The 230686-nt window shown below is 61.7% G+C and carries 174 protein-coding genes, 5 pseudogenes and 2 riboswitches (2 of these 181 running past the window's edge); of the genes and pseudogenes, 65 read left to right on the top strand and 114 right to left on the bottom strand.

The annotated features are described in order from the left end of the window. Positions 1–433, bottom strand: the start of a protein-coding gene (locus C4J83_RS13170; protein WP_106577863.1) for an ATP-binding protein. Its footprint begins 869 nt before the window's first position; 433 of the gene's 1302 nt are visible here — the first part of the coding sequence; it begins with the start codon at positions 431–433; the stop codon falls past the left edge of the window. A gap of 3 nt (positions 434–436) precedes the next feature. Further along, positions 437–1138, bottom strand: coding sequence for a response regulator (locus C4J83_RS13165; RefSeq protein ID WP_106577862.1), 702 nt, complete (start codon positions 1136–1138; stop codon positions 437–439). A gap of 288 nt (positions 1139–1426) precedes the next feature. Here C4J83_RS13165 and C4J83_RS13160 point away from each other — a divergent pair, with 288 nt between their 5' ends. From C4J83_RS13160 to C4J83_RS13150, 3 genes are read left to right on the top strand one after another with little or no spacing between them, the layout of a single operon-like run. Continuing rightward, the gene (locus C4J83_RS13160; protein ID WP_124417244.1) at positions 1427–2584 is read left to right on the top strand and encodes an efflux RND transporter periplasmic adaptor subunit; all 1158 of its coding nucleotides are present in this window, start codon (positions 1427–1429) and stop codon (positions 2582–2584) included. Positions 2585–2602: 18 nt separating this feature from the next. Next, positions 2603–5692 (top strand): multidrug efflux RND transporter permease subunit, encoded by a 3090-nt coding sequence (locus C4J83_RS13155; RefSeq protein ID WP_124417243.1) that lies wholly within the window; start codon positions 2603–2605, stop codon positions 5690–5692. 52 nt (positions 5693–5744) lie between these two features. Beyond that, the gene (locus C4J83_RS13150) at positions 5745–6386 is read left to right on the top strand and encodes a DUF1345 domain-containing protein (RefSeq protein WP_106577860.1); all 642 of its coding nucleotides are present in this window, start codon (positions 5745–5747) and stop codon (positions 6384–6386) included. A gap of 71 nt (positions 6387–6457) precedes the next feature. On the opposite strand, the gene C4J83_RS13145 is transcribed toward C4J83_RS13150, so the two are convergent. The 3 genes from C4J83_RS13145 to C4J83_RS13135 form a co-directional block, all read right to left on the bottom strand. Next, the gene (locus tag C4J83_RS13145) at positions 6458–8740 is read right to left on the bottom strand and encodes an autotransporter outer membrane beta-barrel domain-containing protein (RefSeq protein WP_256660672.1); all 2283 of its coding nucleotides are present in this window, start codon (positions 8738–8740) and stop codon (positions 6458–6460) included. Between the two features lie 251 nt (positions 8741–8991). Next, entirely contained in the window at positions 8992–11067 is a 2076-nt protein-coding gene (locus tag C4J83_RS13140; protein WP_256660671.1) for a hypothetical protein, read from the bottom strand. Positions 11068–11198: 131 nt separating this feature from the next. Further along, positions 11199–13040 (bottom strand): hypothetical protein, encoded by a 1842-nt coding sequence (locus tag C4J83_RS13135; RefSeq protein ID WP_256660669.1) that lies wholly within the window; start codon positions 13038–13040, stop codon positions 11199–11201. A gap of 391 nt (positions 13041–13431) precedes the next feature. Here C4J83_RS13135 and C4J83_RS13130 point away from each other — a divergent pair, with 391 nt between their 5' ends. From C4J83_RS13130 to C4J83_RS13110, 5 genes are all read left to right on the top strand, one after another. Beyond that, the gene (locus C4J83_RS13130) at positions 13432–14490 is read left to right on the top strand and encodes a LacI family DNA-binding transcriptional regulator (protein ID WP_124417242.1); all 1059 of its coding nucleotides are present in this window, start codon (positions 13432–13434) and stop codon (positions 14488–14490) included. 87 nt (positions 14491–14577) lie between these two features. Further along, entirely contained in the window at positions 14578–15360 is a 783-nt protein-coding gene (locus C4J83_RS13125) for a sugar phosphate isomerase/epimerase family protein (RefSeq protein WP_124417241.1), read from the top strand. Next, positions 15353–16294 (top strand): sugar kinase, encoded by a 942-nt coding sequence (locus C4J83_RS13120; RefSeq protein ID WP_124417240.1) that lies wholly within the window; start codon positions 15353–15355, stop codon positions 16292–16294. The genes C4J83_RS13125 and C4J83_RS13120 overlap by 8 nt, the downstream gene beginning before the upstream one ends. A 45-nt stretch (positions 16295–16339) precedes the next feature. Next, positions 16340–17638, top strand: coding sequence for an MFS transporter (locus C4J83_RS13115; RefSeq protein ID WP_124417239.1), 1299 nt, complete (start codon positions 16340–16342; stop codon positions 17636–17638). After that, positions 17635–18612, top strand: a complete 978-nt coding sequence (locus tag C4J83_RS13110; RefSeq protein WP_124417238.1) for an NAD(P)-dependent oxidoreductase — start codon at positions 17635–17637, stop codon at positions 18610–18612. Before C4J83_RS13115 ends, C4J83_RS13110 begins: the two co-directional genes overlap by 4 nt. A gap of 925 nt (positions 18613–19537) precedes the next feature. On the opposite strand, the gene C4J83_RS13105 is transcribed toward C4J83_RS13110, so the two are convergent. The 11 genes from C4J83_RS13105 to C4J83_RS13055 form a co-directional block, all read right to left on the bottom strand. Continuing rightward, positions 19538–21241 (bottom strand): AMP-binding protein, encoded by a 1704-nt coding sequence (locus C4J83_RS13105; RefSeq protein ID WP_124417237.1) that lies wholly within the window; start codon positions 21239–21241, stop codon positions 19538–19540. Between the two features lie 30 nt (positions 21242–21271). Beyond that, positions 21272–22570, bottom strand: a complete 1299-nt coding sequence (locus C4J83_RS13100) for an acetyl-CoA C-acetyltransferase (protein ID WP_124417236.1) — start codon at positions 22568–22570, stop codon at positions 21272–21274. Next, positions 22567–23457, bottom strand: a complete 891-nt coding sequence (locus C4J83_RS13095) for a MaoC family dehydratase (RefSeq protein WP_124417235.1) — start codon at positions 23455–23457, stop codon at positions 22567–22569. The genes C4J83_RS13100 and C4J83_RS13095 overlap by 4 nt, the downstream gene beginning before the upstream one ends. A gap of 3 nt (positions 23458–23460) precedes the next feature. Next, positions 23461–24804, bottom strand: coding sequence for a 3-oxoacyl-ACP reductase (locus tag C4J83_RS13090; protein ID WP_124417234.1), 1344 nt, complete (start codon positions 24802–24804; stop codon positions 23461–23463). Positions 24805–24952: 148 nt separating this feature from the next. Beyond that, complete coding sequence (locus C4J83_RS13085; protein ID WP_124417233.1) at positions 24953–27478, bottom strand: acyl-CoA dehydrogenase; 2526 nt, start codon at positions 27476–27478, stop codon at positions 24953–24955. A gap of 279 nt (positions 27479–27757) precedes the next feature. Then, complete coding sequence (locus tag C4J83_RS13080; protein ID WP_124417232.1) at positions 27758–29212, bottom strand: outer membrane protein transport protein; 1455 nt, start codon at positions 29210–29212, stop codon at positions 27758–27760. A 115-nt stretch (positions 29213–29327) separates the two neighbouring features. Beyond that, on the bottom strand, positions 29328–29786 hold the full coding sequence (locus C4J83_RS31265; RefSeq protein WP_491630699.1) for a PraA/PraB family alkane oxidation protein activator: 459 nt from the start codon (positions 29784–29786) through the stop codon (positions 29328–29330). Between the two features lie 159 nt (positions 29787–29945). Then, positions 29946–30431 (bottom strand): alkane oxidation protein activator PraB, encoded by a 486-nt coding sequence (gene praB / locus C4J83_RS13070; protein WP_106577847.1) that lies wholly within the window; start codon positions 30429–30431, stop codon positions 29946–29948. Positions 30432–30565: 134 nt separating this feature from the next. Continuing rightward, positions 30566–31060 carry an alkane oxidation protein activator PraA gene (praA, locus tag C4J83_RS13065; protein ID WP_124418863.1) on the bottom strand — a complete coding sequence of 165 codons (495 nt, stop codon included), beginning with the start codon at positions 31058–31060 and terminating at the stop codon, positions 30566–30568. 135 nt (positions 31061–31195) lie between these two features. Beyond that, entirely contained in the window at positions 31196–32476 is a 1281-nt protein-coding gene (locus C4J83_RS13060) for an alkane 1-monooxygenase (RefSeq protein ID WP_124417230.1), read from the bottom strand. Positions 32477–32734: 258 nt separating this feature from the next. Then, positions 32735–33733 carry an alpha/beta fold hydrolase gene (locus C4J83_RS13055; RefSeq protein WP_124417229.1) on the bottom strand — a complete coding sequence of 333 codons (999 nt, stop codon included), beginning with the start codon at positions 33731–33733 and terminating at the stop codon, positions 32735–32737. Positions 33734–34008: 275 nt separating this feature from the next. Between C4J83_RS13055 and C4J83_RS13050 the strand changes: the two genes are divergently transcribed. From C4J83_RS13050 to C4J83_RS13040, 3 genes are read left to right on the top strand one after another with little or no spacing between them, the layout of a single operon-like run. Then, complete coding sequence (locus tag C4J83_RS13050; protein WP_124417228.1) at positions 34009–35544, top strand: flavin-containing monooxygenase; 1536 nt, start codon at positions 34009–34011, stop codon at positions 35542–35544. Continuing rightward, positions 35541–36431 carry an SDR family NAD(P)-dependent oxidoreductase gene (locus C4J83_RS13045; protein WP_124417227.1) on the top strand — a complete coding sequence of 297 codons (891 nt, stop codon included), beginning with the start codon at positions 35541–35543 and terminating at the stop codon, positions 36429–36431. Before C4J83_RS13050 ends, C4J83_RS13045 begins: the two co-directional genes overlap by 4 nt. A 15-nt stretch (positions 36432–36446) precedes the next feature. Continuing rightward, a complete protein-coding gene (locus tag C4J83_RS13040; RefSeq protein WP_124418862.1) occupies positions 36447–37295 on the top strand; it encodes a metal-dependent hydrolase in 849 nt (282 codons plus the stop codon). Here C4J83_RS13040 and C4J83_RS13035 read toward each other — a convergent pair. After that, positions 37292–39363 (bottom strand): annotated as a pseudogene (locus tag C4J83_RS13035) (EAL domain-containing protein). The gene C4J83_RS13040 and the pseudogene C4J83_RS13035 overlap by 4 nt on opposite strands. 248 nt (positions 39364–39611) lie before the next feature. On the opposite strand from C4J83_RS13035, the gene C4J83_RS13030 reads away from it, so the two are divergent. From C4J83_RS13030 to C4J83_RS13020, 3 genes are all read left to right on the top strand, one after another. Continuing rightward, complete coding sequence (locus C4J83_RS13030) at positions 39612–40928, top strand: serine hydrolase domain-containing protein (protein ID WP_124417226.1); 1317 nt, start codon at positions 39612–39614, stop codon at positions 40926–40928. A gap of 121 nt (positions 40929–41049) precedes the next feature. Then, on the top strand, positions 41050–41289 hold the full coding sequence (locus C4J83_RS13025) for a hypothetical protein (RefSeq protein WP_119741830.1): 240 nt from the start codon (positions 41050–41052) through the stop codon (positions 41287–41289). Between the two features lie 51 nt (positions 41290–41340). Next, positions 41341–41670, top strand: coding sequence for a DUF6388 family protein (locus C4J83_RS13020; protein WP_106577839.1), 330 nt, complete (start codon positions 41341–41343; stop codon positions 41668–41670). Positions 41671–41678: 8 nt separating this feature from the next. Here C4J83_RS13020 and C4J83_RS13015 read toward each other — a convergent pair whose 3' ends face one another. From C4J83_RS13015 to tssA, 16 genes are all read right to left on the bottom strand, one after another. After that, positions 41679–42521 carry a serine/threonine-protein kinase gene (locus C4J83_RS13015; RefSeq protein WP_124417225.1) on the bottom strand — a complete coding sequence of 281 codons (843 nt, stop codon included), beginning with the start codon at positions 42519–42521 and terminating at the stop codon, positions 41679–41681. Then, positions 42518–43126 (bottom strand): PP2C family protein-serine/threonine phosphatase, encoded by a 609-nt coding sequence (locus C4J83_RS13010; protein WP_256660668.1) that lies wholly within the window; start codon positions 43124–43126, stop codon positions 42518–42520. Before C4J83_RS13010 ends, C4J83_RS13015 begins: the two co-directional genes overlap by 4 nt. Before the next feature lie 119 nt (positions 43127–43245). Next, positions 43246–46614, bottom strand: a complete 3369-nt coding sequence (gene tssM / locus C4J83_RS13005) for a type VI secretion system membrane subunit TssM (RefSeq protein WP_124417223.1) — start codon at positions 46612–46614, stop codon at positions 43246–43248. 16 nt (positions 46615–46630) lie between these two features. Further along, positions 46631–47491, bottom strand: a complete 861-nt coding sequence (icmH, locus tag C4J83_RS13000) for a type IVB secretion system protein IcmH/DotU (protein ID WP_124417222.1) — start codon at positions 47489–47491, stop codon at positions 46631–46633. Between the two features lie 5 nt (positions 47492–47496). Continuing rightward, positions 47497–48825, bottom strand: coding sequence for a type VI secretion system baseplate subunit TssK (tssK, locus tag C4J83_RS12995; RefSeq protein ID WP_124417221.1), 1329 nt, complete (start codon positions 48823–48825; stop codon positions 47497–47499). A 1-nt stretch (position 48826) separates the two neighbouring features. Then, positions 48827–49312, bottom strand: a complete 486-nt coding sequence (gene tssJ / locus C4J83_RS12990) for a type VI secretion system lipoprotein TssJ (RefSeq protein ID WP_106577833.1) — start codon at positions 49310–49312, stop codon at positions 48827–48829. 5 nt (positions 49313–49317) lie between these two features. Then, entirely contained in the window at positions 49318–50508 is a 1191-nt protein-coding gene (gene tagH, locus C4J83_RS12985) for a type VI secretion system-associated FHA domain protein TagH (protein ID WP_124417220.1), read from the bottom strand. 17 nt (positions 50509–50525) lie between these two features. Continuing rightward, positions 50526–50657, bottom strand: a complete 132-nt coding sequence (locus C4J83_RS12980) for a type VI secretion protein (protein ID WP_124417219.1) — start codon at positions 50655–50657, stop codon at positions 50526–50528. 83 nt (positions 50658–50740) lie between these two features. Beyond that, positions 50741–52273 (bottom strand): sigma-54 interaction domain-containing protein, encoded by a 1533-nt coding sequence (locus C4J83_RS12975; protein WP_119741816.1) that lies wholly within the window; start codon positions 52271–52273, stop codon positions 50741–50743. Beyond that, the gene (locus C4J83_RS12970) at positions 52270–54708 is read right to left on the bottom strand and encodes an AAA family ATPase (RefSeq protein ID WP_124417218.1); all 2439 of its coding nucleotides are present in this window, start codon (positions 54706–54708) and stop codon (positions 52270–52272) included. Before C4J83_RS12970 ends, C4J83_RS12975 begins: the two co-directional genes overlap by 4 nt. 12 nt (positions 54709–54720) lie before the next feature. Continuing rightward, the gene (gene tssG, locus C4J83_RS12965; protein WP_124417217.1) at positions 54721–55728 is read right to left on the bottom strand and encodes a type VI secretion system baseplate subunit TssG; all 1008 of its coding nucleotides are present in this window, start codon (positions 55726–55728) and stop codon (positions 54721–54723) included. After that, the gene (gene tssF, locus C4J83_RS12960) at positions 55692–57479 is read right to left on the bottom strand and encodes a type VI secretion system baseplate subunit TssF (protein WP_124417216.1); all 1788 of its coding nucleotides are present in this window, start codon (positions 57477–57479) and stop codon (positions 55692–55694) included. The genes tssG and tssF overlap by 37 nt, the downstream gene beginning before the upstream one ends. Further along, the gene (gene tssE / locus C4J83_RS12955; protein ID WP_124417215.1) at positions 57469–57870 is read right to left on the bottom strand and encodes a type VI secretion system baseplate subunit TssE; all 402 of its coding nucleotides are present in this window, start codon (positions 57868–57870) and stop codon (positions 57469–57471) included. The genes tssF and tssE overlap by 11 nt, the downstream gene beginning before the upstream one ends. Positions 57871–57884: 14 nt before the next feature. Further along, on the bottom strand, positions 57885–59363 hold the full coding sequence (tssC, locus tag C4J83_RS12950) for a type VI secretion system contractile sheath large subunit (RefSeq protein ID WP_106577826.1): 1479 nt from the start codon (positions 59361–59363) through the stop codon (positions 57885–57887). Between the two features lie 27 nt (positions 59364–59390). Beyond that, the gene (tssB, locus tag C4J83_RS12945; protein WP_106577825.1) at positions 59391–59888 is read right to left on the bottom strand and encodes a type VI secretion system contractile sheath small subunit; all 498 of its coding nucleotides are present in this window, start codon (positions 59886–59888) and stop codon (positions 59391–59393) included. A 32-nt stretch (positions 59889–59920) separates the two neighbouring features. Then, positions 59921–61474 (bottom strand): type VI secretion system protein TssA, encoded by a 1554-nt coding sequence (tssA, locus tag C4J83_RS12940; RefSeq protein ID WP_124417214.1) that lies wholly within the window; start codon positions 61472–61474, stop codon positions 59921–59923. Between the two features lie 476 nt (positions 61475–61950). Between tssA and C4J83_RS12935 the strand changes: the two genes are divergently transcribed. Continuing rightward, entirely contained in the window at positions 61951–62466 is a 516-nt protein-coding gene (locus tag C4J83_RS12935; protein ID WP_106577823.1) for an Hcp family type VI secretion system effector, read from the top strand. 54 nt (positions 62467–62520) lie between these two features. On the opposite strand, the gene C4J83_RS12930 is transcribed toward C4J83_RS12935, so the two are convergent. Further along, entirely contained in the window at positions 62521–63342 is an 822-nt protein-coding gene (locus C4J83_RS12930) for an aldo/keto reductase (protein ID WP_106577822.1), read from the bottom strand. Positions 63343–63448: 106 nt separating this feature from the next. Between C4J83_RS12930 and C4J83_RS12925 the strand changes: the two genes are divergently transcribed. Together C4J83_RS12925 and C4J83_RS30690 are read left to right on the top strand one after the other, a co-directional pair. After that, positions 63449–63943: a DUF1543 domain-containing protein gene (locus tag C4J83_RS12925; RefSeq protein WP_124417213.1), complete on the top strand. Its 495-nt coding sequence runs from the start codon at positions 63449–63451 to the stop codon at positions 63941–63943. A gap of 102 nt (positions 63944–64045) precedes the next feature. Further along, positions 64046–64359 (top strand): annotated as a pseudogene (locus tag C4J83_RS30690) (spermidine/putrescine ABC transporter substrate-binding protein PotF); the annotation flags it as partial. A gap of 361 nt (positions 64360–64720) precedes the next feature. On the opposite strand, the gene C4J83_RS12915 reads toward C4J83_RS30690, so the two are convergent. Further along, a complete protein-coding gene (locus C4J83_RS12915) occupies positions 64721–65926 on the bottom strand; it encodes a TPM domain-containing protein (RefSeq protein ID WP_124417212.1) in 1206 nt (401 codons plus the stop codon). 53 nt (positions 65927–65979) lie between these two features. Then, positions 65980–66780 carry a diaminopimelate epimerase gene (dapF, locus tag C4J83_RS12910; RefSeq protein ID WP_124417211.1) on the bottom strand — a complete coding sequence of 267 codons (801 nt, stop codon included), beginning with the start codon at positions 66778–66780 and terminating at the stop codon, positions 65980–65982. 109 nt (positions 66781–66889) lie between these two features. Here dapF and C4J83_RS12905 point away from each other — a divergent pair, with 109 nt between their 5' ends. Both C4J83_RS12905 and C4J83_RS12900 read left to right on the top strand, forming a co-directional pair. Then, positions 66890–67930 (top strand): alginate lyase family protein, encoded by a 1041-nt coding sequence (locus C4J83_RS12905; protein ID WP_124417210.1) that lies wholly within the window; start codon positions 66890–66892, stop codon positions 67928–67930. 42 nt (positions 67931–67972) lie between these two features. Continuing rightward, a complete protein-coding gene (locus tag C4J83_RS12900) occupies positions 67973–68503 on the top strand; it encodes a P-loop nucleotide/nucleoside kinase family protein (protein ID WP_124417209.1) in 531 nt (176 codons plus the stop codon). A gap of 61 nt (positions 68504–68564) precedes the next feature. On the opposite strand, the gene C4J83_RS12895 is transcribed toward C4J83_RS12900, so the two are convergent. Beyond that, positions 68565–70151, bottom strand: coding sequence for a L,D-transpeptidase family protein (locus C4J83_RS12895; protein ID WP_119741794.1), 1587 nt, complete (start codon positions 70149–70151; stop codon positions 68565–68567). 39 nt (positions 70152–70190) lie between these two features. Between C4J83_RS12895 and C4J83_RS12890 the strand changes: the two genes are divergently transcribed. Then, positions 70191–70904, top strand: coding sequence for a murein L,D-transpeptidase catalytic domain family protein (locus tag C4J83_RS12890; RefSeq protein ID WP_106577815.1), 714 nt, complete (start codon positions 70191–70193; stop codon positions 70902–70904). Between the two features lie 28 nt (positions 70905–70932). After that, positions 70933–71679, top strand: coding sequence for a creatininase family protein (locus C4J83_RS12885; RefSeq protein WP_119741790.1), 747 nt, complete (start codon positions 70933–70935; stop codon positions 71677–71679). A gap of 132 nt (positions 71680–71811) precedes the next feature. Here the strand turns inward: C4J83_RS12885 and C4J83_RS12880 are convergent, their stop codons facing one another. Beyond that, positions 71812–72153: a hypothetical protein gene (locus tag C4J83_RS12880; RefSeq protein WP_119741788.1), complete on the bottom strand. Its 342-nt coding sequence runs from the start codon at positions 72151–72153 to the stop codon at positions 71812–71814. 45 nt (positions 72154–72198) lie between these two features. Next, positions 72199–72842, bottom strand: a pseudogene (locus C4J83_RS12875) (ATPase). A 143-nt stretch (positions 72843–72985) separates the two neighbouring features. Here C4J83_RS12875 and C4J83_RS12870 point away from each other — a divergent pair. Next, a complete protein-coding gene (locus tag C4J83_RS12870; protein ID WP_106577811.1) occupies positions 72986–73231 on the top strand; it encodes a hypothetical protein in 246 nt (81 codons plus the stop codon). Positions 73232–73235: 4 nt separating this feature from the next. On the opposite strand, the gene yfcF is transcribed toward C4J83_RS12870, so the two are convergent. Beyond that, positions 73236–73868: a glutathione transferase gene (gene yfcF, locus C4J83_RS12865; RefSeq protein ID WP_124417208.1), complete on the bottom strand. Its 633-nt coding sequence runs from the start codon at positions 73866–73868 to the stop codon at positions 73236–73238. A 174-nt stretch (positions 73869–74042) separates the two neighbouring features. Between yfcF and C4J83_RS12860 the strand changes: the two genes are divergently transcribed. Then, positions 74043–75476 (top strand): alpha/beta hydrolase family protein, encoded by a 1434-nt coding sequence (locus C4J83_RS12860; RefSeq protein ID WP_119741782.1) that lies wholly within the window; start codon positions 74043–74045, stop codon positions 75474–75476. On the opposite strand, the gene C4J83_RS12855 is transcribed toward C4J83_RS12860, so the two are convergent. Further along, entirely contained in the window at positions 75473–76015 is a 543-nt protein-coding gene (locus tag C4J83_RS12855) for a DUF924 family protein (RefSeq protein ID WP_372239302.1), read from the bottom strand. The two genes, C4J83_RS12860 and C4J83_RS12855, sit on opposite strands and share 4 nt — an antisense overlap. 127 nt (positions 76016–76142) lie before the next feature. Here C4J83_RS12855 and C4J83_RS12850 point away from each other — a divergent pair, with 127 nt between their 5' ends. Then, positions 76143–77177, top strand: coding sequence for a HoxN/HupN/NixA family nickel/cobalt transporter (locus C4J83_RS12850; protein WP_124417207.1), 1035 nt, complete (start codon positions 76143–76145; stop codon positions 77175–77177). A gap of 130 nt (positions 77178–77307) precedes the next feature. On the opposite strand, the gene metE is transcribed toward C4J83_RS12850, so the two are convergent. The 3 genes from metE to C4J83_RS12835 form a co-directional block, all read right to left on the bottom strand. Next, on the bottom strand, positions 77308–79596 hold the full coding sequence (gene metE / locus C4J83_RS12845; RefSeq protein WP_124417206.1) for a 5-methyltetrahydropteroyltriglutamate--homocysteine S-methyltransferase: 2289 nt from the start codon (positions 79594–79596) through the stop codon (positions 77308–77310). A gap of 98 nt (positions 79597–79694) precedes the next feature. Then, a complete protein-coding gene (locus C4J83_RS12840; protein WP_124417205.1) occupies positions 79695–80300 on the bottom strand; it encodes a LysE family translocator in 606 nt (201 codons plus the stop codon). A gap of 73 nt (positions 80301–80373) precedes the next feature. Further along, positions 80374–81249 (bottom strand): LysR substrate-binding domain-containing protein, encoded by an 876-nt coding sequence (locus tag C4J83_RS12835; protein WP_124417204.1) that lies wholly within the window; start codon positions 81247–81249, stop codon positions 80374–80376. Positions 81250–81365: 116 nt separating this feature from the next. Between C4J83_RS12835 and C4J83_RS12830 the strand changes: the two genes are divergently transcribed. The 5 genes from C4J83_RS12830 to C4J83_RS12810 all read left to right on the top strand — a co-directional run bounded on the left by C4J83_RS12830 (position 81366) and on the right by C4J83_RS12810 (position 86650). After that, entirely contained in the window at positions 81366–82655 is a 1290-nt protein-coding gene (locus C4J83_RS12830) for an NAD(P)/FAD-dependent oxidoreductase (protein WP_124417203.1), read from the top strand. A 20-nt stretch (positions 82656–82675) separates the two neighbouring features. Next, positions 82676–83764, top strand: a complete 1089-nt coding sequence (locus tag C4J83_RS12825) for a polyamine ABC transporter substrate-binding protein (protein WP_119741770.1) — start codon at positions 82676–82678, stop codon at positions 83762–83764. 73 nt (positions 83765–83837) lie between these two features. After that, on the top strand, positions 83838–85481 hold the full coding sequence (locus C4J83_RS12820) for a sensor domain-containing diguanylate cyclase (RefSeq protein WP_106577802.1): 1644 nt from the start codon (positions 83838–83840) through the stop codon (positions 85479–85481). Positions 85482–85784: 303 nt separating this feature from the next. Next, complete coding sequence (locus tag C4J83_RS12815; protein ID WP_124417202.1) at positions 85785–86171, top strand: GFA family protein; 387 nt, start codon at positions 85785–85787, stop codon at positions 86169–86171. Continuing rightward, positions 86168–86650: a GNAT family N-acetyltransferase gene (locus tag C4J83_RS12810; protein WP_124417201.1), complete on the top strand. Its 483-nt coding sequence runs from the start codon at positions 86168–86170 to the stop codon at positions 86648–86650. Before C4J83_RS12815 ends, C4J83_RS12810 begins: the two co-directional genes overlap by 4 nt. Positions 86651–86669: 19 nt before the next feature. Here C4J83_RS12810 and C4J83_RS12805 read toward each other — a convergent pair whose 3' ends face one another. The 7 genes from C4J83_RS12805 to C4J83_RS12775 all read right to left on the bottom strand — a co-directional run bounded on the left by C4J83_RS12805 (position 86670) and on the right by C4J83_RS12775 (position 93615). Further along, complete coding sequence (locus C4J83_RS12805; protein ID WP_124417200.1) at positions 86670–87989, bottom strand: OprD family porin; 1320 nt, start codon at positions 87987–87989, stop codon at positions 86670–86672. Between the two features lie 137 nt (positions 87990–88126). Beyond that, positions 88127–88960 (bottom strand): phosphodiesterase, encoded by an 834-nt coding sequence (locus tag C4J83_RS12800; protein ID WP_124417199.1) that lies wholly within the window; start codon positions 88958–88960, stop codon positions 88127–88129. A 9-nt stretch (positions 88961–88969) separates the two neighbouring features. After that, positions 88970–90001 (bottom strand): ABC transporter ATP-binding protein, encoded by a 1032-nt coding sequence (locus C4J83_RS12795; RefSeq protein ID WP_106577797.1) that lies wholly within the window; start codon positions 89999–90001, stop codon positions 88970–88972. Next, positions 89998–90792, bottom strand: coding sequence for an ABC transporter permease (locus C4J83_RS12790; protein WP_124417198.1), 795 nt, complete (start codon positions 90790–90792; stop codon positions 89998–90000). The genes C4J83_RS12795 and C4J83_RS12790 overlap by 4 nt, the downstream gene beginning before the upstream one ends. Beyond that, positions 90789–91607, bottom strand: a complete 819-nt coding sequence (locus tag C4J83_RS12785; protein ID WP_124417197.1) for an ABC transporter permease — start codon at positions 91605–91607, stop codon at positions 90789–90791. The genes C4J83_RS12790 and C4J83_RS12785 overlap by 4 nt, the downstream gene beginning before the upstream one ends. Continuing rightward, positions 91608–92612 (bottom strand): ABC transporter substrate-binding protein, encoded by a 1005-nt coding sequence (locus C4J83_RS12780; RefSeq protein WP_119741746.1) that lies wholly within the window; start codon positions 92610–92612, stop codon positions 91608–91610. After that, positions 92596–93615 carry a LacI family DNA-binding transcriptional regulator gene (locus C4J83_RS12775; RefSeq protein WP_106577793.1) on the bottom strand — a complete coding sequence of 340 codons (1020 nt, stop codon included), beginning with the start codon at positions 93613–93615 and terminating at the stop codon, positions 92596–92598. The genes C4J83_RS12780 and C4J83_RS12775 overlap by 17 nt, the downstream gene beginning before the upstream one ends. Before the next feature lie 345 nt (positions 93616–93960). Here C4J83_RS12775 and C4J83_RS12770 point away from each other — a divergent pair, with 345 nt between their 5' ends. Continuing rightward, positions 93961–95058 (top strand): carboxynorspermidine decarboxylase, encoded by a 1098-nt coding sequence (locus C4J83_RS12770; RefSeq protein ID WP_124417196.1) that lies wholly within the window; start codon positions 93961–93963, stop codon positions 95056–95058. 28 nt (positions 95059–95086) lie between these two features. Continuing rightward, complete coding sequence (locus tag C4J83_RS12765; protein WP_106577791.1) at positions 95087–96331, top strand: saccharopine dehydrogenase family protein; 1245 nt, start codon at positions 95087–95089, stop codon at positions 96329–96331. A gap of 418 nt (positions 96332–96749) precedes the next feature. Here the strand turns inward: C4J83_RS12765 and C4J83_RS12760 are convergent, their stop codons facing one another. Further along, positions 96750–97469, bottom strand: a complete 720-nt coding sequence (locus tag C4J83_RS12760; protein WP_250212305.1) for a M24 family metallopeptidase — start codon at positions 97467–97469, stop codon at positions 96750–96752. A 90-nt stretch (positions 97470–97559) separates the two neighbouring features. Between C4J83_RS12760 and C4J83_RS12755 the strand changes: the two genes are divergently transcribed. The 3 genes from C4J83_RS12755 (at position 97560) to C4J83_RS12745 (ending at position 99209) form a co-directional block, all read left to right on the top strand. Then, on the top strand, positions 97560–98387 hold the full coding sequence (locus C4J83_RS12755) for an SDR family oxidoreductase (protein WP_119741740.1): 828 nt from the start codon (positions 97560–97562) through the stop codon (positions 98385–98387). Between the two features lie 101 nt (positions 98388–98488). After that, on the top strand, positions 98489–98635 hold the full coding sequence (locus C4J83_RS31120) for a DUF6124 family protein (RefSeq protein WP_372239301.1): 147 nt from the start codon (positions 98489–98491) through the stop codon (positions 98633–98635). A gap of 70 nt (positions 98636–98705) precedes the next feature. Further along, positions 98706–99209 (top strand): signal peptidase II, encoded by a 504-nt coding sequence (locus C4J83_RS12745; RefSeq protein ID WP_119741738.1) that lies wholly within the window; start codon positions 98706–98708, stop codon positions 99207–99209. Between the two features lie 44 nt (positions 99210–99253). Here the strand turns inward: C4J83_RS12745 and glsB are convergent, their stop codons facing one another. Further along, entirely contained in the window at positions 99254–100162 is a 909-nt protein-coding gene (glsB, locus tag C4J83_RS12740) for a glutaminase B (protein ID WP_119741736.1), read from the bottom strand. A gap of 226 nt (positions 100163–100388) precedes the next feature. Between glsB and C4J83_RS12735 the strand changes: the two genes are divergently transcribed. Then, positions 100389–100736 (top strand): hypothetical protein, encoded by a 348-nt coding sequence (locus C4J83_RS12735; RefSeq protein ID WP_119741734.1) that lies wholly within the window; start codon positions 100389–100391, stop codon positions 100734–100736. Between the two features lie 891 nt (positions 100737–101627). Here C4J83_RS12735 and C4J83_RS12730 read toward each other — a convergent pair. Next, positions 101628–102038 carry a hypothetical protein gene (locus C4J83_RS12730; protein WP_124417195.1) on the bottom strand — a complete coding sequence of 137 codons (411 nt, stop codon included), beginning with the start codon at positions 102036–102038 and terminating at the stop codon, positions 101628–101630. Between the two features lie 109 nt (positions 102039–102147). Between C4J83_RS12730 and C4J83_RS12725 the strand changes: the two genes are divergently transcribed. Further along, positions 102148–102996: an AraC family transcriptional regulator gene (locus C4J83_RS12725; RefSeq protein WP_119741729.1), complete on the top strand. Its 849-nt coding sequence runs from the start codon at positions 102148–102150 to the stop codon at positions 102994–102996. Here the strand turns inward: C4J83_RS12725 and C4J83_RS12720 are convergent, their stop codons facing one another. Continuing rightward, positions 102997–103638 carry a ribonuclease T2 family protein gene (locus tag C4J83_RS12720; RefSeq protein WP_124417194.1) on the bottom strand — a complete coding sequence of 214 codons (642 nt, stop codon included), beginning with the start codon at positions 103636–103638 and terminating at the stop codon, positions 102997–102999. A 44-nt stretch (positions 103639–103682) separates the two neighbouring features. Further along, the gene (locus C4J83_RS12715; protein ID WP_124417193.1) at positions 103683–104663 is read right to left on the bottom strand and encodes a Gfo/Idh/MocA family protein; all 981 of its coding nucleotides are present in this window, start codon (positions 104661–104663) and stop codon (positions 103683–103685) included. Between the two features lie 127 nt (positions 104664–104790). On the opposite strand from C4J83_RS12715, the gene C4J83_RS12710 reads away from it, so the two are divergent. Further along, entirely contained in the window at positions 104791–105153 is a 363-nt protein-coding gene (locus C4J83_RS12710) for an NUDIX hydrolase (RefSeq protein ID WP_119741722.1), read from the top strand. Between the two features lie 487 nt (positions 105154–105640). On the opposite strand, the gene C4J83_RS12700 is transcribed toward C4J83_RS12710, so the two are convergent. Genes C4J83_RS12700 through C4J83_RS12680 form a run of 5 tightly spaced genes read right to left on the bottom strand, consistent with a single transcriptional unit; the run spans position 105641 to position 108103 of the window. Next, positions 105641–106219, bottom strand: coding sequence for a T3SS effector IpaJ family cysteine protease (locus C4J83_RS12700; RefSeq protein WP_124417192.1), 579 nt, complete (start codon positions 106217–106219; stop codon positions 105641–105643). Positions 106220–106256: 37 nt separating this feature from the next. Next, positions 106257–106751 carry a periplasmic heavy metal sensor gene (locus tag C4J83_RS12695; RefSeq protein ID WP_124417191.1) on the bottom strand — a complete coding sequence of 165 codons (495 nt, stop codon included), beginning with the start codon at positions 106749–106751 and terminating at the stop codon, positions 106257–106259. Next, positions 106748–107179, bottom strand: a complete 432-nt coding sequence (locus C4J83_RS12690; protein ID WP_119741718.1) for a hypothetical protein — start codon at positions 107177–107179, stop codon at positions 106748–106750. Before C4J83_RS12690 ends, C4J83_RS12695 begins: the two co-directional genes overlap by 4 nt. Then, positions 107176–107754 carry an RNA polymerase sigma factor gene (locus C4J83_RS12685; RefSeq protein ID WP_124417190.1) on the bottom strand — a complete coding sequence of 193 codons (579 nt, stop codon included), beginning with the start codon at positions 107752–107754 and terminating at the stop codon, positions 107176–107178. The genes C4J83_RS12690 and C4J83_RS12685 overlap by 4 nt, the downstream gene beginning before the upstream one ends. A gap of 37 nt (positions 107755–107791) precedes the next feature. Beyond that, on the bottom strand, positions 107792–108103 hold the full coding sequence (locus C4J83_RS12680) for a YXWGXW repeat-containing protein (RefSeq protein WP_106577779.1): 312 nt from the start codon (positions 108101–108103) through the stop codon (positions 107792–107794). Between the two features lie 225 nt (positions 108104–108328). On the opposite strand from C4J83_RS12680, the gene C4J83_RS30470 reads away from it, so the two are divergent. Beyond that, positions 108329–108469, top strand: coding sequence for a hypothetical protein (locus tag C4J83_RS30470; protein ID WP_164487927.1), 141 nt, complete (start codon positions 108329–108331; stop codon positions 108467–108469). On the opposite strand, the gene C4J83_RS12675 is transcribed toward C4J83_RS30470, so the two are convergent. Continuing rightward, positions 108466–108714 (bottom strand): DUF1652 domain-containing protein, encoded by a 249-nt coding sequence (locus tag C4J83_RS12675; protein ID WP_106577778.1) that lies wholly within the window; start codon positions 108712–108714, stop codon positions 108466–108468. The genes C4J83_RS30470 and C4J83_RS12675 overlap by 4 nt on opposite strands. Positions 108715–108959: 245 nt before the next feature. Between C4J83_RS12675 and C4J83_RS12670 the strand changes: the two genes are divergently transcribed. Beyond that, complete coding sequence (locus tag C4J83_RS12670; RefSeq protein ID WP_124417189.1) at positions 108960–109904, top strand: sensor domain-containing diguanylate cyclase; 945 nt, start codon at positions 108960–108962, stop codon at positions 109902–109904. 265 nt (positions 109905–110169) lie between these two features. On the opposite strand, the gene C4J83_RS12665 is transcribed toward C4J83_RS12670, so the two are convergent. The 6 genes from C4J83_RS12665 to C4J83_RS12640 all read right to left on the bottom strand — a co-directional run bounded on the left by C4J83_RS12665 (position 110170) and on the right by C4J83_RS12640 (position 115665). Continuing rightward, a complete protein-coding gene (locus tag C4J83_RS12665; RefSeq protein ID WP_124417188.1) occupies positions 110170–110430 on the bottom strand; it encodes a hypothetical protein in 261 nt (86 codons plus the stop codon). A gap of 4 nt (positions 110431–110434) precedes the next feature. Then, entirely contained in the window at positions 110435–110881 is a 447-nt protein-coding gene (locus C4J83_RS12660; protein WP_106577775.1) for a GNAT family N-acetyltransferase, read from the bottom strand. 128 nt (positions 110882–111009) lie between these two features. Then, positions 111010–111918, bottom strand: coding sequence for a helix-turn-helix transcriptional regulator (locus C4J83_RS12655; RefSeq protein WP_124417187.1), 909 nt, complete (start codon positions 111916–111918; stop codon positions 111010–111012). A 36-nt stretch (positions 111919–111954) separates the two neighbouring features. After that, positions 111955–112650 carry a fumarylacetoacetate hydrolase family protein gene (locus C4J83_RS12650; RefSeq protein WP_119741708.1) on the bottom strand — a complete coding sequence of 232 codons (696 nt, stop codon included), beginning with the start codon at positions 112648–112650 and terminating at the stop codon, positions 111955–111957. 104 nt (positions 112651–112754) lie between these two features. Continuing rightward, complete coding sequence (locus C4J83_RS12645; protein WP_124417186.1) at positions 112755–113084, bottom strand: hypothetical protein; 330 nt, start codon at positions 113082–113084, stop codon at positions 112755–112757. An 88-nt stretch (positions 113085–113172) separates the two neighbouring features. After that, positions 113173–115665: a TonB-dependent siderophore receptor gene (locus tag C4J83_RS12640; protein WP_124417185.1), complete on the bottom strand. Its 2493-nt coding sequence runs from the start codon at positions 115663–115665 to the stop codon at positions 113173–113175. A 254-nt stretch (positions 115666–115919) separates the two neighbouring features. On the opposite strand from C4J83_RS12640, the pseudogene C4J83_RS12635 reads away from it, so the two are divergent. Next, positions 115920–120462 (top strand): annotated as a pseudogene (locus C4J83_RS12635) (RHS repeat-associated core domain-containing protein). A gap of 1 nt (position 120463) precedes the next feature. Next, the gene (locus tag C4J83_RS12630) at positions 120464–120847 is read left to right on the top strand and encodes a hypothetical protein (protein WP_124417184.1); all 384 of its coding nucleotides are present in this window, start codon (positions 120464–120466) and stop codon (positions 120845–120847) included. Positions 120848–120851: 4 nt separating this feature from the next. Here C4J83_RS12630 and C4J83_RS12625 read toward each other — a convergent pair whose 3' ends face one another. Beyond that, positions 120852–121289 (bottom strand): DUF3995 domain-containing protein, encoded by a 438-nt coding sequence (locus C4J83_RS12625; protein WP_106580271.1) that lies wholly within the window; start codon positions 121287–121289, stop codon positions 120852–120854. 92 nt (positions 121290–121381) lie between these two features. Between C4J83_RS12625 and C4J83_RS12620 the strand changes: the two genes are divergently transcribed. Next, the gene (locus C4J83_RS12620; protein ID WP_124417183.1) at positions 121382–121771 is read left to right on the top strand and encodes a DUF2946 domain-containing protein; all 390 of its coding nucleotides are present in this window, start codon (positions 121382–121384) and stop codon (positions 121769–121771) included. 95 nt (positions 121772–121866) lie between these two features. Next, positions 121867–123993, top strand: a complete 2127-nt coding sequence (locus tag C4J83_RS12615; RefSeq protein ID WP_124417182.1) for a TonB-dependent receptor — start codon at positions 121867–121869, stop codon at positions 123991–123993. A gap of 150 nt (positions 123994–124143) precedes the next feature. Here C4J83_RS12615 and C4J83_RS12605 read toward each other — a convergent pair whose 3' ends face one another. Further along, positions 124144–125160, bottom strand: coding sequence for an ABC transporter substrate-binding protein (locus C4J83_RS12605; RefSeq protein WP_119741691.1), 1017 nt, complete (start codon positions 125158–125160; stop codon positions 124144–124146). Between the two features lie 133 nt (positions 125161–125293). Then, complete coding sequence (locus C4J83_RS12600) at positions 125294–125743, bottom strand: hypothetical protein (RefSeq protein ID WP_177410138.1); 450 nt, start codon at positions 125741–125743, stop codon at positions 125294–125296. A gap of 408 nt (positions 125744–126151) precedes the next feature. Here C4J83_RS12600 and C4J83_RS12595 point away from each other — a divergent pair, with 408 nt between their 5' ends. The 3 genes from C4J83_RS12595 (at position 126152) to C4J83_RS12585 (ending at position 127076) form a co-directional block, all read left to right on the top strand. Further along, a complete protein-coding gene (locus C4J83_RS12595; RefSeq protein ID WP_106580276.1) occupies positions 126152–126427 on the top strand; it encodes a hypothetical protein in 276 nt (91 codons plus the stop codon). Positions 126428–126537: 110 nt separating this feature from the next. Beyond that, the gene (locus C4J83_RS12590) at positions 126538–126768 is read left to right on the top strand and encodes a hypothetical protein (RefSeq protein ID WP_119741687.1); all 231 of its coding nucleotides are present in this window, start codon (positions 126538–126540) and stop codon (positions 126766–126768) included. Positions 126769–126839: 71 nt separating this feature from the next. After that, complete coding sequence (locus C4J83_RS12585) at positions 126840–127076, top strand: DUF2789 domain-containing protein (protein WP_106580278.1); 237 nt, start codon at positions 126840–126842, stop codon at positions 127074–127076. Positions 127077–127082: 6 nt separating this feature from the next. Here the strand turns inward: C4J83_RS12585 and C4J83_RS12580 are convergent, their stop codons facing one another. From C4J83_RS12580 to C4J83_RS12505, 15 genes are all read right to left on the bottom strand, one after another. Continuing rightward, entirely contained in the window at positions 127083–127286 is a 204-nt protein-coding gene (locus C4J83_RS12580; RefSeq protein ID WP_106580279.1) for a hypothetical protein, read from the bottom strand. Between the two features lie 115 nt (positions 127287–127401). Beyond that, positions 127402–128634 carry a methyl-accepting chemotaxis protein gene (locus C4J83_RS12575; protein WP_372239325.1) on the bottom strand — a complete coding sequence of 411 codons (1233 nt, stop codon included), beginning with the start codon at positions 128632–128634 and terminating at the stop codon, positions 127402–127404. 545 nt (positions 128635–129179) lie between these two features. After that, positions 129180–129584: a TraR/DksA family transcriptional regulator gene (locus tag C4J83_RS12570; protein ID WP_010564800.1), complete on the bottom strand. Its 405-nt coding sequence runs from the start codon at positions 129582–129584 to the stop codon at positions 129180–129182. Positions 129585–130007: 423 nt separating this feature from the next. After that, positions 130008–131030 (bottom strand): ABC transporter permease, encoded by a 1023-nt coding sequence (locus C4J83_RS12565; protein WP_026013640.1) that lies wholly within the window; start codon positions 131028–131030, stop codon positions 130008–130010. A 58-nt stretch (positions 131031–131088) separates the two neighbouring features. Continuing rightward, positions 131089–132642 (bottom strand): sugar ABC transporter ATP-binding protein, encoded by a 1554-nt coding sequence (locus C4J83_RS12560; protein ID WP_124417179.1) that lies wholly within the window; start codon positions 132640–132642, stop codon positions 131089–131091. 63 nt (positions 132643–132705) lie between these two features. Further along, a complete protein-coding gene (locus C4J83_RS12555; RefSeq protein ID WP_124417178.1) occupies positions 132706–133641 on the bottom strand; it encodes a sugar ABC transporter substrate-binding protein in 936 nt (311 codons plus the stop codon). A 48-nt stretch (positions 133642–133689) separates the two neighbouring features. Next, positions 133690–133872, bottom strand: a complete 183-nt coding sequence (locus C4J83_RS12550) for a hypothetical protein (RefSeq protein ID WP_119741679.1) — start codon at positions 133870–133872, stop codon at positions 133690–133692. 128 nt (positions 133873–134000) lie between these two features. After that, the gene (locus tag C4J83_RS12545; protein ID WP_124417177.1) at positions 134001–135029 is read right to left on the bottom strand and encodes a Gfo/Idh/MocA family protein; all 1029 of its coding nucleotides are present in this window, start codon (positions 135027–135029) and stop codon (positions 134001–134003) included. Positions 135030–135171: 142 nt separating this feature from the next. After that, positions 135172–136032 (bottom strand): sugar phosphate isomerase/epimerase family protein, encoded by an 861-nt coding sequence (locus C4J83_RS12540; RefSeq protein WP_119741675.1) that lies wholly within the window; start codon positions 136030–136032, stop codon positions 135172–135174. Between the two features lie 145 nt (positions 136033–136177). Continuing rightward, entirely contained in the window at positions 136178–137188 is a 1011-nt protein-coding gene (gene iolG, locus C4J83_RS12530) for a bifunctional inositol 2-dehydrogenase/D-chiro-inositol 1-dehydrogenase (protein ID WP_119741673.1), read from the bottom strand. Between the two features lie 19 nt (positions 137189–137207). Continuing rightward, complete coding sequence (gene iolD, locus C4J83_RS12525; RefSeq protein WP_124417176.1) at positions 137208–139139, bottom strand: 3D-(3,5/4)-trihydroxycyclohexane-1,2-dione acylhydrolase (decyclizing); 1932 nt, start codon at positions 139137–139139, stop codon at positions 137208–137210. Positions 139140–139288: 149 nt separating this feature from the next. Further along, positions 139289–140110, bottom strand: coding sequence for a TIM barrel protein (locus tag C4J83_RS12520; protein ID WP_124417175.1), 822 nt, complete (start codon positions 140108–140110; stop codon positions 139289–139291). A 25-nt stretch (positions 140111–140135) separates the two neighbouring features. Continuing rightward, positions 140136–140924, bottom strand: a complete 789-nt coding sequence (gene iolB, locus C4J83_RS12515) for a 5-deoxy-glucuronate isomerase (RefSeq protein ID WP_124417174.1) — start codon at positions 140922–140924, stop codon at positions 140136–140138. Positions 140925–140927: 3 nt separating this feature from the next. Next, positions 140928–141815: a myo-inosose-2 dehydratase gene (gene iolE, locus C4J83_RS12510; protein WP_124417173.1), complete on the bottom strand. Its 888-nt coding sequence runs from the start codon at positions 141813–141815 to the stop codon at positions 140928–140930. A 143-nt stretch (positions 141816–141958) separates the two neighbouring features. Continuing rightward, complete coding sequence (locus C4J83_RS12505; protein ID WP_124417172.1) at positions 141959–143896, bottom strand: bifunctional 5-dehydro-2-deoxygluconokinase/5-dehydro-2-deoxyphosphogluconate aldolase; 1938 nt, start codon at positions 143894–143896, stop codon at positions 141959–141961. On the opposite strand from C4J83_RS12505, the gene C4J83_RS12500 reads away from it, so the two are divergent. Further along, on the top strand, positions 143895–144098 hold the full coding sequence (locus tag C4J83_RS12500; protein ID WP_124417171.1) for a hypothetical protein: 204 nt from the start codon (positions 143895–143897) through the stop codon (positions 144096–144098). The two genes, C4J83_RS12505 and C4J83_RS12500, sit on opposite strands and share 2 nt — an antisense overlap. Before the next feature lie 83 nt (positions 144099–144181). After that, positions 144182–145090 (top strand): MurR/RpiR family transcriptional regulator, encoded by a 909-nt coding sequence (locus tag C4J83_RS12495; RefSeq protein WP_106580294.1) that lies wholly within the window; start codon positions 144182–144184, stop codon positions 145088–145090. A gap of 148 nt (positions 145091–145238) precedes the next feature. Here the strand turns inward: C4J83_RS12495 and C4J83_RS12490 are convergent, their stop codons facing one another. The 5 genes from C4J83_RS12490 to pdxR form a co-directional block, all read right to left on the bottom strand. Then, positions 145239–148349 (bottom strand): efflux RND transporter permease subunit, encoded by a 3111-nt coding sequence (locus tag C4J83_RS12490; protein WP_124417170.1) that lies wholly within the window; start codon positions 148347–148349, stop codon positions 145239–145241. Further along, on the bottom strand, positions 148346–149572 hold the full coding sequence (locus C4J83_RS12485) for an efflux RND transporter periplasmic adaptor subunit (protein ID WP_124417169.1): 1227 nt from the start codon (positions 149570–149572) through the stop codon (positions 148346–148348). The genes C4J83_RS12490 and C4J83_RS12485 overlap by 4 nt, the downstream gene beginning before the upstream one ends. Then, positions 149565–150803 (bottom strand): TolC family protein, encoded by a 1239-nt coding sequence (locus C4J83_RS12480; protein WP_124417168.1) that lies wholly within the window; start codon positions 150801–150803, stop codon positions 149565–149567. Before C4J83_RS12480 ends, C4J83_RS12485 begins: the two co-directional genes overlap by 8 nt. A gap of 96 nt (positions 150804–150899) precedes the next feature. After that, complete coding sequence (locus tag C4J83_RS12475) at positions 150900–151238, bottom strand: hypothetical protein (protein WP_124417167.1); 339 nt, start codon at positions 151236–151238, stop codon at positions 150900–150902. A 26-nt stretch (positions 151239–151264) separates the two neighbouring features. Then, positions 151265–152686: a MocR-like pyridoxine biosynthesis transcription factor PdxR gene (pdxR, locus tag C4J83_RS12470; RefSeq protein ID WP_124417166.1), complete on the bottom strand. Its 1422-nt coding sequence runs from the start codon at positions 152684–152686 to the stop codon at positions 151265–151267. Between the two features lie 92 nt (positions 152687–152778). Between pdxR and C4J83_RS12465 the strand changes: the two genes are divergently transcribed. Then, on the top strand, positions 152779–153990 hold the full coding sequence (locus tag C4J83_RS12465) for a multidrug effflux MFS transporter (protein WP_124417165.1): 1212 nt from the start codon (positions 152779–152781) through the stop codon (positions 153988–153990). A 102-nt stretch (positions 153991–154092) separates the two neighbouring features. On the opposite strand, the gene C4J83_RS12460 is transcribed toward C4J83_RS12465, so the two are convergent. Further along, positions 154093–154998, bottom strand: coding sequence for a hypothetical protein (locus C4J83_RS12460; RefSeq protein WP_106580301.1), 906 nt, complete (start codon positions 154996–154998; stop codon positions 154093–154095). A 323-nt stretch (positions 154999–155321) separates the two neighbouring features. Here C4J83_RS12460 and C4J83_RS12455 point away from each other — a divergent pair, with 323 nt between their 5' ends. Together C4J83_RS12455 and C4J83_RS12450 are read left to right on the top strand one after the other, a co-directional pair. Then, on the top strand, positions 155322–156005 hold the full coding sequence (locus tag C4J83_RS12455) for a response regulator transcription factor (RefSeq protein WP_010564812.1): 684 nt from the start codon (positions 155322–155324) through the stop codon (positions 156003–156005). Then, on the top strand, positions 155983–157377 hold the full coding sequence (locus tag C4J83_RS12450; RefSeq protein WP_106580302.1) for a sensor histidine kinase: 1395 nt from the start codon (positions 155983–155985) through the stop codon (positions 157375–157377). Before C4J83_RS12455 ends, C4J83_RS12450 begins: the two co-directional genes overlap by 23 nt. 133 nt (positions 157378–157510) lie before the next feature. Here C4J83_RS12450 and C4J83_RS12445 read toward each other — a convergent pair whose 3' ends face one another. Genes C4J83_RS12445 through C4J83_RS12435 form a run of 3 tightly spaced genes read right to left on the bottom strand, consistent with a single transcriptional unit; the run spans position 157511 to position 159774 of the window. Beyond that, positions 157511–157927: an SRPBCC family protein gene (locus C4J83_RS12445; RefSeq protein WP_119741650.1), complete on the bottom strand. Its 417-nt coding sequence runs from the start codon at positions 157925–157927 to the stop codon at positions 157511–157513. A gap of 29 nt (positions 157928–157956) precedes the next feature. Further along, positions 157957–158754: an SDR family NAD(P)-dependent oxidoreductase gene (locus C4J83_RS12440; protein WP_124417164.1), complete on the bottom strand. Its 798-nt coding sequence runs from the start codon at positions 158752–158754 to the stop codon at positions 157957–157959. A 15-nt stretch (positions 158755–158769) separates the two neighbouring features. Beyond that, positions 158770–159774 (bottom strand): aldo/keto reductase, encoded by a 1005-nt coding sequence (locus tag C4J83_RS12435; protein WP_124417163.1) that lies wholly within the window; start codon positions 159772–159774, stop codon positions 158770–158772. Positions 159775–159887: 113 nt separating this feature from the next. Between C4J83_RS12435 and C4J83_RS12430 the strand changes: the two genes are divergently transcribed. Continuing rightward, positions 159888–160781, top strand: a complete 894-nt coding sequence (locus tag C4J83_RS12430) for a LysR substrate-binding domain-containing protein (protein ID WP_106580306.1) — start codon at positions 159888–159890, stop codon at positions 160779–160781. 106 nt (positions 160782–160887) lie between these two features. Here the strand turns inward: C4J83_RS12430 and C4J83_RS12425 are convergent, their stop codons facing one another. The 3 genes and pseudogenes from C4J83_RS12425 to C4J83_RS12415 all read right to left on the bottom strand — a co-directional run bounded on the left by C4J83_RS12425 (position 160888) and on the right by C4J83_RS12415 (position 164650). Beyond that, complete coding sequence (locus tag C4J83_RS12425; RefSeq protein WP_124417162.1) at positions 160888–162183, bottom strand: NAD(P)/FAD-dependent oxidoreductase; 1296 nt, start codon at positions 162181–162183, stop codon at positions 160888–160890. Next, a pseudogene (locus tag C4J83_RS12420) lies at positions 162180–163268 on the bottom strand (polyamine ABC transporter substrate-binding protein). The gene C4J83_RS12425 and the pseudogene C4J83_RS12420 overlap by 4 nt, the downstream one beginning before the upstream one ends. 23 nt (positions 163269–163291) lie before the next feature. Continuing rightward, entirely contained in the window at positions 163292–164650 is a 1359-nt protein-coding gene (locus tag C4J83_RS12415) for a glutamine synthetase family protein (protein ID WP_119741642.1), read from the bottom strand. A 139-nt stretch (positions 164651–164789) separates the two neighbouring features. Here C4J83_RS12415 and C4J83_RS12410 point away from each other — a divergent pair, with 139 nt between their 5' ends. Both C4J83_RS12410 and C4J83_RS12405 read left to right on the top strand, forming a co-directional pair. After that, positions 164790–165686 carry a helix-turn-helix domain-containing protein gene (locus tag C4J83_RS12410; RefSeq protein ID WP_106580310.1) on the top strand — a complete coding sequence of 299 codons (897 nt, stop codon included), beginning with the start codon at positions 164790–164792 and terminating at the stop codon, positions 165684–165686. Between the two features lie 97 nt (positions 165687–165783). Beyond that, positions 165784–167943 (top strand): TonB-dependent siderophore receptor, encoded by a 2160-nt coding sequence (locus tag C4J83_RS12405; RefSeq protein ID WP_124417161.1) that lies wholly within the window; start codon positions 165784–165786, stop codon positions 167941–167943. Here C4J83_RS12405 and C4J83_RS12400 read toward each other — a convergent pair. Then, positions 167933–169063, bottom strand: a complete 1131-nt coding sequence (locus tag C4J83_RS12400; protein WP_124417160.1) for an MFS transporter — start codon at positions 169061–169063, stop codon at positions 167933–167935. The two genes, C4J83_RS12405 and C4J83_RS12400, sit on opposite strands and share 11 nt — an antisense overlap. Before the next feature lie 97 nt (positions 169064–169160). Here C4J83_RS12400 and C4J83_RS12395 point away from each other — a divergent pair, with 97 nt between their 5' ends. Next, on the top strand, positions 169161–169931 hold the full coding sequence (locus C4J83_RS12395; RefSeq protein WP_124417159.1) for an AraC family transcriptional regulator: 771 nt from the start codon (positions 169161–169163) through the stop codon (positions 169929–169931). A gap of 4 nt (positions 169932–169935) precedes the next feature. On the opposite strand, the gene C4J83_RS12390 is transcribed toward C4J83_RS12395, so the two are convergent. Continuing rightward, a complete protein-coding gene (locus tag C4J83_RS12390) occupies positions 169936–170373 on the bottom strand; it encodes a carboxymuconolactone decarboxylase family protein (RefSeq protein ID WP_106580314.1) in 438 nt (145 codons plus the stop codon). Positions 170374–170494: 121 nt separating this feature from the next. After that, positions 170495–170965 (bottom strand): Lrp/AsnC family transcriptional regulator, encoded by a 471-nt coding sequence (locus C4J83_RS12385; RefSeq protein ID WP_106580315.1) that lies wholly within the window; start codon positions 170963–170965, stop codon positions 170495–170497. 123 nt (positions 170966–171088) lie between these two features. On the opposite strand from C4J83_RS12385, the gene C4J83_RS12380 reads away from it, so the two are divergent. Both C4J83_RS12380 and C4J83_RS12375 read left to right on the top strand, forming a co-directional pair. Beyond that, the gene (locus tag C4J83_RS12380; protein ID WP_124417158.1) at positions 171089–172336 is read left to right on the top strand and encodes a methionine gamma-lyase; all 1248 of its coding nucleotides are present in this window, start codon (positions 171089–171091) and stop codon (positions 172334–172336) included. A 232-nt stretch (positions 172337–172568) separates the two neighbouring features. Further along, positions 172569–173246: a response regulator transcription factor gene (locus C4J83_RS12375; RefSeq protein ID WP_119741634.1), complete on the top strand. Its 678-nt coding sequence runs from the start codon at positions 172569–172571 to the stop codon at positions 173244–173246. A gap of 56 nt (positions 173247–173302) precedes the next feature. Here C4J83_RS12375 and C4J83_RS12370 read toward each other — a convergent pair whose 3' ends face one another. The 8 genes from C4J83_RS12370 to cobW all read right to left on the bottom strand — a co-directional run bounded on the left by C4J83_RS12370 (position 173303) and on the right by cobW (position 208159). Then, positions 173303–175261, bottom strand: coding sequence for a MacB family efflux pump subunit (locus C4J83_RS12370; protein WP_106580317.1), 1959 nt, complete (start codon positions 175259–175261; stop codon positions 173303–173305). 3 nt (positions 175262–175264) lie between these two features. Then, on the bottom strand, positions 175265–176416 hold the full coding sequence (gene macA, locus C4J83_RS12365) for a macrolide transporter subunit MacA (protein ID WP_106580318.1): 1152 nt from the start codon (positions 176414–176416) through the stop codon (positions 175265–175267). Positions 176417–176940: 524 nt separating this feature from the next. After that, positions 176941–188265: a non-ribosomal peptide synthetase gene (locus C4J83_RS12360; RefSeq protein ID WP_124417157.1), complete on the bottom strand. Its 11325-nt coding sequence runs from the start codon at positions 188263–188265 to the stop codon at positions 176941–176943. Continuing rightward, complete coding sequence (locus C4J83_RS12355; protein ID WP_124417156.1) at positions 188262–201167, bottom strand: non-ribosomal peptide synthetase; 12906 nt, start codon at positions 201165–201167, stop codon at positions 188262–188264. Before C4J83_RS12355 ends, C4J83_RS12360 begins: the two co-directional genes overlap by 4 nt. A 214-nt stretch (positions 201168–201381) precedes the next feature. Further along, positions 201382–201984 (bottom strand): vWA domain-containing protein, encoded by a 603-nt coding sequence (locus C4J83_RS12350; protein ID WP_106580325.1) that lies wholly within the window; start codon positions 201982–201984, stop codon positions 201382–201384. A gap of 53 nt (positions 201985–202037) precedes the next feature. After that, positions 202038–203036 (bottom strand): magnesium chelatase ATPase subunit I, encoded by a 999-nt coding sequence (locus C4J83_RS12345; RefSeq protein ID WP_124417155.1) that lies wholly within the window; start codon positions 203034–203036, stop codon positions 202038–202040. A gap of 290 nt (positions 203037–203326) precedes the next feature. Further along, positions 203327–207088 (bottom strand): cobaltochelatase subunit CobN, encoded by a 3762-nt coding sequence (gene cobN, locus C4J83_RS12340; RefSeq protein ID WP_124417154.1) that lies wholly within the window; start codon positions 207086–207088, stop codon positions 203327–203329. A gap of 3 nt (positions 207089–207091) precedes the next feature. After that, positions 207092–208159, bottom strand: coding sequence for a cobalamin biosynthesis protein CobW (gene cobW, locus C4J83_RS12335; protein WP_106580323.1), 1068 nt, complete (start codon positions 208157–208159; stop codon positions 207092–207094). Positions 208160–208252: 93 nt separating this feature from the next. After that, positions 208253–208457: riboswitch (cobalamin riboswitch) on the bottom strand. Between the two features lie 1152 nt (positions 208458–209609). Continuing rightward, positions 209610–209816: riboswitch (cobalamin riboswitch) on the top strand. Positions 209817–209914: 98 nt separating this feature from the next. On the opposite strand from cobW, the gene C4J83_RS12320 reads away from it, so the two are divergent. The 4 genes from C4J83_RS12320 to cobM all read left to right on the top strand — a co-directional run bounded on the left by C4J83_RS12320 (position 209915) and on the right by cobM (position 212027). Further along, on the top strand, positions 209915–210103 hold the full coding sequence (locus tag C4J83_RS12320; RefSeq protein WP_032875937.1) for a CbtB domain-containing protein: 189 nt from the start codon (positions 209915–209917) through the stop codon (positions 210101–210103). 11 nt (positions 210104–210114) lie between these two features. Beyond that, positions 210115–210822 carry a CbtA family protein gene (locus C4J83_RS12315; RefSeq protein WP_124417153.1) on the top strand — a complete coding sequence of 236 codons (708 nt, stop codon included), beginning with the start codon at positions 210115–210117 and terminating at the stop codon, positions 210820–210822. Continuing rightward, entirely contained in the window at positions 210819–211211 is a 393-nt protein-coding gene (locus C4J83_RS12310) for a cobalamin biosynthesis protein (protein WP_119741622.1), read from the top strand. Before C4J83_RS12315 ends, C4J83_RS12310 begins: the two co-directional genes overlap by 4 nt. A gap of 69 nt (positions 211212–211280) precedes the next feature. Further along, positions 211281–212027 carry a precorrin-4 C(11)-methyltransferase gene (gene cobM / locus C4J83_RS12305; RefSeq protein ID WP_124417152.1) on the top strand — a complete coding sequence of 249 codons (747 nt, stop codon included), beginning with the start codon at positions 211281–211283 and terminating at the stop codon, positions 212025–212027. A gap of 209 nt (positions 212028–212236) precedes the next feature. Here the strand turns inward: cobM and nfuA are convergent, their stop codons facing one another. The 3 genes from nfuA to C4J83_RS12290 form a co-directional block, all read right to left on the bottom strand. Continuing rightward, positions 212237–212821 carry a Fe-S biogenesis protein NfuA gene (gene nfuA, locus C4J83_RS12300; protein ID WP_017136914.1) on the bottom strand — a complete coding sequence of 195 codons (585 nt, stop codon included), beginning with the start codon at positions 212819–212821 and terminating at the stop codon, positions 212237–212239. A 59-nt stretch (positions 212822–212880) separates the two neighbouring features. Further along, positions 212881–213903 carry an acyltransferase family protein gene (locus C4J83_RS12295; RefSeq protein ID WP_106578732.1) on the bottom strand — a complete coding sequence of 341 codons (1023 nt, stop codon included), beginning with the start codon at positions 213901–213903 and terminating at the stop codon, positions 212881–212883. Positions 213904–213967: 64 nt separating this feature from the next. Then, entirely contained in the window at positions 213968–216274 is a 2307-nt protein-coding gene (locus tag C4J83_RS12290) for a fatty acid cis/trans isomerase (protein ID WP_124417151.1), read from the bottom strand. Between the two features lie 165 nt (positions 216275–216439). Here C4J83_RS12290 and metH point away from each other — a divergent pair, with 165 nt between their 5' ends. Beyond that, positions 216440–220150: a methionine synthase gene (metH, locus tag C4J83_RS12280; RefSeq protein ID WP_119741615.1), complete on the top strand. Its 3711-nt coding sequence runs from the start codon at positions 216440–216442 to the stop codon at positions 220148–220150. Positions 220151–220154: 4 nt separating this feature from the next. Here metH and C4J83_RS12275 read toward each other — a convergent pair whose 3' ends face one another. Beyond that, positions 220155–227141 carry an NEL-type E3 ubiquitin ligase domain-containing protein gene (locus C4J83_RS12275; protein ID WP_124417150.1) on the bottom strand — a complete coding sequence of 2329 codons (6987 nt, stop codon included), beginning with the start codon at positions 227139–227141 and terminating at the stop codon, positions 220155–220157. A gap of 141 nt (positions 227142–227282) precedes the next feature. Between C4J83_RS12275 and C4J83_RS12270 the strand changes: the two genes are divergently transcribed. After that, the gene (locus C4J83_RS12270) at positions 227283–227498 is read left to right on the top strand and encodes a DUF2970 domain-containing protein (RefSeq protein ID WP_106578727.1); all 216 of its coding nucleotides are present in this window, start codon (positions 227283–227285) and stop codon (positions 227496–227498) included. A gap of 6 nt (positions 227499–227504) precedes the next feature. Here the strand turns inward: C4J83_RS12270 and C4J83_RS12265 are convergent, their stop codons facing one another. Then, positions 227505–228584, bottom strand: a complete 1080-nt coding sequence (locus C4J83_RS12265; protein ID WP_124417149.1) for an ABC transporter substrate-binding protein — start codon at positions 228582–228584, stop codon at positions 227505–227507. A gap of 423 nt (positions 228585–229007) precedes the next feature. Between C4J83_RS12265 and C4J83_RS12260 the strand changes: the two genes are divergently transcribed. Then, positions 229008–230666 (top strand): nitrite/sulfite reductase, encoded by a 1659-nt coding sequence (locus tag C4J83_RS12260; RefSeq protein ID WP_017136919.1) that lies wholly within the window; start codon positions 229008–229010, stop codon positions 230664–230666. After that, a protein-coding gene (locus C4J83_RS12255) for a DUF934 domain-containing protein (RefSeq protein WP_106578725.1) crosses the window boundary here: on the top strand, positions 230650–230686 show its start. Its footprint extends 458 nt past the window's final position; only the first 37 of its 495 coding nucleotides appear in the window; it begins with the start codon at positions 230650–230652; its stop codon lies off the right edge, out of view. The genes C4J83_RS12260 and C4J83_RS12255 overlap by 17 nt, the downstream gene beginning before the upstream one ends.

Here is a 230686-nt window from a genome sequence, read left to right as displayed (position 1 = left end):
GCACGTTCATCGACCAGTACAGCAAGTTCATGTCCATCGGGTCGGGGGGAATCGTCAGCTTGACCGCAAACTGCTGGTTGACCGGCGAACTGATTTCTTCCATCCAGCCCCATTCGCCGAGGCGGATCACCGGCTTGCCCTGCTCCAGCAGCTTTTCTTCTGCAGGCGTGTAGCTGGCGTCCTGGCGCAACAGCAGTTTGACTTTCAGCGGCGCGAAGTCGCGGCCCAATTGCTCGGTCACCTGGGACCAGCGCTCGACCGGCGCGCGCAGGTATTGTTTGACGATGAGCGTCTGCAGGCCACGGGTCTGCTCGACGTTGTAGTCCATGTAGCGGTGTTCAAACAGCTGGATCACCAACCGCGGAATCAGAAAGATTGCCGCACTGAAGGTGATGATGGTGATCAGGTAGAGGCGCAGCAGGACACGAAACATGGATCAGCATTCCCACTCGGAACGGCTGAACAGGTAGCCCTTGCCCCACACGGTCTTGATCTTGCGCGCCTCGCCCGCGTGATCGTCGAACTTGCGGCGCAGCTTGGAGATGGCCACGTCCACCGAGCGGTCGGTGCCGTTGAACTCGATACCGCGCAGGCGCTGCAGGATCTGGTCGCGGCTGAGCACTTCACCGGCGTGCCGGGCCAGCACCACCAGCAGGTTGTATTCACCGCTGGACAGTTCGACGGCCTGCTCGCGCCAGGTCACGGTGCGCTCCGACAGGTCGATGCACAGGTTGCCCATGACGATCTGGTCGTTGGCCATCTGAGGTTCGGACAGGCTGCTGCGGCGCAGCAAAGTGCGCACACGGGCGAGCAGCACGCGTGGCTCGCACGGCTTGGTGACATAGTCGTCGGCGCCCATTTCCAGGCCCAGCACCTGGTCGTGACTGTCGTCGCGCGCGGTCAGCATCAGGATCGGCAAGCCCGCCGAGTCTGCGCGCAGCAAGCGGCACACCTGCAGGCCATCGAGGCCGGGCAACATCAGGTCGAGGATCACCAGGTCCGGCGGGTTGAGGCGCGCGCGTTCGCGTACGTGGTCGCCACGGCTGAGCACACTGACATGGTAGCCATTGCGCTCCAGGTAGCTGGCAATCAGCTCGGAGAGTGCGGCGTCGTCTTCCACCAGGAGGATGTTGGGCATGGTGTTTCCAAATAATGCAGTTCATCAGGTGTACAGAAACCCAATGTGGGAGCGGGTTTGCTCGCGAAAGCGGTGGTTCAGTGGCTAGATTGATTGGCTGATCCACCGCCATCGGGGGCAAGCCCCCTCCCACATTTGATCTTTGCTGTTTGCAGGATTGTGCAAGGATATACGCCCTCAGGCGACTATGGGTCGCGCCTTACATTTCTTCACAGACGAGCTACACAGCTTCACAGCACCACGGCGCAGGTGTCTTTAGGATGCGCCAGTCAATATTGGGATATGAGCATGTCGAAGAATTTGTTTGCGCCGTTTTGCCTGCTGGCCCTGGCGCTCGCCCTGAGCGCGTGTGGCCAGTCGGCGGACGAGGCGCCACCAATGCCGCTGGCCAAAGTCCGCATCGAGACCCTGCAAGCCAAGCCTCTCTCGATCAGCAGTGAACTGAGCGGGCGGATCGCCGCGCCGCGTATTGCCGAAGTGCGCGCACGGGTGGCCGGTGTGGTCATGCAGCGCGTGTTCAAGGAAGGTCACGACGTGAAACAGGGCGACGTGCTGTTTCGCATCGACCCCGCCCCGTTCAAAGCCGACCTGGACAGCGCCCAGGCCAACCTGAGCAAGGCGCAGGCCAACGCTTTCCAGGCGCGTCTGCAGGAGCAGCGCTACAGCCAGTTGGTCGAAGGCAACGCCATCAGCGGCCAGGATTACGACAATGCCCGCGCCGCCGTGCGCCAGACCAATGCCGAAGTCGCCGCCAACAAAGCCGCCGTCGAGCGCGCCAAACTCAACCTGGGCTACGCCACCGTGACCGCGCCGATCTCCGGGCGCATCGGCCGCGCGCTGGTCACCGAGGGCGCGCTGGTCGGGCAAAACGAAGCCACGCCGCTGGCGATCATCCAGCAACTGGACCCGATCCACGCCGACCTGACCCAGTCCACCCGCGAGTTGAACGACCTGCGCCGGGCCTTCCGTGCCGGCAGCTTGAGGCAGGTCGGCCAGGACCAGGCCAAGGCCACGCTGATCGAGGACGACGGCAGCCTGTACCCGCTGCCGGGCAAATTGCTGTTTGCCGAAATCAGCGTCGACCCCGGCACCGGGCAGATCATCCTGCGCAGCGAGTTCCCCAACCCGGACCTCGACCTGTTGCCCGGCAGCTTTGTACGCGTGCGCCTGGAACAGGCAGTGGACAAACAGGGCATCAGCGTGCCGCAACGCGCCATTACCCGTGACAGCGCCGGCATCCCGATGGTGCTCTTGCTGGACGCCGAACAGGTCGTCAGCCAGCAACCGGTGGAGCTGGGCGCGGTGATCGGGGATCGCTGGATCGTCAGCAACGGCCTCAAACCCGGTGACCGCATCGTCGTCGAGGGCCTGCAACACGCACGCCCCGGTGAAAAAGTCGAAGTGGACGACAGCCCAGCGCCGAATGCCCAGGCCTCGGTCCGCTAAGCAAAGGAATACCTGACAATGCCGCAGTTCTTCATTGACCGCCCGATCTTCGCCTGGGTGGTCGCCCTGTTTATCCTGCTGGCCGGCGCCCTCGCCATTCCGCAGTTGCCGGTGGCCCAGTACCCCAACGTCGCACCGCCGAAGGTGGAAATCTACGCGGTGTACCCGGGCGCCTCGGCCCAGACCCTGGACGAAAGCGTGGTCAGCCTGATCGAGCAGGAGCTCAACGGTGCCGATCACCTGCTGTATTTCGAATCCCAGAGCAGCCTGGGCTCGGCGACCATCACCGCGACGTTCCAGCCGGGCACCGACCCGGAAATGGCCCAGGTCGATGTGCAAAACCGTCTGAAGGCGGTAGAGCCGCGCCTGCCGCAAGCCGTGACCCAGCAAGGACTGCAGGTGGAGAAAGTGTCTGCCGGTTTCCTGCTGCTGGTGACATTGACCTCCAGCGACGGCAAGCTCGATGACGTCGCGCTCAGCGATTACCTGGCGCGCAACGTGATGAACGAGCTCAAGCGCATCGAGGGCGTGGGCAAGGCGCAGCTGTATGGCGCCGAGCGCGCGATGCGTATCTGGATCGACCCGCAGAAGCTGATTGGCTTCAACCTTACGCCGGCCGACGTCAACGCCGCGATCAGCGCGCAGAACGCGCAGGTCTCGGCGGGCAGCATCGGGGATTTGCCGGGCACCCACACCCAGGAAATCACCGCCGCCATTCTGGTCAAAGGCCAGCTGTCGACGCCGGCGGAGTTTGCCGACATCGTGCTCAAGGCCAACCCGGACGGCTCCACCGTGCGCATCGGCGATGTGGCGCGGGTGGAAATCGGCAGCCAGGAATATCAGTTTTCCACACGCCTGAACGGCAAGCCGTCCACCGCTGTCAGTGTGCAGCTGTCGCCGGGCGCCAATGCGCTGAACACCGCGACGCTGGTGCGGGCGAAGATGGATGAGCTGTCGCGCTACTTCCCGGCCAATGTGGAGTACAAGATTCCGTACGACACCTCGCCCTTCGTCAAAGTCTCGATCACTAAAGTGATTTACACCTTGCTGGAAGCCATGGCGCTGGTGTTTGCGGTGATGTTCCTGTTTCTGCAGAACGTGCGCTACACGCTGATCCCGACGCTGGTGGTGCCGATCGCGCTGATGGGCACTTTCGCGACCATGCTGTTGCTGGGGTTTTCGATCAACGTGCTGACCATGTTCGGCATGGTGTTGGCCATCGGCATTCTGGTGGACGATGCGATTGTGGTGGTCGAAAACGTCGAGCGCATCATGGCCACCGAGGGCCTGTCGCCCAAGGAGGCCACGCGTAAAGCCATGGGACAGATCACCGGAGCCATCGTCGGCATCACTTTGGTGCTGGTCGCGGTGTTCCTGCCGATGGCCTTTATGCCGGGCTCGGTGGGCGTGATTTACCAGCAGTTTTCGCTGTCGATGGCCACCTCGATTCTGTTCTCGGCGTTTCTGGCTTTGACCCTGACCCCCGCCCTGTGCGCCACTTTGCTCAAGCCGATTGCCAAGGGCGAGCACCACGCCAAGGGCGGTTTCTTTGGTTGGTTCAACACGCGTTTTGAACGCCTCACCGACCGTTATGAAGGCTGGGTGGCCTACGCCCTCAAACGCAGTGGTCGTTACCTGCTGATCTATCTGGTGCTGCTGGTGGGCCTGGGCTGGATGTTCAGCCGCCTGCCCTCCTCGTTCCTGCCGGTGGAAGACCAGGGTTACACCATCACCGATATCCAGCTGCCACCGGGCGCTAGCAAGAACCGCACGGTGCAGGTAGCCGAGCAGATCGAGGCGCATAACGCCCAGGAGCCAGGGGTGGGCGATACCACCATGATCATGGGCTTCAGTTTCTCTGGCTCCGGGCAGAACGCGGCGCTGGCATTTACCACGCTCAAGGACTGGTCCAAACGCAGCAGCGACGATTCTGCGGCGGCAATTGCCGACCGCGCCAACGCCGCGTTCAGCGAGCTCAAGGATGCGATTGCCTATGCGATCCTGCCGCCGCCGGTAGACGGCCTGGGCACCTCGAGCGGTTTCGAGTTCCGGTTGCAGGACCGTGGCGGTGTCGGCCATGCCGCCTTGATGGCGGCGCGTACTGAGCTGCTGGCGGCCGCCGAGAAAAACCCGATCCTGGCCAATGTGCGTGAAAGCGCCCTGGCCGAGGCGCCACAAGTGCAGTTGGAAGTAGACCGCAAGCAGGCCAATGCACTGGGGGTTTCCTTTGCTGACGTCGGTAATGTGTTGTCTTCAGCCATCGGCTCGGCCTACATCAACGACTTCCCCAACCAGGGCCGTATGCAACGGGTGGTGGTGCAGGCCGAAGGCGATCAGCGCAGCCAGGTGGCGGATTTGTTGAAGATCAATGTGCGCAACAACGCCGGCAAGATGGTGCCGTTATCGGCATTTGTCGAAGCCAAATGGACCCAGGGCCCTGCGCAGCTGACCCGCTACAACGGCTACCCCGCCATCGCCATCAGCGGCGAAGCGGCGCCAGGGCACAGCACGGGTGAGGCCATGGAAGAAATCCAGCGCCTGGTCAGCCAACTGCCCGCAGGGCTGGGCCAGGAATGGACCGGTTTGTCGCTGCAGGAGCGTCTGTCCGGTTCCCAGGCGCCGTTGCTGTTGGGCCTGTCGCTGCTGATCGTGTTCCTGTGCCTGGCGGCGCTGTATGAAAGTTGGTCGATCCCGACCTCGGTGTTGCTGGTGGTGCCGCTGGGCGTGCTCGGTGCGGTATTGGCGGTGAGTTTTCGCGGCATGCCTAACGATGTGTTTTTCAAGGTCGGCTTGATCACCATCATCGGCTTGTCGGCAAAGAACGCGATCCTGATCATTGAATTTGCCAAGGATTTGTATGAGCAAGGCGAGGACCTGATCGACGCCACCTTGAAAGCCGCGCGCCTGCGCCTGCGGCCGATCATCATGACGTCGCTGGCGTTTATCCTCGGCGTGGTGCCGCTGGCGATTGCCACCGGCGCCAGCTCCGCCAGCCAGCAAGCCATTGGCACCGGGGTGATCGGCGGGATGATCACCGCAACACTGGCAGTGGTGTTTGTGCCGGTGTTCTTTGTGGTCGTCATGAAGTGGGTGCGCAAGCGTCCATAACCCGTCTGAAAATGCGCTATGGTGCTCACAACCTCTCTTGTTGTGAGCACCTATGGCCTTCCTCGCCCGCACCCACCCTCGCCTTTCATCCGCCGCCGTACTCGGTCTTGCCGTGGGCATTCTGGCGCCTGCCGATACGCTGATCAGCAAAATCCTCATCGGCTGGAACGCCGGCGTCTGGACCTACCTGCTGCTGATGCTGTGGCTGGCGACCCGTGCTCGCGCCGACGACGTAAAACGCATCGCCGAGATCGAAGACGAAAACGCCGGGCTGGTGCTGTTCATGGTGTGCATCGCGGCGATTGCCAGCCTTGCGACCATCACGGTGAACCTGGTGGGCAGCAAAGACCTCGACAGCACGGCGCGCCTGCTGCATTACGGCTTTACCGGCATGACAGTGGTCGGCTCATGGTTGCTGACCGGGGTGATTTTCAGCGTGCACTACGCACGCCTTTTCTACACCTGGGAGGGCGAGGAGCCGGCGTTGCGTTTTGCCGAAGGGTTGCGCAACCCCAACTACTGGGACTTCCTGTACTTCTCGTTCACCATCGGCGTGGCGGTGCAAACAGCCGATGTGGGCGTGGCCACGCGCGGTCTGCGCAAAGTGGTGCTGGGCCAGTCGTTGATCGGTTTTCTGTTCAATACGGCGATTCTGGGTTTTTCGATCAACATTGCCGCAGGGTTGTTCAGTTAGGCCCAGCGTGCTGATCAGACGGGCAAAAAAAAGGGGAAGCCGAGGCTTCCCCTATTTCGTGCACATGTACTTTAGAAGGCGTACTGCAAACCTGCCGTTGCGCCCCAAGGCATGTCGTATGCCTTGCCTTTGCTGTGACTGACTTCGGCATGCAGGCTAAGGTTTTTCGACAACGAAACAGCCATGCCGCCCGCTACCTCGACGCTCGCGCCCGAGAGGTTGTTATTAAACCTCTGATCGTTGATGTACACCCGGTTGTCCGGGCTGAAATCACGCGCCGCCGCCGTCCGCAGATACGGCTGCAGAATGCTGCCGCTGTCCAGTTGGACATTTTTGCCCAGGGTGACACCCACCTTGCCGATGGCTGACGTGGCACGATCGCTCTTTGCCTTCAGGCCGTTGTCCATGGTGTAGTTGGCGCCACCAATGGCGGCGACGGACAACTGGGCAAACGGTTCAACATACAGGCCCTCATCGTCGAGCTTGATGTTTTTGCCCACCTCGGCAGATGCGCTTACCGCGTCTTGCGTGTATTTGCCTTTGGCACGTTGGCCGTCGCTCATGTTGACCTGGCTTTGGCCTTTGAGTTTGTTGACCTTGCCCACCAGATCCACGTACACGCCGCTTTCTTCATCCAGCCAGGTTGCATAGGTACCCAGGTAGTAGCTGTTGACCATACCGCTGCTGCCACGGCTCAGGCCCAGGGTTGAGTTGCTGTAACCGCCCATGACACCGAGCGTCCACTGGCCGTCACCCGCATCCAGCGCCGTGTCGGCACCGATGGTCAGGCCGGTCTGGTTCTGTGAGTAGCCCACGCCGTTGCTGTTGGCCGCCACGTCAATCTTGTTGCCGTAGCCGCGCATCCACAGGCCCTGGCTCTTGCCTTGGCCAAAGCGGACTTCGCCCATGCGGGTGCGCAATATGCTCGACTCACCCACCAGTACCGCAGGTGCAGCGTTGGCCAATGCCAGCACCGCCTTGGCGCTGGTACTGGTGCCCTTTTTCTCGGTATCCAGGTACCAATCGGTCCCTTCCTGCTTGAGCCCATATTCGAAAGCGCCGACATCGACGGTATCGCCCACCAGCCCGAACCTCGCGCCGCCGCTTTCGGTGTGTACCACTTTGATGGCCTCACCGGTAGCCAACTCCGAGCCACTGGCGCCAATCAAAAGTTGGTGATTACCTTCGGCGTTGCCATTGACATTCAACAGGTCGGTCTCGCCGGTGTTGAAGTTGGTGTGCATTTTGAACGTGCCGTTACCGGTCAGGTTATGGGTGTTCAGTTGAAAGAATTGGCCCGGGGCGCCAAAGACTACGTTGCCGCCGCCCATTTTCAGGGTATTGACCTGGCTGTCACCCACCAGCACCCATTGGGCGTTGCTGTTGACGTCGAGTTGCTCGACATTGCGCAACTGGCCGGTCAGCGAGGCATTGTTGTTGAGTTGCACCATGCCCGTGCTGCCCGCGCCAATGATCACGTCGCCGATCAACTGGCTGTTGTCGACGAACAGGTTGGCGCTGGAGTTATTGTCCACTTGAAGCAGCACGCCATTACCGCTGAGCAGGTTCGAACCGTTAAGAACCTGGATATCAGCCTTGGTGCTGTTGGTAAGCGGCGGATTGACCAGGATGGCTGAACCGCTTTTGCCCTGGACCACGGAATTATCCAGGATCAAGGAGTTGGTCCGCGTCAGGTCCCCCTCCATGCGCATATTGACCCCGTTCACCCCGCCAGTAATACGGCTGTTATTGCGCGCCACGGCGTCGGCATTAAGCAGTACCAAACCTATACCTGTCGCAGCCGTAGCGTCGACGCGGGCATTGTCCAGGTTCACCGTGCCGTAGCCGGCGGCCGAAATACCGCGGGTAGCACCGATAACACTGCTGTCTTTGACCGTGAGGGATGAGCCATCCGTGCCGCCTGTCGTGCGGGTGACACTCACACCCCAACCCGTGGCGTTGGTGACCGTACTGTTATTGGTGATTAAGGCACTGCTGTTACCCGCGACCGAAATGGCCTGGGTGATCGTGGGGCGCGCCGTCACCTGGGAGTTATCAACGACCACTTTCGATTGCAGTCGGGCTTCAATATCTAACGTTTTGCTGCCCGGCTCCAGGGTCAAACCAGCGTTAACCATTTGAATCTGCCGGGTCGTCGCACCGTGCGCAATCAGGCTTGATCCGCCAGACAGTACATAGTTATCAAGCGGCGTAGCGGCCGATATCGACGTATTGGGCAAAATGACTTGGGTTTGCGCTTGCGCAGTGGGGGCAACCAGGAACATTAACGTGACGGCCGGGGCTGACAGCGCAAGGCTCAAGGGTGTTGGTTTGAAGTTAAATACTGCCGACATATAATGGACCTCTAGTTCCTGCACGAAACGATAGGGCGGGTTCTAAATCTCGTGGGACCCAGCCCATTAAGCGGCGCCATGATTGACTAGCATTCGCTTAAAATCTGTAGGATTTCTCCCAACCAATCAGATAAAAATCAACAGCTGCTGTGGGGTGGTGGCGCCCTCTACGCCTTTAAAAAATTCAATATAAAGCCAGGAATACCAAAGAGGGTTCTGCCCCTCTCTGGTAACTACCTCAATGTTTTAACCTAAGCAGGCACAACGCCGCCGGCGCAATAGTTGGAACTTCCCGTGCCCGGACGGAAACCTCGCACTCGATAATTGGCGGGAAGCGAAGGCACTGTTTGCCCCAGATATTGAGTATCAAAGGTTACTGTTGCCGAGCCTTGGGTCAACAACGACCGGTTGGCGTTGATCGGGTTAAACAGGACCGTGGAACTTACGTCAAATGTAAGGTCCCACCCAATATTGGCAGCCGTGGCATCGGGCACTGTAAACGTTCTAGATTCCGTGACCACGGACGGGGGTGTCTGGGTATTATTCTGGAACCCGACGAACGTCACGTTTATAAGTTGACCCGCGCTCAAATAATCCGAGCCTGGAATATGGATGATGAGTCTGCCGCTGTTAATCGGCCTCAGCGTATCGCAGTTCAGCGTACCGGTATTATTAAGGACTCTCGGTGCTTCCATTCGCAAGATGACAGAGTCGACGATCACCGTTGTATTGACCGACACACTTGGGTTTGCACTGGCCGCCGACGTGATGGTGTAAGACGCCAACTGCGTAGGGCCGCCCAACGCTCTGATATCACTGAAGGGAATGGTGAAATCCACGAACCCACTGGCAGGCAGGGTCACGATATTCTGCGCTTGCAGATGGCCACCATAATTCAAGGTCACCGTGAACGGCAGTGATGCGGCCGGCAATGCAGGCGTCGTCCACAATGGAATTCGAGCCCTTGCCGCCAGATTTACGTCATCAACCTCCAAATGGTTGTCAGGCCCGAATGTGCCCCCGGCGCGCATTGCTTGGACCACCACGGGCAACAGGTTGGGATTCAAGTTGCCAGGCCCGACGATCACCGGCCCCACAGGCCCCACGATAGACAGGTCCAGATCGAACGGTGTTTCCAACGGCGGCGTCGGATGGGTGTTGGCGCCGCGACGCACGACGTACGAAGCCGTCACCGGCACCCGGTTCTTGCCGGGTGTTTGAGGCCCGTACAGCGTATCCATATTGGCCGCAGTGAACAGAGCCGGCACCGGGAATGCAGTGGTGCCCAACGGCACCGTGACCTGGATTGAGGCGAACGTTGAGCTCAGCGCGACGACGATTTCATCCGTGGGGCGCAGCGCATTCGTGTAGCTGGGAACCAGCACTCGTACGCCGCCTCCGGACAATACATCAGCCCGATCAATCAAGCCGTCACCGGGCACTGCCAGTACAACAGTTGGCGCAGAAAATTCGGTGGGCAATGGCGCCTGTGCCAGGTCCGCCAAATCCAGGCTGTACGAGAGCTCGGACGGGTTGCCGGCCACGTCGAACAGGCGATAGCGCAGACTGAAGTTGCCCCGGCGTTCAGCCGCCACAACACTTGCCGGCAACGGAAGAGTCAGGGGCACGGCCGGATCAACCCGGAACTTTGTTTCCGGGTTAGGCGGCGCAAATGCGTAAGGCTTATCCGAAGAGCCGAAAAACATTTCGATGTAATCGCCATCGGACAGGCCGTTTTGCGCGTCGTAGGGAATCGGTAACAGCGCCGTCTGGTTTGGCTGACTCTGAATATAGGCAAGGTCCAGAGGCCCGACCAGGCCCACCGGCAACGAGGGTTCCGGCGGGTTGATGCGGGGACGGTCATAGGGCGACGTCTCATCGACGACCAGCAGCTGCGGGACTGAAAAATTATCGACGCCCGAGTCGGCAATGAGCACCCGATACCTGACCAAATACACACCCGGGGGACGATAGGCTTGCGGTATTGCCACCGGCACTGGATCGGGTTGACTGGTCAGTCGGCGTTGAAACCGGGTGCTGCTGGAGCCGAAATAGGCATCTTCGGCATCGACATCCAAACCACTCAGATCCAGGTACGGAGCAATCTCGACCGTTAATACATCCATCGCCGCGGGGTCGGTACTGGCGCCGTCCCACAGGGGAATATTCAAATTGGTGGACTGTCCTTTTGAAGCCGCACGCGTCAGCAACCCCGTGTATCCGATCACTTGGTCAGCAAACACGCCCAGTTGAAATCTTTCGGGTGTGTAATCGGAGGGCGCCCTGGGTACAAAAGCATCTATGATTTGTCTATTTGTAAGTTCCATTATCTTGCTCCGGACAGTTAAACGGCTAAGACTAACAATGCTCTTCGCCAATTGAATAAATCTTGTTTTTCAACCACGAAGCTTTACTGCAAAACCAAATACCTTGTGTACACCTGACACACACCGATGATTCAACCCGACACAATTCCATTTGCAGAACAATAACGACCTGTACCGTAAGTCAAATCAACTCTGACTCGTCCCGGGAGTGACTCGCCAACTTTCACACCGTCACGCCAGACTTCATAACTGCCGGTTGCCGATCCGTACTTGCGCACCGGCAATAGCGTCGTGTCGAACGAATTCAGAACAATGATTGCGCCGGCCACTGTATGTGCGGGCTCCCATAACAGTGACCGACTGACTACAACGCTTGTATTTATAGTGCTCCAGTTATTCTCATTGAAGCCTTGCCACACGAACTTGAGCATGTCGCCCACCCGTAGCGCGGGGTTGGGTGTTATTAACCAACGCACGCCATCTTTCAACATTGACCACGGCACCCCGTTAACCGGGTTGGTTTGCGAACTGCAGGTCAAGTAACCATTGGTCAGCGTGTGTTGTATAAGCGGTGCAGGCAGTGGGACAAGCTGGGTATTCACATTGGTAACGGGGGAGCGTTGCTCGTTAAAGCCGTTGGTGGTGGTGTAATGCACCGCGTACACCGCGGCAGTGGCGCCGCTGATCACGGACCACGGCACATCGCTGAAAAACACCCAGCTACCGGCACTATCAGCGGCGCCCACAGCATAGGTGGCCACCGGGCCTGCCCCGTTCCAGTACAGGCTCAGCGAGTCGCCCACACGGGGCGTATCAAACAGCCGCACTCGCACGCGAACCGGGTAACCTCGGTCTGCATCAACCAGCGTGTTGATGCCTGTGCGGCCCACAATTTCCACCGGCGCCAACGTCGGGTTCAGCAATGCCGGTGCATTGGGGTGATCCTGGCCGGCGATCGTCAGGTTTACATTGACGGAAAGAGACTTGGACGACGTCGGCACAGGGTTGAGGCCATAAATTTCGTAGCGTACCGGGACGGTCTGCGCCGCCAGCACCGGACTCGGCCCCCGCAGAACCGTCCAGGGGATGTCCACGTCGAACGGCAGTTGCGACACCAACCGGCGCGTGGTGGGTCGGTCATCCCAATACACAATCACTTCATGCCGGGCAGCTGCGGACCATCCCGGGTAGCTGTCTATGCGCACAAACACGCCGCCGCCTTCATCGACGCGAGCGTCATTGCGCTTGATCAACTCGTCGTTGTAGATCGGCGGACGAATGCTCGGGGCTGGCAGCCCCAGGGACAGCACAAAGGGCAGCCCGCTGCTCAACGTGCTGAAATTACCGGCCTCGTCATAGATCCGATAGAACAGGTACCCGGGGCCATTGTTCAGGTCGCGAAACGCATCCGAGTTCAAGGTTGCCGTGGGTGGCGTGGTGCTGAAATTTACCAGCGAGCCGCCGTCCGCCAGCTTCAACGGAGGCGCAGGCGAATTGGATAAAAAGAATTCAATACGGTCGTTGGGCGCCGCGACGTTGTAGACCGGAATGTAAAACGCCGTGGGCTGATGGTCTGTCAGATACTGCGCGTTGATCGCCGGCTCTGGCGGTACGACAAAGCGTGCCATGTCTGTCGGCGCGATCAATTTTGGCGGTTCCAGGTCGATTGTGATCGTCACTGGCAAACTGGTGCTCTGCCCGCCGACATTGCGAACGGTGTAGTAAAGGCGCGCGACTCGACTGCGGCTGCGCAGGTTGAGCATGCTGATTTCACGCTCGAAAAAAGCCGGGATGTCCGGTGGTGGCGGCCCGATCAGAAACCGGTCGAGAAGCCTGATGCCATCATCGCTCTCCCACCAAAGTTCACACGTATGCACCGGGTCAGCCGGGTCACCCGGGATGGCGGGCGTTGGCATCGGCTCCCACGCGGGAATACGCACCTTCAACGGGCTGAGCAACAGTTGCAGTGGCACGACCCCTCTGCCATCGGCGGTCATAACACCTGGGACCGTAGCGGGATCCAAGCCGTCGCCTATGACGGCCTGCCTGGTTAAAAGCCGGGAACGCGTGTAGGGCTTTCGGATAGTCGACATGTTCCGGCCTCAGGAAAAGTTTCAGCATGGCGAGTCACGAGAGCAATGCCTTCGTGCCTGCCATGGAAAAATTAAACGCCTAAAGCCTGCACACGGATACTGTCAGAACTAACAGGTAGGCCCATCCACTCGTCGTTTTTTTCAGCGCTGTGCACGCGCCTATTTCTAAATATTCCTTGACGAAAGGCGCCGCCTGGCATTTTATGAAACCGGTTTCAGAGCTTCTCTCAGGCACTGAAACGGCTAATTCCAATAAGAAAGGCCCGTTATCGTGACTCCATTTTCCGCCGCCCAGCGCAGCCGCGTGACCATGCTTGATGTTGCCGAGCGCGCCGGCGTGTCCAAAGCCAGTGTGTCGCGCTTTATCGGTGATGACCGCGCCCTGCTCTCCGACGCCATTGCGCTGCGTATCGAACAGGCCATCAGCGAGCTTGGCTACCGCCCCAACCAGATGGCCCGAGGCTTGAAACGTGGGCGCACACGCTTGATCGGCATGCTGGTGGCCGATATCCGCAACCCCTATTCCATTGCCGTGATGCATGGCGTCGAAACCGCCTGCCGCAAGCACGGCTACAGCCTGGTGGTGTGCAACACCGACCGCGATGACGAGCAGGAGCGCCAGCACCTGGCCGCCCTGCGCTCGTACAACATCGAAGGGCTGATCGTGAACACCCTCGGCCATCATCTTGACCAACTGCTGGAACTGCAGCAGGAAATGCCGCTGGTGCTGGTGGACCGCAAGGTCGAGCCACTGCACAGCGACCTGGTGGGGCTAAACAACGCCGCAGCGGTACGCATCGCCGTCGAACACTTGCAACAGCAGGGTTATCGCGACGTGTTGCTGGTCAGCGAAGCCGCCGATGGCACCAGCTCACGCCTGGAGCGCCAGGCCAGTTTCAAGGCCGAGATCGCCAGCCGCCCGGGGCTGACCGGCGCGGTGCTGGAGCTGGACGACGCGCTGCAAAGCCGCCTGCAGGCCTTCCTTGCCACGCCCGGCCCGAAAGCGCTGTTCTGCGCCAACGGCATCGCCGCGCTGGCCTGTACCCGTGCGCTCAAGGCCTCAGGCTGCCGGCTGTTTGAGGATGTCGGCCTGATCGCCCTGGATGATCTGGACTGGTACCCGCTGGTGGGCAATGGCATTACCGCCCTCGCCCAGCCTACTGAAGCGATTGGCGCCAGTGCCTTTGACTGCTTGCTCAAGCGCCTGGGGGGCGATGATGCGCCGACGCGCACCCTGGATTTTTTGCCGGAATTAATCATCCGTGGTTCCACACAATCCCTTGTGGGCGCTGGCTTGCCTGCGACGACGGTTTACCAGGCGAAGCCGTAATCGCCTGACACACCGCCATCGCAGGCAAGCCCGCTCCCACATTTGTTTTGCGTATAAAAATGAAACCGGTTTCAGAGGTAAACAACAATGCACAAATACCCCGTCTCCATCAGCCTTTCCAGCTACGGCGCCGAGTGTGTTCGCCAACAGGGCCAACTGAGTTTTGTCGACGTACTGAGCGCTGCCGGCGCCCAACGCATCGAATGGCGTGAAGAACTGCTGACCACCGAGCACCCGGCCACACTCGCCCAGGCTGCCGCCGCGCATGGCCTGGAATCGGTGTACTCCTCGCCGCTGGAACTGTGGGTCGCAGGCCGCGCCCAGCCCAACGCCGAGCTCAATGACACCCTGGACCGCGCCCAGGCATTCGGCGCGCGCTGGCTGAAAGTCTCCCTCGGCTACTTCACCGACACCAACGACCTGCAAAGCCTGCACGCCCTGCTCAACCGACACCCGGTCAAACTGCTGGTGGAAAACGACCAGACCCTGCACGGCGGACGGATCGAGCCGATGCAGCGGTTCTTCACCGAGGTCGAGCGCCTGGGCCTGCCCGTCAAGATGACGTTCGACATCGGCAACTGGCAATGGCAAGACCAGTCCGCCCTCACCGCGGCGCGTTTGCTCGGTCGTCACGTGGATTACCTGCACTGCAAGGCCGTGGCCCGGCGCCAGGACGGCAAGCTGGTGGCCCTGCCGCCCGGCGCCACAGACCTGCATCTGTGGGAACAACTGCTCAAGCATATGACTCAAGGTATTACCCGGGCCGTGGAATTCCCGTTGCAAGGCGATGACCTGACCGAGGTCACCACGCAACAGGTCGCCGCCCTAGCCATCCTTGGCCAACCCCGTGCGGAGAATGCCCATGTCTGAGATCGATATCCTGTCGTTTGGTGAAACCATGGCGATGTTTGTCGCCGAGCAGACCGGCGATCTGGCCCAGGTGGCGCAGTTCCACAAACGCATTGCCGGCGCCGACAGCAATGTCGCCATTGGCCTGTCGCGCCTGGGGTTCAATGTGGCCTGGCTGAGCCGGGTGGGGAATGATTCCCTCGGGCGTTTTGTGGTCGACACCCTGAAAAAGGAAGGCCTGGATTGCCAGCATGTGGCGGTCGATCCCTTGCACCCCACCGGTTTTCAGTTCAAGTCCCGCGAAGAAGCCGGCGCAGACCCTCAAGTGGAGTACTTTCGCAAAGGCTCGGCAGCCAGCCACCTGTCCATCGCCGCCATCAGCCCCACGCTGCTGCAAGCGCGTCACCTGCACGCCACCGGCATTCCGCCGGCGTTGTCCGAGGCCACCCGGGAGCTGTCCCGCGAGCTGATGACGCAGATGCGCAAAGCCGGGCACAGCGTGTCGTTCGACCCGAACCTGCGCCCATCGTTATGGGCCAGCCAGGCGCAGATGATCGCCGAAATCAACGCCCTTGCCGCCATGGCCGATTGGGTCTTGCCGGGTTTGAGCGAAGGTCGCTTGCTCACAGGCTTCGAAGACCCGGCCGACATCGCCGCGTTCTACCTCGACCAGGGCGCCGAGGCCGTGGCCATCAAGCTTGGGCCGGACGGCGCCTATTACCGCACCCAGATGGACCAGGGCTTCGTTGCCGCCGTGCCGGTGGAAAAAGTCGTCGACACCGTCGGCGCCGGCGATGGTTTTGCCGTCGGCATGATCAGCGCACTGCTGGAAAACCTCAGCTTCCCCGAAGCGGTACAGCGCGGTAACTGGATCGGCAGCCGCGCCGTGCAGAGCCGCGGCGACATGGAAGGCTTGCCCACTCGTTCGGAGTTACCCACTCGATCCGTTGCATGACGTACACCCTGTTGCCACAACTACAACAAGCTCAGGAGCAACTCCATGGATACCTTGAAACTCGCCACCCGCCGCTGGTGGTACATCATGCCTATCGTGTTTATCACCTACAGCCTGGCGTACCTGGACCGCGCCAACTACGGCTTCGCCGCCGCCTCCGGGATGGCCGAAGACCTGATGATCACCCCCGGCATGTCCTCGCTGCTGGGCGCGCTGTTCTTCCTCGGCTACTTTTTCTTCCAGGTGCCGGGGGCGATCTACGCGCAAAAGCGCAGCGTTAAAAAGCTGATTTTTGTCAGCCTGATCCTCTGGGGCGGCCTTGCCACCCTGACCGGCGTGGTGTCCAACGCCTACATGCTGATCGCCATTCGCTTCATGCTCGGGGTGGTCGAAGCCGCCGTGATGCCGGCGATGCTGGTGTACCTGTGCCACTGGTTCACGCGTGCCGAACGCTCGCGCGCCAACACCTTTCTGATCCTCGGCAACCCGGTGACCATGCTGTGGATGTCAGTGGTGTCGGGCTACCTGGTGCAGCATTTCAGCTGGCGCTGGATGTTTATCATCGAAGGCATACCGGCGGTGATCTGGGCGTTTATCTGGTGGAAGCTGGCGGATGAAAAACCCGCCGACGCCACGTGGCTGAGTGAGCAGCACAAAAAAGACCTCGAAAGTGCGCTGGCCGCCGAACAAGTCGGGATCAAGGCGGTGAAGAACTACGCCGAGGCCTTCCGCTCGCCCAAAGTGATCATCCTGGCCCTGCAGTTTTTCTGCTGGAGCATCGGCGTTTACGGCTTTGTGCTGTGGCTGCCGTCGATCCTCAAGGCCGGCCTGCAAATGGACATGGTCGAAGCCGGCTGGCTGTCGGCGTTGCCTTACCTGGCGGCGGTGATCGGCATGCTCGCGGTGTCCTGGGGCTCGGACAAACTGCAAAAACGTAAACGTTTTGTGTGGCCACCCCTGCTGATTGCCTCCATTGCGTTCTATGCCTCCTACGCACTGGGCGCCGAACACTTCTGGTGGTCCTACAGCCTGCTGGTCATCGCTGGCGCGTGCATGTATGCGCCTTACGGGCCGTTTTTTGCCATCGTGCCGGAGATCCTGCCGGCCAACGTCGCCGGCGGCGCCATGGCGCTGATCAACAGCATGGGCGCGCTGGGCTCGTTCGGCGGTTCGTACCTGGTGGGTTACCTCAACAGCACCACCGGTTCGCCCGGCGCTTCGTACCTGCTGATGAGCGGTGCGCTGATGCTGTCGGTGGTGCTGACGATTTTCCTCAAGCCCGGCGCCAGCGACCGTGAACGCGCGCCGATGCCGACCCTTGGATTGAAGGTGAAAACCCGATGAAAAAGTCTGTCGTTTTATACAAGAAACTCTCTGCGCCCTTGATGGCCCGCCTGCACGAGCAGGCCGACGTCACGCTGATCGAAGCCCTCGACGAACCTGGCCTGGCCAAGCTGCGCGAGGCCTTGCCCCGCGCCCAGGGGCTGCTGGGTGCGAGCCTGCGCCTGGACGCCAAGCTGCTCGACCTGGCGCCACACCTTGAAGCGGTGGCCAGCGTCTCGGTGGGGGTCGACAACTACGACATCGACTACCTGACCCAGCGCGGCGTCCTGCTCAGCAACACGCCGGACGTGCTCACCGAAACCACCGCCGATACCGGTTTTGCGCTGATCCTGGCCACCGCGCGCCGGGTGGTGGAGCTGGCCGACATGGTGCGTGCCGGCCAATGGAGCAAGAACATCGACCCGTCCCATTTCGGCACCGACGTGCATGGCAAAACCCTCGGCATCATCGGCATGGGCCGCATCGGCGAAGCCCTGGCCCAACGCGGGCATTTTGGGTTTGGCATGCCGGTGATCTACCACAGCCACTCGCCCAAGCCGTTGGTGGAAGAACGCTTCGGCGCGCAGTACCGCAGCCTGATCGATTTGCTCAAGGAAGCTGACTTTGTCTGCCTGACTTTGCCTCTGACCGCCGAAACCGAAAAGCTGATCGGCACTAAAGAGTTCGCGCTGATGGGCCCGGAGACAATCTTTATCAACATCTCGCGCGGCAAAGTAGTGGACGAGGCGGCACTGGTTCAGGCGCTGCAGCAACGCACGATTCAGGCAGCGGGCCTGGACGTGTTCGAGCGTGAGCCGTTGAACCACGATTCGCCCCTGTTGCGTTTGAACAACGTGGTGGCCACGCCGCACATCGGCTCGGCGACCCATGAAACCCGCGAGGCGATGGCCAAGTGTGCGGTGGACAATCTACTGGCGGCGCTGTCGGGCGAACGCCCGAAAAACCTGGTCAATCCAGCGGCCTGGAAACACTGACTCCCTGTGGGAGCGGGCTTGCCCGCGATGGCGGTGGGTCAGTGCCAAAGGTGCAAACTCACAGACTGCATTCGCGGGCAAGCCCGCTCCCACATTGACCGTGTTCATCCAACGCGGCTTGCCGTGTAAACCCAATCCCTGTGGGAGCGGGCTTGCCCGCGATGGCGTTGGGTCAGTGCCACATGTGCAAACTGAAAGACTGCATTCGCGAGCAAGCCCGCTCCCACATTGACCGTGTTCATCCAACATAGCTTGCTGTGTAAACCCAATCCCACATTGGCCGTGTTCATCCAACATAGCTTGCTGTGTAAACCCAATCCCACATTGGCCGTGTTCATCCAACATAGCTTGCTGTGTAAACCCAATCCCTGTGGGAGCGGGCTTGCTCGCGAAAGCGGTGGGTCAGTGCCACCTGTGCAAACTGAAAGACTGCATTCGCGGGCAAGCCCGCTCCCACATTGACCGTGTTCATCCAACGTAGCTTGCTGTGTAAACCCAATCCCTGTGGGAGCGGGCTTGCTCGCGAAAGCGGTGGGTCAGTGCCAAAGGTGCAAACGGACAGACTGCATTCGCGGGCAAGCCCGCTCCCACATTGACCGCGTTCATCCAACGTAGCTTGCTGTGTAAACCCAATCCCTGTGGGAGCGGGCTTGCTCGCGAAAGCGGTGGGTCAGTGCCAAAGGTGCAAACGGACAGACTGCATTCGCGGGCAAGCCCGCTCCCACATTGACCGCGTTCATCCAACGTGGCTTGCCGTGTAAACCCAATCCCTGTGGGAGCGGGCTTGCCCGCGATGGCGGTGGGTCAGTGCCACATGTGCAAACTGACACATTGCATTCACGAGCAAGCCCGCTCCCACATTGACCGTGTTCATCCAACGTAGCTTGTTGTGTAAACCCACATTTGGGCCGTCGTTACCTTCGAATCAGCGCAAGGCGCGGCGTAGCACTTTGCCCACGGTGGTCTTGGGCAACTCGCTGGTGCGGAACTCCACATACCGCGGCACTTTGTAACCCGTCAGGTATTCGCGGCAATGGGCGAGGATCTGCTCTTGCGTGAGGTTAGGGTCCTTGCGCACCACGATGATCTTCACCCTTTCCCCAGTGACGCCATCTTCCACGCCGACCGCCGCCACCTCACCCACGCCCGGGTGCATGGCCACCACGTCTTCGATTTCATTCGGGTACACGTTGAAGCCCGAGACCAGAATCATGTCTTTCTTGCGGTCCACCAGGCGGATATAGCCGCGCTCGTCCATCACACCGATATCACCGGTCGACAGCCAGCCCTCGGCATCCAGCACCTCGGCGGTTTCCTTGGGCCGCTTCCAGTAACCCTGCATCACCTGCGGCCCGCGCACTTGCAGTTCGCCTTGCTCACCGGTGTCGGCCAGCTCACCGTCCTCGCGGATAAAACGCACCCAGGTTGAAGGCAGCGGCACGCCAATGCTGCCGGTGAATTCCATCTCGCGCATGCGGGCGATATTGATCGGGCTGATGCTCACCACCGGCGAGCACTCGGTGAGGCCATAGCCCTCGATAATCGGCAGCCCGGTGACTTCCTTCCAGCGCCTGGCCACCGCCGTGTGCGTGGCCATGCCGCCGGCGATCACCATGCGCAGGGCGGAAAAGTCGCGCGCGCAGAACGCCTTGTTTTCGAGCAAGCCATTAAACAGCGTGTTGACCCCGGCAATGCCGTTGAAGCGCTCCTTGCGCAGGATCATCTGCACGCGTTTCACATCACGCGGGTTGGCGATCAGGATGTTGCGCCCGCCCAGGCACATGAACATCAGGCAGTTCACCGTCAGCGAAAAAATGTGGTACAGCGGCAGCAAGGTGACGTTGGTTTCCTGCTGGTCCTGGTCCAGTTGGTCGCCGACCCAGGCCTTGGCCTGCAACAGGTTGGCGATGATATTGCGGTGGCTGAGCATCACACCCTTGGCGTCCCCGGTGGTGCCGCCGGTGTACTGCAAAAAGGCCAGGTCGTCGAGGTTCATGGCCACCGGAAAGTGATTCAACACCCGCCCCTGTTTCAGCACCCGATTGAAGCGCACCGCCCCTGGCAGGTTAAAAGCGGGCACCTGCTTTTGCACACTGCGCAAAATGAAATTCATCGCCGCGCCCTTGAAGGCGCCCAGCAAGTCGCCAATGGCCGCCACCACCACGCGCTTGACGCTGCTGCCGGCCACGACCTTTTCCAGGGTGTGGGCGAAGTTTTCGAAAATCACCACGGTCTCGGCGCCGCTGTCCTTGAGCAGATGCTTGAGCTCATGGGAGGTGTACAGCGGGTTGACGTTGACCACCACCGCGCCGGCCAGGATGGTACCCAACAGGCAGATCGGGTACTGCAAGCAGTTGGGCATCATCAAGGCCACGCGGTCGCCCTTCTTCACGCCCTGGCCCTGCAGCCACGCGGCAAACGCGATGCCTTGCACCTGCCAGTCGGCATAGGTCATTTCGGTGCCGATGCTGACGTAGGCGACGCGCTCGCGAAATTTCTCCAGGTGCTCAAGGAACACCTCGCGCAGCGACGGGTAGTCCTCGATACCGGCCTCGATGTCCGCCGGCACGCCGGGCAGGTAAGCGTTCAACCAGATCCGTTCGGTACGTTCCAGGCTTACAGCGTTCATGGCAGTCTCCTTGTTGTTGTTTTTATAGCGCTACTTTTCGACGATGGCCGTAACACCCAGCCCGCCCGCCGCGCAGATCGAAATCAAGCCGCGCCCGCCACCGTTGTCATGAATGGTTTTGGCCAACGCCGCCAACTGCCGGCCACCGGTGGCGGCGAACGGGTGGCCGCAGCCAAGCGAACCACCGTTGACGTTGATTTTGCTGCGGTCGATGGCGCCCAGCGGTGCGTCCAGGCCCAGGCGCTCACGGCAGTAATCGGCGTCTTCCCAGGCCTTGAGCGTGCACAGCACCTGGGCGGCAAACGCTTCGTGGATCTCGAAGAAGTCAAAGTCGGCAAAGCTCAGGCCTTCACGCTTGAGCATGCGTGGAACGGCATAGGCCGGGGCCATCAACAGGCCTTCGGTGCCGTCGACAAAATTCACCGCCGCAGTTTCGCCGGTACGCAGGTAAGCCAGCACCGGCAAGCCGTGTTCGGCAGCCCAGGCCTCACTGGCCAACAGCACCACCGAAGCGCCATCGGTCAGCGGCGTGGAGTTGCCCGCCGTGAGCGTGCCGTTGTGGCGGTCGTAGGCTGGGGATAGCCCGGCGAGTTTCGCAAGGCTGGCGTCAGCCCGCAGGTTGTTATCGCGCGCAAGGCCGCGATAAGGGCTGATCAGATCGTCGAAAAAACCACGGGTGTAAGCGGCATCCAGGCGCTGGTGGCTGGTCAGGGTCAACTCATCCTGGGCCAGCCGCTTGATCTGCCAGCGCTTGGCCATTGCTTCACAGTGCTCCCCCATCGACAGGCCAGTGCGTGGCTCGCCATTGCGCGGCAGCAACGGCTTGAACAACATCGAGGGGCGCACCTTCAGCAACGCCTTGAGCTTATCGCCCATGCCCTTGGCGCGGTTGGCGGCGAGCAAGGTGTGGCGCAGGGATTCGTTGATGCCGATGGGCGCGTCCGAGGTGGTGTCGCAACCGCCGGCAATGCCGACATCAATCTGGCCCAGGGCGATTTTATTCGCCACCAGCAACGCCGCCTCAAGGCCCGTGCCGCAGGCTTGTTGCACATCATACGCGGGGGTCTGGGGCGACAATGTGGTCGACAGCAGCGACTCGCGCGCCAGGTTGAAATCGCGCGAATGCTTGATCACCGCGCCCGCGGCAAACTCGCCCAGGCGCTGGCCGTGCAGGTTGTAGCGGTCAACCAGGCCTTGCAGGGCGGCAACCAGCAAGTCCTGATTGCTGTCGTGGGCGTACACGCTGTTGGAGCGGGCAAACGGGATACGGTTGCCGCCGATAATCGCCACGCGTCGAGTCGGGGCCGGGTTGAAGCTGTAGTCACTCATTGACGGTTCTCATTCCAGACAAAAAGCCCACGCATATGCGGTTTATCGCCAGCCGCATTGCGCACTTCGAACTCACGGCGCGGGCCGGTCACGGGGCGATTCCACAGGGTGACCTGGCCGGGCAGGAAGATCGGCAGTTTGAAGTCGCAATGCGCCTGGGCGTGTTCCAGGCCGCCCGGCGGTTGCTGAGCGGCGAGTGCGCGGCCCAGGGTCCACATGCCATGGGCGATAGCGCGGCGAAAGCCAAAGATTCTGGCGCCGATCACCGAGGTGTGAATCGGGTTGAAGTCCCCTGACACCTTGGCAAAACGTCGGCCCAGGTCGGCCGGCACTGCCCAGCGTTGGCTGCGCAACAGCTCGTCTTCCTGCAACGTCAGCGCGTCTTCCCACGGCTCGCCGACCGGGGCTTTCACGTCACGGCGCAGGTACAGGCTGTCGCTCTGCCACACCAGCGCGTCGGCGCTGTAGGCCCGCGTGGCGATACTCAGCGCCTGGCCTTTGGGGTGCGCCACCCACCGCTCGCACCACACTTGCAGGCGCAACGCCTGGCCTTCGTGCAAGCGCTGGTGCTGATGAATGCGATTGGCCAGGTGCACCATGCCGCTGGCCGGATACGGAAAGCTCGGCCGGGTCAGCAGCATCAGGTGCAACGGGAACGCCAGCACGTGCGGATAGGACAGCGGCACACCCTGCTCGCGCCGGAAACCACAGGCGTGGCCATACGCGGCGACAGCGCCGGCCGACAGCGCCACCGCCGAACGCACCAGGCATTCCCTGGGCAGCAACGGCGCACCCTCAAGCTTGGGTTTGCGCAGCGCGCGCACGCCATCGAGCAACAGCTGGGTGCGCGACGGTGGCGGGTCGATGATCTGCGTCACGTAGTCCATGGTTCAGGCTCCCAGCAGGCTTTGGCCGCACACGCGTACGACTTGGCCGTTGACCCCGCCGGACGCCGGGTGCGCCAGCCAGGCAATGGTCTCGGCCACATCAATCGGCTGCCCGCCTTGGGACATCGAGTTCATGCGCCGCCCCGCCTCGCGGATCATCAGTGGAATCCTGGCCGTCATCTGCGTCTCGATAAAACCGGGCGCCACGGCATTGACCGTGACCTGTTGCGCTGCCGCCAACGGCGCCAGGCCGTGCACCAAGCCAATCACACCCGCCTTGGAGGTGGCGTAATTGCTTTGCCCCAGGTTGCCGGCAATGCCGGAGATCGACGACACGCACACAATGCGCCCGCCCGGGTTCAACCCTTGGTGGTGCAGCAACGCACTGCTCAACTGCAACGGCGCTTCCAGGTTGACCGCCAGCACACTGCGCCAGGCCGTCTCGGTCATTTTGGCAATGGTCTTGTCGCGGGTGATCCCGGCGTTGTGCACCACCACATCAAAAGCGCCGTACTGTTCGACGTGCGCCTGCAACAGCGCGGCCGAGTCGGGAGCGGTGATGTCCAGCGGCAAGGCTGAGCCGTTGACACCGGCGGCGGCCTGCTGCAGCGCTGCATGGGCTTGGGGCACATCCACACACACCACGTGGGCGCCGTCGCGGGCCAGCACCTGGGCGATGGCCAAACCAATCCCACGCGAGGCGCCAGTCACCAATGCGCGGCGCCCGGCAAAGGGCTTATCCCAGTTGACGGCAACCTCGCCATCCACCGGTTTTTCCAGGCGCACGACCTGCCCGGACACATAGGCCGAACGGCGCGACAGAAAAAACCGCAGGCTGCTGTCCAGGGCGTCTTCGGCGCCCGGCGCCACATAGACCAATTGCACGGTGATCGCCCGGCGCAGTTCCTTGGCCAGCGAGCGCACCAGGCCTTCGAGGGCGCGTTGGGCGATGGCCTGGGGCAAGTCCCGGCAATGTTCGGGCGCAGTGCCCAGCACCACCACGCGGCCATGCTGACTGAGGCGCTTGGCGTTGGCGTGGAAGAATACATAGAGCTCGTCGAGCTGCTGCAAATCGAGCACCGCCGTGGCATCGAACACCGCGCCCTGTACCTTGACCGTGGACGGCGCCCGGAGCGTCGCCGGCGTGGCCGCGACGGTGTCGGTGGCGGCAAAAATCTGCTGCACCTGCGTGGATAACCGCCCTGCCCCGGCGACGATGACCGGGTTGACCAGGCCCTGCTGGCCGCTGCGATGGCGCTGCAACGGCAACGGCTGCGGCAGGCCGATGGCCCGGGCGAGGCGCCCACCCCACGGGGAGTTGACGAAGGAGAGGTAGCTGTCACTCATAGTAAGCATTCACTCACAACACACACTGACTTTATAAACCCGATGCCGGTGGGCGCTGGCGTGCCTGCGCTGCAGACGACTCGGTCGTTCACAGGCACCGAGGTGATGCCATCGCAGGCACGCCAGCTCCCACCTTGATCGTGTTCCCCTAGTTGACCGAGGCGTTTTCGCTTTGGGGTGTGCGACGTTTGGCGCTCGGCTCCAACGCTTGTTTGCGCTGCTGTAACGCCTCAAGCAAACCAAAGTCCTGCGGGAAGTCATCGACCTGGATGCCGTGGTCGGCGTATTCCACATAGCGGCCGAGCAAGGTGTCTTCCTCGTCGCTGATCAGGTCCAGCGCCCGCGCCTTGACGCGCCAGGCGCTGAACGCGGTGGCGGAAATCGGCATCGGTTCGATCAGGCCTTGCTTGACCGCCGACTTGAAGCGAGCGTCGATCAGCTCCACCTGCGGCAACAGGCGCAAGGCCAATTCGCCGTAGGCCAGCTTGTCGATTTCCGGGCGCGGGATGTAGGAATTGGCCAACAGGCGGTCGCGGGTTTCGCCTGGCGTCTGCACCACCTCAGCCACTTGGGCCAGCAAGCGATCCGACGGTTTGCGCAGGGGAATACCGAACGGAAAACTCAAGCCCCGCACCACTGCCGCAGCGGCGTTCGAGGGGTAGTTATCGAGCACTTCGGCCAGCGCTTCATGCGCACGTAACAGCGCATCCTGAGCGGCCCAGTGCACCAGCGGCAGGTCTGCCTGGGGCCGACCGTCGTCCTCAAAGCGTTTGAGCACGCAGGACAGGATGTACAACTGCGACAGAATATCGCCCAGACGCCCGGTGATACTTTCCTTGCGTTTGAGCGCACCACCGAGCACGCCCATGGACACATCCGAGATCAACGCCAGCACCACCGACAGCCGATTGGCCTGGCGGTAGTAGGACGCCAGCGCAGGCTCGGTCTTGGCCGGTGCAGAAAGCAGCCGCCCGCCGGTCAGCGAATGCACCCCGGCGCGTACGGCATTGGCGACGACAAAGCTCACATGGCCGAACATCGCGCGGTCGAAGGCTTCCAGTGCCTGGCGCTGGTCCGGGTTACGCGCGGCTTCCATTTCGCGGAACACATACGGATGGCAGCGAATCAGCCCCTGACCAAAGATGATCAGGCAGCGGGTCATGATGTTCGCACCCTCCACGGTGATCGCAATCGGGCTTTGCTGGTAGGCACGGGCCAGGAAATTGTTGGGGCCCATGCAGATGCCTTTGCCGGCGACGATGTCCATGCCGTCGTTGACGATGATCCGCGCGCGCTCGGTGACGTGGTACTTGGCAATGGCCGAGATCACCGAGGGTTTTTCGCCGGCATCCAGCGACGCCACCGAGACCTTGCGCACCGCGTCGCAGGCGTACAAATTCCCGGCCATGCGCGCCAGCGGCGCCTGCACGCCTTCGAACTTGCCGATGGGCAGGCCGAACTGCTTGCGCATGGCCGCGTAGGCGCTGGTGCCGCGTACCGCGACTTTGCCCAGGCCGACGTTGGCCGACGGCAGGGAAATCGCCCGCCCGGCTGCCAGGCATTCCATCAGCATGCGCCAGCCGTTGCCGACCTGTGCGCGGCCGCCAATCACCCATTCCAGGGGAATGAACACATCCTTGCCGGTGGTCGGACCGTTCTGGAATACCGCGTTCAAAGGCCAGTGACGACGACCGCTGTTGACGCCTGGGTGAGACGTTGGGATCAACGCGCAGGTGATCCCCAGTGAGCCCGCCTTGCCCAGCAAACCCTCCGGGTCTTCGGCGCGAAACGCCAGGCCCAGCACCGTCGCGATGGGGCCAAGGGTGATGTATCGCTTGTCCCAGGTCACTTTGAAACCCAGCACTTGCTCGCCCTCGTGCAGGCCTTTGCAGACGATGCCCAGGTCTGGAATTGCGCCGGCATCAGAGCCCGCATATGGGCTGGTCAGGGCAAAGCACGGGATGTCTTCGCCTCGCGCCAGGCGCGGCAAGTAGTAATTGCGTTGGGCGTCGGTGCCGTAATGCAGCAGCAGTTCAGCCGGGCCCAGGGAATTGGGGACCATCACCGAAATCGCCGCCGCCGAGCAGCGTGTCGACAGCTTCATCACCACCTGGGAGTGCGCATAGTGGGAGAAACCTTTGCCGCCGTATTGCTTGGGAATGATCATGCCCAGGAACCCGGCGTCCTTGGTGTACTGCCAGCCTTCGGGGGACATGTCCTGCCAGATCTGGGTGGTTTCCCAGTCGTTGGCGATGTCGCAGAGGGTTTCGACCTCGTTGTCGAGGAAGGCTTGTTCTTCGGCGCTGAGGCTGGCTGGCGCAGCTTTGAGCAGGCGATCCCAGTTGGGTTTGCCGCTGAACAGCTCGGCATCCCACCACACCGTGCCGGATTCGATGGCGGCGCGTTCGGTGTCGGACATGGCGGGCATGATCGTACGAAACAGGCCCAAGGCCTTGCTGGTCAACAGCGCGCGCCGCAAGGGCTTGAGCGTCAGCAGCAGCGCGGGCACCACCACCAGCAGCGCCGCAACGCTGGTGCCCAGACCGGCCACCACGTTGAACAGGTAGCCAAGCGCCAGCCAGATCAGGCCAATGCCCAGCCACAGCGCGGCGGCGGCTTGTCGATACGCCAGGGCAATCGCTGCTGCGACACCCACCAATAACCAGATAACCATGGGGATACCTCTACCTAATCAGGGCATGGGCGATGCGCAGGTCGCTCGAAATGAGTGACCGCGTAAAGCCACACTACAAACTTGAAAAGACAAATTCAAATTTTGTTTTGAAATTTTTATTTAATGCCAAGGCTAAAAAAAACCAGGCTGAGCACGTCAGCCTGTTGAATCAAAAAATGCGCTGCTGCACAGGTCGCGAGCGCGCCCCCCGCTTCGAGCCTCTGAACAAGGGCGCCAAGATGCGCTTGCCGCCCCTGTCCTCAACGCTGCGTGACGGCCTTAAAAGGCATAGGTTGCCGAAACAGCCACTACGTCACCGGACGATTCGGCCTTACCGTCCAGGCTCGCGGCGCCCAAGCGGTCCACGTTCTTGGTCTTGAGATTGACCTCCTGCACGAACTGATGGGAATACGCCAGATCCAGCGTCAAGCCTGGAATCGCCTTGACGTCGTAACCCGCACCCAGCGACAGGAAGTACCGGTCACCGTCCGGAATCCGCGGGTCGCGTGTTGAGTTGCGGGTCGGCGTCTGGTCGGACGCCACACCGGCACGCAATGTCAGCTCATCGGTCGCTTTGAAATCGCCACCAATGGAGTACATCCAGGAGTCGCGGTAGTTGTAGGGGATGGAAACGATCGTGTTGCCGTCGGACTTGAGGGTCAGGTCCTTGAAGGATGACCATTGGGTCCACACCGCACTCACACCCATGGTCAGGCGATCATTGAACTGGTGCACCCAGTCCAGGCCCGCAGTTGCCGGGATGTCCAGTTGAGTGCTGGCATTGGCGCCGTCGGGCATCAATTTCAGCCCCGGATAGGCCACTTCCGGGATAGTTCCGGTACCGCCGAATGGGCTTGGGCCCGTCATCAGCTGATACGAGAAGGCGTCGGCGCGAATATTGTACTTGCCCTCCATCTTGTTCTTGATCTTGGCGTGGTAATTGAGGCCGAGGCTGTCTTGCTCGGTGGGTTTCCAGACCACCCCCGTGAACCAACCCACCGACGTATTATCGACTTTGACCCGAATCAGCGACGTGCCCAGGCCTGCCGGGAATGGAATACCGCCCAATTCAGACTTGGAGTTGGCAGCGGCGGCGAGCAAATCGATATTCTGGCTGACGAAGCCTTTACTGTGCTGAACGATCATCCCGGCACCGATGGACAGGTCATCGCGCACCTTGAATGACAAGGACCCGGTCAACCCTACCGTTTCAATCTTGGTGTCCACTGCAAAGTCACGCAACTTTGAGTCTTCGTTCCAGGTGGTGCGCATGCCCTGCGGTACGACTTGGGCCAGACCGAACGAAAACCGATCACCCAGCGGCATCACCATGAACCCGGTTGGGAGCCATGCAGTGAACCCACCCTGGCCGCCGTCGTTGTTGTTCACCGTGGTCAGCGCGGGGTCGAAAGTACCGTCGGGGTTAAACGGTGTATTGGATACCGGGTTGCCCTGGTAATCATTGGCCTGGCCTTTGTACTTGATCTTGATCCGCGCGTAATCGACGGTCATTTGTGCAACGTTATGGTCAACAAAAGCCATTGCCGCCGGGTTGTTGAACGCCGAACTCGGGTCGTTCTTGAACAACGAACCACCACCGAACGCCCGCCCCCAGCCCGGTGCGCCATACGTCGGCGTGGAAAAACCGCCGGCTTGCACAGGCACGGCCACCATCAGCCCGCCCATCAACGCCAACCCCAGTAACGCCTGTACCTGTTGTTTTTTATTATTCATGAGGCACTCCTTATTGTTATCACACTGAGCCGGCCCAGCCGTCTCGTCTTTCTGTTCGTTCATTCAGGGACGCGTTTCACGTTGTGCGCGCCCACGCGCTAACGCGTTGATGTCTTCAAGGGTTAATCGTGAGGGCAGGTGAAGGCTTGAAGTTGAAAGCCGTGACCCTGCAGGTGGCGTTCACCGTGTGTGGGCTGGCAATGCTGAACGTGCCATCGGCGGCACTCCATTGTGTGGTCAGCACGCTTGGCGTCAGGCAGCTGTCATACGGAAACTTTTCGGTAAAGCCAGAAAGCGTTGCGGTGGTGGCATTTGTCGGTACCAGTGTCCACGGCAAGTTCAACGGGCCTGAAATACCACACAGCGCATTACCGGTGAACGTGGCGCCGGTGATCGTTGCGCTTGAGCCGTCCGCCGCGACTTGGCCACTGAGTGTCATCGTGCATGGCACCGGGGTAAACACCAGCAGCTTTACCGCGGTGGCGATTGAGCCCGAGGCGGTAAATGCAGCGCCCGCCGGGGCAAAGGTGGCTGCGCCTGCAATGGACGAGACAGCGCCCAGGGTGAATAACATCGAACCCAGGAGGGCTGTTTTTTTAAGGCTTTGCATTGTCATGTTCCCCAGACAATAAGTACCGTACCCAACCGGCTCCGCCGGTGGTTTTCCCGCAGCCGGCGCCTCACGCGAGGCACCGGCCTTTCAACGGGTGATCAGCCCTTTGGAGTCACGCGCTTACGGGTTAACCGTCAGCGTTGGCGCCACAACACTCAGGGACACCACGGTGCAGTTGCCACTCAGCGATTGATTGCTGGCCGACAGGGTTTTGCTGGCCGCAGTCCACGCCACAGCGATAGGGGTAGGACCGCAGTTGGTGGAAGGCAGCGAGGTGATCTTGTAGCCGACGTTGGTCACGGTGCCGGTGGTGCTGGTTGCAGCGGTCAGCACCCAAGGCAGGTTGGTCAGCGTCGGCAAGGCGCAGAGACCGCCGCCGGTCAGCGAAGCACCGTTGATGGAGGCCACGCCACCGCTGACGTTGCCGCTAAAAGTGATGCCGCAGGTGACGGCTGCACCGAACGACGAGGGCGACTTCACAACGATGGTGCCGGGGTTGGTCGTGAACGGACCATCCGGGGTGATAGACGCCGCACTGGCCATCGAGGCGGCGCCAAAGCACAGAGCAAAAGAAGTTGCACAAACGAGGGTCTTCAAGCTTTTCATTGTTTTTCCTCACATGTTATGGCGAGTCATTTCGCCAGGGGTAATGGCCATGATCGAGAGGTCACGGTGAAACTGCAGAACTTCCCTTTCCAGCCAAATCTCAATTCAATTACCGCTGCATCTTTTTAATCTGTTTATTCGACCACTTTGAAGGTCGGCGGCATCGTGATCGACACCGTTTTTATCGTGCAGTCTTCGCCAATCGGAACATTGGTGGCTTCCAACTTTCGGGTGGCGTTGTCCCACGTGCCATCGGCCGTAGAAGGCCCGCACTTGCCGCCCAGGCCGAAGGCGTGAACATCCACGCTGATCTTCGACATGGAGCCGCTTTTGGTGTCTTTGGCAACTAACACCCAGGGCAAGTTGATTGCCTCGACGCGGCTACATTTAAGCCCGCCGTCGAATTCAACTTTATCGACATTCACCGATGAACCATCGGCCGCGACCTTGCCGGCCACCTTGATAGTGCAATCGGCGCTGATCAGCGCACCCTTGGAAAAGCTGATCGGGCCCTGGGCCGTAAAGGCGCTGCCGGCCGGCTCGATGCGTGCGGCCTGGGCCTGGTGGTAAACGATCAGGCCCAGTGCGGCCAGTATGATATGCGCGGTGAACATGGCAGGGCTGTGCATCATGAACGTCCTTCCCTTGAAGTTATTGTTGTAGGGTCAAACAACTTTCTTGGCATAAAACCGATAAACCCTGGGCGATAAAAACCGGCGCGATGCACAGATCCCGAGTTCACCCACGGCTGTTTTTAACTCACCTCAAAACGGCTTGGCGCTGTTGCTGTACTTCTCCAGGTACTTCAAACGTTGTGACGGTTGAAGATTGGTCAAGGTGATATCGCCGGCGTAATGATTCAACACGCGATGGTCCATGCGACGTCGCCACAAGTACGGTACATAGGCCCAGACAATCATGCTCGCGTAACCATAAGGAAGTTGCGGCGATTCATCAAAGTGGCGCAATGACTGATAACTACGGGTGGGGTTGGCGTGGTGATCGGAATGCCGTTGCAGTTGAAACAAAAAGATATTGGTGACAATACGGTTACTGTTCCACGAGTGCCGCGGCGAGCACCGTTCATAACGACCGTTGGGCAACTTCTGGCGTTTAAGCCCGTAATGCTCGACGTAGTTAACTACTTCCAGCAACGAGAACCCGTAGATGCCCTGAATGATCAGGAAAGGAATCACAGCCGCGCCGAGCCAGGCAATCATCGCGCCCCACAACACCACGCTGTACATCCACGCGCTGAGTACGGCGTTTTTCCAGTGCAGTGCCGGCAGGCCGAGTTTGCGCAGGCGTTCGCGTTCCAGGTTCCAGGCCGACACCGCGCTGAACCACACCGAGCGCGGCAGGAACGCCCAGAAACTCTCACCCAGACGTGAGCTGGCCGGGTCTTCCGGTGTGGCCACGCGTACGTGATGGCCACGGTTGTGTTCGGTGTAGAAGTGCCCGTAGAAGGTCGGCGCCAGGGTGACCTTGGCCAGGAACACCTCCAGTGGCTTGGGCTTGTGCCCCAGCTCATGCGCGGTGTTGATTGCAATGCCGGTGGCGGCGCCGGTAGACAGCGCCATGCCAAGGTAGGTGAACCAGGTGATCTCACCGTGCAACTGGGTGCGCGCGGTAATAAACGCTGCGGTCTTCGCCAGCCAGCTCGACGGATCAAGGCTAGCCGTGGCGTTGAGCAGGCCGCCGTTGATGATCCAGTCGATGCCACCGGCGGCCAGCCAGCCGGTCACCACCACCGAGGTGAGCACGAACACCACGCCGGTGTAGACGATCCAGCGGTAGTAGCTTTGCGATTCAAGGTGGCTGACGGCGGATTCTGGCGGGTTGCTGACGTCTTCACCGAGCAGGCCGTCGATCAATGGGATCAAGCCGAAGATCACCAGCACACCGACCCACCACAATTGCTGCACACCCGTGGTAATCGCCAGGGCGCCGGAGAGCAATGGGGTCGCCAGAGGCATGATGCCCAGCCACCACAAATGACGTTTGCCGTCGGTCCAGACGGTGGAAGTAACCAGAGTCTGATTCATGGCAGCCTCCGGACGAGACGGCTTGGAGATGCGATAAAAGGCGTTTTTTTCATTATTTTATTCGCTCTTAGGCACTTCAAAAATTGTTTCAAATTACACATTGAAATAATTTTTTTAAATAAATAGCGCGGAATCGTTAGGTCGTCAACTAGTTTCTCGAAGGCTTTTTGACGTGACTGACCAGTCTGTTTTTCAGCCGTTTGGTCAGGTGTCTAAAGCAGGCATCGACGCCGTTGTACCGCGAGTCGGGTAACACCATTATTTGCTCGCCAAGGCAAATGGCGGGTGCAGCACGGTGGCGCTTTGCGGTGGGCGAACACGCTTGGCCACCTGCTCCACCAGCGCGGCCACGCGCTCTGTGGCGGTAACTGGCAGCATATGGCCGCGCCCCTCCACCACCTGCATCTTCAGCCCGGGCACTTTGCTGGCCAGGGCCTGGCCGTGCTTCTGGAAGTCCAGCACGTTGTCGCGCGCGCCATAGATCAGGCCGATTGGCAGGGTCAGTTGCGGGTAGCGCTTAACCATGTCCGGCAGGTGGTCGTTAACCGTATTGATCTCGGTGGAGGCCGCGTAGAAGTTGTCTGGACGCATCCCCAGCAGCCCGCCTCCTCGCGTGGCGAAGTCTGACGGCGCAGCGTCGGGGGCGAACACGCCCTTCACCACCGCGCCTCTGGTCAGCAGGCCGACGGGCACGGTCAGGGTGTGGGACATCCACCGTCGCAACCAGGCCGGGCGCACCGCCAGGGACAGGAACACCGGCGGCAACATACGTTGGGGATGCGTCAGCGGCGCCACCAGGATCAGCCCGGACACCGCGTGGGGATGGTCAAGCGCCAGCGCCAGCGAAATCGCCCCGCCGAGGGAATGCCCCAGCACCAGCGGTTTATCCAGGTCCAGCGTTTTGATGAAGGCCGCGATTTGCCGAGCCTGGGCCGGCAGGTCTGCTGGGGTACCGGTTTGCCGGGTCGAATAGCCCGAACCCGGGCGGTCCAGCGTGATCACGCGAAAACACTCACGCAACTGGGCGGACAAGGCATAGGTCAGGTTGCGACTGCTGCCCATCAGCCCGTGAATCATCACCAGCGGCGGGCCTGCACCCTCCTCGACATAATGAAAGCGCTCGCCATCGACCTCGACGAAGCGCCCGTTGATCGGAACAGTGGCTTCTATACGCCGCGTCATCCAGGCACTGAAGCCCCACAACAGCGCGCTCGCCACCCCTAACACACCCGCAGCGACAACCCATTCAACAGCCATAGCTCGGTCCTCTGCTTCCCTGCCGCTGGCGACCTGACCGGTATTGATCAAGGCCTCAGCCATCGTCCACACCCTGGACCTAAACTTCATGCATACCGTGCTCGTCCGTCGGACAAGTCGCACATGCGGAACAAGGTCCTAGCGTAGGCGAAATTTTCAGGTAGATTATTTAAAATCTTTTTTAAAATAATTAATTCAATTTTTCTTTGCAATGGTGTTCTATCTAAAAGACACAACAAAAACAGGAGCACATCGATGCCCATGAGGGACACGCCATGAATGCCCACAGCGATTCAATCGACATCGCCATCATCGGTTCCGGTTTTGCCGGCCTGTGCATGGCGATCAAACTCAAGGAAGCCGGGATCACCGACTTCTTTATCGCCGAGCAGGCCGAGACCCTCGGCGGCACCTGGCGGGACAACCATTACCCAGGCTGCGCCTGCGATGTGCAGTCCCATGTGTACTCGTTTTCGTTTGCGCCCAACCCGGACTGGACGCGGCAGTTCGCACCGCAGGCGGAGATCCGCGCCTACCTTGAACACTGCGCGCAGCGTTTCAAGCTGGCGCCCTACCTGCGCTTCGGCATGGGCCTTGAACGTGCGGTGTTCGATGAACAGCAGCAACGCTGGCAACTGAGCTTCAGCGACGGCCGCAAGGTCAGCGCGCGGGTGCTGGTGTCGGGCATGGGCGGGCTGTCACGCCCGGCGTTGCCGGATATTGCGGGGCTGGACAGCTTCAAGGGCAAGCGCTTCCACTCCCAGCAGTGGGACCACGCGTATTCATTGAAGGGCAAGCGCGTGGCGGTGATCGGCACCGGCGCCAGTGCCATTCAGTTCGTCCCGCAGATCGCGCCGCAGGTGGCGCATCTGGACCTGTTCCAGCGCACGCCGCCGTGGATCATGCCCAAGCCCGACCGCGAAATCTCCCGCATCGAGCGCTGGGCCTTCAAGCACCTGCCCTTCACTCAACGCCTGGTGCGCGGCGCTTTCTACTGGGCGCTGGAAGGCCGTGTGGTGGGGTTTGCCCTGCACCCGAGGTTGATGAAAATGGTGCAGAAAATCGCCCTGCGCCACCTGCGCAAACAAGTGGCGCGCCCTTCCCTGCGCAAGACCCTCACCCCGGACTACACCATCGGCTGTAAGCGCGTGCTGATCTCCAATGACTATTACCCGGCGCTGTCGCGCAGCAATGTCGAGGTGATCAGCGACAAGGTGCTGCGCATCGAAGCGGACGGCGTGGTCACGGCGGACGGCATCAAGCACCCGGCCGATTGCCTGATCTTCGGCACCGGTTTCCAGGCCACCGACCCGCTGCCCCGCGATTGCATCATCGGGCGCGACGGCATCGACCTGATGGATGCCTGGCGCGACGGCGCCCACGCGTACAAGGGCACCACCGTGCCGGGCTACCCCAACCTGTTTTTGATCGTCGGACCGAACACCGGCCTTGGGCATAACTCGATGATTCTGATGATCGAGGCCCAGGTCACTTACATCCTGGATGCCATTACGCAAATGCAGCGCCAGCGCATTGCCACGGTCGAGGTCAAACCCACCGTGGAGCTGGCCTATAACCAGCAGCTGCAAGCCCGGCTCAAGCGCACCATCTGGAACACCGGCGGCTGCCAGAGCTGGTACCTCGACCCGCGCACCGGCAAAAACACCACGTTGTGGCCCGGTTCAACCTGGCGTTTCAAACGGGATACCCGGCACTTCGCGCTCAAGGACTATGTCACCGAGCTGTTGCCCACCTCGACACCCCGCCCGGTTTCGGCGCCCCACTCCACCGCAGAAGGCAGCCTGTCATGAAGTCATTCAACGGCCGCGTGGCGGCAATCACTGGCGCGGCGTCCGGCATGGGTCGCGCATTGGCCCTGGCGCTGGCACGCGAAGGCTGCCACCTGGCGCTCGCGGACAAGAACAGCCAGGGTTTGGAACAGACCCTGGCGCTGATCAAGACCTCGACGCTGTCACCGGTGACGATCACCACCCACGTGCTGGACGTGTCCGATCGCCAGGCCATGCACGACTGGGCCGCACGCTGCGTGGCCGACCACGGCCAGGTCAACCTGATTTTCAACAATGCCGGCGTGGCGCTGTCGAGCACCGTCGAAGGTGTGAACTACGCAGACCTGGAGTGGATCATTGGCATCAACTTCTGGGGCGTGGTGCATGGCACCAAGGCGTTTTTGCCGCACCTCAAGGCCAGCGGCGACGGACACGTGGTCAACACCTCCAGCGTGTTCGGCCTGTTTGCCCAGCCCGGTATGAGCGGCTACAACGCGAGCAAGTTTGCGGTGCGCGGCTTTACCGAATCGCTGCGCCAGGAACTCGATCTGCAACGCTGCGGGGTGTCCGCCACCTGTGTACACCCCGGCGGAATCCGTACGGATATCTGCCGCAGCAGCCGCATCGACGCGAACATGACCGGTTTTCTGATCCACAACGAGCAACAGGCCCGCGCCGACTTCGAAAAGCTCTTCATCACCGACGCCGACCAGGCCGCCAAGGTCATCCTGCAGGGCGTGCGCCACAACAAACGCCGCGTGCTGATCGGCCGCGACGCGTATTTCCTCGACCTGCTCGCCCGTTGCCTGCCCACCGCCTATCAAGCCCTGGTGGTGTTTGCCAGCAAGCGCATGGCGCCCAAACAGCGCACGCCGGTGTTTGAAACCAACGACGAACCTCGTCTCTGAACAGGAGCACCCATGATGCTGCCCATCCGTCGCGATATCCGTTTTGCCTTGCCCGCCGAGCGCATCAAAAACTGGCATGAACAAGGCCCGTTCATCACGCACTTCTTCAACGCACTGTCGCTGTTGTTTCCCCAGGGCGAACTGTTTTTCATGGACAGCGTGCGCCACTACCGCCAGCACATCGACGATCCGGAGTTGAAAAAGGAAATCCAGGGGTTCATCGGCCAGGAAGCCATGCACAGCCGCGAGCACGTGGCCTATAACGACCTGATGCAAGCTGCCGGCCTACCGGCGCACACCCTGGACCGGCGCCTCAAATTCATGCTCGACCTGCAAAAGAAACACCTGCCACCGTCGTTCAACCTGGCGGTGACCATCGCCCTCGAACACTACACGGCAATGCTCGCGGAAATTCTGCTCAGCGACCCCACGCGCTTTGGCGAGTCACTCAAGGGCTACCAACAAATGTGGTACTGGCACGCCCTCGAAGAAACCGAACACAAAGCCGTGGCATTCGATGTGTGGAACACCGTGATCAAACCCGGGCCTGGGCGCTACCTGCTGCGCACCGGCACCATGCTGACCACCACGGTGTTCTTCTGGCTGGTGGTGCTGGATTTCCACCTGCGCCTGCTGATTGCCGACCGCAAGGCCGGAGGGCACGTGAAGGGCTTCTGGCGCATGCTCAAGTTTCTCTACGGGCCCAAGGGCGTGTTCCCGCGCATGCTGCGGCCATGGCTGCACTACTTCAAACCGGGCTTTCACCCCTGGGACCACGACAACCGCGCGCGGCTGGCGCAAATCGACAAGCTGGTCGAAGAAATCGAGCAGACGCAGCGTGAGTTCGCCGCCACGCCAGCTTAAACCCGAGTGGCCGCACGCTCGCGCGCAAAGCGCTCCAGCTGATCGCCGGGCAGCGCCTTGCTGAAATACCAGCCCTGAACAAACAGCTCGGTGCCGGTATTGAGGAAGGCCAGTTGCTCGGCGGTCTCCACGCCTTCGACCACTACCCCCAGGTTCAGCGCCTCGCAAAAACGCAGCATGCCGGTCAGCACACGGGCACCTTGGGGGTCGTGCTGGGCCACCACAAAGCTGCGGTCGATCTTGATGAAGTCCACCGGAAACTGGTGCAGATAGCTCAACGCGGAAAACCCGGTGCCGAAGTCATCGATATAGACCTTGGCGCCCATCGCCTGCAATTTCTGGATCGTCTGGCGCGTGGCCGGAACATCGCGCACCAACGCATCTTCGGTGATCTCTACCGACACTTGCCCATGGGCCTGGGCGAGAATTTCCACCAGGCGCTCGCCATAGGCAGCATTCGTCAGGGTGGCACTGGAAATATTGATGGTCATCGGCAGGGCAAAGCCGACCTCCTTCCAATGCTGGTACTGGCGCACGGCCTGGGAGGCCACCCAGACATCCACGTCCGGCATCAACCGCGCCTGCGCCAGCCACTGCAGAAACTCCCACGGCGAGTGCACCGTGCCCTGGCTGTCGCGGGCGCGCATCAGTGCTTCGCAGCCGGTGCACAACCCGGTGCGGGTGGAGACCTGAGGCTGGAATTCGAGGTAGAACTCATAATCGCTGATCTGCTGGATACGGCTCAGTTCGACGGCCTGGCGTGCCAGCGCCTTGTGGGACGCCAGCACCGGGTCCAGTTCCAGCAGCCGGCCCTTCTCCTCCAGGCCGCGAAAGGTCATGTCCAGCGACTTGAGGTACACCGTGCTGGCGTCGCTGGACTGACGATGAATTGCGCGCACATAAGGCGCATACACCAGCGTGCCGATGCCCAGCAGCGCCACCTGCAGCACCACGGCCGCCATGTCGCCGTGGGTACTGAGGTAGGCGTTGAGCAGCATCGGTGCAGTAAACGGTACGCTGGCCACAGCCGGTGATACCCAGCCCAGGTGTACCGCCGTCAGCGCCAGCATGGCGTTGAATGCCGGCACCAGTAAAAACGGAACGAACAAGCGCGGATTGAGAATGATCGGCAAGCCGAACAGCAGCACTTCGCTGACATTAAATAGCGATAACGGCAGACTGGCCATCGCCAGCAGGCGCATGGACTGGCTCCTGGAAAACAGCAGGATCGCCAGTAACAGGCTCAGTGCACCGCCCGACCCACCAATAAACGCGAAACACCCCAGCAGGCCACTGTTGAGCGCGTATTTGATCGGCTCACCTGCCCCCAGCGCGGCGCCATTGAGCAGCACAGCCTGGTCCAGCACATCGAACAGCGGCTGCAGGGCATACACGCCGTGGATGCCAAAAAACCACAGCAGAGAATTCATCAGGGTCACAAACAAGCCGCTGCCATACGGCGATTGCAGCGCATCGAGCACCTGCGGCCCTTGCAGCTGCGCCACGGAAGGTATCTGCAACAGCAACGACAACACCCCCACCAACGACAGCGCAGTGATAGCCCCCGGCACCACCATGTTGATGGTGCCCCGCAGGTTATGGCCCACCAGGTCTTCGTTGACCAGACGCGTCCAGCGAAAGCGATGCAGCCAGGCCACCGCCGGTACATTCAGCAACGGCGAGGCGATGGCAATAAACAGCACAAACGTCGCCGATGCCCGCGGGTAATCGCGCAAGACGAACGTGGCGACCACCACGTGCGCCAGGCACAGGAACGCCACCGGCAATTGCGGCAGGCGATACTGGATCGCCAGCATGTAACCAATGGAGGCGCCACCAACAACGGGATCACCGAGCTGATCTGGTTGTGCAGCCCAGACAAAAAGGCCACTACCTGCGGATCAAACCCCAGCACCCTGGCGCATTCAGAAAGAATCAGGAAACCGGCCGACACCAGCAAACACGGCAAAATCCACAACAGGCCTTCACGGATGGCCCGTAACGACTCCGTGCTGGCCAAGGCCGCAAGGCGCTGAGTGAGGAAAAGTTTGAACAGCGTTTTCGCCATGACCCGTCCCTCTGCCCATCGCCCTCTGCCCGTGGTCGGCAGCCTCGATATCCCTTGCAACGCTACACGGCCAGAGACCGGGAGCGAAAGGCTTTTGCCGTGACACCAGCAATTATTCAGAATTAATTTAACCTCCCTGATCCTTGTCGGTCAGGGTGATTAGGCTCATCCTTTGCAGCTTAATTCTCGAACGGACTCGAGCCCAGGCCTTGCTCCGTCCGCTTTATACGACATCAAGGTGCCTGCCGATGCGACCTATCCTGCCGCTGACTTTTGTATTGCTGGTTTTTTCAAGCGTCGCCGTCTACGCCAGCGTGACAGATTTTCCTGACGCCCAGGCCAGTGATCCTGCTCGCCTCAAATGGATGGTCGGCGCCCCACCGCCACCGGACCGCACCGTGCGTTTTGACGATGGCAGCTATTTTCGCTTCCCGGCGATGCGCTGGAGCGTGGCGAACTTTCGCCAACTGATGCCCACGCTCAATGTTCCCCGTGGGCTCGGCGCGCCCTTGCCGCTGCCCCGGCAGCTCGACCCACGAATCGATGCGCTGCCCGTCGTGCCTACCGGCGCCAGCCAACCGCTGACGTGGCGCCAGGCACTGGATGCCACCTACACCGATGGCATTGTGGTATTGCACCGTGGGAACGTCGTGTACGAGCGCTACTTCGGCGTGTTGACGGACGATGGGCAACACGCGGCCATGTCCGTCACCAAATCGGTGATAGGCACACTGGACGCGATGCTGGTGGCTGACGGCACCCTCGATGCGCGTAGGAAAATCGCCGACTATGTGCCCGAACTGGGCGAGTCCGCGTTTGGCAGCGCCACACTGCGCCAGGTCCTGGACATGACCACGGCCCTGGATTACAGCGAAGACTATGCCGACCCCAACGCGCACGTCTGGGCCCATGCACAGGCCGGCAATCCACTGCCCAAACCCAAGGACTACACCGGGCCGCGGAGTTATTTCGAGTTTCTGCAAACGGTGCGGCAACGCGGTGAACACGGGCAGGCATTTGGCTACAAGACGGTGAATACCGACGTGCTTGGCTGGGTGATCGCACGCGTCACCGGGCGCAACGTCGCGCAACTGCTCAGCGAGCGCATCTGGAGCCGGCTGGGCAGTGAACAGGACGCCTATTTCACCGTGGACTCCATCGGCACACCGTTCGCCGGTGGCGGCTTGAACGCCGGGCTGCGGGACATGGCCCGTTTCGGTGAAATGCTGCGCAATGGCGGCCGCTTCAATGGCGAGCAGATCGTGCCTGAAAGCGTGGTCAAGGATATTCGCCAGGGCGGCGATAAAGAGGCTTTTGCCAAGGCAGGCTATAGTCAACTCAAAGGATGGAGTTATCGTGCCATGTGGTGGGTCAGTCATAACCCCGATGGCGCCTACATGGCCCGCGGCGTCCACGGCCAGAGTATCTACATCGACCCCGCGGCCGAGATGGTGATTGTGCGCTTTGCTTCCCATCCGGTTGCGGCCAATGCCGCGAACGACGGTGTCACCTTGCCGGCCTATGCGGCCCTGGCACGCTACCTGCTCGAAAACCCGGGCACCTGAGCAACATCCATCATCGGGCACCATGATCTGCGCCAAGTCATGAGCCTCCCTCAAAATGTACTATCGGCGTGTTTTGGCTCCCGTAGGAAAAGGAGCCCGACATCAAGGAGAACAGTTCAAGATGCAATACAAGCTGTCCCACAACCTGCGTCCACTGATGTTCAACGCCCTGCTGTGGGTATTGGGCGTCACCTTGCTGTTCATGGCCAGAAATGTGATCGAGCGCCTCACCGGGCCCGTCGAAGAAACCTGGCTGGACTTGGATCTGGCGGTAATGCTGGGTGCCTACGTGTTATTTTTCCTGCTTGAGCCGATACGAAATCGCCTAAGCCGCCGCTTACGCAAATACCTGCGACGCTGAACACCTCACCACAGGCCCGCTACCGGCGCCCGAGCCCCCAGGAGTTTTACCTTGTCCCAACCCGGCGATAACCACCAGCGCGCCCTGGACAGATTCTTGACCGAACATCCAGAGGTGGCCACGCAGCTGGACACCCTGAACCCGCTGGCTGCTCAAGCCAAGCGCGAAACCCTGGAGCAGTATCGCGCCGAACGCCTGCATGAAGCCTTCGAAGCCGAAGCTGAACGACAGAACCTGTTTGCCTGGGAGCTGACACTCAAGTTGACGGCCGATTCACCCGAGGCCTTCGAAGCCCAGCGCCTTGAAGTGCACAAGGAAGTCGCACAAATGGCCGGGTTGAGCTGGGCCGACTACTGCCAACTGCATGGCCTGGCCCATTGAGTATTGGGTTACAGCCACCCGCGTCGAGGCTGGTTGGCTATCGCTTCGCGTAACTCGGCGACGCTCAGCTCTCGACGTTCAGGGTCAACCGCCAGGGCCGAGCGCAAGGCTGGCCAGCAGCGCTTGGGCAGTTGCCGAGGCCGAACCAAGGTGTGCATTGGCTGACGCCCATCCAGGCGTTGGCCATGGGCCAGCTCGTACACTACGCAGGCCACGCCATACAGGTCGGCGGCGGTGCTCAGCGCCCCGCCGGCGAGTAATTCCGGGGCAACGTACGCGGGTGTCCACGCGTTAAAACGGTCACGATTCAAACTCGGCAACCCCGCCGCCCCCGGCGCCTGCGCATGGCTCAGGCCGAAATCGAACAACCGCACACCTTCTTCACTGACCATGACATTGGCAGGCTTGATATCGCCGTGCAGTACGTTTTGCTGATGGATGTAAACCAATGCATCCAAAAGCTGTAAGACCATCGGTTGCAGTTCTCGCCAGGGCAACCCAGTGGGGCACTCGGGCAGCAGCCGGTCCAGCGTGATGCCATGCATCAATTCCATCGTGAAAAACGCGGCCTGGCTGGTTGTATCAACCTCGAACGAAAATGCCCGCACCACACCGTCGTGGCGCAGGCTGCGGGTCAGGGAAAACTCGCTGTACAACAGCACATGCGCGTCCGGGCACTGAGACACGGTCTCGCCCAGCAGCTTGATTGCCACGCTGGAGCAGGACGCGCCAAATTGCTCGTGCAACAAGTCACGAGCGCGATAAACCACGCCCATCCCGCCCCTGCCCAACTCGCGTTCGAGGTGATAACGCCCGGCGAGTAGGCAGGGCGCCATTGATGTGTCATTCATGGCTTTACCACCACGGCGGTCAAATCATCCCGCGCGGGCCTGCGCAATACCGTCGCAAATAAACATTCCAGCACCTGCTGCGGCGTTCCCACGCTCAACGCAAGTCCCAGGTCTGCGTGACTGAGCGCCTGATACAACCCATCGCTGGCCAGCAGAAATACGTCCCCTGGCCGGGTGCTGAGTTCCAGCACCTCAAGCTGCAGCGGCGTTCGTGCACCGATGGCCCGGGTCAATGCCCTGGCCTCCGGGTGGGCTCGAGCTTGCGCCACACTCAATTGGCCCTCATCCATGAGGCGCTGCTGCAGTGAATGATCACGCGATAATTGGTAAAGCCTTTGTTCGCGCCACAGATAACATCGACTGTCCCCTGCCCACACACAGGCGGCGCGCCCCTGCTCGAGCAGCAATGCCACCACCGTACTGCCCATCGTGACACCGCCGCGCGCGTCAGACCGGTTACCCGCCTTCGCCAACTGTTGGCTGACCTGTTGCAAACGTTGCCGAGCCGCGTTGACGCGCTGATTAAGGTCACCTGTGGCAGACAATGAAGCGAGACTGCGGACCACCCATTGGCTAGCCACATCACCGCCCTGGTGACCGCCCATGCCATCCGCCACGGCCCAACAGCCATGTCGCGAACCGTCCAGGAACGCATCTTCGTTACGCGGCCGGGCCTGCCCCTGCTGTGTGCGCCCGGCACTGCGCCACTCAATAGGCTGGTTGCTCACAGTTGCTCAGGCAGGCGGAAAGTGCGCCACGCCTCCATGTCAAACGGGCTGGGCGTACGCTGACTGGTCAGCAAGTAATTGGCCCGCAGCCCGGCAAGGTCGGCCTTGAATATCAGCGCATGCCTGCCGGTCGCCGGCTCTCTCTGCATCAAGTCAAAAAACCTGAACAACGACCAGGCGCCGGTATCTTTCTCGATACCCAGGGGGCGTTGCTCCGTGCCCCGCTCCAATACCAGGCTGCTGCGACCGTTGTCGGCCTCCATCGGCCAGTCAAACACCATGGGCACGATGGGACCATGGCGGTATTCCAGCTGCTTATCGCCAAAGCGCAGGGTCGCCCGGCTGACCGACTGATCCAGGCTGTAGGGCGCCACGGTAAATCGAACCGACACCTCACCCTGTGGCTCAGTGAAAAACACCTGGCGGATAACCTCGGCTTTCGTCAGTTGATCCAGCACCGAACGCGAAACCGGCAAGCCACTGCCATCCACACCACGCAACCTGTAACGGTTGCCGTCAACGCTGACGAAAGGCCGCAGGTAGCTTTCATAAAAGCGCGCCATGACGCCCTGGGGTTTGAAGAACTCTTGAAAATCATTAAGGGCAACATCGCTGCTCGCATGAGCATCGAACGGGTAACGCTGGCGGATCGCCTTGGCATACAGTCCATACACTTCACTGTGATAGCGCTGATTGACGTGCGCATAGGCCCCGTCCAACAGGTGACGCCAGCTGTTGTCTGCCATCCCTTCAAACCAGCCTGCGAGCGGCAGCGGTAACCGTGCAGCGGCGTCACGCAGAGTGCCGAGCACATCCTGCTGCCCCTCCATTCGCCGCTTTACCCGTTGAAAAGCTGCCTGTTCGGGCGAGCTCTCGCGGTTGAGCGCAGCCAGTTGCAGGTGCAGCTCGTCGAGCAGGCGTAATGCCTGCGTCAACTCGACGCCCGGGTTGTGCTGGTCGTCGAGCAACTGGTGCAGTGGCTCAAAGCGTCGTTGCAACGCTCGGCGGGCAGAGTCTGGAAGGACCGCTTTCGCCCCTTCAGCCACGGCCGTCTGAGCGATTACCCCCAACGCTCCCGTCTGAACGGGTACGTTGGCCAAAGCGTCATGACCGGACAGCAAACGCGTGTTTTCTCGCAACAGCAGCAACAATTGCATCAGCGGCGACTGCGCAGACGTCAAGCCCGCGAGCTGTTCGGCATCCTGCCTCAAACTGTCACTGCGTTGCAGGCTGACGCGGCCAAGGGCGGCACTCCAGGTATCGGCATATTCGCTGAAATAGCGCTGCTGCAGCTCAATCATCAGCCGCCGCAAGTCCATGGCACTGAGGTCGGCGCCCTCCCCCAATACCCAGTTGTCCTGCGCGATGGCATTCACCAGCCGCGGCCCCTGTGCCTCGAAGTACTGCCAATACCTTTTGGTGTAAAACCCGGGAATAGGCGGATCAATACCCGCGAATACCCTGCCCTCGGCAAGCCGCAAAGGCTCGAGGTTGCGTGATTGCTCGCGCAACACCCGGTAAACCACATCTGCCAGGGACTCACCCCGCAACTCTTCGCGAGCCTTCGCCACGAGGGCTTCATCGAGCGACGCAGTGAACGGTTGCTCAAGCAGCCGCGCCAAGTGTTCATTCAGGCGTTTGTGCAGCGACGCATCACCTGGATAACGCGCAGACCAATGGTCTGCCATGTGCTGCGCCAACCACCCGGTATCCCGGCGCTCGCGCAGATTGAGCATCAGGTAGGCGCGCAGGTTTTCCAGCAGTCGCTCACGATTGCCAAGGCTGGTGCGTACTTGCTCCCCAAGCACTACCGTTAGCCGGTCCAGTAACAGCTGCTGCACGGCCAGCTGATACGCGTGGGTCAAGGGTGGACGGCTCAATTCACCCTGATAAAGGCCGGCGCGCTCAACAAACCGCGCGTCTTCTGTTGCAGGGAAAACCTGCGTTGCCGCCCAGCGGGCATCCAACAGCGCCAGCAGTGTGAGGGTGTCGTCAGCACTCTGCGTAGCGGGTGCGGGTTGCATCGCCAGTGCAGCCACTTGCGCCAGGCGCTGCTGATTGACGGTGTAGCTGTGCGTCCACAGCCAGCCTGCGCTCCCGAGAACCAGCACAACGGCCATGGCCAGTAATCCCTGGCGCAAATGGATGCGCCGTTGCTCCGGGGTCTGCAGACCGGCGAGGTCTGCCTCGGCAAAGATCACCCGACTGAACAGGCCCTGCACGAAATGACTGTGCCTGTCGCCGGCGCAGGTCAGATAGAAACCCCGCAACCCGCTGATGCGCTGATAACGATGCGCGGAAAAAGCCGACTCCACGAACAGGCACAACCGCTCGCCGAGTTGGGCCGCCTGCTGGGGGAAGTCGAGCATAGGGCCACGGCGCTCGACATTGCGCTCCTGATGCAATCGCGTGATCAGTTCACCGCTTAAACGCTGTAGCAGCTCGTCGAACGCACGGCGCACCTGTGCGATGTCAACGCCGCCCTTGCCAACATCGAGTGGCTGGCCAAGCACGCTTTCTGCCTCTTCTCCCTGAGGCGCATCAAAGAACTCGGCAAACCCCGGCACGCGGTCAGCCTGGGTCAACACCAGATAGATGGGAACGTCCACGTGCAACGTTCGCTGAACCTCCTGCAGGCGTGAGTGCACTTGGCGAGCCTGCAGGTCCAGATCATGCTCATTACGGCCCAACAATGTTTCAACCGACAAGGCCACCACCACGCCATTAAGCGGGCGCACTCGGCGCCGCTGCCTGAGCAGACGCAACAGCATTGACCAGCCGGCGGCGTCTAGCGTGCTGTCAGGTTGCGTCAGGTAACGACCGGGGGTATCGATAAGTACACCTTCGCCAGCGAAATGCCATTCAGCATGAGCCGTGCCTGCCACCGCCATCGCGTCTACGCGATCAAATGGCAGCTGTAAGCCCGCCGCCGCCAACAGCCGCGTCTTGCCACTGCCCTGCTCGCCGATCAACAGGTACCAGGGCAAGTTATTACGCCATCGCTGATTGTGCCCTGCGTACCGCGGCGAGGTTTTCAAGCGGTGGACGGCCTCTTTGAAGCGACCGCGTACCTGTCGCTGTTCGTCCTCAACCCATCCCAGTTGCTCATGGCGTGCCAGGCGTTCAGGTCTCTTGAGCTCAGCTGCCCGGCGTATGCCGGCAAGGACCATCGCCAGTCCCCACAGCAGAAACAACACGCTGATAGTGACCAGGCGAGCACTCGCGCCTTGCCAGAAGCGGTGATCATCCACGGCCAGCAGCGGACCGAAACACCACACCAACAACGCGCAGGAAAGTACCAGCAACAAGCTCCAGACCCAAATCGTGCCCAGCACGGTGCGCGCGCTCTTGAAGAATGCGTTCATTCATTGCTCCCAGCGTTTACAAGGGCGTCTGAGTCAGTTCCGACGCCGAAAATTGAAAGGGTTGCAGCGCCCGCTTGGCTTCTTCACCCAGCCGCCAGGCAAATCCTGTGTACATCGCCAACAAACAGGCCAGGGTAAAGACTGCGACCCAAGTCACCGGGATGACGGGTAATCGTTTACGTCGCGCACGCCCTGCTCGCGTGGGCTGCAAAGGCGCCGACAGTGGCTCGCCTCGCACGTGCCGGATCTGTCGGTACAAGGCATCGCGCACGGCTTCAAGTTGGCTGACACCTCGCTCCATGATTCGGTATTTGCCTTCGAACCCGATGGAGAGGCACAGGTACATCAGCTCCAGCATCGCCAGGTGCTTGACCGGATCGCGGGACAGCCGCTCCAGCAGTTGGAAGACCTTCTCCCCACCGAAGGTTTCGTTGTGAAAGCGGCTCAACAGGCTCATCTTCGACCAGTCACTGCGGCTGCCCCACGCCGTGGTCACCACGGCTTCATCGAGGACGCTGCACAACACATAACGTGCCGACATCACCTGGCTGCTCTCGACACCACTGTGCAAGGCGCGGGCTTCAAACTGAGTGATCGCCAATACCATCCTGTCGTTGACCGTGCCCAAGCTTTCGCGGCCAGAGGCGCTCTTGAGCTGAACCACTTGCGACAACAACGCCCATGCGGCCTCAACGAGAGGGTTGAACCCCATCTTGAAGCGCGGGGTACCTCGCTCATGGGCGGCGTAGATCATTCGATCTTCCAACTGCTCAAAGCGCGGCGGCGCAGGGAAATCCGTTATCGGGCCGTTTCCCGGCCCACGGCCCTGATGGTCGAGCAAAACAGTCTTTTCATCCTGCAGGTATTCACTGTCCATTGTGTTCAGTTCCTGATGGCCCAGAAGTTGAGTTCGAGCGCTGTAAATTCACCGCCTACATGGAAGGCGAAACCACCCGACTGCTCCAGCTGCGTGATGTCGCGGGCACTCAGATCCAGCATGAAATAGGTTTTGCCGGCATGAAACGGAATCTGCCGTGGCGCCACAGGCAATGGCTTGACCTTGATTCCCGCCAAGTGCAAGTTGACCAGCTCGCGTATGCGCTCCACCGGCCCGATCTTCAAATGCGAAGGCAGGCGATGGCGCAATTCCTCCGAATCACACTGAGCAGTGGCCGCCAAAATAAACGTCGCAGTGCCGAGCAATTTCAGGTCGCTCACCGGGCATACCAACACCCCGTATTGGCGTTGCTGCAGCGTCAACTCGATGGCGTGTTGCTCAAGCACCATTGACAGCACGCCACGCACGCCCTCCATCAACCCGCGAAAACTTTCTCCCTGGTCGTCATGTCGATAACGCACATCCAGGTGCGCACGTTTGCTGTCGTTGGCGAACGTAGATAACTCACCGAACAGCGACAGTAATGCCAGGAACAAGGCTTGCGGGCGCACGTGGGTCTGGCTCAGCCAGTGACGCAATTCCAACTCGGTGCGATTGATCAATTGCAGCATCAGAAAGTCGCCGATTTCCGTGCCTGCGGCGGTGCCTTCACCCCGAATACGTGCTGCAATGGCATCCCCGCGACTGGAGAGCAGGCTGATCACTTCCTTGAGGCACGACGGCAAGTACCCGTGGCCCTGCAGAAAAATGAAGGAGGGAATGAAGTCGGTGTCCAGGCTCACGCCGCCTTCATCGGTCGACTCCAGCACCTGGGCAATCTTGAGTTTGACGAAGCTCTGCTCGCTCGGAGGGTCGCCCAGCAGCAGACGCAGGTCAGGACGCGCGCAACTGATGTGACACCGGGAGTCGACACCGGCATTCGAATCCCCCACCTCGATGTCACACGCCAGATAGCGAGCCAGAACGTCGATCTGCTGCTGGCGGCGAACTTCGGTCTGATTGCCGGTATCCAGCGGCAGCGCAAGATAAATCGCCTGTTTGCCGGCGTTGGCGGGCACCTGCAAGACCAGCGGTTCCATCGTCCCGCCCAACTCGAACAGACTACCGTCCGGCAATACGCCACTGGCCTGGTTGACCACCACCTTGCCGAAATTGAGGTATTGCAAATCGACTTCCAGCGTCAGAAACCCCCACGCATCAGCCCCCAGCAAGCGCGTCCGATTGAGCTGCTGGTGGTAATAGCGATCGTTGTGCTGCAGATGCTGCGGCCGTAACAGCATGCCTTCCTGCCAGATGACTTTATGAACCTGCATATCATTCGGACTCCTGGCCATGCATGGACGAAGAAACGCGGATACCCGTCTGGTCCAGCACAAGATCGGCACGGGTTAACTGCTGCGGGGTAATGGGCACGACCCACCGCCATTGAACATGGGGCAGATCTCGATACGCCGCCAGCACGCCCAAGAAACGCGTGCCTGGTTCGAGCCCGAGCTTGAGCGCCAGCCGCTCACCCGGGCGCAGTTCAAGTTCCTCACTGCGCAGCCAGTCCTTGGGCAGCGATTGCTCGGCATTGCTGTACAGACTGAAGAAGTCGGCATTCTCAAATGCCACGGCGTGCCGCAACTCGATCAAGTGCACTACCACCGGAGATGGCCTGCCGTGAAGGTCGGGGTTGACTTGCTCACTGGCGGCCAGCGCCATGTCCAGCTTGGTCAAGGTAGAAAACGGCGACACGCTGCTGCAGCCGGCCAACAGGCCGAGCAAAAGCAGCGTGGTTGCAAGCGCGGCTCGAGACATAATGTTCATCCTGGATAATCGACGTGCAAGGTTGAGATCAAGCGAACCTGCTCTTCGTAAGCCTTGGCGAAGTCACTGCCTGGCAGACGATCGGTGAACTGCTCATCCTCGAGCAAACGCTGGTAGTGACGCTGATAAGCCCGCCAATACCCTCCGTCGGTGAAAAGTCGGCGCCGTTGCCCCTGGTATTCGAAGCATGTCAGCAGATGACCCGGGGCAAAGGCGCTGCGCGTAGTGCGCAGTGCATTGCGGCAGGCCGCCAGCAACGCAACCTGATGAACTTGCATATCCCGGTGGGCCTGGGTGATGGCGTGTTCGGCCGGCAACTGGCCAAGATCCTCCGTGCCTAGCAGCATCGCCATTACAGCGTCGGTTTCGACGCTGTCTCTAAGAGGGCTCCGGCGCCTTTGCAGCGTCTCGAAAAGCGGCAGATTCATCTCGTTTTTGAGCTCTTCACAAGTCCGCAGACTTTGTTGCAGCCCCTCTACCTCCATACGCAGCAGGCGCGCTGCTCTGATCGCCAACGCCTCGCGGCCCGTCGCATCAAGGGTTTCCAGGCTAATACCCAGTGCTGTCGCAAACTGCTCCCAAAAAACGTCGCTGCCTGCTGCAGGCATCGCATCGGAGCGAATCGAGACGGCTTCCTGAGCGGGTACAGCTCGCCGGGGTAACGCCAGATGATCCCTGTTGGTTACCCGATCGTCGGCCCACGGACCCGACGTGTCGCCCGCATCTGCCAATGCCTCCAGGTCCTGCGACGTGGTCTGACGCTGCTGCTCGACATCGAGCGCTTGAATAGGGTCCAACGCCAGGTATGCATCATCGGGAATCAGTCCTGTGTTGGCGTCCCATTGCGCACCGCAAGGCTGCATCAACGCCACCAGTTTCGCCTGAATCAACAAGGTTCCCAGTTGAAAAACGTCGCCGTCACTGATCAATCGCGCCTGCCCCTTGCGCAGACGTTCGGCGCTGCCGGCTACGCCGATACCGTTGCTGCTGATATCCGTCAACAGGTATTGGCCCTCACGATAGGCGACCAAACCATGGTGACTGGAGAGCAGACGGCTGGCGTCCGGAATCACCCAGTCACACCCGGCACCACGACCGATCACACCGCCCGCAGCGGAAAAAAGCTTGCGCGCCGTGGGTGCGCGGCTTCCGTCCTCGGTACCCAAAAGCTCAAGCATAAGTTGCATGGTCAGCCTCTCCCCTTTCACTGGCCACGAGTGATCGCCCTGGGCTCACCCAGCGGGCGGTAATCAGCGTCGTCAAATACGTAATTGGCGCTGCAGCCACTCAGCAGACACAACACAAGCACAACGGCTTGCCACGGACGATCAGGCATCAGGTTTCTCCTAATGAGATAAGGTTGCCCAGCTCGAGTCGGCACAGGCGTCGGTCAGGCAGGGCAATGCAGAAAAGCAACATTCAGCCCTCGCCTCTGGCATCGTCGAAAGGAATGTTCAGGCGCGCGAGACGATAGAGCAGCGTGCGCCGAGCCACTCCCAGTTCACGGGCAGTGCGGGTTCGATTGCCCCGGTTCTTGTGCAGGCAATCAATCAGAAATACGCGTTCCACCCGCTCCATCCGCTGGCGTAGCGTCACATCAACGGCGTCGGTTGCATCCGAGGCCAGTGGTAACGACAAATGCGCCGGCAGAATCACACCGTCGTCACACAGCAGCACTGCGCGCTCCACCAGACACTTGAGCTCGCGGACATTGCCGGGAAAGCCGTGGCTCGACAGTTGATCGAGGGCCGTATTGGACCAGTCGACAGGCGCCCGACCCAGCGCGGCACACGCCTTGTCGGCAAAGTGCCGCGCCAGCTGCAACACATCGCCATCGCGTTCACGCAAGGCAGGCAGTTGAATGGGGAACTGTGCAATCCGGTAATAGAGGTCTTCACGAAAACTGCCTTGCGCCACCATCGCAGCGAGGTCGCGGTGGGTCGCGGCGATGATGCGCACGTCAACCTTGTGCGCGACGCTGGCGCCCAACGGGCGGATCTCGCCCTCCTGCAATACCCGCAGCAACTTGGCCTGCAATGACAGCGGCATGTCGCCGATTTCATCCAGCAGCAAGGTACCGCCATGCGCGGCGTCGAACAGCCCCGCATAGTTGCGCTCGGCACCGGTGAATGCACCTTTGCGGTAGCCAAACAGTTCGCTTTCGAGCAAACCTTCTGGAAACGCAGCGCAATTTTGCACCACGAAAGGCTGCGCACTGCGTGGCCCGGCCGTGTGAATCGCCCGCGCCACGACCTCTTTACCGGTGCCGGTCTCGCCACGCAACAGCACCGTATAAGGGGTCTGCAGGACTTTGCCGATCAGGTGGCAAGTTTCTTCCATCGCGGTGCTGTTGCCGATCAAGCCATAGGCCCCCGCGGTCGACACACCGCGCGATGAACGGCTAATGACTGACGCAGGTTGCATGCGACGCAACATAAGCAGTTGGTTCACGGCGAAACCGCCAAGTTGCCCCAGCGAGGGCGCGTAACCCATTAGTGGCGTCGCCCGCCAGCTCGCGCACAGGAGTACACCTGTGACCGCATTGGTGCGGTTGAACAGCGGAACACACAACAGTGCCCGCCAAGGTGCCTGCGTCGCTGGCAAAAAGCCGCTGTCATAGAGGCTGCTTCCCACGTCATCGAGGCCCAGGCAACAACGCTTTCTCAGGACGTAGTGCAACAGCTGCTGGTTTTGCACCACCGGACGTGAAGTCGGTTCGCCGCCCGGCAGCGCCTCAGACAAATGTTGAGCAATAAGCTCGAATTGGTCGGTCACTTCATCAACCAGATACAGCTGAGCGAGCTCACACTGGCTCAGGTGCGCAGCGCTCACAGCACATAGGCCTGGCAACGTCGTCGGGTCATTTTCCTGGCTTACGCGCATGAAGCCGTCCAGCAAGGCTGCGGCATACACCAGCGGTTCGGCCACTTGGGTGAACAGATCGTTCGTCATTGGCCGAACTCACAGCTTGGCAGGCCATTGGCATCCAACCCTGCATGCACCCACGACAATGCTTCATCCGTGGCCATGGCACTCAGAACGCGATCAACCATTTGCGGCAGCAAGTAGCGCTCGATCCATTGATCGATGTACCGCGCACCACTGTCACGGTTGGCGCAGCGCTCGGCCATGTGCGCGATCAACTCAGCTGAACACGTCAGGGCCAACTTGCGCCGATGCAACCGCTCACCGAGGCGCGCCAGTTTGAGCCTTACCACCTCATGCAGGACCGGACCGACAATCGGGTAATACGGCACGACACGCATCCGGGCCAACAGCGCCGGTTTGAAGTGGCTACGTAACACGGGCTGTATAGCATCCTGCAACACCTGGGCCTCAGGCCGCCGACCGGTTTCACAGAGCGCGTTGATGCAGTCGCTGCCAAGGTTGGAAGTCATCAGGATCAGCGTGTTGCGAAAATCTATTTCTCTGCCTTCGCCATCGTTGGCGCGGCCCTTGTCAAAGACCTGGTAAAACAGGTTCAACACCTCGGGGTCGGCTTTCTCGACCTCGTCGAGCAGTACCACTGAATAAGGCCGTTGGCGCACAGCCTCGGTCAGAACTCCACCTTCGCCATAACCGACGTAGCCCGGTGGCGCACCGATCAAACGGGACAGTGCGTGCTTCTCCTGGTATTCCGACATATTGATGGTGGTTACGAATCGCTCACCGCCATACAAAAGCTGCGCCAATGCCAATGCTGTTTCGGTTTTGCCGACGCCACTGGGGCCCACCAGCAGAAACACACCCACCGGCGCATCCGCGTTGTTCAGGCCCGCAGCAACCGCTCGCAAGGCACGATCAAGCACCTGCACGGCATGCTCCTGCCCCAGGATGCGCGTGCGCAGGGCAGCGGCAAGACTCAATACCTTTGCGTTGGGCTCAAGCGCCAACTGCTCAACCGGAATTCCGGTCCAGGCACTGACGACCTCGGCGATCAAACGCGGGCACACCTCAAGTTTGTCCGATGACTGGCCAGCCTGTTGAATCCGCTGCTGCTCCAATACCTGACATTCCTGCTCGATGGCGTCCAAGCGTCGGCTCAGCGCTTGCAGTGCTTGAGCGTCCACCGGCAGTCCCGCCTCGGCGTCCCGGCTTAACGCCTCATGTTGCCGCCTGCCTTCAGCCCGTTCCGTGTGCAGGTTCTGCAGCGCCTCCGGGGGCATTGCCTGACGCGTGCGCACTCGTGCGCAGGCGGTGTCCAGCACATCCACGGCCTTGTCCGGCAGCTGGCGGCCCGCCAGATAACGAGCGCTCAGGTGTGCCGCCGCTACGACGGCATCATCGCGGACGTAGACACCATGGCTTGCCTCATAAACCGGAACCAGGCCGCGCAGGATCGACACGGCTTCCTCGACGCTCGGCTCACCGACCAGCACTGGCTGGAAACGTCGCGCCAATGCCGGGTCTTTCTCGATGTATTGCTTGTATTCCGACCAGGTGGTGGCCGCAATGGTGCGCAGAGCGCCTCGAGCCAACGCAGGCTTAAGCAGATTGGCCGCGTCAGAACCGCCTGCCGGGCCTCCCGCGCCGACCAGCGTATGGGCTTCGTCGATAAACAGGATCACGGCCTGCGGCGAGGCGTTGACTTCATCAATCACGCCTTTAAGCCGTCGCTCGAACTCGCCCTTGAGGCTGGCACCCGCTTGCAGGAGCCCCATGTCCAGGGTCAGTACGCGAACCGCCTTGAGGGCATCGGGCACCTGCGCAGCGACAATTTTCAGCGCAAGGCCTTCGACAATCGCGGTTTTTCCTACCCCGGCCTCCCCGACCAGGATCGGGTTGTTCTTGCGGCGTCGCACAAGAATGTCAATCAGTTGCCGAATTTCCCCGTCGCGACACAGCACCGGATCAATCAGGCCTTCACGTGCCTGGCCTGTGAGGTCATGCGTAAAACGCTGCAACAACGATTCTGTCGCCAACGGCTCGGTCTCAGGTGCCTGGCTCGCGAGAAAATCCCGTACACGCTCTGCATCCAGGCGGGCCAACACGGCCTGATAGCCAGCACCGGCGTACTCCAGCGGATGACGCAACAGCGCCAGCAGCAGGGCGCCCTCATCCACAGAGCGTTGCCCCAGCTCGAGATGGGCAACCATCAACGCTTGTTGCAACCAATGCACCAGCGCCTGAGAGAAGACCGGATTGCGGGTTGCGCTTTGCTCACTTCTTGGCTGCAACGTTGCTTGCAGCGCGCTCATCGGCACATCAGCGTCGGCCAAGGCCTTGGCCAGCAGCCCGCCGGGCTGCTCAAGCAAGGCAAGCAGCAAGTCTTCGACGAGCACTTCACGGCCACCGCGGGTTACACAGCGTTCCGAAGAGCGCTCCAGGTCGCGACGTACCGGGGGTGTCAGCGTGCGTATAAGCTGTTGCAGGTCCACATTGATCATAATCATCCGTCCCTAATGAAAGTTGCCAGCAAACGTGACCACGCCATCGGCTTGCTCATGGTCCAACCAGCTGGTCCAGCCCAGGCGACAGACATTGCGCGCACCGATATGCAGGGCTCTGATTTCACCGGCGGCAAGCACCAGGCGCAGGTCGTACTCCAACGGGTCTCGCATGGTTAAACGCACCAGTGAACATAGGGGCTGGTAGCCCTTCCCCGTGGGCAGGAACGCGTGAAACTGCTGCCAGCTCAGCGCCAGGACATGCACCCTGAACTTTGCGCTGCGGTCGCTGACCTGATGCCCCAGCACCAGGTTTTCACCGAGTTCGCAGCGGGTAATACCGAGGCAATTACGCTGAAAATCGGCAACCTCCACGCGGCGCTCAACCCATTGTTCGATGAACACCGAGGCATGCTTGAAGTAGTAGCGCAGTACGGCTTCGATCAAGGCGGCAGAATGCACGCGCATACTCAACAGCCCCAGGTAAGGCAACAGGCGTTTGCAGTCCAATTGCGCGCTACCTCGTATCGCGTTGCCGCCCAAGCCGATCAGCGCAAACATCTGCTCCGAAAACGCATCGCTCGCGCCAGTCTGGAAACACGCTCGATAGCGATATTTACGCCAGATCGGCCACATCAGCCGATGCAGTCGGTGGTGGAATATGTCGAGGAAGTCGCGAGTGGGGTTGCCACCGGACAGCTCGGCAAACGCCTGCTCTGCATAAAATGCTGGCAGCGGTGACCCGGCTCCGACCAAACCCAATATGTTGAGCCGCAGGCGAGCCCGTAATTGCCCGTGCTCCATAAAGAACGCCACGCGATCGATATCGTGACCGGCAAACCCCAGACCTGGATTGGCCTGAAATTCCAGCAGGTCGTACAGCGCGTCTTCGTCCATCAGCGGATGAGCTTCGCGCAATCGCTCAATCACCTGCTCAATTGCCTGGAACAGTGTGTACTCACGAATGCCGCAACAGAGCGCATTCAAAGCAGGGGCTGTTGCCCCATGCGGGATGGCCATAGGTACACGTCTCCTTGTGTGCTGATGACTCGTAACTCGTGATAAGAGTTGAGGCTGGCGTAGAGCGCAAAGAACTCATTGAGGACCGAGGCGAACACAAACAGATCGCCCTGACCGAGAAACCCCTGGAGGTCGACTGTCAATTCCACACGTAGGCCGCGAATGGGTAACCCACGGTGCAGTCGGTCAACCGGCTCATGGCGAATGGACTGCAACGCACCGAGTCTTGTCTGACTGACCTTTTGCGCCTGCCGATCGTGATAGCGCGGCAGGTCATAGGTTTCGAGAATCACCTTCAAGGCGTTGATATCGGTCAACGACAGATAGTTGAGCGACATATTGCTGATCAGCTTCCACAGGAAATCCTGGTCCAGCGGCGGCGCGAAGCTCGCCGTCGGCGCCGTGATGTTGCGAAACGTCAGTGATTCCGGTGCCTGCTCGCAGGGTTGGTTGATGTCGCCTGGTTGCAATTGCCGAGGCAGGTTGCAGTTGGTGCACGTCATTTCGATCGACAACGTTTCCTGGCCTTTACCTTCGCGACTGCCAAACCCCATCCAGGTGTCGAGCCCCCCATGCTGCGGCGAAGAGCGCTGGCGAATGCTGTAGCTGGCCGGCGCTGCAGACCGATCAACGTCCCAGTCATGCTCAAAGGATTCAAACGGCACATAGGCCTGGTAACCCAACCCGCCAGGGCGCCAGCCAGTGACACTGTCGACGGAAAACACAGCGGCATTGCCCGGGGTATACTCCCCCGGCACCAGAAGGTACTCGTCCTCTTTTCCATTCAGGCGAATGGGGACGGCATCATGTTTGAACAAGTTGGCAATGGGCGTGCAATACAACTTCACGTTGTCCAGCGTGGGCTGTTGCAGTTCGTGTCCGTGTGTGCGCAGTTCAAAGCGCAGCACCATGCCGCGGACCTGGCCGAGCCGCTCAGGCGCAAGTGTATGCAGGACACTCAGCCCCTCGATATCGACAAACAGATACTTCTCGGGGAAGGCGAAATACTCCTGCAGATGGCGGTAACCGCGAAACGTATTTTCTGGATACGGTATCAACGCCTCGTCTTGCGAAAACCCCACCGGCTTGACCTGGTTGGCGCCCAGCCGCAGCGTCATGGGTTGCCCATCGTTACCCGTGACCGGCAACCCCTCGCCATCCAACAACAGCAAGTGGATGCCATCCAGACGTCGCAGCAAACTGAGATAGAGCCACTGGCTTATATAGCGGTCACCCGACAGGTGCAGTCGCAGTGATTCAAAGGTTAACTGGCTGAAATTACCCTCGACACTCATGTCCACATGCAAATCCAACCATGCCCCGTCACCCTGGCACTTGTAGTCCAGACTTGTGAGTTGCAGTGGCATGACATCCGTGGTGTAGCACGTCCTGAAGCGACACCGCTCACCTTGGATCAGAACACTTTCTACCGCCGTATCACGGGCAACCCGAACGGCGGGGCCAGCACGTCTCAACGGGTCAAATTGCAGGATGCTGAAGGCGGGTATTGGCCGCATGTAATTGGGCCACAGCAAATGCATCAAGGAATGCGTCAGCTCAGGCAGCTCGTCGTCGAGCTTCTGGCGCAGGCGACCGGTCAGGAACGCAAACCCCTCCAGCAATCGCTCAACATCCGGGTCCTGGCCGCTTTCAGCCAGAAACGGCGTGAGTGCGGGATTACGCTCGGCGAAACGCCGCCCGAGTTGCCGCAGGGCGCTGAGCTCGCTTTGGAAGTAACGGTTAAAGCCCATCGGCGCAGACCTCAACGCGCCCGCCATCCACCAGGCGTGCATGGAACACAACGGGCTGTGTAACACCGTTAACGATCAGCGCAGCTTCGATCGCGAACGCCAGGGCCAGAGGATCAGTAGCACGCGGCAGCACTTTGACTTGTACATTTGCCAGTCGCGGTTCGTAGGCACGGATGAATCGCTCGATCAAGGCGCGTGAGCGGATCAAGGACTCGTGCAGGCTAAGCCGCATGTCATTGAGATCGGGCAAACCATAGTCGGGCAGTGTCTGAACACTGCCTGCCCGGGTGCTGAGCATTTTCCCCAGGTGTGCGGCGACGGACGCCACACTGCACCGCTGGGTTGATGCATCGCCTTCGAGGCGTTCGAAAAGGCTTACGTTAGGGGGCATCCGCCGGCTTCTGCTCATTCTTTATCGAGCTTGCCGACCAGGGACAACGTGAAGTCAGCCCCCATGTACTTGAAATGAGGGCGCACGCTCAGGTTGACCCGATACCAGCCTGGCTCCCCGTCGACATCACTGACAACAATGCGGGCTGCCCGCAATGGCCGGCGACCGCGCACTTCGGCACTGGGGTTTTCCTGATCGGCCACGTATTGGCGAATCCACTTGTTGAGTTCCAGCTCCAGGTCCGTGCGTTCTTTCCAGGAGCCCAGTTGCTCGCGCTGCAAGACCTTGAGGTAGTGCGCCAGACGGTTGACCACCATCATGTAGGGCAACTGGGTGCCGAGCCGGTAATTAAGTTCGGCTGCCTTGCCCTCTTCACTGATGCCGAAGGTTTTGGGTTTCTGGACGGAGCTGGCCGAAAAGAACGCCGCGTTGTCACTGCCCTTGCGCATGGTCAAGGCAATAAACCCTTCTTGCGCCAGTTCGTATTCGCGCCGGTCCGAAACCAGTACCTCCGTAGGAATCTTGGTTTCGATCTCGCCCATGCTCTGAAAATGATGCAATGGCAGGTCCTCTACCGCGCCGCCACTTTGCGGGCCGATAATGTTCGGGCACCAGCGAAAGCGCGCAAAACTTTCAGTCAGGCGCGTGGCAAAGGCATACGCAGTGTTGCCCCAGAGGTAGTGCTCGTGGCTGTTCACCACGTTCTCTTGATAGGCAAAGGTTTTAACGGGGCAATCAATCGGATCGTAAGGGGTTCGCAGTAGAAAACGCGGCACGGTGAGGCCGATATAGCGGGCGTCTTCGCTCTGACGAAAACTTTGCCATTTGGCAAACTGCGGGCCTTCAAAATGGTCCCTGAGATCCTTGAGGTCAGGTAATCCAGTAAAGCTTTCCAACCCGAAAAAGGCCGGCCCCGCAGCAGCGATAAAGGGTGCGTGGGCCATGCAGGCAACGCTTGAAGCGTATTGCATCAACTTCACATCAGGCGCACTGGGTGAAAGGAAGTAATTGGCGATGATCGCGCCCACCGGCTGGCCACCAAATTGTCCGTACTCGGCGCTGTAGATATGCTTGTACAGCCCGGACTGGGTAATTTCCGGCGAGTCTTCAAAGTCATCCAGCAGGTCCTGACGCGAGACATTCAGCAGCTCGATCTTGATGTTTTCTCGAAAATTGGTGCGGTCGATCAGCAACTGCAGGCCCCTCCAGGAAGCCTCCAGCGCCTGGAAATCCGGATGATGAAGAATCTCGTCCATTTGCTGGCTGAGCTTGGTATCAATCTCGGCGATCATCCGGTCGACCAGGCGTTTCTTCACTGGCTCAGCGCTGTTATGGGGTTTGAGCAACTCTTCGATGAAGGCCGACACGCCGCGCTTGGCAATGCCGTAGGCCTCGTCGTCGGCGCTCAATAGTGTCTGGGCGATGATAGTGTCGAGGATGCTGCACTCGCCGGTAGCTTGAGCAGGCTGCAGGTTTTGTTGGGTGGTCGTCATGGTGTCAGTGTCCTTTTACTGAAAAGTTCAGGTGGTCGGGCCGCTCAGCCCCAGCTCGGCGAGTACGCGCGCACGAGACTCGTCGTCGGCCAGCGCCTGCTCAATGGCTTTGCGAAAGCTTGGTGTGTTACCCAGCGGGCCCTTGAGTGCCATCAACGCTTCACGCAATGCCATCAACTTTTGCAATTCGGGTATTTGCTCAACCAGGTTTGCGGGGTTGAAGTCCTTCATCGCGTTAATCCGAACCTCGACGGACAGTTCCTCGATGCCACCCTCCTCCTGCAACCGATTCGGGACGCTCAATGTCAAGCTCAGCGCTTGTTTGGCCAACACCTCGTCAAGGGTGTTTTTGTCGATACCAATGGGCTTTCGATCCTCAAGCTTGCGCGGATCTTCGCGCTGGCTGAAATCCCCCAGCACCAGCAACTTCAGTGGCAGTTCGACTTCCTCCTGCACACCGCCAATGGCAGGTTTGAAGGTGATATTGATACGTTCCTTGGGTGCTACCGAACCGTCTTTGAGCATGGTGTTTCTCCTTTTTCGGTGGGCTCGCGAGCCTAATCAAGTACCGCTTCAAGATCGAAGTGGCACAACCTGCGATGGGTGACTTCCTTGCGTTCGCGCACGGCATGGTCTTGTGGCAAAAGGTCATAACAGCGATACAGGAGCCGGGAGACGTGAAAGGCCAGTTCTGGCTCCCAGCGCTCCAGGCCCGCCTGTTGTAATTCAAGGTCCAGTTGTTCGAGCTGGATCCTGCCCAGTTCGTGTTTGCCCGCTCGTATGCATAATCGGGCCAGCGCCAATCGCCAATGGAAGCGGGTCCGGTCACCGCGGGCGGCGTGAAGTCCTTCTTTGAGCGTGGCAATTGCCGCCTTCAGACCCTCCTTGCGCAGCCTGGACATAACGGCCTGCAAGGCCACCTCCCAGGGCTCGTTTCCGGTATCAACGGCGGCGTTTAAAGGTTCGGCTTTATGGACGTGGCGAAGGACGTGGAGCGTTATCCAATCGCACGTCGCGGGGTCGGCAAATGGGGTGCCGTCATCAAACCTGAACTCCGCCAGGCTCGGCAGGCGCTGCAACAACAACGCAAAATTCATTTCCAGCTCGGTCATGGCCCACTCTGCCTCCAGGGCTTGGAGGCACTCCCAGGCCATACGCAACCCATCAAACCAGAACAAAGCACCGGCCAGACTCGCTTCAAGCTCAAGCAAAAGATCGGCGTGAAGACCTTGGGAGAGACGGCTCTGGTAGCGTTTGAGTTTGTCGTGAGGGAGCCCACGCAAAGCGGTTATCCGCTCACTGTTGGCGTCGGGATAGTTGGTGATCGCAAGCCAGGCCAGGGTGCGGCTCAGGCGCAAGGCACGCAGATCAGTGGCACTCTGGCGCAACCACCAGGCGCACAGTGGCCGAGCCTGCTCCTGCAATGCCCGCAACAGTTTTTGCGCGTCTTTTTCGTTGTTGACCGGCTGTTCAGGCCTCAACAGCTGCGTCGCCACCTGCTTGACCTGAGCGATGGCACCCGCAACACCACGCGGCTCGGAGCCGCCCTGCAGGGCAAGCGCCAAACGCTCTGACAGTTGCCTGCGGATCGGTAACAACAAGGGCGCGTCGTCCCCCAGGTGTTCACGCCACAGCTCGTCGAGGCTTTCCAGGTGCTCCAGGAGCGCCTGAAACAATGGCACTTGATCAGTAAGCGAGAGATGCGTGGTGAACAGGGGGTCAAGCCGCAACACCAGCCAACCCAACGCGGCAATACGCGTACGTGATTTAGCAGGGTAGACAATCGCCCAGTGCTGCTTGCACAGATGAAGCAGTACACCGAGGCCCGCCAGAAGCCCGGGGAATGAATCGCGCTGGTGCAACGCCCAGGTCAACCAGACGGCGACGCGCAGATCCTTGGAGTGCTCACGCAAAACCCGCTCGCCGAGCTCGCGGACGCGCTGCCAGTCCGGCAAGCCTGCACCGTGTATCGAATGTGCTTTGCCGAGTTCGGACTCCAGAGCTTCATACTCACTCGAAAAGCGCATATCACAGCCGGCAAAACCCTCTAACGAGCAGGGTAAGCGTGCAAGTTCAAGGTGATAAGCGTAGAGCGTGTCTGAATAAACCATTCCGGGCCGCACATAACTATTCAAGGCAGGAGCGACAAACTAATCGCAATCAATATACGCATTAGAAGGCCAATTAATCTTCGTTCAGCACGTGACGAAGTAGGCGAACCTTAGCCATACACGAATCAATCCTCAAGCGGTCAGCCAGCACTTAAGCAATTTCCTACAAAGCCAATAAAAACAGGCCTGCGCAGCTATTTGCACACTTCACGCACTTTAATAAAGCCAAATACCCTGCGCATCCGTGCATTCATTTAATAAAACAGCATGAGCAACTAACTGCGCACACTCGCGCAAACATCCACACTAAAATCGGCACCAACCGACGACAACTTTTATATATTTAACCAACAACACTCCGCGCCCCTTTATTTCATTGACTCTCGTCATTTCAGGCACGCTTTTTGTTATAGGCAATTGCCCGCCGGCAAACACGCCGTCGGGACTACCTACTCAATCAGGCAAGGAAACCAGTCATGCCAACACCCGCGTACCTCACTATCACCGGTGTCAAGCAAGGCTTGATCACGGCAGGCACATTTACTCAGGACTCGGTAGGCAATATTTATCAGGAAGGTCATGAGGATCAGATCCTCGTGCAGGCGTTTGCCCACCAGGTGATCATTCCCCGCGACCCGCAATCGGGCCAGCCGACCGGCCAACGGGTTCACAAGCCGCTGATGGTCAGCAAGGTCTTCGACAAGTCCTCACCGTTGCTATTCAGCGCACTGACCACGGGTGAAGAAGTGTCATGTCGCCTGGAATGGTTCCGTACCTCCTCGGCTGGTACCCAGGAGCATTACTTCACCACCGAACTGGAAGGCGCAACCATCGTGGACATTCAATCGCGGATGCCCAACTGCCAGGACCCGGACAATGCTCATTTCACCCATTTGGAGGATGTGTATTTCACTTACCGCAAGATCGTCTGGACCCATGAAGTCGCCGGCACGTCAGGCTCGGACGACTGGCGTAGCCCAGTAGCCGGCTAACATCGGCTCAGGCAGAAGCGGCCACCAGGGACGGCGCCGCTCCTGCTTGGTCGGCTAGACCATTGCCAGCGGATGCTTGCGCTTGGGTGCGCCGAACACGCGGTCGATCGCGTCCAGATCGTGCTCATCGAGCTTGAGATTCGCAGCACCGGCATTGAGCCGCACATGCTCGGGCGTCACAGCCTTGGGGATTGCAATCACGCCGTCCTGACGCAACACCCAGGCAAGGGATACCTGGGCGGGCGTAACCTCATGGCGACGGGCAATCTGCTTGAGCGTCGGACTGGACAACAGCTCACCCCCCTGGGCGATCGGGCAGTAAGCCATCAACGGCAAATGGTGCTGTTGCCACCATGGCAGCAAGTCGAATTCGATACCGCGCTCTTCGATGTTGTAGAGCACCTGGTTGGTTGCACACGCCGGGGACGCAAGTTCCTGCAGGTCTGCCACGTCAAAATTGGAGACGCCCCAACGGCCGATCTTGCCGGCCTGACGTAATGATTCGAAGGCTTCGACGGTTTCTTCGAGGGGATACTGGCCCCGCCAGTGCAACAGATACAGGTCGATGTAATCAGTACCCAGGCGCTGCAGGCTGGCTTCGCAGGCACGGGGCACGCCCTTGTGACTGGCATTGTGCGGATAGACCTTACTGACGAGGAAGACCTGATCACGTTTACCGCGAATGGCTTCGCCGACCACTTCCTCGGCTCCGCCTTCGCCATACATTTCGGCGGTATCGATCAGGGTCATGCCCTCGTCGATACCCAACTGCAACGCGGCGACTTCGGCGCTGCGCCGGTCCGGGTTTTCGCCCATGCGCCAGGTCCCTTGGCCGATGACAGGGACGGGAACGCCGGCCAGATCGATGGTGCGCATGACAACCTCCTGATGAGTTCGCGGATTAACAATGTGGCATTGGGCGGACAAAAGGGTTCAATCGAAGTATGGTTGCCCTCTGAAAAGTCGCCAGGAAGGACCTGCAATGCTGTTTGTCGTGATGCTCGGGGGCAAGCACCCGCGGGCCAGAATTGAAGTTCACGATGTGGTGTTCGCTGTAGCGGACACACTGCAAGACACCTACCCGCAATTGCGCGATGGTTGGTTCGGCAGCCCCAAGGGTGTGCACATCGACTCCTGGATGGCGGTGGATGGCGTCGATGGCTGGAAAGTTGAACTCAGCCACTTGGCCCCTGCTACCGGCGCGCACCATCTGTACTTCATCAACCTGGGCGGCTACGAAGCCAACGCTTTTGGCGAAGCCCATCACTATTTGTTGGTGGTCGCCCGCGACAAAAAGGATGCGATGAGCAAGGGAAAACAGCAGATGCTGCGCCATTGGTCCCAGGCCCATACCGACGGCGTGATGGATATTGACGACTGCCTGCCCATCGACCTGGTCGACGGTCGCTACCTGCACCTGGTGCAAGGTTCGCACAGGCCGATCGTGCAACAGAACGACTACATCGTCCTGCCCTGAGTTATCCCTACCCGAACGGGGTATGGCGCCCACCCTCGACCTGCCTGACAGTGCAACCAGTCCCCGAACCTGATAACACGCACAACTCAAGGTGGGTCCGCCATGCATAGAGCCATTATCGCCCTGTTCAGCGCCGTATTGCTTGCCTCGATGCCCGTGAGCCAGGCCGCCGACGACCCGGCCAATACTGTGCGCATCTACAACTGGGCGGACTATATCGGCGACACCGCCTTGGCCGACGTTGAAAAGGCGACGGGCATCAAGGTGATCTACGACACCTACGATTCCTACGAAACCGTGCAGGGCAAATTTCTGTCGGGCGCTCCGGTTACGACCTGGCGTTGCTCAACGCTTCGCTGGTGCCGCTGCTGATCAAGGGACACGTCTTTCAGCCGCTGGACACATCCCGTTTGCCCGATGGGGTAACGTGTTCGCTGACCTTGTATTTCATCCCGGCCGAGCAGCGCCTGCAAACGCTCGAGGCGCTGTGGCGACGGTTGTTGCCGGGCGCGCCACTGATCGTGGCCCACCACAGTTACCCGCAGGCAGCGCAGGAAAAGGCCCGCTGGTTGCAACGCTACGCCGCGTTTGCCGTGGACTCCGGCGTGCCCGCGGCAGATGCCGGGTGGGCGATAACGGCGATCAGCGCACAATTACCGGTGCTGTCTCCCGAGGAGGACGCTGCCTTGATCAGCCAAGCCGGCTTCGAAGGCGTGAAGCTGTTCTATGCCGGCTTCAGCTTCAAGGGCTGGGTGGGCTACAAGCCGCGCTAGCGGCTTACCAACTGCCTGACGCACCGCCGCCGCCACTGGAACCACCGCCACCGGACGAGCTGCTGCTGGAGCTGGAACCGGAGCTGCCGGAACTCGAGCCGGACCCTCCGCCCGACCCCGAGCCGCCATCGGAAATGCTCTGGATAAAGACAATGAACGCCACGACCGAGGCCGCCGGTATCGCCAGGATCCAGCCCTGGTAGCCGTGCCCAAGCATAAAACCGACCGCCACATAAACCGCCGCGACGGCCAGCGCACGCGCTAGAAAAAAGCGTGGTTTGGTCTTCCAGGACTCGCGAATGACGAAGAACAACCCCACGTACAGCGCCAGCACCAACGCGCCGCCAAACGGCAACGCCAGCCAGTGTACGAAGTTGACCGCCACAAAGTGGTCCACCACCAGCAACCCGACGATATACGCCAGCGCGCCCACCACGCAGTAAAACACCGCGCGTGCCAGCCACAGGGCACCGAACGTGGCGCCGCCGATCAGCAGGGTCAGCGGAAGTACCAGCAGGTACAGCGGCCACTCATGGCCGCCGGCGTAAATCGTCAGTAACACCGTGACCGCGACGGTGGCGATCAGCGCCCGGCGCCAGTGCAGCTTGCCGGCAGCGATGAACACACCGCCGATGGCACCAGCGATAAGCGCCAGCAGAACCGCGATGATCTGCGGGTTAACCTGCGGCGCGGCCTGCTCTGGCAGGTCGCCGCCGTCCACCAGCACAGTCAAGTCATTCACCGCTTGTTGCACGCCGCCCGCGTAGTCGCCCTGGCGAAACGCCGGTGTGATGTGTTCTTCGATGATGCGATGGGCCAACAGATCGGTGACCGTGCCTTCCAGGCCATAGCCCACCTCGATGCGTACCTGCCGGTCGTCTTTGGCCACCACCAGCAAGATGCCGTCGTTGACGTCCTTGCGCCCCAGTTTCCAGGCGCGGAACAGTTGATTGGCGTAATCCTCGATACTCGCGCCGCCGGTAGTGGGCACCAGCAGTACCGCGACTTGCGCGCCTTTGCGCTGTTCAAGGGCGGCGAGTTGGTCTTTGAGGCGCGTGGTGAAGCTGGCGTCGAGGGTATTGGTGAGGTCGATCACGCGCTGGTCGAGGGCGACGCCGATGGGCGAGGTCTGTGCCTGGGCAGCGCTCAGCAGGCCGATGAACATCAGCGCCAGTAGACTCAACACGGATTGCCGAAGAATCGCCATCATGTTTGATACCTGAGTTTCGTCCTGAAGGCGCCGACTTTACCCTATTGACACGCTCACACGTAGGCCGTGCCCTGCATGATCGGCTGCACGCTGCCGGTCAAAACCACACCGCCCTGCCCGTCCCACTGCACCGTGACCGTGCCGCCGTCGCACTGCACCTGCACTGTGTCATCCAGCAGGCCGCGCCGAATCCCGTTGACCACCGCGCCGCAGCAACACGAACCGGAACCCAGCGGCACGCCGCCACCGCGCTCCCAGATACGCAGACGAATATGCGCGCGGTCCAGCACCTGCACGAAATGCACATTGGTCCTGGCCGGGAACAGCGCATGGGTTTCCAGCGCGGGACCTGCGGCTGCCACGTCGATGGCGGCGAGGTCATCGACAAAAAACGTACAGTGCGGGTTGCCCATGCTGCACGCCGCCGGATCGCCCTTGATCGGCAAGACAAGGGTCTGCATGGCGACGGCCAGCGGCACTGACGACCACTCCAACGACGGCGCACCCATGTCCACCGCCACCTGCTGGCCCGCTGCGCGTACGCACGTCAGTAGGCCACGGTCGGTGCGCAGCACGATCGAATCGGTGCCGGCTTCGTGCATCAAGCGGTCGGCGACACCTCGCGTGGCACTGCCGCAGGTTTGCAGCGGCGTACCGTTGGGGTTCCAGAATTTGATACGCGCGGCAGCGTCGACGCCGTCGAGGATCACCACCAGTTGATTGAAACCGATGCCGGTGTGGCGATCGCCCAGACGGCGGGCGACTTGCGCGGTGATCGGGTCTTCCTGGCCACGGCGGTCGATGATGATGAAATCGTCGCCATGGGCATGCATCTTCACAAAGGGCAAGGTCATGGGCTGTCCGGTGGGTGAGCGCGATTGGAGGGTGAGCATACGGGAGTTTCATCCAGACCGATTCGTCCGCATGTTAGCGTGTGGGCGTTCTGATCCGGCAGAGCCCGCCATGAAAAAAAACCGCTTCGCTTTGACCGCACTGCTGCTCGCGTTTTCCCACGCGACCCTGGCGGCCGCTCAACCTCCCAGCCTGTGCCAGCCGAGCGCCTCGAAGCCGACGGCCACGGCGCTGCTCGCTGCCGCAGAACGGCACCTGGCTGACCGCCCCAACCCCCTGGCCCATGTGCACACCGAAGGCACACTGCCCCACCATGGCATTCGCGAGCAAAGCATTGCCGCCGAAAAAGACTGGCCGGTGATGCGCCAGGCCGCGCTGGCGTGGCGGTTGAGCGGCGACCCGCGTTACCTCAGGCAAGTCGACGACTACCTTGGCGCGTGGGCCGATGTGTATCAACCGGACTTCAACCCGATCGACGAAACCAACCTCGAGATGCTGATCAGTGCCTATGCGCTGACTGCCGATAAGCTGCGCCTGGAAACCCGCGCAGCAAGCCGTCGCTTGATCAGTGATCTGGGTAACGGCTACCTCGCGCGTATCCAGCAGTTCCACGGCCAGAACAAAGGCACCCAGACCAACAACTGGCAAAGCCATCGCGTCAAGTTGATCACGGCGGCCGCCGCTGCACTGGGCGACCGGACGATGCTCGAGCAGGCCCACCAGGTCTTCAAGCAGCAGATCGCCGACAATGTGTTGCCCGATGGCTCGGTCACCGATTTTCATGACCGCGATGCCCTGCACTACGTGGTCTACGACCTTGAGCCTCTGGTGCAAGCTGCCCTGGCGGCCAAACCCTACGGCGGCGACTGGCTGAACCTCAAGGCCAACGGCGCGTCCCTGGGTGCCGCCCTGGATTGGCTGGTGCCGTATGCCAATGGCCAACGCAGCCATCAGGAGTTCGTGCACACCCATGTGCAATTCGACAGGGACCGCGCCGGGGTGGGCGAAGCCGGCTACAGCGGCACCTGGGACCCCAAAAGCAGCGCCACGCTGTTCTGGCTGGCGGCGCAACTGGACAAGCGCTACCTGCCTGTGGCTACGCAATTGGCCGCCCACCCGGCCGATTGGATCAGTGCCTGCTATTTGCCGTAAGCGCGGCTAGACTGGCCGGGTTGCTCTTTCAAGGGATTGACCATGCTTGTTGTATTCAGCGGCCTGCCCGGCACCGGCAAGACCACGATTGCCAGCCAGCTGGCGCGCCAGACCGGTGCCGCCTATCTGCGTATTGATGTGATCGAACAGGCGCTTCGGGATGCGGGCGTGTTGGCGCAAGGTGTAGGCGCCAGCGGCTACGGCGTGGCCAATGCGCTGGCGTTGAGCAATTTGCGCTTGGGGCACACCGTCGTCGCAGACGGTGTGAACCCGGTCAGGGAAAGCCGCGAGGCATGGAAAGCCGTGGCGATTCAAGCAGGCGTCGAGTGGGTTGATATCCAGGTGATTTGCTCTGATGAGCGAGAACATCAGCGCCGTGTCGAACAGCGTGCGGGGGATATTCCCGGCCTGACTCCGCCCGACTGGCGTTCCGTATCGGCGCATGAATATGAGGCCTGGGACCCAAGGCCGCTGACGATCGATACCGCCCGCGTGACAGCGGATCAGGCGGTAGCGTTGATCATGGCGCACATCAAACCCGTGGCAAGCGCGCTGGCGCCCGGTGGGCGCTGAAGATGTGACGGTGGCGCCGTCCCAGCAGAGCAAGCACCCCTGCCCTGCGTAGGTGGCATTTCTACAGCACGGCGCCCATCGCCTTCATCAATACCGGATCACGCCCATAAATATCCGGTGCGTAGACCAGGCCGCCCTGGCGATCGACTTCTACCGTCCAGTACCCCAGCAACACCGGCACCGGTGTGGCGAGCCTGAATTCATGGGTCACGCCGGTTGCCAGCAGTTCATCGGTGCGGGTGCGTTCGGCCGGGCTCACCAGCAGGTCGCGCAGCAGCAACGGCTGTTCCACCCTCACACACCCCGAACTGAACGCCCGCGGGCCTTTGGTGAACAACGGTTGGCTTGGTGTGTCGTGCAGGTATACCGAGTACGGGTTGGGAAAGCGCATCACGATCTTGCCCAACGGGTTGCGCGGGCCGGCCTCCTGGCGCAGGAGAATGTTGCCGGGGCGCGACCAGTCGACCTGATCGGGCGCCAAGGGGCGACCCTGGGCGTCAAGCACTTGCAGGTTTTGCTGGCGCAGGTACTCGGGGTTCAGACGGATAGCCGGGAGCTTGTCCTCGCGCATGATGGTGGGCGGGATGGTCCAGGTGGGGTTCAGCGTCAGCCGCGTGATGCGCGACTTGAGCAGCGGCGTCTGACGCTCCGCGCGCCCGACTTGCAGGCGGGTTTGCCACACCGGAATACCGCTCTGGTAAACGCTCAATTGCGCGGCGGCGACGTTGACCAGCACGCCTTCAGGCTCAAGGTCCTGGGCGAGCCAGCGAAAACGCTCCAGGTTGATACGCAGTTGATCGCGGCGCATCGCCGGGCTGATGTTGAGTTCGGCCACGGTGCCGGCGCCGATCACGCCGTCGGCCTGTAACGAGTGGCTGGCCTGGAAGGCCTTGACTGCCTTGACCAGCTCGTCGCGGTATTGCTTGCCTGTGCCACTGGGCACCTTGGTCAGGTAGCCACCGCTGTGCAGGCGCCGCGCCAGTTCCGGCACGCGCGGGTCTTCCATGCCGGGACGCAAGAGTGGACCGCTGGCGACCGGGTCCCAATGTGGCAACGGTTGCAGGCGCACGGAGGCATAGGCATTGCGCAGGCTGCGGTACAGATCGGCGCTGGGCCGCGCCTGGTCAAAGGCTTGCGCCATGTCTTGCAGGCCGGCGGCGGCGAAGGCCAGCACTTCGGTATTCGGGTCGCGGGCAGGTGGCTGGGAATGCCACAACGGTTCGAAGCGCGATTGCTGCAGGCGCCCGTAGTGCAAATCCTGCAGGGCTTGCAGGTACTGGCGGCTGGTGTCGATGTCGCTGCACAGCACGTTGGCCGTGGCATCTGCCGGGGGCAGGCTATAGTGGCTGGGGTCCAGGCCGTCGTCGGCCAGCATCAGCAATTGGGTGTGCAAGGCTTGGCGGCGATCTTCGGCGGACCACAGCGGCCCATCACCCTGCTGCTGATAGAACGCCTGCAGGCGGGCCAGGGCTGCGGCGTCGATCTGCGGGGCGAGGCTGGGGCACACACTGGGCAACTGCGCGAGGGCCTGTTGCACCGGGCTTGCGGAAATAACCGGCACGGCGCCCATCAGCAGCTCATCAGCCGTCGCGACCAGTGGTGCAACGAGCAGGCAAATGCTCAAGTAACATGCGTGTTTTTTGAACAATTGACTTGGCTCCAATCCACAGCGGGGGACGCTTTGTAGATGCTGACTTTTATGTGTCGCTTCGGTTTGATCACCGTCACCCTGGCAACGTTGAGCAATTTTGCGCTCGCCGCCAATGGGAATCCTCCTAACTTGTATAGCAGCCTGGCGCGCTCGGCTCCAGAACTCAATCCCGCCGTGCTCAAAAGCGCCCTGAGCGCGGTGCAGTGCGCCGTCAATAACGGCGAGGAACAGTCAGAGCGCCTAGCGGTTATTGACTACTCCCAACCCTCGACCGCCCGTCGGTTATGGATTTTCGATTTGCGCAAAAAGACCCTCGTGTTGCGCGACCTGGTGGCCCACGGTGCCAAGTCCGGGGAAAACTTCGCCACGCAATTTTCCAATCTCGAAGGCAGTCATCAGTCCAGCCTGGGCTTGTTCCGCACCCAGGAAAGTTACCTGGGCGCCCACGGCTACTCGTTGCGCATGGACGGCCTGGAGCCCGGTTTCAATGACCAGGCCCGCGACCGCGCGCTGGTGATTCATGCCGCCGACTACGTCAACCCGGCGTGGAGCAAGCGTGAAGGCCGCATCGGCCGCAGCCAGGGTTGCCCGGCGGTGCGCCCGCAAGTGGCGCGCCAGGTGGTGGATAAACTCAAGGATGGGCAGTTCATGTTTTCCTGGTACCCGGACCAGCGCTGGTTGAAGTCGTCGACGTATCTGAACTGCAAGCCCCAACAAGTGGCGAGTAGTCGTACAATCCGTGGTGGTTAGCCTGTCCCACAGATAAAGAGAGCGCCGCATGCTTCTACATACATCCACCTGGATCGAGATCGGGCAGTTTCTGGAACGCAGCCGCACGGTGGTGATTCCCATCGGATCCAACGAACAACACGGCCCTACCGGCCTGCTGGGTACCGACTGGATGTGCCCCGAGATCATCGCCCACGAGGCGCAGAAGAACGCCGACATCCTGATCGGCCCGACCTTCAATATCGGCATGGCCCAGCACCACCTGGGTTTCCCCGGCACCATCTCCCTGCGCCCTTCCACCTTTATCGCCGCCATTGGCGACTGGGTGCGCTCGCTGGCCGGGCACGGTTTCGAGAAGATCCTGTTCCTGAATGGCCACGGCGGCAATATCGCCACCATTGAAGCGGCGTTTTCCGAGCTGTACGCCGAAGCCAGTTTTGCCCGCCGCCCCGCCGGCTTCGCGCTCAAGCTGGTGAACTGGTGGGACCTGGAAGGCGTGCACGATTTGGCTCAACGCCAATTCCCGGTGGGCCACGGCAGCCATGCCACGCCGTCAGAAATTGCGGTGACCCAGTGGGCGTACCCGCAATCGATCAAGTCCGCCGAATATTCTCCGCAAATCGCCAATACCGGGCCGATCCGCGAAGCGCTGGACTTCCGCGCCCGCTTCCCCGACGGGCGCATGGGTTCGGACCCGGCGCTGGCGACGGTGGAAAAAGGCGGTGAGTTGGTGGCGTTGGCGGCCAAGGGGTTGGTCAAGACCGTGAACACTTTCAGCAGCGAAGCCAAACCCTAGCCCAGGCCCATCGCAAATGTGGGAGCGGGCTTGCTCGCGAAGCAGTGCAGCAGTCAATAAATCTATCGACTGATACGCCGCCTTCGCGAGCAAGCCCGCTCCCACACATTCACACCCTCAGGCGTGCCTGGATTATTTGCAGTCCTGCGCCGCCAGCTCCAGCCGCGACGGTTTGATCGCCGACGCCAGTGGCTTGCGTTCGTACACGAACACCTTGGTGCCGTCCTGGGACTTGTAGGCCTCCAGCACATCATCGGCTGCAATCTTGCTGGTCAACACCACCTTGGCGTGGCGCGCGTTCTGCGTCACCGTCGAGGTAATGCCGCGCTTTTCAAGCTTGGGCACTACGCATTGCACATAGCCTTCAGGGGTTTTATCGGTTTGCAGGGTCAAGCTTGGAGCGTTGGGAGCAGTGATACAACCGGTCAGCAACAACGAAGCAAAAGCCAGGGCCGGGACGAAAAAAGAGCGCATAAACATTCCTGAAAATAACCAATAGGGTTCACAACGATCCGCGCGTCATCCCGCGCGGACCAAGGCCTTTAGCGACGCATCAAACTGCTTCAAGGCATCGAGCTGTACATCACGCTGTTGTTCAATCTGCGCGGCAATTTCCGGGGCCGCCTTGTCATGCACCCATACCGACGGCACCTGTTTGTGCACCGAGCCTTCAGCCTTGGCGATGTATTGCAGGTCGGCGTCATAGAACCGCGCCACAAAACGCGCCTCAACCTGATCGTTACGCTGGGTCAGCAATTGGTTATGGGTATCGAGCATCACCACCACATCCGGGTGAGCCTGCACCAGCTCATCCAGGCTGCTGTAGACCGTGACGATGCGAAACGTGCCCTGCAATGAACTCATCAGCCAATCAATCGCCAGTTCCGGGTCGGAGCTGTTGACGAACGCCTCACGGATGCGCCCGTCAAGGGCGTCCCTGGCGCCGTTCATGGCCATGGCGTGGTAGCGTTCAAGGTAACTGAGGTTGTCGCGGGTGTTTTCGCTGTACAACACACCCACCGACTGCGCGCGCTGCAGGGAGTTTACGCTACCGACGAGTGGCAGCAAATGCCCGTACGCAGTTCATCAGCAAATGCCGGGCTGGTCAGGACCACACTGCCGAACATCAGCATCATTAAACCCAGTTGGATAATCGTCCTCATCGCGCATTTCCTTGATCAGCGTCTCGATGCGCTGATTCTGCGCTTTTGGCATAAAAACAGAACTTGCGATGCTTGATGGTGACTATCATTTGAACCGATAGTGTCGCGTCTCCCGATCTCTATAAAACTATAAGGACCACGCCATGAAGCCCCACCAGAAAACCTTCGACCGCATCCGCGAAGCCGTACTGCCGGAGTTTCGCGAGCGGGTCGCCGATTACCTGGTCGATTATGAAGACGTGCTGCAGGACGAGGCCGCCGACGCCGACCAGCGTTACGCCAGCGCCCAGCAATTGCGCGGCTACCTGCGGGGCTTGAACACCACCCGAGTGCTGGGCATGGCGGACTGGGAAGACCTCGACCGGCGCGTGGCCCAGGAATGGATGTAAACCCTTAGAGCGGTGGGCGTTGCAGGTTGACCCATGCCTGCACCGACGGCCGCTGCCATTGGCGTTGCGCATAGTCGACCCATTCGGCTGGCACACTGTCACCGTTGAGGATCAGGCGATTGAGCATCACCGCCAGGTCAAGGTCGGCAATCGACCACTGGCCAAACAGGTACGGTGGATTGCCGGCCAACAGCGCCTGCGTCGCACTGAACAATTTGCGCACGGCGGCTTCGGCGGCCGGCGACAACGGCGGCATCTTCTGCCCGTAAAACACCACCAGCGTCGAGCGCTCCTGGCGGATCGCCAGCAAATCACTGCGCAACCACGCCTGAACCTGCCGCGCCCTTGCCCGCTGCTGTGGGTCAGCCGAGTACACCGGCGTTTCGGGATAGACCTGTTCCAGGTACTCGCTGATCGCGCAAGACTCCGACAGGGCAAACTCGCCTTCCACCAACGTCGGCACACGCTGGGTCAGCGACAGCTGGGTAAAGTCCGCCGTCTGGTTTTGCGCGGTGTCCAGGTCCAGGGTGAGCATGTCGAACGCCAGGCCTTTTTCGCGCAGGGTGACAAACACCGACATCGCGTAGGGGCTGGTGAACTGGGCATCCACATAGAGGCGTAGCGGGCGCAGGTGCATGGCAGGTCTCCTTGGGTGAAGACCCACGCTACGAGATGCGGCGCCATAAAGACAATGGCGGTTTTTTATGGGGGCATTCCTGGCGGGAATAGCCACGACAGTGGCAATATCGTATCCATTCGCTAGTCTGCGAAAACGCCCCGCCATTCGAAGCTTTCAAGGAAAGATCAGCTTATGAAACAAGCAGTTGTCGTCATTCACGGCATCGGCGAGCAGCGCCCGATGGACACCCTGCATGGCTTTGTGGATGCCATGATTCCCGCCGACACGCCCGACGGCACGCCCTTCTACTGGAGCAAGCCGGATCGGCTGTCACGCAATTTCGACCTGCGTGTCTTGAAGTCGTCCGGCCGCACCAGCACGGATTTTTACGAGTATTACTGGGCCCACAAGATGCAAGGCACCAAAGTCGGCCATCTGCTCAGTTGGCTCTGGGACATCTTCAAGCGCCCGCGCCGCGATATTCCCGACGCCATCGTACCGATCTGGCGCACCACGCGCTGGACGGTGATGCTGCTGTTGCTGCTGGTCGCTACCGGCACCCTCGCCACGGCCTGGGGCCAGTTCGATCACAGCGACAACCCATTCGCGCTGGTGCCGTTGCTGCTCGGCGCTATCGGCCTGGCGCTGCGTTACTCGGCCCTGTCCTACCTGGGCGACGCCGCCCGTTACCTCAGCCCCAACCCGCAGAACGTGGTGGTGCGCGAGCAGATCCGCGCCGACGGCGTGGCCTTGCTGCGTGCCCTGCACAATAAAGGCGATTACGACCGCATCATCGTGGTCGGCCACAGTTTGGGCAGCGTGATCGCCTACGACATCGTCGGTTATCTGTGGCACGAACATCACGATCAGCTCACCCAAGTCATCCCCAGCAACCGCGAACTCGCCAACCGTTACGCCAATCACGAAGCGCTGCAACCGGTCATCAAGGACACGCTGCCCAACGCCGGCGCCGCGCTTGACGGCAGCCTGGGCAGCCTTTTGAAATTTCGCGAGCAGCAGACCGAAGCCTTTATCGAGCAGCGCGGCCTGGGCAACCCGTGGCGCATTACCGATCTGGTAACCGTCGGCAGCCCGATGGCCCACGCGAGCCTGTTGCTGGGGCGCAGCGTCAGTGATTTCAAAAAACGCATGGAGCGCCGCGAAGCCCCCGCCTGCCCGCCCACTCAGGACGAAAAGGGATACGGCTACCATGCGCGTCATCCGGTGATGCTCGGTCAGAAACCCTTCACGCCCCAGTATTTGCACCACGCGGCAGCATTCGCAGTGACGCGCTGGACCAACCTCTATTTTCCCGCGCCCTATGGCCTGTTTGGCGACATCGTCGCGGGCCCGGTCAGCCCGGTGATGGGCGCAGGCGTGCTGGATTTGCCGGTGACCGTGGGCTCGCGCAAAGGCTGGCTCGCACGCTCATGGCTCAGCCACACCCACTACTGGAGCGAGCGCGGCGGTGCCCAAGGTTACCTCGGTGCACTCACCACGGATGAACACGCGATCACCCAGGGCCCGCGCCCGTCGGCCACTGAAGCATTGCGCTGGGCCGTCGACCTCAAGGGCCTGCGGCGCTTGCGCCCGGCCCGCGCCAAGGAAAACCTGACACAGGCTTAGCCGGCAAAACCGCCGTTATCGAGAAACTCACGCTCTTGCGCCGTGGTGACCCTGGCCAACACCTCGTTACGGTGCGCGAAGCGCCCAAACCGTTCGATGATCGCGGCGTGCTCTTTGGCCCAATGGTAGGTGCTGGCATCCAGCTGCTGGTTCAATACCAACGAGCGCTGCTGATCGGCCGGGTCTTCCGAATGCTCGAACGGCAAGTAACAAAACGCCCGCAGCTCGGGCTCGATCAACTGGTCCAGGCCAGCGTCGACCATCCGCCGCGCGTACAAACGCGCCAGCGGGTCGGTGGCGAACATGTGCGCGGTGCCACGAAAGGCATTGCGCGGGTATTGATCCAGCAGGATCAGCAAGGCCAGCGCGCCATGCGCCGAATCCAGCCAGCCTTCCAGTTCGCGCCGGGCCGCTTGCATATGCGTGGCATAAAAGGTGTCGCGAAAGGCCGCGTCAAACGCGTCGTCCTTGGTAAACCAGCGCTTGGGGCCCGCCTGTTTCCAGAACTCGATCACCGCTTCGGCCGGTTGCCCGTTCATGTTCGACATCATTACCTCCCATTGGCCTGCAGATTTCATCATTGACGCCGGCAGAATCCATTAAGTTTCCCCTCTGGAGCCGCTCCTGCTTCGCAGCGGTCGTGCCATCGCATAAAGGGTTTACCGGATGATCCAGCGTCTTGCCCAGGTTTTCAGTGATTCCAATAGCCACGTTCGCACCAAGCTGTTTGGCATCTACGGTATTTTGATCGCCATTAACGTCGGCGCCTGGCTCTGGGCGCTGGTGGCGTTTCATCAGCACCCCGTGTTACTGGGCACTGCCCTGCTGGCCTACAGTTTCGGCCTGCGCCACGCGGTGGACGCCGACCATATCGCCGCCATCGACAACGCCACCCGCAAGCTGATGCAAGAGCACAAACGCCCGGTGGCGGTGGGGTTCTTTTTCTCTCTGGGGCATTCGTCGGTGGTGGTGCTGGCCTCGATTGGCGTGGCCCTTACCGCCGCACATGTCGAGGCGTTCAAGGCGGTTGGCGGTGTGATCGGCACGTCCGTGTCAGCGGTCTTTTTGCTGGTGATCGCGCTGATGAATTTGGTGATCCTGCGGTCGATCTACAAGGCCTGGCGCCACGTGCGCGAGGGCGGCGCTTACGTCGAAGAGGATTTTGACCTGCTGCTGGCCGACCGCGGTTTCATGGCGCGAATCTTCCGCCCGCTGTTTCGCCTGATCAGCCGCAGTTGGCACCTGTACCCGCTGGGTTTTCTGTTTGGCCTGGGGTTTGACACCGCCACCGAAATCGCCCTGCTGGGCATCTCCGCCACGCAGGCGGCGCAGGGCTTATCGCCGTGGTCGATCATGGTGTTCCCGCTGCTGTTCAGCGCCGGCATGTCGCTGGTGGACACGCTGGACGGCCATTTGATGCTGGGTGCCTACGGCTGGGCGTACATGAAGCCGCTGCGCAAGCTCTACTACAACATGAGCATTACCTTGGTCTCGGTGGTCGTGGCAGTGATCATCGGCAGCATCGAGGCGCTGGGGCTGATTGCCGACCAGTTGGAGCTCAAGGGTGATTTCTGGGGCTTTATCGGCAACCTCAACGACAGCTTCGGAATGCTCGGCTACATCATCATCGTGATTTTCGTCGCCAGCTGGGCGGCGTCGGTGTTGCTGTACCGCTTGAAGGGCTTTGACCGGCTCGCCTGACGTCGAGAAGCTGTTATGACGAGCAAGCTCGCCATAACAGGCATACGCTGCAGGCCGGATGCAGGTCAGCCACATTCGGGACTGACACACTGCAATCGCGGGCAAGCCCCCTCCCCATTTGTAAATCGCGTTACGCCAGTTCAGCCCGCAGTTGACGCGCCGCGGTGACCATATGGACCAACGCCGCTTCTGTCTCCGGCCAGCCCCGGGTTTTCAAACCGCAATCCGGGTTGACCCATAGGCGCTCGGCCGGAATCCGCTGGGCGGCCTTGCGCAGCAAGTGGGCCATTGCCGACGCATCCGGCACGCGGGGCGAATGGATGTCGTAGACGCCGGGGCCGATGTCATTGGGGTACGCGAACGCTTCGAACGCATCCAGCAGTTCCATGTCCGAGCGCGACGTCTCAATGGTGATCACGTCGGCGTCCATTGCCGCGATGGACTCGATCACATCGTTGAACTCGCTGTAGCACATGTGCGTGTGGATCTGGGTTTCGTCACGCACGCCGCAGGCACACAGGCGGAACGCTTCGGTGGCCCAATCCAGGTAGTGTTGCCACTGCGCCCGGCGCAACGGCAAGCCTTCACGGAACGCCGCTTCGTCGATCTGCACGATCTTGATGCCGGCCGCCTCCAGGTCAACCACTTCGTCACGAATGGCCAGCGCCAGTTGACGCGCCTGCACTTCGCGGCTCACGTCTTCGCGCGCAAACGACCACATCAGCATGGTCACCGGGCCGGTCAGCATGCCCTTCATCACCTTGCTGGTCAGGCCTTGGGCGTAGCGGATCCACTCCACGGTCATGGCGTTCGGGCGGCTCAAGTCGCCGAAGATCACCGCCGGTTTCACGCAGCGCGAACCGTAGCTCTGTACCCAACCGAAGCGGGTGAACACGTAGCCGTCGAGTTGTTCGGCGAAGTACTCGACCATGTCGTTTCGTTCGGCTTCGCCGTGCACCAGAACATCAAGGCCGAGGTTTTCCTGCACTTGCACGGCGTGCCTGATCTCGCTGTGCATCGCTTCGACGTACTCGGCTTCGCTCAACTTGCCGGCTTTGTACGACTGGCGCGCCAGGCGGATCGAGGCGGTTTGCGGGAACGAACCGATGGTGGTGGTCGGCAACAGCGGCAGGTTCAGGCCGGCACGTTGCTGCTCGATACGCTGGGCAAACCGCGACTGGCGCTGACTGTCCTTGGCGGTAATCGCCGCCACGCGGGCTTGTACGGCAGGCTTGTGAATTCGCGTTGAAGCCGCGCGGGCCACTTGCACGGCGCGGCTCTGCGCCAACGCGGCACGTACATTCGGCGCCTGCGGTGCGTTGACGGCCTGGGCCAGCACCGCCACTTCCGCGCACTTCTGCACCGCGAAGGCCAGCCAGCTTTTCAACTCGGCATCCAGCGTGTCTTCACGGTCCAGGTCCACCGGGCTGTGCAGCAATGAGCAGGACGGCGCCACCCACAGGCGATCACCCAACTTTTCATGTGCGTGCTGCAAGGTTGCCAGGGCCTTTTCCAGGTCGCAGCGCCAGACGTTGCGACCATTGACCACGCCCAGGGACAACACTTTGTAAGCCGGCAGGCGATCAAGAATGGTCGGGTACTGGTCCGGTGCACGCACCAGATCGATGTGCAAACCATCGACCGGCAGGTTGGCGGCCAGGCCGAGGTTTTCTTCCAGACCACCGAAGTAGGTGGCCACGAGCTTTTTCAGCGGGTCGCGCTGGATCTGGTTGTAGGCGCGCTCAAAGGCGTTTTTCCAGTCTTGTGGCAAGTCCAGAACCAGGATCGGCTCGTCGATCTGCACCCATTCAACGCCCAGCTCAGCCAGGCGCTGGAAGATCTGGCCGTACAGCGGCAGCAGGCGGTCAAGCAGGTCAAGCTTGTCGAAGTCGACACCCTTGGCCTTGCCCAACCACAAGTAGGTCAGCGGGCCGATGACGACCGGCTTGACGTTGTGGCCCAAGTCACGGGCTTCCTTGACCTCTTCAAACAGCTGGTCCCAACCCAGGTGGAATTGCTGGTCAGCACTGAATTCAGGCACCAGATAGTGGTAGTTGGTATCGAACCACTTGGTCATTTCCTGGGCGTGGGCACCGCCGCAGCAGTTGTCGCTGACGCCACGGGCCATGCCGAACAGCGTGTGCAATGTGGCGTGGCCGTCGGCTGGGCGGAAGCGCTCAGGGATCACGCCGAACATCAATGAATGAGTCAGGACCTGGTCGTACCAGGCGAAATCACCGGCCGGCAACAGCTCGATGCCGGCTTGCTTCTGCAACGCCCAGTGAGTTTTGCGCAAGCCACGGCCAACGGCGCGCAGGCCGGCTTCGTCAAGTTCGCCCTTCCAGAACGCTTCCTGCGCTTTTTTCAGTTCACGATCGCGTCCAATGCGCGGAAATCCCAGGGAATGAGCGACTGCCATGACTTACAACTCCAATGTCGATATTTGATGGCAGCCATTGTCGACACCCACTCATCGTGAGACAAACTCATTATATTCCAGATGATCACAAGATCCGCTCATGTTGAAATCAGGTGAACATAGAACGCGTGAAACATGAAATACGCACAACCGGCCAACGCCAGGCCCATGCACCGGTTGAATACGGTGAACGCCGACGCGCCGTTGATACGCCGCCCCAACACCGCGCCCAGCAAGGCGTAAATCCACGGCGCGCCGACCGCGCCCAGCCCCAGCAACGCCGAAACCCCGGCAATGGACGCCCCGGTGATATGCGCCGCCGGCAACATCACGCTGGTAATCGGCAAGACCGCCACGATGCCCTTGGGGTTGAGCAACTGAATCACCAGGCCATTCCAGAACGTGAGGGCCTTGCCCGGCGTGCTTGAAGATTCTTCAACCACCGTGCGGGCAGTGAACACCTGGTAGGCGAGGTACAGCGTGTACACGGCGCCGACCAGCGAGATATACGGCAGCGCCGCCTGAGAAATGATTGCCTCGCCGGTGTAGCCAAACAGCACGAACATCAACAGCATCGCGCAGCCCACGCCGAGGTAGAACCCGCTGGAGCGACGGAATTTGCCGGTGAGCCCGGCATTCAGCCCCATCAGGTTCACGGGGCCGGGGCTGTACATGACGCTGAAGGCGTAGAGGAAAATGTCCATGGAGAAACCTGCAGTAGAAGAAGTCCGGCGAGTCTACTGAGGCGGTTTGCGCTGGATCTTGTACGTTTGTGGTTCAGCGTTGCGCCTGGTGGGCGAACCACGCCATGACCACGTCGCAGCCTGCGTGGGACGCCGCCTGCGGTTGCACGCACAGCGCATAAACGCCGCCCGTCGCCAACGGTTCGCCCAACGGCACAACCAGCACACCGCGCTCGATGGATTCGGCCGCCAGGGTCAAGTCAGTCATTGCCACGCCCAGACCGCGCGCGGCGGCGTCAAGCGCCAATTCGTCAAGGTTGAAGGGGATGTGCCGGTAGTCGTCCAGCGTGCCGGCGCCGTTGGCGGCCAACCATACGCGCCAGTCCTGCCGGTCGACTGAACGGTGCAGCAGCGCCACGTGCCGCAGGTCTGTAAAGGTTGATAACGGGCCAACTTGAGGTGCACACACCGGCACCAGCTGTTCCCGGAACAGCGTCAGGCACGCCGGATCAGTGGGCGGCGTGGGCAGGTACTGAATGTAGGCATCGCTGTCGTCGGCGGGCTCGACCCCTTCGGTGGCAACCGTCTCGATGGCCAGGGAAATGTCCGGGTGCAACCGGTAGAAATCACTCAGCTTTGGCAGCAGCCAGCGCACGGCCAGCGACACGTGCAGGCGGATGCGAAACGGGCGTGTGTGCGGCGAAATGCGGTCTTCCAGCACTTTGAGTTGCGCCAGCATACTGCGCGCGTAAATCAGCACCTGCTCGCCTTCGGCTGTCAGCCGCAGGCTGCGGCTGGTGCGTGTAAACAGGGCCACGCTGAAATGGCTCTCCAATTGCTGGATCTGGCGACTGACAGCGCTCTGGGTCAGGCACAGCGTCTGCGCAGCCTGGGTGAAACTGGCGCTGTCGCTGACTTCCACCAACGCCTGCAGACCCTGCAGCGACGGCACGTGACGAAGCTTATCCATGCGATTTCCGAATAGCTGGATGATTTTATAACGTTGGTTGTATCACCCAAGCCCCTATAGATTCCAGCCATCGACTTAAATCATTCATGCGAACAACGCATGCAGCCGAGGCACACGTGGACAATATCTGTGGCTGGATAGCCCAAACCGAACCCCTGCCCGCTTGTAGCGCCTTGACCGGCACACAACAGGCCGACTGGCTGGTGATTGGCGCCGGCATCACCGGGCTCTGCGCCGCCCATAGCCTGGCAACCCTGCACCCCGAAGCGCGCATCGTGATTGTTGACCGTCAGTGCGCGGCCCAGGGCGCCTCCGCGCGAAACTCGGGGTTTGTGGTGGCGCACGAACACCCGGCCGAAAGCGAGTTGCTGGGCACCGCAGGCTTCGAGGGTTTTGAAGTGGACACCGCGATCTCACGCGCGGCGAGTGACGAGGTGCGCCAACGCATCGCAGGCCATGGCATCGACTGCGATTTTCGCGACGACGGTTACTTCTTCGCCGTGCATGACGCCGACAAGCTCGATCACGTCGACCACACACTCGCCACCTTGCTTGCCCTGGGCGCCTCTGCGCAATGTCTGCAAGGCGAGGCGCTGCGCCAGAAACTCGGCACCGCGCATTACCAGGCCGGCATCTGGTGCGGCAACGGCAACGCCCTGCTGCAACCGGCCAAGTACGTGAAGGGCTTGCTGGCCGCGTTGCCAGCCTCGGTCAGCCTGTTTGAAAACACTGACATCACCGGCCTTGAGCGCACGGGCAACGGCGCCCTGCGCGCGACCAGCCGTGCGGGCAGTATTGAAGCGCGACACGTGCTGGTGTGCCTGAATGCGTTTATCCCGCGTGTCGGGCTGGACCAAAGCGCCACGTTCCCCATGGAACTGAGTGCCAGCCTCACCCGCCCACTCACAGAAAAAGAATGCGCCGCCGCGCCCTGGGGCGTGCTGTCGACGCGGCCACTGGGTGCCACCGTGCGGCTCACGCCGGACCTGCGCGTGATGATTCGCAACACCGCCGAGTACCGCACCCGCGACTTGTCCAACGCCGACTTGCTGCAGCGCCGCCAGCGCCATGTGCTGGGTTTGCAACGGCGCTTCCCGTGGCTCACCGAACAGGACATCCATTACACCTGGACCGGCCACCTCAGTGCCTCGCGGTCCGGCCAGCCGTACTTCGCCAAGGTCCAAGACAACCTGTACGCCATCGCTGGCTGCAACGGCTCCGGCGTCGCGCGCGGCACGCTGTGGGGGCGGTTGATGGCGGAGTGGGCCTCGGGGCACCAATCGCCGCTGCTGCAATCGGTGATCCAGCGTGCGCAGCCCGGTTGGTTGCCGCCGCGCCCGCTGTTCGACCTCGGCGCCCTGCTGCGCATGCGCATCGAAGCGGTGCGTGCCCGATCAGAAATCTGACAACAACAAAGGTGAATGCAATGCACATCAAGCAATGGTCCGTGGCGGTAATGCTCGGTGCGTTTTCGGCGGCCGGCTATGCCGCTGAAGAGGTGAATATCTCCAACTGGAACGGCTATATCGCCGACGACACCCTCACACGCTTTACTCAGGCCACCGGCATCACGCCCACTTACGACATCCATGACAGCAACGAAGTGCTCGAATCCAAGTTGATGACCGGCAACACCGGCTACGACGTGGTCAGCCCTTCAAACCACTTTCTGTCGCGGCTGATCAAGGCGGGCGCGATCCAGAAGCTCGACCGCAGCCAGTTGCCGAACTGGAAAAACCTCGACCCGCTGCTGATGAAGAAGCTTGAGGTCAACGACCCGGGCAACCAGTACGGCTTTCCCTATATGTGGGGCACGGCGGGCATCGGTTATAACGTCGAGAAGATCAAGGCACTCTTTGGCAGCACCGACGTCACCCGGTCCTGGAAGATGTTCTTTGATGAAGACACGATCAAAAAACTCAGCACCTGCGGCGTGGCGATCATCGACAACCCGACGCAGATCCTGCCCATCACCCTCAATTACCTGGGCCTGCCCCATCACAGCCATGAGCCGGCCGACTATAAACAGGCCGAACAGGCCCTGTTGAAAATCCGCCCTTACATCCAGTACTTCCACGCGTCCAAGTACATCAGTGACTTGGCCAACGGCAATATCTGCGCGGTGATCGGTTTCAATGGCGACGTGGTGCAGGCGGCCGCGAGCGCGAAAGAAGCCAAAAACGGTATCGAGATTGCCTACTCGATCCCGCAGGAAGGCTCGACGCTGTGGCTGGACATGGTGGTGATGCCCAAGGCCGCGCCGCACGAAAAGAACGCCTACGCCTACATGAATTACCTGCTTGAGCCCAAGGTGATCGCCAACATCAGCAACAGCATCCACTACGCCAACCCCAACAGCGCGGCAGATGAGTTCCTCACGCCGGCCGTGAAACAGGACTTGGCGATCTACCCGCCGAAAAGCGTGATGGACAGCCTGTTTATCGTCGAAGACCTGCCCCCGGCGATAGCGCGGCTGGCCACCCGGCTGTGGACCAAATTGAAGACCAACACATAAGCGCGCCTGCTGCTGGCCGTAGCCCATCCATAACGCATACCATGGCTCAAAATAAACACTCAAATGAGCCCCCATGATCAAAGCCAGCCTGCGCAGTCACCTGACCCTATGGTTTGCCGGTTTATCACTGGTCACACTCCTGAGCGTGGGCCTCTATGTTGGCCATATCGCCACCGAGCAGATGAAGCAGGCCAGCGGCAACTCGCTGCTCAGCACGGCGCGCTCGACGGCCGCGCTGTTGGCCGTGCAACTGCGCGAGCGGCAACTGGAAGTGTCGCTGTTGAGCAAGGCACCGATCATGCGCAAGGGCGACCTGACCGCGCCGGATATTCTGACGCTGATGGAACTGCGCACCCAATCGCGCGCGGAGTATGCATGGATGGGCGTGGCCGATGCTGACGGGCGCGTGCGCCAGGCGGTCAACGGCTTGCTGGTCAATCAATCAGTGCAGCAGCGGCCATGGTTTCAGGCCGGCATGCGTGCCGAGTACACCGGTGATCCCCACGAGGCGGTGTTGCTCGCCAAGCTGCTGCCGGGAGCGGCGGACGGTGAGCCACTGCGCTTTATCGATTTCGCCGCACCGATACGCAATGCCCAGGGTGACACGATTGGCGTGCTGGGCGCCCATGCCCACTGGAGCTGGGTCACCCAGATCGTCGATTCCGCCGTGATGCAAAAGGATGCCATCCCACAGATCGAGGCGTTGATCGTCGACATTGATGGCAAGGTGCTTTACCCGGAATTGCTCGCGGGCGAACAAATGCCGCTGGACCAACTGCACACGCCCGCTGGCTGGTTCACCGGCAACGGCTACGTCACGGCATCGGTGGCGGTGCCGAGCCCGTCGAATGCGAAAATGAACTGGTACATCATGGTGCGACAACCGTTGGACGTCGCACTGCAACCGGCGCACAACCTGCTGTACAAATTACTCATGCTGGGCGTGCTCGCGGCGTTCATCTTTGTGCTGGCCGCTTATTACCTCGCCTCGTCACTCAGCCGCCCCATCGAGCGCCTGGCCAGGTCCGCCAAACAGGTGCAAGACCAGCAGCCCGGCGCCGTCTTCCCCCAGGAGCATCCGGTGCTGGAAATCGCCCAATTGGGCCGCTCCATCAGCAGCATGACCCAATCCTTGCTGACCAAGGAGCGCGAACTGCAGGAAGCCAATGCCTCGCTGGAAGCCACCGTCACCCAGCGCACTGCCGCCCTTACCCAGGCCAATGCCGACCTGCTGAAACTGGCCACGCACGACGCACTGACCGGCGTTTACAACCGCCGCCGTTTCGACGAAAAACTCGCCGAGAGCAGCCTGTTGTTCCAACGCACCGGCCGCACCTTTGCCTTGCTGCTGATCGACGCCGACTATTTCAAGCGCGTCAACGACACCTACGGTCACGCCGTCGGCGATGACGTGCTGTGCCAACTGGCGGCGCTGATCGAGAGCACCACGCGCGCCACCGATTTTGTCGCGCGATACGGCGGTGAAGAATTTGCAGTATTGCTGCCGGAGGTTGAAGAGCCGGACAGCCCCGACGTGGTTGCCGAAAAAATCCGTGCGGCCGTGGCGGCGGCAAACTTCCCGACAGTGGGCCAGGTTACGGTGAGTATTGGTGTGAGCATCGCGCAGCCCTCGGACCGCGATTCCCTGGGGCTGCTCAAGCGGGCGGACATGCAATTGTATGAGGCCAAGGGCGCAGGCCGGAATCGGGTGTCGTGAGCGACACTGATGAACCACTGTAGCTTGCTGTGTTAAGTGGGCTTGCTGTGGCGAGCGGGCTTGCCCCGCGTTGGGCTGCGCAGCGGCCCCACTAAGAGCGCCGCACCCATTCAGGCACATCGCGCCAGCCGGGTTCAGGGCGGCTTCGCCCCCCAACGCGGGGCAAGCCCGCTCGCCACAAGAGGCCTGCTCGCCACTCAATGTCGGTTTGCCACAAGCGCCCCGCTCGCCCCCAAACTCGTTCACCCTGGGCGTTGCGCGCTGGAATAAACTGTCGCGATACTTACTGGGAGACACACAACCATGGATGCAGTGACCCAAGGCAGTTGCCTGTGCGGCGCTATCAGTTATCAGGTGTCGACCCCTTTGAAAGCGGTCACCCACTGCCACTGCAAAAAATGCCAGAAAGCGCACGGCGCGGCATTCGCCACGTATGCCAGCGCCCCTCGGTCAGCCGTCAATATCAACGCCGCTGAGGATGTGCTTCGAAGCTATGAGTCTTCAGCAGGCGTCACCCGCCAATTCTGCTCGCGGTGTGGATCATCGCTGTTCTGGTCTGACGCTCGTGGACAGTTTCCAGAATGGATGTCCATCGCAGTCGGCACCCTCGATAGCCCTTTTACTGCGCACAAGCAGGCGCACAGCTGCATTGAATCCAAAGCTGCGTGGTTGTGCGGGGCGTCTGTGTGACCCACGCCCGCGAAGACGTTGCGATACGCAAACTGGAAGAGCTTCCCGAGCAGATCCATGCGCTGCGGGCGCAGGCTGTCGCCGAAGGGTTCAGGTTTCTGACGCGGCTTATCAGCGAATGGGACAACCGTACGAATCGGTTTGATCAGCCGGGTGAATGCCTTTTCGGCGTGTTTCGTCACGGCCAGTTGATTGGCGTCGGCGGTGTGTCCTGTGACCCCTATGCAGGTCCCGGGGTCGGTCGGCTACGTCGGGTCTACATCGCGCCCAGCCTGCGCGGGCAGGCAATTGGCAAAGCCCTGGTCAAACGGCTATTGGAGCACGCGGCGGCGCATTTTCAGGAAGCCCGGCTCACTACCGATACGCCGCAAGCCGCGCAGTTCTATCTGCGCTGCGGTTTTCAACGCATCGATAACGACCACGCGACGCACGTAACGTCGCTGATCGCGCTGAAAGCGCGGGCCTCAAAATCGCCATGAGGCACCGCGCATCGCGCCCTTACAGCAATGGAATCGAATAACTCACAAACACCCGATTCTGATCCTGGTCGCGCGCCACTTCACTGCGCGACACGCCGTTGCGCCAGCCAAACCCGACGTTTTTGAACGTGCCGCTTTGCACCACGTAATCCAGGGAGATGTCCCCTTCCCATTCGCTGGCCGTGTTGCCGGCGGTGGTGAGGATATGGTCGCCTTTCAAATACATCACCGACGCCTTCAGGCCAGGCAGGCCCAGCGCGACAAAGTCGTAGGCGTATTGCGCAAAGGCGGTGCGTTCGCCGGCCTGGATGAAGGTTTGCACGGTGCGGTCGGTGTAAAGGTACAGGCTCGAACCGCCCTCGCCTTTGTTGACCAGGCCACCCTGGTTGAGTTGGGCGAAGTTACTGTCATCGGAGACTCGCTGGTAACCCGCGGTGATCGCGTGCGGGCCCAGCGAGTAGATGAACGCGGCGCTCCAGGTGTTGTTGTCGATTTCGCCGTTGCCGTTCTGGGTATAGCCGCCGAACTTATACCCTTCGGCACGCCCGGCCGCAGTGCTGTTCTTGCCGTCGGAGGTGGTGTTGAAATAACGCAGGTCGGTTTTCAATGAGCCGTAGTCGCCCAACGGCACTACATGGATCAACCCGGCAAAGTGCTGTTGGTAATAGTCTTCGAGGTTGGCGTAGTAATACTGGACCAGCAGGTCCTTGTTCACTTGGTAGTCGAAACCTGCGTAGTTGAATTTATTGCTCTCTTGCGTGCCACCCGCGGCCGCCAGGCCACTGCGGTCGCTGGAGCCACGGCCGGTGGTGTGCTGTAGCTGGCCGCCGATCAGCGTGAGGTTGTCGATGTCTTTGCTGGTGACCTGCGCGCCCTCGAAGGATTGCGGCAACAGGCGGCCATCGTTGCTCACCAGGATCGGCAGGTTCGGGCGCAGGTAGCCGTAGCGCAGTTCGGTCTTGGCGAAGCGCGCCTTGGCTGTCGCACCACCGCGCGCCCAGCTGTCGGCTGCCCTGCCGTCATCGGTGGGGATCATCGAGCTGCCCACGTGGCGGCCAGTGCCGCTGTCGAGGGTCACACCGAGCATGCCGACGGCGTCCAGACCAAAACCGACAGTGCCGTCGGTAAAGCCCGACTGGTAGTTGAGGATAAACGCCTGGCCCCATTCTTCGGTCTTTGACGGTGCGGCGGCGCCGTCGCGGTTATCGTTATTGAAGTAGAAGTTGCGCAGGTTCAAGTTGGCTGTGCTGTCACTCAAGAAATCAGCCGAGGCCAAGGGGCTCAGGGCAATGCCCAGGCCGCCGGTTAATACGCTCAGTACATTCAAAGTGGCTTTCATCAGGACGAACTCCGGCGCGGAATCCAGGTTCCGGGCGCGTAAAAAGGGGAGCAGGATGCACGCGGCCAACTTGGGTTGGCCGCCGCGTTAACGAATATTCAAGTGCTTAGTTGAGTGAAGTGAACCTCCGTAAAACCTCAGTCAATCAATCCATGAGCGTCATAAAACGGATACGGCCCCGGGTAGTCCCCGAACACGCCGTTGTGGCTGATCAGCCCGTGCTGTGCATCCCAGCGGTGCAGCACAAAGCCTGCCGGTTCCAAGTTGAAATGCGCAGGCGCGGCGTCTTGCAGGTCGAGCACGATCTGGTGCGAAGTGCCAGGGCACACGCAACTCAGACTGCCGCCAAAACGCCGCTGCATCGGGCGGTGCAAATGCCCGCACAACAGGCGCTCCACTTGTGGGTGACGAGCGACGACGCGCTCCAGGGCGGCGGCGTTGCCAAAGGGCTCGCGGTCCATATGGCCGATGCCGCTGCTGAACGGCGGGTGATGCAGGATCAGCAAGGTCGGCGCCTCGGGACGCAGTGCCAATTGCGCGTCGAGCCACTGCAATTGGCTGTCGAGCAGTTGGCCGCCGTGACCACCGGGAATGGTCGAGTCCAGGCCGATCAAGCGCAGCGGATGCTCATCCACAACCCAATCCAGCGGGCCATCTGCCGACGTCGGCAGATAAGCGTGATCGCCGAACGCATCCAGTAACGGCCCGCGCGTGTCGTGGTTGCCGGGCACCAGGTAGTACGGCATGTGCAGGCGTGCCAGCTCCGGGTGCAGCACGGCGTATTCATCGGCGCGGCCAAAATCCACCAGGTCGCCGCTGATCACCACGATATCGGGCCGAGGGTAGCGGGCGTTCAGGTGGTCGACGGCGCGGCGCAGTGCGCCGAGGGTATCGACCACGCCATAGGTCAGGCGGTTACCGGCTTTAAGGTGCAGGTCGCTGATCTGCGCAACAAGAAACGGACGGTTCAAAATAAGCTCTCACGCATTCAGGGTGAACACCATGTGCGGCGCAATCGCCAGGGCAATCGGCGCGCCGACACGGTGCAGTTGGTTGTCGCTGCTGTCCACCAGCAGCGGTTGCGGGCCGCCCACATCCACCAGCAGGCGGCTTTGTGCGCCCTGGAAGAACTGCGCGACCAGATGGCCGTGCAGGTGGCCTTCGTCTTCCATCACGCGCAGGTGTTCGGGCCGGCAGTACACGGTGCTCGGTAAACCGGCGCCATGCCACGGCAGTTCGCCGCCGCAGACTTTGAGGCCGTGGGCAGTCCGCGCCAGCACAGAGAAGGCATTGAGGTTGCCGACGAAGCCTGCGACAAACGCATTGGCCGGCTGCTGGTAGATCTCCCGTGGGCTGGCCAGTTGCGCGATACGCCCCTGTTCCATCACCAGGATGCGGTCGCCCAGGGCCATGGCTTCGCCCTGGTCATGGGTGACGAACACCGAGGTGATGCCAAGCCCGCGCAGCAGTTGATCCAGCTCGCTGCGCAGGCGCTCGCGCAATTGCGCATCCAGGGCCGCCAGCGGCTCATCCAGCAACAGCACGTTGGGACGCGGCGCCAGGGCGCGGGCCAAGGCCACACGCTGACGCTGGCCGCCCGACAGTTCATGGATGCTGCGCTTGCCGTGGTGCTGCAAGCCCACCAGTTCCAACAGTTCCTCGCAGCGCTTATTGCGCTCAGGCGCCGACATGCCGCGAATCTTCAAGCCGTAGACGATATTGCCGGCCACATCCAGGTTGGGAAACAGCGCGTAATTCTGAAACACCATGCCCACATCACGGCGCTCGATGGGCAGGCGGGTGACATCCTGATCGCCGAAAAACACCTGGCCGACGTCCGGGCGTTCCAGGCCGGCAATCAGGCGCAGAGTCGTGGTTTTGCCACAGCCGGACGGGCCGAGAATTGCCAGGGTTTCGCCGCCTTCGACGCTCAGGTTCAGGTCATGCACGGCCACGGTGCCGTCGGCGAATGCCTTGCGACAGCCTTGCAGGCGGATAGTGATAGCGGTCATCGACGCTCTCCACGGGACAAACGAGCACTGATGGCCTGCAACGCAATCAGCAGCGGCACGATCATCAGCAAAAAGATAAGGGTGTAGGCGCTGGCGATTTCCAGACGCGCCGAGGCGTAGCTGTCGGCCAACCCCACCGGCAGCGTCTTGGTCATCGGCGTGTGCAGCATCCAGGTCAGGTTGAACTCACCCAGGCTCAGGGTGACCACCATCAGCACGCCGGCCAGAATGCCCGCCCGGCAATTGGGCACGACCACGCTGAAAAAACGCTTGATCGGCCCCGCGCCGAGGCTGGCGGCGGCCTCCTCCAACACCGGCAGTTGCTGACGTTGCATCACCGCCATTACCGGGCGCACCAGGAACGGCAAGGTGAACAACACATGGCCGACCAGGATGAACAGCCAACTGCTGCGAAAGCTGCCGAACTGGCCGTAGGTCAACAGCAACGCCAACGCACTGGCCAAACCCGGCATCGCCACCGGCAGCACCATCAGCTCTTCGAAGGCGCGGCTGAAGCGGTTGTTCATGCGCACCAAGGCATAGGCCGCCGGCACGCCGATCACGCAGACGCACACTGCACAGGCCAGGGCCAGCTGCAGCGACAGCCACACCGTGGGCGAATAGGCCTGCCACACCTGCACCAGCCAGTCGAAGGTCAAGCCGCTGGACAGGCCGACGAAGAAATTACGCGTCAACCCGGCCAGCAACGACATCAGCACCGGCACCAACATGAAGGCGCACACCAGCAGGGTAAACAGCAGTTGCATCACAAACAGCGATGAGCGCTTCACAGGACCGTCCCCGCGTTTTTCACCAGGCGACGCGTGAGCAGCAACACCGCCCAGGTCACTGCACCGAGTACCACCGACAGCGCGGCGGCGACGGCAAAGTTGGCGTAGTTGGTGAACACGTTGTAGATCGCCACCGGGGTGACGTTCAGCCGCGTGCCCAAGGTAAAGGCGGTACCGAACGCGCCCATGGACGTGGCAAAGCAGATCGCCCCGCAGGAGGCCAGCGCAGGCGCCAGCCCCGGCACGATCACGTCGCACACCACGCGCCAGTGCCCGGCGCCCAGTGAGTGCGCGGCCTCTTCCAGGCTGCGGTCGAGGCTTTCGCACGCGGCCATTACCGTGAGGATCACCCGCGGGATCGAGAAGTACAGGTAGCCGACAAACAGCCCCGCCAGCGAGTACGCAAAAATCCAGCGCTCACCGGCCAGTTGCAGGCCCAGGGCCGCAAACAGGCCTTGGCGTCCGGCCAGCAGGATCACCAGAAAGCCCACCACTACGCCGGGAAACGCCAATGGAAAGGTGAGCAATGCCACCAATGCCGAACGCCCGAAGAACTGCTGACGTGCGAGAAACACGCCGCTGATGCCGCCGATCAGCAACGCCGTGAGCGTCACAATCACGGCCAGCACACAGGTCTGCGCCAGGCTGCCCAGGTACTGCGTGCTGCTGAGCACCTGCCAATAACCGCTGCCGTTGCTGTCGCGGCTCTCGGTGCCGAGCACCATCAGGTGCGCCAGCGGCAACAGCCAGAACGCGAACAGCACCGCCAAGGCCGGGGCCAGTGCCCAGGCTGCATGTTTTGCCGATGCGGCCACTTACTTGACCTCGTTCAGGTAACGGGCGGCGAAGGCTTCCTGCACAGCGGCCATTTTTTCGTAGTCCACCACGCCAGCGCGGGCGTAGTCGCTGTCGGGCAGGAACTGCGCGGCGACGTCGGCCGGCATTTTCATTGGGCGCACCGGACGCAGGTAAGCCTTGGCCCAGAGTGCCTGGCCTGCATCGGAGAGCACAAAATCGAGGACCTTTTCAGCGTTGGCGCGGTGCGGCGCATTGGCCACCAGGCTCATCACGTACGGCACGCTGATGCTGCCTTCTTTGGGGATCACGAAGGCAACGTTGGCGTTGTCCTTGTAACGCGCGCGGTAGGCGTTGAAGTCGTAGTCCACCAGAATCGGCAGCTCACCGGACAGCACCCGCGCATAGGCGGTTTGCTTGGGCACGATGGGTGCGTTTTTGGCGAGTTTCTGAAAGTAGTCGATGGCCGGGGCAAAGTTATCCAGATCGCCGCCCAAAGCGCGGTTGATCGCCACGGCGGAGACGTAGCCGACAAACGCGCTGGACGGGTCGAGGTAACCGACCATGCCTTTGTACTCAGGCTTGAGCAGGTCGGCCCAGCTTTGCGGCACGGGCAAGCCGCCCAGCGCATCGACGTTGACCATGATGCCCAAAGTGCCGGAGTGAATCGCAAACCAGTGGCCGGTCGGGTCTTTCAGGCCGGCCGGAATCTGCTCCCAGCCTTTGGGCTTGTAGGTGCCGACCACGTCGGCTTTTTGCGCCTGCAAGCCGAAGGTCACGCCGTAATACACCACGTCGGCCACCGGCGCGGCTTTCTCCGCCACCAACTGCGCCAGCGACTGGCCGGAGTTCTTGTTGTCCAGCGGCACCTGCACGCCGGTAGTGGCGGCGATGGCCTGGAGTTGGCTGCCCCAATCGGCCCAGTCGGGTGGGCAGTTGTAGCAAATCGCGGTGTCGGCCGCCTGGGCAAGGCTGGCCATGCCGCACAGCAGCACGGTTGCCAGGGTTTTACTGAACGCGCGCATCAGGTGTCTCCTCAAGGGGTTGAGTGCTGTCGCCAGGCCGGATATGGCACGGCAGGCAATGGGAAATCGGAGCGTTGCCGGCGATCTGCGCGAGCAATTGGTCAATCACCGTGCTGGCCAGCAGGCCGATGGGCTGCACCACGCTGCACAGCGTCGGGTGCATCTGGGTGCCGAGGGCGATGCCGTCAAAGCCCATCACCGAGAGTTGCTCGGGCACATTCCAGGCGTTGCGGCGCAGCTCGGCGATCAGGCTGATCGCGAGGAAATCGTTGGAACACACCAGCGCAGTCGGCGCCTGGGGGCCTTGGAGGAACGGCTCGATCGCCGCGAAGGCGGCCTGGGTGTGGGCCGGCATTTCAATCACTGCGCGGCTTTCAAGCCCGTACTCGCGCATCGCGTCGCAATAGCCGGCGTAGCGCAGGCGCGCGCGGTCGGACTGCAACGCGGGGCCGGCGACCATGCTGATGCGTCGGTGCCCCGCTTCGAGCAAATAACGCGTGGCCAGGGCCATGCCCGCGCGGTTGTCGACCGACACGGCGCTGTAGCTGGGGTTGCTGGGTTGGTGATACGCCAGCACGAACGGCGTCTGTTCGCTGGCGAGGCTGTTGAGCACGCTATTGCTTTCGGCGTCGGTGACCGTCAGCACCAGCCCGTCGACGCGTTGGCGTAGCAACTCTTCCACAACGATGCTTTCGCGTTCGCTGCTGTAGTCGGTGGTCGCCAGCAACAGGCTGTAGCCGCGCAGCCGCGCGGCACGCTCCATGGCCTGGAGCTGTTCGGCAAACACCGGGTTGAGCAGGTTGGGCACCACCACGCCAATCAGCTGGGTGGTTTGCAGGCGCAGTTGGCGGCCGAGCAGGTTCGGTCGAAAGCCCAGCTCGCGGGCGGCGGCGAACACCTGCTCACGGGTGGCCGGGCGCACTTGGTCGGGGGAAGCAAAGGTGCGGGCGGCAGTGGCGCGGGATACCCCGGCCAGCTGCGCAACGTCTTTCAGGTCAGTCATGGTCACTCGCTTGAGATCGATCTCATTGGCGAGGACAGTAACGAGGGAATATGGCAGTAGCGTGGTGCCAAGATGACGGTTTGATGGCAGCGCCCCCGTGCTCAATGTGGGAAGGGGCTTGCCTCCGATAGCGGTGGGTCAACAAAGAAAAGGCTGGCTGACACACCGCAATCGGGGGCAAGCCCCCTCCCACATCAGATCGGTGTATAGCCACAGATAGTCATACTGCGCGGGTATGCTTGAAAAATCGGCGCAGCAAAATCCGCCCGCTAACCTTTCGATCTGATCCAAGTGCGGGCACAATGCGTGTCCTTTTTTGGCAGGCACCGCCGCAGGCTCTCAAAAATGATCAAAACGCCGTACTACCTCATCGATAAACAGAAACTTCTGGTGAACATGCAGAAGATTGCTTACGTGCGCGAGCAGTCCGGCGCCAAGGCTCTGCTGGCGCTCAAGTGCTTTGCCACCTGGTCGGTGTTCGACCTGATGCAGCAATACATGGACGGCACCACCTCGTCGTCGCTGTATGAGCTCAAGCTCGGTCGCCAGAAGTTCGAAGGCGAAGCGCACGCCTACAGCGTGGCCTGGGCCGACGATGAAATCGAAGAGATGCTGGATAACTGCGACAAGATCATCTTCAACTCCATCAGCCAGCTGCAGCGCTTTGCCGAGCGCAGCGAAGGCAAGACCCGTGGTCTGCGCGTCAACCCACAGGTGAGCAGCTCCGACTACCTGCTGGCCGACCCGGCGCGCCCGTTCAGCCGTTTGGGCGAATGGGACCCGGTGAAGATAGAAGGCGTGATCGAGCAGATCTCCGGTTTCATGTTCCACAACAACTGCGAGAACGGCGATTTCAGCCTGTTCGACAAGATGCTGGGCACCATCGAAGAACGCTTCGGCGCGCTGCTGCACAAGGTCAAGTGGGTCAGCCTCGGCGGCGGCATCCACTTCACCGGCGAAGGCTATGCCATCGACGCGTTCTGCGCCCGTTTGAAGGCGTTCTCCGAGAAGTACGGCGTGCAGGTCTACCTGGAGCCGGGAGAAGCGGCGATCACCAACAGTGCTTCGCTGGAAGTCACCGTGCTCGACACGCTCTACAACGGCAAAAACCTCGCCGTGGTCGACAGCTCCATCGAAGCCCACCTGCTGGACCTGCTGATCTATCGCCTCAACGCCAAGCTGGCGCCAAGCGAGGGTGAACACACCGTCATGGTGTGCGGCAAATCCTGCCTGGCCGGGGACATCTTCGGCGAATACCAATTTGATCGTCCGCTGGCCATCGGCGATCGGCTGTCGTTCATCGACACCGCGGGCTACACCATGGTCAAGAAAAACTGGTTCAACGGCCTGAAAATGCCGTCCATCGTAGTGAAACAACTCGACGGTACCGTCGAGGTGGTTCGTGAATTTGGTTACGACGACTACCTGTCCAGCCTTTCGTAAGCTGGCGGATAAAGGAGAGATAAAGCAATTGAAAAAGAACGTTCTTATCATTGGTGCAGGAGGTGTCGCCAAGGTGGTGGCCCACAAGTGCGCGCAGCACAACGACGAACTCGGTCGTATTGCTATCGCGTCGCGCAACATCTCCAAATGCCAGGCCATCATCGACAGCGTCAAGGCCAAGGGTAGCCTCAAGGTTCCCGCCGACATCCAAGCCTTCGCGCTGAACGCCCTGGACGTGGAAGCGACCAAGGCCCTGATCCGCGAGACCGACTCGCAGATCGTCATCAACGTAGGTTCCGCCTTCCTCAACATGTCGGTGCTGCGCGCCTGCATCGATACTGGCGTTGCTTACCTGGACACCGCCATCCACGAAGAGCCGGGCAAGGTCTGCGAGACCCCGCCGTGGTACGGCAACTACGAATGGAACCACCTGGAAGAGTGCAAACAGAAGAACATCACCGCCATCCTTGGCGTGGGCTTCGACCCGGGTGTCGTCAACGCGTACGCCGCGCTGGCGCAGCAACAGCATTTCGACCGCATTGATTCGATCGACATTCTCGACGTCAATGCCGGCAGCCATGGCAAATACTTTGCCACCAACTTCGACCCGGAAATCAACTTCCGCGAATTCACCGGGCAGGTGTGGAGCTGGCAGAACAGCCAGTGGACCAGCAACACCATGTTCGAAGTCAAACGCACCGACGACCTGCCGGTAGTCGGTTCGCAAAACCTGTACCTGACCGGCCACGATGAAGTGCACTCGCTGTCGAAAAACCTCGACGTGCCCAACGTGCGTTTCTGGATGAGCTTCGGCGAACACTACATCAACGTGTTCACCGTTCTGAAAAACCTCGGCCTGCTCTCCGAAAAACCGGTCACCACCGCCGAAGGCCTGGAAGTGGTGCCGTTGAAACTGGTCAAGGCCGTACTGCCCGACCCGTCTTCGCTCGCCCCTGGCTACACCGGCAAGACCTGCATCGGCGACCTGGTCAAAGGCACCAAAGATGGCCAGCCGCGTGAGATGTTCATCTACAACGTGGCCGATCACGAAGAAGCCTTTGCTGAAACGGACAGCCAGGGCATTTCCTACACCGCAGGCGTGCCACCAGTGGCCGCTGCGCTGCTGGTAGCACGTGGCGAGTGGGACGTGAAGCACATGGCCAACGTCGAGGAACTGCCGGCCGAGCCGTTCCTCAAAGCGCTGGACGTGATGGGCTTGCCGACTCGGATCAAAGACGAGAACGGTGACCGTGCGTGGGATGCGACTGCCTGAATAGGCGGTAGTTGACCGAACAAAAAAATGCGCCCTCAGGGGCGCATTTTTTGTGGGTGTAAATAGATAGTCGCAGAACAGTGAGGATCTAAATGTGGGAGCTGGCTTGCCTGCGATAGCGGTCTTGCAGTGGCGGATGTGTTGGCTGACCCACCGCCATCGCAGGCAAGCCAGCTCCCACATTTTTGGATCTGCGCCGCGCCTGTTATCCCTGAGGACTCGGCGCCCGCAAGCACCACCATCACGAGACCATCATTCGAATTCACTGAAGACCAAATGGTGGGAGCTGACTTGCCTGCGATGGCGGTGGTCAACCAACACACCCATCACTGAAACACCCCAATCGCAGGCAAGCCAGCTCCCACAGGGCATCTGACACCTCCAGGTGTTTTCGCACCGCTTCACGACCGCGTTCAGCTCATAGCTCGCAGGCTTCACCCTCGTCGTTGAAGAAATAGATATTCTCGTGCTTGTAACCCCAGCGGCCTCCCCGCTCACGGATGTGCGGTTCGAAGGTAAAACACGCCACTTCGTCGAGACGCCGAAGGTTGCCCGCTTCAATATAAAGCCGCTGATCACGCTGTTCGCAGAGGCTGTGGCCAACATTGGCGGCAAAATCCAGGTTCTCGAAACCGGCCGTCTCGATCAGATCATTGGCAAATTCATACAGCGCATTGAAGGTGGTTTCAGGCCGCACAAAGCGTCGCATGCTGTCGTGCAATGCGCGTTCGGCCCCATGGCCCCGGCTGAATTCGACCCCTGTCGGCATCGCCCGGCAAATACCGTCTTCCATGTAAAACGACCGCGCGCAATCGCCCCACTGGCTGCCTGACCTTGGGCTTAGATCCACGGTGATCAGGTTGTGGCTTCCCACCCTTTCCTCAGCAGGCAGATAGTCGCGACCCGACACGGACAGCAGGCTGCGCGAACCTAGCAATACAAAGGCCGGGCAGTCGTAGTACCAGGTGTCCGGGTAGCCGGCGTCGGTGAGTAACTGCGTGGCAATTCGGGCGATGCTCGCTTCTGTCGACTCGGGCTTGATGCACGCCACAAGTTGCTGCAACACCGACTTGGCGGCGGTTTGAACGGCAAGGTTAGGCAACATCGGCACGCTCCGGCGACTCGTCGCGTCGGTCATGTTTTCGAGGTTGTGATAGTAGCAGCCGGCATGAGGGCGTACGGTGGTTCGTAGTGTCCGCCCACTCGGCGGCTCAAGGAGTCCCCCCCCATGCAGACAACCTGGCTGATCACTGGCAGCTCATCGGGCATCGGCAAAGCCCTTATAGAACAACTGCTTGAACGCGGCGATCGAGTGGTGGCGACGCTGCGCAAACCCGAAGTTTTGGACGAACTGAAGGCGCGCTATCCCGAGCAACTGTGGCTCGCGCAGCTGGACGTGACCGACACGCCCGCCATCCGCCGCGTGATCAAACAGGCCTTTACCGAGCTGGGGCGCATTGATGTGGTGGTCAGCAGCGCAGGCTATGCGCTGTTTGGCGCGGCGGAGGAAGTCAGCGACGAACAGATCGACCAGCAGCTGCAAACCAACCTGGTGGGTTCGATCCAGGTGATTCGCGCGTGCCTGCCCTTCCTGCGTGAACAAGGCGGCGGCCGGGTGTTGCAGGTGTCGTCCGAAGGCGGACAATTGGCTTATCCGAATTTCAGCCTGTACCACACGAGCAAGTGGGCGATTGAAGGTTTCGTTGAGTCAGTGGCCCAGGAGGTGGCGCCATTCGGCATCGAATTCACATTGGTGGAACCCGGCCCCACGCGCACCAACTTTGGTGCGGCCCTGGTGAGCCCGCCGCCGATGGCGGTGTATGACCAGACGCCCGCCGGGGATGTGCGCAGGGCGGTGGCCAGTGGTGGGTTTGCACTCACCGGCGACCCGGTGAAGATGGCCAAGGCGATGCTGGAGGTGGCCGCTGTGAGTCCAGCGCCAAAACGGCTGTTGTTGGGCACCGGTGCGTATGAGCGTGTGCACGGGGTGTTGACCGAGCGGTTGGCGGCGTTGGAGCAGCAGCAAGAGGTGGCGCACAGTACCGAGATCGACTGATCGGGCGCGTCGATAAACGGTGCACTGGGTTTGCGGCTCATCGACTGTTCACTGCGCGCAGATCCAGACACAGAACCCTGCTGGTCAACGCCTGCGAGGATTTGGCACCCGTCGGTGGAATTGCATCCCGCCTGGCCTTTGAAATCGACGGCTCCCAACGCGATGTCGCGCTAGGCATCTGCCGAAAGCTCGAAGGTGTCCAGTTGTTGTTGGACAAAGCCCTGAACGTGGCCCACTCGACGGCTTGAGATAGACGAGGTAGAGCGCCTGAGCTATCTTCGGGCGCTCTATCGAAAGCCCAAAACAGGAAGTTACCGCTTGAGCACGTCGCCCCTACTGCGAGGCCGCACCTTCGCCCTCCTCGCCGGCCTGGCCTTTATTGCCGTGGACCAACTGGTCAAACTGCTGGCCCTGGTTTCACTGCACGCCAACAGCTTCAAAATCGGCTCTAACCCGATCAACCTGGCGCTGGAACTGAGCCTCAACCCCGGCGCCTTCCTCAGCCTGGGCGCCGCGTTGCCGCCGCAGGTCAAACAACTGATCTTTATCGTCGGCGTGGCCATCGTGGTTGCCTGGGCGATGGTGTGGTCGCTGTCCAACTGGAGCCAGCCATTGCGTAAAGTCTTGCCGCTTTACGCGATTGCCCTGGGTGGTATCGCCAACTTGATCGACCGTGTTTTTCGCGACGGGCAGGTGGTGGATTACATGGTGCTGAACGTGGGGCCGACGCATACCGGCGTGTTCAACATTGCCGATATCGCGATTACGGCCGGGGCGTTGTTCTTGATGCTCGATTTGTTCGTTAAGCCGCGCAACGCCTAACCAGCGAGGGGATTTGAGGGCACCAACCCTGAGTCCCCAGGCCATCAAAACACCGACCACCCAATCCGCTCGCTCAACAACTCCAACGCCTTCATCCCGGCCAGCGAATTGCCCGCCGCATTCAACTCCGGCGACCACACGCACACGGTGAACTGGCCCGGCACCACCGCGACAATCCCGCCACCTACCCCGCTCTTGCCCGGTAAACCCACGCGATAGGCAAAATTGCCCGCCTCGTCATACAGCCCGCTGGTGGCCATGATCGAGTTGACTTGCTTGGTCTGGCGCGCAGTCAAAATCTGCTCGCCGCTGTGGGCACTCACGCCCTCGTTGGCGAGAAAACTGAAGGCCCTGGCCAGGTCCAGGCAGCTCATTTGCAACGCGCAGTAATTGAAGTAGCTGTGCAGCACTGCGTCCACGTCGTTGTGGAAGTTGCCGAAGGCTTTCATCAGGTAGGCCATGGCCGCGTTGCGTGCGCCGTGCTGGGCTTCGGAGTCGGCGACGACGCTGTTGACCAGGATCTGCGGGTTGCCCGACAGGCGCCGCACGAAGTCGCGCATCGACAGGATCGGCACGGCAAAGCGCGACTGGTTGATGTCGCAGATCACCAGCGCGCCGGCGTTGATGAACGGGTTGCGTGGGCGGCCGCGTTCGAATTCCAGCTGCACCATGGAGTTGAACGGTTGCCCCGACGGTTCGTGACCCAAGCGTTCCCAGATGGTTTCGCCGCCGTGGTCGATGGCCTGCACCAGGCTGAACACCTTGGAAATGCTCTGCACCGAGAACAACGTGTCGGCATCACCGGCGCAGTAAGCCGAGCCGTCGTTGCCGTACACGGCGATACCGAGTTGATTGGCGGGCACATCGGCCAGTGCGGGGATGTAGTCGGCGACTTTGCCCTGGCCGATCAGTGGACGAACTTCGTCGAGGATCGACTCGAGCAGCGCCTGCATGTCTTGTCCGGTCATTGTTTCTTTGAATCAGTGATAAACGGGGCGCGCAGGATACCTGAAACGCGCCGCTCAGGTGGCGCAGTAGAGAACGTGAAGTCCAGCAGGGCGACACAGCGTTTGCATAGGGTGTGCATGGGTCAACTTCCAGGTAGGGATCGCTCGTCAATCAAAGGAGTCCAATAGCCCGTACACTGCGCCGCTGCGCTTACTCCACGAGGACTTTTGCATGAAATTGATGATTGGTTTGGCCGCCCTGTTGCTGGTATCGGCCTGCTCGACCCACTCGCCCACCGCTGCGCCGGCGCAGGATTCCGCCGCATCCACCTGCCTGGCGGGCGGTGGCACGATGAGGCAGGTCGGCAAGTTGCAGAGCTGGAAGTGCATCACGCCGTACAGGGACGCGGGCAAGGCTTGCACCGATTCGAGCCAGTGCGAGGGTGAGTGTCAGACCAGTGTGACCACGCAATCGGGCAACGGCCCTGTAGCGGGTACGTGCCAGGTGGATAACAGCCACTTCGGCTGCTCGGCGACGGTGGAGAAAGGCAAGCTGGGCCGGGCGATTTGTGTGGATTGATGGGCGCCGCCAAAACAGTCCAGGAGCGGGCTTGCTCGCGAAGGCGCAGTGTCAGTCACTGGGTGTGTCGCTGACCCGCCGCATTCGCGAGCAAGCCCGCTCCCACAGTTTTAACTGCGTACACCTAGAAAGTGCGCGACGTTGGAGACTGGCTCATCCAGCACAGTAGGCCGAACGGTGTGCGTGAACCAAAGGGCGCCACCGAATAATGTGGGAGCGGGCTTGCTCGCGAAGGCGCAGTGTCAGTCACCGGGTGTGTCGCTGACCCGCCGCATTCGCGAGCAAGCCCGCTCCCACAGTTTTAACTGCGTACACCTAGAAAGTGCGCGACGTTGGAGACTGGCTCATTCATCACCGTCGTGCCGAGTGGTTTGCGTGGGCTCCTGAACGCCACCTAACCCCTGTGGGAGCTGGCTTGCCTGCGATGAGGGCGTGTCAGCTGACATCAATGCTGCTGACCCACCGCTATCGCAGGCAAGCCAGCTCCCACAGTTTTGACTGCGTACACCTAGAAAGTGCGCGACGTTGGAGACTGGCTCATCCAGCACAGTAGGCCGAACGGTGTGCGTGAACCAAAGGGCGCCACCGAATAATGTGGGAGCTGGCTTGCCTGCGATGAGGGCGTGTCAGCTGACATCAATGTTGCTGACCCAACGCTATCGCAGGCAAGCCAGCTCCCACAGTTTTTACGGCGTACACCTAGAAAGTGCGCGACGTTGGAAACGGGTTCATCCAGCACCGTTGGCTGAACGGTGTGCGTGAACCAAAGGGCGCCACCGAATAATGTGGGAGCGGGCTTGCTCGCGAAGGCGCAGTGTCAGTCACTGAAGGTGTAGCTGACCCACCGCATTCGCGAGCAAGCCAGCTCCCACCGTTTTCAATGAGCACACGTCAAAAGTGCGCCACGTCGGATATCTGCTCATCCAGCACATCCCGCGCCAGCGCCCATGCCTGGTCCTTGGACTCTACGACCAGCAGTGGGTAGCCCCAGGCTTTGCCGAACATCGCGGCAAATGGCTTGAGGGCCAGGCGTTGGGCGGCACTGGGTTCTACCTGGATCATGCCTTTGACGAAGGTGCGCAGCGCCTGTTTGTTTTTCTTCATCCAAATCGAGGCTTGCCTGCGCTCCTCGTGAGAGTGCTCGTGGGCGTTTTCGTCCACGGATTTTTCGTGCAGCAGCAAGAAAGCCTGCTTTCTGGCCAACAACCCTTCAAAGACCACAAAGGCATCTTCCGGGCCGCTTTCGTTGGGCGCGTCGAAGACGATTTTCACCACGGGGAACGTTGTACTGTCGAGTCGCATGGCACAGCTCCTGAATGAGAGTAGATCTCACTATAGTGACCACGCTACTGGACGGCATTGCACAGAATAGCCAGACTGTTTCGCAATTCAGCCAAGCTGCGAATCGAATATGAAGCACCACCGCCTCGATCTGCATCATCCCTCGATGTCCAAGGATGCCGACGTGTTCCCGCGTGCGGTGGTGGCCGTGAGTGCCAGCAGCACCAGCGAACGCTGGGAGCACACGCCGCACTCACATCGCAAAGGCCAACTGATGTACACCCTGCGCGGGGTGATTCACTGTCAGATCGAGGCCGGTATCTGGATCGTGCCGCCCCAGTGCGCCCTGTGGATTCCCGGCGGCCTGCCGCACGCCGCGAGGGGTTCAGGTGAGGCCGAGGTGTATTGCCTGTTGATCGATCCCGACGTCAGCGGCGCCCTGCCCGCGCAATGCTGCACCCTGGCTGTGTCGGGCCTGTTGCATGAGTTGATCGGCAAGGCGGTGAGTTTCCCGCAGCTGTATGACGAAGACGGCGCCCAGGGACGTTTGATCAACACGCTGCTCGATGAACTGGCCCAGGCACCGGTCGAAGCCCTGCATTTGCCCATGCCCCAGGACCCGAGGCTGCGACGCCTGGCGGAGAGTTTGCTGGCCGACCCCAGCGACAAGGCCACCCTCAGCCAATGGGCCGTGCGCATCGGCATGAGCGAGCGCAGCATGACGCGCTTGCTGTTGGAGGAGCTGGGCCTGAGCTTCGGTCGCTGGCGCAGGCAGTTGCATGTGATCCTGTCTCTGCAACGCCTGGCCAAGGGTGAAAGCGTGCAGCGCGTGGCGCTGGACCTGGGCTATGAAAACGCCAGCGGTTTTATCACCATGTTCCGCAAAGCCGTGGGCCAGCCACCGGCCCGTTACCTGGCGGACCGCGCCGGGGCGTCGAGTACCACGCCTGCAGCCATTTCGATGCACTCGGGCGCCTGATCAGCGCTGCACCGGGACCCGAATATCGCCGCTGCGGCACTGAGTCTTGACGCTTGCGGGGCAACCGGCAAAGCGCAATTCCTTGGTCAGGCACACGCGCACTTCGGACAGCACCTTGCCCTTGCAGATCACAGCCATGCCATGGTCGCCCATGGCCGGGTTGCTCTGGCGAAACAGGTGTTCGATGTCGCGCGCTTCCAGGTAGTTGGGCACATTGAACGGCTGCAACTGCGGCGGAATCTGCACTGTCGCCAGCGCCGCATCCGTCGCGTCCAGATAGCGCGACGCATCCAGACCGCTGCACGTGCCGTGCTTGGACCATTCATGTTTAAGCAGCGTGCGCGTGGGGAATATCAAAGCGCCCTTGGCCAGTTCCTGCGCCGACAACCGCGATTGCGGGTCACACGATGCCGGCCACCCGCCTTTGGCGTATTGCGGCCATAGCCCATGCAAGACAAACCCATAGCCCTTGCCGGAGCATTGTTGGTTGTCCGGGTGCGTGAGGCAAAACGTCGGCGACCACGACAGTGACAGCAGGTAAAAATCAAAATCTCCCGCGGGCCGCTGCTCGCGTGGCGCCGCTTGCGCCACCGTGCTGGCCAGCACCAGCCACAGCGCTATCCAGGCTGTCTTGTAGTTCATCCATCTGTTCCTTGAAAACATAGGCGCCGCGCACCGCAGGACGGTTACTCGGGGCGGTTGGGATTGCGCTGCAGTACCTTGTCCAGAACCCGATCGGTCTTCAACGCCTCGATCGCCAGCGAAGGATGCTCGGCCTCGCCACGAATGTGGGCGTTCATCGCCAGCACATGGTGCCACTGGATATGCGCATGGCAAGGTACTTCGAGCACTTCGTCGACTTCGCCTTCAAGGCGCAATGGCTGGTCTTCGAACACGGCAAAGGTGATGCGGCCGCGGCTGCCGATCAGCTCTACGCGATCTTCGCGGCGGTCCGCAACGAAGTTCCAGCAGCCCATGCCCAGCGCGCCGGAACCGAAGGTCCAGCAGGCCGTCACCGCATCTTCGGCGGCATATTCCCCGGCCTGTCGGGCGGTAAACCCGGTGACTTCGACGATATCGCCGGCCAGAAACTGAAACAAATCAAACCCGTGGCTGGCGAGGTCAGCAAAATAGCCGCCACCGGCAACAGCCGGGTCGGTACGCCAATTGGCGGCACTGGCGTCCGCGGCGGCCGGTGGTTTGCTCAAGGTCCAGATCACTTGGCGCAATTCACCGATGCGCCCGTCTCGCAGCCAGTCACGCACCTGCTCAAAGCGCGGCAGCGAGCGGCGGTAGTAGGAAACAAACAAGTGCAACCCGGCGCGTTCGAAGGTGCGCTGCATCAACGCGCTTTGCTCAGCGTTGAGGGCCATGGGTTTCTCGACACAGCAATGTTTGCCGGCGGCCGCCACCATCAGGCTGTATTCAAGGTGGCTGTCAGGCGGTGTAGCGATGTACACGGCGTCCACTTCAGGGTCGTCGATCAGTGCCTGAGCGTCGGTATAGAAGCGCGCAATGCCGTGGCGTGCCGCATAATCGCGCACCGCCTCCTCGCGACGCCCCATCACGGCCACCAGTGCCGAACCTGGCGCTTTGTAGAAAGCGGGTCCACTCTTCAATTCAGTGACACTGCCACAACCGATCATGCCCCAACGTACGGTAGTCATCTGTTCTCCTCGTCCGTTTTCATCAATCGGTCAGTATCCACATCCCCACCCGTGCGCGCCATAAGCACTTAGCATGACAATTGCATTACACTTTTATGACATACATCCCGCTGCGGGGGCACACACGATGAAAATAAGGGCCACGGTCATTTGCGAACACGAGGGGCATATCCTCTTCGTGCGCAAGGCCAGATCGAAATGGGCATTGCCCGGCGGCAAGGTCGAGCGCGATGAGCGCCCGGTCGGCGCGGCCGAACGAGAGTTGGAAGAAGAAACCGGATTGAACGTGGACGGCTTGCTGTACTTGCAGGAATTGAAGGCCCGCGACACCGTGCACCACGTGTTCGAAGCCTCGGTGGTGAATATCGCCGAGGCACGACCTTGCAACGAGATCGTCGATTGCCGCTGGCACGCCTATGCCGCGCTGGACGAACTGGACACCACCGACGCCACCCGCCACATCGTTAAATCCTTCCTACGCCGTTTGTAATTCCGCGCTCTGCACGCTGTCCAGCCAACCTCGCTTCACCACGCCATTCGCTTTCTGCCGTTCGACAAAGGATTTGACGAACGCGGCAGCGGCCGCATGCGCCACCGAAACCGCGCGAGAGTCGCCGAATAGGGCATCTTCGAAAGATGGGCCGGTTAGCCTGAGAGCCTTGCGCGGTGAAAATTGTGGGAGCGGGCTTGCTCGCGAAGGCGGCATGTCAGTCAATGAATTCGTACCCGACCCACCGGCTTCGCGGACAAGCCCGCTCCCACATTGGGTTTCCCTACCGTCAGGTAACTTGCAACCCGCCGCTGCACAGCGAAGAAGCGCTTTTGTTGTAACCCATCAGGGCGCGGTGCTTTGCTTTTGATCGAGACTCGGCCCCAGAAAGGTGACCGACACTCGGGCTGTAGTGCCAGCACTGGCGCCTTCGCGGCCTCGCTAAAGCTCGACGGCTCCCCACTGGATCTGCACAGGAACGTGAACGCTAAACCACCACTTCCCGCTCCAATACCAAGGTAATCCCGGTCTGCCCGTACGCCTTGGACACCCCATTCATGGCCTTGAAGTCGGCAAAATCCTCACCATCATTCGGGTCCATGTACCCACCGCCCGGCCGCTCCATCACATAGTGCAGGCCAATCAAAAACGTCGTCACCACGATCAACGCACGCCGGTTCCCCGCCAGCGCCGGAGGTTTGCCATGAATCACCGGGAACCCAGCCTTGATGCATTGCTCCTCGCACTGCGGGTAGAGCACCGACAGCGCCGTGGCCAGAAACCCATCCATGTAGATCGTCACATTCAACCCCAGCGAACGCGCCGCCAATGCCACGTTATGCGGGTAAGAGTAACCCGCCTTGGTCGGGTCGAAAGGCTTGACCACTCCGCCCGTAATGGCGCCGGAGGTGATCTTGTACAGCTCGACTTCACACATGTTGGTGCGCAGGGCGTCAGTCGCCGTCAGGCCTGCGGGCAAGGTGCCGCCCAGTTCCACGGCGGCGCACAGCAACGAGGCCGCCCCACAGGAAAATCCAAAGGCTTGTTTCTTTTTAGCAGCCGGCATATGCAACTCTCGAGGGTGATCGTGAGTGCATAACAGCTCAAGAGCGCGGTTTATTCCCCGCGACCTGGGGAAGTTTCTCGCGGCTTTTGGCCTGCCCGCGCTGGTACAACGCCTCCACCAGTTTCTGCCGTTCATCCTGGGGCAGATTGCTCGCGAACTGCGCCAGTGTCGTGTCCACCAAGGCCCGCAGCGCGGCGTCGGCCTCGCGCGCCTTGGCCAGCTCCGTCACCAGCACTTCGCGATCAAGGCTCGGCGCTTCCAGCTGTTTGATCACGCCCAGCCGCGCTTCGCGACCGGCCATGATCAGCGGTTGGCTGTCGGCACGGTTCTGGCGCAGTAACTGGCGCAATTCCTTGCGGCGCTCTGGCGGCAATTTGATCATCGCCTGGCGCAAACCGTGCTGGTTGACCACCGCTTCGGCAGGCCGGGGCGTGGCCATCCAGTGGTAGAGGCCGCCACCCACGCCGCCGATCAAAAACACGTTGAGCAGCACCGAGACAAGCAACCACGGTTTAAGGGATTTTGGGGTCATTGCTCGGTTTCCTCGGCGTTGACGGTGAAGACGACGTCGGCATCGCCCTGATCGAAGACGCTGGGCAGCACGTCGGATGACAGCATCGGCAACGGCACGCTCAGCGACGCCACCAGCACCCCGGCGGCGATGCCGGCAATGCCCGCGCCCACCAGGCCTGCGGGCGACAGCCAGTGGGCGTAACGCGACCAGAACGACGCCCGTCGCGGTGCAGACTCACGGATCTGGCGCGCCAGCGCCGGGTCGGCGAATGCCAACTGATGGCTGTCCAACTGCCCATCCAGCCAGCTGGCCTCAAGCAATGCCTCGCGGGCGTGGACATTGCCGCTGTCGAGCAGCGCCTGGGCGGGCGCCTGCTCAGCCAGAGGCCAGCGGTGCAGGCTGGCCCCGTAGGCGTCAGCCAGGTGCGCAAATCGTTCAGGTGTCATGGTTTTCCCCTTCCTGGGCGGGCGAGCCCGGGTGTGTCGGCAAGTTGACTGCGCAACTGGCGTCGGGCCCGCGACAGCAGGCTCTCCAGTGCCTCGACGCTGATGTTCATCAGGGCCGCGGCGTCGATATTCGACAGCTCCTGGTAGTACTGCAACACGATGGCTTCGCGCTGCCGCTCGGGCAAGGTCGCCAACGCGGCGGCCATCCTTGCACTGCGGTCGGCCGTTTCCAACTGTTCATCAAGGGCCGGCGCGCCGTCCGCCAGTTCCAGCACCTCGTCTTCGTTCAACGGGCGCTCCTTGCGCCGACGCAACCGGTCGTGGCACAGGTTGAGTGCCACGCGGTGCAGCCAGGTGTCGAAACGCGCTTCGCCAGGCCGCCAGTTGGCCGCCTGGCGCCAGATGCGCAGGAAACTTTCCTGGGCCACGTCCTTGGCCTCGTCGGCATCCCCGAGGATCCGACTGGCGAGCGCGAGCAAACGCGGAAGCTTGCGCGTCACCATTTCGTTGACGGCAGCAGGCTCGTTGTTGCTGATACGCGCCAGTAGCTCAACGTCCGGATCAGTGTCTTTCAATCGGGCAGTTCTCAATGCACTGGCTAAGGTTCAGGGTTCAGCGGATCCAGTGGCCTTCGCGCCAGTACCAGTTCGGGCCACGGGATTCCCAGTGCCCGGGTTCCCAACGGGCATTGCGCACCACCTCCTGCCAGTGGCCCGGCACCCAGGCATACGCGCCGTGCATCCATTGCCAGTGGCCACGGTCCCAGACAAAGCCTGGGCGTTCGGCGGGAATCACTTCAACACGCTCCGCCGGTGGCGCCTGGCGGATGATCACTTCGGTTTGGGCAAAGGTCGGGGTGCTGACAAGCGCGGCAAACGCCAGCGGAACCAGCAAGGCGTAGCGCAATTTGGCCAGTGGATTCATGGCAACTCCTTCATACGGCGGACGAAAATGTTCGCTGCTGATGGGTTGAACGGCGGGGTAGGAAAAATCCGTCGCGATAACGACGAAATTTCTCTCGACGCTGGTTAAGGCGAGTATTACTCAGGGGATGGCGGCGCTTGATGAAATGTTTGAAAGCGTGGCGACGGATTTGCGCAAGTGGCGGCGTTCAAGGTGTAACGCAATGCACACCATGAGGAAATAACCATGTCTCGTCGCCTGACTCTGCTTGTCGCCGCCCTGCTGATCGCCAGCCTCAGCGGCTGTGTCATCCTGCCGGAACACCGGCATTGCTGCTGGCGCTACTACGGCGCTGTGTCCACGCCCAGCAGCGCCGTCAATAGCTAACCGACTGCCGCAAAGCCGCGACGCCCGGCCTTGATCTCGGTGCGCAGTTCGCCAATCAGGTTTGCGATGGAACGGACGCTGTCCAGACCTTGGGGCGACACCCGGGTCAGCAACAGGTCGACACGCCCGGACGCCGGTTCAAATACGCTGATGCGCAGCGAGCCGTCGCTGTTGAGGCTGCACTCACACACAAGCGGCAGGAAGCCCGAGGCCATGATGCGGTTGAGTTCGATGATCGACATCATGACAAGCCCCGTCCCTGGGTTCGACCCTGCAGGTGTGATGCATCCAGCATAGATAAGCTTTTGCCGGGCACTGAACAATTAATTCAAAAGTGATACCTGGGCCGCATTTTGCCGCGCAGACGCTGTGGCGCTGACGCCAGAAACCCAGCACGCGACCTCTCGTCTGCTGCTGTGGCGAAGGCTTGACTCAGGGCGCCGTTCAAAAGACGCTCTTGGCTCTTTGCCATCACCGCGAGCCGCCCGCCATGAGCCTCATTCCTCCGAGCCAGCCCGACAGTGACGTGTACAAAACGCTGCTGGAATCGACCAAAGCCATCCCTTGGCGCATCGATTGGCAGACCATGACCTTCAGCTATATCGGCCCGCAGATCGAGGCGTTGCTGGGCTGGACCCCGCAAAGCTGGGCGAGCGTGGACGACTGGGTCGAACGCATGCACCCGGACGACCGCGAGTACGTGGTGAATTTCTGCGTGTCGCAATCACGCGCCGGCGTCGATCACGAGGCCGATTACCGCGCGCTGACGGTAAACGGAGACTACGTGTGGATCCGCGATGTGGTGCATGTGGTGCGCAAGGGCGATGAAGTCGAAGCGTTGATCGGCTTCATGTTCGATATCAGCGAGCGCAAGAAGACCGAAGAACACTTGATTCGCCTGCAAAAACAACTGGAGGAATATTCCTTCCAGGACGGCCTCACCGGCATTGCCAACCGCCGCATGTTCGACACCGTGCTGGAGCGCGAATGGGCAAGCGCCCAGCGCAGCCAGTTGCCGCTGTCGTTGATCATCCTCGATATCGACTTTTTCAAGCAGTACAACGACCACTACGGCCATATCAAAGGCGACGAAGCCTTGCGCCAGGTAGCGCGCACCTTGTCGCTGGCGGCTAACCGGCCACGGGATTTCATTGCGCGGATCGGCGGCGAGGAGTTTGTGTGGCTGCTGCCAGAGACTGACGCGGCGTCGGCCAGGCAAGTGGCGCGACGCTGCCTGCACCTGATCTGCCAACAACAGATCGAACATGGCTTTTCAGCGGTTTCCAAGCTGCTGACCCTGAGCCTGGGCGTTGGCACGCATCTGGTGACGCCCAACAGCAACCTGCTCGAGTTTGTCGAGTCAGTCGATAAGTTGCTGTACAAGGCCAAACATAACGGGCGTATGCGGGCAGAGTTTGCCGACGGTGAACTTTGACGCCACAGTCAAATTCCGGGCAAAAAAAATCCCAAGTAGCTGATGGAAACTTGGGATTTAAAAGTGCATAAACCGTGGGAGGTGAACGCCCGGCTATAGTACCGATTGTAAAAACCTGTAACAAGACGATTTTAATCCTTTCGTCGGATTGAAAACGCCGTAAGTCATTCAATAACCACACATTTTTTAAGGAGGACGGGATTATAAATGCCACTTTTTGGTGCAAGTTACGCCTCTATCTCCTTATATTAAAAAGGGTTATGAATCATAGAGGTGCAGCACTGTTGGATGATTGCCCGTTTAATTGCCGGCATGTATCGCGAAGTTCCAGGCTGTTGGACGATGCCGCACTGGCGACACGCTCCACTTGCCTGCAAAGTGCCAACCGCTCGGCCGCCTCGACGCGCGCCCGGTCGACCTGGGCATTGAGCCGCATGAAATAGCCACCCAGTAATACCGCGACGCACAGAACCCCGATCGCAAAGTAGCGAAAGCCGTAGGACGCTGGGGGTTCCGTTGGGTTCATGACACTAAGGCACCCTGCTCTTCTCGTACCGGACGTCGTCGCCCTCGACCCGAGCAACCATCGACCAGCCCAGCCGCTGGTAAAACCCGTTGGCACGGATTTCATCGCGGCCATCGGTGATCAAAAACAACCGTTCATGCTGTTCAAACAGTGCCGCTTCAGCCACCGCCATCAAGCGGCGGCCCAAGCCCAGGCCTTCGTAGCCAGGCTGTACAAACATCGCAAACACCTCGCCTGCGGCCCGGTCGACCATGGAAAAGGCGACAGGCCGGCCCTCAACCTCGGCGATCCAAACACAGGGCGCTTCACGAATGCTGTCTGCCAGCACCTGCGGGGTAATCCCCAGCGCGGTCATCTGTTCGCGGCTCAAATGGTTTTGCACCACCGAGGTGCGAATAGCGAAGAGCGTGTCGATATCGTCCGGCGTCGCCACGCGTATCAGCATTTGCATACGGGCCTCCTGTTGAAGGGCGCAATTGTATGCACATAGAAACATAAGCATTGTCGTGGATTTGTAAAAAGCCAGCCTGCAGGTGTATGAGAGCGCTGTCGAGCGCCACCGACATGCACGCGCTTTATCTACACCGCATTCGCCTGCTGCTGGCGGCGATACTGCCCCGGCGCCATGCCATGCGCCTTGCGAAAGCAGCGCGAAAAGTACGCCTCATCGGTAAACCCGCAGCGCTGGGCGATCACGCCGATCATTTGCGCGCTGTTGAGCAACAAGGTGCGCGCCAACTGCATGCGGCGATCCAGTACCAGTTGCGAAAAGGGTTTGCCGGTTTCCTTGCGCAACAAATGCGTGAGGTAGTTGGGCGAGAGGAAGGCAGCGGCCGCAGCGTCAGTCAGGTTGAGGGTTGGCTCGTGCAGATGCTCGCGAATGTAGCCCTGCACCCGCGCCAGGGCGTCCTTGCGCCCGCGCCGGGTCGCGTTATTGGCGGCAAATGCCTGCAGCGGTTCGGCGTACTGCTCGCAGACCAGACCGATCAGTTGGAAGAGATAGCCTTTCAACCGCTCACGGGCGCCGAAGGTGCGCTGGGCGTCCAGGGTGCGCATGTGCGCCAGCCAGGATTTCACGTCGTCGAAGGCCGCATCGTCGAGGATGAAATCCAATTGCTCCTGAAAGCGAAACGGCGACAACTCCGGGGCTTGGCCGATGGGAATGTCCTCCAGGTCCAGCGGGTCGCAGGTCAGCTGCGGCAGAAAAAACGCCTGGCTGAAGTTGATCAGCATGAACTCGCCGTCTTCGGGGTGGGGAATCACATGCAGGCGATGGGGCAGGATAAACGCTAGCGCCTTGTGCGGAAACGGCCGCACCGCGCCGCCGATATGCTGCACGGTGTCGCCGCCCAGGTTGATCTGGATCTGGAAATATTCATGCCGATGCGGGCTGGTCAGCGCCGCCCGCCCGCGCTTGTCGCGGATATAAAAGTCGGGACGGTCGCTGCGTTGTTCCATGCCATAAGTGGTGACGCGGGTGCCTGGCATAACGAAATCTCGGGTGGCCTGGGCACCACTGTAGCCTCAACCCTGGCTGAGGGTGAAGCTCAGCTCGCCAACGCCGTCGATGCCGGCAGTAACCACATCGCCCGGCTGCAGCGCGCCAACGCCGGCAGGGGTGCCGGTAAAGATCAGGTCACCGGCCTTGAGTGCGACGGATTGCGAGGCATAGCTGATCACTTCACTGACCGACCAGATCAAGTCGGCCAGGTCGCCTACCTGGCGCTGTTCGCCATTGACCTTCAGCCAGATTTTGCCGGTAGACGGGTGCCCCACCGCACTCACGGGCTGCAACGCGGTGCTGGGCGCCGACTCATCAAAGGCCTTGGCCCATTCCCACGGGCGTGAGAGCTTTTTCGCCTGGGCCTGGAGGTCGCGGCGGGTCAGATCGATGCCGACGCCGTAACCCCAGATGTGGGAAAACGCATCCTCGGGAGTGATATTTACCCCGCCCTTTGCGATAGCCACCACCAGCTCCACTTCATGGTGAAGATCGGCGGTCAGCGGCGGATAGGCAATGACGCCCTCGGCCGGCACCACCGCATCGGCCGGCTTCATGAAGAAGAACGGCGGCTCGCGATCCGGATCATGCCCCATCTCGCGGGCATGTTCGCTGTAGTTGCGGCCCACGCAGAACACGCGGCGCAGCGGAAAACGTGCCGCGCTGCCATGGATGGCCAGGGATGGGATGGGTTCAGGAGTAATTACATAATCAGTCATGGCCTGCGCCTCTTGGTTTGCCTGGCGCCAGTATGACGAGACGTGCCAGGGCAAAGTTGGACAGGCTGACGCAGATTTTGCACTGGCCGGTGCAGGTTAACGGGTTATTTGCGCGCCACCTTATAGCGCAGGCAATCCTGATAAAAGCTCTGACGAATCGCCTCGGGCTTGAGCCGGGAACGGCTGTCGTAGGTCTGCTCGGTGATGCCCATGGCCATCATGCGCATCCATGACTTGCTGAACGTGATGGTCTGGATTTTTTGCCGTGCGGCATACAGCGACACGCCCGACAGTTTGAGTTCCTGGGCCCTGGCGGCAGTGCCGGCGCCCCAACTGCACATGTACTTGTCACCCTCGCGCAGCTCCCGTGCCTGCACGGCAGCTGCGCCGCTCGCCAACGAGCAGGCGATCAGCATGATTCCAACAGTGCGCATTTGCTTCCTCACCTAACCACCTGAAAATAAAAGTGATTCTGGCGAGAATTTTGTTACAAAGGGGCCATTAAATTGCCTTATCTGCCGTTCACCATTGATAGGTCGCACTCGCCTGCACCGTACGCTGCGAGCCATACCAGCACCACGAATAGGAATAACAGGACGCCACGTATTCCTTGTTCGCCAGGTTAGTTGCGTTCAGCGCCAGGCGCAGGTTGTCCATGGGGTTGGCGATATTCGGGATGTCGTAGTGCACCGCCGCATCAACCAAGGTGTAGCCCGGCACTTTCAGGGTGTTGGCGGTATCGCCCCAGGACGAGCCGACATAGCGCGCCCCCGCGCCGACGCCGAAGCCCTTGAGCTGGCCGTCGTGGAAGGTGTAGTCGGCCCACGCCGAGGCGGTGTGGCGCGGTACACCGTAGGTGGTGGTGCCCTCAACCGGAATCGCCGGACCTATGCCTTTATCAGTGAGCGGCGCGTACTGCACGGTGCTGTTGGACTTGCTCGCGCGGTTGTCCAGGTAGGCGTAGGCCGCAGTGATGTCGAGGTTATCGTTGAGGCTGGCCTTGCCTTCCAGCTCGAAACCACGCGACTGTTGCTCGCCGTCCTGGACGCTGCAACGGCCGTTGCCACACAGATGACTCGGGTCCGGGTCCAGGGTCGGCACGTTGCTCTGGCGCAGGTCGAAAATCGCTGCGGTGATAAAGCTGTTGCTGCCCGGCGGCTGGTATTTGATGCCGATTTCATACTGCTTGCCTTCGGTCGGCTTGAACACTGAACCGCCATAACCGGTGCCCGATTGCGGGTTGAACGACTCCGCGTAGCTGGCATACGGCGCCAGGCCGTTATCGAACAGGTAGACCACGCCGACACGGCCGGTAAACGCCTTGCTGTCCAGGGACGACTTGCTCTTGGCGCCGGAGCTGATGGTTTTGGTGGTGCTGTCGGTGCTGGCCCAGTCATAACGACCACCGAGCAACAGCACCCATTTGTCCCACTTCATTTGCTCTTGCAGGTACGCCCCGGTTTGCTCGCTGCGAGAGGTTGCATCGGTGGTGAAGGCCGGCGTGACCACAGGCGCGCCGTAGACGGGGTCGAAGATGTCGAGGTTCGGCCCCTTGCCGTAACCGGCCTTGGTGTCGGTGCGGGTGTTCTGGTAGTCGAGGCCCATCAACAGCGTGTGCTGTAACGGCCCGGTGTCGAATTTGGCTTGCGCTTGGTTGTCGAGGGTGTAGGCGTCCATGTCGACATCGGTGGCGATGGTCGACCGCGTGGATGTGCGGTAATCGGCCTGCAGGTTGCTGTTGTAAATGCTGCGGTAGATGCCTTCGGCGCGCAGGTAACGCGCGTTCTGGCGCACAGTCCAGACATCGTTGAAGTGATGCTCGAAGGCGTACCCGACGGAGTAATACTCGCGGTCGCTCTTCTCGAAGTTCTTTTCGCCGTCGTAGAAATCCACGTCGATCTTGCGCCCGGTGGGGCTGCGCAACACCGAACCCCAGGCGGGCACAGAGCCGTAGGACGCGCCTTTGGGGTCCTTCTGGAAATGCCCGAGCAAGGTCAGCGAAGTGTCCTCGTCCGGGCGCCAGGTCAAGGCGCTGGACAGCGACTGGCGACGGGTTTCGGTGTGTTCGACCTGGCCATCGGCGTCGTCGAACAACCCCGCTACGCGGTAGGAATACACCCCCTGGTCGTCCAGCGGGCCGCTGAGGTCGAAGGTGGTGCGCTTTTTGTTGAAGGTGCCGTACTCGACGCCGACTTCATGAAACGGCGTGTCCAACGGACGCTTGGTGACCATGTTGATCACCCCGCTCGGCGTGCCCTGCCCGTACAGCACCGACGCCGGGCCGCGCAGCACTTCGACGCGCTCCAGGTCAAAGGCGTCTTTTTGCGGCAACGCGTCACGACTCGACGGCATGCGCAGGCCATCGAGGTAAGTGGCCGGGGCGAAACCGCGGATGGTCAACTGGTCGAGACGCGAGGCCGTGGCACCTCGGGTTTCCGGCACCACGGCGGCGCTGTAGCGCAGGATCTGGTTGAGGCTTTCGGCGTTCTGCGCGCGCATCTGGTCCTTGGTGACCACGGAGATCGACTGCGGGGTTTCGATCAGCGCGGTGTCGGTCTTGGTGCCCGACAGGCTGCGGGTGGCCACATAACCGGCGACTGGCCCGGTGGGGCTTTCGCTGTGGTAGGCGCCGCTGATGGTGGTGGCCTGCAACTCCATGGCGCCGCCGCTATCCGGAATGGCTTCCAAGCGGTAGCGGTCGGCAGAGATCTTCAGCGCCTGCAAGCCGCTGCCGGCGAGCAATTGGCTCAGCGCCACGTCGGTGTCGTACTGCCCACTCAAGCCATTGCTGTGCTTGCCGCGGGTCAAACTTGCATCGAATGCCAGTACCAGGCCGGCCTGTTCGGCCAGGCTGTTGAGGGCCTGGCTGAGGTCACCGGCGGGAATCGAGAAACGGCGCGACGCGCTGCTGCTTTCTTCGGCGAACGAGGACTGGACGGCCAGCAATGGCACGGCGGCAAAGGCAAACGCCACTGACAGGGCCAGTGGATGCAAAGGACGAGCAAGGCGCGACATGGGAAATCCTGCGTAATAGAGGTGCTATTAACCATGACGGCCATGTGCGGAAATCGGGCAAGGATGAGAGTGGTTTTTATTTGCTGAGGTTTTACGCAATGAGTTTGATCGCTTTTTTTTGTAGGCCTTCAGGCTAGTTCTTGGCGGTTTTTACCCGCTTAAAGTCGTCCCTTTCTGATTTTCTCAGCCGCTCATCCAGGCGCTTTTTCCTGCGGCATGCTCCGACGCCTTGCCATTTTGCCGAGACGTCACGGATGACCCACGCCGCCCACATTGCCTTTATCGAACATGAGCTCAATGGCTTCCATCAGAGCCTGGCGGAGTATCGCCAGCAGATGGGTGCCTGGTATGCGCGGGCGCTGGACTCGGTCAGCCATGCAGCGGACATGCCGTCGTTGCTGGGGATGGACAGGGTATTGCGGGTGGGGGATTCGCAACGTTCCTTCAGCATTTCCGATGCGGATTTTTCCACCGTTGCGCGCTGCCAGGCGGGTGGCGAGCTGAAGATCGAGAGCAAGTTCGAGTCGGTGTACGACGTGCCGATCGGCGAAATCCCGGTTGAGGTGATTCGCCTGGAAGACGGCAGTTCTACGCGAGTCATGCTGGATGAACATGGCAAGGCCTCCCACACCTGCGTGGCCGGTGGGCGCTATCAGGTGCGGGTACAGGGCGGCGTTTCCGCACAGCAGGTAGACGCGTTGTTTGCCTCCTACGCCGGGTTGACGGCGGACCTGGAGCAATGGCTGCGCGAGCAATGGAACGGCTTCAAACCGTCCTGGCAGCAATCCACCGCCAGCGCGATTGGCAGCGGCGTGCTCGCGGGCAGTTGGGCGGCAATCAAGGAGGTCTGGGACAGCATCAAGCTGGTCCAGGCGATTCTTGCAGACCCCATGAAGTTCGGCGAGCAACTGGGTGCCGAGGCCGCCAAGTTGGCGCAGTTGGCCACCGATGCGCCGCAGGTCATGGAAAAGGCCATGTTGCTGGCCAGTGACGAGGCGGCGCTGTACCTGATGGTGCGCACGGCGATGCTGTGGCTGGACGCGTTGCCACCGGGCGATATTGCCGAGGCGGCGGCGGGGTTTGTGGTGTCGCTGCTTATCGATCTGGTGATTGGCGCGGTGTTGATGATCGCGCTGCCGGCGGCGGGTGTGGCGTATCTGAGCTTGCGGTTGGTGAAGTATGGCGCGCGGATACTGAATGCCGCGGTTGGCTTTGTGCGTGGCCTGCTCGGGATTCTGACCAAGTTCATGCAGGCGGTGGATCGCTACAAGGCCGTGGCGGTTCGCGGCGTCGTCGGTGGGCTGAAGCAAGGCACGATGCAGATGCGCTGGCGGGCGCGGCAGAACGCGGTGTTGAAGCAGAAAGAGCATGTGGATGATGTGCCTGCGGCTGCGAAGAATCCCCGTGGAGGAATTGCTGACGCTTACCGATGGTGCGCTGGACGGGATATTGCCGTTTGAGTGGACGCGGTTGTACCGCACCAGTGCGGTGGAAGTGGATTGCGGGTTGGGGTTTGGCTGGAGTCATGCGCTGGCACAGCGGTTGGTGGTTTCGGGTGATTCGGTGGTTTGGACGGATCATGAGAATCGGTCGACTGCCCTGCCCTTGCCTACCGCCGCTCGACCGGCGATCACCAACAGCTTGGCTGAAGCGGCGATCTATTTGGGTGCCCTGCCCGATGAGTTGGTGCTGGCCCAGGCATCACGGTTTTACCACTTTCGCGATGGTGTACTGACGGCGATCAGTGATGCGTATGACAACCGGCTGCGGGTTATTCGTGATCGTTTGGGGCGGATTGAGCGGCTGGATAGCGGCGCGGGTCGGTCGCTGTTTTTGCGCTATGAACTCGGTCGTATTGTGGCCGTGGACTATCAGGTTCATCGCGCCAAAGGCCGTGAGCCGTATGTATGGGTGACGGAGCAGAACGTCGTTTCCTATGCCTATGACGAGGCAGGACGATTGGTTTCTGCGACCAATGCTGTAGGTGAAAGCGAGGTTTATCGGTACGACGAACAGCACGTCATTCTTGAGCGGCAATTGGCCGGTGGGGCGAGTTTCTTTTGGGAGTGGGAACGGGCTGGCAAGGCGGCGCGCTGTGTTCGGCACTGGGCCAGTTTTTCGCAGATGGACACGTGCTATGTCTGGGATGACAACGGCAAGGTTACGGTTCACAACGCTGATAGCAGTCAGGAAGTGTATGTCCACGATCAGCAGGCGCGGCTGGTACAGCGCATTGATCCGGACGGCGCGGAGCACTTCAAATCCTACGACGACAAGGGCCGGCTGACGGTTGAGCAAGATCCGCTGGGGGCGGTGACGGCGTATCAGTACGACGACGCGGGACGCTTGGTGGCGTTGTTTCCGGGAGAAGATGAGCCGACATCCTACGAGCATGACAACGGGTTCGTACGGGTTATACGGCGGGGTGATGCGGTTTGGAAATACGAGCGTAATGACCAGGGCGACGTTACGCGTCAGACAGATCCTGACGGCCATGTTACGGACTACACCTACAACAAACACGGGCAGCTAGCTGGGGTTTGGTATCCGGATAACGGTTGTCATCGGCTGGTCTGGAATGAGCGTGGGCAGCTCCTTGAAGAGCAGCTGCCGAATGGCGGGGTTAAGCGGTATCGCTATGACGATGTTGGGCGACAGGTTGCGCGTGAGGATGAGCATGGCGCGCTGACTCAGTATCAGTGGGACGGTGTGGGCCGGTTGGTTCGTGTCGTACTTCCAGGCGGTGCCACGCGGGAATTCAGCTACAACCCCTACGGAAAAATCACCTCCGAACGTGATGAATTGGGCCACGTCACTCGTTACGAATATGCCGACGGTTTGCATCTGATCAGCCGTCGCATAAATGCTGATGGCACCCAGGTCAACTACCGCTACGACAACGTGCGGTTACTGCTGACCGAGATCGAAAACGAAGTCGGCGAAACCTACCGGCTGGATTACCATTCCAACGGCCTGATCCAGCAGGAAGTCGGCTTTGACAGTCAGCGCACGACTTACGTGTATGACCTCAGCGGCAACTTACTGGAGAAAACCGAGTACGGCGGCGACGGCAGTCAGCTAGTCACCCGCTACGAGCGAGAGTTTTCCGGCCGCCTCGTACGAAAAACCCTTCCAGACGGCGCAGTTGTCGATTACACCTACGACCGCCAAGGCAACCTCCTCAGCGTCGACGACGGCCACTGGGCGTTAGCCTACGAATACGACAGCCAAAACCGCCTCATCGCCGACCACCAAGGCTGGGGCACCCTGCGCTACGGCTACGACGCCTGCGGCCAACTGAAAAACCTGCGGCTGCCGGATAACAACCGCCTCACCTTCAACCACGACAAAGGCGGCCACCTCGCCACCGTCGAGCTAAATGGCAAAACCCTCACCTCTCACCTGTTCAAAACCGGAAAAGAACGCCAACGCCAACAAGGCCAGCTCCTCAGTCACTACGACTATGACGACCAAAACCGTCTACACGCCCACGCAGTCACTCAACAGGAGCACAAGCTCTACCGCCGCCACTACGACTACGACAAATCCGGCAACCTCACCCGCCTGCTCGACACCCGTAAAGGCGAGCATCACTACCACTACGACCCCCTCGCCCGCCTGACTCGAGCGGATCACTCGCAAGACGTGCAAGAGCGCTTTGGCCACGACCCAGCGGGCAACCTACTGATGCAAGACCGCCCCGGCCCGGACATCGTGGCGGGGAATCGGTTGGTGATTCAGGGCGATCATCATTATGACTATGACGCGTTCGGCAATCTGATCCGTCAACGGCGCGGTAAAGGCCATCAACTCGTCACCGAGTATCGCTACGACTGCCAGCATCGGCTGATAGGCATCACTCAGCCCAACGGGCAAACGGCCAGTTATCGCTATGACCCGTTCGGTCGGCGGATCAGCAAAACCGTCGACGACATAACCACAGAGTTTTTCTGGCAAGGCGACAAGCTGGTTGCGGAGCATCACGCGGACAGGCATAGCAGTTATATCTACGAGCCGGACAGTTTCCGTCCGCTGGTCCTGCTGGAGGGCTTTGGTCCAAAAAATACCCAGCCGTTCCACTACCAACTCGACCACCTCGGCACCCCGCAGGAACTCACCGCCCCCGACGGCGAAATCGTCTGGTCCGCGCACTACCGCGCCTACGGCCAGATCAGTCGCCTCGACATCAACAAAATCGACAACCCACTGCGCTTCCAAGGCCAATACTTCGACCCAGAAAGCGGACTGCACTACAACCGCCATCGCTACTACAATCCAGATATTGGTCGCTACCTGACGCCTGACCCGGTAAAGCTGGCGGGTGGGATCAATGCTTACCAGTACGTGCCCAATCCTACGGGGTGGGTTGATCCGCTGGGCTTAAACACATGTCCAGGTAAGGATAAGTGCAAGCCAAATACCTCAATTGAAGATCCAATAGCAAAGACGAAAACGTCTGAAGGAGAGCCACTCAACCCCACGACCTCAAATATTGAGATGGGATACCACAAAGAAACATATGCTAACAAGCCAGTAAAACCTGAGGAAACAACTCGAAAGTGGGATGATTTTTTAGGGCCTGGCCCTCACACGAATACTAATCCGCGAACCGGTAAACCCGACCTCGATAGAATAGTTTCCGTCGATGCGAAAAGAAGCATTCGTTACGGTGCTCACGAGATGAACAGTAAGCCAAGCAAACATCACTATCATGAGGAAACATGGACTCTCGAGCTTAAAAACAACACGATGAATGTTGACAATACCGTTGTAAGAGTCCCATTACCGAAGAAGTAAAATGAAAATTCGAATCATCGATACATTTTCTGAGCTAGGCGCACTGCACGTGCGGTTCCACTCCCCCTTCGGAAGTGGGACTGCCCTATGGAGCGACTCTGTGCCAAAAGCCGGTGAGATCATTGATGTGGAGTTCGATTTGGATGAGGTTTTTTCGTGGGGGAAAAACATGAGGCACTCCTCTGAAAAAACACCGAAAATCACTACGTTAGCCAATGTCACTTATATTACCGCTGAACTATCCCAAGGCGCAGATGAAGAGTGCGCAGCGTTAAAACTCAGCGACTCAATCATCCTCATCGAACTTGACGGACCGATCCCCCTGCAATCCGGATTCGTCGAGGTAAGAGCAGCTAAGATCTACCTCTACCCAACAAACATTTAACCCCTCACCCCCACGCCACCACCAACAACCCCACCCCCAACACCAAACACAACGGCGAATAAAAATACGTATCCAACTTGGCAAACCTCGACCCACCCACCTTTTTGAAAAACCCCACCAACTCCGAATCGCCAATCGCCCTGGCAAACATCACCACGGCAATCGCGCTGATCCCCCACTGCAGCGCGCCATGGGACACCGGCGAGAAATACAGGCCGGCCCGCAGGCAGACGAGCAGCGCAATCGCCACCAACCCCATCGCAACCAAAAATGTCCCCAGTGCCGAGGGTTTGAACGCTGGCCGCGGCCCGTGGGCAAATTCGCCGGGCAGTTGGGGGATGGCGGCAAGGCTGCCGAGTTTGCCGCCGGCGGCCCAGTACAAGTGCACCATGCTGATGCAGGTAAAAACCCCGACTATCCATCGCGCGATGACAAAGCTCATGGCGGGCGCTCCCTGAAATGTGCGAATGATGATAGTCGCCCTGAGATTTTTTGTAGGCATTTCGTCGGCGGCTGATGGTAAAGTGCCGCCCCATGAAAATCGCCCGTGCCGACCGCTCACTCATTGCCTGGATGCTCTACTGCTGCGTCCTGTTCAATGTGTTCGCGTGCAGTATTGGGCATGGGCAGATGCTGGGAATGCAGCTCAACGGCATCGGCGGCCAGTTCTGTACGGTGGACCCGCGCACCCAGGCGCCCGCGCAAACCAATTCCACGGATGAGAACCTGCCGACGCTGTCCAAGGCGTTCGGCTGCCCGCTGTGTTCGACCGGCGGTATGGGCCCGGCACTGAGTTCCAGCCTGAATGTGGCGGTGTTGCCACAACCCCATGCGCCACCACCGGCGGTGGTGCTTGCCGCTGACATCCCTGCCCGCTTCACCTGGCCTGCGGCCAACCCGCGCGCGCCTCCCGCTTTCGCCTGATCCCTTCGCTTTCCAATCTGCACCGGCCTCCGTTCCCGTTGGGGAATACGCGCGGCTGTGCGTTGTTTTCAAGCCAAGTTTTTCAGGATTCAACCATGAAACATTTACCTCTGTTGGCGGGCCTGTTCGGCTGCCTGCCTGTCTGTGGCTGGGCGCTTGAGTTGGCCCCCACCACCATTGATGGTGAGCAAACCGCTGAGCCGGGCCTGGCCCTGGATCAATCCAGTGGCATGGCGTCGCGGCTGGGCTTAAGCGTGCGGGAAACCCCGGCGTCGGTGGCCATTGCGACTCGCAACGACATTGAGCGCCATGGCGCCAAGACCTTCCGCGATGCGGCCAACACCTTGCCTGGCGTCAACGCCAGCGCGCCGCCGGGGTTTGGCGGGTTTGTGTCCTACCGTGGATTCACCAGCAGCCAGATCACTCAGATGTTCAACGGCATCAACGTCGCCACCGGCTTGGCCCGGCCGGTGGATGCGTGGATCTATGACCGCGTCGAACTGGTCGGTGGCCCCTCCTCCTTGATCAATGGTGCCGGCTCCGTGGGCGGTTCGCTGAACTATGTGACCAAGTTGGCGACCCGCGAGGAGCAAGCGGCAGAAGGCCAGCTCACCTACGGCAGCTACGACACCGCCGGCATGGCTTTTGGCGTCAACCATGCGCTGACGGAACCGGGTGCCGAGGTGCAGCATTACGCGCGTCTGGACGTGAGCCGCAACACCAACCACAGCTATATCGACCGCGACCAGCGGGATGCCTGGAGTGTGGCGTTTTCCCTGCTCAGCGACCTGACGCCCAACCTGTCCCACACCTTGGCGCTGGAATATCAGGATGAACATGAGGACAGCCCGTACTGGGGCACGCCGGTGCTCAACCCCAAGGCGGGTGAGTTGAAAATCGACCGGCACAACCGGTTCAACAACTACAACGTTGCCGATGGTCGTTACGAGCAGCGCACGATCTGGGCGCGTTCGATCATTGATTATCGGATCAACGACAGCACCACGCTGAAGAACACGCTCTATCACTTGGACAGCCAGCGCGACTACCGCAACCTGGAGACCTACCAATACAATGCCGATAACAGCGCGGTGAACCGTTCAACGGCCTACCAGGTGCGTCATCAGGGCGAACAGAACGGCAACCAGTTCGAACTGCGCCATGACGATACGTTCTTCGGCTTGTCGACCACCTGGTCCGGCGGCTTCGAGTACAAGGTCAACAGCACCACCAACAACCCACTGAACGTGCCGGGTAACAGTAGCGTGGACCCGAACCATTACACCCCGGGGCACTTCTACGATATACCGGGCACCCGGCCGGGCTTCGTCAAGGACAAAACCAATGCGGTCACCACCAAGGCACTGTTCGCCGAAAACCGTCTGGGCCTCACCGACAAACTCTCGCTGCTGACCGGCCTGCGCTACGACGCTATCGACCTGGACGTTACCAACCACAGAACGGTGACGGCCACCAACCCACGTCACTTCAAGCGCAGCTGGGAGCCGGTGACCGGTCGCGTGGGCCTGACTTACCAGTTCATCCCGTCGGCCAACGTGTATGTGCAATACAGCACCGCGGCCGAGCAGCCGTCGACCACCACCCAAGTGTTCGACGTGTCGACCGGCAAACAGTGGGAAGTGGGCAGCAAGTTCGATTACCTGGACGGTCGCGGCTCGGCCACCGTCGCGGCCTACAAGATCGAACGCAAGGATTTTGCCGTCACCGACCCGCTGGACCCGAACAACAGCATTCCAGTGGGCGCGCAGTCCTCCAAGGGCATTGAGTTGGCCAGCTCATTGCGCATCACGCCAACGCTGCTTGCCGAGGGCAATTTCGCCTGGGTGGACGCCGAATACGATGACTTCAACGAAAAAATTGCCAGCGGCGCGGTGGTCTCACGCAAGGGCAATACGCCCACCAACGTACCCAAGCGCGTGGGCAACGTGTGGCTGACTTATGACTTTACGCAAGACTGGCAAGGCGGCGTGGATGCGCGGTATGTCGCGCAGGTGTATGCGGACAATGCCAATACCCTGACGGTGCCGGCCTACACGCTGTTCGGGACGTTCCTGCGCTACAAGGTGAACTCACACACCTCGGTCACCGGCCGGGTGCGCAACCTGACGAATCAGGTGTATGCGGAGTTTGCACATGTGTCGCCGGCGTATTACCTAGGGTCGCCAAGGACCTTCGAGGTGGCCGTTCAAACCAAGTTCTAAGCCTGAAATACAATAAAAATGTGGGAGCGGGCTTGCCTGCGATAGCATCACCTCGGTCTACCTGATAAACCGAGGTGCCTGCATCGCGGGCAAGCCCGGCTCCCACACAAGCCCACATTTGAATCTGCATCGAATAGAAAGATTGTCGGCTTACTTCAGACTCGCCTCAACCTTCTGCGCCACATCCGCCGTCAACCACGCCTTCCACACTTCAGGATGCTCTTTGAGAAACGCCTGAGCCACTTCGCGTGGCGCCGTATGATTCTCGCTCATGGTCGCCAAGGCCTTGTTCAGCGGCTCGATGGGAAACTGAACCTTGGTAAAAAATTCGGCAATCTGCGGGTTTGCCTGCTGGAACGGCGTCGATACGCCAATGCTCAACTTGGACGCTAATGACCGAGTGGGCCTCGGGTTGGGGTTATCCGCGTCGGTCAGGGTCTTCCAGGCATCGGCATCAAACGGCGGCTCTTCCAGCTGGATCAGTTTGTAACGCCCCATCAGCGGCGTCGGCGACCAGTAGTAGAACAACACCGGTTTGCCACGACGGATCGATGACGCAATCTCGGCATCCAGAGCGGCGCCCGAACCACTGCGAAAATTCACGTAGCTGTCGTCCAGGCCGTAGGCCTTGAGCTTCTGCTTGTTGACCACTTCCGAAGTCCAGCCGATGGGGCTGTTGAGGAAGCGCCCCTTGCCTGGAGATTCCGGGTCTTTGAACACATCCTTGTAACGCGCCAGGTCTGTGACGCTTTTGAGGTCTGGCGCCAGAGGCTTGAGGCCCTTGGCAGGGTCGCCCTTGACGACATACTCCGGCACCCACCAGCCTTCGGTGGCGCCCTTGACCGTATCGCCCAGGCCTACCACTTTGCCCTCGGCCTCAGCCTTGATCCACACCGGACTGCGGCCGGCCCACTCTTCGCCAATTACCTGGATGTCGTTTTTCGCCAGCGCGGTTTCCAGGGTGATGGTAGTGCCGGGCAAGGTATCGGTGGGCAGGTCATAGCCCTTCTCAACGATAAAGCGCAGCACCTCGGTGATCAGGCTGCCACTCTCCCAGTTCAGGTCGGCGAAATGCACCGGAGCCTGGGCGGCCGATACCGGCAATGAAGCCACCGACAGGCTTAGCGCCGTCAGGGACGCTGCCAACAGGGTTCTCAATCCTTTCATGCCTTTTGCACCTCGCGTTTTCGCAGCCATAGCGGACGGCTTTGCTGCCAATGCGCGAAGCCTCTGATTAGTTAAGTCAACTCAACTGTAGTAGAGGTTCCGGAAGAGCAGAAATACACGCGAGGTTTATCGACTACTCACTGGCCTTGAAGGTCACCAGTTCACCCTTGCGCCACTTGGCGGCCTTGCCGGTCACGGCCTTGAGCGTTTTGGTGAGGTTTTCCTGCAGTTGTTCGTGAGCGGCAAACACCAGCATTACGCTGTGGCCTTCCTTGAATACGATGCCCTGGCCTTCGGCTGAAGAAACAAAGGCGTAATCGCCCAGGCCATACACCGTCAATTTGATATCGCGGAACTTCAATTCGAATTTACCGCCTTCACGGCTCGGCAGCACCGCCGCGCGAAAATGGTCGCCGACCTTGAGCTCCAGGCGCGGCTTGTCATCCACCACCATCGCCGCTTCGGTGTCGATTTCGGCAATGTAGATGCCTTCCGGCGTCTGTTCGGTGATGTAAACAAAACGGGATTGAAACTGCTTGACCAACTTTGCGCGCAAATCACCCAGCACGAATAACGCGTGCATATCCAGATTACTGACTGCCAAGGAAACGCCCCCACATCAAAAAAGCACGGACCGCCGCAGCGGACAGCACAAAAAACGGCCGTAACGGCTCGATCACACATTCATTAAAAAACTGAAGAGAACCCGCTGCTGCGCTGTAAGACTAGTACACAGATGCGCGATGGACCTTATGCAAGTCATCAGGCGCCACAGGAAATCACAGGTTCAAGGACCTGAGAATACAGGCCGATCAGCTTCAGAGAATAACCCAATTAAAAACGCAGTTTCCGACAGCTTACACATCACAAAATACCTGGCCATGGAACCAGGCCAACGCTGTGGACGACAATACTAAAACAGCAACGCGGGTCAAAACCACCTGAAAACGCTGCGGGCAAGTCAAACAAGATCGACCGACAGGAGCCGGCCATGCACACACGTCAACTCAATGCTACGTCTTCCCGCACTCGTTCATCATGTCCAGACGAGCGTCAATACTACTGCCTGGACAGCCCCGACGGGTACTCCAATTCCGTTCTTTACCAAGTTGTACCGGCGGGCCGCGATTTCTTTCATATTCTGGAAGTGACCAGCGGCAGGATCAGAGGCTTTCGCAGCAACCACATCCGGGCCTGCGAATTGGCTAAAAAGCTGGAAGCCAACCCGCTGACCTTTCACCCGGGAATCGTTTCGTCATCTGGATGAGTTTACTGCGCCGCCGCCCCTCAACAACTGCCATACTGGCCCGTCCATTGAAGTTTGCCCCTATCGGGTCAGGTTTTATCAGTGCAGTTACCTTGAAGGGAAGGCTATACGTGACGGAATTTGATATTGGCGAATTTTTCATCCATGGCGATGCGAGGGAAGTTGACGGTGAGTTTCAAGCGGTGATCATCATGCGGGCCAAACCACCGCTGACCACGGTCACAACACACCAGGTAGAAAAAGATCGTTGGTTCAAAACTGTCGATGCCGCTGCAACGGCGGCAAAAGATGCCGCCAAGGCACTTAAATCCGCCGTGGATTCAGGTGCACTCAATTCCTGACAATCCGATAGAACTCTGCCGCCTCCTGCGCCTCACATGCACAACGACCATCACCTTGCATGGAGAACACTATGGACGCGCCAATCCCTACTCTCGAAACGCTGTTTGAACAATTGGGCCTGGATTCAACCCCGGAGGCAATCGACGCATTCATCGATGCACACCCGTTGGCTGAAGACGTGAAGCTGATCGATGCGCCTTTCTGGACGCCGCAACAAGCGGCGTTTCTGAAAGAAGAACTGCGTGAGGACGCCGAATGGGCTATCCCCGTGGACGAACTGAACCAGCGCCTGCATCAACCCCACTAACGAGCCTCAATGCAGGCTGTCGGATTGCTCCAGGCGTAATAACGCCTCCCAGGCAGCCCTGCACTCCTGCGCTTCTTCGCGGCTGGCGAACGCCGTGCCGCGTTGCTCGCCATTGAGCAGCACAACCCAGCAGGCTTTCTGACCCAGCGAGCGCAGGGTTTCGGGCACACCACTGCCGATCATCACGGCGACATCGACTTTGTTTTGCATGGAGCCTCTCCGCCACATTAGTTAGCTACCTAACAATGTTGGCCATGCTACGGTTTTTTTCCAGTTGGAAAAAGCTATCCCCGGAATAGCTCCATTGCATAAACAGCAACAATCGCTAGCGTGCCGGCTTCGCCACCTTCGGTTTATAGCCCAGCCGCAACCCGCCCCAATGCCGCCCGTTGACCATGATCGGCACCGACAAGTCGTGCATCAACTCGCCGGTATCGCGGGTATAGGTCTGCAATAGCACTGCTTGTTGATGGCTGCCACAGCGGATGCCGGTACGGTCTTCGAACTTGCGCTTGGTGCGGTTCTGCACCGCATCAACGCGGGCGTCGCCGGTGAGCGCGTGGGAAAACGCCTTGTTGTGTGTCGGTACATAACCCTGAGGCGTGCAGGCAATGGCGAACACCAATCCCTCATGACGCGGCAGCAGCGCTTCCTGGATCGCCGGCAAAACCTGATCGGTGTAACGGTCAAAACGTGTGTGGTACTTGCTCGGGCTGGTATTCGGGATGGGCGTGTAACTGCGGTCAAACAAGTCCTGCAGGCTGATGCGGTTTTGCAATACATCGGCTTCGAACTGCTCGGCGATGCGGTGTGCGCCCTCGCGGGCTAAATCGTAGATGCGCTGGTGATAGTCATCCAGGCCGACTTCTGCCAAGCGCTCACTGATGGTTTCGGCTTGCCCTTCCATTTGCACGGCGGCGTCGGCCAGTTGGCGGGTTTGCTGGTCGCTCACGGTCAGATCGCTGCGCATCTGCTCCACCGCATGGAACAGGCTGTCGAGTTGCGCGCGGTTGGTATCGGTGCCCTGCGCAATTTCATTCACCTGCCCTTCCACGTCCGCCGCCAGGCTGGCGATGCTCTCCAGTTGTTCGCCGGCGTGTTCCACCTGTTCAACGCCCGTGTGCAGGTCCGCCGACAACTGTCGAATCTGCTCCACCACTTGCGCCGTGCGTTGCTGGATATCGGCGACCATCACTCCAACCTCATCGGTCGCCGTGGCAGTACGCCCAGCCAGGCCGCGCACTTCATCGGCAACCACGGCAAATCCGCGCCCATGCTCACCGGCTCGCGCCGCTTCAATGGCCGCGTTCAAGGCGAGCAGGTTGGTCTGGCTGGCGATCGATTGGATCACCAGCGTGACGCGCTGGATTTCTTCACTGCGCAGGCTCAAGGCTTCAATCAACTGGCGACTGGCGTCGGCACGCTGGCTGAGCTGGCGCATGCGCGTGATTGACTCGGCCAGCACTTCACGGCCCTGCGTACTGTGCTGATGCGCCTGCCTGGCCGCACCCAAGGCTTGACGGCTGAGTTGGGAGGTGACCTGCTCAGTGCCGATCATGACTTCGGCGCTGCTGACGATTTGCCTGGCTGCGCTCAACTGCGATTGTAAACGGGCCGCCAATTGCTTGACCGAATAGGCCACGCCGGCAGCAGACAGCGCGTTATGGCTGGTGGTGTAGGAAAGATCGCGAGTCAGTTCGCCCATCGTATCGGCGACTGGGGCAGGCGCCACGCGGTGCGTTCGACTGTTAAGGGTGGGCAGCCATATCACCAGCAAGGCCAGCGGCAGGCACAGGTACAGCGGCAAGCCAGCCAACGCCAGGCCCAGCAGAACCAGCACCAGGGCGGTGCTCTGCAAGAGCGGCGTCAGCCAGCCGGGCAGCGCGCGCACCCGCGTGTGCACGGGCACTGCTGCGCCCATCAGAGATCCGTCTCCAGCCATCGTCGTTACCCCACTGCTTGTCGTTATTGTTTCTGCATTAAACGCCACTATCGGGCCATTATCCATGGGCCGTTAGTGGGAAGCTTGCAGCAGATCAATAGACAGGGGCGTAACCGGTATTGCTCTTGAGCGCCGCATCAGCAGCGCCCAACTTCAGCACATCAGGCTTGACGCTGATGCTTGTCGATCTGCTCGTGGCGCTCTTGCGCTTCGATGCAGTACTTGGTGGTCGGGCTGATCAGCAGGCGCTTGAGGCCAATAGGCTCGCCGCTGTCGTCACACCAGCCAAAGGAGTCTTCCTTGATGCGTTCCAGTGCACGCTCAAGCTGCGGCAGCATGCGCTGGTCGCGATCGATGGCATTGACCAGCCAGGTGCGCTCTTCTTCAACGGAAGCCGCGTCAGCCGGGTCAGCCGGGGTATCCAGGCTTTCGATGGCGATACGGTTCTGTTCAATGCGCTCGTGGTGTTCCACTTTCATGTCTTGCAGCAGCTGCTCGAAAAAAGCGTGCTGTTCGGCATTCATGTAGTCATCCGCCGGCATGGCCAGCAACTTTTCCTTTGTCATTGATTTCTCTATAAAAAATACGTGCATTAAGGCGAATAAGGGAGCGTTCCGGCAGACCTCTGCAGGCCTCGGAAAGGCGCCGTCCATTTCAAGCGCCACCCGGCACTCAATTTACGAGGGGCGGCAGTCTAAGGCCGACTTGAGGGCTCAGCAACTGAAAAGACAGGCATTTTTTCCCAATTAACCCCCAAAGGCACCAGGACGGGCTTGGCGAATGGTCATCGGAGTGCGTTTATAGCAAGAAATTCAGTGTTGTGGAGCTATATAGAAGACAGACGGTTGAAACTGGCTGGAGAAGGTTCAAATGTGGGAGCGGGCTTGCTCGCGCAATGCCGAGTGTCAGTCAATACATCTGGCACTGATACACCGCATTCGCGAGCAAGCCCGCTCCCACATTGGGTTCCGCGCCAAGCCTTAATTCATTTATCGTTTGAGCTTGCGCTTATTGCGGTACTGGTCGATCACCACCGCGATCACGATGATCAGTCCCTTGATGATGTCCTGGATGTACGCGTCCACGCCGACAAAGGTAAACCCGCTGGCCATCACGCCCAGGATCAACGCGCCGATCACGGTGCCAGTGATGCGCCCCACCCCGCCCGCCAGGCTGGTGCCGCCGATCACCGCTGCGGCAATCGCATCCAGCTCATAGGACATGCCCATGCCGGCCTGGCCGGTCGCGGCACGTGCCGAGGCGACGACGCCAGCCAGGCCCGCGAGCAACCCGGCGATGCTGTAGACGATGATCAAATGGCGCTTGACGTTGATCCCCGACGTGCGCGCCGCCTGCATATTGCCGCCGATGGCGTAGGTGTACTTGCCGTACTTGGTGTAGCGCAGCGCGATATGGAAGATCACCGCCACCACCAGAAAGATGATCACCGGCATCGCGCCATGGCCGATCGCCGTGTACGAATCCGACAGCATGCTCACCGGCTGGCCTTCGGTGTAGTAACGCGCCAGGCCGCGGGCCGAGACCATCATGCCCAGTGTCGCGATAAATGGCGGGATCCCCGTGACGGCAATAATGCTGCCGTTGATCGCCCCTGCAAGCAGCCCGACCCCCAAGCCCATCGCCACCGGTATCCACACCGGCAAATCCGTCAGGCTGGGAAACACCGCGCGGGAAAAATCCGAAGTTTGCGCCAGGCTGGCGGCAATCATCGCCGACAGCGCCAGCACCGAGCCTGAGGACAAGTCGATGCCCGTGGTGATGATCACCTGCGTCACGCCAATCGCCAGCAGGCCGATGATCGACACTTGCAGGATCATCAGCACCAGACGCTGGGAGTTCATCAGAAAGCTCTGGTCGCGCACGATCCAACCGAACAGTTCAAACACCAACCCGATGCCGATCAGCACCAGGAAGATGCTCAGCTCGGTGGGCAAGCGCCTGCGGTGCTTGACCGGTGCCGTGGCAGGCTTGTTGTCTGTTATTGCGTTCATAGCCAATCACCTTCTTGTTCTGTGGCACAGGCCAACCGCAGGCCTGCGCTGCTGTTCGTCAGTGGACTACGGTCATACCGGAAGCCAGCTGCATGACTTTTTCCTGCGTCGCCTCCGCACGGTCCAGAGTGCCCATCAGGTCGCCCTCGTGCATCACCATCACCCGGTCGCTCATGCCCAGCACTTCAGGCAGCTCGGAGGAAATCATGATCACCGCCATGCCTTCGCTGGCGAGAAAAGAGATCAAGCGATAAATCTCGGCCTTGGCGCCGACGTCGATGCCACGGGTGGGCTCATCGAGAATCAGCAGGCGCGGGTTGGTCATCAGCCAGCGCGCCAGCAAGGCCTTTTGCTGGTTACCGCCGGACAAGGTGTCGATGCACTGCTCCAGAGACGGGGTTTTCACCCGCAGCTTCTTGCACATGTCTTCACACAACGCGCGCAATGCCTTTTGCTGGATAAAACCGTTGCCCGAGTAATGCGGCAGCACCGCCATTTCCATGTTTTCCAGCACCGACAGGCACGGGAACAGGCCGCTGAGCTTGCGGTCCTCGGTCAACAGCGCAAAGCCTTTCTCGATGGCCATGTGCGGGTCGCTGATGCGCACCGGCTTGCCGTCAAGGGTGATCTGCCCGCCAGAGCTTGGCGTAATGCCGAAAATCGTCTCCGCCACGTTGGTACGGCCCGAGCCCATCAACCCGGCGATGCCGAGGATCTCCCCGGCGTGCAGGTCGAATGACACCCCCTTGAACACGCCATCCAGGCGCAAGTCGCGCACCGACAGCAGCAGTTCACCGATGGGCGTCTCACGCACCGGAAACAACTGGCTCAGTTCACGGCCGACCATCATCGAGATCAGGCTGTCGCTGTTCATGCTGTCGGCGCGCTGCAGGCCAATGTAATGACCGTCGCGAAACACCGCGACTTCATCGGCGATGGCGAACACTTCGTTCATTTTATGCGTGATATAGACGATGCCTTTGCCTTGGGACTTGAGGTCGGCAATGATCGAAAACAGGTGCGCCACTTCCTTTTCGGTAATGGCCGACGTCGGTTCATCCATGATCAGGATGTCGGAGTCGTAGGACACCGCCTTGGCAATCTCGACCATCTGCCGTTCGGCGATACTCAGGTTGCCGACGTGTTCTTCAGGGTCCAGGTTGATGCGCAAACGCGCCAGCAACTCGGCGGTGCAACGGTGCATTTCGCGGTGGTTGACCATGTGCAGGCTGTTGAGCTGCTCGCGGCCAATCCAGATGTTTTCGGCGATGCTCATGTGCGGCATCAGGTTGAGTTCCTGGTGGATCATCGCGATCCCGGCCTTTTGCGCCGCCAGTGGCGTTTCAAACACGATCGGCTTGCCGCGCAGACGTATTTCACCGGCGTCGGGCTGGTAGATGCCGGCGATAATCTTCATCAGCGTCGACTTGCCTGCACCGTTCTCGCCCATCAGCGCCAGCACCGAGCCAGGGCGAACGCGCAGTTGCACATCGGCCAGGGCCACGACGCCGGGAAAGCCTTTGCTGACGTTGAGGATTTCCAGCAGGTAGGGTTCTTCCGGCGCCAGGGGCTGGATACCGGGAGGCTGCGAGACAACCGCTTGAGCAAGCATATCGGGTACTCCATCAGCAGGACGACCGTGGCCGCCCTGCTCGCTTATTGTTGTTATGAAGGGCTACTTGAAGTCTTTGACGTTGTCTGGCGTGATCAGCTTGAACGGAATGATCACGTTCTGCTCGACCGGCTCGTGCCTGGCCATCTTGCGCGCCGCTTCGACCGAGCCGACGGCCTGCCCTTTCGCGTCCTGGAACGCTGACGCGGCCATGTCGCCCTTGGTAACCGCGTTCAAGCCGTCCGGCGTGCCGTCGACCCCGGCGATCAACACGCTGCCCGGTTTGGTGCCCGCCGACTTCAGCGCCATGGAGGCGCCGATGGCCATCTCATCGTTGTTGGCCAGCACCGCATTGAATTCGCGGCCCTGAGTCAGCCAGTCGTTGACCAGCGTCATGCCGCGGTCACGCAGCCAGGTACCGGTCTGTTCCTGTTCGATGGTGATGCCGGGGTACTTGGCCAGGACCTCTTTCACGCCTTTGGTGCGGTTGGTGGTGGAGTTGTTGGCCAAGTCGCCCAACAGGATCACGATCTTGCCTTTGCCACCGAGTTTGTCGGCGATGTACTGCATTTGCAGGCGACCGGCCTCGACGTCGTCAGAGGTCACGGCCACCACATCTTTAGGCAAGTCTTTCTGATCGGGCCGGCGGTTGACGAACACCAGCGGAATGCCCGCCTTGGTCGCCGCACTGATGATGTTCTTGGTCGATGCGGTATCCACCGGGTTGACGATGATCGCGTCGACTTTCTGGCTGATGAAGTTTTCGACCTGGCTCAGTTGCTTGACCACGTCGGCGCGGGCGTCTTCAAACTGCAGCTGCACGCCATCGCCCTTGGGGTAGGACTTGGCTTGCTTGTCCATGTCCTCGCGCAGGTAAGTCAGAAAGGTATCGTCGAAGGCGGACATGCTCACGCCTACTTTGATATCGGCAGCCGAGGCAAAACCGCTGGCAAGCAGCATGGACAAGGCCAGCGCGGTGAAACGGATCGGGGTCTTCATGAACGGTCTGTCTCCAATTTCTTGTTGGTTTTGTGGACGTTGCGTTTTTCAGAGCGAGGAAGTCGGCAGCCGCACGATCGGTGCTCCCGGAATGCAGCACACCAGGGCGTCTTTGTTTTCGACGCACAGCACATTGAGGAAGGAGAAATAAAACGGCCGGGCGCGGGGCAGACCGCGTGGCGCTTGCTGGGCAGGGCGTAAAACTCGCAGTACAGCGTTGAAGATTTTCATCTGACGGTACCTGGTTGTTTTTGATCTTGTTTTTGTTGAGTCGCCTGGATCAAGCCCGAAGCGTACTTTTTGCAACCTGGAAAAGACTTTATTGGAAAATAATTTCCATATCAACCTGTTTTAGAATTTTATTCTATTTTTGTTGAAACCACTTGCTGGCGCTCGCTGCTAAGGCGTGCGGCGTCCAATATACGGGTGGTTTCCAGTGCGTCATAGGCGTTGACCGGCAGCGCTCCCTGCCCTTGCACGGCACTGTGCAACTGGCGATAGAACTGCGTCCAGCAGCCTTTCTCCGATGGCACACGCTCGCGTTCCGCGCCTTGCTCAAACCAGCCCCAGCGTCGGTGCTCTTCAGCGCCCCAGTGCTCGCCTTCGGTTTTCGGCGTCTTGCCCGCCATCAGCGCTTCTTCCTGGCCATCAAGTCCGTCCACGGTGTAACACCCCAGGGTGCCGCTGACGCGAAAACGCGGGGCCTGGCTGTTCTGCAGCGCACTGCCCCACAGGTGGGAAATCACGCCGTTGGCGTGGGTCAGGGAAATGAAAAAACCGTGGTCCAGCGTCGGGTATTCCGCGCTGAAGTGTAATTGCGCGAACACCCGATCCACCGGGCCGAACAGTTGCAGTGCCTGGTCCACCAGGTGGCTGCCGAGGTCACGCAGCCAGCCGCCGCCGCTGGCATTGCCTACCGATTGCGGGTTGTAGCGCTCCACACACGATTCAAACCGGGTGATCTCGCCCAGCGCGCCGGTGTCGATCAGTTTGCGCAAGGTCAGGAAATCCGAATCCCAGCGCCGGTTCTGATAGACGCTGAGCAACACGCCCTGGCGTTCGGCAGCGGTGATCAATGCCTGGGCCTGTTCGGCATTGCTGGCGAACGGTTTGTCGCTGACCACGGCGACGCCGTGTTCGATGGCTTCCAATACCAAGGCCGGGCGGCCTTTGAGGGTGGTGGAAATCACCAGGGCATCAACGCCGGCCTCGACGATCTGGCCGATGGAGTCGTAGGCCTTGAGGCCGGGATGGTCAGCCGCCAATTGCTGGCGCCGCTCAGGTGAGCGTGTCACCACGCCGACAAACGTTGCGCCGGGCAGCGTTGCAATCAACGGCGCGTGAAAGAAGCGGCCGCCATGGCCGTAGCCGACTAGTCCGATTCGCATACATACACTCCTTCTGGAACTGGAAACCCAATCAAGTGTGGGAGCTTGCTTGCCTGCCAAAGCACTGTGTCAGTCAATGAACCCATCACTGAAACACCGCTATCGCAGGCGAGCCAGCTCCCACCTTGGAATGATCGATTTCTTATTGGCACAGCTCGCGGGTCACCCGCTCCAGCATCATCCGGTTGGACTCATCCGGCCGGTCTTCCCAGGCAAACACCGAAACCGTAGCGATGCCGTCGAACTTGATCTCGCGCAAGGTGCCGAAAAACGCCTCCCAGTTGACCTCGCCCTGACCGATGTCCAGGTGCTGATGCACGGTGGCAGTAACGCCCGGCGGGTTGACGATGTAGCGCAGGTTCGACGACGCGCGGTGGTTATAGGTGTCGGCAATGATCAAGTGGCTGAGCTTGGAACCGGCGTACTTGAGCATCGAGGCGATATCGCCTTTGCCGTCGTCATAAAAGAAGGTGTGCGGCGCGGCGTAGAGGTAGTTGATCCAGTCGCGGTCGAGGCCGCGAATGATGTCCACCGATTCGTTGTTGCGCTCACAGAAGTCATACGGATGCGCCTGGATATCCAGTTTGATGCCTTCGCGCTCGAACTCCGGGATCAGCTCATCCATGGAGCGCATGAACTGGTTTTCGCACACCAGCGGGTTGTCGGACTGGCCGGTGAACTCGGTGTTGACCAGCTCGCAGTCCATTTCCACGGCGATCTGGATCGCACGCTTCCAGTTGCGCACGGCGGCGACGCGCAGGCCTTCGTCGGCCGCGGCCCAGTGGTACATCGGCAGCAGGGATGACAGGTGCACACCGGCGTCGCTCAAGGCCTTGCGAAATTCCTTGATGCGCGCACGGTCAACGCGAGCGGCCTTGTAGAACGGCAGGAAGTCTTCGCGGGGCGACAGCTCGATGTGCTGGTAGCCCAGCTCCGCGGCCTTGTCGACCATCTGGCCAAGGGGCAGATGGCGGTACATGTAGGGGTCTAAGGCGATACGCATGTTCAGAGGCTCCCGGATTTGCTTTATGTGGGAGCGGGCTTGCTCGCGAATGCGGTGGGTCAGCCACCTGATTCGCTTACTGATACACCGCATTCGCGGGCAAGCCCGCTCCCACATTTAATGCATTTCAAATGTAGATTTGGGCTTAGCCGTAAAAATGTGGGCGCTCTGGCAGGCCGACTTTCACGATCTGCTCACTGCGCTGCGCCTCAATGCACGCATCCGCCGCCACCGCTGCCGCAAACCCATCCCACGCCGACGGCCCACCCACTTGCCCGGCGCGTACGCTGTCGATGAAGGCCTGCAATTCGACGTCGTAGGCGCCGATGAACCGGTCCTTCCAATCCATCAAAATCGCATTCGACAGCTTGGCCTCGCTGCGCAGTTGCACCTGCGAAGGCTCAGGCAGTTTGGCAATACCGGTCTCGCCCACCACTTCGCACTGAATGTCATAGCCGTACTGGCAGTTCACGAACACTTCCACATCAATGCGCGTGCCCCTGGCGGTTTCCAGCAGCACGATCTGCGGGTCGCGCAAGTGGGCCAACGCCTTGCTCGATTTACGCGGGAACACCACTTGCACTGACACGTAGTCGTCGTTGAGCAGCCAACGCAACACGTCCAGTTCATGGATCAAGGTGTCGGTGATCGCCATGTCGGTCTTGTAGTTTTCGCCCACCGTCGGGTTGCGGTGCGCGCAGTGCAGCATCAAAGGCTCGCCGATCTGGCCGCTGTCGATGACCGCCTTGAGGGCCCGATAACCTTCGTCGTACGGGCGCATGAAGCCTACCTGCACCAGGCGCTTGCCGAAGGCGACTTCGGCATCGACGATCTTGCGGCAGCCTTCGGCCGTCACCGCCAGAGGTTTTTCGCAGAACACCGGCTTGCCGGCGGCGATGGCAGCGAGCACGAATTCTTCGTGGCTCGGCCCCCAGGAAGTCACGAGAATTGCCTCGACCTGCGGCGAGTTGATCAACGCATGGCCGTCCGCGTACACCTCGGCGGTCAGCTTCAAATCAGCGACGACCTTGGCGGCTTGCTCAAGGTTGATGTCGGTCACCGCCACCACCTGGCTATTGAGCAAGGTCTGGCTGCACCGACGGATATGGTCCCGGCCAATGGCGCCCGTACCGATAACACCCAACTTCAAAGACATACAAACACTCCTCTTGTTATTAGTACTGCCGGGCCTTGGCCAGGCGTTCATTGAGTTGTTTGGCCACCGCGTCAGTGCGCGCGCTGGTCGAGACCTGCGCCACACCGACCCGCCACCACGACAGGTATTTGTGGATCATGGTCTTGGGCAGAACCTTGATATCGATCAGCGTCGACACCGTTTGCGTACGCGCATCGGCCAACGCCGCCTGCAACTGCTCCACCGTGCTGACCTTGTAGGTCTTGCAGCCGTAGGCCGCCGCACTCATGGCGAAATCCACCGGCACAAAACCGCCGTCGAGCTTGCCCGTCTGCGGGTTGCGAAAGCGGAACTCGGTGCCGAAGCTGTCCATGCCGTGTTCCATCTGCAGGTTGTTGATGCAGCCGAACGTCATGTTGTCGAGCAGCACCACGTTGATCTTGCGACGCTCCTGAATCGAGGTGGCCAGCTCCGAGTGCAGCATCATGTAGGAGCCGTCACCCACCAGCGCATACACCTCGCGCGCCGGCTCGGCCAGCTTCACGCCCAGGGCCGCGTTGACCTCGTAGCCCATGCACGAATAGCCATACTCGACGTGGTAGGTGTTCACGCCCTTGCTGCGCCAGCTGCGCTGCAAGTCGCCCGGCAGGCTGCCGGCGGCGGCGACGATGATGGCGTCGTCGGCCAGGGTTTCGTTGAGCACCCCGAGCACGCGGCTTTGGGTCAGGCAGGAACCGGTCAGCTCGATAAACTCGCGCAGCACGGCCGGGTCCATGTGGTCGTTGATTTCCGGGACGAAATTGTCCGTCTGGTAGTCGGCCTGGTAGATGCGATCCACCTCGGCGTCCAGCTGCGCCCTGGCGTCGCGCGGCTGATCCGCCCAGTCGGAACGGTAGTCACCCAAGGCATCCGCCAAGGCCTCCAGGCCCACCCTGGCGTCCGCCAGCAGTTGCACGCCGTCCAGTTTCAGGGCATCGCACGGACTGATATTGAGGTTGAGAAACGTCACTTCGGGGTGCTTGAACAGTGACTTCGACGAGGTGGTGAAGTCGGTGTAGCGCGTGCCGATACCGATGATCAGGTCCGCTTCCGGGGCCAGCAGGTTCGCCGCCAGGCAGCCGGTTTCGCCGAGACCGCCCAGGTTCAGCGGATGGCTGGACACCACCGCGCTCTTGCCTGCCTGGGTTTCGGCGAAGGGGATGTCAAAGCGTTCGGCAAACGCTTGCAGCGCGGCATTCGCGACGGCGTATTTGACCCCGCCGCCGCAGACGATCAGCGGTTTGCGCTTGCCTCGAAAGGCAGCCAACGCATCGCCGATCATCGCTTCAGTCGGCGGACGGCGTTCGATACGGTGCACACGTTTTTGCAGGAAGTAGTCGGGATAATCCCAGGCTTCAGCCTGTACATCCTGCGGCAGGGCCAACGTGACGGCGCCGGTTTCCGCGGGGTCAGTGAGCACGCGCATTGCATAGATCGCAGCGGTCATCAGCTGCTCGGGGCGGTTGATGCGGTCCCAGTATTTACTCACCGAGCGGAAGGCATCGTTGGTGCTGATGCTTAAATCGTGAAACTGCTCGATCTGCTGCAGCACCGGGTCAGGCTGGCGGCTGGCATAGACATCGCCGGGCAACAGCAGCAACGGAATACGGTTGGCCGTGGCGGTCGCGGCGGCGGTAATCATATTTGCCGCGCCCGGCCCCACCGACGAGGTGCACGCGTAAATCTTGCGGCGCAGGTGCTGCTTGGCAAACCCGATGGCAGCGTGGGCCATGCCTTGCTCATTGCGGCCCTGATGCACCACCAGATCGCCGCTGTCCTGCTCCAGCGCCTGGCCCAGCCCCAGCACGTTGCCGTGGCCGAAAATGGTAAAAATCCCGGCGACAAACTTGCTCTGCACACCATCGACTTCGATGTACTGGTTATCCAGAAACTTCACCAGGGCCTGGGCCATGGTCAATCTTGTTGTGGTCATGTTCGCACCTTGTATGAATGCAAATCTGTCGATCAACAGTGAACCAATGTGGGAGCGGGCTTGCTCGCGAATGCGGTGTGTCAGTCACCCAGTTCATTTACTGATCCACCGCATTCGCGAGCAAGCCCGCTCCCACAGTTTGGCCCGTGTCAGGTTCGAGGGTTTTGCAGGTGGGCGATGCTTGCCCCGATTGCCTGCTGAATATCCGCCAACGCATGCACGCTTTCCGCAAACGGCTCAAACGACAGGTAACCGCCGTAGCCGGTGCTGAGCAAGGTGTCGATCTGCGCGGCATTGCCGAGAATATCGCCCTCGCCCACCAGCACACGGTGGCCGTCGCGGATCGAATTCAGCGGCGTGTCACGGTCTTCGACGCCGGAGATATGCACCAGGCCGGTCAGTTGCGGGAAGAACTCCTGCTCGCTGGCCAGGTGATGGTGGAAGGTATCGTGCACCAAGCGGAACACATCCAGGCCGCCAATCGCCTGGATCGCATCCACGGCCACACGCTTGCGGCGCAGCGCGCATTCTTCAAAACCCAGTGGCTCGATGAAACCGAGAATCCCGTACTCGCGCAGGATCGGCGCCAACTCGCTCAACGCCGTGCGCAAACCGGCCGCGCGCTGGGCTGCATTGCGGGTATCGCCGCGCTCGTTCAGCGGGCACATCACCAGGCCTTGCGCACCGCATTCACGCGCATAGATGGCGAGTTTGAGCGCCTGGGCACGGCGCTCGTCATTCCACACGTCAAACGGGTACAGCGCGTTGATCGACAGCACCGTGATGCCTTGCACCGCGCACAGCTCACGCACGCGGCTGGCCGGGGTGCCGTATTCGATTTCATCACCTTTGAGGTCGTTGCGAATCTCGATGGCATCGCACTTGAGGGCCGCCGCCAACTGGATGAAATCCGGCAGGGAAAGGTCGGGCGCGACCATGCGGTTAAGGGCAAAACGTAGCGGCGACTTCATTGTTGTTGTTCTCCGTTCAAACCAGTCAGAGGTCCAGCAGCCAGCTGTGCTGCGGGTCGTTATGGAAATGCCAGGCGCGCTTGGGGCCGGCCATCACGTTCAAGTAATACGACTCGTAGCCATACGGCACACTGACCGGGTGATACCCCTTGGGCACCACCACCAGGTCGCTGTTTTCCACGGCCATGGCCTGGTCGATGCTGCGATCGTCGGTGTACACGCGCTGGAACACGAAGCCCTGGGGCGGGTTGATCTGGTGGTAGTAGGTCTCTTCGAGAAAACTTTGGTGCGGCAGGTCATCGGTGTCGTGCTTGTGCGGCGGGTAGCTGGACGAGTGCCCGGACGGCGTGCGCACTTCCACCACCAGCAGCGAATGGGCCGGCTCGCTGTCGGGCAGGATGTCGCACACATACCGGGTGTTGGCGCCCTTGCCGCGCACGCTGCGCTTGCACTGTTCAGGACGAATCAGGCGCGGTTCAAAACCTGTGGCACCGGGTGCAGCGCACACGGCAATTTGCACATCGCTCAACGCGGTCACCTGCGCATCGGTGCCGGGCGGCAGGTAGGCGGCGAAGGGTGATTTGTCTTCAAAGACCGAGTGGCGATCACCGAGGTTCTGCCAGTTGAAACCTTCGCCCTCGATATTCACCCGGCCGCTGAGCAGAACCAGGCATAGCTCTTTATCGCCGGCGGTGACCGGCAGGGTTTCACCCAGGCTCAGGCGGTAGGCGGCAAAGCCTACGTACTCCAGGCGCCCTTCATCCAGGGCAACCATGGTTTGCCCGCGTTTGCTGCTTTTGACCAACAAGCTCATCACTTAAGTCCTCTCGCTGAGAAGCGTGCGCAACGTGTCGTAGCCCTTTTTCGCGTAGATATAGCTGGGCGCCACGGCCGGGTCCTGCTCGGCTTCCACCACCAGCCAGCCCTCGTACTTGGCCGCCAACAGCACGTCGAGCAACTCGGCAAAGTCGATATCGCCGTCGCCGGGCACGGTGAAGGTGCCGTTGACGATGCAGTCTGGAAAGCTCCACATCTGGTTGCGCGCCAGTTGCACCACCGGTTTGCGCACGTCCTTGAAATGCACGTGGCAGACGCGCTCGATGTGTTTGCGCAGCACCTCGACGGGCTCGCCGCCGCCCATGTAGCAGTGGCCCGAATCGAACAGCAGGCCGACTTCCGGGCCGGTGCGGCGCATCAACTGGTCAATGTCTTCGGGGGATTCGACGTAGGCGCCCATGTGGTGGTGGTAGGCCAGCCGCACGCCTTGGGACAGGGTGAAACGCGCCAGCTCGGTGAGTTTGTCAGCGTAGGCCTGCCAGGCGTGTTCGCTGTGAAAACGCGGACGTTCGATCAGGCGCACCCTGGCGCCCTGAATCGAATCGGCGACTTCGCCGTAGACCAGAACCCTGGCGCCGTTGAGTTTGAGCAGCTCGACGTGGCCGGCGATGGCCTCGATTTCTTCCGCCACCGAACGCCGTGCCAGGCGGCTGGAATACCAGCCGGAGACCAGCGCCAGGTCATAGGGGCGCAGCACGTCGCCGACGCCTTGGGCGTCCTTGGGGAATTTGCCGTTGAGTTCAAAACCTTCGTAGCCGATCTCCTTGCCTTCGCTCAGCGCGGTGCTCAAGGGCGTTTCACCGCCCAGGGCCGGCAGGTCGTCGTTGCTCCAGGAGATCGGGTTGATGCCAATTCGGATTGCGGGCATGGCTGCACCTTTTATTGTTTTCAAAGTTGCATGAGATCTGCTTTATGTGGGAGCTGGCTTGCCTGCGATGGCATCAGCCCGGTGTAGCTGATAGACCGAGTTGTCTGCATCGCAGGCAAGCCCGCTCCCACATTTGACCGTGTTTAACTTCTAGCGCTGCGCCAGGCATTGATGAGCTGTTCGAAGGTGTGTTGCACCTGTTGGATCAGCGTTTCATCATCAATCTCCCCCGCCATCCACGCGCGGCTGGGTTCCTGGAAGATCGTGCGGCCCACCGCGAACCCACGGCAGGTGCTGCTTTGGCTTGCTTGCTGGAAGCCGTCGGCGAGGCATTCGGCCGAAGCGTTCAGGCCCAGCAGCACCACGCCACGGCAGTACGGGTCGCGCTCCTGGATCAGTTCGTCGAGTTTTTTCCAGTCTTCGGCCGACTGCGCCTCGATCTTCCACCACGCCGGGTAGATGCCCAGGTTGTACAGGCGCTTGAGGCTGCGATAGAGCACATCGGGATAGGTGGACGGGTGATCCTTGGGCGGGATGACTTCCAGCAGCAGCTCATGGCCGCTGACCAGCGAAGCCTCGTACACCGCCTTGAGCTGCGCTTCCTGTTCCAGGCGCAGCATCGGCTCATCGTCGGGGTGGTATTGCACCAGGCACTTGATGATTTGCTCCTGGGGCCAGGCAATCAGGTTGCTGCCCACCGAGCGCCCGTGTTCAAACGCCAGCGGCCGCGAGTTCTGCACTTCCACCGGGCGCGCGATCCACCAGCCGCGACCGCTGGCGGCGTTGAGTGCGTCCTGGCCGAAACGCTGGTCGGCCAACAGGCCCACATCGGCGTCGACGCCCTGCTCGCGCAGTTTGGCTTCGACGCGTTCGATGGCCTGGATAAACAGCTGCTTGATGTCGCTGATGCGGGTTGGGGCCTGGCCGCCTTTTTGCGCCAGGTCCACCAGTTGCCAGCGATGGTCGAAGGCAAACACGAACAGCTGCTTCCAGGCTTTGCGCGGCACCGTGACGCGGTGCAGGCGCTGCAAGGTGACGTCTTGATCTGGCCGGGTGATGGGCACCGGGCTGTTGAACAGGTAATCCAGCTCGGCAGGCGTGGGCATGGCCGGCGCGCAGGCGTGGCGGGACACCACCAGGCCGCCACAGGCGTTGGCCAACTGGCTGCAACGCTCGTCGCTGGCATCGTTGATCCAGCCGCTGAGAAAGCCCGACATGAACGCATCGCCGGCGCCCAGCACATTGAGCACCTCAACGCGCACGCCGGGGTAGATGGCGCCGTCTTCCAGCCGCGCGGGGATCGCGCCGTGGATCACCGTGCAGCCCTGCGGGCCGAGCTTGACCACCAGGGTGGCCGGGGTCAGTTCACGCACGGTGCGCAGCGCGGTGAGCAAATCTTCACTGCCGCCAGCGATCAGAAACTCTTCTTCGGTGCCGACGATCAGGTCAAAGCGCGGCAAAATTTTCTGTACGTGCTGGCTGACGTTCTGGTCGGCGACAAACCGGGTCTCGCCGTCGGCCTTGCCCGCCAGGCCCCACAGCACCGGACGGTAGTCGATATCGAGCACGCGCTTGACGTTGTGTTTGGCCGCGTAGTCCAGGGCCTGGAGGCTGGCCTTGTACACGCCATCGGTGGAGAAATGCGTGCCGGTGATCAACAAGGCTTTGCTGGAGGCAATAAAGGCCTCGCTGATGTCTTCGGCGCGCAAGGCCATGTCGGCGCAGTTTTCGCGGTAGAACACCAGCGGGAAGGTTTCGCGGTCCTTGAGGCCCAGCAGCACCAGCGCGGTCAGGCGTTCCGGGTCGACCTTGATACCGCTGACATCGCAGCCTTCGCGGGCCAGGGATTCCACCAGGAAGCGGCCCATGTGATCGTCGCCGACCCGGCTCAACATCGCCGACTTGAGCCCCAGCCGCGCGGTGCCAAAGGCGATATTGGCGGAGGACCCGCCGAGGTACTTGGCGAAGCTGGACACGTCCTCAAGTCGCGCACCCACTTGCTGTGCGTAAAGGTCGACGCCCAGGCGTCCGAGGCAAATCAGATCCAATTGACGCCCACTGGCAAAACGAGTCTGGCCCATGCTGGCTCCTGTTATTTTTATCAGCCTGCGTGGTGCCGCCGTGGTGGCGGCACACGCTCTTGGTGAAAGCAGACTAGAACGTCCGGCGGCCGCAATCAATATTTATTCCATAATTATTTTTAGTGGAATATTTTTTCCAATACGCCAGCATAATGGCCTGCCAGCCCTCCTGCATCGTTTCAGCAGGCCACGGCTGCCGTGATGCCGGGGTATTTTTTTGCGCCTACCCTGTAGACTTGCGCCCACCCATCAGCGCATCAGAAGAACACGCCAGAAGGATTGCCCATGTCCCGCACCGATCCCGAGACCACCCTGGAAGAGACTATTGCCAGCCCTCCGATCAATGCCGAGCGCCTGTTGCAGCTGATCACCGACGAATACGAAAGCCTGCCACGCCAGCTCAAACGCATCGCCAGCTACATGAGCCAGCAAAGCGACCGGATCATGGTCGACCGCATCAGCGACATCGCCCGCGAGTGCGAAGTGCACCCCTCGGCCATCGTGCGGTTCTCCCAGCGGTTCGGTTTCAGTGGTTTCAGTGAGATGCAGGCGCTGTTTCGCGAGGCCTACACCCACAAGACCACGCCGGTGCAGAACTACCAGCAACGCATCCGCAGCATGATCGCCAACAAGTCGCAGAAGGCCAGCGGCGGCGACCTGGCGCGCGAATGCGTGAACGCCACCCTCTCCGGCATCGAGCGCCTGGGGCTGGAACTCGATGATGTGGCCTTCGAGAAAGCCGTGGACCTGGTAGTCAATGCCGACAATATCTACGTGGTCGGCGTGCGCCGCTCCTTCGCGGTGGCCGATTACCTGGTCTACAACCTGCAGCACACCAACAAGCGCATTCACTTGATTTCCGGTTTGGGCGGCAGTTACCGCGAGCAGATGCGCAGCGTGCGTGCCAATGACCTGGTGATCGCCATCAGCTTTACGCCCTATGGCAAAGAGACTCAGCACTGCCTGCGTATTGCCCAGCATCATCAGGCCAAGACCTTGATCATCACCGACAGCAACCTGTCGCCCCTGGCCAAGCGGGCGAATGCGGTGCTGTTGGTGAATGAGGGGTCGTCGTTTGCGTTTCGCTCGCTGAGCGCCACCTTGTGCCTGTGCCAGGCATTGTTTATTGCGGTGGCGTATCGGTTGGAGTTGAAGGTCGATGAGATTCATGAACAGGTGGGGTTCGACGACTGATCTTCTGGCACGGCAGGTTCCCTGTGGGCGCCGGCTTGTGTAGGAGCGGGCTTGCCGCGAATACGGTGTGTCAGTATCAGATAGGTTGACTGACACACCGCTTTCGCGAGCAGCCCGCCCCCACATAAAGCCAGTTCCTGTCGTTTGGTTAGTGTTTGGCTTTGCAACGGCGCATCAGGTGGTAGGCCGCAGGGATGACGAACAGGGAGAGCAACGGCGCGGTGAGCATGCCGCCGATCATTGGCGCGGCGATGCGGCTCATGACTTCGCTGCCAGTGCCGTCGCCCAATAGAATCGGGAGCAAGCCGGCAATGATGACCGCCACGGTCATGGCTTTGGGGCGCACTCGCAGTACGGCGCCTTCGGTGATGGCTGCCAGCAGGTCACCGTCCTTGCGCTCGGCCCAGGCGTTTTTCAGGTAGAGCAGCATGATCACGCCGAACTCCGCCGACACGCCCGCCAACGCGATAAAGCCCACGCCCGTGGCCACCGACAGGTTGAAGCCCAGCCCGTACAGCAACCATACGCCGCCGGTCAGTGCGAACGGCAACGTCCCGAGAATCAACAGCGCCTCATCCGTACGACGGAAGGTCAGGTAGAGCAGCACAAAAATGATCAGCACAGTCGCCGGCACGACCAGTTTCAGACGTTGATTGGCGCGTTCAAGAAATTCGAACTGCCCCGAATAACTGAGGCTCATGCCCGGCTGCAACTGCACTTGCCGGTTGATCGCCTCACGCAGATCCTTCACCACCGACGCCAGGTCACGGTCGCGCACGTCGATGTAGACCCAGCCGGAAGGCCGCGCGTTTTCACTTTTGAGCATTGGCGGCCCGTCACTGATTTTGAGCCTGGCCACCGTGCCAAGCGTGATCTGACTGCCTTGCGGCGTGTAGATCGGCAGGGTTTCCAAGGCCGTTACCGAGTCGCGCCATTCCCGCGGATACCGCAGGCTGATGGGGAAACGCGCCAGGCCTTCCACGGTCTCGCCAATGGTTTCGCCGCCAATCGCCCCTGACACGATCGACTGCACATCGGCAATGTTCAGCCCGTACTGCGCGGCGGCGCCACGGTCGATGTCCACGTCGATGTAGCGCCCGCCGGTCAGCCTTTCAGCCAGCGCCGAACTCACCCCCGGCACGCCTTTGGCGACCTTCTCGACAGCCTGGGTCACGGCATCGATCTGCATCAGGCTGGAACCTGCCACCTTCACGCCAATCGGGCTTTTTACCCCGGTGGCAAGCATGTCGATGCGGTTGCGAATCGGCGCAATCCAGATATTGGTCAAGCCTGGCACCTGCACCACGCGGTCCAGCTCTTTCACCAACTGTTGCGGGGTCATGCCGGCGCGCCATTGGTCCCGGGGCTTGAACTCGACAGTGGTCTCGAACATCTCCAGCGGCGCCGGGTCGGTGGCGGTTTCGGCGCGGCCGGCCTTGCCGAACACATGGGCGACTTCCGGCACGCTTTTGATCAGGCGATCGGTGCGTTGCAGCAGTTCGCCCGCCGTCTGCGTCGACAGCCCCGGCAGCGCCGAAGGCATGTAGAGCAAGTCCCCCTCATCCAGCGGCGGCAAAAACTCGCCGCCCAGCTTCGACAGCGGCCACACCACGCTGGCGACCATCAGCAGCGCCACCAGCAAGGTCGCGCGCGGCCAGCGCAGCACCGCTTCGAGGGCCGGTTGATAGAGCTTGATCAACCCGCGATTGAGCGGGTTGCGCTGCTCGTCGGGGATGCGCCCGCGAATCCAGTAGCCCATCAATACCGGGATCAACGTCACCGATAACCCGGCCGCCGCCGCCATGGCGTAGGTCTTGGTGTAGGCCAGCGGGCCGAACAGCCGCCCTTCCTGGGCTTGCAAGGTAAACACCGGGATAAACGACAGGGTGATGATCAGCAGGCAGAAAAACAGCGCCGGCCCGACTTCTACCGCCGCCTGCGTCATCACCGTCCAATGCTCCTCACCTTTGAGATCGCGTCCGGGATTGGCGTGGTGCCAGGCTTCGATTTTCTTGTGGGCGTTTTCGATCATCACCACGGCCGCATCCACCATCGCGCCGATGGCTATCGCGATACCGCCCAGAGACATGATGTTGGCGTTGATCCCTTGGAAGCGCATGACGATAAACGCGATCAACACGCCCACCGGCAACGAGATGATCGCTACCAGCGACGAGCGCAGGTGCCACAGGAATATCCCGCACACCAGCGCCACCACCAGGAATTCCTCGAGCAGTTTGTGGCTGAGGTTATCTACGGCGCGGTCGATCAGTGTGCTGCGGTCGTAGGTGGTGACGATCTCTACGCCAGGCGGCAGGCTGCTTTTCAACTGCTCCAGCTTGGTTTTCACCGCAGCAATGGCCTCACGCGCATTTTTACCGCTGCGCAGGATCACCACGCCGCCGACCGCCTCGCCTTCGCCGTCGAGTTCACTGATACCCCGACGCAGGTCCGGGCCGAGTTGAATCGTGGCCACATCGCCGAGGGTCACCGGCACATTGTTGCGGTCGAGACGCAGTGGAATGGCGCGAAAATCATTGAGCGTTTTCAGGTAACCGGACGCGCGCACCATGTATTCGGATTCACCCAGGTTCAGCACCGAGCCACCGGTTTCCTGATTGGCCTTGCCGACAGCGTCCGCCACTTGGGCCTGGGTGATGCCGCGACTGGCCATGGCCAGCGGGTCAAGCTGCACCTGGTATTGCTTGACCTGGCCGCCAATGGTCGCCACCTCCGCCACATTCGGCAGGGTCTTGAGCTCGAACTTGAGGAACCAATCCTGCAAGGCGCGCAATTGCGCCAAGTCGTGCTGGCCGGTACGGTCAACCAGCGCGTATTGGTAGATCCAGCCAACGCCGGTGGCGTCCGGCCCCAGCGACGGCTTGGCCGACGCCGGCAGCCGTGCCTGCAATTGGCTGAGGTATTCCAACACCCGCGACCGCGCCCAATACAGGTCGGTGCCCTCGTCGAACAGCACGTACACGTAGCTGTCGCCAAAGAAAGAAAAGCCACGCACGGTCCTGGCGCCCGGCACCGAGAGCATGGTGGTGGTCATCGGGTAAGTGACCTGGTTTTCCACGATCTGCGGCGCCTGGCCCGGGTACGGCGTGCGGATGATCACCTGCACATCCGAAAGGTCCGGCAATGCGTCGACCGGCGTGTTCTGCAGCGCCCAAACGCCCCATGCGGTGATGAACAGTGTGGCGAGCAACACCAGAAACCGGTTGGCCACCGACCAGCGAATCAAAAGCGCGATCATGGCCGGGCTCCCGGTTGCATGCTCATTTCAGACGTGTCGGACGCTGGCGCTATTAACCCGCGTAAACTGGCTTCAGAGTCCAGCAGAAATTGCCCGGACGCGACCACCTGCTGACCTTCCTGCAAGCCACTGCGGATTACGGTCTGGTCCTGGTTCTCGGCCCCCACCTCGACTTCCAGCGGTCGATAATGCCCGCCCTCCTCGGCCAGCATCACCAGCACACGCTTGCCGGTGCGAATCAGGGCTTCGCTGGGCACCTGCAACACCGCTTGCCCGCTGGTTTGCGCCAGGCGCACCTGGGCGGTCATGCCAGGGCGCAAGCTGCCGTCGGGGTTGGGCAGTTCGACGCGAACCTGCACGGTGCGACTGTCCAGGGCGTTGGCCGGCAAGATCGCACTGAGGGTGCCGTTGATGGCCTCGCCCGGCAAACCGGCAAAGTGCGCCACCACGCGTTGCCCCACGGCTAACGCCGCGCCTTGCGCCTGCGGCACGGCGACCTGCAACCACACCTGCTCCAGGCCATTGACCCGCGCCAGGGTTTGCCCGGCTACCACGGTCATGCCGTCGCGCACCTCAAGGGTCTGCAGCGCGCCGCTCAAGGGCGTGGTGACGGTCATCACTGATTGCACCCGGCCACTGCGCTCCATCTGCGAGATCAGCCCGGCAGGCATGCCACTCAGGCGCAGACGCTGGCGGGCGGCCGCCAACAGGCCACTGTCAGCGCTGCGACGCAGCGCAAGGAACTCTTCCTGGGCGGCGGCCCACTCGGGCACCAGGATGTCTGCCAACGGCGCGCCGGCCTTGAGCACATCACCCGGCGCCCGCGCGTAAACCCGCTCGACGAAACCACCGGCCCGGGCCTGCACCACTGCCACATCACGCTCGTTGAAGGCCAGGATGCCCGACACATCCAGCGAGGACGTCATCACGCCACGGGTGACTGTGGCCAGGCGCACGCCGATGGTCTGAGCCTGGCGCGGATCGATCTGCAGCGTTGGGGTATCCGCTGCGGCGCCCTCGGCGTAGCGCGGCACCAATTGCATGTCCATGAAAGGCGACTTGCCGGGCTTGTCGAACTTCTGCTGCGGGTACATCGGGTCGTACCAGTACAACGCGTGCTTGTCGTCGCTGACAGGCGCCAAGGTTGCGGGGTGCAACTGCGCCAATCCGTAGCCCGCACCCAGGCCGAGCAACAACACCGCGGCTGCGATTCGATTATTCATGCGTGGGCTCCCCGTAGGCGAAGTACAGCTGCGCGCCGACCAGGGCACGCTGTTCGATGGCATCGATGTGTTTGAAACGGGCTTGAACCAGTTCCCGGCGGGCGCTGACCACGCTGATCAAATCGCCTTTGCCCGCGCGATAACCGGCCAGGCTCAGTGCGACCTTCTCTTCGGCCAGCGGCACGAGGCTGTCCTGACTGCGTTGCACGGCGCGGTCCAGGCGCTGGTAAACCGCCAGGTCGTCATCCAGCCTCTGCGTATGTTCACGGGTGGCAGCTTCGCGTTCGGCATCCAGTTGATCGAGTTCGGCCAGCCTGGCGGCAATGCCCGGGTTCTGGCGGCGACCGGGGAAGATCGGCAGATCAACGCTCAATTGCAGGCTGACCATGTCGCCGTATTCACGGCCGCGGTGCTGGTAGTCCACCTCCCAACTCCAATCCGACGTTTTCTGCGCCTTGGCTTCCTGCAAGCGCGCTTGGGCCTCGCGCGTGCGCGGCACGAAGGCTTGCAACTCGGGATGCTGATGCAGGTTGTGGCTGTAGCCGCGGTTGTCGATGTGCCAGTTGGGCAATTGCCCGCTGGGTGCTTCGTTGGCGGCTGCGCCGATCCAGCGCTTGAGGGCGGCGCGGGCCTGGGCGCGCTGTTGGGTCAATTCGTCTTCGCGCTCGGCCAGCTCGGCGGCTTCCTGTCGGGGGATCACCGTATCGGCGGCCTGCCCGCGGCCTCCGGCCAATTGCGCCCGCACACTGTCTTGCAGCAGGCGATTGTTTTCGTAGAAGTCCGCGAACAAGGCCTGCTTGCGCTCCACCGCGTAGGCGCGAATCCACGCCTGCGCCGTGGCCTGGCGCACGTTGAGGCGCTCGATTTGCCCTTCGGCCGCCGTGCGCTGCACCGTGGCATCCGCCAGCTCAACTCGGGCCTTGCGCTTGTCGCGGCTGGGCACCTGTTGCTGGAGGCCGACCATCTGATCGGTCATGTCGTCGCCATACAAGGTGCCGCGATTGGGCCCGCCGACGGGAAAATTCTGCAGGCCTACCAGCAGTTTCGGGTCGGGCAGTTCACCGGCCGGGATGGCAGCTTGCGTTGCCGCTTGCAGCCTGGCCGATTCGGCGCTCAGGGACGGCGCGTTGTTCTGCGCCAGGCGCAGGGCGTCATCCAGGGTCAACGCAGAGGCAAGCGCCGGCCATGTCAGCACGCCCACCACCAGGGCGCGCCTGTAGAGGGAATTCATCGTCAAGATTCCTGATCTGTTGCACTGCGTGCCGCTTTACGCGGCCCACAGCAAGGCCATCCCGAATCCGGGATGAAGCTTGAGGTTCAACAGAAATCAGTAACGGGGTGGGCGCCAGACGCCGGACGGCGTGCGGTCGGGGATGAAGTCAGAAGAGAGGCTGGCCGTCAGCGGATGGGCCAGGGTCAGCGGTGCCTTGAGCACCGGCATCGACAGTTGCAGCAGGCTGCCGGTCTTGCATTCCTGCCCCGGTTTGCAGGCTTTGCCAGGGTTGGCAGCGTCCTGGCAGCAGTCCGGGGCCATGTCCGACATCATCTGCATGTCGGACATTTTCATCGGGCACGGCTCGGTGCTCGACGGCACACCCGCCATCCCGGTCAGGGGAAGCGTGAGGCTTAACAGCATGACCAGGATTAAACGCAGAAGACGGCTCATGGGGCGCGAGTCTAGCCAAGCGCGGGTTAAGCCGCTATTAACAATTGCGTGAGCATTCGGCCGTGATAGCGAATCTGCGCCAGGGTCAGCGCGGTGTAGCCGATGATCACCGCCGGCGGCAAGCTCGCCGCGACGCAGAACTTGCCCAGTGGCTGCAAGGTCAGCCCGGCGGCGGCGGCGCGGGTGCAAAATTCGGTTTCCTCGACGCCGCTTGGCAGCCACAGCACAAAGTGCAGCCCGGCTTGCTGGCCGCTCACCGGGTATTCGTCCGGCAGACAGCCGAGCAGCGCATCGCGGCGCGCCTGATAAGCCTGGCGCGAAGCCCGCAGGTGCCGCACAAACGCGCCGCTGGCGAGAAACTCCACCAGCCCCAACTGATCCGTCGCGCCCACCGAATGCCCGGTGAGTTGCAGGGTGCGCAGCAACGCGGGGCGCAACGCCTTGGGCACCACCATGAAACCCACGCGCAGGCCCGGGAACAGGTTCTTGTTGAAACTGCCGCAGTAGATCACCCGGTCGCCGGAATCCAGGGCTTTGAGCGCCGCCAGTGGCGCGCTGTTGTAGTTGTATTCACTGTCGTAGTCGTCTTCGATCACCCAGGCGTCGGCGCGGGCGGCCCAATCCAGCAGCGCCAGGCGGCGTGACACCGACAGGGTCATGCCCAGCGGCGCCTGATGCGCCGGTGTCACATAGGCCAGGCGCGCCGTGTCGGGGAGCTGCGCGGTATCAAGGCCTTCGGCTGTCACCGGGACCGGCACGACCTGCGCACCGGCCAGACTGAACAGGCGGCGTGCCGGTGTATAACCGGGGTCTTCCACGCACGCGGTGTCACCGGGTTTGAGCAGCGTGCGCGCGATCAGGTCCAGGCCATGGCGAATACCGGTGGTGACAATGATTTCGTCCGCCTCGCAGTGCATGCCGCGATAACTGCGCACGTAGTCGGCGATCTGTTCACGCAACGCGGGCAAGCCGCCCGGGTGGGCGGCCTCCAATACCCCTGGCCCCGCAGACAGCAAGCCTCGGGAGATGCACCGCGCCCAGGTTTTGAGGTCGAACAGGCTGGCGTCCGGGCGTCGCGCGACAAAAGGGACGTGGCTTTGCACGCCCGCGTCGGGCTGATCCGGTATGGCCGCGCGGCGTGGACGTGCGCTGGGCGCCGGCGCCGCAATGAATTGCTCGGGGATCACCGCGCTGACGCGCGTGCCCGAACCCGCCACGCGCTGCACGTAACCTTCACTGTGCAAGCGCTCGAACGCCGCTTCAAGCGTGCCGCGCGACACCAGCCAGCGTTCGGCCAGGCTGCGGGTCGACGGCAAGCGGCTGCCGGCGGGCAATTGCCGATTCAGGATGGCGGCGCGCAATGCGTCGTAGGCGCCCTGCTGCTTGCCGGCGTCCAGGCTATCGGGGCGCGGCAGGTCCAGGTGGGCGGCGGCTTTTCCTCGGCTCATAGTGGTCCATTGGTTAGAGGCACAAGTGGCCCTGAGGATTAAACCACATACCCGCTAGAGTTCGAACTCGACTCCCTGCGAAGAAGCTTCCCATGACGCAACGCGCCCTCTCCTCCGGGTTCTGGCTGGTGCTACTGACCGTACTCATCGGCCTGCCACGGATCACCCTGGACATGCACCTGCCAGCCCTGCCGGCCATGGCCGACGACTTCCACGCCAGCGACAGCCAGTTGCAGCTGACCCTCACGCTGTACGCCCTGGGCTCGGCCATTTCCTTGCTGGTCAGCGGCCCGTTGACCGACCGCTTCGGGCGCCGCCCGGTGCTGCTGAGCGGGTTGTGTGTGTACGCGGTCGCCACCGTGGCCTGCGCGCTGGCCGACAGCATTGGTGTGCTGATCGTCGCCCGCCTGTTCCAGGCCCTCGGCGGCTGCTGCACCACGGTCATCGGCCGGGTGATCGTGCGCGATTACTTCGCCCGCGATGAACAGGCACGCCTGCTTGGCCTGATCTCCATGGCCATGGCGATTTCGCCGATGGCCGCACCGGTGCTGGGCAGCCTGATGCTGCCGTTCATCCATTGGCGCGGCCTGTTCATCGTATTGGCCGTGATCGGCGTGGCGCTGTGCCTGGTGGTGTTTCGCCGGCTGCCGGAAACCCGTCCACCGGAAGTCGCCGCCGCGCCGCCGAGCAACCTGCTGCGCCTCTACGGCCAGCTGCTGCGCGACCGTTATTTTCTGCGGTACTCCCTGGCGATCGGCTGCGTGTACAGCACGTATTTCCCATTTATCAGCGAGTCCTCGGCTCTGCTGCAACGCGGCTTTCACCTGTCTGCCACGGCCTACGCGCTGGTGTTTGCCGCGACGATCAGTGGCTACATGCTCGGCGCCAACCTGTTCCGCCGACTCGTGCTGCGCGTTGAAGCCGATCAGTTGATCAGTGCCGCCATCGGCTTGAATGTACTGGGTTGCGTGATGCTCGCAGGGGCCACGGTCGCCCTGCCGCAGGCCTGGTTGGCGATTGTGCTGCCGATGGTGGTGATCATGGTGTCGGTGGGGATGGTGATTCCGGCCTGCCAGCTGTCGGTGTTGCAGCCCTACGGCGCGATTGCCGGGACGGCTTCGGGGTTGTTCTTCTTTATCCAGATGTTCCTGACGGCCATGAGCAGTTGGGCCACCGGCTGGCTCTCGGACGGCACCTCGCAACCCCTGGTGATCACGACGTCAGTGGCGAGCGCATTGCTGGTTGCAGGTTGGTGGGCCTTGCAACAAAAAGCCGCGCCTGTGGGTCAGGCGCGGCTTGGGTGAAGCGCGATCAGGATCAGTGCATGAAGATCGCGATCAGAATGATGACCGGGATAGGCACACCGAGGAACCAAAGCAGTAATGAGCGCATGTTGTTCTCCTTGATTAACGAACGTAGTTTTCAGTTTCGACGTACACCACGGCGTCACGACGACGACCGCCGAAGGTGGCAGCGAAACTGGCAAAGAAGGCACCGATCAACAGCGCAATGAAGGTCCAAAGCGAGGTGTAGGCAGCCACTTTGGCGGCAGTGTCGGCAGCTTGCTTGGCTTTGACCTTGGCGTCTTCGATGGCTTTGCGGGCATCGCCGTACACCTTGTCGATACGCGCTTCGGCGTCAGCCTGGCTGAGGTTGGTGCGCTGGCTGATCAGCTGAGCGAGGTAGGTACGGTCTTCAGGGGCCAGTTGGCCATCGTTGCTCAGGGTGCGAGTGAAGATGCGCGCTACCACGCCATGCACGGCGTCATCGCTGACGGCGGCTGGGCGATCATCGCGAAACAGGCTGTCGACGTAGTAGTCAAAGTCGCCGCTGTTGGCGCCTTTGGCTGCACTGCCGGCTGCCTGAGTCAGGCCACTGGCGGCGCTCGAGGCGACACCGGCGCCGGCTTTAACGCCGCCGCTGACCACACTGCTCACCGAGCCGACGACCAGTACCGCGGTCACCAGCGTAGCGACTGCCCAAGCGAGGAAACCATGGGCGGTGTCGCGAAAGTACACCTCGTCACCGTGCATGTTGGCCCACTTCACACGCAAGCGGCCGGCAATGTAGCCGCCCAGGCCCGAAGCGACGATCTGGGTGAACGCCAGCCAGACAATTGTGGAAATGCCAAGCCCCTTGGCGCTGATACCGCTGTCGGCCCACGGCGACACCGCCGAAAAGCCCAGGCCGAAGCCCAGCAGCACCAGGATCAGCGACAGTGCGGCCGCCGCAGCGGCCCCGGCGAAAATCGCCCCCCAGGAAACCCCAGAGTGCGAGCTCGATTCTTGCAGCGTGGATGACGATGTGATCATTGTTGTTTTGCTCCCGGCAGGAAAAATAGTGTTACAACTCTCAAAAGGGACAGTGCAGGCACCATGCCAGCCGGGCGAAAAAATAAATTCGTTAAATTTCAACAAGATACAAAAATTGAACTAACTTAAACCATGCAAGTTGCAAGAAATGATCGAAAACAGCGTGCTTTATGCAATCCCCCAACGCCCACGGCCTGTGTCGGCGCTGGGCGGCATGAAAGTTGTGTCAGTTTTGCCAAGATGAAGTTTAATTTAGGAAGCGTTCAGGCATTTCTTGGCAAAATGCCCCCACTTCTAGTGTGAATCGCTCACCAGGTAATCCTATGACCCGTATTTTGACCATCGAGGATGACGCCGTTACAGCCCGCGAGATCGTCGCCGAGCTGAGTAGCCATGGACTGGATGTAGATTGGGTGGACAACGGCCGTGAAGGCCTGGTCCGCGCTGTGAGTGGTGATTACGATCTGATCACCCTCGACCGTATGCTGCCGGAACTCGATGGCCTGGCCATCGTCACGACCCTGCGCACCATTGGGGTGTCGACGCCGATCCTGATGATCAGCGCCCTCTCCGATGTCGACGAGCGGGTACGCGGCCTGCGGGCCGGCGGCGATGACTACCTGACCAAGCCGTTTGCGTCCGACGAAATGGCCGCCCGCGTCGAAGTGCTGTTGCGGCGCAAAAGCACGGTCAAGGAGTTCGAAACCGCCCTGCGCGTGGCCGACCTCGAACTGAACCTGATCAGCCGCGAAGCCAGCCGCGCCGATCAGCCGTTGAGCCTGCTGCCCACCGAATACAAGCTGCTCGAATTCCTGATGCGCAATACCGGGCAGATCCTCTCGCGAATGATGATCTTCGAAGAAGTCTGGGGTTATCACTTCGACCCGGGCACCAACCTGATCGACGTGCACATCGGTCGCCTGCGCAAAAAAATCGACCCGCCGGGCCTCACGCCGCTGATCCGCACGGTACGAGGTTCCGGTTATGTCATTGCTGAACCCCTCTAAAGGCTGGCGCTCCTCCAGCAGCCGCTTGCTGGCGCTTTACAGTTCGTTGTTCGTGGCCTGGAGCTGCATCCTCATGGGGGTGCTGTATTACGAGGTCTCGGGTTACCTGGGTGACCTGTCGCGTCACTCGCTGATGCAGCGCCAGCACCTGTTTCAACGCTTCGACGGTGAAGAACTGGTGGAAGCCCTCACCACCAGCATGACCTTCGACATGAAAGGCGTAGACGCCTATGGCCTGTTTGATGAGCAGTTTCGCCCTTTGAGCGGGCCGATCCGCGCAGTGCCACCGGACCTGCCGCTGGACGGCAAGATCCACGCCCTGGCCAACTGTGTCGACTCCGACGACCCTAAATTGCCCAAGGACAGCTGCGATGCAGTGGCCACCCACACCGAAGACGGCCGCTGGCTGGTACTCGTGCGCGCCAACGGTTCACTGTTTGGCGTGACCCGGATCATCTGGCATGCGCTGCTGTGGGCACTTTCCCTGACGATTATCCCCGGTGCTGCCGGTTGGCATTTGTTACGCCGTCGCCCGCTGCGGCGCATCCGCGGCATACAGGCCAGCGCCGAGGCCATCGTCGCCGGTGACCTGACGCACCGCCTGCCGTTGTCTGACCGACGCGACGAACTGGACATGCTCGCCGCCATCGTCAACGCCATGCTCGACCGCATCGAGAAGCTGATGAACGAGGTCAAGGGCGTGTGCGACAACATCGCCCACGACCTGCGCACGCCGCTGACGCGCTTGCGCGCGCAGCTTTACCGCATCAAACAAGAGGCAGAGGAAAACTCCGTCTACGCAGTGAAACTGGACGATGCGATTGCCGAAACCGATACGCTGATGGCGCGCTTTCGCGGGCTGTTGCGCATCTCGGAACTGGAAGACCACCAGCGCCGTTCGGGTTTCCTGGTGATGGATCCGCTGCCGCTGTTGCGCGAACTGCATGACTTTTACCTGCCCCTGGCGGAAGAAGGCGAATTGCAGCTACGCCTCGAAGTGCCCGACTCGCTGCCGTGGATCACCGGCGACCGCGCACTGTTGTTCGAAGCCTTGGCCAACCTGTTGAGCAACTCGATCAAGTTCTCGCCACCCAACGGTGAGGTGATCCTGCGTGGCGTCAATGATGCCGGCAGCACGCGTATCGAAGTGCACGACTCCGGCCCGGGCATTCCGGCCGCGGAGCGCGACGCAGTATTCCAGCGCTTCTACCGCGTGGATGAAAGCGACCAGCAAGGCGGGTTCGGGTTGGGCTTGTCGATTGTGGCGGCGATCATCAACCTGCATGGGTTCAAGTTGGAAGTCGGCAACAGCCAATGCGGGGGTGCGTGCCTGCTGCTGGAGTGTCGGCAGCAATTGATGCCTGAAGCCTGAAGAAAACCCCGGTCAAAAAATGTGGGAGCGGGCTTGCTCGCGAATGCAGTGTGTCAGTCAACAGATTCATCGACTGACCCACCGCTTTCGCGAGCAAGCCCGCTCCCACATTGGGCCTGTGGGGCCTGGCAGATCAAGCCGGGAAGTTGGCGCGCAGCGCCTCAAGCCCACCGCTGTACACGCCGGTGAACAACTCCTCCACCGCCGCGTCCGTGGTCCCCGCCGCCGGGGTGAACACGCCGGACCACGTCACTTTCGCCGACGCATCGGTCAACGCCTCAACCTGCAACGTCGCCAGGTAGGCACTCACCGGAAACGGCGACTGCTCGATGGTGTAGCTGTAAGTGCGTGCCACGTTATCAAAGCTCTGCAAGCGCTCGACCACCACACCGCCGTCCGCGGTTTGCAAGTGACGCACACGCCCGCCGTCGCTCGCCTCGCTTTTGACGATAAACGGCAGCCAATCGGGCAGCGTGTTAAAGCCACCAATCAATTGCCAGACCTGATCGGCCGAAACCGGAACCTCAATCACAGAAGAAGCTGTCGCCACAATAAATACTCCAAAAAAATGACAGGAATTCAGATCGCCATGCTGTCGACAACACCACCGTCGACGCGCAGTGCGGCGCCCGTGGTTGCAGAAGACAAGGGTGAAGCAATGTACGCCACCAGGTTGGCCACTTCATCCACATTTGCCGCGCGCTGGATGATCGACGTGGGCCGCGCATTGCGCACAAACACGTCCGCCTCTTCCCGCGCACTGCGCCCGGACTTGGCGGTGGCGTCTTTGAGCATCTGCTCCAGGCCGTCGGTAAAGGTCGGCCCCGGCAGCACCGCATTGACCGTCACACCGGTGCCGGCCAGACGCTTCGCCAAACCATGGGAGACCGCCAGGTTGGCACTTTTGGTCACGCCGTAGTTGATCATGTCCGCCGGCGTTGCCACCCCGGACTCCGAAGACAGGAAGATCACCCGCCCCCAGCCCTGTTCGACCATGCCCGGCACATAATGGCGCGCCAGGCGCACGCCGGAGATCACATTGACCTCGTAGAAGCGCGTCCACTCGCTGTCCGGTGCGTCGAAGAAATCCACATCGTTGAAGATGCCCAGGTTGTTGACCAGGATGTCGGCGCGCGGTTCGGCAGCGAACAGTTTTTCAGCACCTTCAGCTGTGCCGAGGTCCGCTACCAGCCCGCGCAGGTCAGCGTTCGGCACCGCCTGGCGAATGCTGTCCAGGGCGTCATCGACCTTGCCCGACTCACGCCCGATCACCACCACGGTGGCGCCGGATGCCGCCAGCGCCTGGCTGATGCCCAGGCCAATCCCCGCTGTGCTGCCGCTGACGATGGCTACTTTGCCGCTCACATCAATTTTCATGGTTGAATCCTCGGGTTAAAGCGGCAGAGGTGCGCGGGCCGAAATCAACTGTGCGTCGCGCAAGGCCTGCCAGAAGGCTGCCGGAATCTTCTCTGACAACGCCGCGACGTCTTCGGCAATCCGCCCCGGACGACTGGCACCCGGAATCACTGCGGCCACCGCCGGGTGGGCCAGGGAGAATTGCAGCGCTGCGGCTTTCACGCTCACGCCAAACGCCTGGGCAATCGCTTTGATCTGCTCGACCTTGCTGATAATCGCCGGGCTGGCCTTCTGATATTCGAAGTGCGCGCCACCGGCCAGAATCCCCGAGCTGTAAGGGCCGCCAACGACGATTTCGACGTTCTGCGCCAGGGCTGCGTCCATCAAGCGTTGCAAGGCACGCTCGTGGTCCAGCAGGGTGTAGCGGCCGGCCAACAGGAAACCGTCGGGCTGCGCTTCGGTCAGGTCAAGGGTCAGCTCGCACGGCTCGACGCGGTTCACGCCCAGGCCCCAGGCCTTGATCACGCCTTCTTCACGCAAGCGGGTCAGCACTTTGAAGGCGCCGGTGCGGGCCTGGTTGAAGAAGTCCAGCCACTGGTCGCCGTAAAAATCCTGGGCGATGTCGTGAATCCACACGATGTCCAGACGGTCGGTCTGCAGGCGCTTCAGGCTGTCTTCGATGGAGCGCAGGGTGGCGTCGGCGCTGTAGTCGTTGAGCATCTTGTTCGGGCGGCCATGTTCGAACACACCGCTTTTTTCGCCGAGGTCGCGGGCGCTTTCTTCGACTTCGTCGAGAATCACGCGGCCGACCTTAGTGCTGAGCACGAAGTCATCGCGGTTGTACTGCGACAAGGCTTGGCCCAGGCGAATTTCCGACAACCCCGAGCCGTAGAACGGCGCGGTGTCGAAATAACGCACGCCGCTGTTCCAGGCGGCCTCGACGGTGGCCTGGGCTTCGTCTTCGGGAATGGCGCGGAACATGTTGCCCAGCGGTGCGGTGCCAAAGCCCAGTTGGCCGGGCAGTTTGTCTTTCAAGCTCATGGTGGATCCTCAATCGGGTTCAGGGTCGCTGTGACCGTTGAGCAGATCCTAGATTGCATAGATCGGACCGTCCAAGACATACTGCGACCAACTTGAGTCCTGCGAGGTCTTACATGATTGATCTGCGCCAATTGCGCTACTTCGAAGTCGTTGCCGAAGAAGAACACGTCGGCCGTGCCGCCGAACGTTTGCACATCTCCCAGTCGCCCTTGAGCCGGCAGATCGCCCAGCTCGAAGAGCGTTTGGGCCTGACCCTGTTCGAACGCAGCCAGCAGCGCATCCGCCTGACGCGCGACGGCCAGACGTTTCTGGCCGAAACCAAGGCGCTGCTGACCCACGCCAATCGCCTGGAATCCCTGGGCAAACGCCTGGGCCGCGGTGAAGAAGGCGGTTTGTGCATCGGCTATATCGAAAACGCCATGCACGCCGGTGTGCTGCCTAACGCCTTGCGCGTGTTGAGAGACGACCGCCCCACCGTGCATATCAAGCTGTACAACTTGCCGTCGCTCGAACAGCTCGAAGGCCTGCGCCAGCGCAGCCTGGATATCGCCCTGGTCAGCGAGCCACCGGCCGCCGATGACCCGGACCTGACCGCGTTGCAAGTGCTGGACGACCCCATGCTGCTGGCCCTGCCTGAGCATCATCCGCTGGCCAAACACAACGAACTGCTGCCCGAACATCTGGCCGATCAGGAATGGATTGGCGTGCAACGCAAAGCCGGCGCTAACCCTGCCGATGATTTCGTCGCGGCCTGCATTCGGGCCGGTTTTACCCCGCAAATCCCGATGGAAGCCAGCGAGCCGTTCACCGCATTGGGCCTGGTGGCCTCGGGCTTGGGCGTGGCCATGGTGCAAAAAGGCTTGAGCCGCAATGCCCCACCCGGCGTGGTGCTGCGCGAGCTGCCGTGGATGACCTACACCACACCGTTGTGGGCGGCGTGGCATCGGGTCAACCTGCGCCCGCTGGTGGAAACCTTCCGCAAAGTGCTCACCGAACCCGAAGGCTGACAATGCCTTAAAGGTGGGAGCGGGCTTGCTCGCGAACGCGGTGGGTCAGCCAGCACATGCATCGCCTGACACCCTGTTTTGGCGAGCAAGCCCGCTCCCACCCGGGTCAGCCAAACCTCTCGCGCAGGCGCAACCACAACATCCCCAGCGCCAGCAGCGGCGAGCGCAAGGCCTTGCCGCCCGGAAACGTCATGTGCGGCACCTGGCTGAAAATATCCAGGCCCTGGCTGTGGCCCGCGTGAATGGCTTCGGCCAAAAGCGTTGCGCACCAGTGGGTCACGTTCAGTCCATGCCCGGAATAGCCCTGGGCATAGAACACATTCGGGTGCTGCTTGAGCCGCCCGACTTGCGCAAAGCGGTTGGCGGTAATGCCGATCTTGCCGCCCCACTGGAACTCGATGGCGGTACCCGCCAACTGCGGGAATACCTTGAGCATCTTGGGCTGCATATACGCGGCGATGTCCACCGGATCACGCCCGGAGTAATGGCACGCACCGCCGAACAACAGTCGGCGGTCGGCGGAAAGTCGGTAGTAGTCCAGCCCGACTTTCTGGTCACACAGCGCCAGGTTCTGCGGGATCAATTGCTTGGCGACTGCCTCGGACAACGGCTCGGTGGCGATAATGTAACTGCCCGCCGGCAGTACCTTGCCGCTCAAACGCGGTTCCAGTTCATCCAGGTGCGCATTGCACGCCAGCACCAAGTGGGCGGCGCGCACCGTGCCAGCGGCGCAGCGCACTTGCACGGTGTCGCCGTGGATCAGTTCGACGACCTGGGTGCGCTCGAAAATCCGCACCCCCAGCGACTCGGCCACCTGCGCCTCGCCGAGCACCAGATTCAGCGGGTGCAGGTGGCCAGAGCCCATGTCCACCAAGCCACCGGCATAGACCATCGAACCGACCACCTGCTGCATGTCCTGCGCTTCGACCAGCCGAGTTTCATGGGCATACCCAAGCGCCGCAAGGCGTTGCTGCTCGCCCTTGAACGCAGCGAATTGCGCCGTGGTATTGGCCAGTTCGCAAAAGCCCCAGCGCAGATCGCAGTCAATGCTGTGCTGACGAATGCGCTCGCCTACCAGCGCCACCGAATCAATCCCGGCCTGCTCCAGGTAACGCACGCCCTCCTCGCCTACGTACCTGGCGAACCCCGACACGTCATGGCCGATGCCACGAATCAACTGCCCGCCATTGCGCCCGCTGGCGCCCCAGCCGATGCGCCGAGCCTCCAGCAGAATCACCGAGAGCCCGCGCTGGGCCAGCTCGATGGCCGTGTTGACCCCGGTAAAACCGCCGCCGATCACGCACACATCGGCGCTCAGGTCGGTGCCCAGCGATGGACGCTCAGGCATGGCATTGGCCGAAGCACGGTAATAGGACCGGGCGTGGTCACTGGATGAAATCATTTGTTGGTCTTCACTTTGCTCCAGGCGCGGGTCATCAGGCGCATGGTCGCCGGGGTCGGCGTGGTGGAAATGTAGAGTTTGTCGAGCACTTCCTGCGACGGGTACACCTCAGGGTTGTTCACCAGTTCCGGCGCCATGAACGGCTTGGCGGCGGGGTTGGCATTGGCGTAGCCGACCGAGGCACTGACCTTGGCGATCACTTCGGGGTCGAGCAGGTAGTTGATGAACGCGTGGGCTTCTTTCGGGTTGCTGGCATCGGCCGGAATCGCCAGCAAGTCGAACCACAGGTTGGAGCCTTCCTTGGGAATTGAGTAGGCGATGTTCACACCGTTTTTGGCTTCCTTGGCGCGGTTGGCGGCCTGGAACACGTCGCCGGAATACCCGAAGGCCACTCAGATATCGCCGTTGGCCAGATCCGAGATGTACTTGGAGGAATGGAAGTACGTGATGTACGGGCGCAGTGTCAGCAGCTTGGCTTCGGCCTGTTTGTAGTCCTCGGGGTTCTCGCTGCGCGGGTCCTTGCCCATGTAATTGAGGATCGCCGGGAACAGCTCGTCCGCCGAATCGAGGAAGGCGACGCCGCACTCGTGGAGTTTTTTGATGTTCTCGGGTTCGAACAGCACCGCCCACGAATCGATATGGTCGATGCCCAGCACTTGCTTGACCTTGTCGACGTTGTAGCCGATGCCATTGGTGCCCCACAGGTAGGGCACCGAATGCGCATTGCCCGGGTCGTTTTTCTCCAGCAGCTTGAGCAGTTTGGGGTCGAGGTTCTTGAAGTTGGGTAGCTGCGAGCGGTCGAGCTTGAGGAACGCGCCGGCCTTCACCTGGCGCGCCAGGAAGTGGTTGGACGGCACCACCACGTCATAGCCGGTGCGCCCCGCCAGCAACTTGCCCTCCAGGGTTTCGTTGGAATCGAACACGTCGTAGACCACTTTGATCCCGGTCTTGGCCTGGAAATCAGCCAAGGTGGTCTCACCGATGTAGTCGGTCCAGTTGTAGACGCTGACCGTCGGCGCGGCTTGGCTGGCACTGCTGAACGCGGCCACCAGGGCCAGCGGGAGAAGCTTTTTCACAAGACGCATATCGACACCCCTTTTGAGTTTTTTTAGACGCTCAACAGCAGGAACTCACGTTCCCAGGAACTGATCACCCGCTTGAAATTCTCATGCTCGGCGCGTTTGACTGCCACGTAGCCGCGCACGAACTTCTCGCCCAGGTACTGCTTGACCGTGTCGCAATCCTCCATCCGCGCCAGCGCGTCTTCGAGGGTGAACGGCAGGCGCAGGTTGCGGCGCTCGTAGGCGCGCCCTTCCACCGGGGCGCTCGGCTCGATCTTTTCGATCATGCCCAGGTAGCCGCACAACAAGCTGGCCGCAATTGCCAGGTATGGGTTGGCGTCCGCGCCCGGCAAACGGTTCTCCACGCGCATTGCCTCGGGGCTGGAAGTGGGCACGCGCAGGCCGACGGTACGGTTTTCTTCGCCCCACTCCACGTTGACCGGCGCCGAGGTGTCCGGCAGGAAGCGGCGGAACGAATTCACGTTCGGCGCGAACATCGGCAGCAGCTTTGGGATGTACGTCTGCAACCCGCCGATGTGGTGCAAGAACAGCTGGCTCATCGTGCCGTCGGCATCGACAAACACCGGTTTGCCGGTGGCGATGTCCACCACGCTCTGGTGCAGGTGCATGGCGCTGCCGGGCTCGTCGGCCACCGGTTTGGCCATGAAGGTGGCGGCCACGTTGTGCTTGAGCGCGGCTTCGCGCAGGGTGCGTTTGAACACGGTGATCTGGTCGGCCAGGTGCAGGGCATCGCCGTGGCGGAAGTTGATTTCCATCTGCGCCGGGCCGTCTTCGTGGATCAACGTGTCGAGGTCCAGGCCCTGCAGCTCGCACCAGTCGTAGACGTCTTCGAACAGCGGATCGAATTCGTTGGCGGCGTCGATGGAAAATGACTGGCGGCCGGTTTCGGCGCGACCGGAGCGTCCCACCGGGGTTTTCAACGGCAGGTCCGGGTCTTCGCAGCGCTGGGTCAGGTAGAACTCCATTTCCGGCGCCACAATCGGCTGCCAGCCTTGCTCGGTATACAGTTGCAGCACCTTTTTCAGCACGTTGCGCGGCGACAGCTCAATCGGGTTGCCCTGCTTGTCATAGGTGTCGTGGATCACAATCGCGGTGGGCTCGATAGCCCACGGCACCACGTACGTGGCGTTGGACACCGGGCGGCAGATCATGTCGATGTCGGCCGGGTCGAGCAGGTCGTAATAGATATCGTCGTCGACAAAGTCCCCGGTCACCGTTTGCAGCAACACACTTTCCGGCAGGCGCATGCCTCGCTCATGCAGGAACTTGTTGGTGGGCGCAATCTTGCCGCGTGCGATGCCAGTCAAATCACTGATCACGCATTCGACTTCGGTAATCTTGTGTTCTTTCAGCCAGGCGGACAGCTGATCGAAGGGGGCGTTCATAAGGACCTCGTCATGGGTTGGGGGCATGCGCCGGCTTGTACTCGCGGCGCATTGAGGTCTATCTTGATGCCGCCGCCCTGCGGCATCTATCCACTTTGCACCAACCACAACGCACCAATAGAGTGCGCCCAGGTTACCCATGACACAGGCAACAGCTTTGCGCGTACAGGCTTTCACTACCGGTGATGTGGCCGCTCAATGCAGTGCGACACCCGGTTGGGTGCAGCAGTATCAGCAGATGTCCCCGGGGCATTTTGCCGGGCAGATCCGTTACCTCGACCTGCAAGGCGTGCAGGTGTACGAAGAGTGCATGAACACGCGCGTGGAGCAGAACTTCAACGCGCCGCCCGGTGCATTGGCGTTCTGTTTCGATGGCAGCGACAACGCGCTGTACCTGCTCAATGGCGAAAGCCGCAACACCTGGATCACCCCGGAAAACTACCGCGAAGTGGCCGTGGTGTTCGGCCCGCAGTTCGTGCAGCGCCATGGCCTGGATGTGGCCAAACTCGAAGGCCTGTTCATGGCCCCGCTGACCTGTCAGCAGAACGCGCTGTTCACCCGTTGGCTCAGCGGCACCCTGACGCGGTTGTCCGCCACACTCGACCCGATCAGCCGCGATGCCCTTACTCAGCAGTTGCTCGACGATTGCCTGTTCATCCTCGACAACGCCTGCGTGTGCCTGGACCGCGGCTCATTGCAGCGACGCAGCGAAGAACGCCTGCTGATGGCGCGCATCGGCGAGTGGGCAGCGGATGCGCCGGATGAAACCGTCAACTTGCTGGAGTTGGCGCAAATCGCCGGTGTGCCGCTGCGCCAGTTACAGCAAGGCTTCAAGACCTACACCGGAATGAGCCCGGCGCAGTGGTTGCGGCTGCGCCGCTTGAACGGGGCGCGGCGCGAGCTGTTAACCGCAGCCGACACCACCGTGGCCGAAGTCGCGATGAACTGGTCGTTCTGGCATTTGGGGCGGTTTTCGAATAGCTACCGCGCATTGTTCAAGGAACTGCCCAGTGAAACCCTGAAGCGCTCCAGCTGAAAGATGGGACGACAGAACCGTTCTCAGTAACTTGTAAAACCCCGCACTTCCCCCTAGCTTATGCGCCCCCCGTCCTGCGCTATAAGGCCCTGCCTCCATGGTTTTGCGTTTTCGTCCTGCCGTTCACTCACGTTTCGCCCTCGGCCTGCTGCTCAGCGGCGGCATCGGTAGCAGCCTGGCGGCTGAAATTGAGCTGCCGGCGGTGAACGTCCAGGGCCAGGACGAGTCCGGCTACCGCAGCGAAACCGCATCGGTCGGCGGCTTCGATGAGGCGCCGTTGCTGGACACCCCGGCCTCGATCACGGTGATCAACGCCGCGCTGATCAAGGACCAGCAAGCGCGCCTGCTCAGCGAAGTGCTGCGCAACGATGCCTCGGTCGGCGACAGCTATGCACCGATTGGTTATTACGAAAACTTCGTGGTGCGCGGCTTCTCGCTCAATGCGGCAAGCAGCTACAAGATCAATGGGCGTACCATCACCGGCGAGCAGAACGTCGCCCTCGAAAACAAACAGCAAGTGGAAGTGCTCAAGGGCCTGGCCGGTTTGCAGAGCGGCATTGCCGAGCCCAGCGGAGTGATCAACTACGTGACCAAACGCCCGCAAGACGTGCGCTCGGTCACGGTGTCCACCGACGATCGCGGCAGCGGTTACATAGCCACCGATGTCGGCGGCTGGTTCGGCAGCGAGCAGCAGTTTGGCCTGCGCGCCAACGTGGCCCATGAAGACCTCAACAGCTATGTGGAGCACGCCAATGGCCAGCGCGATTTCGTGTCCCTGGCGTTCGACTGGACTATCAGCCCCGACGCCGTGCTGCAACTGGATGCGGAATACCAGAACAAGCAACAGCGCTCGGTGCCGGGTTATCAACTGCTGGGCGGAACCGAGGTGCCCCACGATGCCTCGCCGAAAAAACTGCTGGGGCACCAGAGTGGTTCCAAACAGGTGGGCATCGACTCGCTGAACCTCAACGGCAAGTTCGAATACCGTTTCAGCGATCAGTGGAAAGGCACTCTCAGCGCCGCGCGCAGCAAGGTGGTGATTGATGACTACAGCGCGTTTGCCTGGGGCTGTTATGGCTCGACCAGCTGTAGTTCATCGAGCGTGCCCAACCATTTCAGCCCCGAAGGCAACTACGACGTCTACGACTATCACAGCCCCGACGACACCCGCCGCGACGATGAAGTGCAGGCGGCGATGACCGGGCTGTTCGACACCGCAGGCATCGGCCATGAGCTGACCTTGGGCACCAGCGCGTTTCGCCGGGTGATCGACAAGCGCAAATCGGTCAATGAGTACATTGGCACCAGCAACATCGACGCCGACTCACCGACATTCACGCCCACTGACGTGCCGCTCAATGATAGCCACCGCAACCTCGACAGCCGCCAGTACGGGCTGTTCGTCACCGACCGCATCCGTTTCAACGAGCAATGGCAAACCATTCTTGGCGGCCGTGAAGTGCGCCTGGATGAAAAAGCCTATGACGATAATGGCAACCAGGCTCGCCACACCCAGCAATACGTGTTCCTTCCTCAAGCTTCGTTGATTTACAAACCAGTGGAAAACATCTCGCTGTACACCAGCTACAGCAAAGGCCTGTCGCTGGGCGGCACGGCGCCTTGGTTCGCTGAAAACGCCGACGAAACTCTGGCTCCAACCGTGTCACGGCAAATCGAAGCCGGCGTGAAATACGACTGGCGCCGAATTAGCTTCGCCGCCGCCGTATTCCAGACTCATCAGGCCTATCAGTACGCCAAACCGGAAGATGGCAAGTTCACCTACGTGCAACAAGGCCAACAGAAAAATACCGGCCTGGAACTCTCCGCCAACGGCTGGGCCACCGACCGCCTGCAAATCGCAACCAGCGTGGCGGCGATTCGCGCGCGCGTGAGCAACAGCGGCACGCCGGAATACGAAGGCCATCAAGCGATCAACGTGCCCACGCTGCGCGCCAGCGTGTACGCCGACTACGCGTTGCCATGGGTGAACGGTCTGGCGCTGCTCGGCGGTGTGCAATACAGCGCCAAGAAATACGCCAACCGCACCGGGAATGTTGAGGTAGGGGATTATGCAGTGGTCAATGTCGGTAGCCGCTACACCACCAAAGTCGACGGCTATGAAACCGTGTTTCGCCTGAGCGTCGACAACCTGTTCGACAAGCGTTACTGGCGCGACGCCGGCGAATACATGGGCGATGACTACCTGTTCCAGGGCGCGCCGCTGACGGCGCGCGTGAGTGCTTCGGTCAACTTCTGAACACCCGCGGCGCTGCCAGACAAAGCGCCGCCACGCCACAGATCAACAGGCTCCAGCCCAGGTTCTGGGCCCAGGCCACCAACCCAAGCCCGGCGCCGATCATCAAGTAATACAGCAAGCCGAACACTGCGGCGGCCGTGCCAAGCCGGTCGGGATAGCGCACCAGTGCGGCACCCAGCACATTCGGGATTGCCATGCCGAATGCCAGCACCACCAACAGCATCGGCCATACAAACAGCCAGCTGCCTTGCAGCAGCACGACGAGCAAGCCCCCCAGTGCCGCCAGGCCGGCGGCGGTCAGCACCAACTGCTCACCGTTCATGCCACGCTTGAGCAATCGCTTGTTCAGCCACGCCCCAAGCCCCGAACCCAGCGCCAGCAGCACGCCGCTGTAACCGAATTGGGCAGCGGACAAACCCAGCCGCGCAAAAATAAACGGCCCCACGCTGTAATAGCCGAACAGCGCAATATTGAACGCCGCTACCAGACCGACCGAGCGCCAGATTCCTGCGTCCCTGAGCATCAGGCCCAGCGTTTCGGGCAGCGACGCCGTCGACACTGAGGCAGGACGCGTCTCGGGCAAGGCCCACAGGCACCAGCCCCACAACGTCAGCGCCGCCAGCAGCAACCCGGCCAGCATGCCGCGATAACCGAAGTACTGCACCAGCGTCGCGCCACTGAACAAACCCAGCGCAGGACTCGCAGCCAGAGCAATGCCCATTATCGAAAACACCTGGGCCAACTGCGCACCGTGGAAACGATCGCGCAGCACGGTCTGCGTCACCACCGAGCCGACCGCCGCACCGAACGCCGCCAGCGCCTGGGCCAGTAACAAGGCATTGAACGTGGTCACACTCAAGGCCAATACCGACGCCGCCACGTATAAGGCCAATCCGGCCAACATCACCGGCCGCCGCCCCCAGCGATCACACAGCCGGCCCCACACCACCACCCCGAATGCAAACGCCAGGAAATACACCGACAAGGTCTGCCCTGCCCGTTCGGGGCCCACCGCAAACGCTTCGCCGATATCACCCAGTGCCGGGCTGTAAAGGGTCTGGGCCAATTGCGGAAACATCAGCAACGCCACGGTCAGCACCAGCAGGTTTTGAACTTTCATTGACGACTCCCTCGTATGAACAACGCGAGGAGTTTAAGGACCGGCAACTGGGGTATTATCCAAACTTCGCCATTTTATCGATCAAATCGGACAACCTATGGCCTGGCTTGCCGCCGACGCGTCTTTCGACCCCGACCGCCTCCCGGCGCCGGTCATCGGCATCGCCGCGCTGCTCGGCGACCACGACTCCGGCCTGCATCGCCACCAGCGCGGGCAACTGTTGTTTACCCAACAGGGTTGCACCCGCATCACCCTCGACAACCAACTGTGCCTGCTGCCGCCCTCCCGCGCGGCATGGATCCCCTGCGGTGTGCCCCATCGCGCGGTGATGCACAAAACCGTGGATTACCGGTCGGTCTACCTGAGCCCGGCATTGGCTGATCAGTTGCCCAAACAGGTGCGGGTCATCGAAGTCAGCGCCTTGCTGCGGGCGGTGCTGGAGCCCATGGCAATGGCGCCGTTTGAGACCGATTGGCACGCCGGTCGGCATGCCCACCTACTGGGGTTGTGCCTGGATGAAATCCAGCAAGCCGCCGAGCAACCGATGCTCCTGCCCTTGCCGCAGGACAAGCGCCTGGCCCCGTTGCTGGCCGATCTCGACAGGTTGCCACCAACGCTGCAAGCGCTGGAAACACAAATTGGCGCCAGCACCAAGACCATCGGCCGGATTTTCCTGCGGGAAACCGGCCTGGGGTATCAGCAATGGCGCCAGCAGTGGCGCTTGATGCGGGTCATCGAACTGCTCGCCACCGGGCGCAGCCTGGGTTACTGCGCTTTCGCGCTGGGCTTTGCCAGTGACAGTGCGTTGATCGCCTTTTTCAAGGGCATGACCGGCACCACGCCACGTGGGTATTTCAAATCAAGCTGAAGGTTTACTTGGGCATCTTGCGAAAGCCCACGGCCAAGCGGTTCCAGCTGTTGATGGTGGCGATGGCCACGCTTAAATCGACCTGTTCCTGGGCGCTGAACTCGGCGGCCAGCGCGTTGTAGTCTTCGTCTGCGGCGTGGGTCTGGCTGATCAGGGTGAGGCTTTCGGCCCAGGCCAGGGCGGCACGCTCACGTGGGGTGAAAAACGGTGTTTCACGCCAGGCCGACACGGTGTACAAGCGGCGCTCGGTTTCGCCGCCCTTGCGGGCGTCGGCGGTGTGCATGTCGAGGCAGAAGGCGCAGCCGTTGATCTGCGAGACGCGCAGGCGCACCAGTTCCAGCAGCGGGAGTTCCAGGGACAGTTTGCCGACAGCGGCTTCCAGGGCGAGCATGGCTTTCATGGCATCCGGGGAAGCGGTGTAGAAATCGGTACGGGTTTGCATGGTGATACTCCAGAACGGTGGGGATTGATGGCTAGAGTAGTCACCGTGAGTGCCTGGAGAAATATCCAATTGCGGGGAAGATTGGGTGGCCAATGTGGCGCCCGTGCGGGAAGGTAAACGATCACCCCGGCAACGGAATCACCCGCAGCCGCCTGACCGACTTGTACGAAAAGCTCGAATAGATCTCCTTGACGCAAGGCAACGTTTGCAACACCTCGCGCGCAAACTCCCCGAACGACTCGAGGTCCTTGGCCACCACCTCAAGCAAAAAGTCATAACGCCCGGACACGTTATGGCACGCCACAATCTCGGGAATTTCCAACAGCCGCTGCTCAAACGCGCGGGCGATTTCCTGGGTATGACTTTCCATCATGATGCTCACAAATGCGGTCACCCCATACCCCAGCGCCTTGGGCGACAGGATCGCCTGGTAGCCGCTGATCACCCCGCTCTCTTCCAGGCTGCGCACCCTGCGCCAACAGGGCGAGGTAGTCAGCGCCACCCGGTCAGCCAGTTCGGCCACCGTCAGCCGGGCATTGCCTTGCAGCGCGTTTAAAAGTGCTTTATCGGTGCGATCCAGACTCACGGGCATAATGTGCCTCTATTCATTGTTTTTATCGACGTTTCGACCCTTAACCCGCGCATTACCAGCAAACTTTGCAACGTTCATCTTTGGTTATGAGCATAGCATCGTAGGAAATAAGGAGCGTGCGACATGAACAATAAACACACTGCATTCGGCTTTTCCACTCGCGCCATCCACCACGGCTATGACCCCAAGGACCACCACGGCGCCCTGGTGCCGCCGATCTATCTGTCTGCCACGTTTGCATTCCCCACGGTCGAATACGGCGCGGCCTGCTTTGCCGGTGAAGCCAGCGGCCACTTCTATACGCGCATCTCCAACCCGACCCTGGCGCTGCTGGAGTCGCGCATGGCCACCCTGGAAAACGGCGAGGCCGCCGTGGCGTTCAGTTCCGGCATGGGCGCGATTGCCGCGACGTTCTGGACCCTGTTGCGTCCCGGCGATGAGTTGATTGTCAGCCAGACCCTCTACGGCTGCACGTTCGCCCTGCTGCACCATGGCATCGGCGAATTCGGCATCAAGGTGCGTCACGTCGACCTGACCGACCTGGCGGCCTTGCGCGCGGCGCTTTGCCCCGCGACCCGCATGATCTACTGCGAGACGCCGGCCAACCCCAACTTGCGCCTGGTGGACATTGCGGCGGTCGCCGCGCTTGCCCACCAGCAGCCCAACGTTACCGTGGTGGTCGACAACACCTACTGCACGCCCTACCTGCAACGGCCTCTGGAACTGGGCGCCGACGTGGTGGTGCACTCGGCGACCAAGTACCTCAGTGGCCATGGCGATATCACCGCCGGTATCGCCGTGAGCAACCAGGCCCTGGCGCAGCGCATTCGCCTGCAAGGCCTCAAGGACCTGACCGGCGCGGTGATGTCACCGCAGGATGCGTCGTTGCTGATGCGCGGCCTCAAGACATTGGCCCTGCGCATGGACCGCCATTGCAGCAATGCCCTGGCGGTGGCCGAGGCGCTGCAGGCACACCCGGCCGTGCAGTGGGTGACCTACCCCGGGTTGCGCTCTTTCCCACAATACGAATTGGCGGCGCGGCAGATGAAGCAGTCCGGCGGCATGATCGCCTTTGAACTCAAGGGCGGCATTGCAAGCGGCCGCCGCTTCATGAACGCCCTCAACGTGTTCACCCGTGCGGTCAGCCTGGGCGATGCCGAATCACTGGCCCAGCACCCGGCCAGCATGACCCATTCCACCTACACGCCTGAAGAACGTGCGCAACACGGCATCAGCGAAGGCCTTGTGCGTTTATCGGTCGGGCTGGAGGACATCGCCGACCTCCTGGAGGATGTCCATCAAGCCCTGGCCAAATGCACCCGCACCGTCGCACCCCGCCGTGCCCAAGTTGAAGAGCACAGCGTGAAATAAGCCTTGGGCACCCACCAACGCTTTCCTACAAACGGTGGTCGGACTGGTCTGACCATCGTTATGCGTTTTTAATCTGATTTTTTCCAGATTGGATCCCCATGCTTTCGCCAGGCTGTACTAGCATAGGTTCTCGACGGGTGCATTATCACTGCAGGTTATTCACCCTGGTTACCTTCTTAAATCCCGTCGCGATAAGGCTGAATACCTGCACTCGAAACTCATGGACGAATTGATGAACTCACACCTGTTCCCACATATAGGCAAGGTCATCGCCAGCACCGGCAGTCGCCATTTCCCACGCATGCTGCATGACCTTATCCTGACTCAACTGGCAGTGGACGCCACCCATATCACGCAATTGCGGGTCAGTGCCGAAGGCCACACCCGCCGCAGGATCAGCCCGGTCTACACCGATTCGGTAGCCGCATTGGGTGAAGAACAACCCGCCGCTCAACTGCACCTCACGCGCCGCAGGGACGATGTGCGCTATGTGCTGTCGGTGTACCGCTCGCACCAGTCAGAAAGCTTTTCGCCGCAGGAACGCAGCATGCTGCAGGACTTCTCCACGCTGCTGCTGCCCATGGTCGAAAAACACATCACCGCGATCCAGCCTTGCCGCCCGACCAGCGAACCGCTGATGCCGGAAAACCAGGGCATCGAAACCCTGCGCCGGCGCATTGAAGAACGCCTGGTGCAATCGGGCCTGACGCTTTCCAACCGCGAACTCGAAGTGTGCGTCGGCCTGCTGGCCGGGCGCACCGCACCGCAATTGGCAGAGCAACTGGCACTCAAGGTCAACACCATCGAGAGCTACCTCAAACGCGCGGCGATCAAGCTGGGCATCAGCGGGCGGCATTCGTTGTTGCGGTGGATGTACGCGACCGAGGAAGGCACGCTCACCACCCTGTGAATCACCCAAAAACCTGTGGGAGCTGGCGTGCCTGCTCCCACATTTGACCGCTGCCGTCAGTCCCTGGCCAACGCCTCAATCGGGTCCAGCCGCGCCGCATTCCTGGCCGGGACAAAGCCAAACACAATGCCGATCAGGGTCGAACACGCAAACGCGGTGATGATCGAGCCCAGGGAAAACACCATTTCCCATTCCTTCACAAACAATGAAAACAGATAGCCGATCGCAAAGGACAACGAGATCCCGATCATCCCGCCGATCAGACACACCATTACCGCTTCCACCAGAAACTGCTGGCGGATGTCCGACTGGCGCGCGCCCACAGCCATGCGAATACCAATCTCGCGCGTCCGCTCGGTCACCGACACCAACATGATGTTCATCACCCCGATACCGCCCACCAGCAACGAAATCACCGCGATCAGCGACAACAGCAGCGCCAGCGAGCGGCTGGTTTTCTGCACCGTTTGCATGATGCTGTCGAGGTTATTGGTGAAAAAATCCTTGGTGCCGTGACGTTGCAGCATGAGTTTATTGACGTTTTCTTCCACCACTTTGCTCGGCTGGCCGTCCTTGATGCGCACGGTGATGCTGTCCAGATGGCGCTGGCCCAACAGACGCCCCGCCGCCGTCTCATAAGGCACCCACACGTTCAGCGCCTTGCTGGCGGCAAACATGTTTTTGTTGTCGGCCGTCACACCAATCACCGTGCACGGCAGATTGCCGACCAGGATCACCTGGCCCAACGGGTCCACATTCGGTCCGAACAAGCGATGTCGGGTGTTGTGGTCGATCACCACCACCTGGGCCTGGCGCCGCGCGTCGCTTTCGCTGAAGGCAATCCCGGCTTCCAGCTTCAACCCCTTCACTTTGAAGTAGCGGTCGCTGACGCCATTGACCTGCGCATCCAGGTCGATATTGCCAAAGCGCAGCAGCAGGTTGCGGCCCACCACCGGCGTGGCGCTGTCGACGTAATACAGCTGGTTCAACGCCTCCACGTCCGAGGGCATCAATGTTTCGATGGCGGAGGCGCGGCTGTCACCAAAACTGGTGCCGGAAAAGATATCGATGGTGTTGCTGCCAATCGCCTGGATGTCCTTGAGCACGTAACGCTTGGCGCCCTCACCAATGGCTGAGATCGACACCACCGAGGTGATGCCGATGACAATCCCGAGCATCGTCAGCAGGGTGCGCATGCGATGGGAAATCAATGCCACCCAGGCCATGTTGAATGCTTCCTTGAACAACCCCAGGCTCGCCACCAGACGCCGTGCACCGCTGCGCCGGGTCTCGATGGGCGCCTCAGCGGGCACCTCCAGGCCGACGCTGTCGTTGGCCTTGTCGCTGACAATCTCACCGTCACACACCTCAACAATGCGCTGGGCATTGGCGGCCACCTTGGGGTCGTGGGTGACGATAATCACTGTGTGTCCGGCGGCGTGCAGCTCGGCGAGGATGCGCATCACCTCCTTGCCGCTGTGGGTGTCGAGGGCGCCGGTGGGTTCGTCGGCGAGAATCACTTCACCGCCGTTCATCAACGCGCGGGCGATGCTCACGCGCTGTTGCTGGCCGCCGGAAAGCTGGCTCGGCCGGTGGCTGGTGTGCCCCGCCAGGCCCAGGCGGGTGAGCAAATCCCGCGCGCGGCTGTGGCGTTGCGTCTCTGGCGTGCCGGCGTAGATCGCCGGCATTTCCACGTTGTGCAAGGCGCTCAGGTGCGCGAGCAAGTGGTAGCGCTGGAAGATAAAACCGAAGTAATCGCGGCGCAGTTCCGCCAGTTGCTCATCGCCGAGCGAGCGGGTTTCGATGCCATTGATTTTGTAGCTGCCGGCGGTGGCGTAGTCCAGGCCTCCGAGGATGTTCATCAGCGTGGATTTACCCGAGCCCGAGGCGCCGATGATCGCGACCATTTCTCCGGCATGGATGGTCAAGTCGATGCCCTTGAGCGCGATGAATTCGCGCTCGCCGGCCATGAAACTGCGGGTGATGCCCTTGAGTTCCAACAGTGGTTGGGTCATGCGTCAGTTCCCCGCCGCAACAGGCGATGCGTCACCGATCACGACCTTATCGCCCTCGACCAGGCCGTCCAGAATCTGCACTTTGACGTTGTTGTTGATCCCGGTCTTCACATCCCGCGACACGGCTTTGCCCTTGGCATCCAGCACGCGCAGCGGGTAGCTGCCATCAGCGTTGCGCGACCCGAGTGCCGCCACCGGCACCATCAGCGCGGCCTGGGCGGTGTCGAGCACGATACGCACCTGAGCGGTCATGGCGATGCGCAGGCGATGGTCAGGGTTGGGCACGTCGAACAGCGCGTTGTAGAACACCGCGGTGTTCTGCTTGGGCGTGCCGGCGGTCTGGGTTTCGAGGAAGTTCTGCGGCGCCGGCTCGGTCCCGCGCAGCTTGGCGTAGTAGCGCTTGTCGGCCTCGCCGAGGATGGTGAAATACACCTGCTGGCCCGGGCTGATGTGGATCACATCCGCCTCGGACACCTGCGCCTTGACGGTCATGGTGTCCAGGTCCGCCAGCTTGAGCAGCACCGGCGCCAGCTGGTTGGCGATCACGGTCTGGCCTTCCTGGGTGACGATGCCGACCACATCCCCGTCAATGGGCGCGACGATGCGGGTATAGGCCAGGTTGACCTTGGCGGTGTCGATCTGGATGTGCGCACTCTTGATCTGCGCATCCAGGGACAGCAGGTTGGCTTGCTGCACCTGGAAGGTGGATTCCGCGTCTTCAAAATCCTGACGCGACACCGACTCGTCGATCTGCAAGCCTTTGTAGCGCTCGTAGACGGACTTGGCCTGCTTGAGCTGCGCCGCCGTGGCGCGGCGCTGGGCCTGCAGGTTCTCTTCATCGACCTGGGCTTTGCGCAAGGTGTTTTGCAGGATCAGCGGGTCGATTTCGGCGAGCCATTGGCCTTTTTTGACCTTGTCACCGACCTTCACCTTGAGCGACTTCAACTGCCCCGAAACCTGTGCGCCGACGTCAACCTGTTTGATGCCTTCGAGCACGCCCGTGGCCAATACGGCATTTTCGATATCGCCCCGTTCAGCCGTGGCGGTGAGGTATTGCGGTGTGTCGGCGGGCGCTTGCACCGTGTACACGACAAGGCCGATGGCAACCGCCAATACCGCGAGCATTCCGAGTTTGCGAAACGTTGACTTATCCATAAATGACCATAAAAAGATGAAGAGGGTCTGAAGCGAAAACGGCCTGGCGTGGCCGCTGGATTACCTGTGGTTGCTGAGTGTCTGGCGCCCTACGTCGGGCTGATACGCCGCTGTCGCAGGCAAGCCAGCTCCCACCTCAGGAGCGCCACGCGTCAGGAACAGATCGAGCGGCTCTTGATTGGCTTTTGACCTTGATCTTGCTCTGAGGCGCCCCGTTAAACCACGCTGGCCGAACGCAGGCTTTGGAGCGTGGGTAACCCGGCAGGACGCCGGGTTAGCCGCGTTGGGCCAAGGATGGCCCATCGCGGCGGCCCACGCTCCAAAGCCTGCATGAGGGCACACCGAGCCAAAGCGAGGTGCCGAGTGGTGGGGCGAAGACCTTTTGGTTACTTTTGTGTCTTTACAAAAGTGACCCGCTGTAAGAGCGGAACCATAAGTGGCCGTGACCGCAGCAATGGATAGGTACACTGCCGCACCGCTGTCGCAGGCAAGCCAGCTCCCACTTTCAGATCGGTGTATGCCGCTCACGACACCACCTCCCCAATCACCACACCCTCAAGCCACCACTGCGCCAACCCCTGAACATTCGGCGTTTTAAGCAACGTAAAGTGGTTCCCCGGCCCATACCAAACTTCCAGCCCGCTGCCCTGCCGTCGCCACCCCTCAATCATCAGGCTCTGTTCGCGCTGATTGCCCGCCGCATCCAGCGAAGGGTCCTCAGCCAACACCAACCGCACCACGCCGTTGTAACGCTGATGCGGCTGATACACCGTGCGCAACGCCGCTGCATAAGTGCGCGCCGGTCCGTCCATGGCATCCACCGCAGAGCGCCCCGGCAACAGTCCAACGCCCACCATTGCCGCATGCAGCCATTGCCGCTGCGCCACTTCATCACGCCCGGCAAAGTCCACGCGGTCGATACCCAGCGACTTGCCGGCGGCCAGTTGCATCGCCTCGATCAATCGCAACATCGCCGCCGTGGTGGTGTAAGGCCGCCCGGCGCCGCCCGGCGCTTCGCTGTCAATCACCGTCAACGACGCCACCTCACGGCCCATCGCCTGCAACCGCAGCGCCATCTCCAACGCGATCCAGCCGCCAAACGAGTGCCCCACCAAGTGCACCGGCCCTTGCGGACACTCCTGTGCAAGCGCCGCCAGATAACACTGCGCCGCCGCTTCGACCTGGCTATGCGGCACCGCCTGGCCATCGAGCCCGCGCGGCTGCAAGCCGAACAGCGGCCAGTCACGCCCCAGCGCTTCGCTCAACCCCACATACCCGGTGACGCTATCGCCCGCACCCGGCACGCAGAACACCGGCGCATACCCTGCCCGCCCACTCTGAATGCGCAGCAGCGGTTGATGCGCCACCTGCGCCACCGGCGAACACACGGCCAACGCCTCGCTCATCGCCCGCCCCAGCGCCTGAACATGCGGCGCCTGCATCATGCTCTGGTGATCGCCTGGCACCTCCACCCGGCGCAACTGCCCAGGCGCCAACGCATCCTCCCACCCCAGCGAAACACTGCGCCGCGACAACTCGGTGGGCCGCTCTTGCGCGCTGAACAAATGCACCGCGACCGGCAACGGGAACAGGCTGTAATGCGCCAGCGCATGCCCATGCCCGACCTCCCGTTCGATAAAACTCAAGAGGTCCGCGTCCGCAGCCGCTGCCATTTGCGCGTATAGCAAACCTTGATCGCGACAGCGTTGCAGCAGACCCGCAAAGTCCAGCTGTCCAATGCCCGCCTCCAAGTATTCAAGGCTCGCCAGCTCATCCACACCTCCCTGTGCTTTCCAATACGCCGTGCACTGCAGCAACAAATGCCGTTTGAGCGCATCCGGCCCGCTCCAGCGCGCCTTGCCCTGATCGGTCATGCGCGGCACATAGCTGTCGATCAAGCCGAGGAAGGCCACCGCCTCATCCAGCCCGAGTAATTGCATCGCCACTTCATAGGCCAGCACGCCGCCAAACGACCAGCCCGCGAGCCGATAGGGCCCGTGGGGCTGGATGCGACGAATCAACCCGACCAGGCGCGCGGCCAGGCCTTCCATGGTGTTCAGATGCGCTTCGCCAAGCGCCGCGCCCGGCAGGCCATAAATGGGATAGTCGCCGGGCAGGTGTTGGCCCAGCGCCGGGAAGTACACGTCCATGCCACTGAACTCATGCAGCAGAAACAGCGGCGGCTGCGAACCGCTGCTGCGCACGGTAATCACCGACGTCTCGCGCGCCGGCGCCTGCGTGCGCTGCTGCAGCATCGCCGCGACGCCAGCCACGCTGGCATGCTGGAACAGCTCGGCCAGGGACACCTGCAACCCGGCCTCTTCCATCAGGTTGACGAGCCGGATTGCCAGCAACGAATGCCCGCCCAGCTCGAAGAAGCTGTCATGTCGCCCAACCTGCTCCAGCTTCAAGACTTCGGCCCACAGGTTGGCCAGTTGCTGTTCCAGCGCATCGCCAGGCGCTTCGAAATCACGGCGATTCAACGCGTCCAGCGCCGGAACCGGCAAGGCTTTGCGGTCGATCTTGCCATTGGCCGTCAGTGGCAAATGCGCCAACGGTACATAGGCCGATGGCAGCATGTAGTCCGGCAGCTGGCCTTGCAGGTGCGCCCGCACGCTGTCGAGGTCAACAGGTGCGTCAGCCCAGGTGAAGTAAGCCGCCAGGCGCTTGTCACCCGGCACGTCCTCACGCGCCAGCACCACCACGTCCTGAATACCCGCGAAGGTCGCCAGGCGCGCTTCGATCTCACCCAGCTCAATACGAAAACCACGGATTTTCACCTGGTCGTCATTGCGTCCGATGCACTCCAGCAAACCCTCCTGGGTCCAGCGACCAAGGTCACCGGTGCGGTACATCAAGGCACCGGCGTTGAAGGGGTCGTCGACAAACTTTTCAGCGGTCAGCTCAGGGCGGTTCAAATACCCCCTGGCCACGCCATCGCCGCCGATGCAGATCTCACCGGTCACCCCCACCGGCACCGGCTGCAACCAGGCATCCAGCACGTGAATATGCGTGTTGGAAATCGGCCGGCCGACGGGCACGCTGTCGGCGTCATCGGCAATCGCCTGCACTTCATGGGTGGTGGCATAGGTGGTAGTTTCCGTCGGCCCGTAGCAATGCACCAAACGCAGCCCTGGCGCCTGCGCCAACAGACTGCGGAACGCCGCCGGGTCGGCGCGCTCGCCGCCGCAGAGCAACATGCGCAAGCCGGCCAGCGCTCGAGGAATCAGCTGCACGTACTGGTTGAACAGCGCCGTGGTGACGAACAGCACAGTCGCGCCGTGCAGCGCACTGCCGAACGCGGCCGGGTCAAGCAAGGTCGCGTGGTCGATCACCTGTACCTGCCCACCGTTGAGCAACGCGCCCCACACGTCCATGGTGCTGGCGTCGAACGCCGGGTTGGAGGCGAAGGCAATGCGGTCCGCCGCATTGAAGTCGGCGTAGCCGTTGTTGAGCACCAGCCGCGTGATACCGCGATGCGGCACCAACACGCCCTTGGGCGTACCCGTGGAGCCGGAGGTGTACATGATGTACGCCACACTGTCCGAGGCTTGTGACAGGTCCGGGTTGTTGCTCGGTTGCGGGTCAAGAGTCAGGGTGTCCAGGTCCAGACGCCGGGCGGCGTAATCGATGGACGCGTCGCTGCGGGTCAGCAGCCAGCTCGCGCCGCTGTCCTGCAGCATAAAGCCCTGGCGCTCGGCGGGCGCGTGGATATCCAGCGGCACATAGGCTGCCGCGCATTTGAGAACCGCCAGTTGGCTGACCAGCAGATCGAGCGAGCGCGGCAGCAGGATCGCCACGTTATCGGCGGGCCGCACGCCCAGGCTCAGCAGGTGATGGGCCAGGCGATTGGCGCGGGTGTTCAATTGGCCGTAGCTCACTGCCTGCTCGCCATGCAACGCCGCCAGCGCGTCAGGCCGCGCCTGCGCCTGGGCTTCGAACAGGCGCTGTACCGTGTGCTCGCGGGGGAATGCACGCGCGGTGGCGTTGAACACCGCCAGCTGTTGGCGTTCGGCGCTGGGCAGTATTGGCAGGCGGCTGATGGCGATTTCAAGGTTGTGCTCCAGCGCATGCGCCACCTGTTCGAGTGCCTGGTGCAGGTAGCCACACAAACGTCGGGCACCCTGCCCCATGGCGTGCACGCTGAACCCGTCGCCGAGGTCATCGACACTCACCGACAGCCCGTAAGTGGTGTGTTCCTCGGCCTTGAGCAACTCGATGCCCTGCCAGGCCTGCGCCACGCCGCCGGTTTGCGCCGCGCTGTGGCGGTAGTTGAACAGCACGCTGAACAGCGGCGTCGCCACCGGCACTGCGCTGCAACGCTGGGCCAGCGCCAGCGGCGCGTGCTCATGGCCGAGCAGTTGGGTCAGGCGAGCATGAGTCGCACGCAACGCCGTACGCACCGAGTGCTCACCCAGATCGACCCGCAGCGGCAAGGTGTTGATAAACACGCCCATGGCGCGCTCGGCGCCTTCGCCGCCCTGCAGACGGCCGAGCATCACGGTACCGAACACCACACGCTCGCGGCCGCTGACCTTGCCCAGCACATGGGCCCAGGCCAGGTGCATCAGGCTGGCGGCGCTCACGCCCGCTTGACGGGCCTGGGTGCGCAGGCGCTGGCTCAACTGAGGGTCGATGATCAGATGCGCTTTTTCATCGACACCCAGGTTTTCGACCTCGGTGGGCTCGTCGATCTCAGCGAGCATGTCGCGGAAAAACGCCTCGTGATCGTTAACCGCCAAACGGGTCTGGGCCACGTAATTGCGGTACGGCACTGCAGCGCCCAACGCCGCGTCGCGACCCAACAGAAACGCCTGCATTTCGTGCTGCAGGATGTCCAGCGCGATGTGGTCCATCACCAGGTGATGAAACAGCAAGGTCGCCACCACGCGCTGCGGTTCCTGCACGTAAACCAGGCGCATCAGCGGCGCTTGAGCCACATCGAGACGCGACGGCAACGGCCCTGTTTCGACGCTTAACGAGGCTTCACGCCAAACCACCTGCACCGGCTCATGAAGGCCATCCCAATAGAATGAGGAACGCAGCACATCATGCCGCTGGATCACCGCCTGCAACGCCTGGGCAAAGGCCTGCAAGCGCACCCGGCTGTCGAACGCAAACTGCGCCTGCAGCAGGTACGCATCGCCTTCGAGTACGGCGCGGTGGTGATAGAGAATGCCGGCCTGCAACGGCGCCAGCGGGTAGATGTCCTGCACATTGGCCGCGCCGCCGGGAATGCGGGCGACAATGCGCTCGATGGCCGGCTGATCCAGCTGGATCAGGGGCAGCATGTCCGGCGTAATGTGCGTGCAGCCGGGTGCGATGCCATTGGCCGGCACCGCCACTTCACGCCCGCTGCCCAGCGCCGCCGCCAAGGCCGACAAGGTCGGCTGGCCAAACAGCACCTTCACATCCGCCGACAACCCGAGGCGGCGCATGCGCCCCATCAGGCTTACGGCCAGCAACGAGTGCCCGCCCAACTCGAAGAAGTTGTCGTGACGGCCCACACGCTCCACATTGAGCAGCTCGGCCCACAGGCTGGCCAGGGCGATCTCGGTATCACCCTGGGGCGCCTCGTACTCGCGCACCACCACCGACTCCATGCCTGGCTCCGGCAAGGCTTTGCGGTCGAGCTTGCCGTTGGGGCTCAGAGGCAAGGCGTCGAGATGGACGAAAATCGCCGGCACCATAAACTCCGGCAAGTGGTGCAACAGATGGCTGCGCAGCACGTCGATTTCGCAGTGCGCGCCAGTGTAGTAAGCCACCAGGCGTTGCTCGCGGGCGATGACGGCCGCTTCATTGATCGACGGATACTCGGTCAGGCGGGCCTGGATCTCGCCCAGCTCGATGCGTAAACCGCGGATCTTCACTTGGTCATCATTGCGGCCCAAATATTCGATATTACCGTCCGGCAAGTAGCGCCCGACGTCACCGGTGCGGTACATGCGTCCGCGGGCAAAGGGATCATTCAGGAAGCGCTCGGCCGTCAGCTCAGGCCGATTCAGATAACCGCGCGCCACTTGCACGCCACCGATGAACAACTCGCCGACCACCCCCAACGGCACGGGCTGCAACTGGCTGTCGAGCAGGTACATGCGCGTGTTGGCAATGGGTTTGCCGATTGGTGTGTTGTCCGGCGTCACTGCGCCCGCGCAATTCCACGCCGTGACATCCACCGCCGCTTCGGTCGGGCCATACAGGTTATGCAATTCACTGCCCGGCAACTGCTGCTTGAAGCGCCGCACCAGGCTGCCCGGCAGGGCTTCGCCGCTGCACATCACACGCACCAGCCCCGCCGCCTGGCGCACATCGCCATGGGCCAGGAATACATCCAGCATCGACGGCACAAAGTGCAGCGTGGTGATCTGCTCAGCCTCGATCACATCGCACAGGTACTCAGGCTCTTTATGCCCGCCAGGGCGCGCCATCACCAACCGTGCGCCCGTCAACAGTGGCCAGAAGAATTCCCACACCGACACGTCGAAGCTGAACGGGGTTTTCTGCAGCACCGAGTCCTGCGCCTTGAGGCCATATTCGTCCTGCATCCACAGCAGGCGGTTGACCACCCCGGCGTGTTCGTTGATCACGCCCTTGGGCTGGCCGGTGGAACCGGAGGTGTAGATCACATACGCCGTCACGCCCACTGCTTTCGGGTTATCCAGCGGCTGGTGCTGCCAGCAAGGGTGGTCCAGATCGACCACCGGCACCGCACCCAGCAACTCACGCGTAGAGCCTTGAGCCAACACCACTGCCGGCGCACTGTCCTGCAGCATGTAGGCAATACGCTCCAGCGGGTAGGCCGGGTCCAATGGCACATACGCGGCGCCCGCCTTGAGGATGGCGTACAGGCCCACGACCATTTCCAGGCTGCGCTCCACGCAAATGGCCACGCGCGAATCCGGCTGCACACCCAGCGCCAGCAAGTGATGGGCCAACTGATTGGCCTGCCCATTCAACTCGGCATAAGTCAGCTGCCGTTCGCCGGCCTTGACTGCAATCGCGTCCGGGGTGCGCTTGACCTGCGCCTCGAACATCCCGTGCAGGGTCTGGTCGAGGTTGTAATTGACCTCGGTGGCATTGAAATCAAACAGCAGGTGCTGACGCTCACGCTCATCGACCAGCGACGCATGCTCAAGCACCGCCTGGTCGTTTTCGACCATCGCCTGCAACACGCGGGTGAAGTAGCCGACGTAACGCTGCACGGTCGACTCATCAAACAGCGCCACTGCATATTCCAGCGCGCCAAGAATGCTGCCCTGCACTTCGCCAAGGTTCAGCGACAGGTCGAATTTGGCAAAGTGGCTGTTTTCGACGATGCCTTCCAGGGCCAGGTCGCCCAATGCGAGGGTCGGTGCGCTGCTGTCCTGCCACGTCAACAGGGTTTGGAACAACGGGCTGTGGGCCAGGCTGCGCGGCGGCCGGGTGATTTCCACCACCTGTTCGAACGGCAGGTCCTGATGGGCCTGGGCTTCCAGCGTCAACGCCTTGACCCGCGCCAGCAGCGCCTCGGTGCTCAACTCGCCCGAGGTGTCGATGCGCACTGCCAGCGTGTTGACGAACAGGCCGATCAGCCCTTCAACCTCGCTGCGCGTGCGGTTGGCCACCGGCGAGCCGATCACCAGGTCGTGTTGCCCGGACAGCCGCGCCAGCAGCGAGGCCCAGGCACTCATCAAGGTCATGTACAGCGTGGTGCCGTGGCGTTGGCTCAAGGCCTTGAGCCCGGCGGTGAGGCGTTCATCCAGGCGCACTTCGACGCTGCTGCCGGCGTAATCCTGCTGCGCCGGGCGCGGGCGGTCGGTGGGCAACGTCAGCAAGGCCGGCGCGCCTGCCAGCGCCTGCTGCCAATAGCTGCTCTGGCGCTGCAGCACGTCGCCGCTCAGCCACAGGCGTTGCCACACGGCGAAGTCAGCGTACTGGATCGCCAGCGGCGGCAACGGGTCGGGCAGACCGTGACTGAAGGCTTGGTACAGCGCCATCAGCTCACGGGTCAGCACGCCCATCGACCAACCGTCGGAGACGATGTGGTGCAAGGTCAGCAACAGCACATGGTGATCGTCGGCCATCACCACCAGCCGCCCGCGCAGCAGCGGGCCGCGCTCCAGGTCGAATGGCGCCGAGGCTTCGCCATGAATCAAGGCATCCAGCGCCTGCTGGGGTTGCGGGTGGCGGCGCAGGTCCTGCACTTGCAGCGGCAGCACGTCTTCGGCCGGCACAATCAGCACCTGGGCGTCGTCGCCGTGTTGAGCAAAGCGGCTGCGCAGGGTTTCGTGGCGCGCCACAATCCGCGCCAGCACCCGTTGCAGCGCCTCGACATGCAACTGCCCACGCAGGCGCAGGCCAATGGGGATGTTATAGGCGGTGTTGGCGCCTTCCATCAGTGCCAGAAACCACAGGCGCTGCTGGGCGAAGGACAGTGGCACGGGTTCATCGCGGCTGGCCGGGAGAATATCCGGCAACGTGCTGCGCCCCGATTGGGCCAGGACTTCGGCGACCGCCGCCAACTCGGCATTGGCAAACAGGTCGCCAAGGATCAGCTCGACACCCAGACGCTGGCGCACCTGGGAAACCATGCGCATTGCCAGCAACGAGTGCCCGCCCAACTCAAAGAAATGGTCGCGACGCCCGACGCGCGCCACGTGCAGTACATCGGCCCAGATCTGCGCCAGCACGCTTTCGATCTCGCCCTGGGGCGCCTCGTACTCGCGGGTAAACACCGCAGCCATGTCCGGCGCGGGCAAGGCCTTGCGGTCGAGTTTGCCGTTGGCGGTGAGCGGCAATGCCTCAAGCTTCACGTAGGCAACCGGGACCATGTAGTCCGGCAGCTGCGCCACCAGATGGGCGCGGATATCGCCAACCGCCAACGGCGCGAACGACGGGTTTTCAGTGAAATACGCCACCAGCCGGTCCTCACGGACCAGCACCACCGCTTCCTGAATACCCGGCAATTGGTTGAGCTGGGTTTCGATCTCGCCCAGCTCGATACGCACGCCACGGATCTTCACCTGGTCGTCGTTACGCCCCAGGTACTCGAGATTGCCGTCCGGCAGCCAGCGCGCCAGGTCGCCGGTGCGGTACATGCGCCCAGCGTTGAACGGGTCTTGCACGAAGCGCTCGGCCGTCAGCTCAGGGCGGTTCAGGTAACCGCGCGCTACGCCTTTGCCGCCCACGTACAGCTCGCCGGCAACCCCCAGCGGCACCGGCCGTTGCTGCTCATCCAGCAAGTACACCGTGGCATTCGCGACAGGCTTGCCGATATGCAGCGGCTGGCCCGCCTCCACCTTGCCGGACGTGGCGACCACCGTGGCCTCGGTAGGCCCGTAGTTATTGATCAACTCAAAACGCTGGGTCCGCGCGAACTGGCGCAGGCGATCACCGCCGATCAGCAAGGTGCGCAAGGTCGGGTGTTCGATCTGTTGGCTGAAGGCGTACTCGGCCACCGGCGTGGGCAAAAAGCACACGTCCAACGGCTGCGCGCACCACCACGCGAGCAAGGCGTCGATGTCTTCGGTGCCGTCATGGGCCGGCGGCAGGTGCAGGGTCGCGCCGACACACAGCGCCGGCCACACTTCCCAGGCCATCGCATCAAAGCCGAAACCGGCGACACTGGCAGTGTGGCGCCCGGCACACAGGTCAAAGGCGCGGCAATGCCAGTCCACCAGGTTGGCCACGGTGTGGTGTTCGACCATCACGCCTTTGGGCAGGCCAGTGGAACCGGAGGTGTAGATCACATAGGCGAGGTTGGAGGGCGTGACATCGACCGTGGGGTTGCTCGCCGAATGATGCTGCCAGGTAAAGCGGTCCAGGTTGATCACCGGCACTGGCAGCGCGGGCAGTCGGTCCAGCAGCCCCTGTTGCGTCAGCACCGCCACCGGCGCGCTGTCGGTGAGCAAATAATTGAGGCGCTCGGCCGGGTGGGACGGGTCCACCGGCACATAGCAGGCGCCGGCCTTGAGGATCGCCAGCAACCCGGCCAGGGTATCCAGGCCACGGCGGGCGACGATGGCCACGCGGTCGTCGGGCTTGACCCCCAGCGCCAGCAGGTGATGGGCCAACAGGTTGGCTTGCTGGTTCAGCTCGGCGTAGGTCAGTTGGCGGCCTTGCTGCACGGCGGCGATGGCCTCGGGCGTGCAGGCCGCCTGAGCTTCGATACGCCCGTGCAACGTGGTGCCTTGAGGGAAGTCGGCGTGGGTCGCGTTGAACTGCTCCAGCACTTGTTGTTGTTCGGCGGCGGGCACGACCGAGACTTGATTGAGCGGTGTCTGTAGCGCCTGCTCCAGCGCAGTCACGAGGTTTTCCAGCGCGGTTTGCAGGTAGGCGCAGACGCGCTGCGGGTCCACCTGGGTGCTGGCGAGCAAGCTCAAGGCAAAGCCTTCGCCGAGGTCATCCACGCTCAGGGTCAGCGGGTAGTTGGTGCGTTCTTCGGCGCTGAGCGCCGCGATACCTTGCCAGGCCGACACGGCAGCGGCGCTGGCGGCCGGGGCACTGTGGCGGTAATTGAGCAACGCGCTGAACAGCGGCGTCGGCGCGACCACGCCGCTGCAGCGCTGGGCCAGGGCCAACGCGGCGTGTTCGTGGCGCAGCAAGGTGGTCAGCCGCGCGTGGGTGGCCTTGACCCCGGCGCGCACGTCCTCGGCGCCCACGTCCACGCGAAACGGCAGCGTGTTGATGAAAATGCCCAGTGCCCGATCGGTGTCATGGCTGCCCTGCATGCGGCCCATCAATACGGTGCCAAACACCACGTGCTCTTTACCGGCCAGTACACCCAGCACCTGTGCCCAGCCCATATGGAACAGGCTGGCGGCGCTCACCCCCAGTTGCCGGGCCTGCGCACGCAGGCGCTGGCCCAGCTGTGCTGCCAGCGGCAGGCTGACTTCGGCAATCCCGCGGGCATCGCCTTGCACGTCGTGCAGGCCAAATGGCAAGGTCGGCTCGCTGATGTCGCCGAGCATCTGGCGGAAGAAGCTTTCGTGCTCCTGCTCGCTGATCCCCAACCGCGCCTGCGCCACATAGTTGCGAAACGGCACCGCCTGGCCCAGCGCTGCGCCCTGCCCCAGCAGGCACGCCTGCATTTCATGGCACACCACTTCCAGGGCGCTGTGGTCGAGGGCCATGTGGTGAAACAGCAAGGTGGCGACGATGCGCTGATTGGCCGGATCTTCGGCACGCACCAGGCGCAGCAGCGGCGCCTGGGTCACGTCGAGGCGATAGTGGCGGGCATCGAACAACGCGTGCAACTGCGCGGCGATATCGCCGTCAGCCGGGTCCAGCGCCAACACCTGCACCGGCAGTTGCGCCTGGCGCCAGACCACTTGCGACGGTTCCTGCAACCCGTCCCAGACCACGCCGGTGCGCAGGATGTCGTGGCGGTTCATCACGCTTTGCAGGGCGTGGGCAAAGGCCTCAAAACGCGCCAGGCTGTCGAACGCAAACTGCGACTGCATCACGTACGGGTCGCCCTGCTCGGCGCTGACATGATGGAACAGAATGCCTTCCTGCAACGGCGCCAGCGGGTAGATATCCTGGATATTCGCCACGCCGCCATCAACTATGGCGACGATGCGGTCGATCTCGTCCTGGCTCAGGGTCGACAGGGTCAGCATGGCCGGCGTGATGCGCTCGGCGCCCGCCGGGATGCCATTGGCCGGCACCGTCACTTCACCGGCCTTGGTCGGCGAATACTCACCGGCCTTAATCAACTCGATCAACGCCGGCTTGTGCTCGCGCAACGCGGCAAGAATCGCCGGGTCGCTCAGCGCCTGTTTATTGCCCTGCACCGACAACTGTTCGCCCTTGAGCGCCAGTTGCACATCCTTGGTTTTCAGCGTCGCCAACAGCTCAGAAATGCTCACAGGACGATCTCCATTCGTTCGGTTATGGCGGCGTAGCCGGCCAGCGTCGGCTGTTCGAACAACGCCCGCACATCGGCTTCCAGGCCTTCCTGGCGCAGGCGTCCGATCAAGCTCACGGCCAGCAGCGAGTGCCCGCCCAGTTCAAAGAAGTTGTCATGGCGCCCGACCCGCTCGACGTTGAGCAACTCGGCCCACAGCCTGGCCAGGAGGATCTCGGTATCACCCTCTGGCGCCGCGTACTCGCGCACGATCAGCGCGTCCATGCCCGGCGCAGGCAAGGCCTTGCGGTCGAGCTTGCCGTTGGGGCTCAGCGGCAGCGCGTCAAGGTGCATGAACAGCGCGGGCACCATGAAGTCCGGCAGGTGCTGCAGCAGGTGCGCGCGCAGTTGCTCGATGTCGGTGGGTACGCCGGTGTAGTAAGCGACCAGCCGGTCTTCGCGGGCCACCACCGCAGCCTCGTTGACCTGCGCATGTTCGAGCAGTCGCGCCTGTATTTCCCCCAGCTCGATGCGCAGGCCGCGGATTTTCACCTGGTCATCGTTGCGGCCCAGGTACTCGATATTGCCGTCGGGCAAGTAGCGGCCAACGTCGCCGGTGCGGTACAGGCGCCCATGGGTGAAGGGGTCCTTGAGAAAGCGTTCGGCAGTCAGCTCGGGGCGATTCAAGTAGCCACGCGCCACTTGCACGCCGCCGATAAACAGCTCGCCGACCACGCCCAACGGCACCGGCTGCAACTGCGGATCCAGCAGGTACATGCGCGTGTTGGCAATCGGTTTGCCGATCGGCGTGTTGTCCGGCACCTCGGGACGCGCGCAGTTCCAGGCGGTCACGTCCACGGCCGCTTCGGTGGGGCCGTACAGGTTGTACAGGCCGATGCCCGGCAGTTGCTGCTTGAAGCGCCGCACCAGGCTGCCCGGCAAGGCTTCGCCGCTGCACATTACGCGCACCAGGCCGGCCGCCTGGCTGACATCGCCGTGGGCCAGGAACACGTCAAGCATCGAGGGCACAAAATGCAGCGTGGTGATCTGTTCGGCCTCGATCACTTCGCACAGGTACTCAGGCTCTTTATGGCCACCTGGGCGCGCCATGACCAGGCGTGCGCCGGTGAACAGCGGCCAGAAGAACTCCCACACCGACACGTCGAAGCTGAACGGGGTTTTCTGCAGCACGCTATCACTGGCCTTGAGACCGTACGCGTCCTGCATCCACAGCAGGCGGTTGACCACCCCGGCGTGCTCGTTGATCACGCCTTTTGGCTGGCCGGTGGAGCCGGACGTGTAGATCACATAGGCCTGGTGCCGGGCGGTAAGGCCCGGCACGTGGGGGTTGCCAGCGGGTTGGTGCTGCCAGGTGGCGTGGTCCAGGTTGATCACCGGCACCTCACCCAGCAACGCGCGGGTGGTGTCTTGCGCGAGCACCACCACCGGCGCGCTGTCTTGCAGCATGTAGGCCAGGCGCTCGCGAGGATAGGCCGGGTCCAACGGCACATAGCCGCCGCCGGCCTTGAGGATCGCAAACAGGCCGATGACCATGTCCAGGCCGCGCTCCACGCAGATGCCTACGCGCGAATCCGGCTGCACGCCCCTTTCACGCAGGTGATGGGCCAGGCGGTTGGCGCGCTCGTTGAGCGCGCTGTAGGTCAGTTGCTGATCGCCGGACTTGACCGCCACGGCCTGCGGCGTGCGCTCGACCTGGGCTTCGAACAGGCCGTGCAGGGTTTGGTCGAGGTTGTAGTTGACGTCGGTGGCGTTGAATTCCACCAGCAGTTTTTGCCGTTCCTCACTGCCCACAATCGGCAGGCGATTGAGCGGCTGATGCGGCGCCTGCTCGAGGGCTTCAACCAGCCCTGACAAAGCGGTCTGCATGTAAGCGCACACGCGTTGCGCGTCGATTTGCGCCAGGGCGGTGACGTCATAACCATCGCCCAGGTCATCCACGTTCAGGGTCAGCGGGTAGTTGGTGCGCCCGTCGTTGACCAGCGTCTGCATGCCTTCCCAGGCCTGCTGCGCCTCGGCCGACCGCGTGGCGGCGCCGCGATGGCGGTAGTTGAGCATTGAGCTGAACAACGGCGCCGGGGCTGCCACGCCGCTGCAGCGCTGGGCCAGCGCCAGCGACGCGTGTTCGTGCCCCAGCAGCGCGGTAAGCCGTGCATGGGTGGCCCGCACCGCAGCGCGCGCACCTTGTGCGTCGATGTCCAGGCGCAGCGGCAAGGTATTGATGAACACCCCCAGCGCGCGGTCGGCGCCCTCGCCGCCTTGCATGCGACCCACCAGCACCGTGCCGAACACCACGCTGTGGCGACCCGAGGTGGCCGCCAGTACCTGGCCCCACGCCAGGTGGAACAGGCTCGCTGTGCTTACCCCCAGCAAGCGCGCCTGGGCACGCAGCCGGCGGTTGAGGTCAGTGTCCAGGCGCAAGCGGTGTTCTTGGATCGCGTTGCCGTCGCCGCGCACATCCTGCAAGCCGAACGGCAAGGTCGGTTCATCGACGTCACCGAGCATCTGGCGAAAGAACGCTTCATGTTCCTGTTCGCTTACGCCCAGACGCGCCTGGGCCACGTAGTTGCGGTACGGCATCGGCGCCGCTGTTGGCGCGGCGTGGCCAAGCAAGTGGCCCTGCATTTCGCGCAGCACCACGTCGAATGCGGTGTGGTCGAGGGCGATGTGGTGATAGAGCAACACCACCACCACACGCTGGTTGGCCGGGTCCTGGGCGTACTTGAGGCTGATCAACGGCGCCTGGCTGAGCGTCAGGCGATAGCGTCGCGCATCGAAACGCTGATGCAGGCCGGCCAGTACATCACCTTGCAGGTGCAGCTCTTCACGCGGCAGTTCAGCCTTGCGCCACACCACTTGCAGCGGTTGCGCCAGGCCTTCCCAGACCACGCCGGTGCGCAGGATGTCATGGCGGTCGATGACCTGTTGCAGCGCCTGGGCGAAGGCGTTCAGGCGCTCAATGCTGTCGAACGCCAGGTGCGATTGCAGCAGGTACGGGTCGCCCTGCTCGGCGGTGATGTGGTGGTAGAGAATGCCCTCCTGCAACGGCGCCAGCGGGTAGATATCCTGCACATTGGCAGCGCCGCCGGGTACGCGGCTGACGACGTCGTCGAGGGTTGAGGGGTCGAGTTCCACCAACGGCAACATGTCCGGGGTGATGCGCTGGCAGTCGGCGGTGATGCGGTTGGCCGGTACCTGCACTTCGCGGCCACTGCCCACGGCGGTGGCCAACGCCGCGAGCGTGGGCTGGCTGAACAGCACACGCACGTCAGCACTGAGGCCGACCTGGCGCATGCGTTCGATCAGGCTGACCGCCAACAACGAATGGCCGCCGAGTTCGAAGAAGTGGTCATGCCGGCCGACTTGCTCCACCTGCAACACCTCGGCCCAGATCCGCGCCAGGGTGGTTTCCACCGCGCCTTCCGGCGCTGCGTAATCGCGGCTCGGCAAGGCGGCTTGGTCGGGTTGCGGCAAGGCCTTGCGGTCCAGCTTGCCGTTGGCGGTCAGCGGCAGCGTGTCGAGCCTGACGTAGGCTGCTGGCACCAGCGCGTCGGGTAGCTGTTGCTGCAGTTGCGCACGCACGGTTTCAATCGCCAGCGGCCAGTGTTCGGTGAACCAGGCCACCAGACGCCCCTCGCGCACCAGCACCACGGCTTCGCGGATACCGTCCAGCGCGGCCAGGCGGCTTTCGATTTCGCCGAGTTCGACGCGCACACCGCGCACTTTGACCTGGTCGTCGTTACGGCCCAGGTACTCGATATTGCCATCGGGCAGCCAGCGCACCAGGTCACCGGTGCGGTACATGCGCCCAGGGTTGAACGGGTCCTGCAGGAAGCGTTCGGCGCTCATCTGCGGGCGGTTCAAATACCCCCGCGCCACGCCACGGCCACCCACATACAGCTCACCGGCGACACCCACCGGCACCGGGCGCAACTGTGCGTCGAGCACGTACACGCTGGCATTGGCGATGGGCCGGCCGATATGCAACGCCTGCCCGGCGCGCACGCGGCCGGAGGTGGCGACCACCGTGGCCTCGGTAGGTCCGTAGTTGTTGATGACCGCAAAGCGCCGCTCCTGGGTGAATTGACGCAGGCGATCACCGCCAATCAACAGGATGCGCAAGGTCGGGTGGTGCAGGTTCTGACTGAAGGCGTACTCGGCCACTGGCGTGGGCAGGAAGCTGACGTCCAGTGGCTGCGCCAGCCACCAGGCGAGCAATTCGTCGATGTTTTCATTGCCGACCTCCGCAGGCGGCACGTGCAAGGTCGCGCCTGCACAGAGTGCCGGCCAGACCTCCCAGGCCATCGCGTCAAAGCCAAACCCGGCGACGCTGCTGGTGTGGCTGCGCGCGTCCAGGCCGAAGGCCTCGCAATGCCAATGCACCAGGTTTTCCACAGTGCGGTGTTCGACCATCACGCCTTTGGGCTGGCCGGTGGAGCCGGAGGTGTAGATCACGTAAGCCAGGTGCGCCGGGGTCAGGCCGGCCAGCTGCGGGTTGCTGACGGCGTGGTGCCGCAAGCACTCGTCGAACAGGTCGACAGTGGCCTGCGTGCCCAGCAGGTCACGGGTGCTTGCCTCGGCCAAGACCGCTACTGGCGTGCTGTCCTGCAACAGGTAGGCGATACGTTCGGCGGGGTAAGCCGGGTCGATAGGCACGTAGCCGGCGCCGGCCTTGAGAATGCCCAGCAGCCCGACCAGCATCTGCGGTCCACGGCGACAGCAGATCGCGACACGGTCATCCGCCTGCACGCCGAGTGTCAACAGGTGGTGGGCCACCTGGTTGGCGCGTTGATTGAGCTGCTGATAGGTCAGGACCTCGCCGTCCTGCTGCACGGCAATCGCGTGAGGCTGACGTTCGACCTGGGCTTCGAAGGCGCCGTGCACGGTGTGCCCGGTCGGGAAGTCTGCGGCCGTTGCGTTGAATTCGCGCAGCAGGGTTTCGCACTCTGCCGGCGGCAGCACTGGCAATTGATTAAGCGGGGTGCTCACCGAGCGTTCCAATGCCGCCACCAACTGCTCCACGGCGCCGTGCATGTAGCCACACAAGCGCTGGGCGCCGATCTGCGGCAGTGCCAGCACGCTCAGGCCAAAGCCTGTGCCGAAGTCATCGACGCTGAGGGTCAGCGGGTAATTGCTGCGTTCCTCACCGCCCAGCAGTTGCACGCCTTCCCAGATGCCATGGCCATCGCGGGCCATTTCGCCGGGGGTGCTGTGACGGTAATTGAGCAAGGCGCTGAACAACGGCACGGCCGTCGGTACGCCGCTGCAACGCTGGGCGAGGGCCAACGACGCATGCTCGTGCCCCAGCAGCGCGCTCAAGCGGGCATGAGTCGCCTTGACGGCCGCCGCAGCAGCGCACGCCACATCGACGCGCAACGGCAAGGTGTTGATGAACATGCCCAACGCACGGTCAGCGCCCTCACCCGCCTGCATACGCCCCATCAGCACCGTGCCGAACACCACCTCATCACACCCGGACACCAGCCCCAGCACTTGCGCCCACGCCAGGTGCATCAGGCTGGCCGCACTCACCCCCAGCACCCGCGCCTGTTCACGCACCCGCATTGCCAACGCGGCGTCCAGCGGCTGTTCGGCCTCTTCGATAGCGCGGCCGTCGCCCTGCACGTCCTGCACGCCAAAGGGCAAGGTCGGTTCATCGACATCGGCGAGCATGTCGCAAAAGAACTGCTCGTGTTCCGCCACGCTGACACCGAGTCGCGCCTGGGCCACGTAGTTGCGAAACGGTGCAGCGTCGGGCAGTGCCTCGGCCTGGTTGAACAGGAACGCACGCATCTCCTGGCCGACCACTTCCATGGCGGTATGGTCGAGCGCCAGGTGATGGAACAACAGGATTGCCGCGACCCGATTATTCGCCGGGTCCTGGGCATAGACCATGCGCAGCAGCGGCGCCTGGGTGATGTCCAGGCGATAGTGGCGGGCATCGAAACGTTCGTGCAGTTGCTCGATGACGCCGCCCTCAGCCGGGTCCAGAACAACCTCTTGCACCACCAGCCGGGCCTCGCGCCAGACCACTTGCACCGGGCTGTCCAGACCTTCCCAGACCACGCCGGTGCGCAGGATATCGTGACGGGCCGCCACCTGTTGCAGCGCGCCCATGAAGGCGTGCAAACGCTCAAGGCTGTCAAACGCCATGCGCGACTGCAGCAGGTACGGGTCGCCCTGCTCGGCGCTGATATGGTGATAAAGAATGCCTTCCTGCAGCGGCGCGAGCGGGTAGATATCCTGCACATTGGCCGCGCCACCCGGCACGGTGGCGACGATACGCTCGATCGCCGCCTGGTCGAGTTGCACCAGGGTCAGCATCGACGGCGTTATCTGGGCGCAGCCGGCTGGAATGCCATTGGCCGGCACCTCGATCTCACGCCCGCTGCCGACTGCCGCTGCCAGCGCCGCCAGGCTTGGCTGGCTGAACAGCACACGCACATCCGCGCTCAAGCCCACCTGACGCATGCGCTCAATCAGGCTCACCGCCAGCAAGGAATGCCCGCCCAACTCGAAGAAATGGTCATGCCGGCCGACACGCTCGAGCTTGAGCACGTCCTGCCAGATCTGTGCCAGCAAGGTTTCCACCTCGCCCTCCGGCGCCTCGTAACCCCGGCTGAGCAGCGCGCTCTGATCGGGTACGGGCAGGCCCTTGCGGTCGAGCTTGCCGTTGGCGGTCAGTGGCAACAGTGCCAGCCACACGTAGGCCGACGGCACCATGTAGTCCGGCAACCGGCCTTGCAGATGAGCGCGCAGTGCCTGGATGTCCAAGGGTGCCTGGGCGGTGTAATACGCCACCAGGCGCTTGTCGCCCGGCTCGTCTTCGCGGGCCAGCACCACCGCGTCTTTTACGCCGGGGAACGCGGCCAGGCAGGTTTCGATTTCGCCCGGCTCGATACGAAAACCGCGGATCTTGACTTGCAGGTCGTTACGCCCCTGGTACAGCAAGGTAGCGTCGGCCTGCCAGCTGGCCAGGTCGCCGGTGCGGTACAGCAGGCCTTCGCCGAAGGGGTTGGGGATGAATTTTTCTGCCGTCAATTGCGGCTGGTTCAAATACCCGTTGGCCACACCGGCGCCGCCGATATACAGCTCGCCAACCACACCCAGCGGCAGCGGTTGCTGGCGCGCATCGAGCACGTAGGCCTGGGCATTCGCGATGGGGCGACCAATCGGGATACTGCCCGCACCCGGCGCGGTGATTTCAAAGGTGGTGGAGAACGTGGTGGCCTCGGTCGGGCCATAGCCATTGAGCAGGTGCTGGGGTTTGCCGTGCTGGAGCACACGGCCGATCACCTGCGGGTCGAGCACATCGCCGCCGACGATCAGGTAGCGCAGTTGGCGGAACACCGGCAGCAACGCATCGGCGTATTGATGGAACAGGCCTGCGGTCATCCACAACACGCTGACGGCTTGCTCCTGCAACAGCGAGGCAAACGCCGCCTGGGACAGCAGCACCGCATGCTCGACCACCACCACACAACCGCCATTGAGCAACGGCGCCCACACGTCGAGGGTGCTGGCATCGAAGGCCGGGTTGGAGGCGAATGCCACGCGGTCGCGCTCATTGAAGTCGGCATAGCCGTTGTTCAGCACCAGGCGCGAGATCGCGCGGTGCGGCACTTGCACGCCTTTGGGTGCACCGGTGGAACCGGAGGTGTACATGATGTACGCCACGCTTTGCGCCGACTGGGCCAGGTCGGGGTTGCGCGGCGACTGCGCGTCCAGGTTCAGGTCGGCCAGGGTATTGAGCACGCGGTGCGCACCGCTGTCCTGCACCATGAAAGCCTGGCGCTCGACCGGCGCATTGACGTCCAGCGGCACATACGCCGCCGCGCACTTGAGGATCGCCAGTTGGCACACGAGTAAATCCAGCGAGCGCGGCAGTGCGATCGCCACGCTTTCGCCCGGCTGCACGCCCTGGCTGATCAGGTGGTGGGCCAAGCGGTTGGCACGGCGATTGAGGTCGCGATAACTCAACGACAGCGCGCCCTGCACCGCCGCCACAGCGTCGGGACGGGCCAGCGCCTGAGCTTCGAACAGTTGGTGCACCGTGAGCTGCGACGGGTAGTCACGCGCGGTGGCGTTGAACGCCACCAACAGTTGGTGGCGTTCGGCAGCCGGCAGGATCGACACGGCCTGCAAGGGTGTGGTCGGCGCTTGTTGCAGCGCGGTCACCAGATGGCTCAACGCAGTGAGCATGTAGGCGCCCACGCGCTGTACATCCAGGCTGTTCACGCCCTGCACGGTCAGGGAAAACCCGCTGCCCAGGTCATCGACGTTCAGCACCAGCGGATAATTGCTGCGTTCTTGCGAACTGAGAATCTCGATCCCGGACGCGGCGAACGGGCTGTCTCCCGGGGCTTCGCCCGGCGCGCTGTGGCGGTAATTGAGCAGCGTGCTGAACAGCGGCAACGAACCCGGTACGCCGCTGCAACGCTGTGCCAGCGACAGCGAGGCATGCTCATGCCCAAGCAACTGCGCCAGGCGTGCGTGGGTGGCGCGCACGCCGGCTTGCACACTGACGGCGCCAAGGCTGACGCGCAGCGGCAAGGTATTGATGAACATTCCCAGCGCACGGTCGGCACCTTCGCCGCCCTGCATACGGCCCAGCAACACGGTACCGAACACCACGTCCTGCTGGCCGGAGACCTGCGCCAACACCTGGGCCCAGGCCAGGTGCACCAGGCTTGCGGTACTCACGCCAAGTTGTCGCGCCTGTTCGCGCAGGCCGTGACTGAGCGCCGGCTCCAGTGGTACGTGCGCGTCGACGATGCCGCTGCCGTCGCCATTCACGTCGTGCAAACCGAACGCCAGCGTCGGCTCGTCGATATCGCCCAGCATGTCGCTGAAGAAGGCTTCGTGTTGCGCCTGCGTCACCCCCAAGCGCGCCTGGGCCACGTAGTTGCGGTACTGCACCGCGTCCGGCAGCTGCGCGCTGGTGCCGGCGAGGCTGGCGCTCATTTCTTCGACCAGCACTTGCAAGGCGGTGTGGTCGAGCAGGATGTGGTGCAGCAGCAGAATGCCGACGTAACCGCCCTGCTGCTCGGCGTAGCCAAAGTGCATCAGTGAAGCGCGCGACAGGTCGAGGCGATAATGGCGTGGATCGAAGCGTTGTTGCAGTAGCGCCAGTGCATCAAGGCCGTGCGCGTCAATGCGCTCAACCGCCAAGGGCGCCTGGCGCAGCACCACCTGCACCGGTTCATCCAGGCCTTCCCAGACAATCCCGGTGCGCAGGATGTCGTTGCGTTCAATCACGCTGTGCAGCGCCTGGATAAACGCATCCACCGCCGCCTGGTCGGCAAAGCGCAACTGCACCTGCAACACGTAGGGGTCGCCCTCGGTGGTTGCCAGGTGGTGGTAAAGAATGCCGGCCTGCAACGGCGCCAGACCGTAGATGTCCTGCACGTTGGCAATGCCGCCAGGCACGCTTTCGAGGATGTGGTCGATAGCGGCCTGGTCCAGGGCCACCAGAGGCAGCATGTCCGGTGTGATGCGCTCGCAGGGGTCTACGATCAGGTTGGCCGGCACCTGCACCTCCTGCTGCCCGCCCACCGCCGCGGCCAGTGCAGCCAACGTGGGTTGGCCGAACAGCACGCGCACATCACAGCTCAAGTCCACTTGGCGCATGCGTTCGATCAGCTTGACCGCCAGCAGCGAGTGGCCGCCGAGTTCGAAGAAATTATCGTCGCGGCCGACCTTGTCGAGCTTCAACAACTGCTGCCAGATACTGGCGATGGCGGCTTCAACCGCACCTTGCGGGGCGGCATAGTCACGCCGCGCCAGCGCGTCGGCGTCCGGTGCGGGCAAGGCCTTGCGGTCGAGTTTGCCGTTGGTGGTCAGCGGGAATTGATCCAGCCGTACGAAGGCGCTGGGCACCATGTACTCGGCCAGGCTGAGCAACAGGTGATCACGCAGCTCGGCAGCGCCAAGTTCACGCTCGGCGATCACGTAGGCCACCAGGCGTTTGTCGCCCGGTGCGTCTTCACGGGCAATCACCACCGCATCACGCACGCCGTCGGCGGTGACCAGGCGCGCCTGGATTTCACCCAGCTCGATACGGAAACCACGGATCTTCACCTGGTCGTCGTTGCGGCCCAGGTACTCGACACTGCCGTCGGGCAGCAGGCGGCCGAGGTCACCGGTCTTGTACATGCGCAGGCCGGTGGCCGGGTCGGCCAGGAAACGCTCGGCATTGAGCGCGTCACGGTTGAGGTAACCCCGCGCCACCCCGGCGCCGCCGACGTACAGCTCGCCGACCACACCAAACGGCAACGGCTCGCGACGCTCATCCAGCACGTACAGCTGCAGGTCGGGAATGCGCACGCCAATCGGGCTGACGCCGACCAACTGCGCGTCCGCGGCCTCCAGCGCGCGATAGGTCACGTGCACGGTGGTTTCGGTGATGCCGTACATGTTGACCAGTTGCGTACCGGCGTTGATGGCGCGGGCGTACCACGGCTTGAGCATGCCGGGCTCAAGGGCTTCGCCGCCGAAAATGACCTGACGCAAGGAGTGCGACTGGGCGCTTTGGGCCGCAATCAACTGGCGGAACGCGCTGGGCGTCTGGTTGAGAATGCTCACGCCCGCGTCGCAGATCAGCGCGTAGCACTCATCCGGCGAACGGCTGACCAGTTGCGGCACGATCAGCAATTGGCCGCCGTGCATCAGCGCGCCCCAGATTTCCCACACCGAGAAATCGAACGCGAAGGAATGGAACAGCGCCCATACATCATTGCGATTGAAACCGAACCAGTGGTCAGTGGCGGTGAACAGCCGTGCGACCTGGCGATGTTCGATCATCACGCCTTTGGGCAGGCCGGTGGAGCCTGAGGTGTAGATCACGTAGGCCAGGTTCGCCGGGCTGAGGGAGATGCGCGGGTTGACGATGGATTCGCCGCGCAGGCTGTTGAGGTCGATCTGCGCGAGCTCGCCCACCAAGTGGCGGGTGTTGGCTTGCACCAGCACGGCCAGCGGTTCGCTGTCAGCCAGGGTGTAGGCGATGCGCTCCAGCGGGTAGGCCGGGTCAATCGGCACATAACCGGCGCCGGCCTTGAGGATGCCCAACAGACCGATGATCATCTCGGGGCCACGTTCAACGCAGATCGCCACGCGGTCATCCGGGCGCACCCCCTGCGCAAGCAAACGGTGGGCGACCTGATTGGCGCGTTCATTGAGTTGGCGATAGGTCAGGCGCTGAGTGTCGAAGCGCACGGCGATGGCTTCGGGACGGGCGGCGGCATGGGTTTCGACTTGCTGATGGATCAGGGCGGTGTCGGCGTAGTGCGCGGGGCTTTGATTGAGGCGGTGCAGCAGGTGGTGGCGCTCGGTGTCAGGCAGGATGTTCAGGCCGCTCAGCGGCTGATCCGGTCGCTGCTCCAACGCATCGGCCAGGCTGTGCAGCGCGGTGTGCAGGTAAGCTGCGACACGTTGTGCGCCGATGACGGCATCGACCATCACCGTCAGTGCAAAGTCTTCGCCCAGGTCATCCACGTTGACGGTCAGCGGGTAGTTGGTGCGCTCCTGGGCACCGAGCACCTGGATGCCTTCGGCCACGTCGATGACAGCGGCCATATCGGTAGCGGCGCTGTGACGGTAATTGAGCATGGCGCTGAACAGCGGTGTCGGCGCCGCCACACCACTGCAACGCTGAGCCAGGGCCAGGGACGCATGTTCGTGGTTGAGCAAAGCCGTCAGACGCGCATGGGTGGCCTTGACCCCGGCGCGCACGCCCTGCTCGCCCACATCCACGCGTAACGGCAAGGTATTGATGAACATGCCCAGGGCCCGCTCACCGCCTTCGCCGGCGCCCATACGGCCAAGCATTACCGTGCCGAACACCACCGCATCACGACCGGACACCACGCCCAATACACGCGCCAATGCAAGGTGCATCATGCTCGCCACGCTCACGCCCAATGGTCGCGCCAGGCTGCGCAGACGCCGGCTGAGGGCGCTGTCCACGGGGATGCGTGCCTCGTCGATGCCCTGCCCATCGCCTTGCACATCCTGCAAGCCGAAGGGCAAGGTCGGCTCATCGATATCGGCCAGCATTTCGCGGAAGAACGCCTCGTGCGCCTGCTCGCTGACGCCGTGGCGCACCTGGGCGATGTAGCCGCGAAACGCGACCGGCGCACCCGCCTGGGCTTGCTCGCCGGCCAGGTACAACTGGATTTCATGGCGCACCACATCAAGGGCGGTGTGGTCGAGGATGGTGTGGTGGAACAGCAGCATCGCCACCACCCGACTGTTGGCCGGGTCGTCGGCAAACACCAGGCGCAGCAGCGGCGCCTGGCCAAGGTCCATGCGGTAGGCGCGTGCGTCGTAGCGCGCGAGCAATTGGGCCAGGGCGTCGCCGCCCTTGAAGTACGCTTCTTCGCACACCAGGTTTGCCTTGCGCCATACCACTTGCAGCGGCTCGTCGAGGCGCTCCCACGCCATGGAGGTGCGCAGGATATCGTGACGGTCGATGACCCATTGCAACGCTTGCGCAAAGGCGCTCAGGCGTGCGCGGCTGTCGAACACAAACTGCGCGTGCAGCACGTAAGGGTCGCCCTGCTGCGCCGAAAGGTGATGGTAAAGCATGCCTTCCTGCAGCGGCGCCAGCGGGTAGATGTCCTGCACATTCGCCGCGCCGCCGGGGATGGCCGCGACGATACGGTCGATGGCCGGCTGGTCGAGGCTGACCAGCGGCAGCATGTCCGGGGTAATCCGGTAGGCCGGGCTCAGCCAGTCGCCGCCCTGCTCGGCCACCCACTCAAGCAAGCGCGGCTTGTGCGCGATCAGTTGATCCCACAGCGCATCATCCAGCGCTTCGTCGTCGCCCAGGATGATCAGGTCGCCTTCTTCCAGTTGCAGACGGATCGCGTGGGTGGAAATCGCTGCCAATAATTCGCTGAACTGCATGGGGGTAACCTGCCTGATAAGTCACGGTGAAGGAGAAAGTCCGTTTTCAGCTGCCGTTAGGATCGGGTGTGCTGGGCGCCTGATAAAAAGCAGGCGCAGCCGCAAGCCTGAAGAGGCTTCCGGCAGGCTTGGAAAATTAAGGGATTTGGCAGGCGGGGGGTGACATGGGAAGCGGGGACAAGCGGAAATCGGCCAGAGTTCAGTTTTATTGACGCTAAAGACTGTCGATATGCCGATAGTCCAGGTTCAGCGCCAGCGCCAGCTGTGCTGCTCGCCCAAGTGTGATCGGGCCGCGCTCGATATCCACCAGCAGCCCCGGGCAATCGAGCGCTGGCAAACCGGCAATATCCTTGAGCCGGCCATCGGTGATCACCAGCAGACGCTGTCGCTCGGCGGGGTAACGCTGGCGTCGCGCCTGCAGCCAATGCCCCGCCTCGGACAGCGCCGCCAGCAACGGCGTGCCGCCACCCGCGCCGAGTTGCGCCAGCCATCCGGTCAAGCCTTTGGCGGCCTTCAAGCCCTGCACTTGCCAGGTGGGCGACGGCCCGCTGGCCGTGAGTAATGCCATGCGCGCACGTTGGCGGTAGGCATCGTCGAACAGCTGCGCGAGCAGGCCTTTGGCGTCGCTCAACGCACCATGGCGCCGCGTGGAGGCCGAGGCATCGACGATCACCAGCCACAACTCGTGGGCCGCGCGGGTGCGCAGGTGGTAGCGCACATCCTCACGGCAGTGCGGCCGCCCGCCGAGCAAGGTGCCCGGCCAGTTGATCGTGCCGTGTTTTGCGCTGCGCGCCTTGCCGTGCCTGCCGTTGTCCAGTCGCCCCGCCTTGGGCCGGGCATCCGCCCCCGCGTCAGGACGAGGGCGAATGCCTAAGGCTTTTTTGGCCAGGCAGGGACTTCCCGGCGTGCGCCCGTGGGCAAGGCTGGCGCGGGCATGTCGCCCCACTGGCCCTGGCCGGGTGAAGAGTCGGAAGGTTTGGGAGCCTGGCCTTGATTGGGCGGGCTCGCCGGTGGGGATTGCTCTTGCCGCCGATGGCGCAAGGCAAACTCGGCCACGGCTTCGATGTCTTGCTCGGCGATGGCGCTCGCGCCACGCCAGGCGGCATGGGCGCGTGCGCCGCGCAACCACACCAGGTCCGCGCGCAGGCCGTCGACACCGGCGGCGAAACAGCGCTCGGTGATCTGCGCCAGGGATTGGTCATCCAGCTCAATGCTGTCGAGCCGCGCCCGCGCCTGCGTGCAACGCTCACGCAAGGCGCCTTGCTGCTCGGCCCATTGGGCGCAGAACGCGGCGGGGTCGCTGTCGAAATCCAGGCGCCGACGAATGATTTGCCCCCGCTCGGCGGGCAGGGTTTGCCCGCTCAACGCCACGTTGAAGCCGAAACGGTCGAGCAGTTGCGGGCGCAACTCGCCCTCCTCCGGGTTCATGGTGCCGATCAGCACAAAGCGCGCCGAATGCCGATGCGAGATGCCATCGCGCTCGATCAGGTTGGTGCCGCTGGCGGCGACGTCCAGCAGCAGGTCCACCAGGTGATCGGCGAGCAAATTGACTTCATCGACGTACAGCACACCGCCGTCGGCCTTCGCCAGTACGCCAGGGGAAAACTGCGCGCGGCCTTCGCCCAATGCGGCGTCCAGGTCCAGCGTGCCGACCAGGCGTTCTTCGGTGGCGCCCAACGGCAGGGTGACGAACTGGCCGCTGGCGAGCAGGTCCGCCAGACCACGCGCCAGCGTCGACTTGGCCATGCCGCGCGGGCCTTCGATCAGCACGCCGCCGATTTTCGGGTCGATGGCGGTCAGGCACAGCGCCAGTTTCAGTTCATCGGCGCCGACCACGGCGGACAGCGGGAAATGTGGAATGTCGGTCATGCAAGTTCTCGTTAAATTCTGCGGCACAGGCAATCCCCTGAGGTGGCCGGGCTTATCGTGGCTAGCGCTCGTTGTGGCGAGCGGGCTTGCCCCGCGTTGGGCTGCGAAGCAGCCCTAATACAAACAACGCGGTTTTTCTGAAAGAACCGGGCGTGCGGTTTTGGGGCCGCTTAGCGACCCAATGCGGGGCAAGCCCGCTCGCCACAACAAGCCCGCTTGCCACAAGCCCGATCGCCACATGTCTGCTTGCCACAACAAAGCTGCTCGCGACAACAGTCGGTGCTCGTACGCTAGCTGTCTTCTTCTATGTCCAGCAACAGGTTTTCCAACGCCTCGCGGTATGCGCCGGGTTCTTGCCACAGGCCACGTTGCTGGGCTTCGAGCATGCGTTCGGTCATGTCGCGCAACGCGTCAGGGTTGTGCTGCTGCACGAAGGCTCGGGTGTCAGCGTCAAGCAGGTAAGCGTCGGCAAGCAAAGCGTATTGGTGATCATCGATCAGCGCCGTGGTGGCATCGAACGCGAACAGGTTGTCTACCGTCGCGGCCATTTCGAACGCACCTTTATAGCCATGGCGCTTCACGCCTTCGATCCACTTGGGGTTGGCCGCGCGGGCACGGATCACCCGGTTCAGCTCTTCCTTCAAGGTGCGGATCTTGGGCAAGTCCGGCTGGCTGTGGTCGCCATGGTAACTGGCGGCCTTGTCGCCGCTCAGGGTTTCCACGGCGGCGAGCATGCCGCCCTGGAATTGGTAGTAGTCATTGGAATCGAGCAGGTCGTGCTCGCGGTTGTCCTGGTTTTGCAAGACCGCCTGCACCTGGCTCAGGCGCTGGGCGAACTGTTCGCGGGCGGCGGTGCCTTCATCGGAACCACCGTAGGCGTAGCCGCCCCAGTTCAAGTAGACCTCGGCCAAATCCTCGCGGCTCTGCCACAGCCGTGCGTCAATCGCGCCTTGGACGCCTGCGCCATAAGCCCCCGGTTTGGCGCCGAAGATGCGCCAGCCGGCTTGTTTTGCAGCGGCGCTCTCATCCAGACCGGCGCTGAGCAGTGCCTCACGTTCGCTGCGCACCTTGGCCGCCAGCGGGTTCATGTCATCCGGTTCATCCAGCGCCGCCACCGCCTGCACCGCCGCGTCGAACAGGCGGATCAGGTTGGCGAAGGCATCACGGAAGAACCCGGACACGCGCAGCGTTACGTCAACGCGCGGACGGTCCAGGAGGCTGATCGGCAGGATTTCAAAGTCATCCACGCGCTGGCTGCCCGTGGCCCAGACCGGGCGCACGCCTATCAGCGCCATGGCCTGGGCGATATCGTCGCCGCCGGTGCGCATGGTCGCGGTGCCCCATACCGACAGGCCAAGCTGGCGCAGGTGATCGCCGTGGTCCTGCAGGTGCCGTTCAAGGATCAGGTTGGCGGACTGGAAGCCGATACGCCAGGCCGTGGTGGTGGGCAGGTTGCGCACATCCACGCTGAAGAAATTGCGCCCGGTGGGCAGCACGTCCAGGCGTCCACGGCTCGGCGCGCCGCTGGGGCCGGCCGGTACGAAGCGACCGCTCAAGGCATCCAGCAAGCCGCGCATTTCCGCCGGCCCGCAGGCGTCCAGGCGCGGCGCGACGACGATGCGCAGGCTCTCGATGACCGACTTGACGTCTTCCCAGCCGGGCTCTTCAAGCTGCTCGAGCGGCCCTTCCAGCGCCTGTTCGATCAAACGCGCGGCATACAGCTCCAGGCGCTCGCGGGTATCACCGGCGGTGCGCCACAGCTGTTGATCGATCTTTTGCAAGACCTCGGGTCGGCGCCCGGTCCAGGGCTCGGCCAGGGCGCAATCGAGCGGGTCAAAACCCAGCTCGAAGGCCTTGGCCAATACGCGCAGCAAACTCGATTGCGGGCCACGGCCATCGCCGCGCGGAATGCGCAGCAAGGCCAACAAGGTGTCGATGCGCAAGCGGCCGTCGGGCGACTCGCCAAAGATATGCAGACCGTCGCGGATCTGCGACTCCTTCAAGTCACACAGGTAGGTGTCCAGGCGCGGCAGCCAGATTGCGGCGTCGGCGTCGTTATCCAGCTCAAGTTCCTGGTCGATACGGGTTTCGCGTACCAGCTTGAGGATGTCTTTTTGCAGTTCGAGCGCGCGGCGCGGGTCGAGCAATTGCGCTTCGTAGTACTCGTCCGCCAACAGCTCAAGGTTGCGCAACGGGCCGTAGGTTTCGGCGCGGGTCAGCGGCGGCATCAGGTGGTCGATGATCACCGCCTGGGTGCGGCGCTTGGCCTGGGCGCCCTCGCCCGGGTCGTTGACGATAAAGGGATAGATGTTCGGCAGCGGCCCCAGCAGCGCATCGGGCCAGCAATTTTCCGACAGTCCCACGCCTTTGCCCGGCAGCCATTCGAGGTTGCCGTGCTTGCCGACGTGGATCACGCCGTGGGCGCCGTAGGTGTGGCGCAACCAGAAGTAAAACGCCAGGTAGCCGTGCGGCGGCACCAGGTCCGGGTCGTGGTACACCGCACTGTGGTCGACCTGATAACCGCGCGCGGGCTGGATGCCGACGAAGGTCTGGCCCAGGCGCAGGCCGACGATCATCATGCGCCCGTCGCGGCATATCGGGTCGTTGTGCGGCGTGCCCCAGCGCTCCATGACCGCTTGGCGATTGGCCTCGGGCAAGCGTTTGAACATTGCCTCGTAGTCGTCCAGGCCCAGGCTTTGATGGCACGGGCGCAGGTCGAGGCTGTCCAGGTCATTGGTGACGCCACCGAGCAGTTCATGGATCAGCGCGGTGCCGCTGTCGGGCAACTCACTCGGCACCGGGTAACCTTCGGCTTGCAGCGCGCGCAGGATATTCAGCGCTGCTGCCGGCGTGTCCAGCCCCACGCCATTGCCGATGCGGCCGTCACGGGTCGGGTAGTTGGCGAGGATCAGCGCAATACGTTTTTGTGCATTCGGCACCCGCGCCAGCTCGACCCAGCGCCGTGCCAGCTCGGCGACAAAATCCATGCGCTCGGGCGCGGCGCGGTAGCACACCACGTCGGACTGGCTGCGCTCGCTGCGCCAGGCCAGGTCCTTGAAGCTGATCGGCCGGCTGATGATGCGCCCGTCCAGCTCCGGCAGAGCGATGTGCATGGCCAGGTCGCGCGGGCCGAGGCCTTGTTCGCTGGCCTCCCAGCCGGGCTGGTTGTCCTGGGCGCAAATCGCCTGGATCACCGGGACATTGCGACGAAACGGGCGCAGGTGCGGCGCTTCGGGGCTGGATTGGGCAAAGCCGGTGGTATTCAGAATCACCGCCGCCTGCACTTCATCCAGCAAGTCTTCGACCACTTTCAGGCAGCCGGGCTCTTTCAGACTGGCCACCGCCATCGGCAACGGGTTGAGGCCTGCCGCCTGCAAGCGCTGGCAGAACACGTCGATAAAACCGGTATTGGCCGCCTGCAAATGCGAGCGGTAGAACAGCACCGCCGCCACCGGAACATCGGTCTGCCAGTCCGCCAGCCAATCATTGAGGCGAGCATTGGCTTTGTGCGGGTGATAAATCGCGGTGCGCGGCAGGGTTTGCGGCTCGGACCAGGCGTAGTCGCGGCCCAGGTAGCTGCTCGCCAGGCAGCGATAGAAATCCAGCGCATTGCCAAGGCCGCCCTGGCGCAGGAAGTGCCAGAGCCGATCGCGCGCTTGAGCATCTACGGTGCTCAAGCCGCTGAGTTCCGGGTCTGGGCGATCATCGCCCGGCACCAGAATCAGCTGCACGCCGCGCTCGGCCAGCTCCACCAGGCGTTCAATGCCGTAGCGCCAATAACCGATGCCGCCGTGCAGCGAAATCAGGATGACCTTGGCGTGGCGCAGCACCTCATCGACGTACAGGTCGACCGAGGCATGGTTTTGCACCTGCATCGGGTTGGCCAGGCGAACGCTGGGGTAGTCGTCGGGCAGCTGCTGAGCCGCTTCGGCCAGCAGCGCCAGGCTGGAGTCGCCGCTGCACAGGATCACCAGTTCAGCGGGGGTTTGGCCTAAGTCGGCGATATTGTCGTCCGAGACGAAACCACCGGGCTGGGTCCTGAGCAGGTGCATGGGTTAAACGCTGAGGGCGGCGCGCAGTTGCGCTTCAAGACCCGCCGCATCCAGTTCCTGGCCGATCAGCACCAGGCGCGTGATGCGTGCTTCGTCGGCGCCCCAGGCGCGGTCGAAATGTTTGTCGAAACGCGTGCCCACGCCTTGAATCAACAGGCGCATCGGCTTGTTCGGGATTGCCGCAAAACCTTTGACGCGCAGGATGCCGTGTTGCACCACCAGCTGGGTCAGGGCGTCGAGCAGCAGCGCTTCGTCGGCTTGCGGCAGGTCGATGGAGATGGAGTCGAAGGCATCGTGATCGTGGTCATGGTCGTCTTCACCGTCGTGGTGATGATCGTGATGGCTGTGGCGGCCGTCGATGTGTTCTTCGGAGCCGGCGCCCAAGCCAATCAGCACATCCAGTGGCAGGCGACCACTGCTGGCTTCGATGATTTTCACCGCGGGCGGCAGCTCTTCGGCGACTTCCAGGCGCACGCGGGCCAGGTCTTCAGGGCTGATCAGGTCGGACTTGTTGAGGATCACCAGGTCGGCGCTGGCCAGTTGGTCGGCGAACAGTTCGTGCAGTGGCGACTCGTGGTCCAGGTTCGGGTCGAGTTTGCGCTGGGCGTCGACCTGGTCCGGGAACGCGGCGAAGGTACCGGCGGCCACGGCTGGGCTGTCGACCACGGTGATCACGGCGTCAACCGTGCAGGCGCTGCGGATTTCCGGCCACTGGAAGGCCTGCACCAGCGGTTTTGGCAGGGCCAGGCCTGAGGTTTCGATGAGGATGTGGTCGAGGTCGCCGCGACGGGCGACCAGTTCGCGCATGACCGGGAAGAATTCTTCCTGCACGGTGCAGCACAGGCAGCCGTTGGCCAGTTCGTAGACGCGGCCGTTGGCTTCTTCTTCGGTGCAACCGATGGAGCACTGCTTGAGGATTTCACCGTCGATGCCCAACTCGCCGAACTCGTTGACGATCACGGCGATGCGACGGCCCTGGGCGTTGTCGAGCATGTGGCGCAGCAAGGTGGTTTTGCCCGAGCCGAGAAAGCCGGTAACGATGGTGACGGGGAGTTTGGCCAGTGTTTTCATCGGATGCCCTTTGGGGCGGGCATACGGGACGATAGGCCCTGCGGCGGCGCGCAGGAGCGGATTTCGTCACCGGATCACCCCGCCCGGTTGAAGTAGAAAATCGGTTACGAGGCAGGTCTCCTGGCTTGGGGCTTGCGGGTCTTGCGACCGGCGCTGGCTGCGCCTTCCCGCCATGGGTTAATGGCAGTGGCGTGGCAGGCAGTTGAACCCTTTACAGTTGCGGGGGCAGCCGCGGCTTGGACCGCGTTCCCTTCTTAGCTTCGGCGTGGGCCGAAGAACCTCGAGGGTGCAAGGCTACGCAGTGCGTGGGGGATGGTCAATGATGGGGTTGGGTTGGGTTGGGTTGGGTTGGGTTGGGTTGGGTTGGGTTGGGTTGGTTGGTTGGTTGGTTGGTTGGTTGGTGTACACATCCGTTGCTGCGGTCACGGCGGCTATAGGTTCCGCTCTTACAGCGGGTCACTTTGGAAAAGCCCCAAAGTAACCAAAGGGCTCTTGCCCCACCACTCGGCACCTCGCTTAGGCTCGGTGTGCCCGAACGAAGGCTTGAATCCGTGGGCCGCCGTGACGGGCCATCCATGGCCCAACACGGCTAACCCGGCGTCCTGCCGGGTTACCCACGGATTCAAACCTGCGTTCGGCCAGCGTGGTTTAACGGGGCGCCTAAGATCAAAGTCAAAAGCAGATCAAGATCAACAGCAGAGCACGGCGGCCTGGTAGCCGACCTGAGTGGTTAGATCAAAAGCGGACGCGAGGCGGCCTGACAGCCGGCCTGATCTTGGAGGCTGAACTCAATCAAATGTGGGAGCTGGCTTGCCTGCGATGGCATCAACCCGGTGTACCTGACACACCGAGGTGCCTGCATCGCAGGCAAGCCAGCTCCCACAGAAAAGCAAAAGCAATGCACTGCGGTGGTGGAGGCTGAACTCGGTCAACTTGTGGGAGCGGGCTTGCTCGCGAAGGCGGTGTGTCAGCTACACATGAGCTAACTGACCCACCGCCTTCGCGAGCAAGCCCGCTCCCACATTTGGATCGCAGTGCATCAGATACAGATGTGTTGCTGTGCTTTTGATCCGCTTTTGCTTCAACCACTCAGGTCGGCTTTCAGGCCGCCGTGCTCTGCTTTTGATCTGCTTTTGACTTTGATCTGACAGGCCCCGTCAACCACGCTGGCCGAACGCAGGCTTGAATCCGTGGGTAACCCGGCAGGACGCCGGGTTAGCCGTGTTGGGCCATGGATGGCCCGTCGCGGCGGCCCACGGATTCAAGCCGGAGTGAGGGCACACCGAGCCTAAGCGAGGTGCCGAGTGGTGGGGCAAAGACCTTTTGGTTACTTTTGGGGCGTTTGCCAAAAGTGACCCGCTGTAAGAGCGGAACCCTAAGTGGCCGTGACCGCAGCAACGGATATGTACACCAAACATCCCATTTGACTCCCCTCCCACCCCCATGCTCTCCTACACACCTTGTTTCGGGTGCCCTTCACAGGGTGAAACGGGAAACCGGTGACTTATGCCTGCGCATGAGAAGTCCGGTGCTGCCCCCGCAACGGTAAGCGAGCGAAGCGTCATAACCACTGTGCCTGTACGGCATGGGAAGGCGATGCTTTTTAGACCCAGCGTCCCTCGCAAGCCCGGAGACCGGCCCGAAAAATTTCAGATAACAAACCCGCGGTGGGCGGGCGCTGTTCAGAACCCTGCGTGCCCGGCTCGCAGGGTTTTCATGCGCTCGTTTCACCCCGAAACCCGAAGGGACGCGCCCATGTCGATCATCAGCAGCACCTCGCACTCCGCCAGTAGCACCGCCACCCTGAGCCAACGCCTGACCGCCGCCATCGGTGCGTCGATCCTCGGCGCGTGCCTGGTGTATTTCGCCGGTTTCTCGCATATCGAGGCGGTGCACAACGCTGCCCACGATACCCGCCACAGCGCCGCGTTCCCGTGCCACTGAGACCTGCCGACATGATCAAGCGCATAGCCCAAACCGCAGGCTTCACCGGCTTGCTCGCCGCCCTGCTGCTGACTCTGCTGCAAAGCTTCTGGGTCGCCCCGCTGATTCTGCAGGCGGAAACCTTTGAAAACGCACCGGCCGCTGCCGAAGTCGTGCCCCATGTGCACGCTGAAGGCGCCGCCGCTCACACCCACGACGCCGAAGCCTGGGAGCCGGAAAACGGCTGGCAGCGCGTGCTGTCCACCACTGGCGGTAACTTGGTGGTTGCGGTCGGTTTCGCATTGATGCTGGCCGGCCTTTACACCTTGCGCGCGCCAACCCGCACCGCTCAAGGGCTGCTGTGGGGCTTGGCCGGTTACGCGACGTTTGTACTGGCGCCCACCCTGGGCCTGCCACCGGAGTTGCCGGGCACCGCTGCCGCCGACCTGGCGCAGCGGCAGATCTGGTGGATCGGCACGGCGGCGTCCACGGCTGCGGGTATCGCGCTGCTGGTGTTTGGTCGCAATTGGCTGCTCAAAGGGCTGGGCGTGGCGATCCTGGCCGTGCCGCATGTGATCGGCGCGCCGCAACCTGAAGTGCATTCGATGCTGGCTCCAGAAGCGTTGGAAGCCCAGTTCAAGATCGCCTCGCAACTGACCAACGTCGCGTTCTGGCTGGCACTGGGTCTGATCAGCGCCTGGCTGTTTCGCCGCAACCGCGACGATCAATACTCGGCATGACGCTGGTGGTCGGGCTGGGTTGCCAGCGCGGGTGCGATGTTCACACCCTGCTCGGCCTGTTTGACGCCGCCCTGGCCGAGGGCGGTATCGAGCGCCAGCGCATCACCGCGCTGGCCAGTATCGACCGCAAACGGGATGAACCGGGGCTGCTTGCCCTGGCGCACATGTTGAACCTGCCGTTGCGGTGTTTCAGCGCAACGCAATTGGCGGTGTTTGAACCGCGCCTCAGTCACAGATCGGCAGTCGCGTTTGCCCATACCGGCTGTTACGGCATCGCCGAAAGTGCCGCCCTGGCCCTGGCTGAACAGCTCTCCCACCGCCCCGCCCACCTGCTGATCACGCGCAAAAAAGTCGCCCAGGCCACCTTTGCATTGGCCGGCGCTGACTAAAAACCCGATAATTGCCCTTCTCGATCATGAGCAATCTTCATGCTCGCCCGTTTTTCAACAGGAATTCCCATGACCGTCTACTTCATCGGCGCAGGCCCCGGCGACCCGGAATTGATTACCGTCAAAGGCCAACGGTTGATCCGCAGTTGCCCGGTGATCATCTATGCCGGCTCATTGGTGCCAGCGGCGGTGTTGGAAGGTCATCAGGCGGCACAGGTGGTCAACAGCGCCGAATTGCACCTGGAACAGATCATCGACCTGATCAAGGCTGCCCATGCCAAGGGCCAGGATGTGGCGCGCGTGCACTCCGGCGACCCCAGCCTGTACGGGGCGATTGGCGAGCAGATTCGCTGCTTGCGCGAGTTGGGCATACCGTTCCAGATCATTCCGGGCGTCACGGCGGTGGCGGCGTGTGCGGCGTTGCTGGAGACGGAGTTGACCCTGCCGGATATCGCCCAGAGTGTGATCCTGACGCGCTATGCGGATAAAACCAGCATGCCGGCCGGTGAAGACTTCGACAGCCTGGCGCGCCACGGCACGACCATGGCGATTCACTTGGGGGTTAATCATCTGTCCAAGATCGTCGCCGAGCTGCTGCCGCATTACGGCGCAGACTGCCCGATTGCCGTGGTGCACCGGGCGACGTGGCCAGATCAGGATTGGGTGGTGGGTACGCTGAGTGATATTGCCGAGAAAGTGGCGGCTAAAGGCTTTCGGCGTACGGCACTGATTGTGGTCGGGCGGGTGCTGGCGAATGACAGCTTCAGTGAATCCTCGCTGTACCGTGCAGGCCACGCGCACCTCTATCGGCCCTGAAGCAATGCGCTCAAACAATGTGGGCGCGGGCTTGCTCGCGAAGACGGTGGGTCAGTTGCAGATGTACTGACTGATACACCGCATTCGCGAGCAAGCCCGCTCCCACAGTTAATCTTATTTGGCAGGAATACCGCGCAAGACTCTGAATTTTAAGCATAAAAAAACGGCGCTCACGGGGCGCCGTTTTTTGTTCGCAGCGAACACCTTACTCAGTAGTAGGCGTTTTCTTTCTGCGTGTGGTCGGTGACGTCGCGTACGCCCTTGAGCTCGGGGATGCGCTCGAGCAAGGTGCGCTCGATGCCTTCACGCAAGGTCACGTCTGCCTGGCCGCAGCCCTGGCAACCGCCGCCGAACTTGAGTACGGCAATACCGTCTTCGACGACATCAATCAGGCTGACCTGACCGCCGTGGCTGGCCAGCCCCGGGTTGATCTCGGTTTGCAGGTAGTAGTTGATGCGCTCGTTGACCGGGCTGTCAGCGTTGACATTCGGCACCTTGGCGTTGGGCGCCTTGATGGTCAACTGGCCGCCCATGCGGTCGGTGGCGTAGTCGACCACGGCGTCATCGAGGAAGGCTTCGCTGAAGTTGTCGATGTACGCGGTGAAGCTTTTCAGCCCCAGGGCGGTGTCTTCAGGCTTCTCTTCTCCGGGCTTGCAGTAGGCAATGCAAGTCTCGGCGTATTGGGTGCCGGGCTGGGTGATAAAGACGCGGATGCCGATACCTGGGGTGTTCTGCTTGGACAGCAGGTCGGCCAGGTAATCGTGGGCGGCGTCGGTAATGGTTATGGCAGTCATGGAAACTCCTCACAGGCTTGCGGGCAGTTTACGCCAAATCATTACAGAGGTACAAAGTCCTAGTGTTTTTGTCGGGATAAATTCGACCGCTCGTCGCCATCAAACCAGCCTTTGAGCACGCGATAACTGCCCTGCTCCAGCCATCGGTAGCTGCCCATGGCGCTCAGGCCGATGATCACCACGCACACGGCCAGCACGGCATAAGGGTTCAGGGCGTAACGCTGGGCCAGATAACCGCCGGCCGAAAGCACCAGCACGTGCAGCAAATACACCGAATAGGAGCAGTCCCCGAGTACTTTAAACAGACGATAGTTGACGAAGAATCGCTCAAGCGCCACGCACGCCACCACCAACACCGCGCTGGGCAGGCCCCAGGTCAAGGCGCGGGGCGAGGCCGGCCAATGATAGATCGCCAGCAGCGCTGCGACGATTCCCAGCAGCGGCAGCCATAACCCCGGGCGAATCCAGCCCTTGCGGTAGAGCATGCCGATGCCGATGCCCATCAGAAATTCGACGACAATGTCCGAGCGATAGAACTCACTGATCCAGCCAAACGAGGTCCAGGCCTCGCAGACCGCAAACAACAATGCCGCCACCACCAGCAGTCGCCATTGCCGACGGAACAGCAAGGCCCAGGCAAACAGCAGGTAAAAAAGCATCTCGTAGTTCAGCGTCCAACCGACGTTAAGGGTCGGGTACACGCCATAACCGCCGGGGTTTTGCGAAGGAATAAACAACAGCGACATCAACACATGGGCGGCATCGACGCTCTGGTCCGGCAGCATTGGCCGGGCGACCACCACCAGTAATGCCATCAGCAGCGTGTAGAACCAGTAGGCCGGCACGATGCGCAGCAAACGGTACAACAGGAAACGCCAGGGCGGCAGGTCCTTGTCCTGGGTAGACAGGAAAATCACCAGGCCGCTGATGACAAAAAACACGTCCACGCCCGCGGCGCCCTTTTCGACAAATAACCTTCCCAAGGCCGTGTCCGCCTTGAAACCGAAGAAAATCTGCATGAAGTGGTGCCCTACCACCGTCCAGGCCGCCAGCGCGCGCAACGCCTGTACCGAGATCAACATTGTTTGCCGCCCTTCCCAACTCATCTAGATGAAGTTGGGACCATGGCGGACGGCCAAAGGTCGATCAAAGATTCTCGTAGCGGTTCATGTCCAGCACGCCTTCTTCCACCGGCGTGGTTTCGCGGATGTACCGCGACGCGTCATGGAAATACTGCCAGAACAGCGGATGGCTGCGGCGCACGCCCCAGCGATCGACGATCTTCTCGAAGCGCTTGGCGTCCCTGGCATTTTCCATTGCCGCCACAAACTCCGGCACTTCCTGCGCGGGGATATTGAAGATGAAATTCGGGTAGCTGCTGAGCACACCGGGGTAGATGGTCACAGTGTCCAGGCCCGGTTGATAGCGATAAGCCTCACCCAACAGGAACGCCACATTACTGTGCGCCCGGTTGCGCAGCATGCTGTAGAACTCGCGTTTGCCACTGGCCGTTTCGATCCGCAGCAGGCTCGCCTCGGGCAATTGATCAATCACCTTGAGCCCCGCCGCCGGCCTCGACGTCAGGCGACTGAGCGCCTGCTCGGCATCCCGCAACGCCGGCTCAATGCCGTCGCGCGAGCAATAGGCACTGGTGCAGCGGTTGATCGGATCCGGGCTGGCATTCAAATAGCCATAACGCGTCAGCAACTGCTTGGCAAAATCGCGCTTCGGGTCCTTTTCATCCAGGTGCAAGCCGCTCGGCTTGTCATCATCAATCGCTTCATAGTCCAGCCACAGTTTGAGCTTGCCGCTGTTCTGGTACCAATCGTCCATAAAATCATCGCGGGTATCCGCCGGCATCAGACGCAGGAAGTTCTGCTCGGCGCCATTGCGGATCAGGTCGAAGTACAGCCGGGTCTGGGCCTGGTGCGACACGTTGCCGAACACATCGAAGTTCACCGCCAACTGGTAATAAGTGCGTTCCAGCAACGGGTAATCGAACAACCACATCGTTTGCGGCACCTCGCCGATCAGGCCCTTGGTCACCGAGGCACTGTCAAAATGGCGGAAAATGCTCAACAAGGCATTGTCGTTACCCGTCCACAGGGTCGACCAACTCGGCGGCGGCAAGTCTGCGTAGCTGTCACGGCGCAAGGCCTCGTACTGGTTACGCTTGTCGCGATAGGCCAGCCACAGGCCGAGCACGCTGCCCACGTCGTCGTTCTGCCCCGGCATCGCCAGCAATGGCGTGGCCTGGCCGCGATAACGCGCATCGGTGATATACAGGTCGTGGTCCGGGTCCTGGAACAGGGCCCAGAAATTATCGCGAATCACGTCCGTGGCGATCTGCCCACGGCACACCGGCCCGCGAATAAAGGTGCGCACGAAGTATTCGGCGTTATCGAGCATGAACTGGTAACGCGCCTTGGCCGGAATTGCCTCAAAGGTCTCGAACGGGTTGGCCCGGCGCCCCGGACCATAGCCCGGCAAGGCGTTGACCTGCCAGTCACCGGCGTAGAACAGCGCCTTGATGCGCGCCATTTTCGCCGCGCTGAACGGGTAAGTGATGTGCGTTTTGTGCACGATCACGCCCTGCACCGGCCAGAGACGGTAATAAACATTGGTGCCTGGATCATCGTCGGGGCGACGGGTGGCGATCAGATCAATCGGCTGGCCGCTCGGCGTGCGTGAGCGCACCCACTGGAAGAAATGCCCCGGCTCGCCGTTCTCGAAGTAAATGTGCGCCAGGAACAAATGCTCATACAACCAGCGCGCCACCAGGCTTTCGCGGGCGCCGGGCTGGTTGAACAGGTTTTCCCACTGCTGCACCTGCAAGGCCTCCCTGGCGCTGGGCGCCAGGCCTTGGTCATCAATCGGTGCGCCGGAGGCCAGCCAGCGCTGCAGCGTCTGGTATTGCTGGTCGGTCAGGCCGGTGACGGCCAGCGGCATGCCTTCCTTGGGATGCGCGCCGGCGTAGGCATTGAACTCGCCGGGCATGGCGCACAGGTTCTGGCGGTTCAGGCCCAGCATGATCTCGTCGGGCAGTTTGGCATTGGGTTCAAGTGGCGCGTTATGACCCAGCTCCAGCATGCGCGCCATCAACGCGGCCTGGCTGCCCTGGGCGTCCAGCACCGAGTAAAAGCCCTTCTGCTGCCAGGCCTGCTTGCCGAAGGCGTCTGAGAACAAACGGGTGGTCGGTGCGGCCTGGCTGCGTTCGCCGTCGTAGACCGGCATTTTGGTCGCGCCGCGCGCCGCGCCCTCGGCACTGCCCAGGTTGAGCTGGCAGGCTGAGTCGTAACAGGCGTGGCAGGCCACGCACTTCTCGGTGAAGATCGGTTGGACGTCGCGGGTATAGGAGATCGCCGGGGCGGGACTGTTGACCGGTAAAGCCTGTGCCTGAGCGCAGCTGGCTATCAAGGCCAGAACGGCGCTGATGATGAGGCGAAGTGACATGTATCCGGTCCCGATTCAATGCGTGCGATATAAAAGTGCCAGCAGTCTACCGGGCCATGCCATCCGCCAACATGAACGATATTCATGCAAAACCTGGACATGCTCTAAATCGGCACAGGTTTGTTATGATTCACGCCCTCCGAAATGCCTGACCAGAGTAGTCCCATGTCCGATCGTAGCGCTCGTCTGCAAGCCCTTCACCAAGCCCTCAAGGAACGCATCCTGATCCTCGACGGCGGCATGGGCACGATGATCCAGAGCTACAAGCTTGAGGAAAACGACTACCGCGGCAAACGCTTTGCCGATTGGCCGAGTGACGTCAAGGGCAACAACGACCTGCTGGTGCTCACCCGCCCCGACGTGATCGGCGGCATCGAAAAGGCCTACCTGGATGCCGGTGCCGACATTCTGGAAACCAACACCTTCAACGCCACGCGTATTTCCATGGCCGATTACGGCATGGAAGAACTGGCCTACGAATTAAACGTAGAAGGCGCGCGACTGGCACGCAAGATCGCCGACGCCAAGACCCTGGAAAACCCGGCCAAGCCGCGTTTTGTCGCCGGCGTGCTTGGCCCGACCAGCCGTACCTGCTCGCTGTCGCCCGATGTGAACAACCCCGGCTACCGCAACGTGACCTTCGATGAGCTGGTGGAAAACTACACCGAAGCCACCAAGGGCCTGATCGAGGGCGGCGCCGACCTGATCCTGATCGAGACCATTTTCGACACCCTCAACGCCAAGGCCGCGATCTTCGCTGTACAGGGCGTGTTCGAGGAACTGAACGTCGAACTGCCGATCATGATTTCCGGCACCATCACCGACGCTTCCGGCCGTACCCTGTCGGGCCAGACCACCGAAGCGTTCTGGAACTCCGTCAGCCACGCCAAGCCACTGTCCGTGGGCCTCAACTGCGCACTGGGTGCGAGCGAGTTGCGTCCGTACCTGGAAGAGCTGTCGAACAAGGCCAATACCCACGTTTCGGCGCACCCGAACGCCGGCCTGCCCAACGAATTCGGCGAATATGACGAGTTGCCGTCGCAAACCGCCAAGGTCATCGAAGAGTTCGCCCAGAGCGGCTTCCTGAACATCGTCGGCGGCTGCTGCGGTACCACGCCAGGCCACATTGAAGCCATCGCCAAAGCTGTGGCCGGCTACGCGCCGCGCCCGATCCCGGACATTCCCAAGGCGTGCCGCTTGTCGGGCCTGGAACCGTTCACGATTGATCGCAGCTCGTTGTTCGTCAACGTCGGCGAGCGCACCAACATCACCGGTTCCGCCCGTTTCGCCCGGTTGATTCGTGAAGACAACTACACCGAAGCCCTGGAAGTCGCTCTGCAGCAGGTTGAAGCCGGCGCCCAGGTGATCGACATCAACATGGACGAGGGCATGCTCGATTCGAAGAAGGCCATGGTGACCTTCCTCAATCTGATTGCCGGCGAGCCGGACATCTCTCGCGTACCGATCATGATCGACTCCTCCAAGTGGGAAGTGATCGAAGCCGGCCTCAAATGCATCCAGGGCAAGGGCATCGTCAACTCCATCAGCATGAAGGAAGGCGTCGAGCAATTCATTCACCACGCCAAACTGTGCAAGCGTTATGGCGCCGCGGTGGTAGTGATGGCCTTCGACGAAGCCGGCCAGGCCGACACCGAAGCGCGCAAGAAAGAAATCTGCAAACGCTCCTACGACATCCTGGTCAATGACGTTGGCTTCCCGCCGGAAGACATCATCTTCGACCCGAACATCTTCGCGGTCGCCACCGGTATCGAGGAGCACAACAACTACGCCGTCGACTTCATCAACGCCTGCGCCTACATCCGCGACGAGCTGCCATATGCGCTGACCTCGGGTGGCGTGTCCAACGTGTCGTTCTCGTTCCGCGGCAACAACCCGGTGCGTGAGGCGATTCACTCGGTGTTTTTGCTGTATGCGATCCGCAACGGCCTGAGCATGGGTATCGTCAACGCCGGCCAACTGGAGATCTACGACCAGATCCCGGCTGAGCTGCGCGATGCGGTAGAAGACGTGGTGCTCAACCGCACGCCGGAAGGCACTGACGCCCTGCTGGCCATCGCCGACAAGTACAAGGGCGACGGCAGCGTCAAAGAGGCCGAGACCGAAGAATGGCGTGGCTGGGACGTCAACAAGCGCCTGGAACACGCGCTGGTCAAAGGCATCACCACGCACATTGTTGAAGACACCGAAGAATCGCGCCAGTCGTTCGCGCGCCCGATCGAAGTGATCGAAGGCCCGCTGATGTCCGGCATGAACATCGTCGGCGACCTGTTCGGCGCCGGCAAAATGTTCCTGCCTCAGGTGGTGAAATCGGCCCGAGTGATGAAGCAGGCCGTGGCCCACTTGATTCCGTTTATCGAGCTGGAAAAAGGCGACAAACCGGAAGCCAAGGGCAAGATCCTGATGGCCACCGTTAAAGGCGACGTGCACGACATCGGCAAGAACATTGTCGGCGTGGTGCTCGGTTGCAACGGCTATGACATTGTCGACCTGGGCGTGATGGTGCCGGCGGAGAAGATCCTGCAGGTGGCCAGGGAACAGAAGTGCGACATCATCGGCCTGTCCGGCCTGATCACGCCGTCGCTGGATGAGATGGTTCACGTGGCCCGCGAGATGCAGCGCCAGGACTTTCACCTGCCGTTGATGATCGGTGGCGCCACCACCTCCAAGGCCCACACGGCGGTCAAGATCGAGCCCAAGTACAGCAACGACGCGGTGATCTACGTCACCGACGCTTCGCGCGCAGTGGGCGTGGCCACGCAATTGCTGTCCAAGGAGCTGAAGGCCGGCTTCGTCGAGAAAACCCGCCTGGAATACATCGACGTGCGCGAGCGTACGTCTAACCGCAGCGCCCGCACAGAGCGCCTGAGCTACCCGGCGGCCATCGCCAAGAAGCCGCAGTTCGACTGGAGCACCTATACCCCTGTGAAGCCGACTTTTACCGGCGCCAAGGTGCTGGACAATATCGACCTCAAGGTGCTGGCCGAGTACATCGACTGGACGCCGTTCTTTATCTCCTGGGACCTGGCCGGCAAGTTTCCGCGCATCCTCGAAGACGAAGTGGTCGGTGAAGCGGCCACCGCGCTCTACGCCGACGCGCAGGAAATGCTCAAGAAGCTGATCGACGAAAAACTCATCAGCGCCCGCGCGGTATTCGGTTTCTGGCCGACCAACCAGGTGCAGGACGATGACCTGGAAGTCTACGGCGACGATGGCCAGCCGATTGCCAGGCTGCATCACCTGCGCCAGCAGATCATCAAGACCGACGGCAAGCCGAACTTCTCCCTGGCCGACTTCGTGGCGCCAAAAGACAGCGGCGTGACCGACTACATCGGTGGTTTCATCACCACCGCCGGCATCGGCGCAGAAGAAGTCGCCAAGGCCTATCAGGACGCGGGCGACGACTACAACTCAATCATGGTCAAGGCCCTGGCCGACCGCCTGGCCGAAGCCTGCGCCGAGTGGTTGCACCAGCAAGTGCGTAAAGAGCACTGGGGTTACGCCAAGGACGAGCAACTGGACAACGAAGCGCTGATCAAGGAGCAATACAGCGGCATCCGCCCTGCTCCCGGCTACCCGGCGTGCCCTGATCACACCGAGAAGGCCCAGCTGTTCCAATTGCTGGACCCCGAGGCGCGCGAAATGCACGCCGGGCGCAGCGGCGTGTTCCTCACCGAGCACTACGCGATGTTCCCGGCGGCGGCGGTCAGTGGCTGGTACTTCGCCCATCCACAGGCGCAGTACTTTGCCGTGGGTAAGGTCGACAAGGACCAGGTCGCAAGCTACACCGCGCGCAAAGGCCAGGACCTGGCCGTGACTGAGCGTTGGCTGGCGCCGAACCTGGGTTACGACAACTGATCGGCTACTGGCTCAGCGCGGCGATCTCCCGCGCTGACAGCACATTTATCAAGGCCTGGCGCTGCACCTTGTTGGCCTTCTGCAACGCCTCCATCTGCTGGAGGTACGCCGAATTCATGTCGGGGTAGCGATCCTCCAGCGCCGAGGCGCTGTCCGCCAGCGTCTGCTGCACCCGGGCGAACGCGTCCGGGTATTGTTGCTGCAGATAATCGACCCAGTACGTGCGCGCCGTCAGTTGCTCGATGAACAGCGATGTCTGTTCGCGGGCCATGATCGTCGTATAGGCCGCCTCCAGGTCGACTGGCCGTACTCCGGAAAGACCTTCGTAGAGCATGCTTGCAGGTTGCCTGGGCAAAGCCAGGCGCCGGGCCAGGCCGATACGATAGGCCAGGCGTATTTCGGCCGGGTCGGTGCCCGGGTTTTCGCGGATCCGCACGCTCGCTACTTCCTCCAACTGGTCCAGCCGGAATAAGCCTCTGGACAGGTTCAACAGGGCGCGCCCCTTGTCGGTGGGGTCGATGGCACGCAGGGCATTGAACTCATAGACTTCGACTTCCAGCGCGTTGAACAACAGCATGCGCCCATCCCCACAGGTCACCGCAAGCCTGGAAGCACGCGCGATGCCCATCAGCCGCTCGCACAAGGCTGCATCGCCATAGGCCGCCTCCAGCACTTGCCAAACCCGCCCGGCCAGGTCGGCGCGGTCGAGTTCGAAGTCTCGGGTATTACGCAGTTGCGCCAGTATGTTGGAGAAATCACCGCTGTCGTCACGGGCGATCACCGTGTCCCATATCCTGTGTTTTTCCGAGTCGAGGGCCACGCCGGTAAACCAGCGTGCCTTTTGCACATCTGCAGGCTCAAGCTCTGGGTGAACGTCAGGATGTTCGTCATCGGACTCGGCCCCATACCCCGCCAGTTGATCGTCAATTTCCTCGGCACTGAAACCCAGCCCACGGCCGGTTTCGCGTTGATACTCGCGCAGGCGGATGAACGCTTCCTCAAGCAGCAGGTTGTCGGACAGGTCGGTACCGGCCATCAAGGCAGCATGTTGTGGCTCAAATGCCTCGGCAGGGATGACGGCTATCGGGTAGTTGCTCCTGAGATCCAGACGGGTCAGCGCGGGAGCTTCCAATGCGCCGGTGGGCCATTCAGACAGCCGGTTGCGACTCAGATCCAGGCTTTGCAGGCGGTCGAGACCGGTGAGGTCGAAGGTACTCAGGGCGTTGCGCCCCAAGTCCAACACTTGCAGGCGCGGCAAGTCACGCAGTTGGCGCTGCAACGGCACGTTGGCCGCCAGCGCGTTGTCGTTAATGCCCAGCTCTGTCAGGTCTGCCATCTGCGTTACGGCCTCGGGCAGCGTGCCCATGCGGTTGCCGTTGAGCATCAGGCGGTTCACGCGCGCAAAGGCGCGTAAAAAATCGTTCGAGGCGGCCGTAAGGCGTACACCGCTCAGGTCCAGCGCCCGCACATGGTTGAATGTAACCGGCAGCGCCGGCAGGTCACCGAGGATCAGGCCGCTCAAGTCCAGCGCAGCGTCACTGGCGGGCACCTCGATGCCCCGCACGTCGCTCAGCGTCTCTCGCCAGCAGGCCAGCAGCCGATCAGCGGCGCGCCGGCGGTCGGTCGCGCTCACCCACTCGTTACGGTTGCGCACGGCTGGCCTGTCAATCCAGCCGTTCAACCGCTCGATCATCTGGGTGTGCTGCGCCTGCCATTGGCGCAGCGCCGTTTCGATCTGCGTGGCACTGACGTCCTGCGCCAGCCATGTGTCGATTCGCTTGCCGGCCTGGGTGGCATCCAGCTGTGGATCCAGGCGCTGCAAGCGCTCGGCCGAGGTCAGCGACGCCTCGGTGGCTTTTGGCGCCAATGTCAGTGGCACTATCAGGTCCGGTTGCTGCGACACCTCGACCGGGAAGAACAGGGGATCGCCGCCGGTCATGCCGGCCGCCAGTACGTTTCGATCAATCCCGAACGGCCTGACAAACATGCTCGCCATGGGTTTTCCGGCGCTGGTGCGGCGGGCAAAAGCCTGCGCCACGGCCAGTGCCGCCGGGCTCAAGCGGCAACCACGCAAGGTGGTACCGGCCAGCAGCGCATCGTGCCCCGCCAGCGCTGCCTCGGGAATGCCGGTGACCGCACTGTGGCTGAGGTCGAGAAACCCCAGGCGCGGCAGGTTCAGCACACCCTCGGGCCAGTCGAGGATCGCGGTCTGCCCCAGGTTCAGCGACACCAGTTCCGTCAGCGACGTGACGCTCAGCCGGCCGACGCGGTTCATCGACAAGTCCAGCCGTCGCATTGCCTGGAGGCGGTTGAGCCGCGTCTGGATAGGCGTGGTGATCGTCAGTTCGTTGCCACAAAGATTCAGGTCGCTCAGGTGCTCCAGCGTCTCAAGGGCCTGAGGCAGCTCGGTCAGGCGGTTGTGACTCAGGTCCAGTTCGCGCAGCTGCACAAACCGGCCCACGAATGCATTCACCTGCGCCGCCGTGAGCTTTGCGCCGGCCAGGATCAAACGCCGGATCTGCGGGAATACCGTATCGCCCAGCGCCGGTAAATCGCCCGGCGCACCGTATTCGCGCAAGTCCAACGTTTCTCTCATCGGCTCGCCATGGCCTCGCGACGGACCCGCCAGCGGCTCGCGGGCCGCGTACCGGGCAGCCAAAGCGTCACGCCAGCACACGCGCAGCCTGTCCGCCAGCGTCTGGCGATGATGGGAGGGCATCTGCTCGCCCTCGACGCGCACGCCATCGCGGCTCTGCCATTCAACCAGTGGCGCATCCCAGGCGCGATACTCCGCGTGCAGCGCCTCGACTTTATCCAGCAACGCACGGCCGGCCAGGCCGTCCTCGCTGAACGCGGCGAGTGCATTGGCGGCGAAGGCCGGTACGTGCGGCACCAGCGCCTCAAGGCGCCGCTCACAGTGCTGCGCGACGATGTAGGGCTCGTCCACCAGGTGCGCCGGATTGCCCTGCACGTAGTCAAACGCCTTGCGGAACGCCTGCGGTTCCAGCGCCTTCCAGTTCAACCTCAAGCGGCGCCACAAACGCTCATGCCCCGTGAACAGTTCATCGGGCAGTGAGGCGATCTGCACACCGGTCAGGTCCGCCGATTCAAGCGCCTCAAGCGCCAGCAGCCCTGCCGGCCATTCACGCAGGTTGCCGGCCAGCCGTAGCGTGCGCAAACGTGGCAGCGCACGGTAATCCAGGACCGGAAGGCTGCCGGTCAAGTGCAACTGCTCCAGCTGGTTCATGCCTTGAAGGGCCTGGGTCAATGCCGGTGAATACTCACCGAAAAACGTCGGCAGTTCGAGCTTGAGCTCAGTGATGCGGGTGAGGCCCGGCAGCGCGTCGGCAAATGCAGCCATGTTGGCTGAGTCAATGAAAACATCGAGGGCTTCAAGCGCGCCAAACTGTTCGAAAAGCGCACCTGCGGCAAGCTGTGAACTGCTGATTCGCAGCTTGCGCACATGGGAAAAATCGGCAGCCCAGGTCGGCAACGGCTCGGTGCCCAACAGATTGAGCTCGAACAACGGGGCTTGCCCGCGGTACAAACCGTTTCTCCAGCCGTCAATGAGCCGCTCGGCGATATCGCGTCGGGTTGGCCAGTTGGCTCCGCGAGGATACGCAGGCACGTCGCCCTCGACCCAGGTGTCCAGCGCTGCGCGCAAGCCCTCGAACTCCCTGCGCCGGTTCTCCAACAGGTGAAACACCTGCTGGTCGGAGTCACCGGCAAGCAGTCGACTCCTGACGAACTGCAACGCCTGCTGATCATCCAGATTGGGATAAATGTCCCGCACCCTGGCAACCAACGGCTCGTCGGCGAACCCCACCGCATCACCACTGGCCGCGTAACCCAGTTGACCGGTCGGGCTTCGGACCCGGCGACCGGCGCCGGGTGTGAGCGGCTCGCGCTTGAGGATGCGCGACATGGCCTCGCGGTGGCTGCACGCGTAGTCCGCCACGTGTTTGCGCAACGCCTCAGCCGGCTCGCCCTGTAAGGACGCGCGTAGCGTCTCGGGCAGCGCGTGCAGCAGCGACTCAAACAGATTGCGACCATACCGGGGAAGGCTATTGAGTGCCCTGCCCTCGGCATCCAGCAGGCGAAAACTCTCCCCCGCCTTGATCAGGTAATAACGCGTTGCGGCCTGCTCAGTGCCGATGCTGTCCACCAGCGGCCCGTTGATGCCGAGGGACCGTTCTTCTATGCGTATAGCCGGCGACCAACCGGGCAGTTGCTCGAGGCTGTGCAGCGCCACACGGTCACTGGCCGCAGAGGCCAGGTTGTCGCGGTACACGCCTGCCAAGGCGCGGCTCACACTGCCCCGATGCAGGTGCTCGCGAATGACTTTGGCCAGGCGCAGGGACACCCGGCCGCTGCTGCGCAGTTGGCTCAACTCGGCAGCGCCGGCACTGGCCAGCACCCGCTGCGCGGCTTCTGGCGACAGCGACGTAAAACTGCGCTGCAGCGCGCGAATATCCGCCTCTGGCGGCGCTCGTCGGCTCAGGAGGCTGTCGAACAGGGCCTTCTTGCGAGCCTGCGCCTGATCGGCCAGACGCTCTCTGAACACCTGCACCGGATCGGCGCCGGCCGGCATGCTTTCGCGGCCGAGCAAACGGCTGATTTGCGCCTCATTGAGGGCTGCCAGCACGTGCACCGGCAATTGCCCGGCATCGACTTGCGCCTGGGTCATCTTGATCGTGGGCCTTGCGCTGCCCGGCGACTCTGCGCCGAACCGCTGGGAAGCGCCCCAGGGTTCGGGGCCGCTGAACACCTCCACCACCTCCTCGACCGGCCAGCCCGGCATGTCCACGGCCAGCGGCACCATGAACTGGCAGAGGCCCTCCAGGCAGGCGCCTTCGCGGATTTGTTTAATTACCTCGTCCGCCTGACGGTCTGCCTCGAATAACCGCGCCACCTCCAACAACTCTGGCGGCGGCGCCTGTTGATCCATGTGCAGCTTGCGCAATTGATCATCACTGATCCCGCAGACGTCGGCGATCTGTTCCAGTTGTGCGTCGGAAAATGGCTCCATGTGCAGTCCGCAGCGGCGCAGCAACGTGCTGCGACGCCATGCCAACGGCCGCTCCAGCGTGTGCCGCCAGGCACCGTGCCCGTTGTGTTGCACAACCGGCTGATAGGCGTCGATTTCAGTCGGGTGCTTGATCCGCCATTGCTTGCGCACCGGGTCGAAAGTCTTTTCGTAAACATTGCCCTCCAGCGCAATGTAGGTTTTGCCTGCTACCGGGTATTGCCCCAATGCGTTGGGTTCAAGCCCCTTGAGCGAGACACTGGTTTTGTAGGCCGCAAGGTCTGGATGCCACAAGCGCAGTTTGCCGAACGGCGTGACCACCCGGCTCATGCCGTTGACAAAGCGCGACGGCATAATCGGCGGCGCCCTGCCCGCCACGGCACCCAGCGCGGCCATGAACGCGACGTTCTGCATCACCGAGGCCAGATGCGCCCAGGCCTCTTCCCTATCGCCAGCGTTCCACGCTTGCACGCCTTGATAAACCTCATAGCCGAGCTGTACGGCGGTCACGGCCATCATCACTTCGCCCAGCCCCGGCACCAAAAACGCCGCGACATTGACCAGGTTCAGGCCCCATTCGGCCCAGTGCTTGAGGCGATTGACCCAGGCGTCATGATCGACTTGCGCGGTGGGTACCGCCAGCAACTTCGCGTTGGACCTGAGGCGCGCAAGGTGGCATTCGTACAGGTGACCGAATACCTCGGCGCTGATGAACGTCTCCTCGGGCTGCAGCTTGACGCTGTCGTTCCAGACTTCCTCGTACATCCCGTGGGCATAGGCCGCAGGGTTGTAATGGGGCCCTGGTGGCACCGGGTTCGGGTTCCAGCGCATCGTTTTCAGTTGGCTTTTAAGCCGCCGAAGGAACGTCTGCGCTTCATCCTGGGACAAGAAGCCGGTAAAAAACCGCTGGTAACCCACCGAGCGCAAGTTGAGCGCCAACTGCGTGGTGAACGCCTTGAGCGATGCGTATTCCCTGACTGGGTTGCGCGGATCACCGGGGATCCACACGATGACTCGACTGTCGCCAGCCCGGAGTTTGAGCAACTCGGCCGCCGGCAGGATAACGTCGATGAGCGTCGCCATGCCCGGCAACGGCATGCGTGTGCTGGCGCCGATGATCAGCACCTCGCTCACCTGCGCCCCCAACAGGCTCAACTGGCTGTAAGCCACCGGCTTGCCATTCAGGGTCGGTGCGGGATGGGCATCGAGTATCGCCAGCAACGTGGCGTAGGCCGTGGCGCTGAGGGTGTTGCGCAGGCGAGCGATGTGGGCGTGCACCCGCAGCGTGTCCTTGTTTGCCTCGATCATCTGCCGACGCACCTGCGCCGCAGTGGCTGGCGTCTCAAACACGCGGCTCAGGTGTTGCTGGTATTGCTGACCCAGGTCCAGCTCGCGGCACAGGTTGGCGAAATCCGCAGGCTTGATCGACAGCTTGTCGCGCAGGCGGTAACGCCATTTCGCAAACGGATAACGGTTGCTTTCATCGTACGCCAGGATGTCCAGCGACCCCGCCGGCGCCAGCGCACTGGTTTCCTGCAGCGCGGTTTCATCAAACCGCTCACCGTCTTCGAAGTTGCGCAGCGCGGCTTGCAACAGCGAATGCTGTTCGAGCCGGTTGGGCGCGCGCAGGTGGAACAGCGCGGTGGTGTTGACGTCGGGTGTTTGGGCGAATGTCTTGTGCAATGCCTCGGCCAGCAACGGCTCGGCAAATTCAGTGAGGCCTTTGAAGTCTTTCAGCGTTTCGGCCAGGGCCTGGCTGGAGGCCTGGCGCCGGCGGCCGCTGTCTTCCAGGGCTTGGCGCACTGCTGGGCTGGCGGCGGCAATCGCCTCGGGATAGCCGCGTTTGAAGCGCTGCACCGGGTCGCGCGCGCGGTTGAGGGCCTCGATATCCGCCGCCGTCAGGTGTTTGATCCACCCGGGCAGACGGGCCTTGATGAACGGAGCGTGAAGTGAAGGGGTGGGCATGTTTGACGATTCCTGATGCGTCTTGAAGAAGCATCAGAAAATCACGCTGGCGGCCCCCAGAAGCGGTGCACTTTTATGGCCTGCTGCGGGGAATTGACTATGCTTGCTCAGGATCGACCGGATCCGCATGACGAGGGTTTTATGAACGACTCACCCAATAAGCCCCCTACTTTCTGGCAAATGCTGCACAGCGTGATGGCCGCGGCCTTCGGGGTGCAAAGCGGAAAGAACCGCGCGCGCGATTTCACGCACGGCAAGCCCAGCCACTTCGTGATCCTGGGAATTGTGTTCACGGCGGTGTTTGCATTGACCCTGTTCGCCATCGTCAAGCTGGTGCTGCACCTTGCAGGCGTTTGAGTGCGCTCAAGGCGTTAACAGCTGCAAACCGAACGGGTAAACGTAACCGGCCGGTTTGCCCTGGGCCGACAACGCCCGAAAATTCACGCCGTAGACCTGCGCCGCGTTGATGTCCAGTAGACGCTGGGCAAGGTCCGGGCCGATCAACTCAAACAGATCGAGCTTGCGTTCATTCACGCCGTTCTGGCGGATATCCAACCCCAGCGCATCGTCATGCAGCAACACCATCGCCCAGCCGCCAAGGGTGAAGTGCCCTGCCACCAAAACGCTCAAGCTCCCATCAAGGCGAGCCCGCACTACCCCGGGCGAACTGTTGACGGCGCTGAACAGCACGTCCTTGCCCGGCGTATGCCCAGTGGCTTGCAGCGCCGCCATCGCGCCCAGCGCCATTTCATCATTGGCCGACCACACCAAGGCGGTTTGCGGATAACGTTTGAACAGTTGCGTGGCCTGTTCGAACGCGCGCTGGCGGCTCCACTCGCCATACACCAGCTGGCGCATACGCACGTAGGGGAAATCGACCAGGGCCCGCCGTAAACCCTGCTCGCGCAGCTGCGCCGCCGGCGTGGTCTTGACCCCGGAAAACGCCAGCAGATCGAGGGTTTGGCCGGGTGCGACGGGGCCATGCTGACGCAGCAGCTCTGTGAGCATCAGGTAACCGGCCTCCTCATCATTGGCGATAAGACTGCCGAGCCAGTTGGGATAGCTGTGGGCATCCAGCAGTTGCACCTGGTCGCTGGTCAGGGCGTTATTCACGATCAGCAACTTGACCCGGCTGCCCTGAGCCATGCGCAGAATCTGCGGGGCGACGTATTGCTCATTCACCAGCACCAGGTAATCAGGCCGCTCGCTGCCTTGCAGCGCTTCCCGGGCCTGGGCCAGGGTGTTACGAGGATCGCGCTCGGAATAACGCACGCGCAAATCCAGGCCGAGGTCCTTGGCGGCGGCCTGCATGAATTGCGTGTAGTTGACCCAGAAGGTTTCCGTGGACGTGCCAGGGTTGAGAAACACCACCGACGCGGCGTGGGCCATGGCCCCGTACGTCGATCCCAGCAACCACGCACACGTAATAAGAACCTTCAACATAGTTGTCTGAACCTTGAACGTTGACGGCCATGATAGTGGCAATACGACAGTCAATCGAGGTCCAATCAACGCGAGTTTATTGGTGGCTGACCCAGAATACGGCGGTTCCTACCACCAGGATTATCAGAAACAAAATCGCCCAGGCATCAACGGTACTGTCGGGTTTACGGGCTTTGGTCGGATTGCTCATTGCATCGCCTCTTATCGGTTTTATAGGTGATTGCACTCAAACACGATCACAGTAAAGTTGATGATTGCCCGCATGACAAATGTGGGTATCGCGATAACCGTTCTCATTAGTCAATTTGGTTATTTACATATACTCAAACATCACTTTTGCGCATAAACGCAAACTGGTATCGTGCGCCGGCTCCGTTGGGAGTGCGCGGCCGTGCGCGCAGATTTGCCGAGAACAGGACCTATATGTACGTATACGACGAATACGATCAGCGCATCATCGAGGACCGCGTCAAGCAGTTCCGTGATCAGACCCGACGCTACCTAGCAGGTGAACTGAGCGAAGAAGAGTTCCGCCCTCTGCGCCTGCAAAATGGCCTTTATGTTCAGCGCTTTGCGCCGATGCTGCGGGTTGCCGTGCCTTATGGCCAACTGACTTCCCGTCAGACGCGCATGATGGCCAAGATTGCCCGCGACTTCGACAAGGGCTACGCCCACATCAGTACCCGCCAGAACGTCCAGTTCAACTGGCCGGCGCTGGAAGACGTGCCGGATATCCTGGCCGAGCTGGCCACGGTGCAGATGCACGCCATTCAGACCAGCGGTAACTGCCTGCGCAACGTGACCACTGACCAATTCGCCGGCGTGGCCGCCGATGAGCTGATCGACCCTCGTCCGTGGTGCGAAATCGTCCGTCAGTGGACCACCTTCCACCCGGAGTTCGCCTACCTGCCGCGCAAGTTCAAGATCGCCATCAATGGCTCGACCTCGGACCGCGCAGCCATCGAAGTGCACGATATCGGCCTTGAGCCGGTGCACAACGCAGCCGGCGAGCTGGGTTTCCGCGTGCTGGTCGGTGGTGGCCTGGGCCGTACGCCGGTCGTTGGCGCGTTCATCAATGAGTTCCTGCCCTGGCAAGACCTGTTGAGCTACCTCGACGCCATCCTGCGGGTCTACAACCGCTACGGCCGTCGTGACAACAAATACAAGGCCCGGATCAAGATCCTGGTCAAGGCGCTGACCCCTGAGGTATTTGCGCAGAAAGTCGACGCCGAAATGGAACACCTGCGCGGTGGCCAGACCACGCTGACCGAAGCCGAAGTACACCGCGTGGCCAAGCACTTCGTCGATCCGGAGTACAAGGCCCTGAGCAATCAGGACGCCGAGTTGGCTGCACTCGATCAGCAGCACCCAGGTTTCGCCCGCTGGCGCACCCGCAACACCCTGGCGCATAAAAAGCCGGGCTATGTCGCCGTGACCCTGTCGCTCAAACCCACCGGCGTGGCGCCGGGTGACATCACCGACAAGCAGCTAGACGCCGTCGCCGACCTGGCCGAGCGTTACAGCTTTGGCCAACTGCGCACCTCCCACGAGCAAAACATCATTCTTGCGGACGTCGAGCAAAGCCAACTGTTCACCCTGTGGGGCGAGCTGCGCGAAGGCGGTTTCGCCACGCCGAACATCGGCTTGCTGACCGACATCATCTGCTGCCCGGGCGGCGATTTCTGCTCCCTGGCCAACGCCAAATCGATCCCGATTGCCGAATCGATCCAGCGCCGTTTCGACGACCTGGACTACCTGTTCGACATCGGCGAGCTGGACCTGAACATCTCCGGTTGCATGAACGCCTGTGGTCACCACCACGTCGGCCACATCGGCATCCTGGGCGTGGACAAGAAAGGCGAAGAATTCTACCAAGTGTCCCTGGGTGGCAGCGCCAGCCGCGATGCGAGCCTGGGCAAGATCCTCGGCCCGTCCTTCGCCCAGGAAGCCATGCCCGAGGTGATCGGCAAACTGATCGATGTGTACATCGAACAGCGCACCGAAGATGAGCGTTTCATCGACACCTACCAGCGCATCGGCATCGACCTGTTCAAGGAGCGCGTCTATGCAGCGAATCATTAAGAACAACGAAGTCCTCGACG

Source organism: Pseudomonas sp. LBUM920 (assembly GCF_003852315.1).
Taxonomy (GTDB): domain Bacteria; phylum Pseudomonadota; class Gammaproteobacteria; order Pseudomonadales; family Pseudomonadaceae; genus Aquipseudomonas.
This window is presented reverse-complemented; position numbering and strand designations above follow the sequence as displayed.

Bases quoted from the DNA above. Each gene is read 5' to 3' on its own strand.
- C4J83_RS12755 (WP_119741740.1), top strand. From the start codon at position 97,560: ATGCAGACAACCTGGCTGATCACTGGCAGCTCATCGGGCATCGGCAAA.
- C4J83_RS12915 (WP_124417212.1), bottom strand. From the start codon at position 65,926: ATGATGGCGATTCTTCGGCAATCCGTGTTGAGTCTACTGGCGCTGATG.
- C4J83_RS13095 (WP_124417235.1), bottom strand. From the start codon at position 23,457: ATGGACTACGTGACGCAGATCATCGACCCGCCACCGTCGCGCACCCAG.
- C4J83_RS12630 (WP_124417184.1), top strand. From the start codon at position 120,464: ATGAAAATTCGAATCATCGATACATTTTCTGAGCTAGGCGCACTGCAC.
- C4J83_RS12270 (WP_106578727.1), top strand. From the start codon at position 227,283: ATGAACGACTCACCCAATAAGCCCCCTACTTTCTGGCAAATGCTGCAC.
- C4J83_RS12275 (WP_124417150.1), bottom strand. From the start codon at position 227,141: ATGCCCACCCCTTCACTTCACGCTCCGTTCATCAAGGCCCGTCTGCCC.
- C4J83_RS12900 (WP_124417209.1), top strand. From the start codon at position 67,973: ATGCTTGTTGTATTCAGCGGCCTGCCCGGCACCGGCAAGACCACGATT.
- C4J83_RS12455 (WP_010564812.1), top strand. From the start codon at position 155,322: ATGACCCGTATTTTGACCATCGAGGATGACGCCGTTACAGCCCGCGAG.
- C4J83_RS12905 (WP_124417210.1), top strand. From the start codon at position 66,890: ATGAAAAAAAACCGCTTCGCTTTGACCGCACTGCTGCTCGCGTTTTCC.
- C4J83_RS31265 (WP_491630699.1), bottom strand. From the start codon at position 29,786: ATGTTATTCACCCTGGGCGCTGTCTCGTCCATTGCAGGCGCAGCCACC.
- C4J83_RS12480 (WP_124417168.1), bottom strand. From the start codon at position 150,803: ATGAATTCCCTCTACAGGCGCGCCCTGGTGGTGGGCGTGCTGACATGG.
- tssE (WP_124417215.1), bottom strand. From the start codon at position 57,870: ATGCCCCCTAACGTAAGCCTTTTCGAACGCCTCGAAGGCGATGCATCA.
- C4J83_RS12855 (WP_372239302.1), bottom strand. From the start codon at position 76,015: ATGAACGGGCAACCGGCCGAAGCGGTGATCGAGTTCTGGAAACAGGCG.
- C4J83_RS12310 (WP_119741622.1), top strand. From the start codon at position 210,819: ATGACGCTGGTGGTCGGGCTGGGTTGCCAGCGCGGGTGCGATGTTCAC.
- C4J83_RS12505 (WP_124417172.1), bottom strand. From the start codon at position 143,896: ATGGGCCAGACTCGTTTTGCCAGTGGGCGTCAATTGGATCTGATTTGC.
- C4J83_RS12710 (WP_119741722.1), top strand. From the start codon at position 104,791: ATGAAAATAAGGGCCACGGTCATTTGCGAACACGAGGGGCATATCCTC.
- C4J83_RS12730 (WP_124417195.1), bottom strand. From the start codon at position 102,038: ATGCGACTCGACAGTACAACGTTCCCCGTGGTGAAAATCGTCTTCGAC.
- tagH (WP_124417220.1), bottom strand. From the start codon at position 50,508: ATGCAACTTATGCTTGAGCTTTTGGGTACCGAGGACGGAAGCCGCGCA.
- C4J83_RS13030 (WP_124417226.1), top strand. From the start codon at position 39,612: ATGCGACCTATCCTGCCGCTGACTTTTGTATTGCTGGTTTTTTCAAGC.
- C4J83_RS12935 (WP_106577823.1), top strand. From the start codon at position 61,951: ATGCCAACACCCGCGTACCTCACTATCACCGGTGTCAAGCAAGGCTTG.
- nfuA (WP_017136914.1), bottom strand. From the start codon at position 212,821: ATGACTGCCATAACCATTACCGACGCCGCCCACGATTACCTGGCCGAC.
- praB (WP_106577847.1), bottom strand. From the start codon at position 30,431: ATGAAAAGCTTGAAGACCCTCGTTTGTGCAACTTCTTTTGCTCTGTGC.
- C4J83_RS12890 (WP_106577815.1), top strand. From the start codon at position 70,191: ATGCTGACTTTTATGTGTCGCTTCGGTTTGATCACCGTCACCCTGGCA.
- C4J83_RS13110 (WP_124417238.1), top strand. From the start codon at position 17,635: ATGAAAAAGTCTGTCGTTTTATACAAGAAACTCTCTGCGCCCTTGATG.
- C4J83_RS12795 (WP_106577797.1), bottom strand. From the start codon at position 90,001: ATGACCGCTATCACTATCCGCCTGCAAGGCTGTCGCAAGGCATTCGCC.
- tssK (WP_124417221.1), bottom strand. From the start codon at position 48,825: ATGCAGGTTCATAAAGTCATCTGGCAGGAAGGCATGCTGTTACGGCCG.
- C4J83_RS12975 (WP_119741816.1), bottom strand. From the start codon at position 52,273: ATGACGAACGATCTGTTCACCCAAGTGGCCGAACCGCTGGTGTATGCC.
- C4J83_RS12805 (WP_124417200.1), bottom strand. From the start codon at position 87,989: ATGAAAGCCACTTTGAATGTACTGAGCGTATTAACCGGCGGCCTGGGC.
- C4J83_RS13050 (WP_124417228.1), top strand. From the start codon at position 34,009: ATGAATGCCCACAGCGATTCAATCGACATCGCCATCATCGGTTCCGGT.
- C4J83_RS12450 (WP_106580302.1), top strand. From the start codon at position 155,983: ATGTCATTGCTGAACCCCTCTAAAGGCTGGCGCTCCTCCAGCAGCCGC.
- tssG (WP_124417217.1), bottom strand. From the start codon at position 55,728: ATGGCCATCCCGCATGGGGCAACAGCCCCTGCTTTGAATGCGCTCTGT.
- C4J83_RS12555 (WP_124417178.1), bottom strand. From the start codon at position 133,641: ATGAAGACCCCGATCCGTTTCACCGCGCTGGCCTTGTCCATGCTGCTT.
- C4J83_RS12690 (WP_119741718.1), bottom strand. From the start codon at position 107,179: ATGACACCTGAACGATTTGCGCACCTGGCTGACGCCTACGGGGCCAGC.
- C4J83_RS13145 (WP_256660672.1), bottom strand. From the start codon at position 8,740: ATGTCGGCAGTATTTAACTTCAAACCAACACCCTTGAGCCTTGCGCTG.
- C4J83_RS12600 (WP_177410138.1), bottom strand. From the start codon at position 125,743: ATGCACGCGTTATTCGTGCTGGGTGATTTGCGCGCAAAGTTGGTCAAG.
- C4J83_RS12850 (WP_124417207.1), top strand. From the start codon at position 76,143: ATGATCCAGCGTCTTGCCCAGGTTTTCAGTGATTCCAATAGCCACGTT.
- cobM (WP_124417152.1), top strand. From the start codon at position 211,281: ATGACCGTCTACTTCATCGGCGCAGGCCCCGGCGACCCGGAATTGATT.
- iolB (WP_124417174.1), bottom strand. From the start codon at position 140,924: ATGAGCTTGTTGGTCAAAAGCAGCAAACGCGGGCAAACCATGGTTGCC.
- C4J83_RS12625 (WP_106580271.1), bottom strand. From the start codon at position 121,289: ATGAGCTTTGTCATCGCGCGATGGATAGTCGGGGTTTTTACCTGCATC.
- C4J83_RS12570 (WP_010564800.1), bottom strand. From the start codon at position 129,584: ATGACAAAGGAAAAGTTGCTGGCCATGCCGGCGGATGACTACATGAAT.
- C4J83_RS12780 (WP_119741746.1), bottom strand. From the start codon at position 92,612: ATGCGCGCGTTCAGTAAAACCCTGGCAACCGTGCTGCTGTGCGGCATG.
- C4J83_RS13010 (WP_256660668.1), bottom strand. From the start codon at position 43,126: ATGGGCGGTCACCAGGGCGGTGATGTGGCTAGCCAATGGGTGGTCCGC.
- C4J83_RS13060 (WP_124417230.1), bottom strand. From the start codon at position 32,476: ATGAATCAGACTCTGGTTACTTCCACCGTCTGGACCGACGGCAAACGT.
- C4J83_RS13165 (WP_106577862.1), bottom strand. From the start codon at position 1,138: ATGCCCAACATCCTCCTGGTGGAAGACGACGCCGCACTCTCCGAGCTG.
- dapF (WP_124417211.1), bottom strand. From the start codon at position 66,780: ATGACCTTGCCCTTTGTGAAGATGCATGCCCATGGCGACGATTTCATC.
- C4J83_RS12715 (WP_124417193.1), bottom strand. From the start codon at position 104,663: ATGACTACCGTACGTTGGGGCATGATCGGTTGTGGCAGTGTCACTGAA.
- C4J83_RS12930 (WP_106577822.1), bottom strand. From the start codon at position 63,342: ATGCGCACCATCGATCTGGCCGGCGTTCCCGTCCCTGTCATCGGCCAA.
- C4J83_RS12400 (WP_124417160.1), bottom strand. From the start codon at position 169,063: ATGAAAGTTCAAAACCTGCTGGTGCTGACCGTGGCGTTGCTGATGTTT.
- C4J83_RS12405 (WP_124417161.1), top strand. From the start codon at position 165,784: ATGGTTTTGCGTTTTCGTCCTGCCGTTCACTCACGTTTCGCCCTCGGC.
- tssM (WP_124417223.1), bottom strand. From the start codon at position 46,614: ATGAACGCATTCTTCAAGAGCGCGCGCACCGTGCTGGGCACGATTTGG.
- C4J83_RS12680 (WP_106577779.1), bottom strand. From the start codon at position 108,103: ATGAATCCACTGGCCAAATTGCGCTACGCCTTGCTGGTTCCGCTGGCG.
- C4J83_RS12675 (WP_106577778.1), bottom strand. From the start codon at position 108,714: ATGATGTCGATCATCGAACTCAACCGCATCATGGCCTCGGGCTTCCTG.
- C4J83_RS12355 (WP_124417156.1), bottom strand. From the start codon at position 201,167: ATGCAGTTCAGCGAATTATTGGCAGCGATTTCCACCCACGCGATCCGT.
- C4J83_RS12980 (WP_124417219.1), bottom strand. From the start codon at position 50,657: ATGCCTGATCGTCCGTGGCAAGCCGTTGTGCTTGTGTTGTGTCTGCTG.
- pdxR (WP_124417166.1), bottom strand. From the start codon at position 152,686: ATGAGCCGAGGAAAAGCCGCCGCCCACCTGGACCTGCCGCGCCCCGAT.
- C4J83_RS12670 (WP_124417189.1), top strand. From the start codon at position 108,960: ATGAGCCTCATTCCTCCGAGCCAGCCCGACAGTGACGTGTACAAAACG.
- C4J83_RS12430 (WP_106580306.1), top strand. From the start codon at position 159,888: ATGATTGATCTGCGCCAATTGCGCTACTTCGAAGTCGTTGCCGAAGAA.
- C4J83_RS12475 (WP_124417167.1), bottom strand. From the start codon at position 151,238: ATGAGCCGTCTTCTGCGTTTAATCCTGGTCATGCTGTTAAGCCTCACG.
- C4J83_RS12645 (WP_124417186.1), bottom strand. From the start codon at position 113,084: ATGCGCACTGTTGGAATCATGCTGATCGCCTGCTCGTTGGCGAGCGGC.
- C4J83_RS12870 (WP_106577811.1), top strand. From the start codon at position 72,986: ATGAAGCCCCACCAGAAAACCTTCGACCGCATCCGCGAAGCCGTACTG.
- C4J83_RS12540 (WP_119741675.1), bottom strand. From the start codon at position 136,032: ATGCGTATCGCCTTAGACCCCTACATGTACCGCCATCTGCCCCTTGGC.
- praA (WP_124418863.1), bottom strand. From the start codon at position 31,060: ATGCACAGCCCTGCCATGTTCACCGCGCATATCATACTGGCCGCACTG.
- iolG (WP_119741673.1), bottom strand. From the start codon at position 137,188: ATGTCTTTGAAGTTGGGTGTTATCGGTACGGGCGCCATTGGCCGGGAC.
- C4J83_RS12660 (WP_106577775.1), bottom strand. From the start codon at position 110,881: ATGCAAATGCTGATACGCGTGGCGACGCCGGACGATATCGACACGCTC.
- C4J83_RS12560 (WP_124417179.1), bottom strand. From the start codon at position 132,642: ATGCTTGCTCAAGCGGTTGTCTCGCAGCCTCCCGGTATCCAGCCCCTG.
- icmH (WP_124417222.1), bottom strand. From the start codon at position 47,491: ATGGACAGTGAATACCTGCAGGATGAAAAGACTGTTTTGCTCGACCAT.
- C4J83_RS12395 (WP_124417159.1), top strand. From the start codon at position 169,161: ATGGCCTGGCTTGCCGCCGACGCGTCTTTCGACCCCGACCGCCTCCCG.
- C4J83_RS12835 (WP_124417204.1), bottom strand. From the start codon at position 81,249: ATGGATAAGCTTCGTCACGTGCCGTCGCTGCAGGGTCTGCAGGCGTTG.
- C4J83_RS12970 (WP_124417218.1), bottom strand. From the start codon at position 54,708: ATGATCAATGTGGACCTGCAACAGCTTATACGCACGCTGACACCCCCG.
- C4J83_RS12640 (WP_124417185.1), bottom strand. From the start codon at position 115,665: ATGTCGCGCCTTGCTCGTCCTTTGCATCCACTGGCCCTGTCAGTGGCG.
- C4J83_RS13045 (WP_124417227.1), top strand. From the start codon at position 35,541: ATGAAGTCATTCAACGGCCGCGTGGCGGCAATCACTGGCGCGGCGTCC.
- C4J83_RS13120 (WP_124417240.1), top strand. From the start codon at position 15,353: ATGTCTGAGATCGATATCCTGTCGTTTGGTGAAACCATGGCGATGTTT.
- C4J83_RS12465 (WP_124417165.1), top strand. From the start codon at position 152,779: ATGACGCAACGCGCCCTCTCCTCCGGGTTCTGGCTGGTGCTACTGACC.
- C4J83_RS12265 (WP_124417149.1), bottom strand. From the start codon at position 228,584: ATGTTGAAGGTTCTTATTACGTGTGCGTGGTTGCTGGGATCGACGTAC.
- C4J83_RS30470 (WP_164487927.1), top strand. From the start codon at position 108,329: ATGTCTCGTCGCCTGACTCTGCTTGTCGCCGCCCTGCTGATCGCCAGC.
- C4J83_RS12550 (WP_119741679.1), bottom strand. From the start codon at position 133,872: ATGAAAATCTTCAACGCTGTACTGCGAGTTTTACGCCCTGCCCAGCAA.
- C4J83_RS12490 (WP_124417170.1), bottom strand. From the start codon at position 148,349: ATGATCGCGCTTTTGATTCGCTGGTCGGTGGCCAACCGGTTTCTGGTG.
- C4J83_RS12815 (WP_124417202.1), top strand. From the start codon at position 85,785: ATGGATGCAGTGACCCAAGGCAGTTGCCTGTGCGGCGCTATCAGTTAT.
- C4J83_RS12620 (WP_124417183.1), top strand. From the start codon at position 121,382: ATGAAAATCGCCCGTGCCGACCGCTCACTCATTGCCTGGATGCTCTAC.
- C4J83_RS12380 (WP_124417158.1), top strand. From the start codon at position 171,089: ATGAACAATAAACACACTGCATTCGGCTTTTCCACTCGCGCCATCCAC.
- C4J83_RS12725 (WP_119741729.1), top strand. From the start codon at position 102,148: ATGAAGCACCACCGCCTCGATCTGCATCATCCCTCGATGTCCAAGGAT.
- C4J83_RS12315 (WP_124417153.1), top strand. From the start codon at position 210,115: ATGATCAAGCGCATAGCCCAAACCGCAGGCTTCACCGGCTTGCTCGCC.
- C4J83_RS12520 (WP_124417175.1), bottom strand. From the start codon at position 140,110: ATGAAGTCGCCGCTACGTTTTGCCCTTAACCGCATGGTCGCGCCCGAC.
- C4J83_RS13155 (WP_124417243.1), top strand. From the start codon at position 2,603: ATGCCGCAGTTCTTCATTGACCGCCCGATCTTCGCCTGGGTGGTCGCC.
- C4J83_RS12885 (WP_119741790.1), top strand. From the start codon at position 70,933: ATGCTTCTACATACATCCACCTGGATCGAGATCGGGCAGTTTCTGGAA.
- C4J83_RS12880 (WP_119741788.1), bottom strand. From the start codon at position 72,153: ATGCGCTCTTTTTTCGTCCCGGCCCTGGCTTTTGCTTCGTTGTTGCTG.
- C4J83_RS12700 (WP_124417192.1), bottom strand. From the start codon at position 106,219: ATGCCGGCTGCTAAAAAGAAACAAGCCTTTGGATTTTCCTGTGGGGCG.
- C4J83_RS12440 (WP_124417164.1), bottom strand. From the start codon at position 158,754: ATGAAAATTGATGTGAGCGGCAAAGTAGCCATCGTCAGCGGCAGCACA.
- C4J83_RS12370 (WP_106580317.1), bottom strand. From the start codon at position 175,261: ATGACCCAACCACTGTTGGAACTCAAGGGCATCACCCGCAGTTTCATG.
- C4J83_RS12695 (WP_124417191.1), bottom strand. From the start codon at position 106,751: ATGACCCCAAAATCCCTTAAACCGTGGTTGCTTGTCTCGGTGCTGCTC.
- C4J83_RS12720 (WP_124417194.1), bottom strand. From the start codon at position 103,638: ATGAACTACAAGACAGCCTGGATAGCGCTGTGGCTGGTGCTGGCCAGC.
- yfcF (WP_124417208.1), bottom strand. From the start codon at position 73,868: ATGCACCTGCGCCCGCTACGCCTCTATGTGGATGCCCAGTTCACCAGC.
- cobW (WP_106580323.1), bottom strand. From the start codon at position 208,159: ATGAAAACACTGGCCAAACTCCCCGTCACCATCGTTACCGGCTTTCTC.
- C4J83_RS12425 (WP_124417162.1), bottom strand. From the start codon at position 162,183: ATGATTTCATCCAGTGACCACGCCCGGTCCTATTACCGTGCTTCGGCC.
- iolD (WP_124417176.1), bottom strand. From the start codon at position 139,139: ATGACCACAACAAGATTGACCATGGCCCAGGCCCTGGTGAAGTTTCTG.
- C4J83_RS12415 (WP_119741642.1), bottom strand. From the start codon at position 164,650: ATGAACGCCCCCTTCGATCAGCTGTCCGCCTGGCTGAAAGAACACAAG.
- C4J83_RS13040 (WP_124418862.1), top strand. From the start codon at position 36,447: ATGCTGCCCATCCGTCGCGATATCCGTTTTGCCTTGCCCGCCGAGCGC.
- C4J83_RS12860 (WP_119741782.1), top strand. From the start codon at position 74,043: ATGAAACAAGCAGTTGTCGTCATTCACGGCATCGGCGAGCAGCGCCCG.
- C4J83_RS12485 (WP_124417169.1), bottom strand. From the start codon at position 149,572: ATGAATAATCGAATCGCAGCCGCGGTGTTGTTGCTCGGCCTGGGTGCG.
- metH (WP_119741615.1), top strand. From the start codon at position 216,440: ATGTCCGATCGTAGCGCTCGTCTGCAAGCCCTTCACCAAGCCCTCAAG.
- C4J83_RS12495 (WP_106580294.1), top strand. From the start codon at position 144,182: ATGTCCCGCACCGATCCCGAGACCACCCTGGAAGAGACTATTGCCAGC.
- C4J83_RS12390 (WP_106580314.1), bottom strand. From the start codon at position 170,373: ATGCAAACCCGTACCGATTTCTACACCGCTTCCCCGGATGCCATGAAA.
- C4J83_RS12345 (WP_124417155.1), bottom strand. From the start codon at position 203,036: ATGACCGACATTCCACATTTCCCGCTGTCCGCCGTGGTCGGCGCCGAT.
- C4J83_RS12565 (WP_026013640.1), bottom strand. From the start codon at position 131,030: ATGAACGCAATAACAGACAACAAGCCTGCCACGGCACCGGTCAAGCAC.
- C4J83_RS13125 (WP_124417241.1), top strand. From the start codon at position 14,578: ATGCACAAATACCCCGTCTCCATCAGCCTTTCCAGCTACGGCGCCGAG.
- C4J83_RS12595 (WP_106580276.1), top strand. From the start codon at position 126,152: ATGCACACACGTCAACTCAATGCTACGTCTTCCCGCACTCGTTCATCA.
- C4J83_RS12435 (WP_124417163.1), bottom strand. From the start codon at position 159,774: ATGAGCTTGAAAGACAAACTGCCCGGCCAACTGGGCTTTGGCACCGCA.
- C4J83_RS12385 (WP_106580315.1), bottom strand. From the start codon at position 170,965: ATGCCCGTGAGTCTGGATCGCACCGATAAAGCACTTTTAAACGCGCTG.
- tssA (WP_124417214.1), bottom strand. From the start codon at position 61,474: ATGGTTTATTCAGACACGCTCTACGCTTATCACCTTGAACTTGCACGC.
- C4J83_RS13105 (WP_124417237.1), bottom strand. From the start codon at position 21,241: ATGAACGCTGTAAGCCTGGAACGTACCGAACGGATCTGGTTGAACGCT.
- C4J83_RS13150 (WP_106577860.1), top strand. From the start codon at position 5,745: ATGGCCTTCCTCGCCCGCACCCACCCTCGCCTTTCATCCGCCGCCGTA.
- C4J83_RS12575 (WP_372239325.1), bottom strand. From the start codon at position 128,634: ATGATCGGCACTGAGCAGGTCACCTCCCAACTCAGCCGTCAAGCCTTG.
- C4J83_RS12375 (WP_119741634.1), top strand. From the start codon at position 172,569: ATGAACTCACACCTGTTCCCACATATAGGCAAGGTCATCGCCAGCACC.
- C4J83_RS13090 (WP_124417234.1), bottom strand. From the start codon at position 24,804: ATGAGTGACAGCTACCTCTCCTTCGTCAACTCCCCGTGGGGTGGGCGC.
- C4J83_RS12650 (WP_119741708.1), bottom strand. From the start codon at position 112,650: ATGACTGATTATGTAATTACTCCTGAACCCATCCCATCCCTGGCCATC.
- C4J83_RS12260 (WP_017136919.1), top strand. From the start codon at position 229,008: ATGTACGTATACGACGAATACGATCAGCGCATCATCGAGGACCGCGTC.
- C4J83_RS12925 (WP_124417213.1), top strand. From the start codon at position 63,449: ATGCTGTTTGTCGTGATGCTCGGGGGCAAGCACCCGCGGGCCAGAATT.
- C4J83_RS12295 (WP_106578732.1), bottom strand. From the start codon at position 213,903: ATGTTGATCTCGGTACAGGCGTTGCGCGCGCTGGCGGCCTGGACGGTG.
- C4J83_RS13015 (WP_124417225.1), bottom strand. From the start codon at position 42,521: ATGAATGACACATCAATGGCGCCCTGCCTACTCGCCGGGCGTTATCAC.
- C4J83_RS12290 (WP_124417151.1), bottom strand. From the start codon at position 216,274: ATGTCACTTCGCCTCATCATCAGCGCCGTTCTGGCCTTGATAGCCAGC.
- C4J83_RS12760 (WP_250212305.1), bottom strand. From the start codon at position 97,469: ATGACCGACGCGACGAGTCGCCGGAGCGTGCCGATGTTGCCTAACCTT.
- macA (WP_106580318.1), bottom strand. From the start codon at position 176,416: ATGGATAAGTCAACGTTTCGCAAACTCGGAATGCTCGCGGTATTGGCG.
- C4J83_RS13085 (WP_124417233.1), bottom strand. From the start codon at position 27,478: ATGGTTATCTGGTTATTGGTGGGTGTCGCAGCAGCGATTGCCCTGGCG.
- tssF (WP_124417216.1), bottom strand. From the start codon at position 57,479: ATGGGCTTTAACCGTTACTTCCAAAGCGAGCTCAGCGCCCTGCGGCAA.
- C4J83_RS12545 (WP_124417177.1), bottom strand. From the start codon at position 135,029: ATGCGAATCGGACTAGTCGGCTACGGCCATGGCGGCCGCTTCTTTCAC.
- tssB (WP_106577825.1), bottom strand. From the start codon at position 59,888: ATGCTCAAAGACGGTTCGGTAGCACCCAAGGAACGTATCAATATCACC.
- C4J83_RS13080 (WP_124417232.1), bottom strand. From the start codon at position 29,212: ATGAATAATAAAAAACAACAGGTACAGGCGTTACTGGGGTTGGCGTTG.
- tssC (WP_106577826.1), bottom strand. From the start codon at position 59,363: ATGACGACCACCCAACAAAACCTGCAGCCTGCTCAAGCTACCGGCGAG.
- C4J83_RS12410 (WP_106580310.1), top strand. From the start codon at position 164,790: ATGACACAGGCAACAGCTTTGCGCGTACAGGCTTTCACTACCGGTGAT.
- C4J83_RS12735 (WP_119741734.1), top strand. From the start codon at position 100,389: ATGAAATTGATGATTGGTTTGGCCGCCCTGTTGCTGGTATCGGCCTGC.
- C4J83_RS12320 (WP_032875937.1), top strand. From the start codon at position 209,915: ATGTCGATCATCAGCAGCACCTCGCACTCCGCCAGTAGCACCGCCACC.
- tssJ (WP_106577833.1), bottom strand. From the start codon at position 49,312: ATGTCTCGAGCCGCGCTTGCAACCACGCTGCTTTTGCTCGGCCTGTTG.
- C4J83_RS12615 (WP_124417182.1), top strand. From the start codon at position 121,867: ATGAAACATTTACCTCTGTTGGCGGGCCTGTTCGGCTGCCTGCCTGTC.
- C4J83_RS13115 (WP_124417239.1), top strand. From the start codon at position 16,340: ATGGATACCTTGAAACTCGCCACCCGCCGCTGGTGGTACATCATGCCT.
- glsB (WP_119741736.1), bottom strand. From the start codon at position 100,162: ATGCAGGCGCTGCTCGAGTCGATCCTCGACGAAGTTCGTCCACTGATC.
- C4J83_RS12775 (WP_106577793.1), bottom strand. From the start codon at position 93,615: ATGACTGACCTGAAAGACGTTGCGCAGCTGGCCGGGGTATCCCGCGCC.
- C4J83_RS13025 (WP_119741830.1), top strand. From the start codon at position 41,050: ATGCAATACAAGCTGTCCCACAACCTGCGTCCACTGATGTTCAACGCC.
- C4J83_RS13055 (WP_124417229.1), bottom strand. From the start codon at position 33,733: ATGGCTGTTGAATGGGTTGTCGCTGCGGGTGTGTTAGGGGTGGCGAGC.
- C4J83_RS12655 (WP_124417187.1), bottom strand. From the start codon at position 111,918: ATGCCAGGCACCCGCGTCACCACTTATGGCATGGAACAACGCAGCGAC.
- C4J83_RS12825 (WP_119741770.1), top strand. From the start codon at position 82,676: ATGCACATCAAGCAATGGTCCGTGGCGGTAATGCTCGGTGCGTTTTCG.
- C4J83_RS13140 (WP_256660671.1), bottom strand. From the start codon at position 11,067: ATGGAACTTACAAATAGACAAATCATAGATGCTTTTGTACCCAGGGCG.
- C4J83_RS13100 (WP_124417236.1), bottom strand. From the start codon at position 22,570: ATGAGTGACTACAGCTTCAACCCGGCCCCGACTCGACGCGTGGCGATT.
- C4J83_RS12665 (WP_124417188.1), bottom strand. From the start codon at position 110,430: ATGAACCCAACGGAACCCCCAGCGTCCTACGGCTTTCGCTACTTTGCG.
- C4J83_RS13160 (WP_124417244.1), top strand. From the start codon at position 1,427: ATGTCGAAGAATTTGTTTGCGCCGTTTTGCCTGCTGGCCCTGGCGCTC.
- C4J83_RS12605 (WP_119741691.1), bottom strand. From the start codon at position 125,160: ATGAAAGGATTGAGAACCCTGTTGGCAGCGTCCCTGACGGCGCTAAGC.
- C4J83_RS12500 (WP_124417171.1), top strand. From the start codon at position 143,895: ATGCTGGCTCCTGTTATTTTTATCAGCCTGCGTGGTGCCGCCGTGGTG.
- cobN (WP_124417154.1), bottom strand. From the start codon at position 207,088: ATGCACCTGCTCAGGACCCAGCCCGGTGGTTTCGTCTCGGACGACAAT.
- C4J83_RS12820 (WP_106577802.1), top strand. From the start codon at position 83,838: ATGATCAAAGCCAGCCTGCGCAGTCACCTGACCCTATGGTTTGCCGGT.
- C4J83_RS12460 (WP_106580301.1), bottom strand. From the start codon at position 154,998: ATGATCACATCGTCATCCACGCTGCAAGAATCGAGCTCGCACTCTGGG.
- C4J83_RS12840 (WP_124417205.1), bottom strand. From the start codon at position 80,300: ATGGACATTTTCCTCTACGCCTTCAGCGTCATGTACAGCCCCGGCCCC.
- C4J83_RS12585 (WP_106580278.1), top strand. From the start codon at position 126,840: ATGGACGCGCCAATCCCTACTCTCGAAACGCTGTTTGAACAATTGGGC.
- iolE (WP_124417173.1), bottom strand. From the start codon at position 141,815: ATGCCCGCAATCCGAATTGGCATCAACCCGATCTCCTGGAGCAACGAC.
- C4J83_RS12580 (WP_106580279.1), bottom strand. From the start codon at position 127,286: ATGCAAAACAAAGTCGATGTCGCCGTGATGATCGGCAGTGGTGTGCCC.
- metE (WP_124417206.1), bottom strand. From the start codon at position 79,596: ATGGCAGTCGCTCATTCCCTGGGATTTCCGCGCATTGGACGCGATCGT.
- C4J83_RS12770 (WP_124417196.1), top strand. From the start codon at position 93,961: ATGATCAAAACGCCGTACTACCTCATCGATAAACAGAAACTTCTGGTG.